General features: G+C 71.9%; 202 protein-coding genes, 2 tRNA genes and 1 riboswitch (2 of these 205 running past the window's edge). Of the genes, 114 read left to right on the forward strand and 90 right to left on the reverse strand.

Annotated elements, in window-relative coordinates:
* Window positions 1–1,306, reverse strand: the 5' portion of a protein-coding gene (locus ABZX65_RS12880) for a helicase C-terminal domain-containing protein (protein WP_355337395.1). It extends 1,223 nt beyond the left edge of the window; the window shows 1,306 of its 2,529 coding nt (coding positions 1–1,306); its start codon is at window positions 1,304–1,306; the stop codon falls past the left edge of the window.
* A gap of 126 nt (window positions 1,307–1,432) precedes the next feature.
* On the opposite strand from ABZX65_RS12880, the gene ABZX65_RS12885 reads away from it, so the two are divergent.
* Together ABZX65_RS12885 and ABZX65_RS12890 are read left to right on the forward strand one after the other, a co-directional pair.
* Window positions 1,433–2,455 carry a hypothetical protein gene (locus tag ABZX65_RS12885; protein ID WP_355337398.1) on the forward strand — a complete coding sequence of 341 codons (1,023 nt, stop codon included), beginning with the start codon at window positions 1,433–1,435 and terminating at the stop codon, window positions 2,453–2,455.
* 411 nt (window positions 2,456–2,866) lie between these two features.
* Window positions 2,867–3,511, forward strand: coding sequence for a haloacid dehalogenase-like hydrolase (locus ABZX65_RS12890; RefSeq protein WP_355337400.1), 645 nt, complete (start codon window positions 2,867–2,869; stop codon window positions 3,509–3,511).
* 58 nt (window positions 3,512–3,569) lie between these two features.
* Here the strand turns inward: ABZX65_RS12890 and ABZX65_RS12895 are convergent, their stop codons facing one another.
* On the reverse strand, window positions 3,570–3,818 hold the full coding sequence (locus tag ABZX65_RS12895; RefSeq protein WP_355337403.1) for a hypothetical protein: 249 nt from the start codon (window positions 3,816–3,818) through the stop codon (window positions 3,570–3,572).
* A 165-nt stretch (window positions 3,819–3,983) separates the two neighbouring features.
* Here ABZX65_RS12895 and ABZX65_RS12900 point away from each other — a divergent pair, with 165 nt between their 5' ends.
* Window positions 3,984–4,367 carry a cold-shock protein gene (locus tag ABZX65_RS12900; protein ID WP_033173507.1) on the forward strand — a complete coding sequence of 128 codons (384 nt, stop codon included), beginning with the start codon at window positions 3,984–3,986 and terminating at the stop codon, window positions 4,365–4,367.
* A 155-nt stretch (window positions 4,368–4,522) separates the two neighbouring features.
* On the opposite strand, the gene ABZX65_RS12905 is transcribed toward ABZX65_RS12900, so the two are convergent.
* The 4 genes from ABZX65_RS12905 to ABZX65_RS12920 form a co-directional block, all read right to left on the reverse strand.
* A complete protein-coding gene (locus ABZX65_RS12905; protein WP_355337408.1) occupies window positions 4,523–5,407 on the reverse strand; it encodes a 1,4-dihydroxy-6-naphthoate synthase in 885 nt (294 codons plus the stop codon).
* Entirely contained in the window at window positions 5,397–6,059 is a 663-nt protein-coding gene (locus ABZX65_RS12910; protein WP_355337411.1) for a futalosine hydrolase, read from the reverse strand. Before ABZX65_RS12910 ends, ABZX65_RS12905 begins: the two co-directional genes overlap by 11 nt.
* A 77-nt stretch (window positions 6,060–6,136) precedes the next feature.
* Window positions 6,137–6,628 (reverse strand): hypothetical protein, encoded by a 492-nt coding sequence (locus ABZX65_RS12915; protein ID WP_355337414.1) that lies wholly within the window; start codon window positions 6,626–6,628, stop codon window positions 6,137–6,139.
* Between the two features lie 153 nt (window positions 6,629–6,781).
* The gene (locus ABZX65_RS12920) at window positions 6,782–8,095 is read right to left on the reverse strand and encodes an MFS transporter (protein ID WP_355338043.1); all 1,314 of its coding nucleotides are present in this window, start codon (window positions 8,093–8,095) and stop codon (window positions 6,782–6,784) included.
* A gap of 325 nt (window positions 8,096–8,420) precedes the next feature.
* Here ABZX65_RS12920 and ABZX65_RS12925 point away from each other — a divergent pair, with 325 nt between their 5' ends.
* Window positions 8,421–9,329 (forward strand): DUF3027 domain-containing protein, encoded by a 909-nt coding sequence (locus tag ABZX65_RS12925; RefSeq protein ID WP_355337417.1) that lies wholly within the window; start codon window positions 8,421–8,423, stop codon window positions 9,327–9,329.
* 141 nt (window positions 9,330–9,470) lie between these two features.
* Entirely contained in the window at window positions 9,471–12,707 is a 3,237-nt protein-coding gene (locus tag ABZX65_RS12930) for a molecular chaperone Hsp90 (RefSeq protein ID WP_355337420.1), read from the forward strand.
* 21 nt (window positions 12,708–12,728) lie between these two features.
* Here ABZX65_RS12930 and ABZX65_RS12935 read toward each other — a convergent pair whose 3' ends face one another.
* Both ABZX65_RS12935 and ABZX65_RS12940 read right to left on the reverse strand, forming a co-directional pair.
* The gene (locus tag ABZX65_RS12935) at window positions 12,729–15,224 is read right to left on the reverse strand and encodes an HAD-IC family P-type ATPase (RefSeq protein ID WP_355337422.1); all 2,496 of its coding nucleotides are present in this window, start codon (window positions 15,222–15,224) and stop codon (window positions 12,729–12,731) included.
* Window positions 15,225–15,254: 30 nt separating this feature from the next.
* Window positions 15,255–15,533 (reverse strand): DUF2530 domain-containing protein, encoded by a 279-nt coding sequence (locus tag ABZX65_RS12940; RefSeq protein ID WP_355337425.1) that lies wholly within the window; start codon window positions 15,531–15,533, stop codon window positions 15,255–15,257.
* A 173-nt stretch (window positions 15,534–15,706) separates the two neighbouring features.
* On the opposite strand from ABZX65_RS12940, the gene ABZX65_RS12945 reads away from it, so the two are divergent.
* Entirely contained in the window at window positions 15,707–17,116 is a 1,410-nt protein-coding gene (locus tag ABZX65_RS12945) for an NCS2 family permease (protein ID WP_355338046.1), read from the forward strand.
* On the opposite strand, the gene ABZX65_RS12950 is transcribed toward ABZX65_RS12945, so the two are convergent.
* Entirely contained in the window at window positions 17,086–17,337 is a 252-nt protein-coding gene (locus ABZX65_RS12950; RefSeq protein ID WP_355337428.1) for a ribbon-helix-helix protein, CopG family, read from the reverse strand. The genes ABZX65_RS12945 and ABZX65_RS12950 overlap by 31 nt on opposite strands.
* A 144-nt stretch (window positions 17,338–17,481) precedes the next feature.
* On the opposite strand from ABZX65_RS12950, the gene ABZX65_RS12955 reads away from it, so the two are divergent.
* The 3 genes from ABZX65_RS12955 (at window position 17,482) to thpR (ending at window position 20,595) form a co-directional block, all read left to right on the forward strand.
* Window positions 17,482–17,922, forward strand: a complete 441-nt coding sequence (locus tag ABZX65_RS12955; protein WP_355337431.1) for a MarR family transcriptional regulator — start codon at window positions 17,482–17,484, stop codon at window positions 17,920–17,922.
* A gap of 200 nt (window positions 17,923–18,122) precedes the next feature.
* Window positions 18,123–19,652, forward strand: coding sequence for an MFS transporter (locus tag ABZX65_RS12960; protein ID WP_355337434.1), 1,530 nt, complete (start codon window positions 18,123–18,125; stop codon window positions 19,650–19,652).
* A gap of 349 nt (window positions 19,653–20,001) precedes the next feature.
* Window positions 20,002–20,595, forward strand: a complete 594-nt coding sequence (thpR, locus tag ABZX65_RS12965; RefSeq protein WP_355337437.1) for an RNA 2',3'-cyclic phosphodiesterase — start codon at window positions 20,002–20,004, stop codon at window positions 20,593–20,595.
* A 306-nt stretch (window positions 20,596–20,901) separates the two neighbouring features.
* Here thpR and ABZX65_RS12970 read toward each other — a convergent pair whose 3' ends face one another.
* Together ABZX65_RS12970 and ABZX65_RS12975 are read right to left on the reverse strand one after the other, a co-directional pair.
* Window positions 20,902–21,897 (reverse strand): aldo/keto reductase, encoded by a 996-nt coding sequence (locus ABZX65_RS12970; RefSeq protein WP_355337440.1) that lies wholly within the window; start codon window positions 21,895–21,897, stop codon window positions 20,902–20,904.
* Window positions 21,898–22,000: 103 nt separating this feature from the next.
* Window positions 22,001–22,681, reverse strand: coding sequence for a GDSL-type esterase/lipase family protein (locus ABZX65_RS12975; protein WP_355337443.1), 681 nt, complete (start codon window positions 22,679–22,681; stop codon window positions 22,001–22,003).
* A 47-nt stretch (window positions 22,682–22,728) separates the two neighbouring features.
* Between ABZX65_RS12975 and ABZX65_RS12980 the strand changes: the two genes are divergently transcribed.
* Window positions 22,729–23,784, forward strand: coding sequence for a hypothetical protein (locus ABZX65_RS12980; RefSeq protein ID WP_355337446.1), 1,056 nt, complete (start codon window positions 22,729–22,731; stop codon window positions 23,782–23,784).
* A gap of 132 nt (window positions 23,785–23,916) precedes the next feature.
* On the opposite strand, the gene serC is transcribed toward ABZX65_RS12980, so the two are convergent.
* Window positions 23,917–25,035 carry a phosphoserine transaminase gene (serC, locus tag ABZX65_RS12985; RefSeq protein WP_355337449.1) on the reverse strand — a complete coding sequence of 373 codons (1,119 nt, stop codon included), beginning with the start codon at window positions 25,033–25,035 and terminating at the stop codon, window positions 23,917–23,919.
* Between the two features lie 192 nt (window positions 25,036–25,227).
* The gene (locus ABZX65_RS12990; protein WP_355337452.1) at window positions 25,228–26,328 is read right to left on the reverse strand and encodes a citrate synthase 2; all 1,101 of its coding nucleotides are present in this window, start codon (window positions 26,326–26,328) and stop codon (window positions 25,228–25,230) included.
* A gap of 364 nt (window positions 26,329–26,692) precedes the next feature.
* On the opposite strand from ABZX65_RS12990, the gene pdxH reads away from it, so the two are divergent.
* The gene (gene pdxH / locus ABZX65_RS12995; RefSeq protein ID WP_355338049.1) at window positions 26,693–27,331 is read left to right on the forward strand and encodes a pyridoxamine 5'-phosphate oxidase; all 639 of its coding nucleotides are present in this window, start codon (window positions 26,693–26,695) and stop codon (window positions 27,329–27,331) included.
* Window positions 27,332–27,817: 486 nt separating this feature from the next.
* Complete coding sequence (locus tag ABZX65_RS13000) at window positions 27,818–29,167, forward strand: PAS domain-containing protein (protein ID WP_355338052.1); 1,350 nt, start codon at window positions 27,818–27,820, stop codon at window positions 29,165–29,167.
* A 148-nt stretch (window positions 29,168–29,315) separates the two neighbouring features.
* Here the strand turns inward: ABZX65_RS13000 and ABZX65_RS13005 are convergent, their stop codons facing one another.
* On the reverse strand, window positions 29,316–30,077 hold the full coding sequence (locus ABZX65_RS13005; protein WP_355337455.1) for an SIS domain-containing protein: 762 nt from the start codon (window positions 30,075–30,077) through the stop codon (window positions 29,316–29,318).
* Between the two features lie 124 nt (window positions 30,078–30,201).
* Between ABZX65_RS13005 and ABZX65_RS13010 the strand changes: the two genes are divergently transcribed.
* Window positions 30,202–30,894, forward strand: a complete 693-nt coding sequence (locus ABZX65_RS13010) for a metal-dependent transcriptional regulator (protein WP_188279958.1) — start codon at window positions 30,202–30,204, stop codon at window positions 30,892–30,894.
* Between the two features lie 341 nt (window positions 30,895–31,235).
* A complete protein-coding gene (locus ABZX65_RS13015; RefSeq protein WP_355337458.1) occupies window positions 31,236–32,234 on the forward strand; it encodes an alpha/beta hydrolase in 999 nt (332 codons plus the stop codon).
* Between the two features lie 117 nt (window positions 32,235–32,351).
* Here the strand turns inward: ABZX65_RS13015 and ABZX65_RS13020 are convergent, their stop codons facing one another.
* From ABZX65_RS13020 to ABZX65_RS13040, 5 genes are all read right to left on the reverse strand, one after another.
* Window positions 32,352–33,131 carry a hypothetical protein gene (locus ABZX65_RS13020; RefSeq protein WP_355337461.1) on the reverse strand — a complete coding sequence of 260 codons (780 nt, stop codon included), beginning with the start codon at window positions 33,129–33,131 and terminating at the stop codon, window positions 32,352–32,354.
* Window positions 33,128–34,015 carry a hypothetical protein gene (locus ABZX65_RS13025; protein WP_355337464.1) on the reverse strand — a complete coding sequence of 296 codons (888 nt, stop codon included), beginning with the start codon at window positions 34,013–34,015 and terminating at the stop codon, window positions 33,128–33,130. The genes ABZX65_RS13020 and ABZX65_RS13025 overlap by 4 nt, the downstream gene beginning before the upstream one ends.
* Before the next feature lie 142 nt (window positions 34,016–34,157).
* Window positions 34,158–35,039, reverse strand: a complete 882-nt coding sequence (locus ABZX65_RS13030) for a hypothetical protein (protein ID WP_355337467.1) — start codon at window positions 35,037–35,039, stop codon at window positions 34,158–34,160.
* Window positions 35,040–35,192: 153 nt separating this feature from the next.
* Complete coding sequence (locus ABZX65_RS13035) at window positions 35,193–36,536, reverse strand: putative T7SS-secreted protein (RefSeq protein ID WP_355337470.1); 1,344 nt, start codon at window positions 36,534–36,536, stop codon at window positions 35,193–35,195.
* 5 nt (window positions 36,537–36,541) lie between these two features.
* Complete coding sequence (locus tag ABZX65_RS13040) at window positions 36,542–36,763, reverse strand: hypothetical protein (protein WP_317452509.1); 222 nt, start codon at window positions 36,761–36,763, stop codon at window positions 36,542–36,544.
* A 287-nt stretch (window positions 36,764–37,050) separates the two neighbouring features.
* Between ABZX65_RS13040 and ABZX65_RS13045 the strand changes: the two genes are divergently transcribed.
* A complete protein-coding gene (locus tag ABZX65_RS13045; protein ID WP_355337474.1) occupies window positions 37,051–37,551 on the forward strand; it encodes a hypothetical protein in 501 nt (166 codons plus the stop codon).
* 39 nt (window positions 37,552–37,590) lie between these two features.
* Here ABZX65_RS13045 and ABZX65_RS13050 read toward each other — a convergent pair whose 3' ends face one another.
* Window positions 37,591–42,129 carry an FtsK/SpoIIIE domain-containing protein gene (locus ABZX65_RS13050; protein WP_355337477.1) on the reverse strand — a complete coding sequence of 1,513 codons (4,539 nt, stop codon included), beginning with the start codon at window positions 42,127–42,129 and terminating at the stop codon, window positions 37,591–37,593.
* Window positions 42,130–42,635: 506 nt separating this feature from the next.
* Between ABZX65_RS13050 and ABZX65_RS13055 the strand changes: the two genes are divergently transcribed.
* The 17 genes from ABZX65_RS13055 to ABZX65_RS13135 all read left to right on the forward strand — a co-directional run bounded on the left by ABZX65_RS13055 (window position 42,636) and on the right by ABZX65_RS13135 (window position 57,649).
* Window positions 42,636–43,301, forward strand: a complete 666-nt coding sequence (locus ABZX65_RS13055) for a hypothetical protein (protein WP_355337480.1) — start codon at window positions 42,636–42,638, stop codon at window positions 43,299–43,301.
* A 19-nt stretch (window positions 43,302–43,320) separates the two neighbouring features.
* On the forward strand, window positions 43,321–44,124 hold the full coding sequence (locus ABZX65_RS13060) for a hypothetical protein (RefSeq protein WP_355337483.1): 804 nt from the start codon (window positions 43,321–43,323) through the stop codon (window positions 44,122–44,124).
* Window positions 44,121–45,428 carry an ATPase, T2SS/T4P/T4SS family gene (locus ABZX65_RS13065; protein WP_355337486.1) on the forward strand — a complete coding sequence of 436 codons (1,308 nt, stop codon included), beginning with the start codon at window positions 44,121–44,123 and terminating at the stop codon, window positions 45,426–45,428. Before ABZX65_RS13060 ends, ABZX65_RS13065 begins: the two co-directional genes overlap by 4 nt.
* On the forward strand, window positions 45,428–46,504 hold the full coding sequence (locus ABZX65_RS13070; RefSeq protein WP_355337489.1) for a type II secretion system F family protein: 1,077 nt from the start codon (window positions 45,428–45,430) through the stop codon (window positions 46,502–46,504). Before ABZX65_RS13065 ends, ABZX65_RS13070 begins: the two co-directional genes overlap by 1 nt.
* A complete protein-coding gene (locus tag ABZX65_RS13075; RefSeq protein ID WP_355337492.1) occupies window positions 46,501–47,412 on the forward strand; it encodes a type II secretion system F family protein in 912 nt (303 codons plus the stop codon). Before ABZX65_RS13070 ends, ABZX65_RS13075 begins: the two co-directional genes overlap by 4 nt.
* Before the next feature lie 100 nt (window positions 47,413–47,512).
* The gene (locus ABZX65_RS13080; protein WP_355337495.1) at window positions 47,513–47,761 is read left to right on the forward strand and encodes a hypothetical protein; all 249 of its coding nucleotides are present in this window, start codon (window positions 47,513–47,515) and stop codon (window positions 47,759–47,761) included.
* A gap of 20 nt (window positions 47,762–47,781) precedes the next feature.
* A complete protein-coding gene (locus ABZX65_RS13085) occupies window positions 47,782–48,300 on the forward strand; it encodes a TadE family protein (protein ID WP_355337498.1) in 519 nt (172 codons plus the stop codon).
* A gap of 4 nt (window positions 48,301–48,304) precedes the next feature.
* On the forward strand, window positions 48,305–48,748 hold the full coding sequence (locus ABZX65_RS13090; RefSeq protein WP_355337501.1) for a TadE/TadG family type IV pilus assembly protein: 444 nt from the start codon (window positions 48,305–48,307) through the stop codon (window positions 48,746–48,748).
* Window positions 48,749–48,793: 45 nt separating this feature from the next.
* A complete protein-coding gene (locus ABZX65_RS13095) occupies window positions 48,794–49,243 on the forward strand; it encodes a Tad domain-containing protein (protein WP_355337504.1) in 450 nt (149 codons plus the stop codon).
* Between the two features lie 147 nt (window positions 49,244–49,390).
* Window positions 49,391–52,468, forward strand: a complete 3,078-nt coding sequence (locus tag ABZX65_RS13100) for a BTAD domain-containing putative transcriptional regulator (RefSeq protein WP_355337507.1) — start codon at window positions 49,391–49,393, stop codon at window positions 52,466–52,468.
* A gap of 75 nt (window positions 52,469–52,543) precedes the next feature.
* Window positions 52,544–53,209 carry a hypothetical protein gene (locus ABZX65_RS13105; RefSeq protein ID WP_355337510.1) on the forward strand — a complete coding sequence of 222 codons (666 nt, stop codon included), beginning with the start codon at window positions 52,544–52,546 and terminating at the stop codon, window positions 53,207–53,209.
* Window positions 53,206–54,246: a hypothetical protein gene (locus ABZX65_RS13110; RefSeq protein WP_355337513.1), complete on the forward strand. Its 1,041-nt coding sequence runs from the start codon at window positions 53,206–53,208 to the stop codon at window positions 54,244–54,246. The genes ABZX65_RS13105 and ABZX65_RS13110 overlap by 4 nt, the downstream gene beginning before the upstream one ends.
* A 120-nt stretch (window positions 54,247–54,366) precedes the next feature.
* The gene (locus tag ABZX65_RS13115) at window positions 54,367–54,642 is read left to right on the forward strand and encodes a hypothetical protein (protein WP_355337516.1); all 276 of its coding nucleotides are present in this window, start codon (window positions 54,367–54,369) and stop codon (window positions 54,640–54,642) included.
* Window positions 54,643–54,647: 5 nt separating this feature from the next.
* Window positions 54,648–55,991, forward strand: coding sequence for a hypothetical protein (locus ABZX65_RS13120; RefSeq protein ID WP_355337518.1), 1,344 nt, complete (start codon window positions 54,648–54,650; stop codon window positions 55,989–55,991).
* Between the two features lie 28 nt (window positions 55,992–56,019).
* Complete coding sequence (locus ABZX65_RS13125) at window positions 56,020–56,415, forward strand: hypothetical protein (RefSeq protein WP_355337520.1); 396 nt, start codon at window positions 56,020–56,022, stop codon at window positions 56,413–56,415.
* Between the two features lie 188 nt (window positions 56,416–56,603).
* Window positions 56,604–57,047: a hypothetical protein gene (locus ABZX65_RS13130; protein WP_355337523.1), complete on the forward strand. Its 444-nt coding sequence runs from the start codon at window positions 56,604–56,606 to the stop codon at window positions 57,045–57,047.
* Window positions 57,044–57,649 (forward strand): hypothetical protein, encoded by a 606-nt coding sequence (locus ABZX65_RS13135; protein WP_355337526.1) that lies wholly within the window; start codon window positions 57,044–57,046, stop codon window positions 57,647–57,649. The genes ABZX65_RS13130 and ABZX65_RS13135 overlap by 4 nt, the downstream gene beginning before the upstream one ends.
* 9 nt (window positions 57,650–57,658) lie before the next feature.
* Here ABZX65_RS13135 and ABZX65_RS13140 read toward each other — a convergent pair whose 3' ends face one another.
* Window positions 57,659–58,297 carry a CGNR zinc finger domain-containing protein gene (locus ABZX65_RS13140; protein ID WP_355337528.1) on the reverse strand — a complete coding sequence of 213 codons (639 nt, stop codon included), beginning with the start codon at window positions 58,295–58,297 and terminating at the stop codon, window positions 57,659–57,661.
* A 194-nt stretch (window positions 58,298–58,491) separates the two neighbouring features.
* Here ABZX65_RS13140 and ABZX65_RS13145 point away from each other — a divergent pair, with 194 nt between their 5' ends.
* A complete protein-coding gene (locus tag ABZX65_RS13145) occupies window positions 58,492–59,844 on the forward strand; it encodes an MFS transporter (protein WP_355337531.1) in 1,353 nt (450 codons plus the stop codon).
* Here the strand turns inward: ABZX65_RS13145 and ABZX65_RS13150 are convergent.
* From ABZX65_RS13150 to ABZX65_RS13160, 3 genes are all read right to left on the reverse strand, one after another.
* A complete protein-coding gene (locus ABZX65_RS13150; RefSeq protein WP_355337534.1) occupies window positions 59,783–61,462 on the reverse strand; it encodes a transporter in 1,680 nt (559 codons plus the stop codon). The genes ABZX65_RS13145 and ABZX65_RS13150 overlap by 62 nt on opposite strands.
* A complete protein-coding gene (locus ABZX65_RS13155; RefSeq protein ID WP_355337536.1) occupies window positions 61,462–62,343 on the reverse strand; it encodes an ABC transporter ATP-binding protein in 882 nt (293 codons plus the stop codon). Before ABZX65_RS13155 ends, ABZX65_RS13150 begins: the two co-directional genes overlap by 1 nt.
* A gap of 142 nt (window positions 62,344–62,485) precedes the next feature.
* The gene (locus ABZX65_RS13160; RefSeq protein ID WP_355337538.1) at window positions 62,486–63,142 is read right to left on the reverse strand and encodes a bifunctional DNA primase/polymerase; all 657 of its coding nucleotides are present in this window, start codon (window positions 63,140–63,142) and stop codon (window positions 62,486–62,488) included.
* Window positions 63,143–63,400: 258 nt separating this feature from the next.
* On the opposite strand from ABZX65_RS13160, the gene ABZX65_RS13165 reads away from it, so the two are divergent.
* The 3 genes from ABZX65_RS13165 to ABZX65_RS13175 all read left to right on the forward strand — a co-directional run bounded on the left by ABZX65_RS13165 (window position 63,401) and on the right by ABZX65_RS13175 (window position 67,890).
* A complete protein-coding gene (locus ABZX65_RS13165; protein WP_188279929.1) occupies window positions 63,401–64,780 on the forward strand; it encodes a transcriptional regulator in 1,380 nt (459 codons plus the stop codon).
* Window positions 64,781–65,015: 235 nt separating this feature from the next.
* A complete protein-coding gene (locus tag ABZX65_RS13170) occupies window positions 65,016–66,506 on the forward strand; it encodes a hypothetical protein (RefSeq protein WP_355337540.1) in 1,491 nt (496 codons plus the stop codon).
* Between the two features lie 199 nt (window positions 66,507–66,705).
* The gene (locus ABZX65_RS13175) at window positions 66,706–67,890 is read left to right on the forward strand and encodes a serine hydrolase domain-containing protein (RefSeq protein WP_355337542.1); all 1,185 of its coding nucleotides are present in this window, start codon (window positions 66,706–66,708) and stop codon (window positions 67,888–67,890) included.
* Window positions 67,891–67,945: 55 nt separating this feature from the next.
* Here the strand turns inward: ABZX65_RS13175 and ABZX65_RS13180 are convergent, their stop codons facing one another.
* Entirely contained in the window at window positions 67,946–69,208 is a 1,263-nt protein-coding gene (locus ABZX65_RS13180; RefSeq protein ID WP_355337545.1) for an ABC transporter substrate-binding protein, read from the reverse strand.
* A gap of 160 nt (window positions 69,209–69,368) precedes the next feature.
* Here ABZX65_RS13180 and ABZX65_RS13185 point away from each other — a divergent pair, with 160 nt between their 5' ends.
* Together ABZX65_RS13185 and purU are read left to right on the forward strand one after the other, a co-directional pair.
* The gene (locus ABZX65_RS13185) at window positions 69,369–69,815 is read left to right on the forward strand and encodes a hypothetical protein (RefSeq protein WP_355337548.1); all 447 of its coding nucleotides are present in this window, start codon (window positions 69,369–69,371) and stop codon (window positions 69,813–69,815) included.
* A gap of 151 nt (window positions 69,816–69,966) precedes the next feature.
* Window positions 69,967–70,842: a formyltetrahydrofolate deformylase gene (gene purU, locus ABZX65_RS13190; protein WP_188279924.1), complete on the forward strand. Its 876-nt coding sequence runs from the start codon at window positions 69,967–69,969 to the stop codon at window positions 70,840–70,842.
* Between the two features lie 125 nt (window positions 70,843–70,967).
* Here purU and ABZX65_RS13195 read toward each other — a convergent pair whose 3' ends face one another.
* Complete coding sequence (locus ABZX65_RS13195) at window positions 70,968–72,317, reverse strand: maleylpyruvate isomerase N-terminal domain-containing protein (RefSeq protein ID WP_355337552.1); 1,350 nt, start codon at window positions 72,315–72,317, stop codon at window positions 70,968–70,970.
* Window positions 72,314–72,892 carry a sigma-70 family RNA polymerase sigma factor gene (locus ABZX65_RS13200; protein WP_355337555.1) on the reverse strand — a complete coding sequence of 193 codons (579 nt, stop codon included), beginning with the start codon at window positions 72,890–72,892 and terminating at the stop codon, window positions 72,314–72,316. Before ABZX65_RS13200 ends, ABZX65_RS13195 begins: the two co-directional genes overlap by 4 nt.
* Window positions 72,893–73,174: 282 nt before the next feature.
* Between ABZX65_RS13200 and ABZX65_RS13205 the strand changes: the two genes are divergently transcribed.
* Window positions 73,175–73,564, forward strand: coding sequence for an STAS domain-containing protein (locus ABZX65_RS13205; RefSeq protein WP_355338056.1), 390 nt, complete (start codon window positions 73,175–73,177; stop codon window positions 73,562–73,564).
* Between the two features lie 94 nt (window positions 73,565–73,658).
* Here the strand turns inward: ABZX65_RS13205 and ABZX65_RS13210 are convergent, their stop codons facing one another.
* Entirely contained in the window at window positions 73,659–74,297 is a 639-nt protein-coding gene (locus ABZX65_RS13210) for a TetR family transcriptional regulator (RefSeq protein ID WP_355337558.1), read from the reverse strand.
* A 104-nt stretch (window positions 74,298–74,401) separates the two neighbouring features.
* Between ABZX65_RS13210 and mca the strand changes: the two genes are divergently transcribed.
* Window positions 74,402–75,253, forward strand: coding sequence for a mycothiol conjugate amidase Mca (gene mca, locus ABZX65_RS13215; RefSeq protein WP_355337561.1), 852 nt, complete (start codon window positions 74,402–74,404; stop codon window positions 75,251–75,253).
* Between the two features lie 67 nt (window positions 75,254–75,320).
* Here the strand turns inward: mca and ABZX65_RS13220 are convergent, their stop codons facing one another.
* Window positions 75,321–76,853 carry an AMP-binding protein gene (locus tag ABZX65_RS13220; protein WP_355337564.1) on the reverse strand — a complete coding sequence of 511 codons (1,533 nt, stop codon included), beginning with the start codon at window positions 76,851–76,853 and terminating at the stop codon, window positions 75,321–75,323.
* A 177-nt stretch (window positions 76,854–77,030) separates the two neighbouring features.
* On the opposite strand from ABZX65_RS13220, the gene ABZX65_RS13225 reads away from it, so the two are divergent.
* From ABZX65_RS13225 to ABZX65_RS13245, 5 genes are all read left to right on the forward strand, one after another.
* The gene (locus ABZX65_RS13225) at window positions 77,031–78,221 is read left to right on the forward strand and encodes an amidohydrolase family protein (RefSeq protein WP_355337567.1); all 1,191 of its coding nucleotides are present in this window, start codon (window positions 77,031–77,033) and stop codon (window positions 78,219–78,221) included.
* On the forward strand, window positions 78,211–79,119 hold the full coding sequence (locus ABZX65_RS13230) for an SDR family oxidoreductase (RefSeq protein WP_355337570.1): 909 nt from the start codon (window positions 78,211–78,213) through the stop codon (window positions 79,117–79,119). Before ABZX65_RS13225 ends, ABZX65_RS13230 begins: the two co-directional genes overlap by 11 nt.
* A 7-nt stretch (window positions 79,120–79,126) precedes the next feature.
* On the forward strand, window positions 79,127–80,347 hold the full coding sequence (locus ABZX65_RS13235) for an acyl-CoA dehydrogenase family protein (protein ID WP_355337573.1): 1,221 nt from the start codon (window positions 79,127–79,129) through the stop codon (window positions 80,345–80,347).
* Window positions 80,332–81,399: an acyl-CoA dehydrogenase family protein gene (locus tag ABZX65_RS13240; protein WP_355337576.1), complete on the forward strand. Its 1,068-nt coding sequence runs from the start codon at window positions 80,332–80,334 to the stop codon at window positions 81,397–81,399. Before ABZX65_RS13235 ends, ABZX65_RS13240 begins: the two co-directional genes overlap by 16 nt.
* Window positions 81,400–81,774: 375 nt before the next feature.
* Complete coding sequence (locus ABZX65_RS13245; RefSeq protein ID WP_355337579.1) at window positions 81,775–82,188, forward strand: ATP-binding protein; 414 nt, start codon at window positions 81,775–81,777, stop codon at window positions 82,186–82,188.
* Window positions 82,189–82,331: 143 nt separating this feature from the next.
* On the opposite strand, the gene ABZX65_RS13250 is transcribed toward ABZX65_RS13245, so the two are convergent.
* Window positions 82,332–83,258: a cyclase family protein gene (locus ABZX65_RS13250; protein WP_355337582.1), complete on the reverse strand. Its 927-nt coding sequence runs from the start codon at window positions 83,256–83,258 to the stop codon at window positions 82,332–82,334.
* Between the two features lie 135 nt (window positions 83,259–83,393).
* Between ABZX65_RS13250 and ABZX65_RS13255 the strand changes: the two genes are divergently transcribed.
* From ABZX65_RS13255 to ABZX65_RS13270, 4 genes are all read left to right on the forward strand, one after another.
* On the forward strand, window positions 83,394–84,305 hold the full coding sequence (locus ABZX65_RS13255) for an SDR family oxidoreductase (protein WP_355337585.1): 912 nt from the start codon (window positions 83,394–83,396) through the stop codon (window positions 84,303–84,305).
* 8 nt (window positions 84,306–84,313) lie between these two features.
* Complete coding sequence (locus ABZX65_RS13260; protein WP_355337588.1) at window positions 84,314–85,480, forward strand: acyl-CoA dehydrogenase family protein; 1,167 nt, start codon at window positions 84,314–84,316, stop codon at window positions 85,478–85,480.
* Window positions 85,477–86,349, forward strand: a complete 873-nt coding sequence (locus ABZX65_RS13265) for an SDR family oxidoreductase (protein WP_355337591.1) — start codon at window positions 85,477–85,479, stop codon at window positions 86,347–86,349. Before ABZX65_RS13260 ends, ABZX65_RS13265 begins: the two co-directional genes overlap by 4 nt.
* Before the next feature lie 127 nt (window positions 86,350–86,476).
* Entirely contained in the window at window positions 86,477–87,526 is a 1,050-nt protein-coding gene (locus ABZX65_RS13270) for a Zn-dependent alcohol dehydrogenase (RefSeq protein ID WP_355338059.1), read from the forward strand.
* A gap of 60 nt (window positions 87,527–87,586) precedes the next feature.
* Here the strand turns inward: ABZX65_RS13270 and ABZX65_RS13275 are convergent, their stop codons facing one another.
* Window positions 87,587–88,582, reverse strand: a complete 996-nt coding sequence (locus ABZX65_RS13275) for a helix-turn-helix domain-containing protein (protein WP_355337594.1) — start codon at window positions 88,580–88,582, stop codon at window positions 87,587–87,589.
* 193 nt (window positions 88,583–88,775) lie between these two features.
* Between ABZX65_RS13275 and ABZX65_RS13280 the strand changes: the two genes are divergently transcribed.
* On the forward strand, window positions 88,776–90,116 hold the full coding sequence (locus ABZX65_RS13280) for an MFS transporter (protein ID WP_355338062.1): 1,341 nt from the start codon (window positions 88,776–88,778) through the stop codon (window positions 90,114–90,116).
* Here the strand turns inward: ABZX65_RS13280 and ABZX65_RS13285 are convergent.
* The 4 genes from ABZX65_RS13285 to ABZX65_RS13300 form a co-directional block, all read right to left on the reverse strand.
* The gene (locus tag ABZX65_RS13285) at window positions 90,106–90,801 is read right to left on the reverse strand and encodes a flavin reductase family protein (protein ID WP_355338065.1); all 696 of its coding nucleotides are present in this window, start codon (window positions 90,799–90,801) and stop codon (window positions 90,106–90,108) included. The genes ABZX65_RS13280 and ABZX65_RS13285 overlap by 11 nt on opposite strands.
* A gap of 207 nt (window positions 90,802–91,008) precedes the next feature.
* Complete coding sequence (locus tag ABZX65_RS13290; protein WP_355337597.1) at window positions 91,009–91,869, reverse strand: enoyl-CoA hydratase-related protein; 861 nt, start codon at window positions 91,867–91,869, stop codon at window positions 91,009–91,011.
* 211 nt (window positions 91,870–92,080) lie between these two features.
* Window positions 92,081–94,258 (reverse strand): acetate--CoA ligase family protein, encoded by a 2,178-nt coding sequence (locus ABZX65_RS13295; protein ID WP_355337600.1) that lies wholly within the window; start codon window positions 94,256–94,258, stop codon window positions 92,081–92,083.
* Window positions 94,259–94,553: 295 nt separating this feature from the next.
* Window positions 94,554–95,735, reverse strand: a complete 1,182-nt coding sequence (locus ABZX65_RS13300) for an NAD(P)/FAD-dependent oxidoreductase (protein WP_355337603.1) — start codon at window positions 95,733–95,735, stop codon at window positions 94,554–94,556.
* A 184-nt stretch (window positions 95,736–95,919) separates the two neighbouring features.
* Between ABZX65_RS13300 and ABZX65_RS13305 the strand changes: the two genes are divergently transcribed.
* Window positions 95,920–96,372, forward strand: a complete 453-nt coding sequence (locus ABZX65_RS13305) for a DoxX family protein (protein WP_355337606.1) — start codon at window positions 95,920–95,922, stop codon at window positions 96,370–96,372.
* Entirely contained in the window at window positions 96,336–96,806 is a 471-nt protein-coding gene (locus ABZX65_RS13310) for a Zn-ribbon domain-containing OB-fold protein (RefSeq protein WP_355337609.1), read from the forward strand. The genes ABZX65_RS13305 and ABZX65_RS13310 overlap by 37 nt, the downstream gene beginning before the upstream one ends.
* A gap of 27 nt (window positions 96,807–96,833) precedes the next feature.
* On the opposite strand, the gene ABZX65_RS13315 is transcribed toward ABZX65_RS13310, so the two are convergent.
* From ABZX65_RS13315 to ABZX65_RS13325, 3 genes are all read right to left on the reverse strand, one after another.
* Entirely contained in the window at window positions 96,834–97,766 is a 933-nt protein-coding gene (locus ABZX65_RS13315; RefSeq protein ID WP_355337612.1) for a trypsin-like peptidase domain-containing protein, read from the reverse strand.
* A gap of 74 nt (window positions 97,767–97,840) precedes the next feature.
* The gene (locus tag ABZX65_RS13320; RefSeq protein WP_355337615.1) at window positions 97,841–99,019 is read right to left on the reverse strand and encodes an acetyl-CoA acetyltransferase; all 1,179 of its coding nucleotides are present in this window, start codon (window positions 99,017–99,019) and stop codon (window positions 97,841–97,843) included.
* Window positions 99,020–99,072: 53 nt separating this feature from the next.
* The gene (locus tag ABZX65_RS13325) at window positions 99,073–99,339 is read right to left on the reverse strand and encodes a hypothetical protein (protein WP_355337618.1); all 267 of its coding nucleotides are present in this window, start codon (window positions 99,337–99,339) and stop codon (window positions 99,073–99,075) included.
* Between the two features lie 282 nt (window positions 99,340–99,621).
* On the opposite strand from ABZX65_RS13325, the gene ABZX65_RS13330 reads away from it, so the two are divergent.
* Window positions 99,622–100,848, forward strand: a complete 1,227-nt coding sequence (locus tag ABZX65_RS13330; protein WP_355337621.1) for an acyl-CoA dehydrogenase family protein — start codon at window positions 99,622–99,624, stop codon at window positions 100,846–100,848.
* Between the two features lie 47 nt (window positions 100,849–100,895).
* Window positions 100,896–101,381 (forward strand): nitroreductase family deazaflavin-dependent oxidoreductase, encoded by a 486-nt coding sequence (locus ABZX65_RS13335; RefSeq protein WP_355338068.1) that lies wholly within the window; start codon window positions 100,896–100,898, stop codon window positions 101,379–101,381.
* Between the two features lie 254 nt (window positions 101,382–101,635).
* On the opposite strand, the gene ABZX65_RS13340 is transcribed toward ABZX65_RS13335, so the two are convergent.
* Together ABZX65_RS13340 and ABZX65_RS13345 are read right to left on the reverse strand one after the other, a co-directional pair.
* Entirely contained in the window at window positions 101,636–102,283 is a 648-nt protein-coding gene (locus ABZX65_RS13340; RefSeq protein WP_355337624.1) for a TetR/AcrR family transcriptional regulator, read from the reverse strand.
* 4 nt (window positions 102,284–102,287) lie between these two features.
* Window positions 102,288–103,070 carry an SDR family oxidoreductase gene (locus tag ABZX65_RS13345; protein WP_355337627.1) on the reverse strand — a complete coding sequence of 261 codons (783 nt, stop codon included), beginning with the start codon at window positions 103,068–103,070 and terminating at the stop codon, window positions 102,288–102,290.
* 111 nt (window positions 103,071–103,181) lie between these two features.
* On the opposite strand from ABZX65_RS13345, the gene ABZX65_RS13350 reads away from it, so the two are divergent.
* The 5 genes from ABZX65_RS13350 (at window position 103,182) to ABZX65_RS13370 (ending at window position 107,558) form a co-directional block, all read left to right on the forward strand.
* Window positions 103,182–103,931 carry an enoyl-CoA hydratase family protein gene (locus ABZX65_RS13350; RefSeq protein ID WP_355337630.1) on the forward strand — a complete coding sequence of 250 codons (750 nt, stop codon included), beginning with the start codon at window positions 103,182–103,184 and terminating at the stop codon, window positions 103,929–103,931.
* Window positions 103,928–104,800, forward strand: coding sequence for a CoA-transferase (locus tag ABZX65_RS13355; protein ID WP_355337633.1), 873 nt, complete (start codon window positions 103,928–103,930; stop codon window positions 104,798–104,800). Before ABZX65_RS13350 ends, ABZX65_RS13355 begins: the two co-directional genes overlap by 4 nt.
* Window positions 104,797–105,612 carry a CoA-transferase gene (locus tag ABZX65_RS13360; protein WP_355337636.1) on the forward strand — a complete coding sequence of 272 codons (816 nt, stop codon included), beginning with the start codon at window positions 104,797–104,799 and terminating at the stop codon, window positions 105,610–105,612. Before ABZX65_RS13355 ends, ABZX65_RS13360 begins: the two co-directional genes overlap by 4 nt.
* Window positions 105,609–106,682 (forward strand): nitronate monooxygenase, encoded by a 1,074-nt coding sequence (locus tag ABZX65_RS13365; RefSeq protein ID WP_355337639.1) that lies wholly within the window; start codon window positions 105,609–105,611, stop codon window positions 106,680–106,682. The genes ABZX65_RS13360 and ABZX65_RS13365 overlap by 4 nt, the downstream gene beginning before the upstream one ends.
* Before the next feature lie 84 nt (window positions 106,683–106,766).
* On the forward strand, window positions 106,767–107,558 hold the full coding sequence (locus ABZX65_RS13370; protein ID WP_355337642.1) for a VOC family protein: 792 nt from the start codon (window positions 106,767–106,769) through the stop codon (window positions 107,556–107,558).
* A 6-nt stretch (window positions 107,559–107,564) separates the two neighbouring features.
* Here ABZX65_RS13370 and ABZX65_RS13375 read toward each other — a convergent pair whose 3' ends face one another.
* The gene (locus tag ABZX65_RS13375; protein WP_355337645.1) at window positions 107,565–108,716 is read right to left on the reverse strand and encodes an acetyl-CoA C-acetyltransferase; all 1,152 of its coding nucleotides are present in this window, start codon (window positions 108,714–108,716) and stop codon (window positions 107,565–107,567) included.
* A gap of 177 nt (window positions 108,717–108,893) precedes the next feature.
* Between ABZX65_RS13375 and ABZX65_RS13380 the strand changes: the two genes are divergently transcribed.
* The 3 genes from ABZX65_RS13380 to ABZX65_RS13390 all read left to right on the forward strand — a co-directional run bounded on the left by ABZX65_RS13380 (window position 108,894) and on the right by ABZX65_RS13390 (window position 114,379).
* The gene (locus ABZX65_RS13380; protein WP_355337648.1) at window positions 108,894–110,042 is read left to right on the forward strand and encodes an acyl-CoA dehydrogenase family protein; all 1,149 of its coding nucleotides are present in this window, start codon (window positions 108,894–108,896) and stop codon (window positions 110,040–110,042) included.
* On the forward strand, window positions 110,039–111,235 hold the full coding sequence (locus ABZX65_RS13385; RefSeq protein WP_355337651.1) for an acyl-CoA dehydrogenase: 1,197 nt from the start codon (window positions 110,039–110,041) through the stop codon (window positions 111,233–111,235). Before ABZX65_RS13380 ends, ABZX65_RS13385 begins: the two co-directional genes overlap by 4 nt.
* Before the next feature lie 525 nt (window positions 111,236–111,760).
* A complete protein-coding gene (locus ABZX65_RS13390; RefSeq protein ID WP_355337654.1) occupies window positions 111,761–114,379 on the forward strand; it encodes a PQQ-binding-like beta-propeller repeat protein in 2,619 nt (872 codons plus the stop codon).
* A 37-nt stretch (window positions 114,380–114,416) separates the two neighbouring features.
* Here ABZX65_RS13390 and ABZX65_RS13395 read toward each other — a convergent pair whose 3' ends face one another.
* The 4 genes from ABZX65_RS13395 to ABZX65_RS13410 form a co-directional block, all read right to left on the reverse strand.
* Window positions 114,417–115,073: a hypothetical protein gene (locus ABZX65_RS13395; RefSeq protein ID WP_355337657.1), complete on the reverse strand. Its 657-nt coding sequence runs from the start codon at window positions 115,071–115,073 to the stop codon at window positions 114,417–114,419.
* An 84-nt stretch (window positions 115,074–115,157) separates the two neighbouring features.
* Window positions 115,158–115,934, reverse strand: coding sequence for an enoyl-CoA hydratase/isomerase family protein (locus ABZX65_RS13400; protein WP_355337660.1), 777 nt, complete (start codon window positions 115,932–115,934; stop codon window positions 115,158–115,160).
* Window positions 115,931–116,380 carry an OB-fold domain-containing protein gene (locus tag ABZX65_RS13405; RefSeq protein ID WP_355337663.1) on the reverse strand — a complete coding sequence of 150 codons (450 nt, stop codon included), beginning with the start codon at window positions 116,378–116,380 and terminating at the stop codon, window positions 115,931–115,933. Before ABZX65_RS13405 ends, ABZX65_RS13400 begins: the two co-directional genes overlap by 4 nt.
* A gap of 8 nt (window positions 116,381–116,388) precedes the next feature.
* Entirely contained in the window at window positions 116,389–117,543 is a 1,155-nt protein-coding gene (locus ABZX65_RS13410; protein ID WP_355337666.1) for a lipid-transfer protein, read from the reverse strand.
* Window positions 117,544–117,644: 101 nt separating this feature from the next.
* Here ABZX65_RS13410 and ABZX65_RS13415 point away from each other — a divergent pair, with 101 nt between their 5' ends.
* Complete coding sequence (locus tag ABZX65_RS13415) at window positions 117,645–119,363, forward strand: FadD3 family acyl-CoA ligase (protein WP_355337669.1); 1,719 nt, start codon at window positions 117,645–117,647, stop codon at window positions 119,361–119,363.
* A gap of 293 nt (window positions 119,364–119,656) precedes the next feature.
* Here ABZX65_RS13415 and ABZX65_RS13420 read toward each other — a convergent pair whose 3' ends face one another.
* Entirely contained in the window at window positions 119,657–119,818 is a 162-nt protein-coding gene (locus ABZX65_RS13420; protein ID WP_355337672.1) for a hypothetical protein, read from the reverse strand.
* Window positions 119,819–119,975: 157 nt separating this feature from the next.
* A complete protein-coding gene (locus tag ABZX65_RS13425; RefSeq protein WP_355337675.1) occupies window positions 119,976–122,909 on the reverse strand; it encodes a BTAD domain-containing putative transcriptional regulator in 2,934 nt (977 codons plus the stop codon).
* A gap of 601 nt (window positions 122,910–123,510) precedes the next feature.
* Between ABZX65_RS13425 and ABZX65_RS13430 the strand changes: the two genes are divergently transcribed.
* From ABZX65_RS13430 to ABZX65_RS13490, 13 genes are all read left to right on the forward strand, one after another.
* Window positions 123,511–124,272: an AMP-binding protein gene (locus ABZX65_RS13430; RefSeq protein WP_355337678.1), complete on the forward strand. Its 762-nt coding sequence runs from the start codon at window positions 123,511–123,513 to the stop codon at window positions 124,270–124,272.
* Window positions 124,273–124,369: 97 nt separating this feature from the next.
* Window positions 124,370–125,632, forward strand: coding sequence for an amidohydrolase family protein (locus ABZX65_RS13435; protein ID WP_355337681.1), 1,263 nt, complete (start codon window positions 124,370–124,372; stop codon window positions 125,630–125,632).
* Between the two features lie 3 nt (window positions 125,633–125,635).
* Window positions 125,636–126,592: an LLM class F420-dependent oxidoreductase gene (locus ABZX65_RS13440; RefSeq protein ID WP_355337683.1), complete on the forward strand. Its 957-nt coding sequence runs from the start codon at window positions 125,636–125,638 to the stop codon at window positions 126,590–126,592.
* Window positions 126,593–126,661: 69 nt separating this feature from the next.
* Window positions 126,662–127,444, forward strand: coding sequence for a glucose 1-dehydrogenase (locus tag ABZX65_RS13445; RefSeq protein ID WP_355337686.1), 783 nt, complete (start codon window positions 126,662–126,664; stop codon window positions 127,442–127,444).
* 111 nt (window positions 127,445–127,555) lie between these two features.
* Complete coding sequence (locus ABZX65_RS13450) at window positions 127,556–128,680, forward strand: LLM class flavin-dependent oxidoreductase (protein ID WP_355337689.1); 1,125 nt, start codon at window positions 127,556–127,558, stop codon at window positions 128,678–128,680.
* Window positions 128,681–128,728: 48 nt separating this feature from the next.
* Window positions 128,729–130,471: a D-aminoacylase gene (locus ABZX65_RS13455; RefSeq protein WP_355337692.1), complete on the forward strand. Its 1,743-nt coding sequence runs from the start codon at window positions 128,729–128,731 to the stop codon at window positions 130,469–130,471.
* A gap of 300 nt (window positions 130,472–130,771) precedes the next feature.
* The gene (locus ABZX65_RS13460) at window positions 130,772–131,677 is read left to right on the forward strand and encodes an NADP-dependent oxidoreductase (RefSeq protein ID WP_355337695.1); all 906 of its coding nucleotides are present in this window, start codon (window positions 130,772–130,774) and stop codon (window positions 131,675–131,677) included.
* 126 nt (window positions 131,678–131,803) lie between these two features.
* Window positions 131,804–132,160, forward strand: a complete 357-nt coding sequence (locus ABZX65_RS13465) for a DoxX family protein (RefSeq protein ID WP_355337698.1) — start codon at window positions 131,804–131,806, stop codon at window positions 132,158–132,160.
* 276 nt (window positions 132,161–132,436) lie between these two features.
* Window positions 132,437–135,019, forward strand: a complete 2,583-nt coding sequence (locus tag ABZX65_RS13470) for a hypothetical protein (protein ID WP_355337701.1) — start codon at window positions 132,437–132,439, stop codon at window positions 135,017–135,019.
* Between the two features lie 48 nt (window positions 135,020–135,067).
* Window positions 135,068–135,895: a TIGR03619 family F420-dependent LLM class oxidoreductase gene (locus tag ABZX65_RS13475; RefSeq protein WP_355337704.1), complete on the forward strand. Its 828-nt coding sequence runs from the start codon at window positions 135,068–135,070 to the stop codon at window positions 135,893–135,895.
* 114 nt (window positions 135,896–136,009) lie between these two features.
* Complete coding sequence (locus ABZX65_RS13480; RefSeq protein ID WP_355337707.1) at window positions 136,010–138,589, forward strand: bifunctional FO biosynthesis protein CofGH; 2,580 nt, start codon at window positions 136,010–136,012, stop codon at window positions 138,587–138,589.
* Window positions 138,590–138,721: 132 nt separating this feature from the next.
* The gene (locus tag ABZX65_RS13485) at window positions 138,722–139,966 is read left to right on the forward strand and encodes a phosphodiester glycosidase family protein (protein ID WP_355337710.1); all 1,245 of its coding nucleotides are present in this window, start codon (window positions 138,722–138,724) and stop codon (window positions 139,964–139,966) included.
* A 243-nt stretch (window positions 139,967–140,209) separates the two neighbouring features.
* Complete coding sequence (locus tag ABZX65_RS13490) at window positions 140,210–141,313, forward strand: ADP-ribosylglycohydrolase family protein (protein ID WP_355337713.1); 1,104 nt, start codon at window positions 140,210–140,212, stop codon at window positions 141,311–141,313.
* 69 nt (window positions 141,314–141,382) lie between these two features.
* Here ABZX65_RS13490 and ABZX65_RS13495 read toward each other — a convergent pair whose 3' ends face one another.
* The gene (locus ABZX65_RS13495) at window positions 141,383–142,954 is read right to left on the reverse strand and encodes a sodium:solute symporter family protein (RefSeq protein ID WP_355337716.1); all 1,572 of its coding nucleotides are present in this window, start codon (window positions 142,952–142,954) and stop codon (window positions 141,383–141,385) included.
* 432 nt (window positions 142,955–143,386) lie between these two features.
* On the opposite strand from ABZX65_RS13495, the gene ABZX65_RS13500 reads away from it, so the two are divergent.
* A complete protein-coding gene (locus tag ABZX65_RS13500; protein WP_355337718.1) occupies window positions 143,387–144,175 on the forward strand; it encodes an SDR family oxidoreductase in 789 nt (262 codons plus the stop codon).
* A gap of 96 nt (window positions 144,176–144,271) precedes the next feature.
* Here ABZX65_RS13500 and ABZX65_RS13505 read toward each other — a convergent pair whose 3' ends face one another.
* Window positions 144,272–145,462: a PLP-dependent aminotransferase family protein gene (locus ABZX65_RS13505; protein ID WP_355337721.1), complete on the reverse strand. Its 1,191-nt coding sequence runs from the start codon at window positions 145,460–145,462 to the stop codon at window positions 144,272–144,274.
* A gap of 95 nt (window positions 145,463–145,557) precedes the next feature.
* Here ABZX65_RS13505 and ABZX65_RS13510 point away from each other — a divergent pair, with 95 nt between their 5' ends.
* Window positions 145,558–146,436 (forward strand): hypothetical protein, encoded by an 879-nt coding sequence (locus ABZX65_RS13510; protein WP_355337724.1) that lies wholly within the window; start codon window positions 145,558–145,560, stop codon window positions 146,434–146,436.
* 179 nt (window positions 146,437–146,615) lie between these two features.
* Here the strand turns inward: ABZX65_RS13510 and ABZX65_RS13515 are convergent, their stop codons facing one another.
* The 3 genes from ABZX65_RS13515 to ABZX65_RS13525 form a co-directional block, all read right to left on the reverse strand.
* Window positions 146,616–146,825: a DUF397 domain-containing protein gene (locus tag ABZX65_RS13515; RefSeq protein WP_355337727.1), complete on the reverse strand. Its 210-nt coding sequence runs from the start codon at window positions 146,823–146,825 to the stop codon at window positions 146,616–146,618.
* A gap of 172 nt (window positions 146,826–146,997) precedes the next feature.
* Window positions 146,998–147,855: a helix-turn-helix transcriptional regulator gene (locus ABZX65_RS13520; RefSeq protein WP_355337730.1), complete on the reverse strand. Its 858-nt coding sequence runs from the start codon at window positions 147,853–147,855 to the stop codon at window positions 146,998–147,000.
* A 378-nt stretch (window positions 147,856–148,233) separates the two neighbouring features.
* The gene (locus ABZX65_RS13525) at window positions 148,234–148,935 is read right to left on the reverse strand and encodes a GPP34 family phosphoprotein (RefSeq protein ID WP_355337733.1); all 702 of its coding nucleotides are present in this window, start codon (window positions 148,933–148,935) and stop codon (window positions 148,234–148,236) included.
* Between the two features lie 253 nt (window positions 148,936–149,188).
* On the opposite strand from ABZX65_RS13525, the gene ABZX65_RS13530 reads away from it, so the two are divergent.
* Entirely contained in the window at window positions 149,189–151,816 is a 2,628-nt protein-coding gene (locus ABZX65_RS13530) for a D-alanyl-D-alanine carboxypeptidase (protein ID WP_355337736.1), read from the forward strand.
* On the opposite strand, the gene ABZX65_RS13535 is transcribed toward ABZX65_RS13530, so the two are convergent.
* The 4 genes from ABZX65_RS13535 to ABZX65_RS13550 all read right to left on the reverse strand — a co-directional run bounded on the left by ABZX65_RS13535 (window position 151,800) and on the right by ABZX65_RS13550 (window position 156,427).
* Window positions 151,800–152,513 (reverse strand): rhomboid-like protein, encoded by a 714-nt coding sequence (locus ABZX65_RS13535; RefSeq protein WP_355337739.1) that lies wholly within the window; start codon window positions 152,511–152,513, stop codon window positions 151,800–151,802. The genes ABZX65_RS13530 and ABZX65_RS13535 overlap by 17 nt on opposite strands.
* 113 nt (window positions 152,514–152,626) lie before the next feature.
* Window positions 152,627–153,808, reverse strand: coding sequence for a winged helix DNA-binding domain-containing protein (locus ABZX65_RS13540; RefSeq protein WP_355337742.1), 1,182 nt, complete (start codon window positions 153,806–153,808; stop codon window positions 152,627–152,629).
* 28 nt (window positions 153,809–153,836) lie between these two features.
* A complete protein-coding gene (locus tag ABZX65_RS13545) occupies window positions 153,837–156,122 on the reverse strand; it encodes a heavy metal translocating P-type ATPase (RefSeq protein ID WP_355337745.1) in 2,286 nt (761 codons plus the stop codon).
* Between the two features lie 92 nt (window positions 156,123–156,214).
* A complete protein-coding gene (locus ABZX65_RS13550) occupies window positions 156,215–156,427 on the reverse strand; it encodes a heavy-metal-associated domain-containing protein (RefSeq protein ID WP_188279701.1) in 213 nt (70 codons plus the stop codon).
* Window positions 156,428–156,649: 222 nt separating this feature from the next.
* Here ABZX65_RS13550 and panD point away from each other — a divergent pair, with 222 nt between their 5' ends.
* Window positions 156,650–157,072 carry an aspartate 1-decarboxylase gene (gene panD / locus ABZX65_RS13555; protein WP_355337748.1) on the forward strand — a complete coding sequence of 141 codons (423 nt, stop codon included), beginning with the start codon at window positions 156,650–156,652 and terminating at the stop codon, window positions 157,070–157,072.
* Between the two features lie 114 nt (window positions 157,073–157,186).
* Here panD and ABZX65_RS13560 read toward each other — a convergent pair whose 3' ends face one another.
* A complete protein-coding gene (locus ABZX65_RS13560; protein ID WP_188279703.1) occupies window positions 157,187–157,402 on the reverse strand; it encodes a hypothetical protein in 216 nt (71 codons plus the stop codon).
* A gap of 301 nt (window positions 157,403–157,703) precedes the next feature.
* On the opposite strand from ABZX65_RS13560, the gene ABZX65_RS13565 reads away from it, so the two are divergent.
* Window positions 157,704–158,504 (forward strand): VOC family protein, encoded by an 801-nt coding sequence (locus ABZX65_RS13565; protein WP_355337751.1) that lies wholly within the window; start codon window positions 157,704–157,706, stop codon window positions 158,502–158,504.
* Between the two features lie 67 nt (window positions 158,505–158,571).
* Here the strand turns inward: ABZX65_RS13565 and ABZX65_RS13570 are convergent, their stop codons facing one another.
* The 5 genes from ABZX65_RS13570 to ABZX65_RS13590 all read right to left on the reverse strand — a co-directional run bounded on the left by ABZX65_RS13570 (window position 158,572) and on the right by ABZX65_RS13590 (window position 163,188).
* Entirely contained in the window at window positions 158,572–158,982 is a 411-nt protein-coding gene (locus tag ABZX65_RS13570; protein WP_355337754.1) for an STAS domain-containing protein, read from the reverse strand.
* Window positions 158,979–160,019: a cobalamin-dependent protein gene (locus ABZX65_RS13575; protein WP_355338070.1), complete on the reverse strand. Its 1,041-nt coding sequence runs from the start codon at window positions 160,017–160,019 to the stop codon at window positions 158,979–158,981. Before ABZX65_RS13575 ends, ABZX65_RS13570 begins: the two co-directional genes overlap by 4 nt.
* 104 nt (window positions 160,020–160,123) lie before the next feature.
* On the reverse strand, window positions 160,124–161,773 hold the full coding sequence (locus ABZX65_RS13580) for a PP2C family protein-serine/threonine phosphatase (protein ID WP_355338073.1): 1,650 nt from the start codon (window positions 161,771–161,773) through the stop codon (window positions 160,124–160,126).
* Between the two features lie 267 nt (window positions 161,774–162,040).
* Window positions 162,041–162,997, reverse strand: coding sequence for a pseudouridine synthase (locus tag ABZX65_RS13585; protein ID WP_355337757.1), 957 nt, complete (start codon window positions 162,995–162,997; stop codon window positions 162,041–162,043).
* A 14-nt stretch (window positions 162,998–163,011) separates the two neighbouring features.
* Window positions 163,012–163,188 (reverse strand): hypothetical protein, encoded by a 177-nt coding sequence (locus ABZX65_RS13590; protein WP_355337760.1) that lies wholly within the window; start codon window positions 163,186–163,188, stop codon window positions 163,012–163,014.
* A 166-nt stretch (window positions 163,189–163,354) separates the two neighbouring features.
* Here ABZX65_RS13590 and ABZX65_RS13595 point away from each other — a divergent pair, with 166 nt between their 5' ends.
* Window positions 163,355–164,287: an NAD(P)-dependent oxidoreductase gene (locus tag ABZX65_RS13595; protein WP_355337763.1), complete on the forward strand. Its 933-nt coding sequence runs from the start codon at window positions 163,355–163,357 to the stop codon at window positions 164,285–164,287.
* Window positions 164,284–165,264 (forward strand): RNA polymerase sigma-70 factor, encoded by a 981-nt coding sequence (locus ABZX65_RS13600; protein WP_355337766.1) that lies wholly within the window; start codon window positions 164,284–164,286, stop codon window positions 165,262–165,264. The genes ABZX65_RS13595 and ABZX65_RS13600 overlap by 4 nt, the downstream gene beginning before the upstream one ends.
* Before the next feature lie 112 nt (window positions 165,265–165,376).
* On the opposite strand, the gene ABZX65_RS13605 is transcribed toward ABZX65_RS13600, so the two are convergent.
* The 5 genes from ABZX65_RS13605 to ABZX65_RS13625 all read right to left on the reverse strand — a co-directional run bounded on the left by ABZX65_RS13605 (window position 165,377) and on the right by ABZX65_RS13625 (window position 171,550).
* Window positions 165,377–166,024, reverse strand: a complete 648-nt coding sequence (locus ABZX65_RS13605; RefSeq protein ID WP_355337769.1) for a sigma-70 family RNA polymerase sigma factor — start codon at window positions 166,022–166,024, stop codon at window positions 165,377–165,379.
* Between the two features lie 204 nt (window positions 166,025–166,228).
* Window positions 166,229–166,642 carry a hypothetical protein gene (locus ABZX65_RS13610; protein WP_355337772.1) on the reverse strand — a complete coding sequence of 138 codons (414 nt, stop codon included), beginning with the start codon at window positions 166,640–166,642 and terminating at the stop codon, window positions 166,229–166,231.
* A 53-nt stretch (window positions 166,643–166,695) separates the two neighbouring features.
* Window positions 166,696–168,558, reverse strand: a complete 1,863-nt coding sequence (locus ABZX65_RS13615; protein ID WP_355337775.1) for a hypothetical protein — start codon at window positions 168,556–168,558, stop codon at window positions 166,696–166,698.
* Window positions 168,555–169,982 (reverse strand): tetratricopeptide repeat protein, encoded by a 1,428-nt coding sequence (locus ABZX65_RS13620; RefSeq protein WP_355337778.1) that lies wholly within the window; start codon window positions 169,980–169,982, stop codon window positions 168,555–168,557. Before ABZX65_RS13620 ends, ABZX65_RS13615 begins: the two co-directional genes overlap by 4 nt.
* A gap of 122 nt (window positions 169,983–170,104) precedes the next feature.
* Window positions 170,105–171,550 carry a DUF4331 domain-containing protein gene (locus ABZX65_RS13625; RefSeq protein ID WP_355337781.1) on the reverse strand — a complete coding sequence of 482 codons (1,446 nt, stop codon included), beginning with the start codon at window positions 171,548–171,550 and terminating at the stop codon, window positions 170,105–170,107.
* Between the two features lie 438 nt (window positions 171,551–171,988).
* On the opposite strand from ABZX65_RS13625, the gene ABZX65_RS13630 reads away from it, so the two are divergent.
* The 3 genes from ABZX65_RS13630 (at window position 171,989) to ABZX65_RS13640 (ending at window position 175,638) form a co-directional block, all read left to right on the forward strand.
* Entirely contained in the window at window positions 171,989–172,768 is a 780-nt protein-coding gene (locus ABZX65_RS13630; protein WP_355337784.1) for a hypothetical protein, read from the forward strand.
* A complete protein-coding gene (locus tag ABZX65_RS13635) occupies window positions 172,765–173,628 on the forward strand; it encodes a class F sortase (RefSeq protein WP_355337787.1) in 864 nt (287 codons plus the stop codon). Before ABZX65_RS13630 ends, ABZX65_RS13635 begins: the two co-directional genes overlap by 4 nt.
* Before the next feature lie 168 nt (window positions 173,629–173,796).
* A complete protein-coding gene (locus ABZX65_RS13640) occupies window positions 173,797–175,638 on the forward strand; it encodes a VCBS repeat-containing protein (protein WP_355337790.1) in 1,842 nt (613 codons plus the stop codon).
* A 147-nt stretch (window positions 175,639–175,785) separates the two neighbouring features.
* Here the strand turns inward: ABZX65_RS13640 and ABZX65_RS13645 are convergent.
* Both ABZX65_RS13645 and ABZX65_RS13650 read right to left on the reverse strand, forming a co-directional pair.
* Window positions 175,786–175,858, reverse strand: a tRNA-Arg gene (locus ABZX65_RS13645).
* Window positions 175,859–175,931: 73 nt separating this feature from the next.
* Complete coding sequence (locus ABZX65_RS13650; protein WP_355337793.1) at window positions 175,932–176,630, reverse strand: type 1 glutamine amidotransferase domain-containing protein; 699 nt, start codon at window positions 176,628–176,630, stop codon at window positions 175,932–175,934.
* Between the two features lie 212 nt (window positions 176,631–176,842).
* Between ABZX65_RS13650 and ABZX65_RS13655 the strand changes: the two genes are divergently transcribed.
* Window positions 176,843–177,952: an LLM class flavin-dependent oxidoreductase gene (locus tag ABZX65_RS13655; protein WP_355337796.1), complete on the forward strand. Its 1,110-nt coding sequence runs from the start codon at window positions 176,843–176,845 to the stop codon at window positions 177,950–177,952.
* Window positions 177,949–178,662, forward strand: coding sequence for an FMN reductase (locus ABZX65_RS13660; protein ID WP_355337799.1), 714 nt, complete (start codon window positions 177,949–177,951; stop codon window positions 178,660–178,662). Before ABZX65_RS13655 ends, ABZX65_RS13660 begins: the two co-directional genes overlap by 4 nt.
* A gap of 60 nt (window positions 178,663–178,722) precedes the next feature.
* On the opposite strand, the gene ABZX65_RS13665 is transcribed toward ABZX65_RS13660, so the two are convergent.
* Complete coding sequence (locus ABZX65_RS13665) at window positions 178,723–180,060, reverse strand: hypothetical protein (protein ID WP_355337802.1); 1,338 nt, start codon at window positions 180,058–180,060, stop codon at window positions 178,723–178,725.
* A gap of 301 nt (window positions 180,061–180,361) precedes the next feature.
* On the opposite strand from ABZX65_RS13665, the gene ABZX65_RS13670 reads away from it, so the two are divergent.
* The 3 genes from ABZX65_RS13670 to ABZX65_RS13680 all read left to right on the forward strand — a co-directional run bounded on the left by ABZX65_RS13670 (window position 180,362) and on the right by ABZX65_RS13680 (window position 183,215).
* Window positions 180,362–180,697, forward strand: coding sequence for a hypothetical protein (locus tag ABZX65_RS13670; RefSeq protein WP_355337805.1), 336 nt, complete (start codon window positions 180,362–180,364; stop codon window positions 180,695–180,697).
* Between the two features lie 55 nt (window positions 180,698–180,752).
* Entirely contained in the window at window positions 180,753–182,339 is a 1,587-nt protein-coding gene (locus tag ABZX65_RS13675) for a DHA2 family efflux MFS transporter permease subunit (protein WP_355337808.1), read from the forward strand.
* 78 nt (window positions 182,340–182,417) lie between these two features.
* On the forward strand, window positions 182,418–183,215 hold the full coding sequence (locus ABZX65_RS13680; RefSeq protein ID WP_355337811.1) for an ATP-binding cassette domain-containing protein: 798 nt from the start codon (window positions 182,418–182,420) through the stop codon (window positions 183,213–183,215).
* A gap of 60 nt (window positions 183,216–183,275) precedes the next feature.
* On the opposite strand, the gene ABZX65_RS13685 is transcribed toward ABZX65_RS13680, so the two are convergent.
* Entirely contained in the window at window positions 183,276–183,788 is a 513-nt protein-coding gene (locus tag ABZX65_RS13685) for a MarR family transcriptional regulator (protein WP_355338075.1), read from the reverse strand.
* Between the two features lie 317 nt (window positions 183,789–184,105).
* Here ABZX65_RS13685 and ABZX65_RS13690 point away from each other — a divergent pair, with 317 nt between their 5' ends.
* Together ABZX65_RS13690 and ABZX65_RS13695 are read left to right on the forward strand one after the other, a co-directional pair.
* Window positions 184,106–184,723, forward strand: coding sequence for a TetR/AcrR family transcriptional regulator (locus ABZX65_RS13690; RefSeq protein WP_355338078.1), 618 nt, complete (start codon window positions 184,106–184,108; stop codon window positions 184,721–184,723).
* Window positions 184,724–184,909: 186 nt separating this feature from the next.
* A complete protein-coding gene (locus ABZX65_RS13695; protein ID WP_355337814.1) occupies window positions 184,910–186,415 on the forward strand; it encodes an MFS transporter in 1,506 nt (501 codons plus the stop codon).
* A gap of 125 nt (window positions 186,416–186,540) precedes the next feature.
* Here the strand turns inward: ABZX65_RS13695 and ABZX65_RS13700 are convergent, their stop codons facing one another.
* The 3 genes from ABZX65_RS13700 to ABZX65_RS13710 form a co-directional block, all read right to left on the reverse strand.
* On the reverse strand, window positions 186,541–187,170 hold the full coding sequence (locus ABZX65_RS13700; RefSeq protein WP_355337816.1) for a hypothetical protein: 630 nt from the start codon (window positions 187,168–187,170) through the stop codon (window positions 186,541–186,543).
* 19 nt (window positions 187,171–187,189) lie between these two features.
* Window positions 187,190–187,975 (reverse strand): class III extradiol ring-cleavage dioxygenase, encoded by a 786-nt coding sequence (locus ABZX65_RS13705; RefSeq protein WP_355337819.1) that lies wholly within the window; start codon window positions 187,973–187,975, stop codon window positions 187,190–187,192.
* Between the two features lie 169 nt (window positions 187,976–188,144).
* A complete protein-coding gene (locus ABZX65_RS13710) occupies window positions 188,145–188,666 on the reverse strand; it encodes an N-acetyltransferase family protein (protein WP_355337822.1) in 522 nt (173 codons plus the stop codon).
* Between the two features lie 208 nt (window positions 188,667–188,874).
* Here ABZX65_RS13710 and ABZX65_RS13715 point away from each other — a divergent pair, with 208 nt between their 5' ends.
* Window positions 188,875–189,873: a sigma-70 family RNA polymerase sigma factor gene (locus ABZX65_RS13715; protein WP_355337827.1), complete on the forward strand. Its 999-nt coding sequence runs from the start codon at window positions 188,875–188,877 to the stop codon at window positions 189,871–189,873.
* A gap of 123 nt (window positions 189,874–189,996) precedes the next feature.
* Complete coding sequence (locus ABZX65_RS13720) at window positions 189,997–190,731, forward strand: VIT family protein (RefSeq protein ID WP_355337831.1); 735 nt, start codon at window positions 189,997–189,999, stop codon at window positions 190,729–190,731.
* Here ABZX65_RS13720 and ABZX65_RS13725 read toward each other — a convergent pair.
* Window positions 190,689–191,921, reverse strand: coding sequence for a low temperature requirement protein A (locus ABZX65_RS13725; protein ID WP_355337834.1), 1,233 nt, complete (start codon window positions 191,919–191,921; stop codon window positions 190,689–190,691). The two genes, ABZX65_RS13720 and ABZX65_RS13725, sit on opposite strands and share 43 nt — an antisense overlap.
* A 62-nt stretch (window positions 191,922–191,983) precedes the next feature.
* Window positions 191,984–193,066, reverse strand: a complete 1,083-nt coding sequence (locus ABZX65_RS13730; RefSeq protein WP_355337837.1) for a PLP-dependent cysteine synthase family protein — start codon at window positions 193,064–193,066, stop codon at window positions 191,984–191,986.
* 281 nt (window positions 193,067–193,347) lie between these two features.
* Between ABZX65_RS13730 and ABZX65_RS13735 the strand changes: the two genes are divergently transcribed.
* Entirely contained in the window at window positions 193,348–193,572 is a 225-nt protein-coding gene (locus ABZX65_RS13735; protein WP_355337840.1) for a hypothetical protein, read from the forward strand.
* A 13-nt stretch (window positions 193,573–193,585) separates the two neighbouring features.
* On the opposite strand, the gene mscL is transcribed toward ABZX65_RS13735, so the two are convergent.
* The 6 genes from mscL to ABZX65_RS13765 form a co-directional block, all read right to left on the reverse strand.
* Window positions 193,586–194,056, reverse strand: coding sequence for a large conductance mechanosensitive channel protein MscL (mscL, locus tag ABZX65_RS13740; protein ID WP_355337843.1), 471 nt, complete (start codon window positions 194,054–194,056; stop codon window positions 193,586–193,588).
* A 102-nt stretch (window positions 194,057–194,158) separates the two neighbouring features.
* Window positions 194,159–194,605, reverse strand: coding sequence for a hypothetical protein (locus tag ABZX65_RS13745; protein WP_355337846.1), 447 nt, complete (start codon window positions 194,603–194,605; stop codon window positions 194,159–194,161).
* Window positions 194,606–194,941: 336 nt separating this feature from the next.
* The gene (locus tag ABZX65_RS13750) at window positions 194,942–195,799 is read right to left on the reverse strand and encodes an S-methyl-5'-thioadenosine phosphorylase (protein WP_355337849.1); all 858 of its coding nucleotides are present in this window, start codon (window positions 195,797–195,799) and stop codon (window positions 194,942–194,944) included.
* Between the two features lie 93 nt (window positions 195,800–195,892).
* Complete coding sequence (locus tag ABZX65_RS13755; protein WP_355337852.1) at window positions 195,893–196,225, reverse strand: FmdB family zinc ribbon protein; 333 nt, start codon at window positions 196,223–196,225, stop codon at window positions 195,893–195,895.
* A 66-nt stretch (window positions 196,226–196,291) separates the two neighbouring features.
* On the reverse strand, window positions 196,292–197,542 hold the full coding sequence (locus ABZX65_RS13760; protein ID WP_355338081.1) for an MFS transporter: 1,251 nt from the start codon (window positions 197,540–197,542) through the stop codon (window positions 196,292–196,294).
* 295 nt (window positions 197,543–197,837) lie between these two features.
* Window positions 197,838–199,367 (reverse strand): potassium/proton antiporter, encoded by a 1,530-nt coding sequence (locus ABZX65_RS13765; RefSeq protein ID WP_355338084.1) that lies wholly within the window; start codon window positions 199,365–199,367, stop codon window positions 197,838–197,840.
* Between the two features lie 157 nt (window positions 199,368–199,524).
* Between ABZX65_RS13765 and ABZX65_RS13770 the strand changes: the two genes are divergently transcribed.
* Window positions 199,525–202,239, forward strand: a complete 2,715-nt coding sequence (locus ABZX65_RS13770) for a penicillin acylase family protein (RefSeq protein WP_355337855.1) — start codon at window positions 199,525–199,527, stop codon at window positions 202,237–202,239.
* A 53-nt stretch (window positions 202,240–202,292) separates the two neighbouring features.
* Here the strand turns inward: ABZX65_RS13770 and ABZX65_RS13775 are convergent, their stop codons facing one another.
* Window positions 202,293–202,886, reverse strand: a complete 594-nt coding sequence (locus ABZX65_RS13775; protein ID WP_355337858.1) for a 5-formyltetrahydrofolate cyclo-ligase — start codon at window positions 202,884–202,886, stop codon at window positions 202,293–202,295.
* 82 nt (window positions 202,887–202,968) lie between these two features.
* Between ABZX65_RS13775 and galU the strand changes: the two genes are divergently transcribed.
* The 9 genes from galU to ABZX65_RS13820 all read left to right on the forward strand — a co-directional run bounded on the left by galU (window position 202,969) and on the right by ABZX65_RS13820 (window position 210,229).
* Complete coding sequence (galU, locus tag ABZX65_RS13780) at window positions 202,969–203,883, forward strand: UTP--glucose-1-phosphate uridylyltransferase GalU (RefSeq protein ID WP_355337861.1); 915 nt, start codon at window positions 202,969–202,971, stop codon at window positions 203,881–203,883.
* Window positions 203,880–205,232 (forward strand): gephyrin-like molybdotransferase Glp, encoded by a 1,353-nt coding sequence (gene glp / locus ABZX65_RS13785; protein WP_355337864.1) that lies wholly within the window; start codon window positions 203,880–203,882, stop codon window positions 205,230–205,232. Before galU ends, glp begins: the two co-directional genes overlap by 4 nt.
* Before the next feature lie 106 nt (window positions 205,233–205,338).
* Window positions 205,339–205,821, forward strand: a complete 483-nt coding sequence (gene moaC, locus ABZX65_RS13790; protein WP_355337867.1) for a cyclic pyranopterin monophosphate synthase MoaC — start codon at window positions 205,339–205,341, stop codon at window positions 205,819–205,821.
* Window positions 205,818–206,366: a MogA/MoaB family molybdenum cofactor biosynthesis protein gene (locus ABZX65_RS13795; RefSeq protein ID WP_355337870.1), complete on the forward strand. Its 549-nt coding sequence runs from the start codon at window positions 205,818–205,820 to the stop codon at window positions 206,364–206,366. The genes moaC and ABZX65_RS13795 overlap by 4 nt, the downstream gene beginning before the upstream one ends.
* Window positions 206,363–206,983 (forward strand): GNAT family protein, encoded by a 621-nt coding sequence (locus tag ABZX65_RS13800; RefSeq protein WP_188279753.1) that lies wholly within the window; start codon window positions 206,363–206,365, stop codon window positions 206,981–206,983. The genes ABZX65_RS13795 and ABZX65_RS13800 overlap by 4 nt, the downstream gene beginning before the upstream one ends.
* A 117-nt stretch (window positions 206,984–207,100) precedes the next feature.
* Window positions 207,101–208,165: a hypothetical protein gene (locus ABZX65_RS13805; protein WP_355337873.1), complete on the forward strand. Its 1,065-nt coding sequence runs from the start codon at window positions 207,101–207,103 to the stop codon at window positions 208,163–208,165.
* Window positions 208,166–208,252: 87 nt separating this feature from the next.
* Window positions 208,253–208,326 (forward strand) — tRNA-Ala (locus ABZX65_RS13810).
* Window positions 208,327–208,524: 198 nt separating this feature from the next.
* A riboswitch (ZMP/ZTP riboswitch) is annotated at window positions 208,525–208,611 on the forward strand.
* A 49-nt stretch (window positions 208,612–208,660) separates the two neighbouring features.
* Entirely contained in the window at window positions 208,661–209,491 is an 831-nt protein-coding gene (locus tag ABZX65_RS13815) for a bifunctional 5,10-methylenetetrahydrofolate dehydrogenase/5,10-methenyltetrahydrofolate cyclohydrolase (RefSeq protein WP_355338087.1), read from the forward strand.
* Window positions 209,492–209,599: 108 nt separating this feature from the next.
* The gene (locus ABZX65_RS13820) at window positions 209,600–210,229 is read left to right on the forward strand and encodes a dihydrofolate reductase family protein (protein ID WP_355337876.1); all 630 of its coding nucleotides are present in this window, start codon (window positions 209,600–209,602) and stop codon (window positions 210,227–210,229) included.
* Here ABZX65_RS13820 and ABZX65_RS13825 read toward each other — a convergent pair.
* A complete protein-coding gene (locus ABZX65_RS13825) occupies window positions 210,214–211,005 on the reverse strand; it encodes an AEC family transporter (protein WP_355338090.1) in 792 nt (263 codons plus the stop codon). The two genes, ABZX65_RS13820 and ABZX65_RS13825, sit on opposite strands and share 16 nt — an antisense overlap.
* A 49-nt stretch (window positions 211,006–211,054) precedes the next feature.
* On the opposite strand from ABZX65_RS13825, the gene ribA reads away from it, so the two are divergent.
* From ribA to ABZX65_RS13845, 4 genes are all read left to right on the forward strand, one after another.
* Entirely contained in the window at window positions 211,055–211,735 is a 681-nt protein-coding gene (ribA, locus tag ABZX65_RS13830) for a GTP cyclohydrolase II (RefSeq protein WP_355337878.1), read from the forward strand.
* Window positions 211,736–211,917: 182 nt separating this feature from the next.
* Window positions 211,918–212,514 carry a TetR/AcrR family transcriptional regulator gene (locus tag ABZX65_RS13835; protein ID WP_188282412.1) on the forward strand — a complete coding sequence of 199 codons (597 nt, stop codon included), beginning with the start codon at window positions 211,918–211,920 and terminating at the stop codon, window positions 212,512–212,514.
* A 182-nt stretch (window positions 212,515–212,696) separates the two neighbouring features.
* Window positions 212,697–214,931 carry an MMPL family transporter gene (locus ABZX65_RS13840; RefSeq protein ID WP_355337882.1) on the forward strand — a complete coding sequence of 745 codons (2,235 nt, stop codon included), beginning with the start codon at window positions 212,697–212,699 and terminating at the stop codon, window positions 214,929–214,931.
* Window positions 214,932–215,180: 249 nt separating this feature from the next.
* The gene (locus ABZX65_RS13845; protein WP_355337885.1) at window positions 215,181–217,964 is read left to right on the forward strand and encodes a YfhO family protein; all 2,784 of its coding nucleotides are present in this window, start codon (window positions 215,181–215,183) and stop codon (window positions 217,962–217,964) included.
* A gap of 99 nt (window positions 217,965–218,063) precedes the next feature.
* On the opposite strand, the gene ABZX65_RS13850 is transcribed toward ABZX65_RS13845, so the two are convergent.
* The 5 genes from ABZX65_RS13850 to ABZX65_RS13870 all read right to left on the reverse strand — a co-directional run bounded on the left by ABZX65_RS13850 (window position 218,064) and on the right by ABZX65_RS13870 (window position 221,971).
* Entirely contained in the window at window positions 218,064–218,591 is a 528-nt protein-coding gene (locus ABZX65_RS13850) for a methylated-DNA--[protein]-cysteine S-methyltransferase (RefSeq protein ID WP_355337888.1), read from the reverse strand.
* On the reverse strand, window positions 218,588–220,225 hold the full coding sequence (locus ABZX65_RS13855; RefSeq protein ID WP_355337891.1) for an AlkA N-terminal domain-containing protein: 1,638 nt from the start codon (window positions 220,223–220,225) through the stop codon (window positions 218,588–218,590). The genes ABZX65_RS13850 and ABZX65_RS13855 overlap by 4 nt, the downstream gene beginning before the upstream one ends.
* Before the next feature lie 149 nt (window positions 220,226–220,374).
* On the reverse strand, window positions 220,375–220,704 hold the full coding sequence (locus tag ABZX65_RS13860) for a GNAT family N-acetyltransferase (protein WP_355337894.1): 330 nt from the start codon (window positions 220,702–220,704) through the stop codon (window positions 220,375–220,377).
* Window positions 220,701–220,967 (reverse strand): DUF2630 family protein, encoded by a 267-nt coding sequence (locus ABZX65_RS13865; RefSeq protein WP_355337897.1) that lies wholly within the window; start codon window positions 220,965–220,967, stop codon window positions 220,701–220,703. Before ABZX65_RS13865 ends, ABZX65_RS13860 begins: the two co-directional genes overlap by 4 nt.
* 125 nt (window positions 220,968–221,092) lie before the next feature.
* Window positions 221,093–221,971, reverse strand: a complete 879-nt coding sequence (locus tag ABZX65_RS13870; protein ID WP_355338093.1) for a MerR family transcriptional regulator — start codon at window positions 221,969–221,971, stop codon at window positions 221,093–221,095.
* Between the two features lie 483 nt (window positions 221,972–222,454).
* Here ABZX65_RS13870 and ABZX65_RS13875 point away from each other — a divergent pair, with 483 nt between their 5' ends.
* From ABZX65_RS13875 to ABZX65_RS13890, 4 genes are all read left to right on the forward strand, one after another.
* A complete protein-coding gene (locus ABZX65_RS13875; RefSeq protein WP_355337900.1) occupies window positions 222,455–223,957 on the forward strand; it encodes an NAD(P)/FAD-dependent oxidoreductase in 1,503 nt (500 codons plus the stop codon).
* Window positions 223,954–225,066, forward strand: coding sequence for an alpha/beta hydrolase (locus tag ABZX65_RS13880; protein ID WP_355337903.1), 1,113 nt, complete (start codon window positions 223,954–223,956; stop codon window positions 225,064–225,066). Before ABZX65_RS13875 ends, ABZX65_RS13880 begins: the two co-directional genes overlap by 4 nt.
* Window positions 225,063–225,983 carry an SDR family oxidoreductase gene (locus tag ABZX65_RS13885; protein ID WP_355337906.1) on the forward strand — a complete coding sequence of 307 codons (921 nt, stop codon included), beginning with the start codon at window positions 225,063–225,065 and terminating at the stop codon, window positions 225,981–225,983. Before ABZX65_RS13880 ends, ABZX65_RS13885 begins: the two co-directional genes overlap by 4 nt.
* Window positions 225,984–226,106: 123 nt before the next feature.
* Window positions 226,107–226,343, forward strand: coding sequence for a hypothetical protein (locus tag ABZX65_RS13890; RefSeq protein ID WP_355337909.1), 237 nt, complete (start codon window positions 226,107–226,109; stop codon window positions 226,341–226,343).
* Window positions 226,344–226,469: 126 nt separating this feature from the next.
* Here the strand turns inward: ABZX65_RS13890 and ABZX65_RS13895 are convergent, their stop codons facing one another.
* On the reverse strand, window positions 226,470–228,007 hold the end of the coding sequence (locus tag ABZX65_RS13895; RefSeq protein ID WP_355337912.1) for a S41 family peptidase. The gene runs 2,320 nt beyond the window's last position; only the last 1,538 of its 3,858 coding nucleotides appear in the window; its start codon lies off the right edge, out of view; it ends in the stop codon at window positions 226,470–226,472.

Here is a 228,007-nt window from a genome sequence, read left to right on the forward strand (position 1 = left end):
CGAGCGACCGGTCGAGGTCGGGGCCGAGCGCCGACAGCGCGCGGCCCTTGGCGTCCTTGCTGCCGACGACGCCCGGCGTCCGCGTCGCCGTCAGCCAGGCGGCGGCCAGCGTCGCCCACCGCTCCTGCGCGGGCAGCAGCAGCCACTCGTCGGCCGCGGGCGTCGGCGCGTACGCCTCGTCCAGCTCGCCGTCCGTCGCGATCAGCCCGGCCGCGTAGGCCAGCTCCAGCCAGAAGGCGGCCTGCGCCTCGGTCAGGTCGAGCGCGGTCGCGGTCCGCTTGAGGTCGCGGACGCTGATGCCGCCCGCGCGCAGGACCGAAGGACCGCCGGTCTGCCACTCCTTCAGCAGCTCGCCGACCGTGCTGACGGCCGTGAACGCCTGCCCCGCCGCCGTCATGTCCACGGTCCGCTCGGTACGCGGCACCGGCGCGACGGCGGGCGGCAGCGGCTCCGGCGTACGGTGCGCCCGGCCGCCGCGCAGGCTCAGCGCGGCCTCGCGCGGCAGCAGCACATTGTGCTGGCCCGCGGGCAGCAGCAGGCCGCGGGCGAGCAGCCACTGCACGGGCGTCACCGCGTCCGCGGCCCGCACCGGCACGGTCGCGTCCCGTACCTCGCCGTACGGCGGCCCCCACACCAGCCGGTCGAGCACCTTGCGCGCGTCCCCGTCCGGCGCGGTGTCCAGCAGCGCCGCCGTGCGGTCGCGGTCCGCGAAGAGTCCGGCCAGCGCGGTGACCGCGCTCATCGGGTCGTGCGTCGGATCGAGCCCGGCGTCCGCCAGGATCTCCTGGAGCCGGGAGGGCGACATGCCCGAGGTCGCCTCGCTCACCGAGGGCCCGAGGCCGGTCGCGGACGGCACGGTGGCGGCGGGCGCCAGCACGTCCCGCGCGGTGCGCACCAGCCGCAGCCGGTCGTCGGGACCCCACAGCAGCGCCCGCGCCCGCAGGACGTCCACGGCGCGCGGCAGCGCGGCGGTCACCGCGGCCACCAGCTCCGCGTCCAGCGGCTCCGCGTGGCCGGTGCCCTCGGGGCCGCCCGTCATCAGCGTGAGCAGCGTCCCGTACGAGCACGGGTCCCGCGTCACCGACAGGGCCTCGGCGACCTGCTGCGTGAAGCGGTCCAGGTGCTCCAGCGCGCGGACCACCGACGTACGGGTGGAGGCGCGGGTCGCGAGCTGCGTCAGGTCGTTCGGTACGGGGCTCAGCAGGTCCGGCCGGGCGCGCAGCAGCCGCCCCAGCGCCTCGTCGTCACGTGCGCGCAGGTCCTCCGCGAGCGTGCGCGGGACAGATCCTTGCCCTCCGGTCGTCATCCGTTCCACATTAGCCCCCCTCGTCGCGGCGGCCATGGACGGCGGCCGTGGATGAGGACAGCGGTGACGGCGGACGGGTACGGTCGGTGCAGGGTCGGACACGGGCGCGGACAAAGGGGCTTGGCGGTGGGTGTCGAGAGCGACCAGATGGTGTTCGACTACCTCAGCCGGATCGGCGACCTCGCGCAGACCGCGCTGCCCGCCTCCCAGCGCATGCGGCTGGTCGCGCAGCTCCGCACCGACATCGACCGGGAGCGCAAGGACAGCGACAACCCGGCGACCGTCCGCCGCATCCTGGGCCGGATCGGCAGCCCGGACGCCGTCGTGGAGGCCGCGGCAGGCGGCTCCGGCGACGCCTCGTCCGGCGCCGCCGCCCCCGAGGTCCCGGCCCCGCCCTCGTCCCCGTCCGCGCCCGCCGGGGGCTCCTACGGCCCGTACGGCGTGCCGTCGATGCGGAAGACGGCGGGCAGGGACGGTACGGAGAAGGCCGACGGCGGCAAGGGCGGCGGCGGCAGGGGCGGCGGCGGGGGCGCGGGAAAGAAGGACGACTGGTGGGACCGGGACGAGCGCCGCGACGGTCACCTCAGGGCCGGTGACGAACTCACGGGCTTGCCCGGTATGACCGGCGGCGTCTTCATCCCCTTCGACGACGAGGATCTGGACGACGACGGTGACACCCGGGCCAGGGTCAGGCCCGGGGCGCCGCGTGCGCCGGTCGAGGAAGAGGCCGAGGAGGAGGCCGAGTACGAGGAGGAGGTCGCCGCCCGTCCGCGCCGCCGCTGGCTGCCGCGCCGCCGCGCCGCCCGTACCGTCACCTGGGGCAGCCCGCTGCTCCTGCTCGCCGCCGCCCTTCTCGTCGCGGGCGCCGTCATCGGCTCCTGGATTCCCCTCGGCCTCGGCTGGCTCGCCGGTTATCTCTCCCGCCAACTCACCCGCCGCCAGGCCAAATTCGGCATCCTCGGGATTCCCGGGGCCGCCGCCCTCGGGCTCGTCGTCTGGGTCTGGGGGCGCGACACCGGCAAATGGGGCGATCCCATCGCCCAGGGGCAGATGGGCCACGCCTTCCAGGACGCCTATCCCTTCGCGGTCCGCGTCGCCGCCGTTGGCTCCGCCCTCTACCTGATCCTCCGCGCCCGCCGCCGCGCCTAGGGCTCCGCCCCGGTACGCCCCCCTCGCGAAGGCGGGTCCTCCCCGGGGCGCGGCCCCGATCGCCCCCTTTGCGCCGGGCGGCGGCCCGATCTTTCAGGGGCGCGGCCCCAGGCGGTCCTTTTCCGCTGGGCGGCGGGCCGATCTTCTAGGGGCGCGGCCCCAGGCGGTCCCTTTGCGCTGGGCGGCGGGCCGATCTTTTAGGGGCGCGGGGAACTGCGCGCTCAGCCACGATGCTCCCGCAGGTCACCACCGGCCCCAGAGGGGCAATTCGATGGAGTCCCGACCACCGGCCGGTGGGGGCTGGTCGCGCAGTTCCCCGCGCCCCTTTGGGGCGGACCGCACCTGCGGAAGGTGACCGTTCGGGCCGGGGGCCCCGAAATCGGGTTGACCCGGCAGGGGAGAATGGAGGGCGTGACCAGCGACCTCAGCCCCGTACCGCCCCGGCCCACCCTCACGGTGGGCTTTGACCTCGACATGACCCTCATCGACTCCCGCCCGGGGATCAAGGCCGTGTACGACCGGCTCTCGGCGGAAACCGGCGTGTGGATCGACTCGGAGCTGGCGGTCACGCGGCTGGGCCCGCCGCTGGACGACGAGCTGGCGAACTGGTTCCCCGCGGAGCGCGTGGCCGAGATCGGCGATCTGTACCGGGCGCTGTATCCGGACCACGCCATCGCGCCGACGCCCGCGATGCGCGGTGCGGCGGAGGCGGTCGCGGCGGTGCGGGCGGGCGGCGGGCGGCCCGTGGTGGTGACGGCGAAGTACGGGCCCAACGCGGAACTGCACCTGGCGCACGTCGGGATCGAGGCCGAGGTGCGCGGCTGGCTGTGGGCGGAGCAGAAGGCGCAGGCGCTGATCGAGTACGGCGCGAGCGTGTACGTCGGCGACCACGTCGGGGACGTGCGCGGCGCGCGGAAGGCGGGCGCGCTGTCGGTGGCGGTGGCCACGGGCCCGTGCGACGCGGCGGAGCTGCGGGCGGCCGGAGCCGATGTCGTCCTGGACGATCTCACCGAATTTCCGGCCTGGTTCGCGGCCCACACGTCCGCGGCTGCCTGAGCGCGCCGGGGACGGCGCAAGCCGCCGCCGGCTTCGGCGGGAGAGCCCGGCGGCCGGTTCAGGAACCGGCCGCGCCCCGCTCCCGTGAGGTCTGCCGCTGCGCGAGGGCGGACCGCAGCAGCCCGCACAGCGCCACCGCCATACCCACGCCCATCAGCATGGACACGAAATACGCGGGCGTCGGCAGCGTATGCGTGCCCAGCAACAGCGGCGCGACGGTGACAAGAGTGCCGACCGCGCCCACGAGGAAGACGATCGCGCCGACACGGACCAGGAGGTCACCGGCGCCCATGGTTTGTTTGCTCACCGGACAAGGGTAGATCCGTTCAGGGGGCGGTCGAACGGCCGGGGAACGGGACCTTGGCGTCTTGTCACACAGCACCAGGCCATTAGCCTTGGTGCCAGCGGGTCTCCGATGGACCCGCTGAAGTCTTATTCAGAGTCGTTTCGAGCAATGAGGACGAGGTCGGACGTGCCTACCGGCAAAGTCAAGTGGTTCAACAGCGAGAAGGGCTTCGGCTTTCTCTCCCGCGATGACGGCGGCGACGTCTTCGTGCACTCGTCGGTGCTGCCTGACGGAGTCGCTGCGCTCAAGCCCGGCCAGCGCGTGGAATTCGGCGTCGTCGCAGGACAGCGCGGTGATCAGGCGCTTTCGGTGACACTTCTGGATCCCGCTCCTTCGGTGGCGGCGGCACAGCGCCGTAAACCCGATGAGCTGCTGCCGATCGTCCAGGACCTCACCACGCTGCTCGAAGACGTCGCGCGTTCCCTCCAGCGCGGCCGGTATCCCGACAAGGCGCACGGACACAAGATCGCTTCCGTACTGCGCGTTGTCGCCGATCAGCTCGACGTATGAGTCCGCTATGACCTAGGGAAGTCGACCGTTTTTAGCGCCGCTTTGCCGGAAGCCCGCCTTCCGGTAAAGCGGCGAAGTGCCGAAGTACGCAAGTGCCGAAGTGCGCAAGTGCGCAACGGGCACGGTGAATTCCGGCCACCCGACGAAAATCTCGGTCAGAATGCGAGCGCGTCGGGGGCGAGCGGCGGCACCAGTCCCTCGGCGGCGGCCCGCGTCAACAGTCCGCGTACGGCGGCGTATCCGTCCTCGCCGAGATCGGCGGTGAACTCGTTGACGTACAGCCCGATGTGCTGGTCCGCGACCGCGGGGTCCATCTCCTGCGAGTTCTCCAGCACGTAGTCGCGCGACGGCTCCGGGTCGTCCCACGCCATCCGCACCGACGTACGGGCCGACTCGGCGAGCGCGTGCAGCCGCTCCTTGCCGAGCGAGCGCTTGGCGATGATCGCGCCCAGCGGGATCGGCAGCCCGGTCGTCGCCTCCCAGTGCTCACCCATGTCCGCGAGCTTGTGCAGGCCGTAGTTCCGGTACGTGAAGCGCGCCTCGTGGATCACCAGACCGGCGTCCACCCGGCCGTCCCGTACCGCGGGCATGATCTCGTGGAACGGCAGCACCACGATCGCCCCGACCCCGCCCGGCACCTCGGTCGCCGCCCAGAGCCGGAACAGCAGATACGCCGTCGACCGCTCGCTGGGCACCGCGACCGTCTTGCCCGCCAGGTCCGCGCCAGGCTCCCGGGTCAGCACCAGCGGCCCGCAGCCGCGCCCCAGCGCCCCGCCGCACGGCAGCAGCGCGTACTCGTCCAGCACCCACGGCAGCACCGCGTACGACACCTTCAGCACGTCGAACTCGCCGCGCTCGGCCATCCCGTTGGTGATGTCGATGTCCGCGAAGGTCACGTCGAGCGGCGGCGCCTGCGGCACCAGGCCGTGCGCCCACGCGTGGAAGACGAAGGTGTCGTTGGGACAGGGGGAGTACGCGATCCGCAGCGCGGCGTCGTGCGGCGCCCCGGCCGGGCCCGTGTTCGCGGTGTCAGTCGTCATGTGTGGCTTCAACCTCCAAGGCGGCCGGGAGCTTCCCGAACGCCACCGTCAGGGCCGCCAGCGCGTCGCCGATCCGCCACGCCTCGCGGTCACGGGGGCCGACGGCGTTCGACACCGCGCGGATCTCCAGCATCGGCACGTCGTGCGCCGCGGCGGCCTCCGCCACCCCGAAGCCCTCCATCGCCTCCGCGACGGCGCCCGGGTGACGGCCGCTCAGCTCCGCGGCCCGCTCCCCGCTGCCGGTGACCGTGCTCACGGTCAGCAGCGGGCCGTACGCCGCGCCCAGCGCCCGCGCCACGCCCCGGCTCAGCCGCGCGGGCGGCCGGTGCTCAGAGGTGCCGAAACCCAGCTCCACGACCGGTACGAAGCCCTCGTCGGTCTGCGCGCCCAGGTCCGCCGCCACGACCGTCTCCGCGACCGTCACATGGCCCACGGGCGCGACCGGCGCGAAACCGCCCGCGATCCCGGCGCAGACCACCAGGCCGTACGGAGCGCCCGCTGCCTCGGCCAGCGCCAGCGCGGTCGCGGTGCCCGCCGCCGCTGCCGCCGGACCCACACCGGCGGCGATCACGTCCGCCGTCACGGCGGTGGGCGGTGGCGCCGCGCTCAGCCCGGCCTCGACGGCCGCGCGTTCGGCGTCCACCGCGGTCACGACGAGGAGCCTGCCGTAAGGCGCGGGCGCGGGACCGGGTTCCGGGCCGGGCGCGGGACCGGCGGCGCGGTCGGGTGTCACTTGCCGCGGACGAGCTTGATCTTCCAGATGCCGTACGTCTTGCGGCCCGTCAGGTCGCCGGACTCCACGATGTTCAAGGTGACTTCCTTGACCTGCGTGGACTGGCCGGTCTGCTGGTCCTGCACGGTGAACAGGGTGCCGCTGTCGAGCGTCCAGTACGTCTGGTTCTTGAGCAGTTCCTGCGTGACGAGCTGGGTGCCGTTGGCGAGCAGCCAGCCCTTCTTCGCCAGCTTCGGGTCGACGCCGATGCGTACCTGGTCGCCCAGGCCGACCGTGAGGTGGTGCTTGGGGGCGGCCGTCAGACACGCCTCGAAGATCGCCTGGGGGAGCAGCTTGCCGTGGGCGTAGCACTTGTCCACGGCTTCCGCGGTCACGGACCGGGTGCCCACGGTCACGGTTGCCAGGGGGGTCGGCTTGTCGCAGGCGGTCAGGGCGACGAGCCCGAGGGAGACGGCACCGATGGTGGTGGCAGCGCGGCGAATGCTCATGGCAGGAGGCTACCGGGCTGTTGCCCCCAGGCTGCGCGGGGGTGGGACGTGTCCCGCGACGGCCCGGCGATCACCGCCGCCGTACACCCGTACCGGTTACGGCCGGACCTCCGCCGCGTACGCCAGAGCCCGTACCGCGTACGGCCGGTGTCCTTACGCCACCCGTGCCGACGCCGTGTTGCCGCCGCGCCGCGCCGAGCCGAACAGGCCGCGTACCGACACCACGAACGCCACCAGCACCAGACAGGCCGCGACCGACATGCCGAGCTGGCCGTTGAGCGGGAGCACTATGCCCAGGCCGCCGCCGACCACCCAGGAGAGCTGGAGGGCGGTCTCGGAGCGGGCGAAGGCGGAGGTGCGCACCAACTCCGGCACGTCGCGCTGGATCAGCGCGTCCAGGGACAGCTTCGCCAGGGCCTGCGAGATGCCCGCGACGGCCGCCGCGGCGGCGACGGTGACCAGCCCGTACCAGGTGGCCGCGGCGATCGTCGCCGTCAGCGAGCAGATCAGGACGCTGCCGATGATGATCTCGGGGCCGCGCGCCTTCAGCCACGCGCCGAGCGCCGTGCCCAGCGCGTTGCCCGCGCCGGCGGAGACGACCACGACGCCCAGGGAGGTCGCCGCGGTGAGGCCGCCCAGCGGATGCTCGCGCAGCATGAACGCCAGGAACATCGTCAGGAAGCCGGACAGCGAGCGCAGCCCCGCGTTGCCCTGGAGGGCGTGCAGCACCGAGGAGCCGACGCCCAGCAGGCTCGGCCGCTTGCCCGGAATCCCCGACGGCTCCGGCGGCGCCTCCTCGTCGGCCGACAGCCGGACCTTGCCCTCGCCGCGCGAGGAGTCGACCTTCGAGGGCAGCGACATCGACAGCAGCGCGCCGACGATGAAGATCACGAAGGCGCCGTAGAGCGGCCACTGCGGGCCGAAGGCGTGCAGCCCCGCGCCGACCGGCGCGGCGATGGCCGTCGCGAGCAGACCCGCCAGCGTCACCCGTGAATTGGCCTTCACGAGTGTCGTTCTGTCCGGCAGAAGCCGTGGCACCACCGCGCTTCGCACCACGCCGTACGCCTTCGACGCCACCAGGACGCCCAGCGCCATCGGATACAGGCCGAGGCCCGCGGTGCTGATCACCCCGGCCATCGTCCAGGCCAGCACGCCGCGCGCCATCATCGCCATCGCTATGGCCGCCCGGCGGCCGTGCTGGAGCCGGTCGAGCAGCGGACCGATCACCGGGGCCAGGAGCGCGAACGGCGCCATCGTCACGAGCAGGTAGAGCGCGACCCGGCCGCGGGCCTGTCCGGTCGGGACCGAGAAGAACACCGAACTCGCGAGCGCGATCGTGATCAACATGTCGCCCGCCGAGTTCACGGCGTGCAGTTCGATCAGCTTCGCCAGCCCCGACTCGCCCGCGCCGCCCGCGTGTGTCGTACGCCTGATACGACGGCGCAAGGCACCGCCGGACCGCCCCACGCCGTTAGCGAGGGCGCGTCCGGCCCTGCGCACGGGCCCTGGGCCCGCAGTCACCGTTCGTGCCACGACAGCAATCCTGCCCCAATCGGAAGACCACGCACCCCCTCCTTTGCGCACGTGGTGCGCACAGGTAGCGTGCGATCGCGCAGAATGGGTGACAACAGGTGCGCCCGAAGACGCTCGGGCAGGGCCACGAAGGCAGAAAACCAAGGCGTCGAAGCGGTCCGCAGGTCCGCTCCGCCCCGGTTTTCCGCGTCGGGTCCGTCGCGTCGCGGCGCACACGTGAGACGGCGTAGAGAGAGAAACGATTTCTGTGAGTGCTGCGATGCGAAGCCGTACCCCTGACCGCCTGTGCGCCGAGGCGGTCGATGTCGCGCTGGCTGTGACGGAGGAGGCGGCGGGGCCGCAGTCCGTCGGCGAGCACCTCGGCGTCGTCGCCGAGGGGGACCGCGTCGTCACCCACTACTTCGCCTGTAAAGAGCCCGCCTACCGCGGCTGGCGCTGGGCCACCACCCTCACGCGGGCCTCCCGCGCCAAGGTCGTGACCATCGACGAGACGGTGCTTCTGCCGGGCGACGACGCGATTCTCGCGCCCGAATGGGTGCCGTGGAGCGAGCGGCTGCGGCCCGGCGACATGGGCCCCGGCGACCTGCTGCCCACCGAGGCCGACGACCTGCGCCTGGAGCCGGGGTGGACCGGCGAGGACGACGAGCGCTTCCCGGGCTTCCCCGACGGGTCGGCCGACGCCCCGGACGGCTCCGCGGGTCCCGAGAGCGCCGCGGACTCCTCCGACGCCGACTTCGTGGTGCCCACGCCCGCGACGATCACCGCGGTCGCCGCCGAGATCGGCATGGGACGGCCGCGGGTGCTCTCCCGCTACGGTCTGCACGCCGCCGCCGACCGCTGGGAGGAGCAGTTCGGCGCCAAGACGCCCATGGCCCAGGCCGCGCCCGCCAACTGCGTGAGCTGCGGCTTCCTCGTCGCGATCAAGGGCTCCCTCAGCCAGGCGTTCGGGATCTGCGCCAACGAGTTCTCGCCCGCCGACGGCCGCCTGGTCTCCCTGTCCTACGGCTGCGGCGGCCACTCCGAGGCCGCCGTGATGCCCAAGACCCCCACCCCGCCGCCGATGGTCCTGGACGACATGGAGGAGACCGAGCAGGTCTCCCTGCACCCCGGCCGCGTGTCCCCGGCGGACGACGACGCCGCCGCGGCGGACGGGCCGGGCCGCTCGTAGCCGCGGTACCCCCGGCCGGCGGGCCGGGGGCGGCGGTGAACCCCGTGCGGGCGACCGCGCCGCGCGGGCGCGGCGCCATTGGCGGTACGGTCGCCCCGACAGGGGCCCGGCCGCGGGCCGCAGCAACAACCGGAGGGCCACGTGAGCCGCGCAGGGACCCGACCGACGGTCGTCACGGAAGCCACCAGCGACCCCTTCGGCACCGCCGCGCTCCGCGCGGGCGTGACCACCGCCTGGTCCGCGTCGGCCGCCCGCTTCCGTGAGGACGCGAACGCCGAGGAGGACCTGGCCCTCGGCGGCTACCGCGACCGCCTCGTCGTGGAACTGGCCCAGAACGCCGCCGACGCGGCGGTACGGGCCGGTGTCCCCGGCCGCCTGCGGCTGACCCTCCACGGGGCCGGTGAGGGCGATGACGACCCCGCCCTGCTGGCCGCCGCCAACACCGGCGCCCCGCTCGACGCCGCCGCCGTCGAGTCGCTGTCCACGCTCCGCGCCTCCGCCAAGCGCGACGACGGCCCGGCCGCCGTCGGCCGCTTCGGCGTCGGCTTCGCGGCGGTGCTGGCCGTCAGCGACGAACCGGCCGTGGTGGGCCGCACCGGCGGCGTCCGCTGGTCGCTGGCCGAGGCCCGCGCGCTGGCCGCCGAAGTCCCCGGCCTGACCGATGAGTTGCGGCGCCGCGACGGCCATGTCCCGCTGCTGCGCCTGCCGTTCCCCGCGGAGGGCCGCGCGCCCGACACGTACGACACCGTCGTGCTGCTGCCGCTGCGCGACGGCGCCGCGGGCGACCTCGCGGCCCGGCTGCTGGCGGCCGTGGACGACGCGCTGCTGCTCGCGCTGCCGGGCCTGTCCGAGGTCGTGGTGGAAACCCCGGACGGGGTACGGACCCTGACCCGCCGTCAGACCGACGACGGCGACGTGGTCATCGAGGACAGCGACCGCGACGGCGCCGCCCGCTGGCGGGTGTCGTCCGCCTCCGGCGCCCTCACCCCCGACCTGCTGGCCGACCGCCCGGTCGAGGAACGGCTGCGCCCCGTCTGGTCGGTGACCTGGGCGGTCCCCGTGGACGAGGAGGGCGCCCCGGCCGCGCCCCGCACCGCGCCCGTCGTCCACGCGCCCACGCCCACCGACGAACCGCTCGGCCTGCCCGCGCTGCTGCTCGCCTCCTTCCCGCTCGACCCGACCCGCCGCCACGCCGCCCTCGGCCCGCTCACCGACTTCCTGCTGGCCCGCGCCGCCGAGTCGTACGTGGCGCTGCTGGCCGGCTGGCGGCCGGTCGGCACCGGCGTGGTCGACCTGGTGCCGGGACCGCTGGGCAAGGGCGAACTCGACGCCGAGCTGCGCCGCAGAATCCTCGCCGAGCTGCCCCGTACCGCCTTCCTGCCGCGCGCCGCCGAGCCGCGCCCCGACGACGGCCCCGACGGCCCCGAGGCGGCGCAGAAGGCCGCGGACGACGGCTCCTGGGACGGCGGCGGCCCGCTGGCCGGTGAGGCGCCCGCGCTGCGCCCGGTCGAGGCCGAGGTCGTGGAGGGCGCCACCGCGCAGGCCGTACGCGTCCTGGCCGAGGTGCTGCCGACGCTGGTCCCCTCCACGCTCGAACGGCGGCCCGCGCTGCGCCAGTTGGGCGTCGCCCGGCTGACCCTCGCCGACGCCGTGGACCGCCTCGCGGGCACCGAACGCCCCGCGGGCTGGTGGTGGCGCCTGTACGACGCGCTGGCCGGAACCGACGCCGACGTCCTCAGCGGCCTCCCGGTGCCGCTCGCCGACGGCCGTACGGTCGTCGGCCCGCGCCAGGTGCTGCTGCCGGTGCCGGGGGAGGGGGACGACGGCGACACGGGCGCGGTGGACCCCGCCGCGCTGGCCCGCCTCGGCCTGCGCGTCGCCCACGCCGACGCCGTGCACCCGCTGCTCGAAAAGCTCGGCGCGTCCCCCGCCACCCCGCGTGCCGTCCTGACCACCCCTCAGGTCAGGGCCGCCGTGGCCGCCTCGCTGGACGACGAGGGCGCCGCCTGGGACGACGAGAACGCCCTGGACACCGAGGAGTTGGCCGACACCGTCCTCGCTCTGGCCCGCGCGGCGGGGCTCGCGCCCGGCGAGGAGCCGTGGCTCGCCGCCCTCGCGCTGCCCGACGAGGAGGGCGAACTCGCCCCGGCCGGCGAGCTGGTCTTCCCCGGCAGCGCCTTGGAATCCGTCCTGCGCGAGGGCGAACTGGCCGCCGTGGACGCCGAGTTGGCCGAGCGCTGGGGCGAACAGCCGCTCGCCGCGGTCGGGGTGCTCGCCACCTTCGCGCTGGTCCGCGCCGCCGACGTCGTCCTCGACCCCGACGACCTCGAACCGCGCGACAGCGACTGGGCCGAGCCCGACGACATCGGCCTGCTCGACGCCGTCGACGTGTGGTGCGAGGACGTCCTGGACCGCCTCCCCGAGACCGACGTGCCGCCGGTCGCCACCGAGGTGATCGGCGTCCGCGACCTCGACCTGGTGGACGACGACGCCTGGCCGCAGGCGCTGGCGCTGCTCTCCCGCCCCCCGCTGCGCGACGCGATCACCGCGCCCGTACGCGTCCTGCTCCCCGACGGCACCACCGACTCCGTGCGCCCCTACGCCGCCTGGTGGCTCCGCGACCACCCCGTGCTCGACGGCCGCCGCCCGGTCGGCCTGCGCGCGGCGGGCGGCGACCCGCTGCTCGCCGGGCTCTACGACGAGGCCGCCACCGGCACGGCCGTGGACGAGCAGGTGCTGCGGGCGCTGGGCGTCCGCACCTCCGTACGCGCGCTGCTGGACGAACCGGGCGGGGCCGCCGAACTCCTCGCGCGGCTGGCCGACCCCGAGCGGCGGGTCACCCCCGCCCAGCTCCACCACCTCTACGCGGCGCTGGCCGAACTCGACCCCGAGCAGGTCACGCTCCCCGACGACCTGCGGGCCGTCGTGGACGGCGTGCCCCGCGTGGTCGACGCCGCCGACGCGTTGGTCGCCGACGCCCCCGACCTGCTGCCGCTCGCCGCGGGCCGCGCCCTGCTGCCCGTGCCGCCGCGGCTGGCCGCGGACCTCGCCGACCTCTTCCAGGTCCGCCGCCTCAGCGACGCCGTCGAGGCCCGTGTCGTCTCCGAGGGCGAGATCCACGACGTGCTGCCCGCCGTTCACGACCTGCTCCCCGGCGCCCCCGCCACGTACATCGAGCACGAGGAACTGCTCGTCACCGGGGACGTCGAACTCTCCTGGCGCTACGTCGACGGCACCCTGCACGCCTCCACGGTCGAGGGCGTGGCCGCGGGCCTGGCGTGGGCCACGGCCCACTGGCACCGCCGCTTCGAACTGGCCGCACTCCTCGAAGACCCCACCCGTACCGAGGAGTTGGCCATGAACCGCTGGTTCGACTGACGGACCCTCAGGCGTGGGGGCTCACGCCGTGTCGCGCCTGCGCACCCACCCCCACACCACTTCGAGCACCAGTCCGCCCGCCACCGCGATACCGACGGCCGTCCACGGCATCTGCGCGCCCACCAGCTTCAGCGCGAAGAAGGACTGGAGCCACGGGACGACCAGCACGATCAGGAAGCCGACGCCCATCGCCAGCACCAGCGCGATCCGCCACCAGGTGTAGGGCCTGGCCACGATCGCCAGCACCCACACCTCCAGCAGGAACAGCGTGAGCGTGGCCGCGCTGGTCTCGGCGTCCAGCGCCCCGCTGCCGGAGTAGTGGTGCCGGGCCAGCAGGTACGACAGCATCGCCGCGAGCCCGCAGATGATCCCCGCGGGGGTCGAGTACCGCATGACCCGCCGGACGAAATGCGGCTTGGCCCGCTCCTTGTTGGGTGCGAGCGCCAGGAAGAAGGCGGGCACGCCGATGGTGAGCGTGGACAGCAGCGTGAGGTGCCGCGGCAGGAAGGGGTACGGCACCTGCCAGCACACCACGAGCACCGCGAGCAGCACGGAGTAGACCGTCTTGGTGAGGAACAGCGTGGCGACCCGGGTGATGTTGCCGATCACCCGCCGGCCCTCGGCGACCACCGAAGGCAGCGTCGCGAAGCTGTTGTTGAGCAGCACGATCTGCGCGACCGCGCGGGTGGCCTCGGAACCCGACCCCATGGACACGCCGATGTCGGCGTCCTTGAGGGCGAGTACGTCGTTGACGCCGTCGCCGGTCATCGCCACGTTGTGCCCGCGGGACTGGAGGGCGCCGACCATGTCCCGCTTCTGCTGCGGCGTGACCCGCCCGAAGACGGCGCCGTCCTCCAGCACTTGCGCCATCTCGTCCTGGTCGGTGGGCAGTTGGCGGGCGTCCACCGGGGCGTCCGCGCCCGGCAGCCCGAGCTTGCCGGCGACCGCGCCGACCGACACCGCGTTGTCGCCGGAGATGACCTTGGTCTGCACATTCTGCTCGGCGAAGTACCGCAGCGTGTCCCCGGCGTCGGGCCGCAGCCGCTGTTCGAGGACGACCAGCGCGTACGGGGTGACGGTCTCGGCCACCCGCGGGTCGTCGAGCGGGCGGTCGGTGCGGGCCAGCAGCAGCACCCGCAGGCCCTCGTTGTTGAGCTGGTCGATCTCGGCGAGCGAGCCGTGCCCGGTGGGCAGCAGCACGTCGGGCGCGCCGAGCAGCCACGTACTGCTGGTGCCGTCGGGCTCGTTGAAGGCGGCGCCGCTGTACTTGCGGGCCGAGCTGAAGGGCAGCGCCTCGGTGCAGCGCCAACCGCCGTCCGCGGCGGTGTCCTTGGCGGCGCTGTCGTCCCGGTCGCCGACTTGGTCGCTGTCCTGGGCGCTGTCCTGGTCGCTGTCCTCGGAGCCTGCCTTGGAGCCGTCCTTCGAAGCGCTGCCGCCCGGCCGGGGGTAGGCGTCGATGATGGCCTGGAGGCTGGCGTTGGGGCGCGGGTCGGAGGCGCCGAGCGCGGACAGGACGCGGGCGACGTAGTCGCGGTCAGCGCCGTCCAGCGGGCGCAGGTCCGAGACGTCCATGCCGCCCTCGGTGAGGGTGCCGGTCTTGTCCAGGCAGACGATGTCCACCCGGGCCAGGCCCTCGATCGCGGGCAGTTCCTGGACCAGGCACTGCTTGCGGCCCAGCCGGATCACGCCGATCGCGAAGGCCACCGAGGTCAGCAGCACCAGGCCCTCCGGCACCATCGGCACGATGCCGCCGACCGTACGGCGGACGGCCTCGCTGCCGTCGTGGCTCTCCACCGTGAACTGGCTGATGATCAGGCCGACCGCGGTCGGCACCATCATCCACATCACGTACTTGAGGATCTGGCTGATGCCGTTGCGCAGCTCGGAGTTGACCAGCGTGAAGCGGGACGCCTCGTCGGCGAGCTGCGCCGCGTACGCCTCCCGGCCGACCTTGGTGGCGGTGAAGGCACCGCCGCCCGCCACCACGAAGCTGCCCGACATCGCCTGGTCCCCGGCGTGCTTGAGCACGGGGTCGGCCTCACCGGTCAGCAGCGACTCGTCGATCTCCAGGCCGTCGGCCTCCTCGATGACGCCGTCCACGACGACCTTGTCACCGGGGCCCAACTCGATGAGGTCGCCGAGGACGATCTCCGAGGTGTGGATCTCGGCCGACGCACCGTCACGGCGCACCGAGGGCTTGGACTCGCCGATCACGGCGAGGCTGTCCAGGGTCCGCTTGGCGCGCAGCTCCTGGATGATGCCGATCGCGGTGTTGGCGACGATCACGAAACCGAAGAGGCCGTCCTGGATCGGACCGACCACCAAAATGATCAGAAAAAGGAAGCCGATGATCGCGTTGAACCGGGTGAAGACATTCGCCCGGACGATCTCGGAAGTTGAGCGGGAGGAGCGTACCGGTACGTCATTGACCTCGCCGCGCGCGACGCGTTCCGCGACCTCGCCGCCGGTCAGTCCCGGTTTCCGGGTGACGACCTCCGTGTCCGTGCGTTCCGTCATGGGTCCGACGGTACGTGGCGCCCGGCGCTTCTACCCGGCGGAGGTCCCTTCCTGACCGCGCGCCGCGGCGGCGCGACGGATCGCGGCCCGCCGCGCGGTGACGTATTTCAGGCCGATCAGCCCGAGCCCCGCACCCGCCAGACAGGTCCAGATCAGCCACGTATGGCCGTGATCCGCGTACCAGCCGTAGAAGGGGAGCTGCACGACGAACAGCACGGCCCAGATGATCGTGCCGACTGTGACAGTGGCCACATCGTTGGCCTCCAGCGGCTCTGGGGCCTCGCGCAGGGGGGTCCGGTTGCTGCTCATGCGCCCATCGTAAGGGGGCCGGTCGCGGCGCCCGCGAGGTGGTGGCGGCCGTGCGGTTCAAGGATCTACGCGCGCAGATGGCGTTTGACAAGTTGTTTATTCATACTGAAGCAGCCACGCGCTGGCCGAATTTGTTCGTATGATCATCCAAGCTGAGCACCTTGAGGACCCGTATGCCGCCCGCCGCCCCCGGCCTTGACCGCTATTTCCGGATCTCCGAGCGCGGGTCCAGCATCCCGCGGGAGATTCGCGGCGGTCTCGCCACGTTCTTCGCGATGGCGTACATCATCGTGCTCAACCCGATCATCCTCGGCACCGCCGTGGACAAGTACGGCCACCACCTGGTCGGCGGCCAGCTCGTCACCGCGACCGTGATCACCGCCGCCTTCACCACCCTGCTGATGGGCGTGGTCGGCAATGTGCCGATCGCGCTCGCCGCCGGGCTCGGTGTGAACACCGTCGTCGCCCTCCAGCTCGCGCCCAAGATGAGCTGGCCGGACGCGATGGGCATGGTCGTGCTCGCCGGTTTCGCGATCATGATCATGGTCGCCACCGGGCTGCGGGAGCGCGTGATGAGCGCGGTGCCGCTCGGCCTGCGCAAGGGCATCGCGATCGGCATCGGCCTGTTCATCATGCTGATCGGCCTGGTCGACTCCGGCTTCGTCACCCGTATCCCGGACGCCGCTCACACCACCGTGCCGCTCCAGCTCGGCTCCGACGGCCACCTCAACGGCTGGCCCGTGCTGATCTTCATCCTCGGCACGCTGCTCACTCTGGCGCTGATCATCCGCAAGGTCGCGGGCGCGATCCTGATCTCCATCGTCGCGATGACGGTCCTCGCGGTGATCGTGGACGCCGTCGCCGACATCCCCGCGGCCAACTGGGGCCTCACCGTTCCCAAGTGGCCCGGCAATCCGGTCGCCAGCCCCGACTTCGGCCTCGTCGGCAAGGTCAGCCTCTTCGGCGGCTTCCACCAGGTCGGCATCCTGACCGGCGTGCTCTTCGTCTTCACCGTGCTGCTGTCCTGCTTCTTCGACGCGATGGGCACCATCCTCGGCGTCAGCGACGAGGCGGATCTGCTCGACGAGAAGGGCGACCTGCCCGGCATCAACAAGGTGCTGATGATCGACGGCATCGCCACCGCCGTCGGCGGCGCCTCCTCCTCGTCCGCCAACACCTGCTTCGTGGAGTCCACGGCGGGCGTCGGCGAGGGCGCCAGGACCGGTCTCGCCAGCATCGTGACCGGTCTGATGTTCGTGCTCGCGCTGTTCTTCACACCGCTGGCCACCATGGTCCCGGCCCAGGCGGCCACGCCCGCCCTGGTCGCGGTCGGCTTCCTGATCCTGGCGGGCTCGGTCCGGGAGATCGACTGGAGCGACTTCACCATCGCGGTGCCGGCGTTCCTGACCATGGTGATGATGCCGTTCACGTACTCGATCACCAACGGCATCGGCATCGGCTTCCTGAGCTTCTGCCTGCTGCGGCTGGCCGCCGGCCGCTGGCGCGAGGTGCCGGTCGCGCTCTACGCCGTGGCCGCGGTCTTCGCCTTCTACTACCTGATGCCCGCGCTCGGCCTGCTCTGAGCCGGTGCCTGAGGGGTGGGGGCGGGTCCGCTCAGCGGCCCGTCCTGCCCGTAGAACCGCTCCGTCTCGTCGACGGCCGTCTTGAACCGTTCGTCGAAGTCGTCACGGATGAGCGCCTGGACCACATAGTCCTGGGCGCTCATTCCGCGTTTGGCGGCATGGTCGCGGATCCGGTCCCACAGGTCTGCGTCTATGCGGAGGCTGAGCACTCTCGATGCCATACGCCCAAAGGTCCCCGGACGGGGGGCCGCCGCGGGGGGCTTTCGGCGGCCATCTCACCCGTATGGGTGAGATAAGGGCACATGAGGGTTGAGTGGGGTCCCGCTTGGCCAAGTTTTACTTAGATTAGCTAATGAGCTAACCTAATGAACGTGACCGAACTGTCCGAGGACGACCGCGCCGCGGTGAATTCGCTGCGCTCCGCGGTGATGCGCCTGTCCCGCCGACTGCGCCACCAGCGTGTCGACGAGACGCTCAGCCCGACCGAGATGGCGGTGCTGGGCACCCTGGCCCGCTGCGGGTCCGCCACCCCTGGCGAACTGGCCCGCAGGGAACACGTGCAGCCGCCGTCGATGACCCGCATCGTGGCGATGCTCGAGGCCAAGGGGCTGGTCCGCCGGGAACCGCACCCCGACGACCGGCGCCAGGTCGTGGTGAGCCAGACCGAGCAGGCCGAGGCGATCCTCGCCGACGCCCGCGACACGCGGAACGCCTGGCTGGCCCGGCTCACCGAGGGGCTGACCGACGAGGAGCGCGCGGTGCTCCGCGAGGCGGCTCCCGTCCTGGAGAAGCTCGCTCACCTGTGACCGGTAGGACGTCGTACGACGCGCGTGAACCGTATGACCGTATGACCTGCACGAACCGTAGGACCTGCATGACCAGCACGACCAGCACGAACCGCACGACCGTATGCACCGCACGAGCTGTATGACCCGTACGACACCTGTGCCGCGCGAGCCATCGGACAGCATGACCGACCACCTGTTGAAGGGGAGGCGAGACCCGATTGAGTTCGGCAGCCGGACCAGGCACCGCAACCGAACCTGACCGACCCGCGGACGGCAGGACGAGCACCTTCAGCTCGCTCAAGGTCCGCAACTACCGGCTTTTCGCGACCGGCGCCGTGGTGTCCAACACCGGCACCTGGATGTCGCGGATCGCCCAGGACTGGCTGGTGCTCAGCATCACCGGCTCGTCCTTCGCGGTGGGCATCACCACCGCGCTGCAATTCCTGCCGATGCTGCTCTTCGGCCTCTGGGGCGGCGTCATCGCCGACCGCTACCCCAAGCGGCAGATCCTGATCCTCACCCAGGCCGTACTCGGCCTCCTGGGACTCCTGCTGGCCGCCCTCACCCTCAGCGGTGTCGTCCAGGTCTGGCACGTCTACACGATCGCCTTCCTGCTCGGCATGGTCACCGTGATCGACAACCCCGCGCGGCAGACCTTCGTCATGGAGATGGTCGGCCCGAGCCATGTGCGCAACGCGGTCTCGCTCAACTCCGCGAACTTCCAGTCCGCGCGCCTGATCGGCCCCGCCGTCGCCGGTGTGATGATCACGGCCGTCGGCAGCGGCTGGGCCTTCCTCTTCAACGGCCTGTCCTTCATGGCCCCGCTCGTCGGCCTGCTGCTGATGCGCACCTCCGAGCTGCACCGGGTCGACCGCGTGCCCCGCGGCAAGGGCCAGCTCCGCGAGGGCCTGCGCTACGTGGCGGGCAAGCCGGACCTCATCTGGCCGATCGTCCTGGTCGGCTTCATCGGCACCTTCGGCTTCAACTTCCCGATCTGGCTCTCCGCCTTCGTCAACCAGGTCTTCCACAGCGGCGCCAGCACCTACGGCCTGCTCAACACCCTGATGGCGGCCGGTTCCCTGCTCGGCGCGCTGCTCGCCGCCCGCCGCACCCGTACCCGGCTGCGCATGCTGGTCGCCGCGGCCTGCGTCTTCGGGCTGCTGGAGGCCGCCGCGGCCGTGGCGCCCGCCTTCTGGATCTTCGCCGTCCTGCTGGTCCCGATCGGCATCTTCGGCCTGACCTTCAACACGACGGCCAACGCCACCGTCCAGCTCGCCACCGAACCCGTCATGCGCGGCCGGGTGATGAGCCTGTACATGATGGTCTTCGTCGGCGGCACCCCGATCGGCGGTCCGGTGATGGGCTGGGTGACCGACACCTACGGCGCCCGCGTCGGCTTCCTGTCCGGCGGCCTGATCTCCGCGGCGGCCGCGGTGGCCGTCGCCATCGTCCTGGCGCGGATCGGGGGCCTCCGGCCCCGTCTGAACCTGCGCCGCGGCAGGACCAAGGGCCGGCCCCTGCTCTCCTTCGTGCCCCGCGAGCCGGTCACCGGCGACGTGGACGCCGAGGACGCGCCGGAGGCGGCGGGGGAGGGCGCTCCGGCGCCCGGCCCGGACGCGAAGACGCCGACGCCTCAGGGCCAGGCGCGGGCCACGTCCCAGGCGCGGGACCGGTCTCAGTCCCAGGCGCGGCCTCAGACCCAGCCTCAGGGCGACGAGTCGGCACCCCGGCTCACCCCGGCCGTATGACCGCGCGGGTTCACGGAGCCGGTGCGGGCGGCTGCCCAGGCGCGGGACCGGTCCCAGGCTCAGTCCCGGACCCGGTCCCAGGCGCGGCCCGTATGAGCCCGCGCGGGCTCACGGGACCGGTGCAGGCGGCGGCCCCCGCCGGGTCGGTTCCGGCACGGTCAGTTCCGTCCCGGTCGGTTCGGGCACGTCTGCCTACGGCATGCCTCGCTCCGGCCCGGTCGGTTCGGGCACGGCTGGTTACGGCACGTCTGCTTGTGGCACGCCTCGCTCCGGCCCGGCGTGTTCCGGGCCGCCGCCCGGTCACGGCTCGCTGGGCCACGGCTCGCCCGGTCCCGGTACGGCCGGTGCCGTGAGGCTCTTCGTCGCGCTGCTGCCGCCACCGTTCGTCGCCGACGAACTGGCCGACGCGGTCGGCCCGTTGAGGCGTCTGCCCGACGCCTCGGCGCTGCGCTGGACCGCCCGGGAGAGCTGGCACTTCACCCTCGCCTTCCTCGGCGAGGTGGCCGACCCCGTCAGACCCGAGCTGGCGGAACGCCTCGGCCGGGCCGCCGCCCGTCACGAACCCTGCGCACTGCGGCTGTCCGGCGGCGGCCGGTTCGGCGACCGCGCGCTGTGGGCGGGCGCCGACGGCGACCTGACCGGTCTCGCCGCGCTGGCCGGCTCCGTACGGGCCGCGGCCCGGCGGGCGGGCGCGCCACCCGACGCGGAGCACGCCTTCCGGCCCCATCTCACCCTGGCCCGCACCCAGCGCGGCCACGCGGTGAGCCTGCGGCCCTTCGCCGACGCCCTCGCCGCCCTCCACGGGGCGGCCTGGAGCGCCGACACCCTCCACCTGGTCAGCAGCGCCCTGCCGCGCTCCGGGGTCCCCGGCGAGCAGCCCCGCTACACGACGCAGGAGTCCTGGCGGCTGGGCCGCCCGGCGGCCCACCGGCCGGAGGGGTGACCGGGGCCGGTTAACCTCGGGGTGTGGACCCCAAGACCCGTACTCGTGTGATGACCGCCGCCTTCGTCCTGATGCTCGTGGTGGTGGTCGTCGCCGCCGCGCTGGGCTGACCCGCGGCGGCACCCCGGACCGTCCGTCCACACCACCCGGCCGTCCGGGCCGGATCACGGCTCGGCGGGCACGGCCGCCGCGGCTGTTCCGAGCGCCGCGCCCGCCGTACCCGCCGTGTTTCTCCGGGCTCCGCCGTGTTTCTCCGGGCTCCGCCGTGTTTCTCCGGGCTCCTCTGGGTTCCCTCGGTGCCGGGACCTACCAGGCGAAGGCTTCCGGGGAGGGCCCAGGACCGGGGAAGATCTCGTCGAGCGCCGCCAGGAACTCCTCCGACAGCTCCAGCTCCAGCGCGCGCAGCGCCGAGTCGAGCTGGTCCTGGGTGCGCGGGCCGACGATCGGACCGGTCACACCCGGACGGGTGAGGAGCCAGGCGAGACCGACGTCACCGGGCTGGAGGCCGTGCTTGTCGCACAGGTCCTCGTATGCCTGGACCTGGTCGCGCAGCTTGCCGTCCTGGAGCGCCTTCGCGGTGTGCCCGCTGGTGGAACGCGCGCCGCCGCCCTCGCGCTGCTTGCGCAGCGCGCCGCCGAGCAGACCGCCGTTCAGCGGCGACCAGGGGATCACGCCGAGGCCGTAGTGCCGCGCCGCCGGGATGACCTCCATCTCCGCCCGCCGCTCCGCCAGGTTGTACAGGCACTGCTCGGTGATCAGACCGAGCGAACCGCGCCGCGCCGCCGCCTCGTTGGCCTGCGCGATGTGCCAGCCCGCGAAGTTGCTCGACCCGGCGTAGAGGATCTTGCCCTGCTGGATCAGGACGTCGATCGCCTGCCAGATCTCCTCCCACGGAGTGTCCCGGTCGACGTGGTGGAACTGGTAGACGTCGATGTAGTCGGTGTTCAGCCGCTTGAGGCTGGCCTCGACGGCGCGCCGGATGTTGAGCGCGCTGAGCTTGTCGTGGTTCGGCCAGGGCTCGTCGTCGGTGCCCATGTAGCCGTTCACCTTGGTGGCCAGCACCGTCTTGTCGCGGCGGTCGCCGCCCTTGGCGAACCAGGTGCCGATGATCTTCTCGGTGCGGCCCTTGTTCTCACCCCAGCCGTAGACGTTGGCGGTGTCGAAGTAGTTGACGCCCGCCGCGAGGGCCGCGTCCATGATCGAGTGGCTGTCCGCCTCATCCGTCTCCGGGCCGAAGTTCATCGTGCCGAGAACCAGACGGCTGACCTTGAGGCCGGTACGTCCGAGCTGTGTGTACTCCATGGCGTTCAGCCAAGCTCTTGGAGTGCGCTCGAATCAAGGGGCAATCCGGGGGGCACCCGCGGCGTCGTCCGCCGTTCGGCCCGCGGTCCTGGCGCCGTTCGGCTCAGTACTCGTTGTAGGGCGCCCCGATGTCCCACGCCTGGTACATCGCGTCCGCGAAAGCCGCCGCCAATTTGTGCTCGCCCGCCGCGTTGGGATGGGTGCCGTCATAGGTGTGGAGCAGGATGTCGTACCCCTCGGGGCGGGAGGCCAGCAGCAGCGGCGAGGCGGGCGAGTCGTGCTCGGCGACCGCCTTCGCCATGCGGGTGTTCAGCTCCGCGCACTGGTCCGCGAAGCCCGGATCCAGATCGGCCCTGGTGTTGGGGATGACCGGCAGCAGCACCATCCGCAGTTCGGGGCCCGCCGCGCGGGCCGCCGCGATGAACCGCTCCACATTGCGCGCGGTCTGCTCGGCGTCGGTGTAGAAGCCGAGGTCGATCAGGCCGAGCGATATCAGCAGCACGTCCGGGCGGTGCTCCCGTACGACGTCGCCGATCATCGGCACCATGTGGTGCCAGCCCTCGCCCCAGCCCGCCAGATGCCGCCTGGCCCGCTCCGGGAACAACGGGTCGGCGTAGTCGGAGGAGACGGCCGCGCCGGCCGCCGTGTCGTACAGCGTGGTGCGCGGCCCCACCACTGTGAACGGCTCGCCCAGCTCGTTCAGGTGCTGCCACATGCGGTAGCGCCACGTGTAGTCGCCCGCGGCGCCCACGGTCATGGAGTCGCCGACGAATAGGTAACGCATGCCGGGCATCATCCCCGACCGCCCGCCGACCAGGGACACTGGGGTGCATGCGTGCGTATCTCCTGACGGCCGCCGCGTGCGCCGCCGTGGCCCTGGCCTGCGGCACCGCCGTACCCGCCGTCGCCGACAGCGGCCCCTCGGTCGCCTTCTCCCTCCGCGACCCGCGGATCACCGAGTCCAGCGGCCTGGCCGCCAGCCGCCTCCACCCCGGCGTGTACTGGACGCACAACGACAGCGACGACGGCCCGTACGTCTACGCCGTCGACTCGGCCACCGGCAAGACCATGGCCAGGGTGACCATGCGCGGCATCCACGCGCGGGACGTGGAGGCGATCTCCCTGGGCCCCGACGGCGACCTCTACGTGGGCGACATCGGCGACAATCTGGGCGGCACCTGGCCCGAGGTCTGGATCTACCGCTTCCCCGAGCCGAAGCAGCTCGGCGACCGCACCGTCGACGTCACCCGCTACACCGTCCGTTACGACGCGGGACCCCGCAACGCCGAGGCCCTGATGGTGCATCCGAAGACGGGCCGGGTGTACATCGCCAGCAAGGATCAGGACGGCGGCGCGCTTTACGCCGGTCCGGCCGACCTCAGCGCGGGCGGCGTCAACACCTTCCACCGCATAGCCGACGTCCCCTGGGTGACCGACGGCGCCTTCTCGCCCGACGGCACCCGACTGGTGCTGCGCGGCTACCTCGGGGCGACCGGCTACCGCTGGGCCGACGGGGCCCCGCACAAGATCGGCAGCCTCGACGTCCCCATGCAACGGCAGGGCGAGTCCGTCACCTTCACCACCGACGGCCGGAATCTGATGTTCGGCAGCGAGGGCAAGAACAGCGACGTGTGGCGCGCGCCGCTCAGCGGCGACGAACTGCCCGACAGCGTGGCCGCCTCGGCGAGCGCGTCGGCGGACGACCACAAGGGCTCTCAAGCCTCTTCCGCAGCCTCTCCCGGGGCCTCACCGGGCACGGCCAAGGACACCGGCACCACGAGCACCGGCAGCAGGGTCGTGGGCATCGGGGTGCTCGCCGTGATCGGCGCCATCGGCGTGGGCGCCCGCAAGCTGCTGCGCCGCAACCGGGAACGCCACCGCGACTGACGCCGACTGGGCGCGGCGGTACGGGCGTACGGGCGGTACGAGCGGGATGGGCGGGCCGACAATACGACGGTATGCCGCGACCCCGGCCGTCCTGCCTGGCCGGGGTCGCGGTTGCCGTATGTGTGGCAGCGGTCAGAGCTGACCGATGACGTAGTCGATGCAGGCGGTCAGCGCCTCGACGTCGGCCGGGTCGACGGCCGTGAACATCGCGACCCGGAGCTGGTTGCGGCCCAGCTTGCGGTACGGCTCGGTGTCCACGATCCCGTTGGCCCGCAGCACCTTCGCGACGGCCGCCGCGTCGACGCCGTCCTCGAAGTCGATGGTGCCGATGACCTGCGAGCGCTGCGCGGGGTCCGCCACGAACGGCGTCGCGAAGGAGGACTTCTCCGCCCAGCCGTACAGCCGCGACGCGGAGTCGGCGGTGCGCTTGACCGCCCACTCCAGACCGCCCTGGCCGTTGATCCACTCGAGCTGCTCCTTGAGCAGGAAGAGCGTCGACAGCGCCGGGGTGTTGTACGTCTGGTTCTTCACCGAGTTGTCGATCGCCGTCGGCAGGTCGAAGAACGCCGGGATGTGCCGCCCGGACGCGGCGACCGAGGCCGCCCGCTCCAGCGCGGCGGGGGAGAAGGCGGCGACCCACAGGCCGCCGTCGGCCGCGAAGTTCTTCTGCGGCGCGAAGTAGTAGACGTCCGTCTCGGTGATGTCGACGGGCAGACCGCCCGCGCCCGAGGTGGCGTCCACCAGGACCAGGGCCCCGGCGTCCGCGCCCGCGACCCGGCGCAGCGGCGCCGCGACACCCGTGGACGTCTCATTGTGCGTGAAGGCGTATACGTCGACGCCCGCCTCGGCGACCGGCTCCGGGTGCGTACCCGGCTCCGACTTCACGATCGTCGGCTCCTGGAGCCACGGCGCGAGCTGCGCCGCCTTCGCGAACTTCGACGAGAACTCGCCGAAGGACAAGTGCTGCGACTTGCTGTCGATCAGCCCGTGCGTGGCGATGTCCCAGAACGCGGTCGAGCCGCCGTTCCCGAGCACCACCTCGTAGCCGTCGGGCAGCGAGAAGAGCTCCTTGACTCCCTGGCGGACCTGGCCCACCAGGTTCTTCACCGGCGCCTGCCGGTGGGAGGTACCGAGCAGGGACGTCCCGGTCGCGGCCAGCGCTTCGAGCGCTTCCGTCCGCACCTTGGAGGGGCCCGCCCCGAATCGTCCGTCGGCGGGCTTGATGTCAGCGGGAATCTCGATATCGGCCACGGTCGCAGCGTAGTCCGTCACGGGCGTGTTTCCGGGAGCGTTCCATCGGGTGAGACGGTGTCACACAGGGTGTGCGCCCCGGCCGGCCGGGCACCTGGCCCCACGTCGCGCACCGGCGCGCGAAACAGCGAAGGGGCGCGCGAGGACCGGCCCGACGGCCCTCCCGCGCCCTGCGCCGAAATGCGCCGCGGTTCAGTGCGCGATGCTCGCGAAACCCTCGATGTCCCGCGGTCCGCGGACACCGGGCCCCACGTAGCGCGCCGAGGGCCTGACAAGGCGGCCGGTACGTTTCTGCTCCAGGATGTGCGCGGACCAGCCGGCCGTACGGGCGCAGGTGAACATCGAGGTGAACATGTGCGCCGGGACCTCCGCGAAGTCCAGCATGATCGCCGCCCAGAACTCGACGTTCGTGGCGAGCACCCGGTCGGGGCGGCGGGCGTGCAGCTCGGCGAGCGCCGCCTTCTCCAGCGCCTCCGCGACCTCGTAGCGCGGCGCGCCCAGCTCGCGCGCCGTACGCCGCAGCACGCGCGCCCGCGGGTCCTCCGCGCGGTAGACGCGGTGGCCGAAGCCCATCAGGCGCTCACCCTTGTCGAGGGCGGCCTTCACGTACGCCTCCGCGTCCCCGGTCCGCTCGATCTCCTCGATCATGCCGAGGACGCGGGACGGCGCGCCGCCGTGCAGCGGGCCCGACATGGCGCCGACCGCGCCGGACAGCGCTGCGGCGACGTCCGCGCCGGTCGAGGCGATGACCCGGGCGGTGAAGGTGGAGGCGTTCATGCCGTGCTCGGCCGCCGACGTCCAGTACGCGTCCACCGCCGCGACGTGCTTGGGGTCGGGCTCGCCGCGCCAGCGGATCATGAACCGCTCGGCGATGGAGTGCGCCTTGTCGATCTCCTTCTGCGGCACCATGGGCAGCCCCTGGCCGCGCGCGGACTGGGCGACGTACGACAGCGCCATCACCGCGGCGCGCGCCAGGTCGTCGCGCGCCTCCGCCTCGTCGATGTCCAGCAGCGGCCTGAGACCCCACACCGGGGCGAGCATGGCGAGCGCGGACTGCACGTCCACCCGGATGTCGCCGGAGTGCACCGGGATGGGGAAGGGCTCGGCGGGCGGCAGACCGGGGTTGAACTTCCCGTCGACCAGCAGGCCCCACACGTTCCCGAAGGACACATGGCCGACCAGGTCCTCGATGTCGACACCGCGATAACGCAGCGAACCGCCTTCCTTGTCGGGCTCGGCGATCTCCGTTTCGAACGCGATGACTCCCTCGAGTCCGGGTACGAAGTCGGACATGAGGCGGCTCCTCTTGATGATCACGACAGTGCGGTGGTGCGGCAGTGCCTGATGAATGAGATGACGACGGTGCCCGGGGGTGTGCGGGCGGGAGTGTGCCGGACGGGCCGACCCCACGGTCATGCCCCGCCCGAGGGGCTGTCACCCTGCTCCATCCGGATCAGCCTGGACCGTCCCACGATCCGCCGGACAGGACCTGGCCCCGGCCGGTCATTCTCCTTGCTGCCGGACGCGCCGGACAGCGTGAGTTCCGGCACATTCGCGGACGTCGGCGCCGGGACCCGCCGTCCTGCAAGATGTGCCCGTGCGACAACCACATGAAGAGCGCCAGGTGCAGCCCCTCCCGGCCGCGGACCCGGCGGCGATGCGCGAGCAGTACCGGGCCGCGGGACTGACCGAGCCGGAGCTGGCGGCCGACCCCTACGAGCAGTTCGCCCGCTGGTTCGCCGACGCCGTACGGGCACGGGACGACGGCGCGCTCGCCGAACCCAACGCCATGGTGGTGTCCACGGCCGACGCCGACGGCGTACCCAGCTCCCGTACGGTCCTGCTCAAGGGCTACGACCAGCGCGGGTTCGTTTTCTTCAGCAATTACGCGTCGCGCAAGGGCCGCGAGCTGGCCGCCAACCCGCACCTGGCGCTGCTCTTCCCCTGGCATCCGATCGCCCGCCAGGTGATCGTCGGGGGCTCGGCGGCGCGCGTGCCGCGGGACGAGACGGCGGCGTATTTCCGCAGCCGCCCGTACGGTTCGCGGATCGGCGCCTGGGCGAGCGAGCAGTCGGCCGTGGTGGCCTCGCGCGAGGTGCTGGAGGCGCGCTACGCGGAGCTGTGCGCGCGCTGGCCGGAAGGGACGGACGTGCCCGTACCGCCGTTCTGGGGCGGCTTCAGGGTCGAGCCGCGCACCGTCGAATTCTGGCAGGGCCGGGAGAACCGGCTGCACGATCGGCTGCGCTATACGCGCGGTGCGGACGGCGGATGGGGAATCGAGCGCCTGGCGCCGTAAAACGCGGGTGCCGGAACGCCGGTGCTGGAGCGTGGGTCCCGGAAGGCCGGTCCTTGAGGGCCGGTCCTGGAGCGCTGGTCCTGGAGCGCTGGTCCTGCTGGAACGCGAACGACCCGCGGGCTGCTCCCCGGAGCCAGGAGGCTCCGGGCACCGGCCGGACAAGTCCGACGAGCCCGCGGGTCGGGTGAACTGCGTGGGATTGGCGCGCTTCGCGCACGCCCAGTGCGCGGAGCTAGCCCGCAGCCACCTCACGTGTCCGAGTGCACTTCATGCGTCAGACCACCTCCCTTCGTGTGTCCCGCAACAGTAAGAAGCCGGCCGGAACCGCACAACCTATTTATGGAAATCTCGTGTGACGCAGCCCACACCAGAGTTCAATGTTGCGACGTGCAGCCTTTCGACGCGCAATCAAAGCCGCTCGATGACGGCGGCAGTGGCGACAACAGCGGTGGCGAAGTCCACGGGAGCCAGGGGGGTGGCGACGGCATTGCCCCGGACGGGGCCCATGACGGGCACGAGGGCGACGAGCACTTGCTCGCCGCCCTCCTCGACGGCATGGAAGCGGGCCTGTGCGCCTTCGACCGCCATGGCGTGATCACCCACTGGAACTCCGAAGCCGTCCGCATCCTGGGCTGGACCGCGCAGGACGCGATCGGGCGGCACGGATTCGCCGGCTGGGCGGCGCGTACGGCCGACGCCCGCGAGACCGAGGAACGCCTGCTCGGCGCCATGGACGGCCCCGGCCGCCAGGTGCACGAATTCGCGCTCGTCACCAAGGACGGCCGCCGGGTGCTCGTCCGCACCCAGTCGGCGGCCGTGCAGGGCGCCGACGGGCAGCCGAGCGGCGTCTATTGCGCCTTCTCCGAGGTGCACGCGCAGATCGACCTGGAACGGTCGATCGCTCTCAGCGAAGTGCTCTTCACCGACGCCTCATGGGGTGTGGTACTGATCGACGCCGATCTGCGCCCCGCCGTGGTCAACGCGCACGCCGCCCGCCTGCTGCGCACCGGCCGCGACTCGCTGCTCGGCAGGCCGCTGGGCGACCTGCTGGCCCAGGGCGTCGAGGAGTTGGAGAACGTACTCCAGCACGTGCTCTCCGAGGGCGCGCCGCCCGCCACCACCGACCTGTGGGTGACCGTGCGCGGCGACGAGACCGGCGGGCGCTACTGCTGGCGCAGCGGATTCGTCCGCCTCGGTTCGCCGCTGGGCGAGGAACCCGTACCGCTGGGCGTGGGCTGGCTCTTCCTGGACATCACCCGGCAGAAGGCGCTGGAGAAGGACGGGGCCCAGGTGCGGTTCCGCTACCAGCAGCTCCACCGCGCCGACCGCGCCGCCGCCGAGTGCGAGAGCGCCCTTGAGGCCGCGACCTTGCAGCTCGACTTCGCACTGGCCGGATTCGCCGACCACGCCCTGGTCGACATCACCGACGACGCGGGCCGCCTGATCCGGATCGCGGCGACCCCGGCGGGCGAGCCCGGTCCCGCCGACGCCACCGAGGACAACTCCATCCCGGTCGGCTACGACGTCGCCCACCCCGTCCTCCAGGCGCTGGAGCGGATCGGCACCGTACGCGCCAGCTTCGGCGCGCTGACGGCGGACGAACCGGCGACCGGTGAACGGATCGACGAGTGGGCGGCGGCCAGGCGGTGGCCCTCCGGGACCGTGCACGGGCTGGCCACGGTGCTGCGCAGCAGGGGCCGTACGGTCGGCGCGCTCACCTTCCTGCGCGGCTCGGGCCGCAGGCTCTTCGACCGGGCGGACGCGGCGTACGCGGAGGACGTCGCGGCGCGGGTCGCCATGGCGCTGGACCTGGCGGGGCTGACGGGGGACCGCTGAGCGCCGACGCCCTTCGCGGGGCGTCGGCGGGCAGCGGACGAAGGCCGGTGCGGGCGGGCCTGCGGCCGGTCGGTGCCGGAGCGCCGGTGCGGGCGGCCTGCCGTCGGTCGGTGATGTGGGAAGGCCGGTGCGGGTGGCCCGTCGCCGGTCAGTGCCGGAAGAAGATCCGCTCCCGGTACTCCTCGAAGATCCGGCCGTTCCAGTCGTGGCCGCCGTCCACGTTGCCCGAGCGCAGCATGGGCGGGGTGACGCCGCGGGCGGCGAGCCCGGTGGCGGCGGTCGCGACGACGGCCTGCATCAGGGCGCTGATGACGACCGTGGAGGCGGGGGCGAAGGGCGCGGGGATGGCGTCGTCGGTCAGCTCCGCGTCGCCGACCGCGATCTTGGAGTCGAGGACGATGTCGCAGTGGTCCTTGAGGAAGGTGCCCGAGGCGTGCCGGGAACGCGTCTCCTTGGCGTACGCGACCGAGGTGACGCCGATCACGGTGAGGCCCAGGGCGCGGGCGTTCTGCGCCATCTCGACCGGCAGCGCGTTGCGCCCGGACAGGGAGATCACGAACAGGACGTCGCCCGGCCGCACGGGGCTGGTGTCCAGGACGGCGCCCGCGAGGCCGTCGACCCGCTCCAGGGCGCTGCCCAAGGTGGCGGGCATCACGTCCACGCCGACGACGCCGGGAACAGCCAGTAGATTGATGAGGGCGAGGCCGCCCGCCCGGTAGACCACGTCCTGGGCGGGCAGCGAGGAGTGGCCGGCACCGAAGACGAAGACCCGCCCGTCCGCGGCGATGGCGTCGGCGACGGCGTCCGCGGCGGCCTGGATCCCGGCGGCCTCCTCGTCCCTGATCCGGTGCAGAAGGGTGATCGCGGCGTCGAAGTATCGGTCGGCCAGGGACTCGCGAGGCTCACTCATGCGGATCACCGTGCGGCCCCCGCGAGCCGGTGTCAAGAAAGGGCGACGACCGGATCGGGGACCGTTGTCGGCGCTATGGGTCAGAATTGGTTGAGGGCCACGCACGAACAAACGAGGGGCGCGCATGTCCGGATTGATCGACACGACGGAGATGTATCTCCGCACCATCCTGGAGCTGGAGGAGGAGGGTGTGGTCCCCATGCGCGCCCGAATCGCCGAGCGGCTCGACCAGAGCGGCCCGACGGTCTCCCAGACGGTGGCGCGGATGGAGCGCGACGGGCTGCTGCACGTCGCCAACGACCGGCATCTGGAGCTGACCGACGAGGGGCGCCGCACCGCCACCCGCGTGATGCGCAAGCACCGCATCGCCGAGTGCCTGCTGGTCGATGTGATCGGCCTGGAGTGGGAGCAGGTGCACGCGGAGGCGTGCCGCTGGGAGCACGTGATGAGCGAGGCGGTGGAGCGGCGCGTGCTCGAACTGCTGCGCCACCCGACCGAGTCGCCGTACGGGAACCCGATTCCCGGACTCGAGGAGCTGGGCGAGAAGGGCGAGGCCGATCCGTTCCTGGAGGACGGCATGGTCAGTCTCAACGAGCTGCAGCCGGGCGCCGCCGGGGCGAGCGTCGTGGTGCGCAGGATCGGTGAGCCGATCCAGACCGACGCGCAGGTGATGTACACGCTGCGGCGGGCCGGTGTGCAGCCGGGCGCCGTGGTCAGCGTCACGTCGTCGGCGGGCGGAGTGCTCGTCGGCAGCGGCGGCGAGGCGGCCGAACTGGACGCCGAGATCGCCTCGCACGTCTTCGTGGCCAAGCGGTAGACCCACGGCTTCGTGCCTTCCTGAAGGGTGAGGGCCCCGGCGCCGTCGAACGGCGTCGGGGCCCCTCCTCCCCTTGTCCCTCCCCTTGGGACCCCCTCGAAGGACCCGGGACCCCGAGCCTCCCGAGTGCCTCCCGCGGCCCGCTTCCCCTGCGCGCCGCGCCCCGCAGAAGTCCTCCCCTCGGCCTGAGCCGCCAATCCTTGAGCGTTGTCACTCGAAAGAGCGGTGTTGGGCGCGTGACGAGCTTGTTCGAATAAAAGTTCGATAGCGTGGGGGTTCTGGACGAGCCGGCCGCGAGCGTGCGGCCGGACGGACGAGATCGACGGAAGGGGGTGGGGCACATGGCCGGCCACGCGACGCGGCAGGCGGCTCGGCACACGACGCGGCATACGACCCGGCGCACCGAGGTGATCGGGGCCGACGGGGCCCGGCTCGCAGCCTGGGATTACGCGGCCGAGGTGGATTCCGGGGCCGGTTCCGCTTCCCGTTCCGCTGGTGACTCCCCTTCCCGTTCCGGAGCCGGTCCCGGGCCCGGTCCCGAATCCGGTGCCCGGCGTCCCGGCGTGCTCCTCCTGCACGGCCTGCTCGGCCGCGCCTCGCACTGGGCGCCGACCGCCCGCCGTCTCTCCTCGCGCTACCGGGCCGTCGCCCTCGACCAGCGCGGCCACGGACGCAGCGCGAAGCCGGAGGGCCCGTACACCCCGGAGGCGTACGTGGCGGACGCCGTCGCCGCCGTCGAACAGCTCGACCTCGGCCCGGTCACCCTGGTCGGCCACTCCATGGGGGCGCTCACCGCCTGGCAGGTCGCCGCGAGCCGTCCCGACCTCGTGGCCGCGGTGGTCATCTGCGACATGCGCGCGGCGGCGCTCGGCGAGGCCGGGCAGCGCGAGTGGGAGGACTGGACGCGGTCCTGGCCGCTGCCCTTCGACACGCTCGCCGACGCGCGCCGCTGGTTCGGCGTGGAGGACCCGTGGGCCGATCCGCCGAATCCGGCCAGAGGTGACTTCTTCGCCGAGGTCATGGAGGAGCGGGGCGACGGCTGGCGCCCGCTCTACGCGCCCCGCCATCTGCTGCGCTCCCGCGACCCCTGGATACGTGACGCCCACTGGGACGAGCTGGCGCGGGTCGGCTGCCCCGCCCTCGTCGTCCGCGGTCTCGACGGCGAGCTGGGCCGCGCGGAGGCCCAGGAGATGGTCCGGGTGCTGCCCCGGGGCAGTTACGCGGAGATCCCGGACGCCGGTCACCTCGTCCCGTGGGACCAGCCCGACGCGTGGTGCGAGGCGGTCGAGGGCTTCCTGCGGGGCGCGCTGGCGGAGCCGCAGACGGCGGAGAGCCGCTGAGACCGGGGCGTACGGGGGGCGTTCGTCCGGCGGCGGGTCGCGGGTGCCGGTGGGGAGGCAGTGGTGGCCGCGGTGCCGCCCGGCCTCCCAGCCGGTGGGGCAGGCGTCGGCGGTCGGTCAGGCGGAGGCGCGGGAGCCGTAGTCGGGGGAGGCCAGCCGGCGCGGGTAGTAGCCGGGGTTCGGGCCCTCGGCGGGGCTGGCGGCGCCGGTCAGCCGGTAGCGCTCACCGACGGCGGTGGCGCGCACGATCGTGAGGACGAGCAGGAGGAAGGCGCCGCCGACGAAGCCGGAGAGGACCGGCGAGCCGTCGGTGCGGTCGCCGAACGCGGGGGCGGCGATGCCGGAGGGGTCCTGCGTCACGGTGACGTGCTTGCCGACCGACGCCCGGTCGCAGCGGATCTCCCGGTCCACCATGGCGCCGCTGTCCAGCCGGACCCGGCACGACTCCCAGGACGTACGCAGCGTCGTGCGGTTCGCGTACTCGGTGATCACACCGGTGGACACCTCACCGCGCGCCGCGAACAGCGCGCTGGAAACGGCGTAACCACCGACGAACATGCAGAAGAGCAGAAGGAGGAAACCGCACATGACCTGACCGATGGAGCCGTGCAGCCAGTACAGCGTCAGCACCATGGTGACCGAGGCGGTCACCACGATCAGGGCGACGCCCGCCACGGCGAAGGAGCCCGCGTAGGTGGCGTGCGACCAGCCGATCGCGACCGCGACGGTGGCGAGCACGGTGAACAGCAGGGTGACGGCGCAGCGTGCCCAGGCGGCGCCGCGGGTCGGGGAGCCGATCCGGCCCGCTTCCCACACGCGGGCGAATCCGGTGGGGGGTCCGGCGGGGGGTCCTGCCGCTTCCGGGTCCTGGGGCGTGCCGGGAAGCGGCGCCGTCATCGGTCGGCCTGCGGTGAGGTCGTGCCGGTGGCTGTGCCGGTGCCGGGGCCCGTGCCCGTGTCGGCGCCCGTGCTCGCGCCGGGGCCGGTCGGCGTCACGGTCTGGCCGTTCCCGTTTCCGTTCCCGCTTGCGGGTCCGTCCTCGGCCGCGGATGCCGTTGCGGTGCCGTCGCCGACGGTGCCGTCGTCGTCCGCGAAGCTGACGCTGCGCAGGATGGCCATCGTCAGCTCGCTGAACTCGCCCCAGTAGTTGACGGCCGCGGTGTCCAGGGTGAAGACCGCGGTGTAGGGGCCGGTGGGGAAGGGCACGTACACCTGCACCTGGCCCATCTGGAGCTTGACCTCTTCGCCGCTGGCGGTGAGTTCGGCGCCGATGACGTATTCGCGCAGGGTCACGCAGGAGACGGCGGGGCCGCAGGGCAGGTCGAGCCAGCGGGCGTCGTTGGTCTCCTCGCGGACCAGGATCTCCCGGATGCCGAGCGCGGCGACCTCGGGGGAGGGGTGGTCGGAGGCGATCGCGGCGACCGTGAAGGAGCAGTGGGCTATGCCCTCGTCGATGGAGAACAGGCCCATCGCGGAGTACGCGAGTCCCCGGTCGCCCATCGCCTCGCCGAGCGCCGCGTAGTACGGGGCGGCGGGCGTCCACAGGTCGTCGTTGCCCTCCGGGTACATCTCCCGTACGAACTCCTCGGCGAGCGCGGCGCGCTCCTCGGGGGTGGCCGCGATCGGCAGTCCGTGGAAGGACTCGGGGACGACGAAGGACAGCGGGGGGACGTCCGACATCTCGACGGCCTGGAGTTCGAGGCCGGTGTCGTCCGCCGCGGCTGTCGGGCCCGCCGCGGCGGGGGTTTCCGGGGTGGTGGCGTCCGGAGGGGGAGTCGTCATGGTGGTCTCGCCTAGAGGTTCTGGACGGCAGAGGTCGTCAAGGGGAGTCGGGGCGTCGGGCGTCGGGGCCTTGGACAGCGGGGCGTCGGGCGGTGGGGTTTCGGGCGGTGGGGCTTCGGACGGCGGCCGAGGACCGTCGGGGTCAGAGGTCGCCGGGCTGCGGGCGGGCCGGTTCGCCGGACTCGCCCATGATGACGGAGTGGGTCTCGAACAGCCCCTTGCCGACCTTCGCCGGGACCTGGGACTCGACGAGGACGGCGCCGCTGGCCAGCCGGAAGGCGCGCGGCGGCTGCGCCGTGGCGGGCAGTTCGCCGACGAAACGGGCCAGCCGCTCGCGCTGTCCCGCGGTCAGTTCGGACTCGGGCAGCGGCTTGCGCCGCTCGGCCAGCACCCCGGCGAATTTGTCGGCCGCTCCGGTGGACAGCCGCACCCACGACCCGTCGGTGAAGGTGACGCGCACATCGTGCCCGCCCTCGCTGAACGCCAACTGCTCGGCGCCGCCCACCGACTCGCGGGGCGTCTCCCACAGGACGGTGGCGGACGCCGTGAGGTCGGGCCCGACGCCCAGCAGCAGGAAGCGGCGTTCGGTGACGACCGCGTCCACGCGGGTGCGCTCCGGGCTGCGCGCGGGGTCCAACTGCCACGGCACGGTACGCGCGACGGTCCCCGGCGCGGCCCACATCACCGGGAAGTCCTCGGACTCGTTCGCCGGGTCCTGCGGCGCCGACCGCGACGCCCCGCCGACCTGCACCGAGTTGCCGCCGGTCACCGCCTCGACGGCGACATGCAGCGCCGTCACGATGCCGCCGAGCAGCCCGCCGCCGACCCGGTCGACCTTCTGCGTCGTCTTGGAGTGCAGGGTGTACTCCGGCCCGGCGGGCCAGCCCGGCAGCTCCGCCTGGATGTCGCGCCGCTCGGTGTCCCGGAACCACCGCGAGCCCGCCACCGGATGCGCGTAACCGGTGGCGAAACGGATCGGCGTACGTACCAGCGTGGATTCGTCCTGATCCGGGAACCAGTCCATCGTCGTGCGCCTTTCGGTCGGCTCTGAGCGGAGTCGCTGTGCGGGGTCGCTGTGCTGAGTCGCTGTGCGGGGTCGCTGTCGACGTCGCCGTGGAGCCCTCGTGCGGCGGCCGTGCGGATACGACCGTACGCGGTCGCCGGTCGGCGCCGGTCGTCAGTTGGCGGTGGCCGCCCGGTCGAAGCGGTCGCCGAGGTGGACGGCCTCGCCGATGTGCTGCGGGATCGAGTAGAGCTTCGGCGCGAGCTTGAGCCCCACGTCGATGGAGCGGCCCACGTTGCCCATCGCGTCGATCGCCACCCGGCCGCCGGTGACCATCTTGATGCCCTTCGTACCGATCAACTGGCCACCGTGGTAAAGCTGCTCGGAAACCGTCTGCATACGATTGATGATCTTGCCGTCGGAGATGACCTGCCCGGCGGTCTTGAGGCCGCCGAACTCCAGCGTGACGTTCTTGAACAGCTTTATCTGCTTGCCGCCGGCGATGAAATCGCCCGCTTTGCCGACGAAGTTCCGGCTGATGGTGGTGACTCCGCGGAATCCCTCGCCGAGTTCGGCGGCGCGGGTGGCGGCGATGGCTCCGTCGGCGACCTTGGCGCCCTTGGCGAAGGCGCCGATTCCGGGTATCGCGCCCAGCGCGTCGAAGCCGATGCTGATCCAGCTCACGTCGGCGCCCGCGGCCATGGCGATCAGGTGGGTGATCAGCGCGGCGGCGCTGGTGACGACGGCCGCGGCGGCGAAGATCGCGCCCAGCGGCTCGAAGGGCGCGGTGATGATGGCCAGCACGCCGAGGAGGCCGCTGAGGTCGCTGAGCAGGTCGCCGATGAGTTTGATCATGTCGGCGTGGTCCTTGACCCACTGGATCGTGTCGTTCCAGGCGTCCTCGATGCCGTGCACCATGCGGCTGAACAGGCCCGGCTTGTCCGGGGCGATGTCACCGGCCTTGTCCAGGTCGTGGCTGATCGCGTTGGCGGCGCTGGTGAAACGGTTGTGCAGCTCTTCCGCGCGGTGGCGCACGCCGTCCAGCGCGTTGTTCGCGTCGGTGACGGCCTGCTGCTTCTTCTTCGCGTCGGCCGCGGCAGCCGGGTCCGGGTCGGGGGACGCCTGAGGCTGCGGGTGCGGAACGCTGTTGTCCGTGGGGATGCCCGCCGCGGTCTTCGCGTGGTCGAGCGTGCCCTGCTTGGTGGCGGCCTCCCGCTCCAGCGTGTCGGCCTCCGCCTGGAAGCCGTGGAGCTGCTCGGCCCAGCGGCCCAGCGCGCTGGACGCGCGGCCGAAGGAGTCGTGCGCCTTCTTGATCAACGGGGTGACATCGCTGTCGATGTGAGAAATGAAGGCCCTGGCGGCCTCGCCCTTCCAGTAACCGCAGTCGAGCCGGCCCAGTTCGGAGACCGTGGTGCTCAACTCGGTGTGCACATCACCGATCTGCCGGGCCAGTGAGCGGGTGCGCTCGACGTCCCCGGGCGTGGGGTCGAAGCCCAGATGCGGAAAGCTGCGCGTCACGCCCGTCACTTCCCGCCGGTCTTGAGGGAGTTGGCGAGTTGCAGGTCGGCGTCGTCGAAGGTCTTGCCGATCTGGTCGATCATGTGGACCGCGGTGTCGGCGTGCTGGCCGATCTGCTTGATGCCGTAGTGCCAGTCGTCGGCGAAGTCGTGGACGTCGTCTATCAGCTTGGGCGCGCCGACCGACTCGCCGTTGGCATTGCCCATCGCCCGGCTCACCGTGTCCATTCGGTCCGCAATGGTGGAGAACGTCTTTCGCAAGTCCCCCATCACCGTCCCGTTGATCTGCAAGTCCCCCATGGAAAATCAACCCTTTCTCGGCATTACGTAAGATTCCGCGGGCCGCGTGCGGATCTCAGGGCCCCTACTCTATTAGGCGTATGCGGGCCGTCGATGGCCCACTGGTCACGGTCCTGTGGCAGTCGCGTGTGTGCGCCGATTCACCCACGCCTGCTTCGGGGACCTGCTGGTAGCTTGCCGACGCCGGGTCCAGACAGCGACATGGGGGAGTTCAGGTGCTTCGTCGTACGTCCACGGGAGCGGGAATCGCCGCGGTGGCGGTCGTCACCGCACTCGCTGTGAGCGGGTGCGGCAGTGGCGGCGGGAACGAGGCGAAGAAGGCGCCGCCCGCGAGCGCGAGCGCGTCCGCGACCGGCACTCCGGGCACGGCGGCGAGCATGTCGGCCGAGCCGGGCGCGTCGGGCGGTCCCACCGCCTCCTCCGTCGTCGGCGGCGACTCGACGCAGGGCGTCGAGGGCGTCTGGCTGGCGACGCAGGGCTCGACGAAGGTCCAACTCGTCCTCGGCAAGGGCAAGGCCGGGCTGACCAGCAGCCACCTGTGCGGCGGCACCTACACCGACCGCGACGGCCTCGGCCTGACGCTGACCTGCATGGACGGCGACAAGGAACGCACCTCCGGCCGCGGCGAACTGACCGGTGACGGCAAGACCCTCACCGTGCGCTGGACCGGTGGCCCGACCGACACCTTCTCCCGCACGGGACTGCCGAGCAGCTGACCGGCGGCCCGTCAGGCCGCCGGTCCCCACGGCGGTCGCTCAGGTGGTCAGCGGCACCGTCACCGTCAGCGGCTCACCGTCGCCGAGGTGCAGTAGAGCCCGGCCCGGCGTGACCTGCCCGCCGACGCTGCTGCGGCTCAGCCGAGTACCGATCAGTTCACCGCTCATGGTCTGCTGCGGCGAGAGCAGCACACCGCGCCGCGCCTTCTTGGCGTCGACCTGCCAGCCGGAGAAGCCCGAGCAGATGTCCTCCTCGCCGCCCGCGATGACCACGGCCCGGCCGTGGTCGGAACCGCGGGCGATGATCTCCTTCAGCACATCCTTGGCGTCGCAGTCGCGCAGCAGCTCCGCGTCGTCGGCCATGACGACCACCGGGCCGCCCTCGGCCTCCTCCAGCGCCTTGCCCAGGTCGTCGGCGGGTATGTCGCTGTCGGTGTACATCCGCAACACCCCTTCGCCGCCCGCCAGTTCGCGCAGCGGCGACGGGCGGGGAGCCGCGACGACCAGCTTCACGCCCTGCTGCTGGTAGCTGCGCGCGAGGGTGAGCAGCAGCGTCGAGCGGCCCGACTTGCCGGGGCCGCCGATGACGAACGCGGGCAGGCCGTCGGACAGGTTGGGCCCGTAGCCGGTGAGTTCGTCGCCGCCGACGCCGACGAGCGCCCACAGCGGATTGCGCGCCGCGTCGGTGTCGCGCATCTCCCACGCGTCGGCGAACGACAGCCGCGAGGGCAGCACGTCCACCCGGAACGGCCGCCGCGCCCTGGGCAGTGCCGCGTCCCGCTCGGTGGCGGCGGCGCCGATCGCGGCCAGCGCCGCGGCCTGGCCCTGACCGGTGGAGTCGTCGGTGAGCAGCGCGACCTGCGTCTCGATGCCCGACTCCGCCCGGTACGCGCGGCCCGGCTGGATCTCGTCCGGCACCTTGCGCGGATTGACCGAGATCAGCGAGAAGTCCGAGCGGTCCGCGAGCCGGAAGGCGATCTTGTCCTCGGTGAGCGTGGAGATCCGGCCCGCCATCAGCGTGCGGTCACCGGTGATGATCAGGTGGATGCCGACCGAGGCGCCCTCCCGCAGGAACATGAACAGCTCGTCGCTGAGCGCTCCGTGGTCCAGCTCGCCGAGCGAGGGCGTCCAGCCCTCCCAGCGGTCGAGCAGGATCACGATGTGCGGCAGCCGCTCCTCCTCGGTGGTCACCGCCGCGCGCTGCTCGCCGATGTCCGCGAACCCGTCACCGGCCAGCAGCTCCTGACGGCGCGTCATCTCCGCCTTGAGCCGCCCGATCAGCCGGATCGCCCGCTCCGACTGCGCACGGCCCACGACCGCGCCGCAGTGCGGAAGCTTCGTCAGCGCGTTCAGCGCGCCGTTGCCGCAGTCGATGCCGTACAGGTGCAGATCCGCGGTGGAGTGCGTACGGGCTAGCGAGCCCGCGATCGTCCGCAGGAGCTGGGAGCGGCCGGAGCGCGGGGCGCCCGCCGCCAACAGGTGGCCGAAGGTGTGGAAGTCGATGGCCACCGGGCGCCGGGCCTGGAGCGCGGGCAGGTCCTCGATGCCGTACGCGGCGGGCGGCAGCGCCCCCGCGGCGACCGGCGTCGGCAGCTCGTCCAGCAGCAGACTGTCGGGCAGCGCCGGCAGCCACGGGCTGTGCTGCGGCGGGATCGCCATCCGCTCGTTGGCCTCGCAGATCGCCTCGACGAGCACCTTCAGGTCGGTGATCTCGTCCTCCTCGCCCTTGGCGCCCGCGGGGCGGCGGGGGGCCGAACGGCCGAGCTGCGACCAGTCGACGATGCCCACCCAGGGCGCCACCGTCACGTTCTCGACCGCGCCCGGCCGCCGTCCGCCGACCCGGCCGGACTGGAAGGGGACCAGCGAGGTCGCGCCGAGCCGCACATAGGCGCGGCCCGGAGTGGACTTGGAGATGTTGCCCGCGTCCGGGGCGTCGATGACGTCGGAGGACTCGCTGCCGTCGGTGACGCGCAGCGCTATCCGGAGGTTGGTGTTGGCCCGGATCTCCGGCGAGACGACACCGCTCGGCCGCTGCGTGGCGAGGATGAGGTGGATGCCCAGCGAACGGCCTCGCTGGGCGATGTTGACCAGACCGGTGACGAAGTCGGGCAGCTCACGGACCATCGAGGCGAACTCGTCGATCACGATCAGCAGCCGCGGCATCGGCTTCAGCTCGGGCTGGCGCCGCATCAGGTCGGTGTAGTCCTCGATGTCCTTGGCCCCGGCCTCGGCCAGGATGTGCTCGCGCCGCTTCAGCTCCGCGCCGAGCGACTCCAGCGCGCGCTCCACCAGGTGGGCGTCGAGGTCGGTCACCATGCCGACGGTGTGCGGGAGTTGCACACAGTCCTTGAACGCCGAGCCGCCCTTGTAGTCGATGAGCACGAACGTCATCGCCTCGGGGGTGTTCGCCACCGCGAGCGAGGCCACGATGGTCTGCAACAGCTCCGACTTACCCGAACCGGTCGTACCCGCGATCAGGCCGTGCGGCCCGTCCTTGCGGATGTCGATAGCGAACGGACCGTCGTAGGACTCGCCGACCACCGCCTGGGTGGAGATCGGACTCAGCCGCCAGCGCGAGGCGATGGCGTCGGCCGTCGGCGGCTCGATCTCCAGGACGTCCAACAGGCGGCTGGCGGACGGAATCGCGGAGTCCTCGGCGTCACCGCTGATGTCCCGGATCGGCGACAGGCAGCGGGCCAGCCGGGAGCACCAGGCGGGCGAGACGAGGTCGGGCCGCACCTTGCGGATGCGTGCCACCCCCGCCTGCTCGACGCGCAACCGGAAGGCGCCGGAGGCCGGTTCCGCCGCCACCGCCTGGGCCTGCTGCGCGCCCGCGTACCAGGCGTTCACCGAGGGGAAGCCGCCCTGCCGGGGCGCGGCCGCCGCGGCGGTCTCCGGAACGGAAGCGACGGTCGCGTCCACGGCGGGCGCCTCGAACTCCGCAATCACCACGGCCTGGCACTCGCCGGGCAGGAAGCGCTCCTCGGAGTCCAGACAGATGGCGAACATCCCGACACCTGGGCCCTCGCGCAGCAGTTGCACCACGCCGGGCAGCGACCGCATCCGCCGCGACCCGTCGAGGATCACCACGATGTCCGGGTCCTTGAAGAAGGCCGCGTGATTGGCCGCGCTGCCCGCCTTCTGCTTCGCCTTCTGCCGTCCGTCCAGAATGGAGGTCAGCTCCGCGACCCGCGCCGCGACCGTCTCGGCGTCCGTGCCCAGCAGCGCGCTGGCGTCCTGCCCGTCGGTCGGCCGCGAGTGCGGCAGCCACCGCACCCAGTCCCAACTCTGCTGCCCCGACTGCTCGGTGAGCACATAGAACTGCACATCCATCGGGCTGCTCAGCGTCGCCATCTGCGCCACCGCCCAACGGCCCATCGCCCGCGCGTCGTCGCCGGGCGCCGCGAAACCGATCACGCCGAGCCTGCGCAACTCCACCGCGACCGGGGCGTCGTCGATCTCCCAGTTGACCTTGCGGCGGTGCTCCTCCTGCTCCGGGTCGTCCAGGATCACCTCGGACGGCAGCTTCGCCGTGCCGACCCTGATCAGCAGGTGGTCGGCGTCGCCGCGCCGCCGCTCCCACAGCCGGGTGCGCGGCCCCGTCGCGGTGTTGAGCACGGTCGCCGGGTCGGGCGAGGCCGCGGCCCGGTCCTTGCGTTCGAGGTCGAGCGCCTTGTTGGCGTCCTGCTCGATGCGTTCCTTGCGCTCGCGGAACTCGGTGACCGTCTTCGCGTACGACTTACGGCCGTTCTTCTTGTCCATGAAGTGGTTGCCGACCATGACCATCGGGCTGACGACCGCCATGAACAGGTACATCATGCGGTGCATCATGAAGGCCATCATCACGGCCATGAGCAGCGGCATGACCGCCATCAGCCACGGCAGCGGCCGTCCGGCCGGCTCTTTCGGCGGGGTCGGCAGCCGGAAGACTGTGGTCCGCTCGGGCGGTGACAGCCGCGGCGGACGGTTGTAGTCGTAGGTCGCCCCGTCCTCGCCGGGATGCAGCGCCGCGTTCGGCGGGATATAGGGGCCAAGCTCCAGAAGGCTGTTGCCGAGGGAGAGCTGGTCGCCGAGCGGCCATTCCTTCGTGTCGCCGCCGACCGTGACCTGGCACGTGCCGCCCATGCCCACGGTCAGCACCGCGGCGCGCTCCGCCAACTCCGAGTCGTCGATGCGGATCCGGGACGAGGCACCGCGCCCGATCTCCACCTTGCCGATGCCCAGACGGTGGACCGCGCCCGCGTCCGGGCCGCCCGCGACCCGCAGCTCGACCACACCGGCGGGCTCGCCCGGCAGGCAGCCCGCCGGGTCGTAGAGGCTGACCACCGCGCCCTCGCGCAGCGGTGACTGGGCCACCGACCAACTCGGGTCCACCGCGTACCCGTCCACGTACACCGCGGGCGAGCCGGGCGCGCGCGAGGGGCCGCCGGAGATCGAGATGATCTCCGCGCCGCCTGCGCCGACTTTCCGTCCGAGCTCGCGCGCGACATCCGCGACGGTCGACGCGGACTCGGTCTCCACCACAACATCGGCGCGGTCCCCGCCGAGCGGGTCGACCACGGTCAACGACAGACGCACGACGTTCCTCGTTCCCCCGGATTCGACTTGGTTTCTCAGGACGATATCCGCTGGAGGCCGGTCGTGGGGCCTCAGGTGCCCGGCCTGTGGATAACCTGCACCGGTTTATCCACAGGCCGGGAACAGGGCTGGACAGGGCCCCCGTCGCGGGTGGGACAGTGGTCCTCAGGCCGGAGGGAAGAGGGGTGGACGGGGCGGGTGGGGTAGCGTGCGGCCCGAGCGTGGGCATGTCACGGAAGCCGTTCCGTTCTGTTGCAAGGCTGTGAGTCGCTTGTCACGGGATGCGCCTTGAGGGTGTTTGTAAGGCGCTGATAGCGTGCGGTGACTTGACATCGGCCTGCGGGCTGTCGCCGGACAGGAGCGCGGCAGTCTCTCCCCACGCAACCGATTTCGAAGAAGCACGCCGGCTCGACGGGGGCAGTGACGTGAGGACCAGAGAACGTTCCGCTGCGGGCGGCGGCAGTAACAGCCGTCAGTCCGGATCCGCGCCCATGCATGGGGCGCCGATGGGCGGAGAGCGGCTGCCGACGGTGTCGCGGGAACGCAAACCCGCGTTGGCCGCACTGGCCGTGCTGCTCATTCTCGTCGGCGCGCTCGGTGCCACCGTGATGGTCATGCGCGCGGGGAACAAGATCTCGGTCGTGAAGATCGACCAGGACATCCCGGTCGGGGACCGGATTCCCGCCTCCGCGCTCCGCGAGGTCATGGTCTCCGACGACTCCGGGGTCAACTTCGTGCTGTGGAAGCAGCGCGGCGACCTGGAGAAGAACTACCGGGCGTCCACGAACATCGTCAAAGGCTCCGTCCTGGTCAAGGAGATGGTGACGAATAGCAGCGCCCTCCCGGCCGGGAAGTCGCTGGTCGGACTCTCCCTCAAGCAGGGCGTGTTCCCCGACGGTCTCGCCAACGGCCACACCGTCGCCGCGTATCTGGTGGGGAACGACGCGGCCAAGGGGCAGAACGGCTCCTCGGGCGACAGCGGCGGAGCGAGCGCCAACACGCTGATCAGCGACAGCCTGATCATCAAGTCCGTGAAGTCCGACTCCTCCGGGCTCGGTGGCGGCGACACCCTGGTCACCGTGATCGCGGACTCCTCGGTCGCGGGCAAACTCACCCTCGCCGCCGCGGCGAACGAAGTGGCGCTCGTGCTCATGCCCGACAGCAAGAACTGAGCGAGCGGGCGAATACGTCATGGCACTGATCGCAATCGCCGCGGACAAGGGCTCACCAGGCGTCACCACCAGCGCCGTCGCGCTCGCCGCCGTCTGGCCGCGCCGTGTCCTGCTGGCGGAGGCCGACCCGGCTGGCGGCGACCTCGTCTACCGCTCACCCGCCGCGCACGGCGGCATGCTCGACCCCAACACCGGCCTGCTCTCGCTGGCCGCCACCGCCCGACGCGGCCTGGCCGCCGAGCAGTTGTGGGACCACGCCCAGCCGCTGGCCGGCGGACTCGACGTCCTCGTCGGCATCGGCAGCGCCGAACAGGCCGCCGGTCTGTCCGGACTGTGGCCGATGCTCGGCCAGGCGTTCGCCACGCTCGCCGAGTCGCCCAACGGCGCCGCCGACGTGATCGCCGACTGCGGCCGGATCGGCGCCGACTCGCCCACCCTCGACCTCTTCTCGCACGCCGCCCTCGTCCTCCTGGTGGCCCGCACCGAACCCGAACACCTCGCGCGGGTACGGGACAGGGCCGGTGCGCTGTCGGCCAAACTGCACGGCTCGCAGCGCGGCGCCGCCGCCGCGCTCGGCTACCCGCCGATCGGCATCGTGCTCATCACCGACCCCAGCCACAGCGCCCGACAGGCCAGCCAGGTCAACGAGATGCTGGTGGCCTCGCAGATCTCCGCACGGGTCGTCGGCACCCTCGCCCACGACACGGCGGGCGCCGACACCCTCAACGGCCGCCGTCGGGGCCGCCTGGACAAGTCCCTGCTGATCCGCTCGGCCCGGCAGATCACCGCCGACGTACCGCACCGGTACGGAGTGCTCCGATGAGCACCGTCGACCACCAGTTGGTCAAGCGGTTCCGGCAGGAGGCGGGCGACCGCATCTCGGAACAGCGCCGACTGGACCAGGTGACCGGCGAACCCGCCATGTCACCCGAGGACGAGCGGCAGTTCGCGCGGGCGATCATCGCGCAGATCCTGGAGGACTACGCCCGCGCCGAGATCAACCTCGGCCGCACCCCGCCCGACGCGCAGGCCGAGGAGGCGTACGCGGCAGCCGTGCACGCCGCGCTCTTCGGCGTCGGCAGGCTCCAGCCGCTGCTCGACGACACCGAGGTCGAGAACATCGACATCAACGGCTGCGACCAGGTCTTCGTCGGCTACTCCGACGGCCGCGAGCTCCAGGTCGAGCCGGTCGCCGAGTCCGACGAGGAACTCATCGAGCTGATCCAGGTGCTCGGCGCGTACTCCGGCCTGTCCTCGCGCCCCTTCGACTCCGCGAACCCGCAACTCGACCTGCGGCTCCCGGACGGCTCCCGGCTCTCCGCCGTCATGGACGTCACGCGCCGCCCCGCGCTGTCCATCCGCCGCGCCCGCCTCGGCAAGGTCTTCCTCTCCGACCTGGTCGGCAACTACACGCTCACCCCGGAGTTGGGCTCCTTCCTGTCGGCCGCCGTCCTCGCCCGTAAGAACGTGATGATCGCCGGCGCCACCAACGCCGGAAAGACGACGCTGCTGCGCGCGCTGGCCAACGTCATCCCGCCGCACGAGCGCCTGATCACCGTCGAGCGCGCGCTGGAACTCGGCCTCGACCAGTTCCCCGAGATCCACCCCAACGTCGTGGCCTTCGAGGAGCGGCTGCCCAACTCCGAAGGCCAGGGCGCCATTTCGATGGCCGAGCTGGTCCGCCGCTCGCTGCGCATGAACCCCTCGCGCGTCATCGTCGGTGAGGTGCTCGGCGACGAGATCGTCACCATGCTCAACGCGATGTCACAGGGCAACGACGGCTCCCTGTCCACCATTCACGCCAACAGCTCGGCCGAGGTCTTCAACCGCATCTCCACCTACGCACTCCAGGCACGCGAGCGGCTGCCGGTCGAGGCGTCGCAGATGCTGGTGGCGGGCGCCATCGACTTCGTCGTCTTCGTGCAGCGACGCAACGACTTCCAGCGCGGCGGCACCCTGCGCCGTATGGTCACCTCCGTCCGTGAGGTGAACGGCGTGGACGGCCGCGTACTGTCCAGCGAGGTGTTCGCCGAGGGGCGGGAGGGCGTGGCACTGCCGCACGCCCCGATCTCCTGCCTCGAGGAACTCCTCGCCAACGGCTACCAGCCCACGGGGGTGTGGCGGTAATGACCGGGATCTTCTCCCTGTCCGTGCTCTACGGACTGCTCGCCGGAGCCGCCGTCGGCGGCGGTATCGCGCTGTTCGTCCTCGCGATGCGCGGCTGGGCGCCCAAGCCCGGTGCGACAGCGCCGGGTGAGTCGTCCGGCGACAAAGCGGCGGAGTTCATGCGCTTCCTGTCGCAGCGCGGCTCGCTCGCCATCGTCGCGGGACTCGTCGTCCTCGGCCTGACCCGCTGGGCCGTCCTCGGTGTCTCCACCGCCGTGCTGGTCTTCACCTGGGACAAGCTCTTCGGCGGCGCGGCGGAGGAACGGGCCGCGATGAAGCGTGTCGAGGCGCTGGCGGCCTGGACCGAGTCGCTGCGCGACACCATCGCGGGCGCCGTCGGCCTCGAACAGGCCATACCCGCCTCGGCCCGCGCCGCCGCACCCGCGCTGCGCGGCCACCTGTCGTCGCTCGTCGACCGCCTCAGGTCGCGTACCCCGCTGCCGGAGGCGCTCCAGCACCTCGCCGACGAGATCAACGACGCGTCGGCCGACATCATCATCGCCGCGCTCATCCTCAACGCCCGTCTGCGCGGACCCGGTCTGCGCGAAGTGCTCGGCGCGCTCGCCAAGTCGGCCCGCGAGGAAGTGGACATGCGGCAGCGCGTGATGGCGCAGCGCGCGAGCACCCGGCGCAGTGTGCAGATCGTCGTCGTGGTGTCCGTGGCTTTCGTGCTGGGTCTGGCCATCTTCAACCGCAGCTTCGTCGAGCCGTACGGCACGGCGATCGGCCAGGCCGTACTCACCTTGGTGTGCGCGCTGTTCGCGGCCGGATTCTGGTGGCTGCGGAAGCTGTCGAACATCGAGACGCCGGACCGGTTCCTGGTCCATGAGCCGGAGCGCGTTTCGGCCGCCGACCGCATCGGAGTGCCGCCCGGCCACGGCGCCCACGCACAGGCGACCCCCGGCCAGCCGCTGCCGGGTCACGGAGCGCCGGGGCACGCCGCACCCGGCCACGCGGCGGCACCGGGCCGCGGCGGTGTGCCCGGCCACGGCGGCGTACCGGGCCAGGCCATCCCGGGTCAGGGGGCGGCACGATGAACAACATCCTCTTCACCTGCCTGGTCGGCGCGGCCGTCGGCCTCGGCGTCTTCGTCCTCATCCGGGCGCTCATGCCCGGCAAGCGCAGCGCCGTGCACACGGTGGCGCAGATCGACGCGATGCGCGCCGCGGGCCCGGTCAGCAGCGGACCGGCGCACTCCGCACCGACCGACTTCAAGGGCCGCGTGGGCCAGCGGGTCGCCACCTTCTACCTCCAGCAGGGCTGGGAGCAGCGCTCGCTCCGCGCCGACCTCGCCGTGCTCGACCGGAGCTGGGAGAACTTCCTGGCCACGAAGATCATCCTGGCCGCGGCCGGTGTGATCTTCGGGCCGTTCCTCTTCGCCGTGATCTGGCAGCTCGGCATGGGCAGCAACCCCGTGATCCCGGTCTGGATGGCCCTGATCTGCGGCGGCATCTTCTTCCTCCTGCCGGACTTCGAAGTGCGCCGCGACGCCGCCGACAAGCGCAAGGACCTGCGCCGGGTCATCGGCGCCTACCTCGACCTGGTGTCGATGAACCTCGCGGGCGGCCGCGGTCTGCCCGAGGCCCTGATGGCCGCCGCCGAGATCAGCGACGGCTGGGCCCTGACCCGTATCCGCAACTGCCTGGCCGATGCCCGGATCACCGGCACCAGCCAGTGGGTGGCCCTCGGCAGACTCGGCGACGAGCTGGGCGTCGAGGAGTTGAGGGACCTGTCCGTCACACTCGGCCTGGTGGCCGACGACGGCGCGAAGGTCCGCGAGTCGCTCGCCTCGCGCGCCGAGACGATGCGGCACCGGGAACTCGCCGAGATCGAGGGATCCGCGGGCGAGAAGTCCCAGTCCATGCTCGTCGCGCAACTCCTGCTGTGCGCGGGCTTCCTGGTCTTCCTGATCTTTCCCGCCGCGATGCGCGTGTTCCAGGTCTGACCACCAACGTCTCTGAGCACCACTGTCTCCGATCGTCACCGTCCCTCCTGAGCACCACTGTCATCGAAACGCCGAGCGTCGAGTCGAGAGGACTTGAACCATGAACCGCTTGCCCAAGGTCAGCCATCCGGCTGTCGACTTCCTTCTCACCTTCCTCAAGGGGCGCGTCGAGCGCGCCCGTTCCGAGGGCCTGTCCCGCGGTGCCTCCGCCGTCGAGTGGGTGATCATCTCCGCGGTGGTCGTCACCGTCGTCGGCGTGGTCGCCGTCATCATCAACGGCGCCCTCAAGGGCAAGGCTTCGGACGTCGGCAACTGCATCTCGAACACCACGGACAGCAAGACCTGCTGAGGCCGGGACCGATATCCGTGATGGAACGACGAATCGACGCGCTGCACCACGCCGTACGCCGCAGGCTGGACGCCGCCCGCGGCGACAGCGGCGTGGGCAGCCGTACGAGCACGAGAGCGGTAAGCGGCGCGGGGGCGCCTACCGGCGATGACCGCGGGATGACCGCGATCGAGTTCGTCTTCCTCACCCCGGTCCTGTTCTTCATGATCTTCGCGACGGTGCAGTTCGGTCTGTACTCCTTCGCCGACCATGTCGCGCAGGCGGCCGCGCACGCCGGTGCCCGCAAGGCGCGGGCGGAGGCCGACGCCGATCCCGGCGGCTGGTCGGGTAAGGCGACCAGCGCGGCCGAGGACCGTATCGACCAGCTCGGACCGAATCTGCTGGACGGCCGCAAGGTGACGTCCTTGCAGCCGGACGCGGCCACGGTCGGCGTGCGCGTCACGGCCGACGTACCGACCATCTTCCCCGGCTTCCACTTCAAGGTGAACGAGAGTTCCCAGGGGCCGGTGGAGCGCTTCGTACCGGACAACGGGGGCTGATCCGATGCGTACCCGACTGCGAACCGCACTGCGCACCAGACGGGTGGGGGAGCGGGCCGACGGAGGGCTGTCCACCATCGAGGTGGTGATCCTCGCCCCGATCATGATCCTGTTCATCCTGATCCTGGTCGCCTTCGGCCAACTCGTCGACGGCCGGGGCGCGGTGGACGGCGCCGCCAGGGACGCCGCCCGCGCGGGGTCGATCCAGCGCAGTCAGGGCGTCGCCATGTCCGAGGCGATCGCGGCGGCCCGGGCGGACCTCGGCGACACCTGCGTGGCCGGCACCTTGTCGGTGAAGAAGACCAGCGAGGGCTTCGAGGCCGACACCCTCTTCAGGGTCGAGGTGAGCTGCACCATCCGCGGCCTCGCCTCACTCGGCCTCAAGATCAACAAGACGATCACGTCGACGGCGGCTTCACCGCTCGACCCGTACCGACGGGCGGAGTGACCGATGCACGCGACACGGCACGTCGTACGGCGCCTCGTAGGAAGGGTGGCGCGGAGGGTGGTACGCCGCCCCGACCGCGGCTCCGGCACCGCCGCGATGCTCATCTTCGCCGTGGTGTTCATGGCGCTCGCCGCCTTCGTCGTCGACGGCGGACTGTCGATCTCCAAGCGCGAGCGCGCCGCCGACATAGCCGAGCAGGCGGCCCGTTACGCGGCCCAGGACATCGACGTCGAGGCGCTGCGCAACGCTCCCGCGGGCACCCAGCCCGTGATCAACACCGGGGCCTGCACCGGCAGGGTCAGGAATTTCGCCGAGCAGTCGGGGCTGAGCCCGGCCGACGTCATGGCCTCCTACTGCACCTCCGCCCTGCCCAACCGGGTGGAGGTGACCGTCCAGCTCACGTATGAGCCGATGCTCACCGGTTTCTTCTACGACCACAACATCGTCGTCCACGGTACGGCGGCGGCCGAGTCCGTCACGGGACCGGCCAACTAGTCCGTGACAAGCAGCCCTTAGCAGCAGTCGTACAGCACCAGCCGTATAGCACCAGCCGTTCAGCACCAGTCGTATAGCAGCAGTCGTTCAGCACCAGCCGTCCAGCCGAAGCACCAGCCGCTCCAACCGAAGGCAGAGGAAGCAGCCATGGCACGCACGACCGCCACGGGACGTAACCGTACGCAGCAGGGTGGGGCGGCGGCGCGCCCGCCGCGCAGGCACCGTACGTTCGGCGACTTCGTGCGCGCGCTCGGCGCGTTCCTGGCGCTCGCCGTGCTCGTGGTGGGGGTGCCGGGCGCGCTTCTGTACTTCATCGGGTCGCCGTTCCCGCACCACTTCGACTCCGACCTGGTGCAACAGCCCATCACCAGCGAGACGTTCGTCAACACGCTGGCCGTGATCGTATGGCTGGCCTGGGCGCAGTTCACGGCGTGCGTGCTGGTCGAGACCAAGGCGGCGGTCTCCGGCGTGGGCATGCCGAGCCGGGTGCCGGGCGCGGGCCCGAGCCAGTTGCTGGCACGGCAGTTGATCGCGGCGCTGCTGCTCGTCGGCGTGAGCACCGCGGGCCTCGTCCCCGGTCTGTCCCAGCTCGGCCAGGGCAACCAGCACGAGAGCCAGGCGCGGCCGGGCGTGGCCGCCACCGCGCAGCAGACCCCCGGCCAGCAGCACCAGGCACGTACCGTCAGCGCCGCCGTACCGCATCAGCAGGCCGCCCAGCACGCGGCGGGATCGCACCAGAGTGCGGGTCAGTCGGCGCACAAGGACACCAAGTTCTACCGGATCCAGCCGCCCGAGGGCCGGCACCACGACTCGCTGTGGGAGATCGCGCAGCGCCACCTCGGCGACGGCCGCAGGTACAACGAGATCTACCAGCTCAACAAGGACCGCGTGCAGCCGGACGGCTCCAAGCTGTCGCAGGCCAGCCTCATCCGGCCCGGCTGGGTGATGGAGATGCCCTCCGACGCGCACGGCGGCGACCTCGTGGAGATGCCCGTCGCAGCCACGCACGTCGCGCCCGACGTGCAGCATTACGCCGAGCACGGCGGCGCCAAGGACACCACGGCCGAGGGCGCGCACGCCTCCGCCCAGCACGCGGCGGCCGAGCAGGGCGGCGGCGGGACCGGCGCCCAGGGCGGCGGATCGGGCGGTTCCGGCTCCACCGACAGCGCGTCCGCCGAGACCGGCCCCGGCGGTACGGGCGGCCCCGGCGGTACGGGCACGGGCGGTACGGGCGGGTCCGGCGGTCGCCACGCGGCCGTCACCACCCCGGCCCATGCCGAGACGGCACCCGAGCACGGGCCCACCGCCGCCTTCACCGCGAACTCCTCCTCCCACTCGCACGGCTTCGACCTGTCCGAAGCGCTGATCGCCGCCCCGCTGCTGGCCGCGGGCCTGCTCGCCGCGCTCGGCCGCCGCCGTCGTACGGCCCTGTGGCAGTCGGTCACCGCGGGCGGCCTGCGCACGCCGCGCACCCCCACCGGGCCGCAGGCCGACGCCGCCGACGCGCTGCGTGTGGGCGCCGACCAGGACACCGTCGCCTTCCTCGACCGCGCGCTGCGCGCGCTGTCCGGCCGCCTGGACGCCGAGGGCCTCAAGCTCCCGACCGTCTACGCCGCGTGGCTCACCGACGAGGCCCTGCACCTGCAACTGGCCTGGCCCGAGGGCCAGCCGCCGGCCCCCTGGCAGCTCGGCCAGGACCAGACCTTCTGGCGGCTCGACCGCGCCGACCTCACCGAGGACGCGGACGTGTCGGCGGCGGCCCCGTACCCCGGCCTGGTCGCGCTCGGCACGCTCGACGGCGCGCGGCTGCTGCTCAACCTCGAAGCGGTGCCCGGCATCGTCTCGCTGTCCGGAGCCGCCACCGACCGCGAGGCCGTACTGGCCTCCGTCGCCTCGGAGTTGGCCACCAACGGCTGGTCGGACCGGATGACCGTCACCCTCGTCGGCTTCGCCGAGGACCTCACGGCCCTCGCCCCCGCCCGCGTCCGGCACCTCGCCGACGTGCCCGAGGTCATCGAGACGATGTCCGCGGAGACCGCGCAGCGGGCGGGCGCTCTGCGTACGGCGGGCCAGGACAGCGTCCTCACCGGCCGCACCGGCCGCGCCCAGCACACCCAATGGGCACCGCACCTCGTCCTGCTCGCCGCCGAGCCCACCGAGGAGGAGGCGAACCGGCTGGCCGAACTCGCCTCCGACGCGGGCCGGCTCGGCATCGGCTACCTCGTCGCCTCCAGCCGTCCCGACATGCCGGGCGCCGCCTGGGAGCTGGAGATCACCTCCGCGGGACGGCTGCTCGCCCCGCTGCTCGGCCTCGACCTCGAAGCGCAGGTGCTGCCCGCCGATCAGTACCAGGCCGTGCTGCGGCTGTTCGCCGAGGCGGGCGGCGAGGACGGCCCCGGATCGGGCCCCGACGCCCCGCCGTTCATGGTGGACCTCTCCGACCAGGGACGGCCCGGCGTGTACGCGCGCCTGCTCGGCTCCTTCGAACTCGTCGGCGTCGACGAGCCGTCCGCCGAGCGCAGCCAGCTCCTCCACGAGGCCCTGGCCCTGCTCCTCCTGCACCGCGAAGGCGTCCACCCCCGCGTCCTGGCCTCCGCGCTCTGGCCGCGCGGCGTCACCGAGGACGTACGCGACGCCCTCGTCGAACGCCTCCGCGACTGGCTCGGCACCGACCCCGGCGGCATCGCCCGGCTCACCATCGACGACACCGGCCGGATCGTCCTCGCGTCCTCCGTCGTCTCCGACTGGGACGTCCTCCAGACCCTCCACCACGAGGCCACCGAGGGCAGCGCCGCCTCCGACCCCACCGCCCGCCGCCGCCTGCTCACCCAGGCCCTCTCGCTGGCCCGCGGCCCGCTCCTCCAGGACCGCACCGCGGGCCGCTACGGCTGGCTCTCCCACGAGATAGTCGACGCCCAACACCCCGTCCTCGTCGCCGAGATCGCCCTCGCGCTCTCCGCCCTCCACCTCGACGCGGCCAAGCCGAAGGCGGCCGTCGCGGCCATCGAGGCGGCCCTGGTCGTCTCCCCCAACGACGAGCGCCTCTGGCTCGAACTCCTCCGCGCCACCCAGGCCACCGGCGACCCCGCCCGCCTCCAGGCCGCCGCCAACTCCCTCATCGCCCGCAGCGACTCCCTCAGCGGCCCCAGCCGCGGCCTCCCGCCCCGCGTCGAAGCCCTCCTGGACGAACTGCTCCCCGAATGGCGCGGCAGCATCGCCAACTGACCCTCACGAACTGACCATCATGGCGGGGGAGTATCACCAACCGACCCTCTCCCCACGGACTCTCACGGAGCTTCGATGAACAAGTCCCTCGCCGCCGCGGTCTCGACCGTCACCCTCACGGTGACGGCCCTCGTCACCCTCACGGCCTGCGGTGGCTCGGACGACTCCGCGAGCGACAAGATCATCGACACTCCGTCGTCCCAGTCCGCCCCGTCGCCGACCGCGTCCGCCACGGCGTCGCCGGTCACCTCCGCGACGGCAGAGCCCATGGACTTCCACCTGCCGTCCGACATCAAGGTCGTCATCGACGCCGATGCGACCGGCGACGCCGCCAAGGACGCGGTACTGCACGGTCAGGCCGACACATTGACGGCGCGTCAGAAGCTCTACGTGGACCTGGATCCGGCCTCGAACGTACTGAAAGCGTACTTCTCCGGACAGGCCCGGTCGTTCTACGCTGAGCAGATCGCGAAGCGGAAGAAAGAGGGCCGTACGGTGACGGGGACCTACCGCTACTACGACCGCAAGGTGACGGCGGTGACGGCCGATACCGCAGTCGTGACCTATTGCGAAGACCAGTCCAAGGCGTACTCGAAGGACATCAAGACCGGTGAGGTCCTGCGCACCGCGCCGACCGCCGACGACTACCGCCTCTATACGGCCACTTTGCTGAGGAACGCGGCGGGCGTCTGGCAGCTCGACTCCTTCCAGGGCAAAGCGGCCGCCCCGGCCTGCCAATGAGGGCCCCTCGGCGGGCCGTCGTCGGCGCGAGCGTCCCCAATATCCTCGGCGTCCTCGGTTTCCTTGGCGTCGCGTTACTGGGAGCGGCGAGTCCCGCCGTCGCGGGAGACGGCGACCCCATCTCCCCGCCGCCCAAGCCTCCTACGCGTCAGGCGACCTCCGACAACGGCTCCATCAGCGCGGGCGTCCAACTGGACACACGCCACAACGGCAGCGGACGCTCGGTACCGGTGTCGGCGGTGGACCGCAACTGGACGCCGCCGCTGTGCTGGAGTCAGCCGAAGTACGACGCGGAGCAGTACAAGGACTGGGCGCTCGGCCCTGAGAACGTCGGAATCGGTCCCAACGCCGCCCAGATCGCCGAGACCGTCAAGAAGCGCACCGACTTCCACGAAGACGCCAAGGGCGCATGGTGGTTCCGGACCTACGACGTCGACCAGATGACGTCCGGTTCCACGACGCCCGGCCGGGTGGCCGCGTGCACGTCGATCCCCGGCCAACAGTGGGTCGGCGCCGTCGCCCCCAAGCCGATGCTCGCTCTCTCACCCCAGGTGCTGTCGGGCCTGGCCTACAAGGCCCTGCTCCTGCCCACACCCACCGTCCGATTGAGCCCGGCCGCCGACAACCAAATCGTCAACGTCCCCACCTTCGCGTCGTTCACCGGGGCCCTCCCCGACCGTGTCTGGGTGACCGCCAGCTTCGACGCACTCGGCCTCACCATCGCTGCCACAACTGTCGCTGTCCCCAGCGCCCTTCGCATCGACGCGGGTACTCCTTACGCCGAGCCGCAGACGTGTGAATACGACCTCACACCTGCCGCGGGCGGCGGGTACCAGGTGGACTCGTCGAAGGACGCCTGCAACGTCACGTACCGCAAAGCGGGCCCGTACACCCTGCACGCCGAGATCACGTGGAAGGTGACGTGGACGGCGTCGGTGAATCCGAACGGACCGGTGGCGGAGCCGGGCTTGCCGGACGGACTGTCGGGCAATGATGTCGCGGTGGTGGCGAAGGAGGTCCAGACGGTGGTGCGCTGAGCGCGTGAGCGGTGCCGCGTCAAATCCGATTCACCCGTAACCCCGAGGCGGATCGGGGTCGTTGTCAGTCCGTAGGTAACGGCATATGACGGCGACAACGAGGGTGGTCGGGGTACGAGGATGGCGGACCTCAAGGTGACGGATCAGGTGCTCGCCGATTCGGAGCGGCTGTTGACGAAGCTGCACTTCGAGTTCGAGAGCATCAAGGTCCATCGGGACGACCTGCACCACATCTGGGGGTCGGGCGCGGTGGCGGGCGCGATGGACGCGTTCGTCAACAACTGGGCGTGGCACCGCAAGAAGCTCATCGGCGGCATCGAGTCCGTCGGCGGACTCGTCGGCGCGGCCCGCGAGACGTTCAAGCAGACCGACGAACACCTCGCCAAGAGCGGCTGACCCCCGTGGCGACGACCACCAGGCCGCGCCCGCGCGACTGGCACCCTCTCACCGACACCGATCCCACCCCCGGTGACCCCGAGTCCATCCGCGACGAGGTCGCCCACATGAAGCACCTCGCGGGCATGCTCAGAGCCGAGGCCGCCGACCTCAAGGTCATCGGCACCGGCGACGGCCTCAAGGGCCGCTACGCCACCAAACTCCGCGCCGAAGCCCGCGAACTGGAAGTCCACCTCCGCGAGACCGCCGGCCGCTACGAACGCGTCCACGGCCATCTCACCGCCTGGGCCGCCGAATTGGAGGCCATCCAGTCCGACGCCGACCGCATCCTGCGAGGCGCGCGCGCCGACGCCGAGGCGGCTCCCTCTGAGGACACCGAATCCGCCTCCGCCTCGGGCCCGGGTTCCGGTTCCGGCTCCAGCGACGACCCGCTCGCCAAGTACCGCCGCTCCCTGACCAGGGTCGAGGCCCACCGCGACGAGCGGGCGTCGCACTACGCGGCGCGCATCCGGCACGAGATCAACGACAAGATCAAGGACAGTTGGTGGGAGCGGCGCAAGAACGAGATTGACGGGGTGAAGGGGGCGATTTCGCTTGTCGCGGATGTGATGAGCTGGGTCGCCACCGTCATCGCGATCGTCGCGATCTTCACCACCCCCGCCGGTTGGATCGCAGGTCTCGCCGTCTGGCTCGCGGTCGGCGTCCTAGCGGGACACATCGCCCTCGCCGCCGCAGGCGACTGCTCCTGGCTCGACGTCGGCATGGACATCTTCGGCCTGCTGACGATGGGCATCGGGGGCGCCGCCCTGAACGGTCTCAAAGACGTACGTGCCGCGACGAAGCTCGCCGCTCAAGCCGCTGCCGACGAGCGGGCCGCCGTCACCGCCACGCGGGCCTCCCGGTCCGTTCTCGACCGCTCGTCCGCCACCGTCAACCGTCGCGGCTCCACAGCAGCGGCGCGTGCCAGGGCCCGTCACGTCCGCAACATCGCCAAAGCCGCAGCCGAGCGGGCCGGTCGCAACGCGGCCGTGGAGGAGGCTGCCACCCCGATGGCTGAGGCTTCCCAACGAGAGGCGGTGCTTGTCGGAGGCGACCGCGAGACGGCGAATCTCTACAAGGACGTGGTCCGGATGCGGGCCGCGTATCCGGAGAGTGGCGCTGTGCAGCGGGCGAGCCAGGGGGCTGAGGGCTACAAGGGCACGTTCCAGGGGACGTGGATTGCGGCCACCGCCGTGGACGGTGCGGATAAAGCCGTTGGTGACAGCGACGCCCTGCCGGAGAAGCCGGACTACGGTCCGTACGGAGCCTTCAAGGATCGGTATACGAGAGAGGTTGGCTCGGCATGGTGACTGTGCCGCGCGGGATGACGAGGTCCACGTGTTCTACGTGAGCAACGCGAATGGCGATCCTGTCCTGGCACGTAGCGACAGGTTGATTCGGACTGGAGGCGTGGTGCCGTTTGCTGGGCTTGGCCTGTTAGCCGTCACAGCGCCGCTACTTCGCCCGAGCAGGTTCACCTTCATCGTCGAGACGTTGTCGCTGTCGGCTACCGGACAACTATTCGTGTGGTGCGGCATGTTCGGCCTGTTCCGCATTCGCGGCTGGGCCTCCGGCGTGCTCGCCTATATCTGGCTCGGAGCCATGTTCAACGCCTTGGCGGTCGCGTCGACCGGCATCGTCTACCTCGCGCCCATCCCCTTGCTGGCTCCAGCCACCGCCTGGCTTGCCAAAGTGCGGCTGCGCCGCAAACCCCCGGCGGAGGCGGCCCGGTGACGGCCGCGACCACCCCCGTCGGGTACACCCTCGTGCTGCCCCCGGGCTGGGCCCGGATCCCTCTGCGCGCGGGCACCGCGACGGCGTTGGACGAGAAGGTGTTTCGGGGGATCGAGCGGATTCCGGCGGGGGTGCCGAGGGATGAGGGGATGGCGTTTCGGGCGGAGGTGCGCCGGAGGGTGGAGGGGATGGCGCGGGAGGCGAGGGCGGGGGGTGGGCTGGATCTGTATGTGCCGGTGAAGGCGCGGGCGGGGCTGGTGGTGGGGGCGTCGTTCGTGGTCGCCGAGGTGGCGGGGGAGTGGGCGGGGGAGGAGCCGGGGGCGGAGGCCGTGTTGGGGCGGCTGGTGGGGGAGGAGCGGGGCGGGGCGCCGGGGGAAGTGCGGGAGGTCGCGGGGACGTTGGGCGTGCGGTGGGAGTACGTGGAGCCGCCGGCCCTCCGCGAGAGCGAACCGGTGGAGACGTGTGCACGGCATGTCGACTACGTCGTCCCCGTGCCGAGGCAGGGCGCGGGGCGGTGGCTCGCGGTGGCGTTCTCGACGGTGGGGGACGGGGATCCGGGCAGCGAATTCACCAGGGCGCTGGCCGAGTTGTTCGACGCGCTGATGACGACGTTCCGTTGGAGCTACGCGTGAGCGGGAGCCGGCTGGACGCCCGGCGGGTGGACGGTTCGCGGTGGGTGTGGGTCCCGCCGCGGTGGCCGGTGCCGGGGAGCGAGGGGGAGTTCCCGGACGCCGCCGCGTACGCGCGGGTGATGGCCGAGGCGCACTGGGAGGACAGCGCCTTGACGCCGGGCCCCGGCGAGGTACGGGAGTTGGCCGAGGCGCTGACGTACGGGATGGAGCGGTATCCGCGCGTCTATCCGGGGTACGGGCTGCACTTCCACCTGGACGGCCCGCGCGGGAATCCGCTGGCCGTGTACTGGGCGGAGTTCGACATCGAGGGCGAACTGCCCGGCGAATTGCGGGAGCTCACCCACGCGGACGCGGAGTACGCCGTGGAGCCGCCGATCGTCGAGGACTTCGGCAGTGAGCACTTGGGCACCGGCATCCGCGTGATGCGCTACTTCGTCGACCCGGACGACAACGGCATCACCATCGGCCTCCGTTACGCGTGGCGCGTGCCCGAGCACGGTGCGGACGTGCTGGTGATGACGGCGGCGCCCGATCCGGGGCGGGTGCTCCGGGCGATGGACGACATCGACGCCTTCGCGCGGGCCCTGCACTTCGGCCCCTGACGTCACCGGCTACGCGCTCCGCGCCCGTAGCGCCGTCTTCTTGGCCTGGTTGCCGCACACGTCCATGGAGCACCAGCGCCGCGTCCCCGGACGGGACTGGTCGAGGAAGACGGCGCCGCACGTCGGGGAGGCGCAGGGGCGCAGGCGCGGCAGCAGTTCGGGGGTGGCGGCGAGGTCGAGGGCGTCGCGGGCGATCAGGGCGAGGGTCGCGGTGAGGGGGTCGTCCGCGTGCCACTGGAGGTCGCCGGAGGGGGCGAGTCGGGGGGCGGGGACGGCGTGGGCGGCGGCGCGGTTGAGCCGGGCGCGGGCGGTGTCGCCGAGGCCGGAGCCGGGGGCCGCGCCGGGTTCCCTGTCGGGGGCCATGGCGGCGCTGACCAGCGCGTGGACCGCCTCGCGCAAGGCGCGGGCCTCGCGCAGCCGGGCGGGTGTGGGCGGGGTGGCAGGTACGTCGGAGCAGGGGCCGCACTGCCGTACCCAGGCGATCAGCGCCTCCGGATCGGCCAGCTCCTCGGTGACCGCGGGCGTGCCCCGGTAGCGCAGTGTCCGCTGGTAGTCGAGGCACAGCCGCCCGGCGCCCTCGCGGAAACGCGGCTGAGTACGGCCGCTGTCCAGGGCCGGGGCGTAGGCGTCGATGCCGTTCGCGGTCATACGGGCCACTCTACCGGGGAACCGGTTTAACTGGTACCTTCGGAACTGGTTAAACCGGTTTCCACTTCGACGAGGTATCGATGTCCCAGCCGTCGTCCGACGCACCGTCCCCAGGGCCCGAACCCGTGCACATACCCGCGTCCGGACCCGCCGCCGCAGGGCCCGGACACGCAGTCGGCGCCACACCGGTCCCCGTGCCGGGCCCGCCCCGCCGCCTCATCGTCCTGCTCGCCGTCGCCTGCGGCCTGACCGTCGCCAACCTCTACTACGCGCAGCCGCTGCTCAGCGAGCTGCGCCAGGCGTTCGGGATTGGTGCGGTCGCCGCGGGCAGCCTCGTCACCGTCTCCCAACTCGGTTACGCCGCCGGCCTGCTGCTCATCGTCCCGCTCGGCGACGTCATCGAGAAGCGCCGCCTGGCCACCGTCCTGCTCGCCCTCACCATCGCCGGTCTGGTGCTGGCCGGTCTCGCACCGGGCTTCGCCGTCCTGCTCGCCGCGCTGCTGATCGTCGGCACGACGCTCGTCGTCGCCCAGATCCTCGTGCCCTTCGCCGCCGACCTCGCGCCGGACGAGAGCCGCGGCAAGGTCGTCGGGCAGGTGATGAGCGGCCTGCTGACCGGCATCCTGCTGTCCCGTACCTTCGGCAGCCTGCTGGCGGACGCGACCAGTTGGCGGGTCGTCTACCTGACCTCGGCCGGGCTGATGACCGTACTGACCCTGGTACTGCGCAGGTCCCTGCCGCGCCGCGCTCCCGGAGCCGACGCCGCCACGCTGTCGTACGGGCTGCTGCTGCGCTCCACCGCCCGCCTGCTGCGCGTGCACCCGGCGCTGCGGCGCAGGGCGCTGTACCAGGCCGCGATGTTCGGCGCCTTCAGCGTCTTCTGGACCACCATCTCCTTCGTTCTGACCAGCGATCCCTTCAACTACAGCCAGTGGCAGGTCGGCCTCTTCGCGCTCGCGGGCGCGGGCGGCGCACTGGTGGCACCGCTCGCCGGACGCTGGGCCGACCGCGGCCTGGTCCGGCCGATGACGGCCGTCGCCTTCGTCACCGCGGCCCTGGCCTTCGGCCTCGCCGGGGTGGGACGGCACAGCGTCATCGCGCTCGGTGCCGCCGCGGTGCTCCTCGACATGGCCGTGCAGACGACCCTGATCCTCGGCCAGCAGGTGATCTACCGGCTCGACGGCCAGGCCAGGTCCCGGCTCAACAGCGCCTTCATGGCCACCTTCTTCGTCGGCGGCGCGGTCGGATCACAGGCTGGTTCCTACGCCTACCACGCCGGTGGCTGGACCTCGGTGGCCCTGCTCGGCGCCGCCCTGCCCGCCCTCGCGCTGCTCTACTGGATCGCGGAATGGCGCGGCCCGCGGCGCCGCGCCGACCGAGCGGACGGCATCGACACGGCCGGCACCGCCGACAGGAAAAGCAGCACAGTCCGGGCAGGCAAGGACGGCACCGCCCTCAACGACCACCTGCCACCGGCCCCGTCCGTCACGCCTTCGCCACCACCCCCAGGATCTCCGGAAGACGATCGAGCAGCCGCGGAGCGGTGAACCGCAGCGAGACCGCCGCGACCGCGAGCCCGTACAGCGCGCCCACCGGGAGCACCACCCACAGCAGCGAATGGAGATCGTTGAAGTGGAGGGCGAGGGTCAGCGCGATCACCGGTAGCGACAGGGCCGCGCCGCTGAAGGTGCCGCCGACGACGTTCAGCGCGACGAGACCGCCCTGGCCGGGCGCCGCGTTGGCGAACGGGTTGTCCTGCGGGAGCGCGTACGGGTAGCGGACGCTCGCGTAACTGCCGGTCGCGATGAGCGCGCCCAGGAAGGCGAAGGACAGCCCCAGCGTCTCGGGCAGCGCCGACACCCGGTGGAGCAGCAGCGCCGCGCCGGTGGTGACGACGGTGACGTACGGCACGGCGATGGCGGCCAACGTCAGCGCCCGGCCGCGCAGTTCGAGCGCCGCGTCCCTGCGGGTGGTGATCGTCGCCGACACCGTCCAGAAGGCGGAGCCGTCCATGCCGAACTGGTTGTACATCTGCATGCCGAGCAGCCCCGCCGCCCACAGGCACTGGTAGACGGTGCCGTGCTGCACCACCGCGACCAGCGGCAGCAGCAGCCCGACGGCCAGCCCGGTCGCCCACGCCGCCTTCGACCTCGGGTCGCGCCACAGGTACCGGAACTGCCGCTCCATCACCGTGGCCGTCCGGCCGCCCACCAGCCGCCCGGGCAGCAGCCGGGCCGGCAGCGAAGGGCCCACCGCCGCCCCGCCCCGCGCCTTCGACCCCTCGCGCTCCGGCGCCGCCTGGAGCGTGGACGCGTCGGGCGAGACCATCAGCCGGTGCAGGCTGGCGTGCCACCAGCGCAGGACCAGCGCCAGCACGGCGACGGTGAGGGCCAGTTGCACGACGGCCAGGCCGTACGACCCGCGCGCCGTCGACCGCACCGCGTCCACGGCGGGCGCGGGCGGAATCCAGCGCAGTACGGACGCCACCGAGGTCGCCCGGTGCAGACCGCCGTCGGACGACAACGAGTTGACGCCGAGGTTGACGAGCTGGGCACCCACCGCCACGAACAGACCGCTGAGCAGGGCCAGGTCGCGGCCCTTGCGGCTGGTCAGCAGCCGGGTGTTGGCGGCGGCCACCGCCCGCGACAGCGCCACGCACAGCAGCAGCGTCAGGGCCACGGCCACGACCGCGACGACCCACGCGGCCCCGCCGTGCGCGACCGCGACGACCGCACCGGTCGACACCAGCAGTGTGAAGAGCGGACCGACGCCGATCAGCGACGACACCAACAGCGCCGTTATCAGGGGGCGCGGCCGTAGCGGCAACATCGCCAGCCGGGTCGGGTCGAGCGTGTCGTCGCCGCCGAAGAAGAACAGCGGCATGATCGCCCAGCCCACGACCAGGACGACGGTCACCGTGACGGCGGCGGACGGTGCGTAGTGGTTGTTCCGCAGCGCGACCATTCCGGCGCCCATGCCGAGCGCGTACAGCATCGCGAAGGCGACGCCGAGGGACCAGCCGACCGTACGGCCGGTGGACCGGCGCAGGCCGTTGCGGAAGAGGGTGAGCTTGAGCCGTACGAAGACCGGCGTGAGCGAGGAACCGCGACCGAGCGCGGTCGGCGGCGCGGGAGCGGCGAGCGGGGTGGTGGCCGAGGTGGTCATCACTTGCCGCCGCTCAGCCAGTCGAGCGCCTGCCCGTCGCGCCGGTCGGCGCCCACCAGCGACAAGAAGGCGTCCTGGAGCGAGGGAGCGGTGCCGCGCACCTCGGCGAGCGGGCCGCGCGCCACGATCTTGCCCGCGGCCATGACCGCGACCCAGTCGCACAGGCTCTCCACCAGCTCCATCACGTGCGAGGAGAAGACGACTGTGCCGCCCGACTCCGTATAGCGCTCCAGCACACCGCGGATGACCTGCGCGGACACCGGGTCGACGCCCTCGAACGGCTCGTCGAGGAAGAGGACTTCGGGATTGTGCAGCAGGGCGGCGGCCAGGCCGATCTTCTTCCGCATACCGGTGGAGTAGTCGACGACCAGCTTGTTCTGCGCGGCCGACAGATCCAGGACGTCGAGGAGCTGACCGGCGCGCTTGTCGACCTCGGCGCCCGGCAGGCCGCGCAACCGACCCGTATAGCCGAGCAGTTCACGCCCCGACAGCCGCTCGAACAGCCGCAGACCCTCCGGCAGCACGCCGATCCTGGACTTCACGCCGACCGGGTCCGTCCACACGTCGTGGCCCACGATCCGCACACTGCCGTCGTCCGGCCGCAGCAGGCCGGTGATCATGGAGAGCGAGGTCGTCTTCCCCGCCCCGTTCGGCCCCACCAGGCCGATGAAGCGGCCCGCGGGCAGCTCCAGATCGATCCCGGCCACGGCCACTTGCTCGCCGAACCGCTTCCACAGCCCGCGCACACGCACAGCGACCGGAAAGGTGTCTCCGGCCGCCTCGGACACCTCCTCGGCGGTCCTCCCGTACGGCACCGGCCGGTACGGCGTCAGCTTCCGCTGCGACTCCTGCTCCCCCTGCGACCTCTGCGGCTCCGACATGGCGGCACCTCTCCCCGTCTCGCGCCCCTGCCCCCGGCGCGCCGCTGGTCGGACGACGCGCGAAGGTCTACGTCCGACAACCCTAGACGCGACCACTGACAGTGACCGAAGGACTCGGGAGCGTGAGCCCCGCGCGCAGGGGTCAGCGGCCCCTCGCCGCCGCCAACTCCCGCCCGCACGCGTACGCCAGCGGGCTCAGCAGCTCCTCGACGTCCGGCAGCCACCGGTTCAGGGCGGTCGGCTGCCGCGCCCACTGCACCGAGGCGCCTGGCCCCGTCCGCGTCGGCGGCGCGGCGATCCAGTCGCCCTCGCCGCGCACCCGCAGGTCGAGCGAGCCGGGCGCCCAGCCCAACTTCCGCAGCAGATCGGGCACCTTGACGGTGGCGCCGGGCAGGACGAAGAAGACCAGCCTGCGGTCGGGCGTGCAGATCACCGGGCCCAGCGGCAGATCCATCCGCTCCATCCTGGCCAGCGCCAGGCACCCCGCCACCTCCGGCACGTCGACCGCGTCGAACGTACGGCCCGTCGGCAACAGGACCGAGGCGCGCGGATGCTTGCCCCACATGCGCCGTACCGCGTCGGCGCTGCCGCTGGCGTGCGCCGCCCAGTCGGGCCGGGTCGGGTGGGCGCCGGGAGCAGGGCAGGTGGGAGACGCGCAGGAGCACAGCGCGGGGCCGCCCGTGTCGTCCTCGATCCAGGAGCCGGGGAGCACGTCCCAGTGCCGCTCCTGCGCGTATCGGACGGCCGTGTCGAGAAGTTGGGCGGTGAGCTGCCGCGGTGCTCCGATGGTGTCTTCCACGCGCTGCACAACTTCCCTCGTCAGCGTGAGTTACGGGGGCCGGGCCCTCGGCTCATGGCGGGCGCACTGGTGCACGCCCGGGGGCGCGTGCGCGATCCGGGCCCGTATTCGGGTAGTCACTTGGGGTCCGCGTGTCGTTCCGCTCGTTCCGCTAAAGGCGAAAACGACATGAAATGCCGCTCTAACAGGGCATTTTTCGGTGATGAGATGGGCACCTGTCACCAGGACGAGGTACGCATCGTCGAAGTGGGGGAATTGATGGCCGCACGACCGCTCGTGGCTCGGCAACCGAACGAACGGCTTCAGGCACTTATCCAGGAGGCCGGCTGCTCCAACGCCGGGCTCGCCCGCAGGGTCAACATGTGCGGCGCCGAACACGGCCTCGACCTGCGGTACGACAAGACGTCCGTGGCCCGCTGGCTGCGGGGTCAGCAGCCGCGCGGCCGGGCCCCGGCCATCATCGCCGAGGCGATCGGCCGCAAGCTGGGACGCGCCGTGTCCATCGACGAGATCGGCATGGCCAACGGCAAGAACCTGGCCACCGGCATAGGTCTGCACTTCGCGCCGACCGTCCTCGGCGCGATCGAGCAGGTCTGCGAGCTGTGGCGCAGCGACGTCGGCCGCCGCGACTTCCTCACCGGCTCCACGGTCGCCGCCTCCGCCCTCGTCGAGCCCAGCCGCGACTGGCTGATCACCCGCCCCGACCAGGGCGTCGCCCGCAACGGCGGTGCCAGGGTGGGCATGTCGGACGTCGAGGCCGTCAAGGCGACGACGCAGGCGCTCACCGACCTGGACCACCGCTTCGGCAGCGGACACGTCCGCCCGGTCGTCGTCCATTACCTCAACAGCGTGGTGTCCGGGTTACTCGCGGGCACCTACCGCGACCAGGTCGGCAGGGAACTCTTCGGCGCCGTCGCGCGGTTGACCGAACTGGCGGGCTACATGGCCGTCGACACCGGACAGCCCGGACTCGCCCAGCGCTACTACATCCAGGCGCTGCGCCTGGCCCAGGCGGCGGGCGACCGCGGCTACGGCGGCTACATCCTCGCGGCCAGCATGAGCCACCTCGCCGCCTCGCTCGGCAACCCGCGCGAGATCGCCCAACTCGCCCGCGCGGCACAGGAAGGCGCCCGCGGCCAGGTGACACCCACGGCGGAGGCGATGTTCTACGCCGCGGAGGCACGCGGCCACGCGCTGCTCGGCGACGCCCGCACCTTCGCGACCGTGGCCAACCTCGCGGTCGAGTCCATGGAACACTCCCGGCCCGACGACGACCCGCCCTGGATCGCCCACTTCGACCACGCCTACCTCGCCGACGAACTGGCGCACTGTCACCGCGACCTCGGCCAGGCCGCGCCCGCCGCGCGCCGCGCGGAGGAAGCGCTCGCCGCGCACCCCGAATCGCGCACCAGGCGCCGTGCCATCGACATGCTGCTGCTCGCCGACGCCCAGGTGCAGCAGCGCGAACTGGAAGAGGCCTGCAACACGGGCACCCGCGCCGTCACCCTTCTGTCCGGTCTGCGCTCCAACCGCGGCGCGGAGTACCTGGACGACTTCCGCCGCCGCCTGGAGCCCTACGCGGCGGAGCCCGTGGTCCGCGAGTTCGGCGCCCGTCTGGAGGAACAGGACGCCGCATAGCGGACCATCACCGAATCGTTACGCGACCGACACCGCGTCCCCGCGCGGTGGCCAAAGCGCTGGAGAGACCTTGCGGGAACGGGCCCGGTACGCCCGGTACTTCCGCCCTCTCGGTGTGTCATGACGTTCACTCGTTCGGGTACGTGGTTGATGGTCCGGTTAACCCGGTAGCGTTGGCGGATGGTTCGGAAGGATCCGGCAACGGACGACAGGGCATAGGCGGGAGTCAGCGGCGATGCACACCGACGGACGCGGCGAGGAGACGCCTGAGGCGTACCGGGGCGTCGTGGTGCCCGCGGGGCGGCAGCAGCCGCCCTACGGGGAACATGTGCAGCCGGCCGGCGGCTCCCCCTGGGGCGAGCCCGCCCCGCTGCCCGAGCCCGCCGACGCCACCCAGATGCTGCCGCCGTATCCCGGGAGCATGCCGCCGCCCGCCGTCCCGGTGGCCGACGCCACGCAAATGCTGCCCCCGTACCCCGGCGGCGACCCCGGCATGCCGATGGCCGCCGCGAGCCAGGGGCCGGGCCCTGTACCGCCGCTGCCGCCCGTCCCGCCGCAGGCACCGCCCACGGCGCCGCAGCAGCAGGCCGCCGACGCCACCCAGGCGCTGCCGCTGTCGATCTTCCAGGACCGCGACCAGCAGGAACAGCAGCCGCAGTACGGCGGCCCGCAGTCCCCGCCCGCGCAGCAGTCGTACGAGCAGTCCTTCGAGCAGCCTTACGACGGCTACGGGCAGCAGGGGTACGACCAGCAGCAGTCGTACGGCGGCCAGCAGCAGTACGGCCAGCAGTCGTACGACCAAGGTCAGGGCGAGGGCCAAGGTCAGGGCCAGGGCGGCGGGTACGAGGAGCAGCCCCAGACGGGGCCGCAGCACGACAGCGACTACGACCACCTGTTCCGCAGCGACGTGCCCGGCCCGGAACCGCTGCGCCAGCGGATCATCCAGCCGCCGTCCCAGCAACAGCAACAGAAGCAGTACGGGCAGCAGCAGGGCGGCATGGGCCAGCCCCCGCAGCAGCCGTACGACCCCGGTTACGGCTACGACGGCGGGCACGGTCAGGACGACGGTCCGCGCCGCAGGCTGTCGCCCCTCATGGTGATCGGCATCGTCGTCGCCGGGTGCGTCGTCGCGGGCCTCGTGGTCGGCGGGCTGTTGAACAAGGGCGGCGACGCCAAGACGGACAACACCGCATCGAAGAGCGGCACCCCGGCGTCCTCCGCGCCGAGCACGTCCGCGAGCGGCAGCACCGACTCCGCGACCGACGACGCCGTCAAGCAGCAGGCGCAGGGCCTCGACGCGCTGCTGAAGACCAGCGGCAACAGCCGCAGCTCCGTGGTGAGCGCGGTCGAGTCGATCAAGAACTGCAAGAATCTCGGGCCCGCCGCCGCCGACCTGCGGTCCGCCGCCACCCAGCGCACCGGCCTGGTCACCCAGCTCGGCGGCCTGTCGGTGGACAAGCTGCCCAACCACGCCGACCTGACCGAAGCCCTCACCAAGGCGTGGCAGGCCTCGGCCGCCGCGGACGGCCACTACGCGAACTGGGCCGACCAGGCCGCGCACAACCACAGCGTCTGCAAGGGCGGCCACGCCCGCAGCACCGGCGAGGCCCAGGACGGCAACCGCGAGAGCGGCACCGCCACCGAGCAGAAGAAGCGCGCGGTCCGGCTGTGGAACGCCATAGCGAAGCAGTACGGGCTCACCGAGCGGCAGTACAGCCAGCTCTGAGCCGGGTGCCGTTGGTGGACGGGGCCACGCGCGTATACGCGTCACCGCGCGTTTCCTTGCGCGCCTGTGCGCTCCCGTGCGCTTATATGCGTGCGTACGCGGACGGACGGTGACGGACCCGACACGTCCGCGCCCGACCGATGAATCCGCGCCGACGCGGCAGTCTTCCTCTCGACCGCACCATGCGAGAGGTGGACCGATGACGCATCCCACGAACAGTTCCACGACCGATCCGGCGGCGGGCCTGCGCGGCGTCCTGGAGCCGTACATCGACAGCGGCACGATTCCGGGTGCGGTGGGTCTGGTGGCACGCGGCGACCGGGTGGAGGTCGCAGCGGTCGGTTCCGCGCACCTTGAGGGCGCCGTGCCGATGGCCAGGGACGCGATCTTCCGGATCGCCTCCGTCAGCAAACCGATCACCGCCGCCGCCGTGATGATGCTCGTCGACGACGGCCGGATCGCGCTGGACGACCCCATCGCGACCTGGCTGCCGGAACTGGCCGCGCCGGTCGTCGTCCGCACCCCGGACGCCCCGGTCGACGACGTGGTCCCGGCCGCCCGGCCGGTCACCGTGGCCGACGTGCTCACCTTCAGGGCCGGGTACGGCATGCCCAGCGACTTCTCACTCCCCGCCCTGCAACCGCTGTTCACCGAGCTGAAGCAGGGTCCGGCGCGGCTGTCGGGCTTCGCGGGCCCCGACGACTGGCTGGCGGCGCTGGCCCGTATCCCGATGCTCCACCAGCCGGGAGACGCCTGGCTGTACAACACCGGCTCGGACATCCAGGGCGCGCTGATCGCCCGGGTCTCGGGCCGCTCCTTCGCCGAGTTCCTCGCCGAGCGGATCTTCGAACCGCTCGGCATGGCCGACACCGGCTTCACCGTGGCCGCGACCGCGCTCGACCGGCTGACCAGCGCCTACGGGACGGGCGCGGACGGCGGTATCGAACTGTCGGACCCGCCGGGCGAGGAGTGGACCAAGGCGCCCGGTTTCACCTCGGGCGCGGGCGGCCTCGTCTCGACCGTCGACGACTGGTTCGCCTTCGCCCGCATGCTGCTCGCCGAGGGGACCGTGGACGGCCGCAGGCTGCTGTCCGCGCGGTCGGTACGGATGATGACCACCGACCACCTGACTCGGTCCCAGCGCGACGCGAGCGAGCTGTTCCTCGAAGGCCAGGGGTGGGGCTTCGGCGGCTCGGTGGACGTCGCGGAGACCGACCCCTGGAACGTCCTCGGCCGCTACGGCTGGGTCGGCGGCAGCGGCACCACGGCGCACATCACGCCGTCGACCGGCGCTGTCAGCATTCTCTTCACGCAGCGCTCGATGACCGGCCCGACGCCGCCCCAGGTGATGCGGGACTTCTGGCGGTACGCGGCGGGGGTGTGAGGGCGCGCGCGTCCTGGACGGGGCGCTAGGAGTTGTACGGGCCGCTCGGGGGTGGTCAGTTCTGCGCGGACGAGTTCTGCCGGAGCGTCTTGGTCAGGTCCACGAAGCCCGGCCGCGCGAGCACGAGCCGCCCGTCGCGTACCACCTGATAAGTGACCTTGGAGTTCACCATTCGGGAGTGGCTCGGGATGCCCAGCAGATCGGCCTGCGTCCAGCCGAGATCCGGGGTGAGGCCGCCGGTCGACAGGTGGGTCGTGGTGTCCATCGCGCGGTGCAGATTGTCCGCGTTCACGCTGACCTTCTCGTCCATCGCCCGCACCACCTTGGCGAAGACGGTGTACGCGACCCAGGTGGTCTGCACCCCCGGGTCGGCGACGTCGATCCGGTCGTCGCCGAACGCGTACTTCTTCACCACCGACTTCATCTCGGCCCACTTGGCGTCGGACGCGGGCGGGTACCAGCCGGTCACGTACGCGTTCTCCAGCGGGCTGCCCGCGCCGCCGGTCGAGTCCACCACCGACTGCTGCACGCTGCCGAGCACCGAGGACAGCCGCACTTTCGGCTGCTCCTCGCCGACCCGGCGCAGCGAGTCGAAGAAGGTGCTGGTGCGGTCGCCGAGCACCGCGGAGACGCAGGTGGAGGGCTTGTTGTTGCCGACCGCGGCGGTGGCGATGTCGGTGTAGTCGTTGGAGTCGTCGGCCGTGAGCATGTCGCGCGCGGGCGGCCGGCCGCCGCTCTTGAGCCCCTGGTCGAGGAAGATCGGGAACTGGTCACCGGTGATCGTGTCGGGCCGCACCAGGTTGACCTTCTTGCACAGGTCCGCCAACTGCCGTCCGCTGCCCGCCAGCAGCGCGGGCAGACCGCCGTTGACCGGGTACGACAGCAGGCTCTGGAACTCGTCGGCGGTGATGCCGTAGCCGCCGATGTACGGGATGCCGTTCGACTCCAGGGCGGTGGTGAAACTGCCGCCCTCTTCGCTGTAGGAACCGACAACCGCGACCGCGCCCGCCTTCGCCGCCTGCTGCGCGCAGTCCGTGACGGCGACCGCGTCATGGCGTTCGTTGCAGGTCAGCACCTTCAACTTGCGGCCGTTGAGACCGCCCTGCTCGTTGGTGTACTTCTCGAATGCCTGCGCCATGGCGAGCATTCCCGGCATATTGGTCGATTTCGTGTCGACCGGCGCCCACGTCATCACGACGAGCGGTCCCGTGGAGCCGCCCGAACCTCCGGGAAGCACACCGCACCCGCTGAGCAGCGCACTTGTGGCCAGCAGCGCGACGGCAGCCGTGCGGACCCTGCGGATACGCCGTTCCCTCATGTCATGCGAAGATTCCGGCCCGCGCCCAACGCCGGGGTGACCACAAGCGAACGGACGGTCACTATCAGGTGAATTACGGGTGGCGTCGGTGGAGAACGTACGATGCGCCATTGTGCAAGGTTCGGAGAAGTCTTCCCGTCGCGGCCGTCACTCCTCCACGATGGGGGGCATGCCGCTCAATGACATGCCCTGGTGGCGCTGGCGCAGCAATGTGCGCTCCGCGCTGCACATGATCAGCGACCCGGTGTTCCAGCGGGAGGTCTGGCAGACCGGCCGCGAGGGATACGGGGACGTCACGGACGCCGTGTACCGGCTCGTCGAGGACACCTGGCTCGACAACTGGTCCGCCGAGAAGTACGTGGGCACGATCTTCCGCGACTCGCAGGAGGCCGCGCTCGTCGACGTCGCCGTGCTGCGCGTCCTCAAAATCCTGCACCAGGTGGGCGCCGACGCACCTGTCGCCGCCTATCTCGACCACCACGCCTGGCCGGAGGCGGTCCGCGCCGCCCGCGACGCCCACGTACGGATGTCCGCCGCCGACGGCGACGACCCGGACACGCCGCCGCGCTCGCTGGAGGTGCTGGCGATCTACATACGGTCGGCGTGACCGTTGGATGTTCGTACGTCCCCGGGCCGCACCTGGTGCGTGTTTTCCGGTGGCACCTGCTTTTCCCCGCGCCACCTGGCGCGCGATATCCGTGGGTTCCGCTTGACGGACAGTCCGACCTGAGGGGGTCGGTTTGTGCGAGGCTGACGGCGTGACCGAACAGCAGCCGCCGCAGCCAGACCCGCAGTACGTCCTCACCCTGTCCTGCCCGGACAAACAGGGCATCGTGCACGCGGTCTCCAGCTATCTCTTCATGACCGGTTGCAACATCGTCGACAGTCAGCAGTTCGGCGACCAGGACACCGGCCTGTTCTTCATGCGGGTGCACTTCTCGGCCGAGCAGGCGGTGACCGTGGACAAGCTGCGCGCCAGCTTCGCGGCGATCGCCGAGGCGTACCACATGGACTGGCGGATCCACCCGTCCGACGAGCGCATGCGGGTCGTGCTCATGGTCAGCAAGTTCGGGCACTGCCTCAACGACCTGCTCTTCCGCACCAGCATCGGCGCGCTGCCGGTCGAGATCGCCGCCGTGGTCTCCAACCACACCGACTTCCAGGAACTTGTGGGTTCCTACGGCGTTCCCTTCCACCATGTGCCGGTCACCAGGGACACCAAGGCCGAGGCCGAGGCGCGGCTGCTGGAGATCGTGCGCAAGGAGGGCGTCGAACTCGTCGTGCTCGCGCGCTACATGCAGGTGATCTCCGACAACCTGTGCCGTGAGCTGTCCGGTCAGATCATCAACATCCACCACTCCTTCCTGCCGAGCTTCAAGGGCGCCAAGCCCTACCACCAGGCGCACGCCCGCGGTGTGAAGCTCATCGGCGCCACCGCGCACTATGTGACGGCCGACCTCGACGAGGGGCCGATCATCGAGCAGGAGGTCGAGCGGGTCGGCCACGAGGTCACGCCGGAACAGCTCGTCGCCATCGGGCGCGATGTGGAGTGCCAGGCGCTGGCCCGCGCGGTGAAGTGGCACAGCGAGCACCGGGTGCTGCTCAACGGCCACCGCACGGTCGTCTTCGCCTGAGCGGGCTCTTTGCTTGAGTCTTCTGTCCGAGCTCTTCGCCTGAGTCTTCTGTCCGGGCTCTTCGCTTGAGCTCTCTGTCCGAGCGGGCTCGTCGGCCGGCCCTCGTCAGGGCAGAGGCGTCCGTCTCAGAGGCGGGACAGGGACGCCGTGGCGAAGAGCACGTCACGGATGACGTCGCGGTCGCCGATCTGGCCGACCGCGATCCGCTCCGGCTCGATGTGACCCGCCGCCAACTGGCAGAACTCGACGCAGTCCATCGCCACATGGGCGACCATCTCCTCCGGCGACGCGACGGCGCCGGGCGAGTCCAGCGGCAGATACCACTGGCCGCCGCCCTTGCCCTCGACTTCGAGCAGCAGCGAGCGGCCCGGCGTACCGGCCGTCACCAGATGCGTCGGCGAGGTGGTCAGACCGGCCCTGCGCCGGTCCGCCAGCGCCTCGGGCAGCAGCCGCGCGGCGAGGTCGATGATGCGGTTGAGATTGCGCGGCGCCGGGGGATCGTACGGATAGTCCACGGCCTCGGCGATGTCCGACGCGTGGATCCAGCACTCGAAGGCCCGGTCCAGAAAGGCGTCTTCCAGCGGCAGCGCGAACGAGCCGTAGTCGACATCGAGCCCGCCCGCGCCGCCGCCCGCGAAGGAGACCGTACGCACCAGGCTGTGGCTCTGCTCGCGCCACAGGGAGCGCACGGTCGCTCCGGGCAGCATGCTGTGCGTCGCCCAGTGCGCGGCGGTGCGCTCGACCGGGGTGAGCGGGAAGTCGCCCATAGTGCGGGCGTTGCGCAGCCGGGCGCGGGAGGCGATGCCCATTCCGATGCCCAGGCCCAGCCCGCCGAGCCCGGAACGCGGCGGGTCCGCCGACGGGTCGCCGCCGTCCGGCGGCAGCCCGAGCGACCTGGCGATCAGGCTGTCCACGGCGGTGAGATGACCGATGACCTGCGCGACCGTGAACTCCGTCGACCGCTGCTCGCCGTCGTGCCACTTCAGCTCGACCGGTGCCTTCCAGTAGCCGTCGCCGAGGTCGCGCAGCAGCGCGTCCAGCCGGGCGGCCTCCGCGTCGAACGGTCCGGCCCACTCGGGCACCGGGATACGCGCCGGCCGACGGCCGAGGCAGCCTTCCAACACCCGTGCCCGCAGCAGCGGATCGAGGTCGAGCGAATCCTCCTGGTGCAGCAGACCCACCGCGTCCCGCAGTCGCAGCGCCTCATCCGCACAGGTGGCGCAGTCCGTCAGATGCACTTCGACCGCCAGCGCCTCGTCCTGCGAGCACACCGACAACGCCCACGCGCCGAGCAGCGACTTGAGGGTGCGGTGGTCGTAGTGCGGCAGTTGGGGCATCGGCTGGTGCGACTCCGCGGGCGGCTGCCGGTGCGCGGTCTCCCGCGTCTCGGGCTGCTCGCGCTGGTACGGGACGCGCGGCTCGCCGTCGTCCCCGCCGTGCGGGCCGTCGCCGTTGTGGAACGCGGGACCGCTCATCGTCGCCCTCGCTGTCCCCGGGGATCCAGCGGGTGGTCGTCGCCCTGCTCGCCCGGTTCCATGGCCGTGGACAGCAGTTGCAGCCCGAGCCGGAGCCGACGGCGCGCCTCGTCCTCGCTCACCCCGAGCCCGGCCGCCGCGGTGCGGTAGTCGACCCTTTCCCGGTAGGCCAGTTCGAGGGCGGCGCGCAGCGGGGCGGGCATCGAGGTGACGATGAAGTCGGCGCGGGCCGCCGTGTTGGCCTCGCGTACCCGGGCCTCCACTTCGTCCGGCGTGGAACGGCCCCGGTTTGACTGCTGTCGCAGCCGGTGCACGGCCTGCCGCTGGGTGAGTGTCGCGATCCACGACCGCAGCGAGCCGTGCTTCGGGTCGTAGGCGTCCGGATTTTCCCAGATGTAGCCGAACACCTCGCGGGTGATGAGGTCGGCCGCGTCGTCGTCGTCCATCACGCGATAGGCCAGGCCGTGCACAAGTGAGGCGTACCGGTCGTACAGCTCGCCGAGTGCGGCTTCCTCACCGCGCGCCAGCCGCTGCTGCATCTTGCGGTCCCAGCGTGGTGGTGCGGGTGTCGCCATCTGCCGCCCCCTTGCCTCGTCGCCTGCCCTGTCGCCCCTTGCCCGGCCACCGACCGTAGCCGAGTGTGTTCAGCGTGCCCGAATGCGCTCAGGTCGAATGTAACGGGCACCTCCTGCGACGTGCGTCGCTTTGCACCAACCTGCTGCTGACTGTGATCGATTTTGGCGGTCTGTTATCCGGGTGTGACCGGAACATTGCAGAGTTACGACGGAGAACGGGCATAGGGTCATGGTGATGATGTTCCTGAAGTCGACGGCGAGGCGAGGTGGGAACCGGTGCTGGTGACCCAGGCCGAGCGAGACGGCTGGGTGGTGGTGACGGTCGCGGGTGAGATGGACCTGATCTCGTCTCCCGCGGTCCGGCAGAAGGTTCACGACGCGGTCGCCGCAGGGCGGCGCCGGGTGGTACTCGACCTCGTTGACGTGCGCTTCTGCGATTCCAGCGGAGTCGGTGTCCTGATCGGTGCCCGGCGGCTGATGCGCTCCTGTGCGGGCCGCCTGCGCATCGTGCTGCCCGAGGACGTTCCCACGGTGACGGTGCCCACCGAGGGCTACGGCGGCGGCGCGCACGTCAACCGGGTGCTGGCCGCCCTCGGCGTACGACGGCTCTTCGAGGTCTATCCGGATCTGGAAGCCGCGACGGACGACACCGCCAGGCCCCTCTCGGCCTGAACCGGCCTCTGCCGGCGGCCCCTTTCGGCCAATCTCGCTCGACTTCGCTCGCCTTCACCATTCCTCTCCTTTCCTCTTTCCTTCCCGTCCGTCTTCACTCGTGCGGGGACTCCCGCACCGCGTACGCGCCCAATGACGGCTCCAGTCGCGTGAACGCCTCCCGCGCAATCCGCCCCAGCGCGTCGAACAACTCCCTTTCGGTCGTGCCCTGTCGCACCCGGCGCTGCGCCTCACCGAACAACAGCCTCAGCACCGTGCTGAGTTGGGCGGCGGCATGCCGCGGCTCGAAGGCGTCCGGCTCGTCGCCCACGGCCTCGGCGAGCGTGACGGACAGTGCCTGCTCCTGGTGGTCGTACATCTCGCGGAGGCGGGCGCGCAGCACCGGACTCTCGTCGATCAGCCGCGTGAATCCGGGCTGGGTCCAGCCGAGCAGCGCGTCGTGCCGCTCGACCGCTTCGAGGTAGTCCCGGCGCACCGCGTCCAGTGCGGACTCGCCGACGGGGCGGGCGGCGAAGGCGCGGGCGGGGCCGGTGATCACCTCTTCGTGCATGTCGAAGAACAGGTCCTCCTTGCGCGGGAAGTAGTTCGTGACGGTCATCTTCGAGACCCCGGCCGCCTCGGCGACGTCGGCGATCGTCGTCCCCTCGAAGCCCCGCTCGACGAAGAGGGCGGTGGCGGCGTGGGTGATGGTCTGCCGGGTCTGTTGCTTCTTGAACTCGCGGAGCTGGGCCATGGTTCCCACTTTAGTAGGTCGGACCTAAAAAAAGTCTTGACGGGTTGAGTGGGTCCGTCCTAATTTTAGGTCCAACACAAGAAATAGAGGAAGAGGAGACCGCGATGACACTCCGACTGATGGCCGTCCACGCCCACCCCGACGACGAGTCCAGCAAGGGCGCCGCCACGCTCGCGCACTACGCGGCCCATGGGGTCGATGTCCTGGTCGTGACCTGCACGGGCGGGGAGCGCGGTGACGTGCTCAACCCGCTGCTGGACACACCGGAGGTCAGGGCCCGGCTGCCGGAGGTGCGACGACGGGAGATGGCCGCCGCGGCGGCCGTCCTCGGGGTGCGCCAACGGTTCCTCGGTTTCTCCGACTCGGGACTGCCCGGGCAGGGCGAGGCGCTGCCGGAGGGCTGCTTCGCCCGCGAGGATCCGCTGGTCGCGGCAGAGCGGCTGGTCGCGGTGGTCCGGGAGTTCCGGCCCCATGTCCTCGTCACCTACGACGAATCCGGCGGCTATCCGCATCCGGACCATGTCCAGACCCATCGCGTCGCCGCCGAGGCGTTCGACGCGGCGGGGGACTCGGCACGCTTCCCGCTGGCGGGTCCGGTCTGGCAACCGCTGAAGCTGTACTACCAAGTGGCCTTCTCGCGCGCCTGGTTCGAGACCCTGCACCACGGCATGACGGCCCGAGGGCTCTCCTCCTCAATGGGCCAGGTGCTGGACGAATGGCCCGACTGGGCGGTCGAGCTGCACCCGACGACCCGGATCCGCTGCGAGGACCACTTCGCCACCCGCGACCGCGCCTTTCGCGCGCACGCCAGCCAGGCCGCTCCGGACAACCCCTTCTTCTCCCACCCCCGGGACCTCGAACGGGCCCTGTGGCCCACCGAGGACTACGTTCTCGCCCGCTCCTACATCCCGGCCAAGCTTCCGGAGACCGATCTCTTCGCCGGAATCAAGGAGTGACGGGCGGTGCGGGGAGGAAGGAGCGCGGGACGCGCGCCGCCGGTCGGGGCCTGGCCGGCCGGTCCGCTCAGTTCGGCCGCTCGTGAGTGTCGGCGAAGCGCTCGCGGAGCTTGAACTTGAGGACCTTGCGCAGGGTCTCGTTGCGGGGCAGGGCGTCCACGATCTCCAGTTGCTCGGGGAGTTTGTGGACGGCGAGCCCCGAGCGGCGCAGGTGGTCGGTAATGGTGGCCAGGGTGAGGGGATCGGCGCCCGGCGGCTGTTCGACCACGGCGCAGACGCGTTCACCACGGTCGGGATCCGGCAGGCCGATGACGGCGACATCGCCCACCGCCGGGTGCTGGTAGAGGAGTTCCTCGATCTCCTTGGCGGAGATGTTCTCGCCCTTGCGGATGATGACGTCCTTCAGGCGCCCGGTCAGGACGAGATGACCGGTCTCGGTGAGGCGGCCGAGGTCACCGGTGTGGAAGTAGCCCTGGGCGTCGAAGGCTTCGGCGGTCAAGGCGGGATCGGTGTAGCCGAGGCACACGGCCTCACCGCGCAGCAGCACCTCGCCGTCGTCGGCGATCCGGATCTCCATCGCGGCGGGCGGGCGGCCCTCGGTGGTGGCCCTTTGGTCGACGGTGTCACGGGGGGAGACCATGGTGATCATCGGTGCCTCGGTCATGCCGTAACCGTGGGCGAGATCGCAGCCGAGTTCCCGGACGATCTCGTGGTAGAGCTCCGGCGGCTTGGGGGCGCCCCCTCCGGAGAGCAACCGCAGGGTGGGGATGAGTGTGCGGCCGGGCCGCTTGCGCTGCTCGGTGAGGAAGAGCGAGTAGAAGGCGGTGGAGCCGCCGGCCATGGTGACGCCGTGGGACCGGTAGGCGTCCAGAGAGGCGGGGAGGGCGAACTGTTCGAGGAGCAGGGCCGGAAAGCCGTACAGCAGCAGCATCACCAGATAGTCGGGTCCACCGATGTGAGCGAAGGGGAAGGCGATGGAACCGATGTCCTCGGGCCGCATCTCCAGTGCGTGGGCGAGACAGGAACCGCCCGCGATCAGACCGCGGTCGCAGTGCAGCACACCCTTGGGGTCCGAGGTGGTGCCCGAGGTCCAGTAGATCCAGCGGACGGTGGTCCCGTCGGACGGCGGCGGGGGCAGGGTGCCGGAATCACCTTCGGGAAGGGAGTCGTAGGCGACCAGGACGGACGGGCGGTCGGCGAGATCGAGGCGGTCGGCCATGGCGGTGTAGTCGAAGCCGCGCCAGGTGCCGGGTACGGCGAAGAACTCGGCCCGTGTGCGACTGAGGGCGTAACCGACCTCGCGGTCGCGGTAGATGGGGATGACCGGGATCTGCACCGCCCCGAGCCGGGCCAGGGCCAGGGAGAGGACGACGGTCTCGATGCGGGTGGGCAGTTGCCAGGCGAAGCGGCTGCCGGACCGCACCCCGAGTCCGTACAGGCCGGCGGCCACGCGCAGCGCCCGTGCGCGCAGTTCGCCGAAGGTGACGCGGCGGTCCTCGGTGTCGAACAGGACGGGGACGTCGGGGCTGAGGGCGGCGCGGCGGTCCAGTAGCTCCCACAGGGTCCGGGAGTCGCTGAGTGTCGCGATGGTCGGATCCATGCCGATCGCCTCCCCGCACCGTAGCTGACGAAGCGTCAGATTTCTCAGAAGGGTAAGTCGCCGCCGCTTGTCGGTCCAGAGGTGGGTCGATACGGTAGATCTGACGGTCCATCAGATCGGATGCCTCGTCAGATCGGCGATCGGAAGCGTCATCCGGATGCAGTGAGGGAGTGGCCGATGGAACTGCCCAGGATCATCAGCGTCGACGACCATGTCATCGAGCCCGCGCATCTCTTCTCGACCTGGCTGCCGGAGAAGTTCCGCGAGCGGGGACCGCAGCCGCTGACGGCGGGGATCGGTGAACTGGCCTACATCGGCGGGAAGTACCGGATCACGATGGATCCGGATGGACCGCCCGCCGACTGGTGGATTTACGAGGACCTGAAGTTCCCGTACAAGCGGAACATCGCGGCGGTGGGTTTCTCGCGGGACGAGATGACGTTGGACGGGATCACGCGGGAGGAGATGCGGCGCGGGTGCTGGGACCCGGTCGAGCGGCTGAAGGACATGGATCTCAATCATGTGGAGGGGTCGCTGTGCTTCCCGACGTTCCCGCGCTTTTGCGGGCAGACGTTCGCGGAGGCGCACGACAAGGAGGTGGCCCTGGCGTGTGTGCGGGCCTACAACGACTGGATGGTGGAGGAGTGGTGCGGTGACAGCGGGGGCCGGCTGATCCCGTTGTGCCTGATCCCTTTGTGGGACGTGGAGTTGGCGGTGGCGGAGATCCGCCGGAACGCCGCGCGGGGGGTGCGGGCGGTCACCTTCAGCGAGATCCCGACGTATCTGGGGCTGCCGTCGATCCACTCCGGCTACTGGGACCCGTTCTTCGCTGCCTGCGAGGAGACCGGCACGGTGGTGAACATGCACATCGGGTCGTCGTCGCAGATGCCCGCCGCGTCCCCCGACGCGCCTCCGGCGGTGCAGGCGAGTCTGAGCTTCAACAACGCGATGGCGTCGATGATGGACTTCCTCTTCTCCGGGGTACTGGTGAAGTTCCCGCGCCTGACGCTGGCCTACAGCGAGGGGCAGATGGGGTGGGTGCCCTACGCGCTGGAGCGGGCCGACGACGTGTGGCGCGAGCACCGGGCCTGGGGCGGGGTCAAGGACCTGATACCCGAGCCGCCGTCCACGTACTACCGCAGGCAGATCTACTGCTGCTTCTTCCGCGACAAGCACGGCGTCGCCTCGCTGGACACCATCGGCGAGGACAACGCGATGTTCGAGACCGACTACCCGCACGTCGACTCGACCTGGCCCCACACCAAGCAGGTCGCCTCCGACCACATGGCGGGGCTGTCCGACCAGGTCACGTACAAGCTGCTGCGCGGCAACGCCATCCGGATGCTGGGCCTCGACCTTGACCGGTGAGGCAGTTGGCGAAGCCGCCGGCGGTGCCGGGATCGCCCACGGCCTGGTGGTCGCCGTCACCGGGGCCGCGCGCGGGATCGGCAGGGAGCACGCGCTGGCCTTCGCTGCCGAGGGCGCCCGGGTCGTCGTCAACGACGTGGAGTCGGCCGCCGAGGTGGTGGCCGAGATCCGGGCGGCGGGCGGTGAGGCGGTCGCGCACGAGCGGTCGGTCGGTGAGTGGGCGGGCGCGCGGTCGCTGGTGGGCGCGGCGGTGGAGCACTGGGGCCGGCTGGACGTGCTGGTCAACAACGCGGGGGTGCTGCGGGACCGGATGCTGGTCTCGATGACGGAGGAGGAGTGGGACACGGTCGTACAGGTCCATCTCAAGGGGCACTTCGCGACGTTGCGGCACGCGGCGGCGCACTGGCGGGAGCGGAGCAAGGCGGGTGAGAAAGTGATCGCGAGCGTGATCAACACGACCTCGGGCGCGGGGCTGCTCGGCAGCGTCGGCCAGGCCAACTACGCCGCCGCCAAAGCCGCGATCACCGCGCTCACCCAGGTCGCGGCGGTGGAGCTGGCGCGCTACGGCGTCACCGTCAACGCCATCGCGCCCGCCGCCAGGACGCGGATGACCGAGCAGGCGATGCCGGACCTGGTCGCCCGGCCCGCCACCGGCTTCGACGTCTACCACCCGGCCAACGTCTCCCCGCTGGTCGTCTGGCTCGCGGGACCCGAGGCACGGGAGGTCACCGGGCGGGTCTTCGAGGTCGAGGGCGGCGCCGTATCGGTCGCCGACGGCTGGCGGCACGGCCCGCGGACCGACGTGGGACGCCGTTGGCGGCCGGTCGAACTCGGTCCCGTGATCATCGCGTTGCTCGCCGAGGCGACCCCGCCGGAACCCGTCTACGGAACGGGGTGAGCGGACCGTGGACCTCGCATACACCGACGAGGAAGAGGAGTTCCGCGCCCGACTGCGCGCCTGGCTCGGCAAAGTGCTGCCTACCCTGCCGCCACCACCCGACCCCCGCGACTGGCCGGGACGGCGCGCGTACGACACGGGCTGGCAGCGGCTGCTGTACGACGCCGGATACGCGGGACTGCACTGGCCCGAGGACGCCGGGGGCCGCGGCGCCACCCCCACCCAGCACCTGATCTACCTGGAGGAGACCGAGCGGGCCGGAGCGCCGTACGTGGGCGCGAATTTCGTCGGGCTGCTGCACGCCGGGCCCACCATCGCGGCCGAGGGCACCGAGCGGCAGCGCCGCCGCTGGCTGCCGCCGATCCTGCGGGGCGAGGAGGTGTGGTGCCAGGGGTTCAGCGAGCCGGACGCCGGTTCCGACCTCGCGTCCCTGCGCACCCGCGCGGTCCGCGACGGCGACGCGTACGTCGTCACCGGCTCCAAGATCTGGACCTCGCACGCCGAAGTCGCCGACTGGTGCGAGCTGTTGGTGCGCACCACCCCGCGCGCCGACGGCATGCCCAAGCACCACGGCATCAGCTGGCTGGCGATGCCGATGGACGCGCCGGGAGTACGGGTACGGCCGCTGCGGACACTCGCCGGATCGACGGAATTCGCGGAGATGTTCCTGGACGAGGTCCGGGTGCCGGTCGGCAACCGATTGGGGGCACAGGACGACGGCTGGCGGGTCACCATGGTGACGTTGTCCTTCGAGCGCGGCACGGCGTTCGTCGGCGAAGTCGTCGCCTGTCGCCGCACCCTCGGCGAGGTCGCCCGCGCGGCCCGCGCCAACGGCACATGGGACGACCCCGCCGTCCGCCGCGCGCTCGGCCGGCTCGCCGCCGAATTCTCCGTCCTGTGGCGCCTCACCCAGTGGAACGTCAGCGCCTCCCAGCACGCTCTGCACACCGGCGGAAGCGCCGTCCCCGGCACCGGCGCCTCCGTCTTCAAGCTCCGCTACTCGCAGGCGAGGCAACTCCTCTACGACACCGCCGCCACCGTCCTCGGCCCCCTCGCCCCCGACGTCGACCACCCGTGGACGGCCGAACGCCTCAGCTCGCTGTCCTACACGATCGCCGCGGGCACCTCGCAGATCCAGCGCGACATCGTCGCCGAACGCGTCCTCGGCCTGCCCAAGGAGCCGAGAGGGTTACCGGAGAGGAGCGCACCGCCATGGACTTCCGGCTGACCGACGACCAGCGCGCCCTGGTCGGCGCGTTGCGGGACCTGCTGGCCGCCCGCTTCGACCGGACCGCCCTGCGCGCCGCCGTGGACGCGGCCGAGGCGGAAGGCGGTACCGCCATCCCGCCACGGGACATCTGGCGAGCCCTCGGCGAGACCGGCTTCTTCGGGCTGCGCCTGCCCGAGGCGGACGGCGGCGTCGGGCTCGGGCTGCCGGAGGCCGCGCTGCTCTTCGAGGAGGCGGGCGGCGCGCTGGTGCCCGGCCCGCTGACCGCCACCCACCTCGCGGCGGGAGTGGTACCGGGGGCCGCGACCGGCGAGGCCGTGGTCACCCTGCTCGACGCGAGGGGAGCGGGTCCGCACTCCGTCGCCCACCTCGACGCGGCAGACGCCGTCCTCGTCCTCACCGGCACCGGCACCGGCACCGGCACCGGCACCGGCACCGGCACTGGCACCGATACGTCTGAGGCCGAGGCCGAGGCCGAGGCCGAGGCCGCAGTCACGGTCACGGTCGCCGAGGCGTCCGCCGTACGGCGGCGCGCCGAGCCGCTGCGGTCGGTGGACCCGCTGACCCCGCTGCATCTGCTCACCATGGCGGACATATCGGAAATAACGGTGAGCGGGACCGTGCCCGCGCGGGCCGTCGCGTTACGGCGCGAGGCGGCCGTGCTGGAGGCCGCGCAACGGGTGGGGAGTGCGGGGCGGATGGTGCGTATGGCAGTGCAACACGCCCGGGAGCGCGAGCAGTTCGGACGTCCGATCGGCTCCTTCCAGGCGGTCAAGCACCTCTGCGCCGAGATGCTGGTCCGCGCCGAACTGGCCCGTACCGCGCTCTACGCGGCGGCCGTCACCGCCGACCCGTACGAGACCGCCGCCGCGCGCCTGCTCGCCGACGAGGCGGCGACCCGTAACGCACGCGACTGCCTGCAGGTCTTCGGCGGCATGGGCTTCACCTGGGAGGCGGATGTACAGCTGCACATCAAGCGCTCCTGGATACCCTCCGTGTGCGGCCAGGAGTCGGCGGCTGACGAGGACATGCTCGCCGAATGGCTGCTGTGATGACGCTGCGCACACACCGTGGCCGTTCGCTGACCCTCCGATTACGGAGTGTCCGCACGGTGTTGTGTCCGATGCGTGACTTGCCACGCAGTGGAGTCGGCGAACACCTCGGGTACGCTCCATCGGGTGCGTGTTGGTTCCAGGCTGCCCAGAGGCGCCGTCCGGCTGAGTCGGACGGGCGTCACGGCTGGGCGTTCGAATCCCCGTCGGAAGTGCCGCACAGTATGCAGCACACGTACTCCGTTGCGCTGGAATATGCCCGAAGCGCTTGTTGGCGTGACTGTAGGTCAATCATGCTGTGTTGTGCCGGGGTCACGCACGGTGATCTCGGGCAGAAGCGAGGCGTTGTGTCCGCCGGTTCGGATGGTGTGAGCGGTGCAGGTGCTTCAGGTGCAGCTTGAGGTCGGTGTGGACCCCGCGGAGGTGGGACGGGCGCGTCGCTGGGCGCGGTCCCGGCTCGTGGGTTCGGGTATAGGAGCCGACGAGCCGGTCGCGGAGACGCTGATCCTGCTCATCTCCGAGCTGGTGACGAACGCGGTGGTGCACACCGGCTGCCCCGCCGTCCTACGGATGCTGTTCCCCTCGGCGCCCGCCTCTCCGGTGCGGGTCGAGGTGTCCGACAGCAGCGAGGCCCCGCCCGCCCCCCGGCACGCGCACCGCGACGAGACCGGCGGTCGCGGCCTGGAGCTGGTCGACGGCCTCGCCGACCGCTGGGGCTGGCAGCCGGAAGGCGCGGGCAAGCAGATCTGGTGTGAGGTCGACCGCCGTCAGGCCACGGTCCTCACCTAGGACGCGGGGGCGTCGGACCGCACGCCCCGCCGTACAGACGCCGCACCGCGCGCCTGACTCGTAGGACCAGCACCAGCGTCAGCACCCCCGCCTGCCCCGTGCCATCCCAGGGGCCAGGGCCAGGGTCAGGGCCACCGCACCGCTCACAGCACCGCCACCGGAGCCACCGGCGCGCCCGTCCCGCCCACGAAGGGCTCCGGCGTGGCATCGAGCCAGAACGCGTAACGCCCCTCCTCGGCGCAGGCCGCCGAGAGGCCCTCCAGATTCCAGTTCTGGCCCTGGAGCATGCCCATCTCGACCAGGTCGAGCCCGTGCACCGCCAGCCACAGATTCTCGACCTCCGGCGGGAAGATCTCGAAGGTCAGCGTGTCGTTGGCGACCGCCGCCACATCCCGCGCGTGGAACCACTCCGGTGTGCGGATCGACAGGCCGGGCGACGGATACGCGTACGCCTCCTTGTCGCCGCCGAGATACGCCCGCATCTGGCCGGTCCGCACCAGCACCACATCCCCGGCCCGTACCGCCGTGCCCGCCAACTCCTCCGCCGCGCAGAGGTCTTCCGGGGTCACGGCGTGATCGCCGGGCAGTCGGTCGACGCCGAGCGCGCGCGCCACGTCCAGCAGTACGCCGCGCGACACCACGGAGGTCACCTTCTCGATGCCGCTGAAGGCGGCGCCCGCGTGCGCGGTCACCGAGTCGGCCGGGCGCCCGTTGTAGATCAGGCCCGAGTGCGAGACGTGGGGGAGGCCGTCCCAGTGCGTCCCGGCCTGAAGGCCGACGGTCACCACGTCGTCGCTGGTCGCGATGGTGCCGGGTCCGAAGATCTCCTGGTTGAGCGCGACCATCGTGCGCAGCGGATTGACCCGGCCGGGGATCAGCCCGGTCTGTACGCCGTCCTGCCGCAGTGGCAGCGCGAGCGGCACGCGGCGGCCACTGCGTACGGTCGCGGCGGCGGCGCGCACCACCTCGTCGGTGATCAGGTTGAGGGTGCCGATCTCGTCGTCGGCGCCCCAGCGGCCCCAGTTGTTGACCCGGCGGGCGATGTCGAGGAACGCGTCGGGGAGGGCCACCGGAATCTCCAGATCGTGTGAGGGGTCGCGTACGCGGTCGTGTACGGGTCTTGTGCTGGACGGGGTCCGCACTCGTAATATCTAACGACCCGTCAAATCTAACGGTCCGTCAGAAACGATGAGAAGGGGCGGGACGTGGGCAACTTCCTGGCCGGAAAAGTCGTGGCCGTCACCGGCGCCGGGCGCGGCATCGGACGCGCGGTCGCCATCGCCTGCGCCGCGCAGGGATCGAAAGTCGTCGTCAACGACTACGGCGTCGCCATGGACGGCGCGGGCCAACCGGCAGGCGACGTCGCCGAGTCGGTGGTGAAGGAGATCGAGGCGGCGGGCGGCGAGGCGGTCGCCGTGGCCGACGACGTGTCCACGATGGCGGCGGGCGAAAGGATCGTGTCGGCCGCGACGGACCGCTGGGGACGGCTCGACGGCGTCGTCTGCGTCGCCGGCATCCTGCGCGAACGCATGCTCTTCAACATGGCGGAGGACGAGTGGGACCCCGTCATCGCCACCCACCTCAAGGGCACCTTCACCGTCTTCAGGGCCGCCAGCGCGGTCATGCGCCGCCAGGGCCACGGCACGCTGATCGGCTTCACCAGCGGCAACCACCAGGGCAGCGTCTCGCAGGCCAACTACTCCGCCGCCAAGGGCGGCATCATCTCGCTCGTCCGCAGCGCCGCCCTCGGCCTGAACAAATACGGCGTCACCGCCAACTGCGTGGCCCCCGTGGCCCGTACCCGGATGTCCGCGGGCGTGCCCATGGAGCTGAAGGAGATCGGTGAGCCGGAGGACGTCGCCGCGCTCGTCGTCTACCTGCTCTCCGACCGCGCCGCCGACACCACCGGGCAGGTCTACACGGTCGCGGGCCCCAAGATCGCGCTGTGGGCGCAGCCCAGGGAGATACGTTCCGCCTGGTCGCAGGACGGGCCCTGGACGCCGGAACGGCTGGCCGACGTCATCCCGGCCACCATCGGCACCGACCCCATGCCCCTGCTGGAACAGCTCGACGCCATGCGCAGAGCCGCCGCGGCCAAGGACCGCCCCAACGCCTAGGGAGCGCCATGGACTTCACCTTCGGACCCGAGGTCGACGCCTTCCGCGCGGAGGCCCGCCAGTGGCTCGCCGCAAACGCCCCCGCCGACACCCCGGCCGCCACCGACATGCGCGCCGCGCCCGACCGCCGGGCCTGGGAACGTACCCTCGGCGCGGCGGGCTGGATCGGCCTCGGCTGGTCCGGAACGTACGGCGGCAACCGGCGCGCGACGCTCGCCCAACAGGTCGCGTGGGGCGAGGAGTACGCCCGCGCGGGCGCCCCGGTACGCACAGGACACATCGGCGAGAAGCTGCTCGCGCCCACCCTGGAGGCGCACGGCACACCCGAGCAGTGCGAGCGCTTCCTGCCGCCGATCGCGCGCGGCGAGGAGCTGTGGTGCCAGGGGTACAGCGAGCCGGGCGCGGGCTCCGACCTGGCGGGCGTGCGGACGGCGGCCGTACGCGATCCGGCGGACGGCTCGTACCGGGTGTCGGGGCAGAAGATCTGGACGTCACTGGCGCGTGACGCCGACTGGTGCTTTCTGCTCGCGCGCACCGAGCCCGGCTCGCGCCGCCATCACGGCCTGAGCTTCCTGCTGCTGCCGATGGACCAGCCGGGGATCGACGTGCGCCCGATCCGGCAGATGTCCGGCGCGGCCGACTTCAACGAGGTGTTCTTCGACGGCGCCCGCGCCGTCGGGGTCGTCGGCGCGGAAGGCGACGGCTGGCAGGTCGCCATGGCGCTCCTCGGCCACGAGCGCGGCGTGTCCACACTGGTCCAGCAGATCGGCTTCGGGCGGGAGTTGGCGGAGGTCACGGAGGCGGCGCGGCGCACAGGGGCCGACACCGATCCGATCATCAGGCAGCGGCTGATACGGCTGTGGGCGGAGTTGCGGACGATGCGCTGGAACGCGCTGCGCACCCTCGGCACCGCCGACCTCGCCGCGCCCAGCGCGGCCAAACTCCTCTGGTCGGCCTGGCACCAGCGGCTCGGCGAGCTGGCGATGACCGTACGCGGCCCGTCCGCCGCCACCGGTCCGCGCGACTGGACACCGGCCGCGCCGTACGAACTCGACGCCGCCCAGCACCTGTTCCTCTTCTCCCGCGCGGACACCATCTACGGCGGCTCGGACGAGGTGCAGCGCACGATCATCGCGGAGCGGGCGCTGGGGCTGCCGAGGGAGCCGAAAGGGTGAGCGCGTCCGAGGAGGAAGAGGCCATCAGGGTGAGCGCGTCTCCCCAGCACGCCCCGCACCCCCAGCACACCCCGCACCCCCCGCACGGCCCTGGGCGCGAGCCGCCCTACGAGCCCGCGCACGGCCTCCTGCGCGGCCGTACGGTCCTGGTCACGGCCGCCGCGGGCAGCGGCATCGGCTTCGCGACCGCGCGGCGCTGCGCCGAGGAGGGCGCGGTCGTGGCGATCAGCGACCGGCACGAGCGGCGGCTGGCCGAGGCGGCCGCGGAGTTGGAGAAGCTGACCGGCCAGGCGCCGCTGGCCGTGCCGTGCGACGTCACCGTCGAGGACGATGTGCGGCGGCTCTTCGCGGCCGTCACCGAGCGGTTCGGCGGCCTGGACGTCCTGGTCAACAACGCGGGCCTCGGCGGCACCGCCGCGCTCGTCGACATGACGGACGCGCAGTGGTCGACCGTCCTCGACGTCACCTTGAACGGCACCTTCCGCTGCACCCGCGCCGCCCTGCGCCACATGCGGGAACGCGGCACAGGGGTGATCGTCAACAACGCGTCCGTGCTGGGCTGGCGCGCCCAGGCCGGACAGGCGCACTACGCGGCGGCCAAGGCGGGCGTGATGGCGCTGACCAGGTGCGCGGCCGTGGAGGCGGCCGAGTTCGGCGTACGGGTCAACGCGGTCGCGCCGTCGCTGGCGATGCACGCCAACCTCGCGAAGGTCACCAGTGACGAATTGCTGGCGGAACTGACCGCGCGCGAGGCGTTCGGGCGGGCCGCGCGGCCCTGGGAGGTCGCCAACGCGATCGTCTTCCTGGCCAGCGGCTACAGCTCCTATCTGACGGGCGAGGTGGTCTCCGTCTCGTCCCAACACCCTTGACACCCTTGAGGGGGCGCACATGAGCGGGCACGGCGGCACGGTAGGCAGCACTAATGGTGACGCGCACGCGGACGGCACCAAGGGGGGCGCCGCGCTGGACAGCACTTATGGTGACGTCCGGGTACGTGTGCGGGGCGTCGTCTTCGACGGCAAGCAGGCGCAGGTCGTGGACGACCTGGAGGTCCGCGCGCCGGGGCCCGGTGAGGTGCGGGTACGGATCGCGGCGGCCGGGCTGTGCCACAGCGACCTGTCGGTGATCGACGGGACGATCCCGTTCCCGGTGCCGGTCGTGCTCGGCCACGAGGGCGCGGGAGTGGTCGAGGCGGTCGGCGCGGGGGTGACCCACGTGGTGGTCGGCGACCATGTGTCGCTCTCGACGCTGGCCAACTGCGGGACGTGCCCCGAGTGCGACCGTGGCCGCCCCACGATGTGCCGTCAGGCCATCGGCCGCCCGGGAAAGCCCTTCACCCGGCAGGGGAAGCCGCTCTTCAACTTCGCCTCGAATTCCGCCTTCGCGGAGCTGACCGTGGTCAAGGCCGTCCAGGCGGTGAAAATCGCACCGGAGATCCCGCTCACCTCGGCCGCCCTGATCGGCTGCGGTGTGCTGACCGGCGTCGGCGCCGTCCTGAACCGGGCGCGCGTCGGCCTCGGTGAGAGCGTCGTCGTCATCGGCACCGGCGGCATCGGCCTCAACGTCCTCCAGGGCGCGCGGATCGCGGGCGCCTCCCGCATCGTCGCCGTCGACAGCAACCCGGCCAAGGAAGCGCCGGCCCGGCGGTTCGGCGCCACGGACTTCGTCGCCGACGCCGCTTCCGTACGCGACCTGCTGCCGCACGGCGCCGACCACGTCTTCGAGTGCGTGGGCCGCACCGCCCTGATCCGGCAGGCGATCGACCTGCTCGACCGGCACGGCCAGGCGCTGCTGCTCGGAGTGCCGCCCGCCGACGCCGAGGCGTCGTTCCGCGTCTCCTCGATGTTCCTGGACAAGGCGATCCTCGGCTGCCGATACGGTTCCTCGCGCCCGCAGCGCGACATCGCCCTCTACACCGACCTCTACCGGCAGGGGCGGCTGCTGCTGGACGAACTCGTCACCGAGACCTACCCGGTGGAGGACTTCGCCAAGGCTGTGGACGACGCCGCGCACGGGCGGGTGGCGCGCGGCGTGCTCACCTTCTGAGCCCTCTCTCCCGGCCGTCCGAGTCCTACGGGCCCTCCGCGCCTTCCGGACCCTCACGGCTTACCGTCCGGCCGCGCTATGGAACGTGCGGCGGTACGCCGTCGGTGACACCCCGAGCGCGGCCTGGAGGTGCTGACGCATCGACGCCGACGTGCCGAAACCCGCCTGCCCGGCGATCTGGTCGACCCCGAGATCGGTGGACTCCAGCAGGTGGCGGGCGTGTTCGACGCGCTGCTGCGTCAGCCACTGTCCCGGGCTCATCCCCACCTCCTCGCGGAACCGCCGGGTGAAGGTGCGTACGCTCATCGACTCGCGCTCGGCGAGCTGCCGCAGTGTGAGCGGCGCGTGCAGCCGGTCCAGCGCCCAGGAGCGCGCCCGCTCCGTGCTGGCCAACTGCGGCTCCGGCAGCGGCCTGCGGATGTACTGCGCCTGGCCGCCCTCCCGGTGCGGCGGGACGACGGTGCGGCGCGCGACCCCGTTCGCCACCGCCGTACCGAAGTCGCGGCGCACGATGTGCAGGCACAAGTCGATGCCCGCGGCGACCCCGGCCGAGGTCAGGACGTCGCCGTCGTCCACGTAGAGGACATCGGGGTCCACCTTGACCTGCGGGAAGAGCCGCTGGAAGTGGTCCGCGCTGCTCCAGTGGGTGGTCGCGGGGCGGCCGTCGAGCAGGCCCGCGGCGGCGAGCAGGAAGGAGCCGGTGCAGATCGAGACCGTACGGGTGCCGGTCCGCATCCGGCGGAAGGCGGCGGCCAGTGCGGGCGTCAGCACCCCCTCGGTGTAGACGGTCCCCAACTCGTGCGAGGCGGGCACGACCACCGTGTCCGCCTCGGCCAGCGCTTCGAGCCCGTGCTCGACGACGACGCTGAAATCGGCGTCGGTACGGACGCTGCCGGGGGCGACGCTGCACGTCACGACCTCGTACAGCTTCCTGCCGTCCTCGACGCCCTGTGCGGCGCCGAAGATCCGCAGCGGGATGCCCAGTTCGAACGGGATCACGCCGTCGAGCGCGAAGACGGCGACCTTGTGCCGGTCGCGGTGCTGGAAAGCGGCCATGGCCCGATCCTTTCACATCATGGCCATCGGGCCACTCGTCCGGCGGTACCGATCTCCGGAGACTGTTCGAGTGACGCAGACATCGCACTCCACCGGTCAGGTCCCTGACACTGTGACCGCCGCACCAGGGCCGGCCGCCACGCCTGGCGAGGCCGCCGCGCCCGGTGTCGTGCCGGGTGCCGTACCCGGTGTCATGCCCGGTGTCGGTGTCGGTGTCGCGCCTGGTGCCTTATCCGGCGTCGCTCCTGACCTCGGTCCCCGCCCCGGCGCCCGCGTACGACCGCACCGCGCCTGGGCCGTCGCCGTCGTCACCTTCGTGACCCTCGTCGGCGCCGCCGCCTTCGCCTCGCTCCCCGGACTGCTGATCGACCCGCTGCACACCGAATTCGGCTGGTCGCGCGGCATGATCGGCTTCGCGGTCTCGGTGAACCTCGCGCTGTACGGGCTCACCGCGCCCTTCGCCGCCGCGCTGATGGACCGCTTCGGCATCCGGCGCGTGGTGGCGTGCGCGCTGGTCACCATCGCGCTCGGCGCGGGACTGACCGTCTACATGACGCAGGTGTGGCAACTCGTGCTGTGCTGGGGCGTGCTCGTCGGCCTCGGCAGCGGCTCGATGGCGCTGGCCTTCGCCGCCACCGTCACCAACCGGTGGTTCGTCGCCCGCCGCGGCCTGGTCACCGGCATCCTCACCGCGGGCGGCGCGGCCGGACAACTGGTCTTCCTGCCCGTGCTGTCCTGGATCACCGAACACCACGGCTGGCGCCCGGCCGCCGCGGTGGTGGCCTGCGCCGCGCTCGCCGTCGTCCCCTTCGTCTGGTTCCTGCTGCGCGACCACCCCGCCGACGTGGGCCTCGCGGCCTACGGCGCCGCCGAGTTCACCCCCAAGCCCGCACCGGTCGCGGGCGCCGCGGGCCGGGCGCTGCGGGCCCTGCGCGACGCGGCGCGTACCGGACCGTTCTGGCTGCTCGCGGGCACCTTCGCGATCTGCGGCGCGTCCACCAACGGCCTGGTCAAGACCCACTTCGTGCCCGCCGCCCACGACCACGGCATGCCCGTCACCGCCGCCGCCTCCCTGCTGGCCGTGATCGGCGTCTTCGACATCGCGGGCACGGTGGCCTCCGGCTGGTTCACCGACCGCGTATCACCGCGCCGCCTGCTCGCGATCTACTACGGCCTGCGCGGACTCTCCCTGATGTTCCTCCCCATCCTGCTCGCGGACAGCGTCCATCCGCCGATGGTGCTGTTCATCGTCTTCTACGGCCTCGACTGGGTCGCCACGGTCCCGCCGACCATCGCCCTGTGCCGCGAGCACTACGGCGAGAACAGCGCGATCGTCTTCGGCTGGGTTCTCGCCTCCCACCAGATCGGCGCCGCCCTCGTCGCCTATCTGGGAGGTGTCGCCCGTGACGCGTTCGGCTCGTACGACGTCGTCTGGTACTCCTCCGGTGCCCTGTGCGCGGTGGCCGCGCTGATGTCCCTCGTCATCCGCCGCCGACCGGTCGCCGCGGTACCGGCGTTGGCGGTTACGGGGTGAACGGGCCGAAAGGAGCGAAAGTTCCGAATCCGCCCCGGTAGAACAGCAAAGGTCCGGAAGAGTCCTCGGGGTCGGCCGGGGCGTCCGGGCCGTTGGCGCCGTCCGTCGCGCCCAGCGCGACCACCCGGCCCACCACTACGAGGTGGTCGCCCCCGGTGTGCACCGCGTGGATCGCGCAGTCGATCCACGCGGACGCGCCGCCGATCCGGGGCGACCCCGAAACGGGCGCGGGCGTCCAGTCCACGCCCGCGAACTTGTCCGAGCCACTCACCGCGAACTGCCTGCACAGCGGGGCCTGCCCCGCCGTCAGTACGTTGGCGCAGAAAACGCCCGCACGGGCGATGCGCGGCCAGGTCGTTGACGTACGCCCGACCATGAACGCCACCAGCGGCGGATCCAGCGACAGCGACACGAACGACTGGCAGGCGAAGCCGGCCGGCCCGTCGGGGCAGGCCGCCGTCACCAGTGTCACGCCGGTCGCGAAACGGCCGAGCACCCCGCGGAATTCACCCTGGTCCACCGGTGCCCGCTCGTCCGGGCCCACCGCCCGCAGCGCGGCACGCGCCCCGGCCAGTGGTGCGGCGCCCGGCAGCGCCGTGGGCGCCGCCGCCGTACCTCCGGCGCCCGGCGCCGCGGCCGTCGCCGCCCCGACCGACCTCAGATACCGCACGGCGGTCTCCGCCATTCCCGCGTGTCCCATCACCCCTCCATTGAATCTGACGGACCGTCAGATAGGAAGGGTGAGGTGAGGCCGAGGTGAGGTCGGGGCGCTGTCGATCGGCGGGAACCGGGTTTCTCGGCGGGGGCGTGCTCGTCGGCCGGTGGCCGGTGGCCGGTGGCCGGTGGCGGGCGGCGAGTGGCGGACGGCGAGTGGCGGACGGCGGGAATCGGGTCACCGGCCCCGGAAGTGCGGCTGCCGCCGCTCGGTGAAGCTGCGGACGCCCTCCAGCGCGTCGGCGGTGGTCATGACGATCTCCTGCGCCGCCGCCTCGGCGGCGAACGCGGTGGCGCGGTCGGTGTCGAGGGAGGCGTTGACGAGCTGTTTGGCCAGCGCTGTCGCCCGCGTGGGCCCGGCGGCCAGGCGGTCCGCCCAGGCGCGCGCGGTCTTGTCCAACTCGGCGGCGGGCACGACGCGGTTGACCAGTCCGAGGCGTTCCGCCTCGGCGGCGGGCAGCGCGTCGCCGAAGAAGAGCAGTTCTTTCGCGCGCTGCGGGCCGATCAGCCGCGGCAGCAGATACGCGCCCCCGCCGTCGGGGGCCAGGCCGCGCCGGACGAACACCTCGATGAACGTGGCCCGTTCCGAGGCGAGGACGAGGTCGCAGGCGAGGGCGAGGTGGGCGCCGATCCCGGCGGCGGTGCCGTTGACCGCCGCGACGACCGGCTTCTCGCAGTCGAGCACGGCCGCGATCAGCCGCTGCGCGCCGCGCCTGATCGTCCGCGCCACATCGCCCGGCACCCGCTCGGCCGGTGCGCTCGCGCCTCCGCTCAGATCCGCGCCCGCGCAGAACGCCCGGCCGGTCGCGGTCAGTACGACGGCCCGCACGTCCGGTTCCGCCGAGGCTGCTTCGAGCAGGCCGATCAGGCGTTCGCGCTGGTCCCAGGTCAGGGCGTTCATGGCGTGCGGGCGGTCGAGCGTGATCCACGAGACCCCGTTGTCAGTGGCGTGACGTACAACTGACTCAGCGGAATCGTCCGGTGACTCAGCGGAGTCGGCGGCGGTGTTGTCGGAGTCGGTGGAGGGGGAGTCGGCCATGGGAATCCTCGGTCGGAGCGAGAAGAGCGGGCACGGGGTATGCGGGCACGGGGTATGCGGGCACGGGGCACGCGGGCACGGGGTGTTCGAGTGCTGGGCATGGGGGCGCGCGGCGTCCGGGAGCGGGTCGTGTCGGCGTGCGCCCTTCCGGCACGGACCGTTCCGGCACGGACCGGTGAGGGGCGAATCGTCGGCGTACGGGTCGGCGCGGTCAGTAGCAGACGGCCAGTGCGTCGAGCGCGACCGCGCCCTGCCCGCGCGGCAGCACCATCAGCGGGTTGATGTCGAGTTCGGCGAGCGAGTCGCCCAGTTCCATGGCCATTCGCTGCACGCGCATGACCACGTCGACGAGCGCGTCGGTATCGGCGGGCGGCGCCCCCCTGACCCCGTCGAGGATCCTGCGGCCCCGCAGGTCGTCCAGCATGCCGCGCGCGGTGTCCGGCCCGAAGGGCGGTACGCGTACGGCGGTGTCGGCGAGGACCTCGACCAGGATTCCGCCGAGTCCCACGGTGACGGTCGGGCCGAAGAGCGGGTCGGGCGAGATGCCGACCACCATCTCCACGCCGCGCTCGACGAGTTGGCAGACGAGGATGCCGTCCAGGTCGATGTCGGCGGCGCGGGCGGTGTCGGTGAGTTCGCGGTAGGCGTCCCTGACCTGGCTGGCCGAGGTGAGGCCGAGCCTGACCAGGCCCAGCTCCGTCTTGTGCCCGAGCTGCGCCGCGGAAGCCTTCATCACCACCGGGTAGCCGACCAGGCCCGCGGCCCGGACGGCGCCCGCCGCGCTGGTCACCAACTGCTCGCGCGGCACCCGGATCCCGTACGCCCGCAGCAGTTGCTTGGCCGCGTGCTCGCTGAGCTGGTGGCCCGCGCGCAGCAGGCCGCGCGCCTTGCGCGCCGAGGACGACGGTGTGCGCGGCGCTTCGTCGAAGGGCGAGCGGTAGGCGGCGGTGAAGCGGTGGTGGTCGAGGTAGGACTTCACGGCGGTGACGCAGTTGCCGAAGGTGCGGAAGGTCGCCAGCCGGGAGGAGCCGAGCAGGGTGGTGCGGTAGGCGTCCTCGGTGCCGACCGGGGAGCCCCACACCACGCAGATCAGCTTGTCCGTCTCCTCCGCCGCGTCCGCCAGGTCGCGCGCCAGCTTGTCGCTCATCGGCGGGAAGGGGCCGGTGATGGGACAGATCAGTACGCCGACGGCCGGATCGGCCAGGATCGCGTCGATGATCTTCCGGCCGCGCCAGTCGCCCACCGGGTGGCCGCCGTTGTCGACCGGGTTGGCGACGTTCAGGTAGTCCGGGATCCACTGGTGGAGTTCGGTGCGCTTGGCCTCCGACAGCGCGGGCAGCCGCAGCCCGGCCGAGGTGGCCAGGTCGGCGAAGTGCGCGCCGGTGCCACCGGATATCGAGTAGACGACGACCCCGTCCGCGGCGGGCGGCCGGGCGCGGGCCAGCAGGGCCGCGGTGTCCTGGAGTTCGTCGAGCCCGTCGACGCGGATCACGCCGAACTGCCGCAGGGCGGCGTCGATCACGGAATCGGTGCCAGTGAGCTTGCCGGTGTGCGAGGCGGCGGTCCTGGCCCCGGCGTCGGTACGGCCCACCTTGACCATCACCACCGGCACCTTGCGCCGGGCCGCGCGGTCGGCGGCGAGGCAGAACGACCTGCCGTCCTTGAGCCCTTCCACATACGCCGCGATGGCGCCGACCTCGGGCTGCCCGGCGAAGTAGGAGATGAAGTCGGCGGTCTCCAGGTCCGCTTCGTTGCCGGTGGGCGCCCAGTGGCTGAGCCGGATGCCGAGTTGCTGGAGGGAGTGCAGGGGGCGGCCCTGGTGGCCGGACTGGGTGATCAGCGCGATGGCGGGTCCCGTGAGGTCCTCGCGGAACTCCTCGAAGGCGTTGAGGTTGGTGTTCGGTCCGAGCAGCCGCATGCCGGAGCGGGCGACGACCTCGGCCAGCCGGGTCTGGGCCGCCGCGCCCTCGGCGCCGGTCTCGGCGAAGCCGGAGGCGAAGGCCACGGCGAAGGAGACCTTCGCCTCGCCCAGTTGCTCGATCACGGGCAGCGGGTCGGCGACCAGCAGCACCGCCAGGTCCACGTCCTCCGGGAGATCGGCCACCGAGGCGTGGCAGGGCAGGCCGAAGACGGTCTCCCGGCCGGGGTTGACCGGCAGCAACTGGGCGCCGACCCGCTGCGACCAGGTCAGGAGCTGTCGCGTGATGCCGGTGTTGGGCCGCCCCTCGGTGTCGGACGCGCCGACCACCGCCACCGTCCGTGGCCGGAAGAACCTGTCGAGGTCGGGTACGGGGGCGTGCAGCGGACGGCCGCCGACATCGGTGTCCGACCCGCCGCGCGCGACGGGCCCCGGGCCGGGACTGCGGGTGCTGAACGTGGATCCGAGCATCGGTCTCGCCCCCTCCTGCTGCTGGGTCTACAGAACTGACGCATAGTCAGATTACTGAACTGACGATCTGTCAGGAACAGTCGGGTCACGGAAAAGAAATGTGCGGCCCTGTGCGGGGTGCGGACGCGCGGCGTCCGGTTCGCTCGCGGGGACGCGGGGTTCCGGCGTCCCTAGCGGGTCGGCGGCCTGCGTACGGAGAGAGGGGGATGTGGGAGCGGGGGTGTGGGAGCGGGCGTGCGGCAGCGCGCGCACGACCGGGTGCCGCAGCGGTACGTACGAAGCGGGCGCGTACGGGTCAGCGGGTGTGGGACACCTTCCGGGCGATCCGGCGGGCGTCGATGGCCATTTCGCGGAACATGCCGCTGATGGGGTTGGTGAAGCCGGTGAAGTACAGGCCGGGGGCGCCCTTGGGCGAGCGGGCGCCGTGCACGACCGGGCGCCCGCGCCCGTCGAGTACGCCGAGGTGGCCGACGAGCGGTTCGAGGCCGCGCCGGTACCCGGTGGCGGCGATGACGACCTCGGGGCTGATCTGCGAGCCGTCGGCCAGGTGCACCTTGTCCCCGTCGAAGCGCTCGACGGCGGCGACGGGTTCGACCCGCCGGGCGCGTACGGCCTCGATCAGGCCCACGTCCTGGACGGGGATGGAGCCGTCGAGCACGCGCGCGTACAGGCCGGTCTCCGGGCGGGGCAGGCCGTACGCCGACAGGTCGGGCACGCTGGCCCGCTCGATGTACGGGGCGACGCGGTCGACGACGCGGGTCGGCAGCCGTCGGCACAGGATGCCGCTGGCCTGCGCGGGCCAGCCCGCCGTGGACCGGCGCATGATGTGCGGCGGGGTGCGGACGGCGAGCCGTACCCGGGCGGCGCCGCCTTCGACGAGGTCGACGGCGATCTCGGCGCCGCTGTTGCCGACGCCGACGACGAGCACGTCGCGTCCGGCGTAGGGCGCGGCGTTGCGGTAGGCGGCGGAGTGCAGGAGTTCGCCGGGGAAGGTGTCGCGGCCCTCCCAGTCCGGTATGTGCGGCGCGTGGTTGTGGCCGGTGGCGACGACGACCACGGGGGAGGTGAGCACCCGGCCGCCGTTGGCGGGCAGCTCCCAGCCCGCGCCCGACGCCGCGCGGTCGACGCGCTCCACCGCTATGCCGGTGGTGATGTCCAGGTCGTGGTGCTCGGCGTACTGCTCCAGGTAGCGCACCACGTCGTCGCGGGCGACCCAACGGCCGTACGCGCGCGGGATCTGCAGGCCGGGCAGCGCGGACAGCCGGCGCGTGGTGTGCAGGCGCAGCCGGTCGTAGTGGGCGCGCCAGGAGGCGCCGAGGTGTTCCGAGCGCTCCAGTACCAGGGGGCGCACCCCTCGCGCTCTGAGCGCGGCAGCGGCGGCCAGGCCGCCGGGTCCCGCGCCGATGACGATGGCGTCCGGCTCGGCGGTCGCGCTGCTCGCGGGCGTGCCCGAACCGGCGTTGCTGGGGTGGGACATGGAGAACTCCCGGGGCCTGAAAGTCGTACGAGAAACGAGTTGCGGCGGTACCGGAAGGTAACTGCTCGCGCGCGTGTGAGCGTAGCCCGGAACGGATCGGTCGGCGAGGTTCGGTCCGGCCTCTTGCGCATACCGCCCGCCGTCCGCTGAACTGACGTACCGTCAGATTCGGAGGAGGTCCGGCATGCGCGCGATCTGGCTCAGCGGCCCGGAATGGCTGGCCGTACTGCGCATAGGGCTGGGGCTGTGGTGGCTGGAGAGTTGGCGGCACAAGGACAAAAAGGCGTGGTTCGCGCGAGGTACGGGCATCGCCTGGGCCGCCGACGTGGCCGAGCGGCACCGCTGGCCCTTCGTGCGCACCGGCTTCGCGGCGGTCGTCGCCCCGCGACCTCGCCTGATGGCGTACGTCGTCGTCTACGCCGAACTCGCCCTCGGGCTCGGGCTGATCACCGGCCTGCTCACCCCCGTCGCCCTCGTCGGCGGCCTGCTGCTGAACCTGCTTTACCTCGTCCTGATGATCCACGACTGGGCCGAGCAGGGACAGAACGCGATGATGGCGCTGATCTCGGTCGTGGCGTTCTTCGCCGTGAGCTGGCAGACATGGTCGCTGGACGACGCCTTCGGGCTGTTCCGGTGAGCGGCGCGGCGCGGTTCGACCTGCCGCGAACCGACGACTTCACCCGCACCTATTGGGACGCGGCGGCCGAGGGGCGGCTGCTCATCCGGCGCTGCCGGGCCGACGGATGCGGCGCCGCGCACCACTACCCGCGCGAATTCTGCCCGCACTGCTGGAGCGAGGACGTGGTCTGGGAGACCGCCTCCGGCCTCGCCACCCTCTACACCTGGTCGGTCGTCCACCTCAACGACCTGCCGCCGTTCCGCGACCGGCTCCCCTACGCGGCGGCCGTCGTCGATCTCGCCGAAGGGCCGCGCATGATGACGGAAGTCATCGACTGCGCGGCGCAGGGATTACGGATCGGCATGCCGCTGAGGGTGGATTTCCGCCGTGGCGCGGACGCGGGAACCCCGCCCGAGGACGAGCCCGCGATCCCCGTCTTCCGCCCGGCCTGAGCCCCTGCCGCCCGCGTGAGACGGGCGTCAGCGCTTGGCCGTCACCATGTGCGGCGTACGCGACCGGGCCCGTACCGCCTTCCGGTACAGCGCCTGGATCGCGTCGTCGAAGAACGGGCTGTACGAGATCCGGTCGGACAGCCCGCCCTCGTCCTCGCCACCGATCAGACCGATGACGCTGCCGCTCTTGGTGCGGGTGTTGTAGTCGAGCAGCCACGGGCTGCCGGAGGTGCCGGCGAAGTACCCCGCGCACACCAGCTGCAATTGGCGCAGCCCTTCGAGCCGCGAGGTGGTCGTCGTGCAGGTGATCGCCTCGTCGGACGGGTCGTCGGAGGTGCGCGGGTAGCCGATGACGGTGACGCGGTTGTGGAAGCCGGGCGTACGGATCAGGCGGTTGCCGCCCGTCACCTCCTCGATCCGCCGCCCGTCCGCGTCCGGCGCGACCCGGGCGAAGGCGAAGTCGTAGGCGGATTCGGCGTCGTCCGCGGGTGCCCAGCGCGCGTCGGTGAAGACCTGCGAGACGGCCCAGATCCCGTACGGCTGCCGGGCCGCACTCGCGCGGAACTGCGGTACGAAGCCGATGTTCGCGCCCGGCCGGCAGTGCGCGGCGGTCAGGATCAGGTCGCGGCCGGGGCTGTGCACGACGCTCGCAGTGCAGAAGTGCGCGGTCATGTCGCCGTCGACCGAGAAGAGCATGCCGACGGTCGGGACGCCCCCGAAGCGCGTCGCGGTCTCGGAGCGGGTGAACGGTCCCGGCACGGTGCCCGGTTCCGCCGCCGGGCCGAGCTGGCGGACCGACGACGGCATGGAGTCGGCCATCCGCTCGGGGGTCCAGAAGCGCGCGGCGGCCCTGTTCGTCCAGTGCGGCGCCGTACGCGGGTGTCCGGCACCGGGCAGCAGCACCGACACCAGGACCAGCGCGGCGGTGCACACGGCGGGCAGCAGGAGGCGTCGCAGCACGCGGGAAGGGTATCGGGCGCACCCGGCCGCGTACGGCCGGGACACCGGCGCTGACCGGTGCGGACCGCCCGGCCTCAGCCCCGGCCGAGCACCATCGTGCCGGAGGAGCAGAACCAGCCGCCCGTCCCCGAGGCCACGGCCAGCTCCGGCAGCCGCCCGCCCGCCTTGCGCACCTGCCGCTCACCCGCCTCGCCGCGCAACTGCCGTACGGCCTCGACCAGCAGGAAAAGACCGCGCATACCGGGGTGGCAGGCGGACAGGCCGCCGCCGTCGGTGTTCACCGGCAGCGCGCCGTCCACCGTCAGCCGCCCGTCCGCCACAAAGGCGCCGCCCTCGCCCTTGGCGCAGAAACCCAGATCCTCCAGCGTTACCAGCGTCATATAGGTGAAGGCGTCGTAGATCTCCGCCAGGTCGATCTCCGCGGGCGTCACCCCCGCGCGCTCGAAGGCCAGCCGTCCCGAGGCCGCGGCGGGGGAGACGGTGAAGTCCGGCCACTGGGCCATCGACGTGTGCGACACCGACGTGCCGCTGCCCAGCACCCATACCGGCGGCTTGGCGCAATCCGTCACATATTCCTCGGCCGCCAGCAATACGGCGCCGCCGCCGTCGGAGCGCAGGCAGCAGTGCAGCTTGGTGAACGGGTCCGCGATCATCGGCCCCGACAGCACCTCGTCCACGGTGATGGGCGCGCGGTACATGGCGTCGGGATTGCGGGCCGCGTTCGACCGCGCCTGGACGGCGACTTCGGCGAGCTGCTCCAAGGTGGTGCCGTACTCGTGCATATGGCGCCGCGCGGCCATCGCGTACTTGGAGATCAGCGTGTGGCCGTACGGGACCTCGAACTGGAGCGGGCCGCCCGCGCCGAAGGACAGATTGGCGGTACGGCGGCCCGCCTTGAGATCGGCGCGGGCGGTGGAGCCGTAGACGAGCAGCACGGCGTTGGCGTGGCCCGCGGCTATGGCGTCCGCCGCGTGCGCGGCCATCACCTCCCACGTCGAGCCGCCCACGGCCGTGGAGTCCACCCAGGTCGGCCGCAGCCCCAGATACTCGGCCACCTCGACCGGCGCCAGCGTGCCGAGCCCGGCGGAGGCCAGGCCGTCCACCACGGCCCGGTCTAGACCGGAGTCGGCGAGCGCGCGCCTGGCCGCCTGCGCGTGCAGCGCGTACGCGGTGGCGTCGTCCACCCGTCCGCAGTCCGACAGGGCGACACCGACGACCGCCACAGCACGTTGTCCACGGGGGCGTTGAGCCATGAATCTGACGGTACATCAGATTCGGGTGGCGGCGATACGGTCCCGGTGCGGGTTCAGCGCCGCCTGTCCGACCGCTTGCTCAGCAGTGCGAGCGCGCTCAGCGCCTGCGTGATCGAGACCAGCGACAGCAGGATGTACAGCGCCCTGCGCAGCCCGTCCGGATGCGCCCAGAACTGCGCGCTGATCCACACCACCAGCAAGATCGCCCACGTCCACGCGTATGCCCTGAGCTGGGTCGTCGAGGAGTCGGGGCCGGGGGAGAGGAAGCGGCGGAGGGCGCTGCGCCGCGGCGCCCCCGGCGGCTGGCTGCTGCTGGTCATGCGGGACATGATGCCCCGCCGGGGCGCGCGCGTCGGTGCGCGGGGTCCGGGGTGGGTCGGCTTTACGGTCCCAGGCGGGCGCTCTTGTGGGGCCGCGCACGGGTGGCGGCCGTGGGGTGCCGCGGGTTGGCGTATCCGCCCGGGCGCTGGTGTGGCGCCCGCCACCAGGTGCGGCTTTGGCGCCGGCTCGCGTATCGGCGGTGCACGGGCCTGGGCATCGTGGCGGGGGGCACCTAAGATGACGGCCCGTCAGATCGCAGTCGCGGCAGGGAGGAGCGGCCGATGGACGCCGCGTTCACCGACGAGCAGGCCGAAATCCGGCGCACATTGCGGGACCTGCTGCACAAACGCTGTGGTCCCGACGATGTGCGGGCCGCCGTCGCCACGGCGGCGGGGCACGACGAGGCGCTGTGGCGCCATCTCGCGCAGACGCTCGGCCTGCCGGGGCTCGCGCTGCCCGCAGCGGTCGGCGGAGTCGGCTGCGGCCCCACCGAACTGGTCCTCGCCTGCGAGGAGACCGGCCGGGCGCTGCTGCCGTCCCCGCTGCTCGGCACCTCCGTCCTGGCCGCGCCCCTGATTGCGGCCCTCGGCAACCAGGAGCAGCGGGCTCGCCTGCTGCCGCGGATCGCCGACGGCACCCTGACCGCCGCGCTGGTCACCGCTGGCCCGCCGGCCACCGCGCTGGCCCTCACCGGGCCCAATGACGGCGACTGGGCGGGTGGCGGCCGGGCGGGCGGCGTCCAGGCCCGCGCGGCGGCCGACGGGCCGCCAGGACGGCACCTGCTCTACGGGCAGGCGGACCGCGCGCTCGGCGCGCACAGCGCGGACCTGCTGATCGTGGCGGCCCACACCGGCGGATACGCGGCCACCCGTACCCGGCTCTTCCTCGTCGAATCCACCGCACCGGGGCTCGTACGCACCCGCCTGACCGCGCTCGACGAGACCCGGCCCCTGGCCCGCGTCGAGCTGCGCGACACTCCCGCCGAAGCGCTCGGCGGCGCCCCCGCCGCCGCCCTGGCCGACGCCGGCCGCCTCGCCGCCGCCGCGCTGGCCGCGGAAGCCGTGGGCGCCGCCGATCACGCGCTCACCTCGACGGTGGAATACGTGAAGGTCAGGGAGCAGTTCGGGCGCCCGATCGGCTCCTTCCAGGCGGTCAAGCACCGGCTCGCCGACCTGTACGTACAGCTTCAGGCGGCGCGGTCCGCCGCCTATTACGCCGCCTGGGCGGCCGGGGCCTCCTCCGGGGCGGACGACACCGAGGCGAGCGCCGAATTCGAGCTGGCCGCGCCCGTAGCCCTCGCCCAGGCGCTGGAAACGCTGCGCATGGTGGCGGGCGCGGCGATCCAGTTGCACGGCGGCCTCGGCTTCACCTGGGAGCACCACGCGCATCTGTACTTCAAGCGGGCCACCGCCGACGGACTGCTCTTCGGACCGGTCGACGCCCTGCGCGCGCACGCCGCGGACCGGGCGGGGCTCTTCGCGCTCTCGGTGGTCAGGAGCGCGGCGTGAGCGGCGCGGCCGACGTCGACGTGAAGGGCGCCGTCAGCGGGCGCGGTGTGGTCAGCAGGACCGGCGTTCTGGGCAGGTCCGTGCAGAAGGTGTCGGCCACCCGGGCCTTCGCCAAGATCGCGCCGCATGTGGTGCCGGTCATGGACAGCGCGGTCCACCGGCTGACCGGCGGAAGGTTCCTGGTCAGCGCGAGCCTGCTGCCCGGCGTCGTCCTCACCGCGACCGGCGCACGCAGCGGACTGCCGCGGCGTACGCCGCTGGCGTGCATGCCGGAGGACGGCGGCACCCTCGTTCTCGTGGGCAGCAACTTCGGCCGTCCGGGGCATCCGGCCTGGTCGGCCAATCTGCTGGCGCATCCCGACGCCGTGGTCAGCGGCCGGGGCCGCGACCTCCAGGTCACCGCGAGCCTGCTGACCGGCGACGACCGCGCCGCCGCCTGGAAGGCGCTGGTCGCCTTCTGGCCGCCCTACGCGGTCTACGCCTCCCGCGTGACGCGCGAGATCCGGGTGTTCCGGCTGACGCCGCGCGAGTGAGGCGGGGGTGAAGGGTCACCCACACGAAGACGCGGATAGGGGGCGTCACCCACACGAAGACGCGGGCAGAAGTCGCGCGCACGGAGGCATGCACGCGGGAGCGCGTACACGAAGCCGGGAATCCGTGCCGTCACCCACACGAAGACGCGGGCGCCGCGTACCTCCCCCGAGGACTGTGCGGCGCCCGCGTCAGGGCGTGACTTTCTGGCAGGACGGCGAAACGTCAACGCGCAAAGCGGTGCGTGCCGCGTCCGCTACTTGGCGGGCTTCTTTCCGGTCACACCGAGGTGGACCAGCAGCGCGAGATTCGGCTTCAGCTCGGCCTGCTTGACGCCCCAGCTCGTGAAGCCCTTCTGGTGAGCGGCGACAGCGGCCAGCATGGCGACCAGCGATCCGGCGACGGCCGCCGGGCTGACCTCCTTGTCGACCTTGCCCTTGCTCTGAAGGTCCTTGATGGAGTCGGTCAGGGAATTGGTGACGGCGTTGAGGATCTTCATGCGGATCTTGTAGAACCGCTTGTCCCCTTCCGCTGCTCCGAGGTCGACGACGCGCAAAATGGCGTCGTGCTTCCGCCAGAAGGAGAGGAAACCGTCGACGAGTTCCTCGGCCGCCTGGGCGCCTGATTTGCCGACCCAGGAGCGGCCCGCGACCAATTCGGTCAGGCCCGCCCCCTCCTTGGCCATCTCGTCGGCGAGTTCGAGAACGGCGCCCTCGACGTCGGGGAAGTACTGGTAGAACGTTGCGGGGGAGGTGCCCGCCATCCGGGCGACGTCGATGACCTTGACGTCCCGGTACGGCGACGTGCTGAGCATCTCGCCCAGGCAGTCGAGCAGCTTCTGCCGCGTCGCCTGCCCGCGGCGACCGGCAACACGGCCGTCGACGGTGCGAACTTGTCCTGTCATGCCGTCAGTTTACCGACGGGTGATCAGCGCGCGATTCGGCCGCCTGCAAATGGGGAGGCAGCTCACCGCCACCATGAACATGCAGCTCAGCACCGGTTACATAGCGTGCTGACGAGGAGGCCAGAAAGAGGACGGGACCGGCGATGTCGGCCGGTTCCGCGAATCTCCCCAGCGGTATGGCGGCTGCCACCGCGCGCTGTACGGCGGGGTCGCCCTCCCCGTAGTGCGCCGCCGAGCGGTCCGTCAGCACCAAGCCCACGACCAGGCAGTTCACCCGGATCGCGGGGCCCCACTCGGCGGCCAGCGAGCGGGTGAGAGAGGCCAGGCCCGCTTTGGCGGCGCCATATGCGGCGGTTCCCGGCGAGGGGCGGCTGCCGCTGACGCTGCCGATGTTGACGATGGAGCCGCCGTCCGGCTGGCGGGCCATCAGGGCGTACGCGGCCTGCGCGCAGTACAGCGGCGCCAGCAGATTCAGCTCGACGACCGCCCGCGAGAAGCGCGGCGAGGCGGTGGCGGCGTCGGCGGCGGGGGAGCCGCCCGCGTTGTTCACCAGCAGGTCGAGCCGCCCGTACGCCTCGGCGACGTGCGCGAAGAGCGCCCGCACCGCCTCGGGGTCGCGGACGTCCGCGACCCGGAAGGCGACACCGGGCGGCAGGTCCGCGGGCGGTGTGCGCCCGCACACCAGCACCCGGGCGCCGGCCGCCGCCAGCGCCTCGGCGATGCCCCGGCCGATGCCGCGGGTGCCGCCGGTCACGACCGCCACTCGCCCTTCCAGGTCGTCCGTCACGTGGGCTATCGTGCCAGAGGAACTGACGATCCGTCAGATTCGTGCCGGACATCGGTCGGGATCCGGATCCGTACATCCGTAAAAGGCCAACGAGCGGGCGGAGGACGGCGCATGGCGATACAGGTGGCACGCCCCGGGACCGGCGTCGCGGAAGTGGTGATCGACGCGCCGCCGGTCAACGCGATCGACGTGAAGGGCTGGTTCGCACTCGCCGACGCGCTCACCGCGCAGGGTGCGGACCCGGAGGTGCGGGCGGTGGTCCTGCGCGCGGAGGGCCGCGGATTCTGCGCGGGGGTCGACCTCAAGGAGATGCAGAGCACCGCCGGATTCGACGCGCTGCTCGGCGCCAACGCCGGATGCGCCGCCGCCTTCTCCGCCGTCTACGACTGTCAGGTCCCCGTGATCGCCGCTGTGCACGGCTTCTGCCTCGGGGGCGGCATCGGTCTGGCCGGGAACGCCGATCTGGTCATCGCCTCCCATGACGCGTACTTCGGCCTGCCCGAGGTCGACAGGGGCGCGCTCGGCGCCGCCACGCACCTGGCCAGGCTCGTACCGCAGCAGCGCATGCGGCACATGGTCTACACGTCGCAGAACGCCACGGCCGCCGAGCTGCACGGCTACGGCACGGTCCTCGCGCTCACCCCCAGGGATCGTCTGCGCGACGCAGCCGTCGAGATCGCCACCGCGGTCGCCGCCAAGGACCCGCAGGTGGTCAGGGCCGCGAAACAGTCGCTCAACGGCATCGACCCGGTCGACGTCAAGCGCTCCTACCGCTACGAGCAGGGCTTCACCTTCGAACTCAACCTGGCGGGCGTCGGCGACCGGCTGCGCGACGCCTTCACCGAGGGAGGCGCCGGATGACGGACAAGCGCATGACCGCCGACGAGGCGATAGCGCGCCTCGCCGACGGCATGACCCTCGGCATCGGCGGCTGGGGCTCGCGCCGCAAACCGATGGCCCTGGTGCGCGCGATCCTCCGCTCCCCGCTCACCGACCTCACCCTGGTCTCCTACGGCGGCCCCGACGTCGGCCTGCTGTGCGCGGCGGGCAAGGTCCGCAAGGTCGTCTACGGCTTCGTCACCCTCGATTCCGTCCCCCTGGAGCCGCATTTCCGTGCCGCCCGCGAGAACGGCACCGTCAAGGCGCTCGAAATGGACGAGGGCATGTTCCTGGCGGGGCTGCGCGCCGCCGCCCTGCGGCTGCCCTTCATGCCGGTACGCGCCGGGCTCGGCGCCGACGTGCTGCGGTACGCGCCCGAGCTGCGGGTGCTCCCCGACCCCTACGGCACCGGGGACGAGGTGGTCGCCGTACCGCCGCTGCGGCTGGACGCCGCCCTGGTGCACGCCAACCTCGCCGACCCCGCGGGCAGCGCCGCACTCACCGGGCCCGACCAGTTCTTCGACGACCTGTTCTGCCAGGCCGCGGACGCCGCCTATGTGTCTGCCGAACGCGTCGTGCCCACCGCCGACCTGCTCAAGGAGGCGGGGTGCGTGCACGCCCTCGTCCTGCACCGCTACCTCACCCACGGCGTGATCGAGGCGCCGCGCGGCGCGCACTTCACCGAGTGCCCACCCGAATACGGCCGCGACGAGCCGTTCCAGCGCGCCTACGCGACCGCCGCGGCCGACCCGGCGGCCTGGGCCGCCTTCGCCGAGCGCTTCCTCACCCATACGGATGAATCGTCTTATCAACAGGCTGTGGATAACTTCCGCGAGGAGGCGACCCGATGACCGCGCCCCCGAACGGCCCGACCGCGCCCCCGAACGACTCGACCGCCGCGGCGACCGCCCCCGCCACCAGGGCCGAGATCTGCGTCACCGCCTGCGCCGACGCCTGGCGCGGCGACGGCGAGATCCTGGCCAGCCCGATGGGCGTCGTGCCCACCCTCGGCGCCCGCCTCGCCCGCGCCACCTTCGCCCCCGACCTGGTGCTCAGCGACGGGCTGGCCTATCTGCTGGCCGGCGACATCCCCCTCGGGGCAGCACCCGACGCGCTCACCGTCGAGGGCTGGCTGCCCTACCGCGCGGTCCTCGACCTGGCCGCGCGCGGGCGGCGCCACGTCATGATGGGCCCCAGCCAGATCGACGCGTACGGCAACGCCAACATCTCCTGCATCGGCCCCTGGGCCCGCCCCACCCGGCAGCTCCTCGGCGCGCGCGGCGCCCCCGGCAACACCGTCAACCACACCACCAGCTACTGGGTGCCCCGGCACGCCCCGCGCGCCTTCGTCGAGCGCGTCGACGTCGTCTGCGGCATCGGCTACGACCGCGCCGCCGCCGTCGGCCGCGCCGCGCGCTTCCACGGTCTGCGCACGGTCGTCACCAATCTGTGCGTCCTGGACTTCGGCGGACCCGGCCACCACATGCGGCTCGCCTCGCTGCACCCCGGCGTCACCCTGGAGCAGGTCGTAGCGGCGACCGGCTTCCGCCTCACCGTCCCGGCCCGCGTCCCCACCACCCGACAGCCCACCGACGCCGAACTGCGCGTCCTGCGCGACGTCCTCGACCCGCGCTCCGCCCGCGACCGCGAGGTCCCCGCATGACCGCCGGCGGTCCGCTGAGCACCCGCCTCACCGACCTCACCGGCATCCGCCACCCCATCGTGCAGACCGGTATGGGATACGTCGCCCGCCCCCGCCTCGTCGCCGCCGCGGCCAACGCCGGGGCCCTCGGCGTACTGGCCGCCGCCACCTTGTCGTACGACGAACTGACCGCGGCCGTCGCCGAGGTCAAGGCGGCGGCCCCCGGACGGCCCTTCGGGGTCAACCTCAGGGCCGACGCGCCGGACGCGGCACGGCGGATCGCGCTGATGGGCCGCGAGGGCGTACGGGTGGCGTCCTTCGCCCAGGCGCCGACCAGGGAGCTGATCCGCGCCGCACACGACGAGGGGATGGTCGCGGTGCCGTCGGTCGGGGCGCGGCGGCACGCGGAGAAGGTCGCCGAGTGGGGCGCGGACGCGGTGATCGTGCAGGGCGGCGAGGGCGGCGGGCACACCGGCCGGGTGCCGACCACGCTGCTGCTGCCGCAGGTGGTGGACGCGCTGCGGGGCAGCGGGGTGGCCGTGGTCGGCGCGGGCGGCTTCTTCGACGGGCGCGGCCTCGTCGCGGCCCTCGCCTACGGCGCCGACGGCATCGCGATGGGCACCCGCTTCCTGCTGACCTCCGACGCGCCCGTGCCGCGCGCCGTCCAGGACCGCTACCTGGCCGCCGACGTCACCGGCACCCTCGTCACCACCGAGGTCGACGGCGTGCCGCACCGCGTCCTCGCCACCGACTTCGTCCGCTCGCTGGAACGCGGCGGCCCCCTCGCCCGCTACCCGCGCGCGCTGCGCAACGCCGTCCGCTTCTCCCGGCTGTCCGGGACGCCGCTGCGCGCGATGCTCCGGGAGGGACGGGCGATGCGCGGCGCCCGCGAGCTGAGCTGGCCGCAGGTCCTGATGGCCGCGAACACCCCGGTGCTGCTCCGCGCCGCGATGGTCGAAGGGCGCGCTGACCTGGGCGTCATGGCCTCGGGGCAGGTGGCGGGAGTGATCGCCGACCTGCCCTCGTGCGCGGAGCTGGTGGACCGGATCATGGCCGAAACCGAGGAAGTCCTGGGCCGTCTCAAGAATTGACCATATGTTCGAATTCTCTCTCGTGCGGGCGGGAAGATCACTGGTTACGGTGGCATTCCAGACATTCGCGAGAGGAACCAGCTCATGTCCGCATTCGGTGAAGGCGCTCCCTGTTGGGCCGACGTCTCGCTTCCCGACCTCGCGGCCGGGCGGCGTTTCTACGGCGAGCTGTTCGGCTGGACGTTCGAGGACCAGGGCGAGCAGTTCGGGCACTACACGCTGGCCAAGCTCGACGGGAAGAACGCGGCGGCCCTGATGGGCAAGATGGACGAGTCGATGCCCACGGCCTGGGGCATACACCTGGCCACCGCGGACGCCGCGAAGACCGCGGCCAAGATCACCGAGGCGGGCGGGCACGTCGTCTTCGGCCCCGACGAGATCGGCGACACCGGTGTGCTGGTCGGCGCCGTCGACCCGGGCGGCTCCTTCTTCGGCGCCTTCCAGCTCCGCGGCCACCCCGGATTCGACGTGGTCAACGTGCCCGGTGCCTACTGCTGGACCGAGAACCACACGCGGGACGCGGCGGCGGTCGACGCCTTCTACGAGACGGTGTTCGGCTACGACGGCGTGCAGGTCGGTGACGGCGTCCACTTCGACTACAAGGTGTGGTCCCGCCCCGGCGACCCCGAGGGCCAGCTCGCCGGCCGGATGAACAGCGCGTCCGGCGGCGGGGACGAGCCGCCCGCCTTCCAGGTCTACTTCGTGGTCGCGGACTGCGACGCCGCCGCCGACACCGTGGGCCGGCTCGGCGGACGGGTCGTCATGGGGCCGGAGGACTCGCCGTTCGGACGGATGGCCGTCGTCGCCGACGATCAGGGCGCGAGGTTCGCGATCATCGACGTGACGCGCAGGAGTGGCTCGATACCCGGCGCGTGAGCCGGATCAGAGCCGTTCGATGACGGTGACGTTGGCCTGGCCGCCGCCCTCGCACATGGTCTGGAGGCCGTAGCGGCCACCGGTGCGCTCCAGGTGGTGCAGCAGGGTGGTCATCAGCCGGGCGCCGGTCGCGCCCAGCGGGTGGCCGAGGGCGATGGCGCCGCCGCACGGGTTGACCACGTCGGGGTCGGCGCCGGTCTCCTTCAGCCAGGCCAGCACCACGGACGCGAACGCCTCGTTGACCTCCACCGCGTCGAAGTCGCCGATGGACATGCCCGTCCTGGCCAGGGCGTGTTCGGTCGCGGGGATCGGCCCGGTCAGCATGCGGATCGGGTCGGAGCCGCGGGCGGACAGATGGTGGATCCGCGCGCGGGGGGTCAAGCCGTGGTCGCGCACCGCCTGTTCGCTCGCGACGAGCAGCGCGGCGGCGCCGTCGGAGATCTGCGAGGACAGGGCCGCGGTGAGCCGGCCGCCGGGCACGATCGACGGCAGGGCGGCCATCCGCTCCGCCGAGGTGTCGCGGCGGGGGCCCTCGTCGGTGGCGAGTTCGGGGAGGGCGGCCGTTTCGCGGGCGAACCAGCCGCTGTCGAGCGCGTGCAGGGCGCGACGGTGGCTCTCCAGGGCGAAGCGCTCCATGTCCTCGCGGCTGATGTCCCAGTCGCGGGCGATGAGTTCGGCCCCGCCGAACTGGCTGACGGGCTGGTCGCCGTAGCGGGCGCGCCAGCCGGTGGACCCGGAGAACGGATCGGTGAAGCCGTACTCGCGGCCCACCACCATGGCCGCGCCGATCGGTATCCGGGACATGCTCTGGACGCCGCCCGCCACGACCAGGTCGCTGGTGCCGGACAGCACGGCCTGCGCCGCGAAGTGCACGGCCTGTTGGGAGGAGCCGCACTGCCGGTCGACGGTCACGCCCGGTACGTGCTCGGGCAGTCCGGCCGCCAGCCAGCAGGTGCGGGCGATGTCACCGGCCTGGCCGCCGATGGCGTCCACGCAGCCGAAGACGACGTCCTCGACGGCGCCGGGGTCGAAGCCGCCGCGTTCGACCAGGGCGGTCAGCACATGGGCGCCGAGGTCGGCGGGATGGACGGGGGCGAGCGCGCCGTTCTTGCGGCCGACGGGGGTGCGTACCGCTTCGACGATGTAGGCCTCGGGCATCGGGGGCTCCGTTCTCGCAGGGCTGGGAGGTGACGAGAGGTGACGTGAGGGTGATGAGAGAGGTGAGGCGATGTGAGGTGACGTGCCTTGAGGTGAGGGCGCGGTGGCGTGCGATGAGGTGCGTCCTGGCCGTACCGGGATCTGACGATCCGTCAGATAGTCGGTTATCCTAGCGCGGTGACGGACCTTTCCTTCAGTGCTCAACAGGACGCGTTCCGGCGGGAGATACGGGACTGGCTCGCCCGTCGGGTGCCGCGTGAGCCGCTGCCGTCGATGGACACGGCGGACGGTTTCCGCGCGCACCAGGAGTGGGAGCGGACGCTGTACGAGGCCGGGTGGGCGGTCGTCGGATGGCCGGAGGAGTACGGGGGAAGGGGCCTCGGCCTGGACGAGTGGCTGATCTTCGAGGAGGAGTACTGGCGGGCGGGCGCGCCGGGGCGCGTCGGGCAGAACGGCATCTTCCTGTTCGCGCCCACCGTCTTCGCCTTCGGTACGGAGGAGCAGCGGGCGCGGGTGCTGCCGCCGATGGCCAGCGGGGAGGAGGTGTGGGCGCAGGGCTGGTCGGAGCCGGAGGCGGGTTCCGACCTGGCGAATCTGCGGGCGCGGGCGGTACGGGACGAGGCGCGCGGCGGGTGGCGGCTGAGCGGGCAGAAGACGTGGAGTTCGCGGGCGGCCTACGCGCACCGGCTCTTCGGCCTCTTCCGGAGCGACCCCGACTCGCGGCGGCACCACGGCCTGACGTACTTCATGGTCGACCTGGCGGCGCCGGGCGTGACGGTACGGCCGATCCGGCAGCTCGACGGGGAGGCCGGATTCGCTGAGGTGTTCCTGGACGACGTGTTCGTGGCCGACCGGGACGTCCTGGGGGAGGCGGGGGAGGGGTGGCGGATCGCGATGTCCACCACCGGGAGCGAGCGGGGGCTGAGTCTGCGGAGCCCCGGACGGTTCCTGGCGGCGGCCGACCGGTTGCTCGACCTGTGCCGTCTGCGCCCGGAACAGGCGGCGCCGCACCGGGACGCGGTGGCGGACGTGTGGATGCGGGCGGAGGCGTACCGGCTGTACACCTACCGGACGGTGACGCGGATGCGGGAGGGCAAGGAGAGCGGGCCGGAGTCCTCGCTGAACAAGGTCTTCTGGTCGGAACTGGACCTCGACCTGCACGACATCGCGCTGCGCGTGCTCGGTGCGGAGGCGGAGCGGTGCGGGCCGTGGCTGGACGGCTACCTCTTCGCGCTCGCCGGACCCATCTACGCGGGCACCAACGAGATCCAGCGCAATGTGATCGCCGAGCGGCTGCTCGGCCTCCCCCGGGAGCCCCGCCGATGAGACTCGCGCCCACGCCCGACGAACACCTCTTCGCCCGCACCGCCCGCGAGCTGCTGGCGGCGCGCTGCACACCGGCCGACGTGCGCGCCGGGTTCTCGCGGGACCGCTGGCGGGCGCTCGCCGGGATCGGGGCGACCGGGCTGCTGGTCCCCGAGGAGTACGGCGGCCTCGGTCTTAGTTCCGGTCCCGGTGCCGACGACTACGGTCCCGACAGCTACGGTTCCGGCAGGCAGCACCTCGGAGGGCGGCGCCTCGACGAGCCGCCCCTGGGCGCGCAGGCGCTCGTCGCGCTCACCGAGGAGGCGGGCCGCGCGTGCCTGCCCGAGCCGTTGCTGGAGGCGGCGGTCGCGGCGGAACTGCTCGGGGGGCTGTCGGAAGGGGCGGATCTGCTGCGCGGGCTGGCGGAGGGCGCGGTGACCGTTGCCGTGTCCCTTCCCGCCCAGGACCCGGCACCGGGACCCGTACCCACGTCCGCATCCGTACCCGCATCCGTACGCACGTCCGTATCCGTATCCGTATCCGTATCCGAACCAGCAGGTCAGCCCGTTGTCGCGCACGCCGCCCACGCTGATCACGTGCTGGTGGTCACGGAAGACGGTGAGCTGCGGGAGGCGGGGGCCGGGCCGCGTACGCCCGTTGCCGGGGTCGACCCGAATCGGGGCCTGGCGCGTGTGGCGGACGGAGGCGGGCGGGTGCTCGCGCGGGAGTGGGGGGAGGCGGCCGGGAAGGCGGCGCGGCTCGGGGCGATCGGGGCGGCGGCCGACCTGGTGGGCGCGGCGGCGGCGATGCTGGAGCGGACGGTGGATTACGCCAAGGGCCGCGTGCAGTTCGGGTCGCCGATCGGCGAGCGGCAGGCGGTGAAGCACCGGCTGGCGGATGTCCTGCTGGCCGTGGAATTCGCGCGGCCTGTGGTGGCGCGGGCGGCGTACGCGTACGACCACGGCCTGCCCAGTGCGGCGCGGGACGCGGCCATGGCGAAGGTCTTCGCGAACGAGGCGGCGGGGAAAGCGGCGCGCGGGTGCCTCCAGGTGCACGGTGCGATCGGTTATACCGACGAGTACGACCTCTCGCTCTGGCTGCGCCGGGTGTGGGCGCTCTCCGCCGCGTGGGGCGATTCCACCCGGCATCGCGCCGCCGTGGCGGCCGACCTCTTCGCGCCGGGCGGCCCGTCCCCGTCCTGCCCGCCGCGCTGAACCCCGCCGCCCCCGCGACCGCCCCGGGACCGCCCCGCGACCGACCCGCGCGGCCCCCGTCCACGGGCGCCGGCCCCGACTCGCCCGCCCCGTACGGCACTTGGACGCCGCCGGTGCGCCACGTGCGTCCCATGCCTCCCTCCCGGACGCCTCGTTCGGCGCGCCGCGCGCCGGAGACGGTGCGAATGGCGGATGATAACGAGTTCGCTCTCCGGGCGTGTCGCGGCGGCCCCGGGTTCGCAACCGGCGCCCATCCCAGGAAGAATCAGGCCCGTACCCTGGCGCTTGGGCCGGTCGAACGGGGTACGGAGCGCGCAGAGCGGGCAAAGCAGTACAGGCGGGCGCAAGCGCTCGATCACGACAGCACGGCACGAGCACGGCGACAACGGCAGAGCGACCACAGCACGACAGCACGACAGCGCAACAGCACGACGGCAGAGCGACAACGGAACGACGGTACGGCGCGCAGCACGGGGTAAGGCCGCGACAGCGCGGGCAACGCGGGCACGGGGAGGTGGCAGGGCAGTGGTGGAGCAGCTTACGCAGCACGACCCGAGACGGATCGGCCCTTTCGAGGTGCTGGCGCGGCTCGGCGCCGGCGGCATGGGGCTGGTCTATCTCGCCCGCTCGGCTTCCGGCCGCCGCGTGGCGATCAAAACCGTGCGCGCCGAACTGGCCGAGGACCAGCTCTTCCGGGTCCGCTTCACGCGTGAGGTGGAGGCCGCCCGCGCGGTCTCCGGCTTCTACACCGCGGCCGTCGTCGACGCCGACCCCCGCGCCGCCGTCCCGTGGCTCGCCACCGCCTACGTCCCGGCCCCGTCGCTGGAGGAGATCGTCAACGAGGCGGGCCCGATGCCCGCGCAGGCCGTACGGTGGCTGGCCGCCGGAATCGCGGAGGCGTTGCAGTCGATCCACGCCGCCGGTCTCGTGCACCGCGACATGAAGCCGTCGAACGTACTCGTCGTCGAGGACGGGCCGCGCGTCATCGACTTCGGCATCGCGTCCGGCGTCTCCAACACCCGCCTGACCATGACGAACGTGGCCGTCGGCACGCCCGCCTACATGTCGCCCGAGCAGGCCCGCGACTCCCGCAGCGTGCGCGGCGCGAGCGACATCTTCTCGCTCGGCTCCACCCTGGTCTTCGCCGCGACCGGCCACGCGCCCTTCCACGGCGCCAACCCCGTCGAGACCGTCTTCATGCTGCTGCGCGAGGGCCCCAATCTCCACGGCCTGCCGCCCGAGCTGCGCCCGCTCATCGAGTCCTGCATGCGGATGGAGGCGGACCGGCGGCCCACCCCCGCCGACCTCCAGGCGCAGCTCGCACCGCATCTGTACTCCACCGGCGGCGACGACACGGGTACGGCGTCGGCCTGGCTGCCGCCCGGCGCGGTCGCGTTGATAGAGCAGCGCCGCAGCGGACGGCCCGCCGTCGCCGCGGGCGGCAGCCGGGGCGCGCACGCCGCGGGCCCGCAACTGCCCGGCAACGCGCCGCCGCTCCCGCCGAACTCCCCGCCCCGGCCGCAGCAGCCGCCGAACAACGCACCGGCGCACGCGGGCGCGCCCGACGGCCGCGGCAACCACCGCGCGCCCGTACCCGTATCCGGCCCCGCGGCCGGACCCGCGGCGGGCCCCGGCTCCGGTCCCACCTCGGGTCCCGCCTCCGCCGTTCCCGTACAGCTCGCCGGTTCCGCGCCGATCGGTCCCGGGATGCGGGTCGCGGACGCCGCGGACCACAAGGCGGGGGCCGCGCCCGGTACGGACTGGGTACGCCGCCGCGCGGGCGCGCACCGCGCGAACGCCAACGCGGGCGCCAACGCCGGTGCCGTGGCGAACGGCGGCGCGGCCCAGGCCCCCGCCGCCCTCCCGGCGCAGCAGGGCCAGCAAGCGCAGCAGGCTCCGCAGTCACAGCAGCAGTCACAACAGCAGCAGTCACAGCAGCAGCAATCACAGCCGCAGTCGCAGCAGGCCCAGCACGGCGCCCAGTCGGGCCTCCAGTCCCAGGCCGCCGCTCCCGGCGAGTGGCGGCCGTGGCGTTTCCGCATGTCGAACGACGTGTGGGGCACCCCCGTCGTCTCCGGCGGGCTCCTCTACGTCACCTCCTTCGAGGTGCACGCGCTCGATGTGGCCAGCGGGCGCCGCCAGTTCAAGACCCGCGACGTCGCCTGGACGATGGCCGTCGACGGCGGCCGTATCCACGCCTCCGACGGCCCCAGCCTCTTCGCGCTCGACGCGGTCGACGGCGGCGAGCGCTGGCGTACGGCGATCGACGGCTGGGTGTACGCGCTGCGCGCCGACTCCGGCACGGTCGTGACCGCCACCCGCGGCGGCGGCATCCAGGCGTGGGACGCGGCGCGCGGCGGACTGCGCTGGGAGCGGTCGGGCGCCCAGACCGAATTCGAGTCCCCGGACTCCGGGCCCACCGTCCTCAGCCGCGCCGTCTACTACCAGGGCGGCGGCCACCTGCACGCCGTTGACTCCCTCACCGGTGCCGAGATGTGGTCGTACCCGGTCGGCGAACCCGGCGTCGCGGGCTCCGTGCCCACGCGGCCGGTCGTCGCGGACGGCATCGTGCACCTCACCGCCGGGACGCGGGTCGTCGCGCTCGACGCCCGCAGTGGCGCCGAGCGCTGGCATTTCGACGCCCCCGCCGTCATGTTCTCGCCGCCCGCGCACGTGCCGGGGCCCGGCGTCTCGGGCGGCGGCGTGTACGTCGCCGACCACCTCGGCACCGTCTACGCCCTCGATCCCGCCGACGGGCACGCGCGCTGGCGCGTCGCCACCGAGCCGCGGCAGTCGCTGGAACCCGTCATCGTCGCCAATGGTGCGCTGCACCTCGGCGCGGGGAGCGCGCTCTACACGCTGGACGCCGTCAGTGGCGCGCCGCGGTGGCGCTTCGCGGCGCAGAACGAGATTGTCGGCTCGCCCGCCGTGGCGGCCGGGCGGGTGCACTTCGGGTCCAAGGACCACTGTCTGTACACGGTCGACGCGGCCGGGGGGCAGTTGCGGTGGCGGCTCGAGACCGGCGGGGAGATCACCGGGTCGCCGGTGACGTCGGAGGGGGTGGTGTACGCGTGCTCGAAGGACCGGTGCGTGTACGCGCTCGACGCGACGAAGGGGACCGGGGCGACTTCGCGTCGGGCGTGAGCCCGTGGGCCCTCAAACGCCGGGCGGGCTGATGCCCTCAGGCGCCGGGCGGGCTGGTGGGCGGGGGTTGCGCGCCGCTGGGCAGGTCGTCGGTGCCGGGCCGGGGCACCTCCTCGAACTGCGTCTGCCTGGTCGTGTCGTAGGCGTCGTCCACTTGTCGACGCAGTTCTGCGGGGGCACCCCGCCCCGTCTCCTCCTCCTCGTAGCGGGGTTCGTCGTACCGGCCGTACGTCGGCTCGTCGTACCGGGGCTCCTCGAAAACCGGCGTGGCGCGGCGCGGCCGGTGGCGGCCGGGGAGGACGGCGGCGGCGAGGAGGAGCAGGAGGCCGGAGGCGAAGGCGGTGGCGACGCCGTAGTCGAGGCCGTTGCCGCCGGCGGTGAGGGAGCCGGAGGCTTGGCCCTGGCGGACCATCCAGAGGATGGTGATGCCGAGGACGAGGAGGGCGGCGAGGGCGAGGGTGAGGCGGGAGCGGAGGAGGACGCCCAGTAGGGTGAGGAGGGCGGCGAAGGCCATGGGGAGGAAGAGGGAGCCGAGGAGGGCCGCCTTGTCAGGCGTCACGCCGACCCCGGTGAAGAGGTCGTCGACCCGGATGCCGGAGCCGTGGCGGCCGCCGTACCAGGCACGGAAGGGGCTCCAGACGGCGCCCGCCGCTCCGATGAGGGCGAGAAGCGACCCGACGACGGTGCGGAACATCTCGTGGTCGCCTCGCTTCGCTCGCTCAGCCCCCTCGGGGCCGACGCTACGCCGCGACCGTCGCACCCGCCACGTGAGCCGCGCTCACCTCAACCGGAAGGCGGCGGGCCCCCGGGCGCGCCCGGTGAACAGCTCCGCCTGCCGCTCCGGCAGCAGATTGCCGAGGGCGATGAGGTGCGGCGCGAGCGCGGTGGCGTGCGCGCGGGCCGCCTCCCGGGCCGACCACACGGCGCGCACGGTGCCCTGGACGGCCTCGGTCGGGTAGGAGGAGAGGACGGCGGCGGCGCGCAGGGCGGTGGCGAGGAGGTCGGGGCCGGGCACGACCTCGGAGACGAGACCGGTCTCGTAGGCCCGTCGCGCGCTCACCCGTTCGGCGGTGCCCATGAGGGACATGCGCATGGCCTCGCCGTAGGGCATGCGCTGCGCCATGAGGACGGACTCGTAGGCGCTGACCATGCCGTAGGCGGTGTGCGGGTCGAAGAAGGTGGCGTCTTCCGCGGCGATGAGGAATTCGGCCTCGCCCAGGAGGTAGAAGGCGCCGCCGCAGGCCATGCCGTTGACGGCGGCGACGACCGGCTTCCACAGGTCGTTGGCCTTGGGGCCCGCGGTGAGCAGGGGGTCGTCGACGCAGTACGGGGACGACGGCTGCGGCACGTCGAGGCCGCGGTCGACGCCGGTGCAGAACGCCCGGTCGCCCGCGCCGGTGAGGACCACCGCCCGTACCGCGTCGTCGAAGCGCAGGTCGCGCCACACCTCGCGCAGCCCGTCCACGCTCGCGCCGTCCAGGGCGTTGTGCCGCTCGGGCCGGTCGAGGGTGACGAGCGCGACCCCGTCACCGGCCTCCGTGCGCCGGACGCTCATGGCCGCTCCAGCAGCCAGCGCGGTACGACGACGCCGTCCGTGGCGGCCGGGTCGGGGAAGGCCACCTTCACGGCGGCGCCGATCCGCAGCCGCGCCGGGTCCACGGAGTCAAGGCGCGCGTCGGCGCGGGCGACGAGGTTGCCGACCAGCCGGATCCGGCCGCCCTCGGGGGTGGCCTCCTCGGCCAGTTCCACCACGATCACGTTGTACGGGGCCTGCTCGGCGTAATCGGGCAGCAGCGGGGGGTGGGCGACGACGTACGACCAGATCCGGCCGCGTCCGCTCATCCGCTCCCAGCGGGACCCGAAGGACCGGCAGTACGGGCAGCAGGGGCGCGGCGGGAAGCGCCGCCGTCCGCAGTCGGCGCACGCCTGGACGCGCAACTCGCCCTGGCGCGCGTACTCCCAGAAGGGCGCGCCGTCCTCGTCGATGACCGGCAGCAGCATCGCGGCTGTCAACTCCTCAGCAGCAGAGCGGATGTGGGGACGCACTCGCCCGCCGTGACCAGGCAGGTGGCGGCGTCGGGGACTTGGGCGGTGGAGGTGCCGCGCAGTTGCCTGACGCCCTCGGTGATGAGGTTGAAGCCGTGGACGTACGCCTCGGACAGGCCGCCGCCACCGGTGTTGATCGGCAGCCGTCCACCGGTCTCCAGGGCGCCGCCCTCGGTGAAGGCGGCGCCCTCGCCGCGTCCGCAGAAGCCGTAGCCCTCGAGGGAGAGCGGGATCAGCGGGGTGAAGGCGTCGTATATCTGGGCGACATCGACGTCCTGCGGCCCGAAGTCGGCCTGTTTCCACAGGTGTCGGGCGGCGGTCCAGGACGGTCCGGTGAGCGGGTCGTCGGTCCAGTAGTTGACCATGCCGTGGTGCTGGGCGGGCAGGCCCTGCGCGGCGGAGTGCACGTAGACGGGCTTGCGGCGGCAGTCGCGGGCGCGTTCGGCGGAGACCACGACGCAGGCCAGGGCCCCGTCGGTCTCCATGCAGTTGTCGAACAGGCAGAGCGGTTCGCTGATCCAGCGCGCGGTCATGTACATCTCGCGGGTCAGCGGGCGCTCGTACATCAGGGCGGCCGGATTCTGGTTGGCGCGGTTGCGGCAGGCGAGCGCCACATTGAACAAGTGGTCGCGGGTGGCGCCGTATTCGTGCATGTAGCGGCGGGCGAGCATGCCGATCTCGTCGGCCGGGCGGAGCAGACCGTACGGCCGGGACCACTGCGCCGGGGTGGGGAGCTGGACGGTGGTGCTGCTCCACGGGCGCGGCCCCGAGCCGCGTTTGCGCGACCGCCAGGCGACGCCGACCGACGCCTGACCGGTGGCGACGGCCGCCGCGAGGTGCGCGACGGTCGCGCACGAACCGCCGCCGCCGTATCCGGACTTGGCGAAGAAGGTGACATCGCCCGCGCCGATCGCCTTGGCCAGCTCGACCTCGTCGGTGTCCTCCATCGTGTACGAGGCGAAGCCGTCGACCTCGCCGGGGTTGATGCCCGCGTCGTCGAGCGCGGCGAGCACCGCCCGGCACGCCAGCGTCTTCTCCGACTCCGGGAGCGACTTGGCGAACGGTGTCTGGCCTATCCCGACGATGGCCGTCGCGTCTTTCAGGGCAGCGCCGCCCATGGGCACACACCTCCGCGGGTCCCCGGATGCACTGACGAACTGCTGACAGGTCGTCAGGCTACCGTTAATCTGACGGGTAGTCAGCTACGGGAGGGGACGTCATGGATGTGGACCTGCGGGACGACGATCCGCGCGACACCTCGTACGGCGACACCTCGTACGGCGACGCCTCATCCGAGGGCGGTGCCTCCAACGACGGCTCATCCCCAGCCGGTTCACCCGCCGACGACCCCCGCGCCGATCTCCGCTGGGGCACCCTGCCCCGCCTGGTGCGCGCCGCCGCCCGCGCCCACGGCGAGCACGAGGCCGTCGTGGACGGTCGCACCCGCGTCAGCTACGCCGAACTCGGCGCCCGCGTGGAAAGCGCCGCCGCCGCGGCCGTCGCCTCGGGACTGCGCCCCGGCGACCGGGTCGCGATCTGGGCGCCCAACTCGCTGAACTGGATCGTCGCCGCGCTCGGCGCGGTCGGCGCGGGCGGCGTCCTCGTCCCGCTCAACACCCGCTTCAAAGGCGCCGAAGCGGCCTGGATACTCCAACGCACCCGCGCCAGGCTGCTGTTCGTCACCGGCACCTTCCTCGGCACGTCGTACGTGGCCGCGCTGCGCCGCGCCGCGGGAGAGGGCGACGGCGAGGGACCGCTGCCCGGCCTGCCGCACCTGCGTGACGTCGTCGTCCTCGGCGACGACGCGCCGCCCACCGGATTCCTGTCCTGGCACGGCTACGTGGCGGCCGGCGCCGACGTACCCGCCGCGACCGTACGCGCCCGCGCCGACGCCGTGGCGCCCGGCGACCCTTCCGACATCATCTTCACCTCGGGCACGACCGGACACCCCAAGGGCGCCGTCATCACGCACGCCCAGACGCTGCGCGTGTACGGCGTCTGGAGCGCGCTGGCCGGACTGACCGCGGGGGACCGCTACTTGGTGGTCAACCCCTTCTTCCACACCTTCGGCTACAAGGCGGGCGTCATCGCCTGCCTGATGCGCGGCGCCGTGATCGTGCCGCAGCCCGTCTTCGACGTGGACACCGTCCTCGCCAACATCGCCGCCGAGCGGATCTCCGTACTGCCGGGCCCGCCCACCCTGCACCAGTCGCTGCTCGACCATCCGGCGCGCGCCGCCCACGACCTGTCCGCGCTGCGGCTCGTCGTCACCGGGGCCGCCGTCATCCCGCTGGAACTCGTCGAACGGCTGCGCGCCGAACTGCGGATCGCCACCGTCCTGACCGCGTACGGCCTCACCGAGGCGTCCGGCACCGTCACCATGTGCCGCAGGGGCGACCCGGCCGCGACCGTCGCCGTCACCTCGGGGCGCGCCATCCCCGACACGGAGGTACGGGTCGACGCCGCGCCCGGCGCGCCCGGCGAAGTCCTGGTCCGCGGCTACCACGTCATGTCCTGCTACTTCGAGGACCCCGAGGGCACCGCCCGCGCCGTCGACCCCGACGGCTGGCTGCACACCGGCGACATCGGCGTCCTGGACCCCGAGGGGAATCTGCGGATCACCGACCGCCTCAAGGACATGTACATCGTCGGCGGCTTCAACGCCTACCCGGCGGAGATCGAGCAACTGCTGCTGCGCCACCCCGACATCCGCGACGCCGCCGTCATCGGTGTCCCCGACCCCCGCCTCGGCGAGGTCGGCCGCGCCTACGTCGTCCGCCGCCCCGGCTCCACCCTCACCGCCGACGACCTCATCGCCTGGTCGCGCCGCGAAATGGCCAACTACAAGGTCCCGCGCGGCGTCCGCTTCGTCCCCGAACTCCCGCGCAACGCGGGCGGGAAGGTCAAGAAGAACGAGCTGCGTACGGCCGCGGACTGACCCGCGCGCGGCACCGGACCCGGACGCGGACTGACCGCGGCGCCCCCTCCGCGCCGCGGTCAGTCTTTGGTGCGCCCCCGGGTGCGTGCTGTGGAACCCCCCGCAGTCACCCGGCCCCCCCTTGGGCGGCTTTCACCGGTCCCCCTCGGCCCCCACCGAGGTTCCCCGGTCCCCCGATCCCCCGTGTTCCCCTGTTGCCCCGTGCTGTTTTCCCCTGATCAACCCCGTGGGTCCCCCTGCGGTCCCCTTGGGGTCCTCCGCGGCCCCGCCCTCCCCAGAGCGGGGTACGGAAGCTACTTGGTGGTGCCGTCCGTGTGGAAGTTGTCCGGCTTGACGACGGGCTTCTTCGGCGTGAGGAGCCCGTCCGGAGCCGTCTGCTCGGTGCCGTCGGTGTGGAAGTTGTCCGGGTCGACCGGCGGGTCCGTCTTCGGAAGCTTCGGAACTTCGGTGCTCATGGTGCTCTCCCTGTGTGCTTGGGGACGTGCTGTCGTGAAAGCCCGCCCGGTGGCGACCCCCGTACACCACCGAGCGGGCAGCTCGTGCAGTGATGGAATCGTGGCATCCACCGATAATCAACTGATAAACGGGCGCGTTGAGCGAATCGACCTGGGCTTATACCGCGACAGAGGGGGATGATTCGTCCCCCAACAGGCGCCGTACATCGGCCGCTTCGGGCGAACCGAGCGCGGTGAAGACGGCCAGGGCGTCGTGCCAGCAGGCGTGGGCACGGACCGGCTGGCCCATGCCGTCGAGCGCGCTGCCGAGTACGGTCAGGGCGTTGGCGGTGCGCCACTCGCCGCCGACCTCGCGGAGGATGACGAGCGACTGCTCGGTGTGGGCGGCGGCCTGCCGCCAACTGCCGCCCGCGAGGTGAACCTTGGAGAGCCGGAAGAGCGTCATGCCCTCCCAGAACTGCTGCCGCGCCTCCCGGAAGATGCCCAGTGCCTCGGTGAGGCAGCTCAACGCGTCGTCGAGGCGGCCCTCCGCGGTGAGCGCGATGCCCATCGCGTACAGGCCGTTGCCGAGCCGGAAGCCGGCGCCCAACTCGCGGTAGATCGCGACGACCCGTTCGGTCGCCGCCACCGCGGCGGCGATGTCGCCCAGTTCGATCTGCGCGCGGGAGAGATTGCTGAGCGCCGCCGCCTCGCCGTGCTTGTTGCCGTCGGCGCGGAAAGCCTCAAGGGCGGTGGTGTGGTACTCCGCGCACGCCTCGAAGCGCTGGCCCTGGTGGGCGATGCTGCCGCGCAGATTGGGCGCGTAGCTCGACGTCATCGGGTCCTCGGCGGCCAGGCCGAGCACCAGGGCGCGCTTGGCCTCGGTCTCGGCCTCCTCGAACCGGCCCGACATCCGCAGGAGTTGGCCGAGCCAGATCCGCCCGCGCCCCTCCACCAGCGTGTCCCCGCAGTCGTGCGCCGTCGTCACCAGTGTCCGCGTCGCCTGCTCGTATTGCCGCGCGTAGACACCGGACTCCATCAGGTCCTGGGCGACCAGCAGCAGGTCGACGGCGCGGCGCATCGGGCCCTCGCAGCCGCCGTCCGCGGCCTGCTGGACGGCCGCCAGCAGATTCTGCGCCTCGGAGAAGAGCCATTCCAGGGCCTCGTCCGGGGCGCCGAAGGTCAGGCCGGAGTGCGCGGTGAGGGCGAGGTGGTCCAGGACACGGTCGCCGGGGTTCTCCAACTCGTAGGCGCAGGAGGCCGAGGCGAGGTAGAAGTCCAGCACCCGCGACAGCGCCGCGCAGCGCTCCCGCGGTGTCTCGTCGCGCTCCGCGCACTCGCGGGCGTACAGGCGCAGCAGGTCGTGGAAGCGGTAACGGGCGGGCGCGGCGGACTCGATGAGGCTGATGTCGACCAGCGCCTCCAGCAGCTCCTCGGCCTCGTACGGGTCCAGGTCGAGGGTGGCCGCCGCCGCGTGCAGCGAGATGTCCGGGCCGTCGGCGAGCGAGAGCAGCCGGAAGGCGCGGGCCTGCGGCGCCGACAGGTGGCCGTAGCCGAGGGCGAAGGTGGCCTTCACCGCGAGGTCCCCGGCCCGCAGTTCGTCCAGCCTGCGCCGCTGGTCGGCCAGTTTGTGGGCGAGTACGGAGACGGTCCAGGTGCGGCGGGCGGCCAGCCGGGACGCGGCGATCCGGATGGCCAGCGGCAGGAAGCCGCAGGCCGCGACGACGTCGAGGGCGGCCTGGCGTTCGCTGGTGACGCGCTCCTCGCCGACGATCCGGGTGAAGAGCTGGAGCGCCTCCTCCGGCGACATCACGTCGAGGTCGACCAGATGCGCGCCCGCCAGGTCGACCATCCGCACCCGGCTGGTGACCAGGGCGGCGCAGCCGGGGGTGCCCGGCAGCAACTGGCGGATCTGCGCGGCGTCGTAGGCGTTGTCGAGCAGCGCGAGCACGCGGCGGCCGTCGAGGGTGGAGCGGTAGAGCGCGGCGCGGTCGGCCAGCGACTCGGGGATCGCGGAGTCCGGGGTGCCGAGCGCGCGCAGGAACGAGCCGAGTACGGCCTCGGGTTCCGCCGGGCGCGGGTCGGTGCCCTGGAGATCGACGTACAACTGCCCGTCGGGGAAGGAGTCGCGGGCCGCGTGGGCGACATGGACGGCGAGCGTGGTCTTGCCGACGCCGCCGATGCCCGCGACGGCGGAGACCGCCATCACCCCGCTGCCCTGCGACGCCTGGGCCAGTTGCTCGCTCAGTTCCCTGACCACATTGCGGCGGCCGGTGAAGTCCGCGACGGTCGCGGGCAGTTGCGCGGGCCGTACGATCTCGGCCGGTCCGGCGGCGGAACCGGCCGGGGCGGCGAGCGAGGGGTCGGCCTCCAGGATCTTCTGGTGCAGGTCCTTCAGTTCGGCCGACGGGTCGATGCCCAGCTCTTCGGCGAGCAGGCGGCGGGTGTCGGCGTAGACGCCGAGCGCCTCGGCCTGCCGGCCGCTGCGGTAGAGGGCCAGCATCAGCAGGGCGCGCAGCCGCTCGCGCAGCGGGTGTTCGGCGGAGACCGCGGTGAGTTCGGAGACGGCCTCGGCGTGTGCGCCCAGCTCCAGGTCCAGTTCGAGACGGGTCTCGATCAGGCCGAGGTGCCATTCGGCGAGCCGGTTGCGCTGCGTCTCGGCGTGCGGCCCCGGAAGCCCGGCCAGCGGCTCGCCGTGCCACATCTCCAGCGCGGTGCCCAGCAGTTCGCGGGCGCGGACCGGGTCGACGGCGCGCTGCTTGTCGGCCTCGGCGGCCAGCCGCTCCACGACGGCGCAGTCCAGCGCGTCGTCGGCGACCCGCAGCGAGTAGCCGCCGGAGTCGGTGACCAGGGCCTCGGGGCCGAGCGCCTTGCGCAGCCGGAAGGCGTACGAACGCAGCGCGGCGAGCGCGGTGTTGGGCGGTGACTCTCCCCAGACGGCGTCGAGCAGTTCCGACGCGGTCGCCGTGCGCCCGCCGCGCAGCAGCAGCGCGGCCAGCAAGGCGCGCTGCTGTGGTGCGCCGGTGACGATCGGCTCGTCGTCTCGCCAGGCGCGCACCGGACCGAGGACCGCGAACCGCAGGCTGTTGCCCGGTTCCGTCCTGCTTTCCATCTCTGCCCCCTGAACGTGGACCTGCTCATTGTGTACCCGCGCCTGGAGCGGCGCACTGCTTGTGCCAGCCTCCGGCGGTGGTCGGCCGCCGGGCGCTGAATGGTGCGTGACCCGATTATTCGCGAAGCCGGGCGCCCCCGCGGCCCGTCGCCCGCACGTATATCAATCGTTCATCGCCGGACGGAACAGTTGTCCGCATGGCGCACGGGACCGAGGGTTCGGCACCGTCCGTGCCAGTTTGCCGTGTCGGGCCGCCGGGGTCACCCCGTGCAAGGACCCGAACCGGACTTGCAGCAAAAGTTGGGCTGGAATTTGAGGTTCCGTCTGTGCGTGCGCGGAGGTTGTGCTGTGTGGGACTGGTCCATGCCGGTGTGTGTCCTGCGAAAGAACAGGTAGCGGGCGTTTCATGTGTGCTGAGTGCACGAGTCATGCGGCAGGTGCCGGTGAGCCGGACGGGCCGATCGGGTCACTGCCTGTCAGGCCGAGGCAACTACCGTCGGCCGCCGGTTCCGAGCTGTTCCGGGCTCCGGTACGCGAGGTGCGCCCGGTGCGCCCGGCCGGATCCGTACGACGGATGCCGGCCCCGGCCGCGGGGCCCGCGATGAGCGGCGAGGGCCGCGAGCGGCCCGGCGGCGGGGGCGGCGGCAACGGCGGCACGCGGCGGCTCGGGGACGCCGGACGGCTGCCCGGCGAACTGCTGCGCCGCCGCGCCGAGCGCGCCCCGCAGGCCGTGCCCGCGCTGCCGTATCCGCGGACGACCGTCAGCGGCACCGCGGGGTGCAGCTTCGCCGAACTCGACCGGCGGGCCCGCGCGGTGGCCGCCCGGCTCGGCAGCCTGCTGGCTCCCGGCGCGCGCGTGCTGCTCGCCTATCCGCAGGGCCCGGACCTCGCGGGCGCCTTCTTCGGCTGCCTGTACGCGGGGATGGCCGCGGTGCCGCTGGTGCTGCCGGGACCGGGCGCCAACGACGCGGTCTCCCGCGCGGTCCGCCGCTGCGACCCCGACCTGGTGCTGACCGGCTCCGACGGCTGGTCCGCGCTGGCCGTCGACCGCACCCGTACCCAGGTGATGGAGGCGGACGGCGTCCGCGTCGCGGGCGAGCCCGTGTGGCGGCTGGCGCAGAACTGGCGGCCGGTCGGCGTCCTGCGCAGCGCGCCCGCGTACCACCGCTACTACGACGACGGCGTGGTCGGCGGGCGGCTGGAGCCCGCGATGGCGCACGCCGATCTCACCGAGGTGATGGGGGAGTTGGCGCAGGCGGTACGGCTGGGCACCGACGAGGAGAACGTCGGCTGGATCGCGGCCGTGCACGGCGTGGAGGACGCAGTGTGGCGGATTCTGCTGCCGGTGCGGGTGACCGACTGACGTCCGCCGCAGCCGGGGAGCCCCGGAGGCCCGTAGTGGCAACGATGTGACGACACGTTAGCTGACGGATCGTCAGATCGGCGCTACCGTTGTGCCCATGGAGACCTTCCCGAAGATCATCTCGGTGGACGACCACACCGTGGAGCCCGGCAACGTCTGGCGGGACCGGCTCCCGTCGAAACACCACGACACCGCGCCGCGCATCGTGCGCGCGCCCCTGAAGGAAATGACCTTCCTCGGCGGCCGGTTCGCGCCCACGATGGGCGAGCCGGGGGACGAGGGACCGCTCGCCGACTGGTGGCTGTACGAGGGCCTGCGCCGCCCGCTGACCCGGCTCGACACCGCCGTCGGCTACTCGCGCGACGAGATCAGGCTCGAAGCGATCACGTACGAGCAGATGCGGCCCGGCTCGTACTCGGTGCCCGAGCGGCTGGCCGACATGGACGTCAACCATGTGCAGTCCGCGCTCTGCTTCCCCACCTTCCCGCGCTTTTGCGGCCAGACCTTCACCGAGGCCGAGGACCACGACCTCGGGCTGCTGTGCGTGCGCGCGTACAACGACTGGATGGTCGAGGAGTGGTGCGGCCCGCAGGCGGGCGGGCGGCTGATACCGCTGACCCTGATACCGCTGTGGGACGCCGAGTTGGCCGCCGCCGAGGTACGGCGCAACGCGGCGCGCGGCGTACGGGCGGTCTGCTTCTCCGAGATCCCGCCGCACCTCGGACTGCCGTCGGTGCACACCGACTACTGGGACCCCTTCTTCCGCGCCTGCGACGAGACCGGCACCGTCATCGCCATGCACATCGGCTCCTCCAGCCGGATGCCGTCCACCTCCGCCGACGCGCCGCCCGCGGTCGGCTCCACCATCACCTTCGCCAACTGCTGCTTCTCGATGGTCGACTGGCTGATGTCCGGCGCCCTCGAACGCTTCCCGAACCTCAAGATCATGTACGCCGAGGGGCAGATCGGCTGGATCCCGTACATCCTGGAGCGCGCCGACGTCGTCTGGGAGGAGAACCGCGGATGGGGCGGGGTCGCCGACAAGGTGCGGCGCCCGCCGTCCGAGACCTTCGCCTCGCACGTCTACGGCTGCTTCTTCGACGACGCGGTCGGCCTGCGCAATCTCGACGCGGTCGGCGTCGGCAACGTCCTCTACGAGACGGACTACCCGCACTCCGACTCCACGTGGCCCACGTCGCGCGAGGTCGGCGAGGCGCAGATGGGCCACCTCTCCCAGGACGTGGTGGAGCGGATCGTGCGCGGCAACGCCATCGACCTGCTCGGCCTGACCCCCGACGGCCTGTGGCCCGGGCCCGGTTCGAGCGCCGGGCCGGTCCCGGGACCCGGCGCGGGGGCGTAGGCCATGGGCGTCCCGCGCGTGCTGCCGCCAGGGCGGCTCTCCTACGGCATGCAACTCCCCGTCCAGTCGCAGAGCACGATGTACGCCGAGGGCTGGGAGGCCGACGCGGGCCCGGCCGAACTCGCCGCCGTCGCCCGCGCCGCCGACCGGCACGGCTTCGCGTACGTGGCGGTCTGCGACCACATCGCGGTGCCGCGCAGGCTGGCCGCCGCGATGTCCACCACCTGGTACGACCCGGTGGCCACCCTCGGCTATCTCGCCGCCGTCACCGAACGCGTACGGCTGCTCAGCCATGTCGCGGTCGTCGGACTGCGGCACCCGCTGGCCACCGCCAAGCAGTACGCGACGCTCGACCGGCTCTCCGGCGGGCGGCTGATCCTCGGTGTCGGGGCCGGGCACGTGGTCGAGGAATTCGACGCGGTCGGCGCGGACTTCGCCGGGCGCGGCGGCGTACTCGACGAGACCATCGACGCGCTGAAGGCGGCGCTCGGCGAGGACGAGTTCCCCGAACACCACGGCGAGCGCTACGACTTCGCCGGACTCGGGCAGCGGCCACGCCCGGTGCAGACGCCCCGGCCGCCGGTCTGGGTCGGCGGCTCGTCACCGGCCGCCGTCCGCAGGGCCGCCCTCAGGGGTGACGGCTGGCTGCCGCAGGGCGACCCGCGCGACCGGCTGCCGGGCCAGATCGACCGCGTCCGGCGGCTGCGCGCCGAGGCCGGGATCGCCGACCCGATCGAGATCGGCGCGATCGCGGAACCGCTCTACGTCGGCGAGCCCGGCTGGCACGTCGGCCGGTACACCCTGCACGGCGAGCCGGACGCGCTCGCGGAGAGCCTGCGCGCCTACCGGGCCATGGGCGTCGACCAGATCCAGGTGCGCTTCCGCAGCCGGGGCGTGGCCGAACTCCTCGACCAGATGGCGGCGTTCGCGGCCGATGTGGCACCGCACCTCGACAGTTGAGTCCCGTTGACCCCCCCGTTGACCCCCCCCGGTTGACCCCCCGTTGTCCCACCACCCCCGGAGGCCCGGATGGGCAAGCTCGACGGCCGTACCGTCCTGATCACCGGCGCCGCGCGCGGCCAGGGCGAGCAGGAGGCCCGGCTCTTCGCCGCGGAGGGCGCGCGCGTGCTGCTCGCGGACGTGCTGGACGACCAAGGCGCGGCGCTGGCCGAGGAGATCGGCGACGCGGCCCGCTACACCCGGCTCGACGTCGGCAGCGAGGACGACTGGACGGCGGCGCTGGCGTACGCCGACGAGCAGTTCGGCGGCCTCGACGGACTGGTCAACAACGCCGGGATCCTGCGCTTCAACGCGCTGGCGGACACCCCGCTGGAGGAGTACCTCCAGGTCGTCCGGGTCAACCAGGTGGGCGCCTTCCTCGGCATGCGGGCCTGCGCGCCCGCGCTGACCGCCGCGGGCGGCGGCACGATCGTCAACACCGCGTCGTACACGGCGCTCAGCGGCATGGCGCTGCTCACCTCGTACGCGGCGACGAAGGCGGCGATCGTCGCCATGACGCGGGTGGCGGCGCTGGAGCTGGCGCCGCACGGGATCAGGGTGAACGCGATGTGCCCCGGCGCAGTCGACACCCCGATGGCCAATCCCGCGGTGCTCGACCCGGCCGCCGACCAGGAGGCGATGGCGGCGGCCACCGCCCGCTTCTACCGCAAGCTGCTGCCGCTGGGCCGGATGGGCCGGGCCGACGAGATCGCCAGGCTCGCGCTCTTCTTGACCAGTGAGGACTCCTCGTACGTCACCGGGCAGCCGTTCGTGATCGACGGCGGCTGGCTCGCGGGAGTCGCGGCGCTCTGAGTCCGCCGTCGAGCGTATCTGACGGTCCATCAGCTATTGACGCCCCACCGTGCCGGTGGAAGAGTCGGATCAGATCTGACGGAGCGTCAGAAACCGGAGGATGGTGACCCCTTGGAATTCGGGCTCTTTGTACAGGGATATGTGCCCGCCGCGCGGGCCAAGGCCGACCCCGACGCCGAGCACCACGCGCTGATCGAGGAGACCGAGTACGTCATCCAGGCGGACCGCTCCGGCTTCAAGTACGCCTGGGCCTCCGAGCACCACTTCCTGGAGGAGTACTCGCACCTGTCGGCCAACGACGTCTTCCTCGGCTATCTCGCCCACGCCACCGAGCGCATCCACCTCGGCTCCGGCATCTTCAACCCGCTCGCGCCGGTCAACCACCCGGTGAAGGTCGCCGAGAAGGTCGCCATGCTCGACCATCTCTCCGGCGGGCGCTTCGAGTTCGGCTCGGGGCGCGGCGCGGGCAGCCACGAGATCCTCGGGTTCATGCCGGGCATCACCGACATGAACCACACGAAGGAGATCTGGGAGGAGACCATCGCGGAGTTCCCCAAGATGTGGCTCCAGGACGAGTACCCCGGCTTCAGCGGCAAGCACTGGTCGCTGCCGCCGCGCAAGATCCTGCCCAAGCCGTACGGCCGCTCCCACCCGGCGATGTGGTACGCGGCCGGCTCGCCGCCCTCGTACGCGATGGCCGCCCGCAAGGGCCTGGGCGTGCTCGGCTTCAGCGTGCAGAAGGTCTCCGACATGGAGTGGGTCGTCGAGTCGTACAAGTCGGCGATCGGGCAGGCCGAGCCGGTCGGCGACTTCGTCAACGACAACGTGATGGTGACCTCGACCGCGATCTGCGCAGAGACCACCGAGAAGGCGCGGCAGATCGCCGTCGGCGGCGGCCTCAACTACCTCCAGTCGCTGCTCTTCCGCTACCACGACACCTTCCCGCGCCCCGACGGCATCCCGGTCTGGCCCGAGCTTCTGCCGGACTACACCGAGGAGTTGATCGATCTGCTCATCTCCGAGGAGCTGATGATCTGCGGCAACCCCGACGAGGTGCTGGCGCAGTGCAAGCGCTGGGAGCAGGCGGGCGCCGACCAGTTGACCTTCGGGCTGCCGATCGGCATCGGCTACGAGGACACGATGAACACGATCAAGCTGATCGGCGAGCACGTCATACCCGTCATCGACACCGACCCGGTGCACCGCACGACCCGGTTCCGGCAGGCGGCGGCGTAACGCGACCGGGCGGCACGCGCCAGCGCGACGTACGAGAGGAGCACACCCGTGTTCGACCATGTGATCAAGGGCGCCACCGTGGTGGACGGCACGGGCGCGCCCTCCCGTACCGCCGACGTGGCGCTGCGCGGCGGACGGATCGCGGCCGTCGCCGAACCCGGCGGCCTCGGCGAGAGCGGGCGCTCCCAGGAGGACGCCACCGGCCTCGTCCTGACCCCCGGCTTCGTCGACCCGCACACCCACTACGACGCCCAGCTCTTCTGGGACCCCTTCGCCACGCCCTCGATGAGCCACGGCGTGACCACCGTCGCGGGCGGCAACTGCGGCTTCACGCTCGCGCCGCTCCACCCCGACCGGCCCGAAGACGCCGACTACACACGGCGGATGATGTCCAAGGTCGAGGGCATGTCGCTGGCGGCGCTCGAAGAGGGCGTCGACTGGACGTGGTCGTCCTTCGGCGACTACCTCGACGCCCTGGAGGGGCGGATCGCCGTCAACGCCGGTTTCATGGTGGGCCACTGCGCCCTGCGCCGCCATGTGATGGGCGCCGACGCGGTCGGCGGACAGCCCACGCGGGACCAACTCGACGCCATGCTGCGGCTCTTCCACGAATCCATGGAAGCCGGCGGCTGGGGCCTTTCCACCACGCAGTCCAGTACGCACTCCGACGGCGACGGACGGCCGGTCGCGTCCCGGCACGCCCGGCCGGACGAACTCCTGGCCCTGTCACGGGCGGTGGGCGAACACGAGGGCACCCAGATCGAGGCCATCGTGGCGGGCTGCCTCGACCAGTTCGCGGACGAGGAGATCGACCTGCTCGTGGAGATGAGCGCCGTCGCCGGGCGCCCGCTCAACTGGAACGTCCTCACCATCGACGCCGCCGTCCCCGAACGCGTCCCGCGCCAACTCCTCGCCTCGGAGCGGGCCCGCAAGGCGGGCGGCCGGATCGTCGCCCTCACCATGCCGATCCTCACCCCCATGAACATGTCGCTCGGCACCTTCTGCGCCCTCAACCTCATCCCCGGCTGGGGCGATGTCCTCGCCCTGCCCGTCCCCGAACGCATCGCGCGGCTGCGGCAGCCCGCCGTACGGGCCGAGATGCTGCGCCGCGCCGCCAGCCCCGAGGCCGGGGTCTTCCGCCGCCTCGCCGACTTCGGCCGCTACGTGATCGGCGACACGTACAGCGACGCGAATCAGGGGGTGTCGGGGCGGGTCGTCCGCGACATCGCGGCCGAACGCGGGCAGGAACCCTTCGAGACGATCGTCGAGATCTGCGCCAACGACCGCATGCGCACGGTGCTCTGGCCGATGCCCACCGACAACGACCCCGACTCCTGGGCGCTGCGCCGCCGCACCTGGGACCACGAGGACGTCATGCTCGGCGGCTCCGACGCGGGCGCCCACCTCGACCGGATGTGCGGCGCCCCGTACACCACCCGCTTCCTCGGCGACTGCCTGCGCGGACGCCAACTCCTGCCGCTGGAGCGCGCCGTCCGCATGCTCACCGCCGACCCCGCCCGCCTCTTCGGCCTGCGCGGCCGAGGCGTGATCGCCCCGGGCAACGCCGCCGACCTCGTCCTCTTCGACCCCGAACGCATCGACGCAGGCCCCGCCACCCTCCTGCACGACCTCCCCGGCGACAGCCCCCGCCTCGACTCCCGCGCCACCGGCATCCTCAGCGTCCGCGTCAACGGCGTCGAGACGATCCGCGACGACACCGTCACCGGCGCCGTCCCCGGCACCGTCCTGAGATCCGGCCGCGACACGGCAACCGTCCGAACCACCCCCTGACCGGCGGGGGGCCGCGCGGCCGGTGCCATGCTGGGCGCTGCCGTGCTGGGCGGTGCGCGGGCGGGGCGTCGCGCTCACCCCGCTGGAGGCGGACGATGAGGTACGGCTGCCGGTCCGCGTCGGTCGTCGCGTTGGTCGTCCCATCGGTCTTCGCGTCGGCCGCCGCATCCGTCTTCGCGTCGGACTCCGGTTCTGGGCCCCAGGCCCGGCGGGACTGACAGACTGGCGCGTACGCGCGGCATTCGCGGCACCCCTGGCTCCCGCCCTCCTGCCCCCGTGCGCCGAGATCGGAGCGAAGTGATGAAGGCGGCCCGTTTCAGCCGGTTCGGGGGACCCGAGGTCCTGGAGATCGTGGACCTTCCCGATCCGCACCCGGGCCCCGGCCGGATCCGTATCGCGGTACGCGCGGCGGGACTCAACGCGAGCGACTGGAAGAAGCGGAAGGGCCTCATGGACGAGGAGCTTCCGCAGACCCTGGGGTACGAGGCGGCGGGCGTCGTCGACGAGGTCGGCGAAGGGGTGACCGATGTGGCCGTCGGCGACCGCGTGTTCGGCCTCTGCGCCGAGGGCGCCGCGCAGGCCGAGCTGGCGGTGCTCTCCTTCTACGCGCCGATCCCGGCGTCGCTCGACTTCGCCGGGGCCGCCGCGCTGCCGTCCGCCGTCGAGACGGCGGCGCGCGGCCTGGACCAGCTCGGCGTCCGCGGCGGCACCGTCCTGATCAACGGCGCCTCCGGGAGCGTCGGCGCCGCCGCCGTGCAGCTCGCCGTGGCGCGCGGCGCCCGCGTCATCGGCACCGCGAGCCCGGCCAATCACGACTTCCTCCGCTCGCTCGGCGCCGAACCCGTCTCGTACGGCGACGGTCTCTCCGACCGCGTCCGCGCGCTCGCCCCCGACGGCGTGGACACCGCCCTCGACGTCGCCGGGAGCGGCGCCCTCCCCGAACTCATCGCCCTCGCGGGCGGCCCCGGCCACGTCGTCACCCTCGCGGACTTCCTCGGCGCCCGCGAGCACGGCGTCACCTTCAGCCGCGGTGACAGCGGCCGGGCCCTCTACGTCCTCACCGAGATCGGCCCGCTGATCGAGGCGGGCCGCTTCTCACTGCCCGTCGCCCGGACGTTCCCCCTCGCCGACATCGCGCAGGCGCACCGCCTCAGCGAGGAGGGCCACGTACGGGGCAAGATCGTGCTGACGGTCAACGCCGCGTAGCCGCCCGCGCGGTTCACGCCGTGCCAAGCGCGTGCGACTCACGGTCAACTCCCGCTCGGCGGGGGCGCCTTAGCCTTCCCGTACGAGGTGTCACCCCGACGTGTCACGCACAGAAGCGGAGCTGCCGTGTTCGCCGCCTATCTGACGGTCACCATCCTCGGTGCCCTCTTCAACGGCGCCGCCGCCGTCACCTACCTCATCGGCCACGAATACCCCAAGACCCAGGCCGACATGAAGGGCCTGCCCCGCAAGTGGGTGCCCTTCCTCGGCGCGTTGCTCGCCGCCGGCACGGTCGGCCTGCTGGCCGGGCTCGCCGTCCCCGTCCTCGGCACCCTCGCCGCCTGCGGCCTCATCCTCTACTTCATCGGCGCCGTCACCGCCCACCTCCGCGTCGGCTCCCGCGACATCCTCGGCGGCATCGTCTTCCTCGCCACCGCGGCAGCCGCCCTGACCCTGGGCCTCGCCCACCACGGCGCCTGGTAGTCCTCCGAGCGTGACGGTGCCGTCGGGGTTTCGGGAGGCCGACGGCCAGTAAGGGCGTACCGCGTACCGGACGCGCTCAGTGATGCGCCGATAACGCTCTGGATTTGGGCCGTTCCCTGAAGCTAGGCTGCCGGGAGGGGGAACTGCGACCGTTTGGCCGGGTAGTGCTCGGCCGGGGAGGGACGGGCCGACGCGATGGAACTCGACCGAATCTTCGATCAGCGGAGAACATCACCCGTTACCGTGGGTGACGTATTCGTCGATCGTGTCCGTTATGTGACGGCGTTCGAGGAGGCGTTGCGGGGGCTGCGAGACCATCCCGCCGCTGCCGGTTCGTCGGCGCCGCCCCGGCACAATGTCCTCGTCCTCTACGGGTTGGGCGGAATCGGGAAGTCGACGCTGTCCCGGCAGTTGGAACGGCGATTACGCGAAGGGGAATTGGACGGGGCGTCGGCGGACGGTCCTGAACGGCGCGTGACCTGCCGGATCGACCTGGAGGACAGCTCCCTGGCCGATCTGGAGACCGCGGTGATCGCCGTGCGGGGCACGCTCGGTGAGGTGATGCGTTCCTGCCCCGCGTTCGACTTGGCCTTCGCCGTGTACTGGCGGCGCTGCCATCCGGGTGTCCCTCTTGAGGCCGCGATAGCGCGGAATTCCTCGCTCGGCAGGCTCGGCGAATCCCTGTCGCTGGCCGAACAGTTGGACGGCACACTGGATGCGCTGCTCGGCCCGATACCGCTCGCGGGTGTGGCCCGGCGGGCCGCGGGAATTCTGGTGGGCAGGATCCGCGAGCATCTGCGCAAAGACCGGCTGCTCGCGGAATGTCCCGGATTCGCCGAACTGCTGGATGTCGAGTCGCCCGCGGACATGCTGCCGTTCCTGCCGGCTCTCCTGTCCTGGGATCTGGCCGAGTACCGCCGTAGGAAATCCCTGGACGTCGTCATCTTCTTCGACACGTTCGAGCGGGTCGACGGGAGGCGCCGGGAAGCGGGTGGGCTCGAGGACCGGTTGGCCCGGCTGGTCTACCTGATGCCGAACGTCCTGTTCCTCATCACGGGGCGGAACCGGCTGACCTGGGGCGACGGTCATCACCCGGCCATCCACTACTCAGGGCCCAACTACTGGCCGAGTCTGGTCACCGACCCCGGCACGCTTCCGGCCATGCAGCACCGGTTGTCGGGGCTCGAGGAGGACTACGCCGACACCTACCTGCGGCTTCGCCTGACCAGGGACGGGGAGCCCGCCATTCCGGCACCGTTGCGGCGTCGGATTGTCGACGCGGCAGGCGGGGTACCGCTGTATCTGGAGTTGTCGGCCGAGTATTTCGACCAACTGAGCGCGGAAGGCCGCGTCCCCGCGGTGGAACAATTCGGAGGGACTTTCGCCGAGATGGTGATCCGTGTGATGCGTGATCTGTCCGCGCAAGAGCGCGCGCTTCTGCGGGCCGCCTCTCTCGCCGAGCGCTTCGACGCCGACGTGCTGAGGGCGGCGGTCCCGAGCGTGGCGGACGCCGTCGTACGGCGATTCCTCGAACGCCCCCTGGTGCAGAGCGATTCGTCGAGGTGGCTGACACACACCGTGGACGAGTACGTCCGCAACGCCGTCCGTCTCCACGACGGGAACACGGACGACGCCTGGTCGGAGGAGGAGTGGCGCGGCGCGGCCGAACGAGTCCTGGAACACCTCCGGGATCGGCTGCGCGGCGGGGTCAGAAATCCGACGTCGACCGACAGGAGCGAACTGGGCGAGGGCTTCACCACCGCCGGGCTCCTCACACTGAACACGAGCCGTGTCCCCGACTGGTTGTACGACCTTGCCTACGGTGTCGACCTGTGCGGCCTCGGGGCGGTGCTCACCGGGACCCGGAACTGGCCTGTGCAGTCCGGCAGTCACCCCGCCGGAGCGTTGGCGCTCACCTGCCAGGGGATGGCCGCGCGCAGCGCGGGCGACCGCACAGCGGCCCTGTCGCTGACCGAGGCGGCGCTGGCCCATCCGGGCCTCGGACCGTACCAACGCCTCTTCATCTCGCACCGGTTGGCCAAGACCCTGGAGGAGTTCGGCCGGTACGCCGAGGCGGAACGGCTGACCGCCGAGGTCGCCGCCGAGCCCGGACCCCTGCGGGAGAACGCGGAGAAGGACCTGGCCTGGATCCAATGGCTCCGGGGGGACGGACGGCGGCTCCAGACCTGGGCGCTGCCCCACTGCGACAGCCCCCTGGGCTTCCGCCGCGCGCAGTCCCAGGATCTCCTGGGCCAGTTCAGTTTTCTGCAGGGGGACTTCGCGGCGGCCGAGAGATATCTCCGCAAGGTGGCTGACGACGCCGAACTGGCCGCCGCGGGCATGTCCCGCGACACCAGCTACCGCCACCTGGGCATGGTGCTGTCGCTGGCCCGTCCGCTGGACGCCGAGACGGTGCTGGAGCACGCCCATGAGGTCAACCAGGACGTCGGAACGCCGGTCGGTGTGGCGCAGACGCTGATCTGGCGGGCGGCGGCACGCACCGGGCGCGAACCGGCCGCGGAGGTATTGACACTTCTGACGAACGGTGAGGAGATGCTGGCGCGCAGCGGTGGCGGCGCCGACCGGTGGATGGTGCTGACCGTGAAGCTGTTCCTCGCCGCCGTCGAAGGCACGGACGCCGAGGTCCTCGCCGCGGGGCAGGAGCTGATCAGCCATGTGGAGGAACAGGACTGTCACCCCGGCCTCGGGGAGATCGCCCAGCGCTGGCTGGAGGTACGCGGCCTCGACGCCGCCGTTCCCCGGCGGGAGTTCTGGACGGACCGGGACCGGTCACTCGCGGCCTGGGAGAAAGTCCTCACCGACCGGCGCGGTCTCAGGGCCGCCACCTCGGACGGCTGAGATGTACGTTCACACCCGGTATCCGTCGACAATCCACCGGAGGTGCCCGTGCGGATCGCCGTCACGATCTTCCTGACCGATCAGACCATCGGGCCGGTGCGGCTCGCGCGGGAGTTGGAGCAGCGCGGGTTCGCCGGGCTCTATCTGCCGGAGCACACGCACATTCCGGTGTCGCGGGCGACGCCGTATCCGGCGGGGGAGCCGCTGCCGGAGGAGTACGGGCGGACGCTGGACCCGTTCGTGGCGCTCAGCGCGGTCGCGGCGGTCACCGAGCGGCTGGAGGTGGGGACGGCGATCACGCTGGTGGCGCAGCGCGACCCGGTGGTGCTGGCGAAGGAGATCGCGACGCTCGACCACCTGTCGGGCGGGCGGTTCACGCTGGGGGTGGGCTTCGGGTGGAATGTGGAGGAGGCCGCCGACCACGGGGTGGACTGGCGGCGCCGCCGCGAGCTGGTACGGGACCGGATGGCGGCGATGCGCGCGCTGTGGGCGGCCGAACCCGTCGCCTATGCGGGCGAATTCGCGTCCGTGCAGGCCAGCCAGGCGTATCCGAAACCGGCGGGCGGCCGGGTGCGCACCCTGGTGGGCGGCGCGGCGGGCCCGAAACTCTTCAGCCATGTGACGGATTACGCGGACGGGTGGATGCCGATCGGAGGCGGCGGTCTGGGTGAGTCGCTGCCCGGACTCCGGGCCGCGTGGCGGGAAGCGGGCCGCGGGGAGAAGGGCCCGGAGGTGGTGCCGACGGCCGTACGCCCGGACGCGGGCAAGCTCGCGTACTACCGCGACCTCGGCATCGAGGAGATCGTCGTCCAGCTCCCGCCGGCCGGGACGGACGAGGTGCTGCGGGCGCTCGACGACTACGCGCAGTATTTGTAGCCGGAGTATTCCTCGGACGGTCCGATCTCCGGGTGATATTGCCGACAGGGGGTTCGGGCCGAAGACGGCCTGAGCCCCCAGCGAATTGTCGGCGGGGCCGCCTATCCTCGGAGAATGACTTCGCCGACGCCCACCGCCAATGCCATGCGCCGCGCCCTGCACCGCGCGGACGAAGGTGTCGCCCTGGACACGGGCGAGGCCGCCGTCCTGCTGCAAGCCCGTGGCCAGGACCTGGCCAGACTCGCGGGCACCGCGGCCCGGCTGCGGGACGCCGGCCTCGAAGCGGTGGGACGGCCGGGCGTCATCACGTATTCGCGGAAGGTCTTCATTCCGCTGACCCGGCTGTGCCGGGACAAATGTCATTACTGCACATTCGTGACCGTGCCCGGCAAGCTGCGCCGTGAAGGGCACGGCATGTACTTGTCGCCCGACGAGGTGCTGGACATCGCCAGGCGCGGCGCCGAAATGGGCTGCAAAGAAGCGCTGTTCACCCTCGGCGACCGCCCCGAGGAGCGCTGGCCCGAGGCGCGCGAGTGGCTGGACGCGCACGGCTACGACGACACGCTGGCGTACGTACGGGCCATGTCGGTGCGGGTGCTGGAGGAGACGGGCCTGCTGCCGCACCTCAACCCGGGCGTGCTGAGCTGGACCGACCTCCAGCGGCTCAAGCCGGTCGCGCCGTCCATGGGCATGATGCTGGAGACGACCGCCACCCGCCTGTGGTCGGAGCCGGGCGCCCCGCACTACGGCTCGCCGGACAAGGAGCCCGCCGTACGGCTGCGGGTCCTGGAGGACGCGGGCCGGTCCAACGTGCCGTTCACCACCGGCATCCTCATCGGCATCGGCGAGACGTACGAGGAGCGCGCCGAGTCGCTCTTCGCGATCCGCAGGACCGCCCGCCGCTACCACGGCATCCAGGAAGTGATCATCCAGAACTTCCGCGCCAAGCCGGACACCGCCATGCGCGGCATGCCGGACGCGGAGCTGGAGGAGCTGGCGGCGGCCATCGCGGTGGCCAGGATCGTGCTCGGCCCGTCCGCCCGCATCCAGGCGCCGCCGAATCTGGTGGACGGCGAGTACGCGCGCTTCATCGAGGCCGGCATCGACGACTGGGGCGGCGTCTCCCCGCTCACCCCCGACCACGTCAACCCCGAGCGCCCGTGGCCGCAGATCGACGAACTGGCCGCCCGTACGGCCGAGTCGGGCTTCGCGCTCCGCGAACGCCTCACCATCTACCCGGAGTTCGTCCAGCGCGGCGAGCCCTGGCTGGACCCGCGCCTGATCCCGCACGTCACGGCGCTCGCCGACCCCGCCACCGGTCTGGCGGACGAGGACGCGCCGGTCGTGGGCCGCCCGTGGCAGGAGCCGGACGAGGGCTTCACCTCGGCCGCCACGGGCCGCACCGACCTGCACCGCACGATCGACACCGAAGGACGTACGGCCGACCGCCGCGACGACTTCGACGAGGTGTACGGCGACTGGGCCGAACTGCGCGAGCAGGCCGCGCCCGGCATGGTCCCCGACCGGGTGGACGCCGACGTCAAGCAGGCCCTGTCGGTGGCCGCCGACGACCCGACCCGGCTCACCGACGCCGAGGCGCTGGCCCTGCTGCACGCGGACGGCCCCGCCCTGGACGCGCTGTGCCGGATCGCGGACGACCTGCGGCGCGCGGTCGTCGGCGACGAGGTGACGTACATCGTCACCCGCAACATCAACTTCACCAACGTCTGCTACACCGGCTGCCGTTTCTGCGCCTTCGCGCAGCGCCGCACCGACGCCGACGCGTACACCCTCTCCCTCGACCAGGTCGCCGACCGCGCCGAGCAGGCCTGGCAGGTCGGCGCCACCGAGGTGTGCATGCAGGGCGGCATCCACCCCGACCTGCCCGGCACCGCCTATTTCGACATCGCGCGCGCGGTCAAGGCCCGCGTCCCCGGCATGCACATGCACGCCTTCTCGCCGATGGAGGTCGTCAACGGCGCGACGCGCACCGGCCTGTCGATCAGCGACTGGCTGGCCGCCGCCAAGGAAGCGGGCCTGGACTCCATCCCCGGCACCGCCGCCGAGATCCTGGACGACGAGGTCCGCTGGGTCCTCACCAAGGGCAAGCTGCCCACCGCCACCTGGATCGAGGTCGTCAAGGCCGCCCACGCGCTGGGCATACGGTCCTCGTCCACCATGATGTACGGCCACGTCGACCAGCCCCACCACTGGCTCGGCCACCTCCGGCTGCTCGCGGAGATCCAGAAGGAGACCGGCGGCTTCACCGAATTCGTCACCCTCCCCTTCATCCACACCAACGCCCCGGTCTACCTCGCGGGCATCGCCCGCCCCGGCCCGACCGCCCGCGACAACCGGGCCGTCACCGCCATGGCCCGCCTGCTGCTCCACCCGCACATCACCAACATCCAGACCAGTTGGGTCAAGCTCGGCGCGGACGGCGCCGCCGAAATGCTCCGCTCCGGTGCCAACGACCTCGGCGGCACGCTGATGGAGGAGACCATCTCCCGTATGGCGGGCTCCAGTTACGGCTCCTACCGCTCCATCCGCGACCTCGTCGCCATCGCCGAGGCCGCGGGCCGCCCCTCCCGCCAGCGCACCACCCTCTACGGTCAGGTCCCCGAAGAGCGCATCACCACCGGTCTCGCCTCCGACGGCCACCTCCCCGATCTCCTCCCGGTCCTGGGCGACTGACGCCCGCCGCGCACCTGAGGGGTGAATTCGCACCACCGTCATGGCCGCGTTTCACCGTGTTCCGGTGCGGGGAGTGCGGGGGTGGTGGAGTCCTGTGGGATACACGGGACCTGAGACACCCTTGGGGGAGCAGTGGCGTGGAGCGGGCGGGCGGGCGTGGCCCTGGCGGTCGCGGCGGGGGTGCTCGCCGGGGGACTGGCGGGGGCGTCGGCCGTCGCGGCGGACAGCGGCACCGGCGGCGGGCCGCCGTACGAGCGGGTGGAGCGGCTCGGGCCGGGCGTGGAGTACCGGGAGTTCTCGGTGGCGGCCTCGCGGGGGACCGTGCACGGGCATGTGCTGGCGGTGGATCTGCGCGAATCCCGTACGCGGCTCGACCTGTTGACGCCGGGGTCGGTGGCGGCGCGGCAGGCGGTGTCGGGGCTCGCCGACGACCGGCAGGCGGTGGGCGCGGTGAACGGCGACTTCTTCAATATCACCGAGGACCAGCACCCCGGCGTGGCGCCGACCGGCTCCTCGGTGGGCCCGGAGATCGGTTCCGGCCGGGACCTCAAGGCCGCCGTGCCCGACGGCCAGCGCTTCGGGCCCGCGATGCCGCCGGGGGAGACCACGCACGACGTGCTCGGCATGGGCAAGGACCGCAAGCTGCGGCTCGACCGGCTGGACCTGCGCGGGTCGGTGCGCACCACGCGGGGGAGCATCCCGCTGGGCGGCTACAACCAGTACGCGCTGCCCGTCGGCGGCGTCGGCGCGTACACGGCGGACTGGGGGACGGTCTCCCGGCAGCGGGCGGTCTGCGGCACGGACACCTCGCGCGGGGCCGGATGCAGCACGGACACCTACGAGGTGACGGTACGTCAGGGGCGGGTCGCGGCGGTCGCGCAGGCGCCCGGCGCGGGAGCCATTCCCGCGGGCAGCACCGTACTGCTCGGCCGGGACGCGGGCGCCGACACACTGCGCGCCCTGCGCGTGGGCGACCGCGCGGAGGTCGACAGCCGCCTCACCCCGACGCTCTCGCGCGTGCCGTACGTCTTCGCGGTCGGCGGCTTCCCCGTCCTGCGCGGCGGACAGCCGCTCGCGGGCCTGGACACCGCGACGGCGGCCACGCGTACGGCCGCCGGTTTCGACGCGTCGGGCAGCACGCTGTACCTGCTGGCGCTGGACGGCTCCGCCGAGTCCGGCGCGGGCCTGACCATCGCGGAACTTGCGTCCGTCATGAGGGAATTGGGTGCAGATTCGGCGGTGAACCTCGACGGCGGCGGTTCCACGACGCTGGTCGCCCGCGACCCCGGCGCGGCGGCGGTGACCGTACGCAACCACCCGTCGGGCGGCGTCGAGCGCCCGGTCGCCAACGCCATCGGCGTCTTCTCGCGCACGTGAGCCGCGTATGTGCGCCTAACGCCCGAGTCGCGCGGCCCGACGCGCGGACCCGGCTCCCGCGCCCGAGTCCGACACCCTGAGTCGCGCGTCAGAGCAATTCCGGCGTCCGGTCGTATCCGATCGGACCGGCACCGTTCGCGGACAGGCGTCACCAACCCCAGGGCCCCCTTCCGCTCCTGGTGACGTCGGCTATCGTGCTGGCGCAGAACGGGTTCGGATCGGGGTTGATCGAAGGGGACCGCTTTGACCGCTGTCTGGGGTCGCGCGCAGCAGCAGGACTTCCGCAGCCGCGTGCGGGGCTGCCTGCTGGGCGGGGCGATCGGGGACGCGCTGGGCGCGGGCGTCGAGTTCGAGTCGTTCGAGGCGATCCAGCGCAATCACGGCACGGACGGCGTCACCGACTACGTTCCGGCGTACGGCAGACGCGGCGCGGTCACCGACGACACGCAGATGACGATGTTCACGGTCGAGGGCCTGATCAGAGCCCAGGTGCGCCGGGACACCGGCGCCTGGCACCCGCCCACCGACATCCACCGCGCCTACCGCCGCTGGTCGGCCACCCAGACCGAGTGGGGGCCCGACGAGCGCCGCAAGGACACCGGCTGGCTGGCCCGCGAGGAGTGGCTCTACGCGCGGCGAGCGCCGGGCGAGGCGTGCCTGAGCGGCCTGTCCGACGACCGGATGGGCACCTTGGAGGAGCCGAAGAACCCCGGCTCCAAGGGGTGCGGCACCGTGATGCGCTCCGCGCCCTTCGGGCTGCTGGTCGGCTGGGAGCCGCAGCTCGTCTTCCAGCTCGCCGTGGAGTGCGCCGCCCAGACCCACGGCCACCCCACCGGGCAGCTCGCCGCCGGAGCCTTCGCCGTCATCGTGCACGGCCTGGCGCGCGGCGAGGCCCTCGACGGCTCCGTCCAGCACGCCCTCGCCCTGCTCGGCGCCCGCCCCGGCCACCAGGAGACGACGGACGCGCTCCAGGGCGCCCTGGGCGCCGTACGGCAGGGGATGCCGTCGCCGCAGCGCGTGGAGGCGCTGGGGGAGGGCTGGACGGCCGAGGAGGCGCTGGCGATCGGCGTCTACTGCGCCCTGGTCGCCGAGGACGTGCGCCACGGGCTGCTGCTCGCCGTCAACCACTCGGGCGACAGCGACTCCACCGGCTCCGTCTGCGGCAATCTGCTCGGCGTCCAGCACGGGGAGACGGCGCTGCCGCCCGCGTGGATCGCCGAGGTGGAAGGGCGCGCCACGCTGCTCCAGCTCGCCGACGACTTCGCCATGGAGATGACGCAGGCGCCGGCCCTGCACGGGCCTTCGGGCGCCAGCCCGGCGTGGCTCGACCGCTACCCGGCCGCCTAGGGCCTGTCCGGCGGATCACCACCGCCCCCGCCGGGGCTCCCCCCGGGAAGGGGAGCCGCCGGACAGGACCTAGTCCGAGACCTTGGTGGGGGTCGGTTCGGAGGAGGGCTCGGGGAGGGAGACGGAGGCCGGTCCGGGGCCGCCCCCGTCATCGGAGTTGATCTTCGCGAGGAGCGCGTCCCGTTCCGGCGTGTCCTCCGGCTTGATCCAGCCGATGACGATGTAGAGGACGAGCGAGACGGCCAGCGGGAGCGAGATCTGGTATTCGAGGTTGACGCCGCCCGAAACGGCCTCGTTGACGGGGTAGTTGAGCAGGTAGAAGGCGAACAGGCCGAGCGCCCAGCTCGTGAGGGCGGCGGTCGGGCCGGACGTGCGGAAGCGCGGCAGCAGTCCGAGCATGAACGGGATCGCGATCGGCCCCATCAGACCGGCCACCCACTTGATGACGACGGTGATGATGTCCTTGAAGGTGGGGGAGTTGACCTGGGTGGCCACGGCCATGGACAGGCCGAGGAAGGTCAGCGTGGTCAACCGGGCGGCGATCAGGCCGACATGGGCCGACCATTCGCGGGCGGTCTTCGAGAAGGCCGGAGCGATGTCGCGGGTGACGACGGCGGCGATGGCGTTCGCGTCGGAGGAGCACATGGCCATGGTGTGGGAGAAGAAGCCGACCACGACCAGGCCCAGCAGCCCGTGCGGCAGGAGCTGTTCGACCATCAGACCGTACGAGTCCGAGCCGTCCGGCTTCTTGGCGTGCACCAGCAGCGGCGAGATCCACATCGGGAAGAAGAGGACGACCGGCCAGACGAACCACAGGGCCGACGACAGCCAGGCGCTGCGAGTCGCCTCGCGGGCGGAGCCGGTGGCCATGTAGCGCTGGGCCTGGTTCCACATGCCGCCGTTGTACTCGAAGGTCTTGATGAACAGGTACGCCAGCAGGAAGACGGTGGTGTACGGGCCCGCGACCGGGTCGGCGTGGTGCTTGAGCGCGGGCTCGTCCCACACGTTCCAGATGCCGCTGATCCCGCCGACCTTGTTGAGCGCGGCGACCAGCATCGCGAGCCCGGCGATCAACTGGATGACGAACTGGCCGAGTTCGGTGAGCGCGTCCGCCCACAGACCGCCGACCGTGCAGTAGACGGCGGTGATCGCGCCGGTGATGACGATGCCCTGGGTGATGGTGACCCCGGTGAAGACGGACAACAGGGTCGCGATGGCGGCCCACTTGGCGCCGACGTCCACGATCTTGAGCAGCACGCCGGACCAGGCGAGCGCCTGCTGGGTCGTCAGGTTGTAGCGGTTCTTGAGGTATTCGAGCGGCGAGGCCACGTGCAGCCGTGAGCGCAGCCGGTTGAGCCGGGGCGCGAAGAGCTTGGCGCCGATGGCGATGCCGAGCGCGATCGGGAAGGACCAGGTGACGTACGAGGTGATGCCGTAGGTGTAGGCGATGCCCGCGTAACCGGTGAACATCACCGCGCTGTAGCCCGACATGTGGTGCGAGATGCCGGACAGCCACCACGGCATCTTGCCGCCCGCGGTGAAGTAGTCGCCGACGTCGTCGACGCGCTTGTGGGACCAGAGTCCGATCGCGAGCATCACGCCGAAGTACGCGATCAGCACGGTCCAGTCGAGACTGTTCATGTCCCCTCCAGAGGGGTCCGCCTTGTGAACAGGAGCGCACTTCGCTGTGGCGCCGGTCCGGGCGGGTCGCCCCCGTGCGGGAGTGGGGACTTCCGGGATTGAACCCCTCGCGCGGGGGACCGGTCAAGGGTCTCTGCGTTCAAGAGTCTGAACTCAGATCAGAAAGCCGAACGATTTTACTCGCTCTTTGCCTACCTTGGCATTGTCGTGACCCTGATCACCAACCCACGATGAGCGGACACTTCGCTGGACGTCGCACGAGGCCCGCGGGACGCGCGGGACACAGGAGGCAGCCGTCCGGGATACGGGATCCCGTGCGGACGCAGAGGGGAGCGGCCGATCGCCGACGTGAGCGTGACCGCCGCGGCCTTCCCTCCTGCGGGTGCCCGCCCTATTCTGACGCTCCGTCAGACAACGGTTGCGGAGGCCGACATGCTGCTGAAGGGGAAGACCGTGGTCGTGACCGGCGTCGGCGCCGGACTCGGGCAGCGCGTGGCGGCGGCCGTCGTACGCGACGGCGGACGGGCGGTGCTGGGCGCGCGGACCGCAGAGCGGCTGGCGAAGACGGCGGCCGAGATCGACCCCGCGGGCACCTCGACGGCCTGGCTGCCCACCGACATCGCCGACGGCGCGCAGTGCGAGGCGCTGGCGGCGCTGGCACAGGAGCGGTTCGGCGGGATCGACGCCGTCGTCCAGGTCGCCGCGCTCGACGACTACTTCGGCGGCCTGGAGGACGCGGACTTCGCCGTTTGGCAGCGGGTGCTCGACGTCAATCTGCTCGGGTCGCTCAGGCTCGCCCAGGCGTGCCTGCCCGCCCTCAAGCGCCAGGAGCGCGGCGGCTCCGTCGTGTTCATCGGCACCCAGTCCGCGGTCGCGGCGCCCAGCCAGGTCCGCCAGGCGGCGTACGCGGCCTCCAAGGGCGCCCTCACCTCCGCGATGTACTCACTCGCGCGCGAGCTGGGCCCGTACCGGATCCGGGTCAACACCGTGCTGCCCGGCTGGATGTGGGGGCCGCCCGTGCGGTCCTTCGTCGCGCTCACCGCACGCGCCGAGGGCGTCGGCGAGGACGAGGTGCTGGCCCGCCTCGCCCGCCGCATGGCACTGCCCGAGCTGGCCACCGACGGCGACGTGGCGGAGGCCGCCGTGTTCCTCGCCTCCGACCGCGCCCGCGCGATCACCGGACAGTCCCTGCTCGTCAACGCGGGCGAACTGATGCGGTGACGCGCGCCGTTGGACGCGTACGGCGCCGCGCCGTCCGTGCGTACGGCGCCGCGCCGTTCCTCGTGTGCGCCGCCGCGCTCCCTGCTGTCAACGGCCTCAGGCGAAGACCTTCGCCAGCCGCCGCAGCCCTTCCCCGATCTCCTCCGGCGTGTGCGTCGTGAAGGACATCCGCAGCGCCCCCGCCTCCGGCGCCTGCGCGAAGAACGGCAACCCCGGTACGTACGCCACGTCGTGACCGACCGCGGTCGGCAGCAGCGCCGTCGCGTCGTACCCCGCGGGCAGCCGTACCCACACGAACATGCCGCCCTCGGGCCGGTTCCAGGTGCTGCCGGAGGGCAGCGCGGCCGGCAGTCCGGCGAGCAGCGCGTCGCGCCGGGCGCGGTAGGCGGTACGCACCCGGTCCAGATGGACGTCCAGGTCGTGGTCGGCGAGGTAGCGCGCGGCGGCGGCCTGGTCGACGGTCGAGGTGTGCAGGTCGGCGGCCTGCTTGGCGATCACGCAGGCGCGCAGCAGCGCCGCGGGCGCCCGCAGCCAGCCCAGCCGCATCCCCGGCGACATGATCTTGGAGAAGCTGCCGAGCAGGATCGTCCGGTCGGCGGCCTCGGGCAGCGCCGAGATCCACGGCACACTCTCGCCCTCGAACCGCAGATCCCCGTACGGGTCGTCCTCCGCGATCCACAGCCCGTGCCGCTCCGCCACCTCGGCCACCGCGCGGCGGCGTTCGAGCGGGAGCGTACGCCCGGTCGGATTCTGGAAGTTGGGCACCAGGTAGAGCAGTTTCGGCCGTTCCCGGCGCGCCACCTCCTCCAGTGCCTCCGGGATCACCCCGTACGCGTCGGTCGGCACCGGCACCACCCGGGCGCCCGCGAAGCCGAAGCACTGGAGCGCCGCCAGATACGTCGGGTTCTCCACCAGCACCACATCGCCGGGCTCGATCAGCGCGGTCGCGATCAGCGCGAGCCCCTGCTGCGAGCCGCCGGTCACCAGGATGTCGTCCATGCCCGTCGCCAGGTCGCGCCCGCTCAGCCGGGCCGCCACGGCCGCGCGCAGCGCGGGATCGCCCTCGGTCGTCGAGTACTGGAGCACCTTGTGCGGCTGCTCGGCCAGGACGCGGGCGTACGCCTCCGCGATGGCCGCCGCGTCGAACAGCTCGGGCGCGGGCAGCCCGCCGGCGAAGGAGATCACCTCCGGCCGCGCGGTCAGCGCCAGGATCTCCCGTACCGGCGAGGCGCCCACCGAGACGGCGCGTTGAGCGAGGGCGGGCACGGCGGCTCGGGTCGAGGTCATGTCCGGCAGCCTACGAAGAATCGTTGCCATGTCCAGGTACTTTCCAGCATCCGGGCACCTTCACTTCTCCCCGGAGCTGACGTAGCGTCAGATTCATGGCTGAGGACGTGAGAACGGGCCCGGACGGCGGAACGGACGTCGAGGCGTACGGACGGCTCGCGGCCGTCGGACCGTACGGCGTCGACGTCGGGCACGCGCTGATCACCATGGTCGAGCCGCACGCCGGGCACGAATACGCGTACAACCGGTGGTACGAGGACGACCACTTCATCGCCGGTGCGATGGCGATGCCCTGGCTGTACGCCGGGCGCCGCTGGGTGGCCACGCGGCCGCTGCTGGACCTGCGGTACCCCGCGGACTCCGCGGTCGCGCGGCCGGTCACCGCGGGCTGCTACCTGTCGCTGTACTGGATCACCGCGGGCCGCTACGACGCGCACATGCGGTGGACGGTCGGCATCAACAAGCGGCTCAATCGCGACGCCCGCGTCTACCACGACCGCACCCACGTCTTCACCGCCTTCCAGGACCGCGCCGCGAGCGTCTACCGGGACGGCGCCGCCGGTCCGCGCGACATCCACGCGCTCGACCACCCGTACCGCGGACTCGTCCTCGAAGTGCTGGAAGCGGAATCCGCGGAAGGCCGGGACGAATTGCTGGAATGGCTGCGGGCCCGCCACCTGCCGAAGAAGCTCGCCGGATCACCGGCGGCGATGGTGGTGATCTTCACGCCCACTGCGCTGCCGCTCGACCGGATGTCTTATGTGAAACAGGTCGAAGGCGTCGAAACCCGGCTCACCCTCCTGTGGTTCCTGCAACAAGATCCACGCGAGGGGTGGGAAGAGCATTTCGCCGGTCACGCCGCCGAGATCGCCGGCCGGACCGACTCGGCGGGGCGCTCGGCGAAAGTGGAATTCATCGCTCCCTTCATTCCGACCATTCCCGGCACGGACACCTACGTCGATCAACTCCGTTGATCCGCTGACATGATCACCCGGTCCGCTGGGTTGATCACCCGGTCCGCCGCGTTGATCACCCCGTTCGCCGCGTTGATCATCCGGCCCGGAACATCAGGACAGCAGTGAGCCCCCTCGGCTAGGACGGCGGCCAGACGAGAGGGCTCTTCTGCGGTACTGCTGAAGGTGCGCGCGCTGTACTAGTTGATCGTGAACGCGCCTCGGTCGACGTCCGTGACGAACGCGGTCCACGCCTCAGGGGAAAAGCTGAGGACCGGACCCTGCGGGTCCTTGGAGTCGCGGACCACGACCGACTCGACGGCCGGGGACTTCACTTCGACACAGGCGCCATTTCCGGTGGACCGCGAGGACTTCATCCACGCGGGAGTACTGCCCAGCTTGATTGCCATCTCTGCTCCGGTCTGTGCTGATGGCGGCGGCGAGGTACGCCATTGCCTGACTACGCGCTCGACGCTACTAGCCAACATCACGGACCGGTGAGCCACTTCACCCAAGTGGATGGCATATTCCCAGTAACTCTTCCAATGGGAGTGAGCGGGGGTGTACCGTATCGCCCGCACTTCAGCGGGTGTATCGTTCCGCCGCTTCGGTGATGAACTGCCGGGTCTGTTCGGCGCTGAGCGCCTGGGCCCGCAGATGCTCGTACATCACGCTGTACGCCTGCACATCGGTGTCCTTCTCCAAGTACAGGTCGCTGTTGACGCCTTCGAGATAGACCACCGTGGCATCGGTCGCGTCGGTGAACTCCAGTACCGCGAACTGCCCGCTCAGACCGGGGTGCGCGCCCGCCTCGAACGGCAGCACCTGCACGGTCACATGCGGCAGATGGCTCAATTCCACCAAATGCAGAAGCTGGTCACGCATCACGTGCTCGTCGCCGACCTTGCGGCACAGCGCCGCCTCGTCCACCACGGCCCACATCCGCAGCGGCCCGTCCCGGTCGGTGATCCGCTCCTGCCGGCGCATTCTCACGCTGACGCGCTTGTCGACCTGTTCGGGAGTGGCCTCCGGCAGATTGCCCGCGATCATCGCGGCGGCGTACTCCGGCGTCTGCAACAGGCCCGGCACCACCTGGGGTTCGAAGACCCTCAGACTGGCCGCCTCGGTCTCCAGGCCGATGTACACGCTGTACGGGATGTCGCCGAAGGCATGCCACCAGCCCTGCTGGCGCGACTCCTTGGCCATCTGCATCAGCGAGTCGACGATCCGCACGTCCTCGACGCCGTACACACCGCACAGGTCGCGCACATCGCGCTGGCTGATGCTCCGGCGCCCGTTCTCCAACCGGCTGATCTTCGACTGCGACACCAGGAGCCGGGCGGCGACCTCCTCGGCCGTCATGCCCTTCTGCTCCCGCAACTTGCGCAGTTCCGAACCCAGCCGGCGGCGCCTGACGGTGGGATTGACGTTGGCGACCACTGGACGTGCACCTCCACGCTGAACCTACTGATGGTCAGCAGCCTGCCACTTGCGGTCATCGGCGCGCTGGCGAATGAGGGTAACCCGGCAGGGGCGTGTACGCGGTGGTACACGGGGGTGTATACGGCGACGCGCGGTGCGACGAATCCCGGAACGTGTTCCGAGTCCCGCCGCCCCGCGCGTCACAGCGGCTCCCGGAACGGGTCGCTGAGGACGGCGCGATGGTCGCGGATTGCGGTGCCCCGTCCCTGCCGACGGGCGCCGCAGCCGTCCCTGATGAGGGGGTTGCCGAGCGCTACGTGCTCACCTGCGCACGCGCTCTCACGTGCTGAACGTGCTGCCTGTGCTGCCTGTGTCCACTCGCTGTCGCACGCCGACTCAACGGGCGCCGGCGCGGGCCATGGTGCTGTGCCCCGCCGCTCGCGGTGCCGGAGCGGCTGGCCGCTTCGGCTGCGCCGCCACGCCGTTCTGCACATCCATCACGGCATGCGCGACGAGGCCGCCCATCGGGTCGTACCTGATCAGGTCACGCAGGCGCGATCGTGACGACCGGCCCTCGTTGCCCGGGTAGAGGTGCTTGCCGAGTCCCACGGCGTGGGCGAGCGCGGCGAGCGCGGCGGTCCGCGGGTCCGGCGGCACGCCGGTACGGATCGCACTGTCCAGCCGGGTACGGATCTCCCGGCTGACCGCGCTGTCGGACGCCTGGTACCGCGTCGTCGGCAGCACCCCGCACATCTGGCCGGGCACGGCGTGCACCATGCCGCACCGCTCCAGGTGCGCGAGATACGTCTGGCGGAGCCCGAGGCGGGGTCCGCCGATCCAGTGGACGGCCCGCACCGGACTGCCGCGTCGCCGCAGCAGTTCGAGAGCGGAGTCCAGGGTCGGATCTCCAGTCGGCCGTGGGTGCACCACGGCTATACGATCCCCGTCAGGGGCTATCCGTCCGGCCAGGGCCAGCTCGACGAGCTGCGCCCCGGCGAGGCCGAGGTCGAGCGATTGAGGCTGCGCCGTGGTCCCGGTCGTCGGGTCCAGTGCGAGCAGCAACAGCTCTTCCGGAATTGTTCTGCGGCTCTTGCCCATCCATGCCTCCCCGCGTGGATGAATGACAGGGTGACGCCTCTCACACCGGCCTGTCGAGAGCGCCTTTGCCTTATCGACGGGAACCGGGTGGTATGTCGTTCTCGTCTACGGGGTGGGCGGTGGTGTCGCGGACGGGTCGCGGGCCTGTCGGCGGGACACTGCCAGTGTGAGCTTTGAAGGGGTATGGGCGCCATTCGGCATCCGCCCCCGCACGATGTGTGCGGCCATTTCGTGATGTGTGGAGGAGGTCTGCGTGGCGGGCGAGTCCCCCGGCAGGGAACAGCGGCAGGGCACGTCGGGGGAGGCGGTCGAGCGGTCGACCGCTGATCCGAGGCTGGTGGTGTTCCGGACGCCCACCGAGGGGCACGGGACACGCGTGGCGGAGGGCGTACGGGAGGAGCACGCGGGCGCCGCGGTCGGAGCCGTCCCCTCCGCGCCCCCCGAATCGGCGGACTCCGCGGGCTCCGGCGCACGCCCCCACCCGGCCGCCGCCTCCTCCGCCGCCTCCACGGCGAATACGCCGGACGGCGTAGCGGCCGTAGACGAATCCTCCGACGCGGCTACGTCCACGACGCCGCCCGCGCCCCGCACCCCGGAGGTCCTGCCTCCGGAAGCGGAACCGAATCGTGACCTCCAGGACCCGGATTCCGCCGCCGGGGAAGCCCCCGAGGACGGGCCGGACTCCGAAACGGGTCCGAAAGCGGAAGACTCCGCGCCGGCCGGGCCGCCCGCGGCGGAGCGCGACGAGCACACCGCCGTGCTGCGCGTCGGGGGGCGCGGGGGCCTGCTGAGCGCCGGCGCCACCGCCGGCGGTGGTGCGGCCGGTGACGGTACGGCTGAGGGCGCCGACGGGGACGGCGTGAACGGCGCCGAGGGCGCGGACGGCGTGAACGGCGCCGAGGCCGTGACCGAGGCCGACCCCGACGACGTACAGGGCGACGTACAGGGCGACGTACCGGGCGACGTATCGGACGCGGCCCCGCCCTCCGGCGACGGTCAGGAATCCGAGGACGCGGACCCCGCAGACCCCGAGGACGCCGCCCCGGCGACCTCGACCGACGCCGCCGACGCCGCGCCCTCTGCCGGTGACGCCGAGGACGCCGCTCCGGAGGGCTCCGACAGCTCCGCGCCCGAGGACGGCGACAGCTCCGCGTCCAGGAACACCTCCGAGAACATCTCGCAGGACGCCCCCGAGAGCGCCCCCGAGGACAACGCCCCCAAGGGCCCCGGCGCCCGGAGCGCCTCCGTCCTGCGCCCGCTTGTGTCCGATCTCCCCGCCGAGCGCCCGGCGGCGCAGGGCGCGGAAGGCGCCTCAGGAGCCCGTAGCGCGCCCTCTGGCGCCTCCGCGCCCTATGAGGCGCCCCAGCCGCCCCCGGCGTCCGCCAAGCCGCGTACGGGCCCCGTGAAGCCCTCGGAGAGTCCGGCCGCGGGCCCGATCGGGCAGCCGTCCGCCCCGCCGAAGCCCGCCGGGGGCGCGCCGCTGCCCCCGTACGCCGGGAGCCCGTCCGCGATCGGCACCCCCACGGCGGCCTCGCCGGACGGCGCGGCGGCCGGGCCCGACGGGACGCGGTCGATGCCCGTGCCGCCGGAGCCCGAGGCGCCGCTGAAGCTGCTCGCGGAGCTGACGAACACCCCGCCGCCGCGCCAGACGGTGCTGCGGACGGTCGCGCGCCGGTTCAAGATCTGGACCCCGCTGGTGGTGCTGCTGGCGATCGTGTTCGTCGTGGTGCAGGCGCTGCGCCCGCTGCCGGCGCCGTCGATGGCGCTGACCGCGGCCTCCTCGTACACCTTCGACGGCACGCCGCTGCCGCAGTCCATGCCGTGGCCGTCGCAGGGCCAGTCGGTGGCCGAGGTCGAGGGCCTGGGCTCGCTCGGCGTGCACGGCGCGCAGACCCCGGTGCCGATCGCGAGCGTCACCAAGGTGATGACCGCGTATCTGATCCTGCGCGACCACCCGCTGACGGGTAAGCAGACCGGTCCGACGATCCCCGTGGACGCGCAGGCGGCCGACGAGGCGAGTTCGAGCGACGAGTCGACCGCGCAGGTCAAGAAGGGCCAGCAGTTCACCGAGCGGCAAATGCTGCAACTGCTGCTGATCCCCTCGGGCAACAACATCGCCCGCCTGCTGGCGCGTTGGGACTCCGGCACCCAGGAGGCGTTCGTCACGAAGATGACGAAGGCCGCCGCCGACCTCGGCATGACCAACACCACGTACACCGGCGCGAGCGGCTTCGAGGAGACCACGCGGAGCACCGCCGTCGACCAGTTGAAGCTGGCCCGCGAGGTCATGAAGAACGACGTGTTCCGGTCGGTCGTCGCGCAGCCGAACATCGACATCCCCGGCGTCGGCACGATCTACAACAACAACAACGACCTGGTCAACGTGGGTGTGATCGGCATCAAGACCGGTTCGAGCACCCCCGCGGGGGGCGCCCTGATGTGGGCGGCGAACAAGAAGGTCGACGGCAAGGACCAGTTGATCCTCGGCGTCGTCCTCCAGCAGCGCGGCGGCACGACCGTCTACGACAGCCTCCAGGCGGCGCTGGTCAACTCGCAGAAGCTGATCAACTCCGTGCAGGGCGGCCTGACGTCGTCGACGATAGTGAAGAAGGGCGAGGTCGTCGGCTATGTGGACGACGGGCTCGGCGGTCACACGCCGGTCGTGGCGAGCAAGGACCTGAAGGCCGTCGGCTGGCCGGGCCTGAGGACGACGCTGTCGCTGACCCCCCTCAAGGACGGGCTGCCGCACACCGCGACGTCCGGCGCCGAGGTGGGCACGATCGGCTTCGGCACCGGCTCGGCCCGCACCACGGTGCCGGTCGTCCTCCAGTCCGACCTGAGCGAGCCGTCGTTCGGCACGAAGCTCACCCGGGTCGGCTGACCCCGAGCCGCCCGCGGGCGGCACCGCGCAGGCTCCGGTACGCGGCGGCCGGGTCGATCCGACCCGGCCGTCCGCGTGTCAGCGGGTAGCAGGCCAGGCCGAGCAGCACTGACGTGAAGTGCCCGACGTCGGTGAAGGTGCGGCCCTCGCCCAGCGCGAGCCCGTAGAAGAGCAGCACGCAGGCGCCGTACAGGTACCGCCAGGGCATCGTGACCGCCCAGGTCAGCACCGCCTCGACCGCCGCCAGCCCGTAACTGACGCCCACGTCGAGGGTCTCGGCGGCCGACTGCGGCGCGTGCCCGTGCCGGATCGCCCACAGCAGCACGCCCTCACTGATGTACGTCGCCGCGACGTGCCCGATCAGCACGACCGCGAGCCACCGCCAGGTGCCCAGCCAGCGCTCGGCGGTGGCGTGGAAGACCGTGTAGAGCAGCACGTACGGCAGCCATCCGCCGCCGTCGGTCCACAGCGCGCTGCGCACCAGGGCGCGGACCGGCTGGCTCGACAGATTGCGGATGTTCGTCGACCGCAGCCGCAGGAAGTCGTCCACCGTGGCGGGCGCCATCCGGTGGATCGCGACCGTGGTGAAGAACAGGATCGCCAGCCAGATGTACGTGCCGGGGGCGCTGCGGATGTACGCCCACACGGCGCGGGCCACGGCGCGGGTGACACGCGAGAGGCGTGAGGGGAGATGCACGCTCCGGATTCTGTCCGGAAAGCGAGGTTTATACGGCCGCGCCGCGCGTAAGCGCGGCCTACCGAGTCCAGCGGGTGCGCGGGTCCCGGCCCGGTGCGCGGGTCCCGGCCGGGTCACGCGGACAGTTCGCGCTCCAAAGGGGTGCGGAATCGCGGTGTGACGGTCACACCGCCGCCCGCGAGAAAGGCGGTGAGACGCTCCGCCGCCGCCTCGACCGCGTCCGCCGCCCGCGCGCCCCGGTCGGCCAGCAGCCGCCAGGCGACAGTGCCGTCCGCGCGGTGCGCCCAGCCGCCGATCACCTCGCCGCCCCACCACACGGTGGGCCCGACGTTGCCCGAGCGGTCGAAGAGGGACGCGCGGTGCTCGCGCGGCAGGAACCAGTCGCGCTCCTGCCACCCCATGGGCGTCGGGTCCAGCGCGGGCAGCAGCGTCGCGGCGGGCGGCGGCGCGTCCGCCGACGGCCCGGCGTCACCGGGCAGTACGTGGCCGACGGCGTCCCCGTCCAGCAGCACTTCCTCGGCGCCGACCGCCGCGAGCGCCTTGCGCACCTCCGTCAGCGACCAGCCCGTCCACCACTTCAGATCGGCCGCCGTCCCCGGCCCGTACGCCCCCAGCCACGCCTTCACCACCCCGGCGCGCGCCTCGGCCACCGGCACGTCGGGCAGCGGCTCGGCGTTCGCCCACCGGAACTGGCTGCTCGTCCACGACCCGGCCGGCCTGCGCCGCTCGATCCGGCCCTCGGCGGCCATCGTCCTGATGATCCGGCTCGCCACGTTCTGCCGCGCCTCGTACGGCTTGCCCGCCGCCACCAGCACCTGCTCGCGCAGCTCGGGCACCAGCTTCGACAGCCCCGCGCCGCTGGTCTCGCCGTGCGCGTCGAGCGCCGCGCGCACCCGCGCCTCGACGTCTTCCAGCCACGCCTCGTCCCAGCCGCCGCCCTCCGCCAGGAACGCCAGCAGCCCCTTGCGCTCCTTCGCCGCGATCTGCCGCCCGGCCGCCGCGTACACCCCCGGCGCCGCCGCCCGGCCCACGACGAACATCGTGCGCCGCATCGCCAGCATCCGCACCAGCGACCCGGTCTCCCCGTACAGCGCCTCCTCCAGCGCCCCGACGCCGTCGCCCGGCTCGCGCAGCCGCGCCGCCACCGTCAGGAACACCGTCGCCGGATCGGTCGCGTGCAGCGCCACGAGCGCGTCGGCGACCTCCTCGCAGGTGCCCACGGCCCGGAGCTGCCGCCGCACCAGCCGCCCCCGCCGCTCCTCGTCCCCGACCTGTCGCCGCCGCGTTCCGCTCATGACCTCATGCTCACACGCCCCGCCGTCACTACCGGCTCAGCGGCCGGAAGCCGCGCAGGCGCAGGCTGTTGGCCACGACGAAGACGGAGGAGAAGGCCATGGCCGCGCCCGCGATCATCGGGTTGAGCAGCCCCGCCGCCGCCAGCGGCAGAGCGGCGACGTTGTAGCCGAAGGCCCAGAAGAGATTGGACTTGATGGTGCCGAGCGTGCGCCGCGCGAGGCGGATGGCGTCGGCGGCCACGCGCAGGTCACCGCGGACCAGGGTGAGGTCCCCGGCCTCGATGGCGGCGTCGGTGCCGGTGCCCATGGCGAGCCCGAGGTCGGCCTGGGCGAGCGCGGCGGCGTCGTTCACACCGTCGCCGACCATGGCGACGCTGCGCCCCTCGGCCTGGAGGCGCCGGACGACGGCGACCTTGTCCTCCGGGAGGACATCCGCGAAGACGTCGGCCGCGTCGATGCCGACCTCGGCGGCGACGGCCGCCGCGACGGCCGCGTTGTCCCCTGTGAGCAGCATCGGCCGCAGGCCGAGCGCCCGCAGCCGCCGGACGGCCTCCGCGCTCGTCGGCTTGACGGCGTCGGCGACGACGAGCACGGCCCGCGCCCGCCCGTCCCAGCCCACGACGACCGCCGTGCCGCCGTGCGCCTCGGCCGCCGCCTTGGCCTCGGCGAGGTCGGCGGGCAGGACGAGCCCGCGCCCGCTCAGCAGCCGCTCGCGGCCGACCAGCACCTCGTGGCCCTCGACGACACCGCGCACACCGAGGCCGGGGACGTTCTCGAAGTCCGTGACCGGCGGCAGTTCACCGGCCGCCTCGCGCGCCCCGGCGGCGACGGCCCGCGCGATCGGGTGCTCGGAGGCGTCCTCCAGCGCGCCCGCCAGCCGCAGGACGTCGGCCTCCTCGGCTCCCGACACACGCACCCCGGTCAGCGTCATCGACCCGGTCGTGACCGTCCCGGTCTTGTCCAGCACGACCGTGTCGACGGCCCGCGTCGACTCCAGCACCTCGGGCCCCTTGATGAGGATGCCGAGCTGCGCGCCGCGCCCGGTGCCGACCATGAGCGCGGTCGGCGTGGCGAGCCCGAGCGCGCACGGGCAGGCGATGATGAGGACGGAGACGGCCGCGGTGAAGGCGGCGGTCGCGCCCTCCCCGGTCAGCAGCCAGAAGGCGAGCGTGCCGAGCGCCAGCACGATCACCACGGGCACGAAGACGGCCGAGATCCGGTCGGCGAGCCGCTGCGCGGCGGCCTTGCCGTTCTGCGCGTCCTCCACCAGCCGTGCCATACGGGCGAGTTGGGTGTCGGCGCCGATCCGCTCGGCCTCGACGACGATGCGCCCGCCCGCGTTGACGGTGGCGCCGGTGACCCGCGAGCCGGGTCCGACCTCGACCGGTACGGACTCCCCGGTGAGCATCGACGCGTCGACGGCGGAGCCCCCGTCGCGGACGACGCCGTCGGTGGCGATCTTCTCGCCGGGGCGTACGACGAAGCGGTCGCCGACCGCCAACTCGCCGACGGGGATACGCACTTCCCGCCCGTCGCGGAGCACCGCGACGTCCCTGGCGCCCAGTTCGAGCAGCGCGCGCAGCGCCGCCCCCGCCTTCCGCTTGGCGCGGGCCTCGAAGTACCGCCCGGCCAGGATGAACGCGGTGACCCCGGCCGCCGCCTCCAGATAGATGTGGCCGCTGCCGCCGCCGCGCGAGACGGTGAGGTCGAAGGAGTCCTTCATGCCGGACATGCCCGCGTCGCCGAAGAACAGCGCCCACAGGGACCAGCCGTACGCGGCGAGGGTGCCGACCGACACCAGGGTGTCCATGGTGGCGGCGCCGTGCCGCAGATTCGTCCAGGCGGCGCGGTGGAAGGGCCAGCCCGCGTAGACCACGACCGGTGAGGCGAGCGTCAGCGCCAGCCACTGCCAGTTGTCGAACTGGAGCGCCGGGACCATCGACAGCGCGACGACCGGCACGGCGAGGACGACGGCGGTGATCAACCGCTCCCGCAGGGAGATCGATTCGGGGTCGCGCGCCGGGCCGGCGGCGGTCCCGTCGGCGTCGGCCGGGGGCGCGAGCGGGGGCGGGGGGAGCGCGGCGGTGTACCCGGTGGCCTCGACGGTCGCGATGAGATCGCCGACCGCGACTCCCTCGGCGTACGCCACCTTGGCCTTCTCGGTCGCGTAGTTGACGGTGGCGCTGACGCCGTCCATCCGGTTGAGCTTCTTCTCGATCCGCGCGGCGCAGGACGCGCACGTCATGCCGCCGATCTCCAGCTCGACCGCCTGCTCGGCCGCCGCCGTCCCGCCGTCCTTCGCCGCCGTGGTCATGGCCACTCCCGCTCCCCTCGTGTCCCCGTCGTACCTTTCCCGCCGCCCGGCCCCTGCCCCCGGCCCCCGCCGTGGAGGCCGCGAAGTGCCGGTCAGGCGCGGCCGACCAGTTCGTAACCCGCCTCGTCCACGGCGGCGCGCACCGACTCGTCGTCCACCGGCTGCTCGGACGCGACGGTCAGCAGACCGGTCGAGGCGACCGCCTTGACGGAGGTGACACCGGGAATCGCGGTGACCTCCTTGGTGATCGCGGACTCGCAGTGACCGCAGCTCATCCCGGACACGGAGTAGACGGCCTCGCTCATGGTGTTCTCCTCGATACGTGCGTGCGTGCCTGCTTGTGCGGACGTGCTTCTCCGTCCGCCGGGAACAACCATATACCCCCTAGGGGTATTCCACGAAGCTGAGATCTTCGGCACTCCGGGCGCCCCGCCGGTCCCGGCGCGCCGGGCGCTCGCCTAGGCTGGACGCGTCGGCGCGTACCCGTGGCAGGGACGCGACCAGCTCTTTCACCAGGAGGCGGCAGCGTGCTGCGCACCATGTTCAAGTCGAAGATCCACCGGGCCACCGTGACCCAGGCGGATCTGCACTATGTGGGCTCCGTGACCGTCGACGCCGATCTGATGGACGCCGCGGACCTGCTGCCCGGCGAACTCGTCCACATCGTCGACATCACCAACGGCGCCCGGCTGGAGACCTATGTCATCGAGGGCGAGCGCGGCTCCGGCGTCATCGGCATCAACGGCGCCGCCGCCCACCTCGTGCACCCCGGAGACCTGGTCATCCTGATCAGCTACGCGCAGGTCGAGGACGCCGAGGCCAGGGCGCTGCGCCCGGCCGTCGTCCATGTGGACGCCGACAACCGGATCATCACGGTCGGCGGCGACCCGTCGGAGCCCACCCCCGGCGCGGACACGCTCCGCCCCCCGCACGCCGTGGCGCGGGTCTGACGGCCGAAGCCGGATCACTGATGTGCCGGGGCCCGCTCGCTGATCGCGGGGTGTTCGCGGAATGTTCGCGGACCGCTCGTGGCGCGTCGCGCCCCGTGCGTCCGACGGTGAGCGTTACGCGGCGGTGACGACCGCCGCGCCGCTCACCGGGCCGACGGCCGGGCCCTGGACCGGGCGTATCGGCATCTGGGTACCCCGCGCGGCGGCGGTCCACTCGGCGCGCAGCCGCGCCAGCTCCGTGAGCTCTTCGGCCGTCCAAGGCCGGTCGCCGTGCTCCTGCACATAAGCGCGCAGGGCCGCGTTCGCTTGATCGAGACTTCCCCCGTACATGTGAACCACAGTAGACGGCGGCACTGACAATCCCGAATCCGTTAAACACCGCGCGTGACCGTGTCGATGCGGCACGGCGCCTTCCGTTTCACCCGCCAAGGCGGTGACCTGCGCACGAACGGCGATTGTCGGGACCGGCTGCCATGCTGGGTGTGAGAGAGGACACTGCGTCCCAATCGGACAAAAAGCCCGGCACCCGCCCGATCCGCCCGGCACCCCTGATCCGCCCGACGCCTCCGATCCGCCCGGACGGCTCCGATCCGCCCGGCCACCGCACGACAGCTCCAGGAGGAAGGCACCCATGCTCACCAACGACTACGTGCCCGGCGCGCCCGACTGGATCGACCTGGGCAGCCGCGACACCACGGCCGCCGCCGCGTACTACGGCTCGCTCTTCGGCTGGGAATTCGAACCGGGCGGCCCCGCGTCCGGCGGGTACGGCACCTTCGTGCGGGACGGCGCGACGGTCGCCGCGCTGGGCCCGCTCCAGGACACCGGCGCCCACCCGGCCTGGACGGTCTACTTCGAGACCGCCGACGCCGACGCCACCACGGCGGCCGTCGAGGAGAACGGCGGCACCGTACGGGTGCCGCCGATGGACGTCTTCGACCAGGGCCGCCTCGCCTCCTACACCGACCCGACCGGCGGCGAATTCGGCGTCTGGCAGCCCGGCACCAACAAGGGCCTGGACCACGTCGGCCCCTGGGGCCTGTGCTGGACCGAGCTGTACACACCGCGGGCCCAGCGCGCCAAGGACTTCTACGCCGCGGTCCTGGCCTGGGACTACGAGGACATGCCGCTGCCCGGCGACGCGTCCGCCGACGTCTACACCGTGGTGTCCCGCTCCGGCGGCGGCCAGGACGGCTCGCACGGCGGCATCCTCCAGCTCGGCCCCGACCTGCTCCCCGCCGGTACGGCCTACTGGCAGCCCTACTTCGGCGTCGACGACTGCGACGCCGTCGTCGCCAGGGCCACCGAGGGCGGCGGCACGGCCCTCCTGCCCCCCACCGACATGGCGGGCGTCGGCCGCCTCGCCCTGCTGACCGACCCCGAGGGCGCGTTCTTCGCCGTGCTCACCCCGGCGGCCTCGATGACGTCCTGAGCCCGTACGGCCCGTAAAGCCCGCACGGCCCGCAAAGCCGCCACAGCATGCCCGGCCCGCGCGGCTCTCAGGCCCGCGGGTCCTGGCCCGTGGAAGGGGCGGCCTGCTCGGCGGCGGACGGCTCCGCCGCACCGGCCCCGGTCGCGGGGAGCGCCGTCAGATGGGCGAGCGTGCCGGTGATCGTCAACAGCCGCTCCAGCGCGGGGGACCGGTCGTCCAGGTGGAGCCGGACACCGGCCTCGTCGGTGCGGCGGCGGATCATCAGCAGCGCCGAGAGCCCGCTGGAGTCCGTGCTGCCGAGCCCGGCGCAGTGCAGGTGCAGGTCCGCCAGGCGCGGATTGTCGGCGATCTTGTCGCTGACGACCGCCAGCAGCCGGTCGGCGTTGTCGTAGTCGAGGTCGCCGTGCAGTTCGATCCGCACGGTCGTCTCGGTGTCGACGGCCGTCAGCCGCAGATGGCTCGGGGGAATCGTGGTCATGCGGTGGTCCTGGCGGTGGTGAGTGCGGACGAGGTCAGACAGTCGGTGCCGAGCCGGAGTATCCGGACCGCGCGCGGGAAGTCCTTCAGCTCGTCGGACAGGATCCGCAGCGCGGGCGGCAGGCTGTGCGCGGGAACGCCTCGGGCGGCGAGAATCCCGGCGGTCCAGGTGAGGAAGTCCGCGAAGAGGTCCTCGTCGCCCGTGTAGAGGGCGATGGTGAGGAAGTCCACGATGTGCGCGAGGTCTTGCGCGGTGTGCTCGCGCTGGAGCTCGCTGTACGCGCGCATCGCGGGGAAGGCGGCCTCCAGCCCGCTGAAGACGGTCCGCACCAGGGCCGTACGGGCGCGCGCGACCATCGTGTACTCCTGGTCGGCCAGGTGCGGCAGATCGTCTATCGGCTGGTGCTCGGGCTGCGGGCGCGGCAGCGGGCCGCGCGCGAGGCGCTCCGCGGCCGTACGCGCGTCGGGGGCCCAGGCGTCGGCGCCCAGCAGCCGCGCGTGCCGGCCGTCCGGGCCGAAGGCGGCGCCGCCGACGAGGACCGGCACCCCGACGGCCTGGCAGGCGGTGATCGCGGCGTGCGCGGTCGGCAGCCGGGTGGCCAGCGAACTGGAGAGCGCCACCGCGTCGCACGCGGTGCGGTGCAGGTGGGTGATGAGGTGCGGGGTGGGCACCTGGGCGCCGAGGAAGTCGACGCGCCAGCCGCGCAGCTTCAGCACCTCGGCCAGGATCCGGGCGGGCAGCGCGTGCCACTCGCCCTCGACGCAGGCCACCGTGATCCTGCCCCGCCAGGGTTCGGTACGGGCGGCCGGGTGCAGGGACAGCGCCGCCACCGCCCGGTCGTTGATCGCGGTGGCGGCGTGCTCCTGGGCGACGCTCAGCCGGTTGGCCGCCCACTCCTCGCCCACCTTGCCCTGCACGGGCGCGATGACGTCGAGCAGCACGCTCTCCGCGTCCACCCCCGTGTCCAGCGCGCCGAGCACCACACCGGCCGCCGCGTGCTCGTCGCCGTGCGCGACGGCCTCCCACAGCTCCGTCACGCGCCGCCCGAGCCCCTGATCAGGTCCGGAGCGGGCTCCGGACGGCGGGGCGGGCGGCGAGGACGCGGAGTGCGACGAGGGTGCGGTCGGCTCGGTGTCGGTGCTCACGCTGTGTACCTGCCCCGAGTACGGCCGTTCACCGCACTCAGGTGGTGCGTCCGGGGCGCGGAGATCACGACGACGGCCATGTCGTCGTGACGCCCCGTGCCGACCCATTCGGCGGCGAGCATCTGGACCCGCTCCACGATTCCTTCCGCGGGCATGCCCGCGCACTCCGACAGCACGCGCCGCAGCCGCTTCTCGCCGAACAGCGCGCCGCCCAGGGGGCCGCCGCGCGCCTCGGTGATTCCGTCCGTGTACAGCACGCAGGTCTCGCCGGGCGCCAGGGACAGCGTGACGGTACGGGAGACGGCGTCGGGGATCGCGCCGACCAGGGTGCCCTTGGTGTCGGCCTGCTCCACCTCGCCGTCGGCCCGCACGATCAGCGGCGCGAGGTGTCCCGCGCTGGTCAGCCGCAGCCGCACCTGGTGCCCGTCGCGGAGCGCGGAGGCCAGGATCAGCGTCGCGAAGCGGGTGTGGTGGGAGTTCAGCAGCGCCGTGTTCAGCAGGCTGAGCATCCGCTGGTGGTCGTCGGCCATGGGCAGCAGCGCGTGCAGGGTGTTGCGGATCTTGCCGGTCAGCACGGCCGCCTCGAGGCCCTTGCCGCACACATCGCCCAGCACCGCCAGCGACGCCTCGCCCTCGGTCACCGACGGGTGCACGTCGTAGAAGTCCCCGCCGATCCGCTCGTGGTCCTGCGAGGGCCGGTAGCCGCCGGCGAAGTCCACCCCGCCGACCTGGTGCAGCGACGGCGGCAGCAGTTCCCGCATCAGGACGTCGGTGATCGCCGACTGCTCCGCGTACAGCCGGGCCGCCGACATGGCGGCGCCCGCGCGCGCGGCGAACAGCCGGGCGAAGACCTCTTCGCGTTCGGTGAAGGCGTCGGTCTCCGAGCGCCGCAGCAGGACGAGGGCGCCCGCCGACACCCCGTGCCCCGGCAGCGGGGTGATCACTATCGAACCGACCGGCCCGAAGCCCTCGGGCACCAGCCAGGAGGGGGCCGTCGCCGGGTCGAGCCAGCGCGAGGGCACCGGCGGGAAGCCGCGCAACGCCTCGCCGAGCCCCGGCACTTCGTCCGGATCGACGCCCAGGTGCGACTGCGAGGGGCTGCCGCCGCGCACACAGGAGACCACCGGCAGCCGGTTCGCCCGCGACGGGGCGATGACCATGGCGGCGTCGGCCAGGTGCTCGGCGGCCATCTGCGCGGTGACGTCCATGCACCGGTCCAGGTTGAGCGAGGAGAGCAGCAGGTTGGACGAACGGCTGAGGAATTCGGTGCGCTCGCGTTCCATGCGCAACGCCTCGCGCGCCAGCCGCCGGTCGGTGTCCTCGACCAGCCACCACACGGCGCTTCCGTCGGCCAGCACCGTCGGATGCGCCTCGAAGGTGCGCCCGCCGACCGCGCCCCAGGCCACGTCGACGTCAGCGGTCGCGGCCACGTCCCCGTCCACGTGAGCGGCCACGTCCCCGTCCACGTCAGCGGTCGCGGCCCCGTCCACGTCAGCCGTCGCGGCCCCGTCCGGGCCCGGGGAATCCTCCGTCGGCGCGTGCAGCGTTTCGTGTGCCCGCGACAGCCACGGTGGCGCCACGTCCGCGAGCGCCACCCCTTTCCCGGCCCCCGGCAGCAGAATCCCCGCCGCCTCGTTCGCGAGTATCAGCCTGCCGTCGGCCTCGACCACGAGCACCGGGTAGGGCGCCAGCAGGGGGTACGGAGTGTCGCTCCTCGAAACGCTCACCGGTGCGTCCGCACCGGCTGCCGTCGTGACGGAACCAACCACACATTCAGGATCCGCTGAGCGAATCCCTCACCTCATCGACTAGGGGACAGTTGCGTACGGCGACCAGAAGACCGTTGCCGTCCAGCAACCATCCCGTACTTCCCCGCGGCCCCGCAACCAGCCCACCGGAGCGTGGCCGACCGGTCACAGGGCCTCGCGCCACGCCGCCAGTTCCCGCGCGCTGTCGAACCGCAGCGCCCGTCCGGTCACCGGATCGGTGAATTCCAGCGCCCGCGCGAGCAGTTGCAGCGGCCGGGTGAAGTCCTCCCGGCCGCCCTCCGAATCGGGCTCCGGCAGCACCCGCGGATACACCGGGTCGTACAGTAGCGGCAGGCCGAGCGCGCTCATGTGCAGCCGCAACTGGTGGGTACGGCCCGTCGCGGGCAGCAGCCGGTAGCGGCCCCGCGCACCGCGCCGCTCCAGCAGTTCGACCCGGCTCTCCGCGTTCGGCGGCCCCGGCTCCTCCCACGCCGCGATCCGCCCGCGCTCCTTCACGATCCGGCTCCGTACCGTCCTCGGCAGCTCCACCCGCGGGTCGTACGCGGCGACCGCCTCGTACTCCTTGCGCACCCGCCGGTCCCGGAAGAGCGTCTGGTACGCGCCCCGGTCCCCGGGGCGGACCACGAACAGCACCAGGCCCGCCGTCAGCCGGTCGAGCCGGTGCGCGGGCGACAGTTCGGGCAGCCCGCAGTCGCGCCGCAGCCGCGCCAGGGCGGTGTCCGTCACGTGCCGCCCGCGCGGGGTCGTCGCCAGGAAGTGCGGCTTGTCCGCCACCACGATCCGCTCGTCGCGGTACACCACCCTCACCTCGAACGGCACGGCCGTCTCCGGTGCCACATCGCGGTGGAACCATACGTACGCGCCCGCCTCGTACGCCGTCCCCGCCGTCACCGGACCGCCGTCCGCGGTCACGAAACGCCCCTCGGCCAGCATCGCCCCGACGCGCTCCGCGCCCACCGCCCCCGCGTACCGCTCCAGCAGATACGCCGCCACCGTCGGCGGCTCCCCGCCCCCGCCGGGCAGCCGCAGCCGCACCGGGTCCACGCCGTCCCGCTGCGCCAACGGCGACGGCGGCGCCTTGCGCCCGCCCCTGCGTGCCATGTCCCCGCCCCCCGTCAGCGCGCGACCGGGTAGCCGATCCGCTCCAGCTCCCCCCGGCCGTCCCCCTGAATCTCCCCCGCCCCCGGATACCGCACGATCTCCAACGCGGCCGACGCCCGGCACACATCCCGCAGCCCCGCGATGGACGGCAGCCCTCGAGCGACGTCATGGATCGTCACACGCTCAGTCATGCCCCATCCCTATCAAGATCCCTATCAAGCCGCACTGACATTCCCCCGCACACCTCGCACACCCGCACCGTCCCTCGCGTGTCACAGGCGTCCGCGCTGTCCCGTCCCGTGAGGGAGAGCCCCGCGATGAGCCGGGGACGACCGGAACGCGAGGACGGTGGCGGTCATGCGGGTGTTCGTGGCAGGCGGGAGCGGGGTACTGGGGCGGCGGCTGGTGCCGCTGCTCGTGGACGGGGGCCACCAGGTGACGGCCACCACGACGAGCGCGGCCAAACTGGACTCGCTGAAGGCGCTGGGCGCCGACGGCGTCGTGATGGACGGCCTGGACGCGGCGTCGGTCGGCGAGGCGGTGGCCACGGCGCGGCCGGACGTCATCGTGCACCAGATGACGGCGATCGCCACCGCGCACGCGGGCAAGCCCGACCTCAAGCACATGGACCGCTGGTTCGCCCCCACCATCCGGCTCCGCACCGAAGGCACCGACCACCTGCTGGCGGCGGCCCAGGCGACCGGCGTGCGCCACGTCGTCGCCCAGGGCTACGCCTCCTGGAACGGCGTCCGCGAGGGCGGCTGGGTCAAGACGGAACAGGACCCGCTCGACCTGATGGAGGGGACGGCGGCGCAGGCGGGGATGCGGGCGATCCGGCACGTCGAGGACGTGGTGGCGGACTTCGGCGGCGCGGTCATGCGCTACGGCAGTTTCTACGGCCCCGGCGTCACCGACGACATGGTCGAACTCCTGCGCAAGCGGCAGCTCCCGCTCGTCGGCGCCGGCGCGGGCCACACCTCGTGGATCCACCTGGACGACGCGGCGAGCGCCACCGCCCTGGCCGTCGAGCGGCGCGCGACCGGCCTGTTCAACGTCGTCGACGACGAACCGGCGCCGGCCGCCGAGTGGCTGCCGTATCTGGCCCGGTGCGCGGGCGCGAAACGGCCGATGCGGGTGCCCGCGTGGCTGGCCCGTTTGCTGGCCGGGGAGGTGGCGGTGACGATGATGACCGAGGGCCGCGGCTTCTCCAATGCCAAGGCCCGGCGGGAACTGGGCTGGGAGCCGCGCTACTCGTCGTGGCGCGAGGGGTTCGAGAAGGGGCTGAAGTGACGCGGGCGGATGCGCGGCAGGGGCAGGGTTCGGCACGGTCTGACGGGGCACGGTCCGGTGCGGCGCGGGCGGGGGAGTTCGAGGACCTGCGGCCGCTGCTGTTCTCGATCGCGTACCGGATCCTGGGCAGCGTGAGCGAGGCGGAGGACGCGGTCCAGGACACCTGGCTGCGCTACGAGGCCGCCGGGACCTCGCCCGCCTCGCCCAAGGCGTATCTGTCGGCCGCCGTCACCCGCGTCTCCATCGACGTGCTGCGCTCCGCCCGCTTCCGGCGCGAGGAGTACGTGGGGGAGTGGCTGCCGGAGCCGCTGCTCGCCGACCCCTACGACGACCCGGCGCGCTCGGCGGAACTGGCCGACTCCGTCTCGACGGCCGCCCTGTTGCTGCTGGAGCGGCTCAGCCCGCTGGAGCGCGCCGTCTTCGTGCTGCGCGAGGTCTTCGGTTTCGGCTTCCCCGAGGTCGCCTCCGCCGTCGGCCGCTCCGAGGCCGCCTGCCGTCAGCTCGCGGTACGCGCCAGGCGGCACATGGACGAGGGCCGCCCGCGCTTCGAGGCCGACCGGCGGGAGCGGGAGAGGCTGGCGGGACGGTTCTTCGACGCGCTGCGCGAGGGCGACGTCGAGGCCCTGCGCGACGTGCTCGCCGCGGACGTCCAGGTCGTCGGCGACGGCGGCGGCAAGACCCCGCAGTTCGCCCGCGCCATCAGCGGCGTCGAGAACGTGACGCGCCTGCTCGCCACCACCTTCCCCTGGTTCTTCCGCATCGACGTGACCGTCGAGTCCCACGAGATCAACGGCCAGCCCGGCATGATCTTCCGCGACCGCGACCGCAAGGTGCTCAACGTGTGGACGCTGGACGTGCTCGACGGCCGGATCCAGATGATCAACTCCGTCAGCAACCCCGACAAGCTCGGCCACCTGGGCCCGGTCGGGGACGCGTGGGCGGTCTACCGCGAGTGGAACGCGGCCCGCCGCCCGTAACGCCCACCGCCCTTGCCGTCCCGTGTCCGTCGTTCCGTCTCCGCCGTCCCGTGTCCGCCGTCCCGTGTCCGTCGTCCCGCCCCCGTCGTCCCGTGTCCGCCGTCCCGCGCCGTCACTTGCGGTCCAGGTCGAGGTTCAGATCCAGGTTCAGGTTCAGGTCCAGGTCGAGACCGAGGTCGCGGCGCAGACGCGTCAGGGCGCTGCGGACACGGGACTTGGCCGTGCCCAGCGGGATGCCGAGCGTCTCCGCGACCTCCTGGTGGCTGCGCTCGGCGTAGAACGCCAGGTGGATCGCCTCCCGTTGCAGATCGGTCAGCACGCTCACCCCGCGCCGCACCGCCGCCTGCCTCATGCGCCGCTCGACGATGTCCAGGACGTTGTCGCCGGCCGGCAGCCGCGTCCTGCGGGCCGCCAGGTCCTCACTGCGCAGCAGTACGGCGTTGCGCCGGATCCAGTCGACGGCACGGCGGTGCGCGATGGTGACGACCCAGCCGCGTACGCTCCCCTGCTCCGGCCGGTACAGCGACGCCTTCGCCCACACCTCGGCCATGACGTCCTGGGCGATGTCCTCGGCTTCGGCGCGCAGCCGCACCCGCCGCTGGACCAGCGACCTGACCATGGGAAAGAGCAGCGTGTACAGCGCGGTGAACGCCTCCTGGTCGCCGCGTCCCGCCGCCAGCATGTGCTGTTCGAGGCCGTCGCTCTCCCAGCACTCCGCCTCCGGCGGCGACGGGAGACGCGTCGGACCTGCGTCCGGCATTCGGCTCACCTCCTCAGCGCCCGGTGCTGAACCGGGTGCCGTGCGGACCAAGGGGAGTTCGTGGCCCCGGTCCTCAGGTATGGCCGCTCCGCCCGATGGCCACCCGGAAAGGGGGTACGGACGTACGGATGTGCGGGCGCTCTGACGTGGCGCCCGTCGGCCGTCCGCCGGGGTCATGGGCGGAGTCGGAGGCCGGTGGCGCGCTCAGCGCCGGGTGAGGTCGCCGTAGAGGGTGTCCCAGGCGTCGTCCTGACGGCTGGCCGGTTTTCCGTCGCAATAGGGCAGCGCGTGCTGGGCCGTGTAGTAGCGGAGCATCGACAGTACGGCCATCGGGTCGCTGTTCTTGCCCGCCGTGTAGTCGCGGTCGGGCAGCGTCGCCTGGTGGACGCGGCAGGTCGGACGCGGGCTCGCGGGGCCGGTGACCAGCGCTCCCGTGTGCCGGTCGGCGGCGCAGGAGGTGAGCGCGAGCGCGAGGACGGCGGCGGTCAGGGCGGCGCCGAGGAGGGCGGCCGGGCGGGAGGCCGTACGCGGTGACGTGCGCGGTGTCATACGCGTGGCCGTGCGGGTCGTGCCGGTCATATCAGTCGTGCGAGGCGTCGTACGCGAGGGTGTGCGCATGGTTCTGTCCTTGTGGCGTCCGTGGGACAACGGGTGCGGGTGTTGTCGATCCGTCAGAGGGGCATCGCACGCAGGGCGGTTCCCACGCCCACGGCGAGAATGAGGAGCGCGGTGCCCAGAGGGGTGAGGCGACCGCTCCACGCGCCGACGGCGTGCCATCTCCCGCCGCTCAGCGCGGGGAAGCGGTCTCTGAGCGTCAGCAGGAGCAGGCCCGCGGCGGCGAGGGTGGCGGCCATGCCGAGGCCGTAGCAGACGACGAGCAGCACGCCGAACGCCGTACGGCCGAGGGCGATCGAGCCCAGCAGGACGACCAGCGCCGAGGGGCTGGGGACCAGGCCGCCCGCGATGCCGATGCCGATGAGACCGCCGCGCTTGCGGGTGCCGCCCGCGGAGTGGGAGTGGTGATGGTGGCCGTGGCCGAAGAGGCCGTGGCGGTGCGGGTGTTCGTGGGCGGTGTGATCGTCGGTGTGGTGCGAGTGGTGACCGTCGTGGCCGTGGTCGTGCTCAAGGCCGTGCTCAAGGCCGTGCTCGTGGTCGTGTTCGTGTTCGGGGGCCTCCCGTTCGTCCAGGACCGCGACCCGCGTGGTGGCGACGGTCGTGGCCGCGCTCTGCTGGGTGATGCCCTCGGCGCCCTCGGGGACCTCGACGAGCGGGCCGGACGACGGGTGCGGGTGCTGGTGCTCAGCCCCGTGTCCGTGCGCGTGTCCGTGCGCGTGTCCGTGTCCCGGTCCGTGCTCGTGGCCGTGGCCGTGGCCGTGCGAACCGTGAGCCGCGCCCCCCGCGTGCCCGTGCTCCGCCTGCCGCGCCCGGAAGACCCGGACGGCCGACGGCAGCAGCCACAGACCGGCCGCGGTGATGACGATGCCGCTGACCGTACCGAGCCAGGCCAGGACGTCCTCGCCGACGAGCGCGGAGGACACGCTGAGCGCGATGCCGAGGACGAGGACGGAGGCGGTGTGGGTCAGCGTCACCGTGCCCGCGACCGTGACGGCGTCGCGCGGACGCCCCTGACGGCCCGCCAGATACGCGGCCATGATGGTCTTGCCGTGACCGGGCAGCGCCGCGTGCCCCGCGCCCAGCACCATGGCCATCAGCACGGCGAGCAGCCCGACGGGAAGGGTGAGCCGGTCGTGGTCGGTGAGCGCGCCCAGCCGCCGGTCCAGGGCGGCGTACCAGGAGGAGGGCCAGCCGGTGCCGGGCGCGACGGCCGCGACGGCCCCGGGACCCGAGCCCAGGACGAGCCGCGTACGGCGCTGGTCCAGCGGGTCGGCGAGCAGGTCCGCCGGATACGCGCGCAGCTCGCGCGAGACCGAGACGGCAGGGACGTCCGAGGAGCCGATGCGTACGCCGTCCCCGTGCGCGGTGATCTCGTGCCAGCCGATCCGGCTGCTGTCCACGCCCGTGGCCAGCGCGATCGTGTCGCCGCGGCCGGGAGAGGCGGGCGCGGACAGCCGGCACTCCAGCCGTCCGGTGTCGAGCCCGGCCTGCCCGGGCACCAGCCGGAAGGACGCGTCCGTCAGCCCGAACCGCAGGGCCTCGGCCCGCCGCGCGCCCCCGCCGCCGCCCGCGTTCCCCGAACCGCCGGCCGCGCCCGTGTCGCCACCGAGCGTCGCGTCGATACCGCGCGCCAGGTCGGTGCAGGCGGTGTGCGCGTGGGCCGCGGCCTCCGCCGGGCTCAGGGCCCCGTCGTGGTCGGTGTCCATGGCGGCCTTGGCCTGGAGCGTGGGGATCTCGGCGGTGTCCACGACGGCGAGGTCGTCGATCCGGTCGGGGCGTACGGTCAGACCGTCGTACCGGTTGACGGTGAAGTTGCCCAGCGGGTGGGCGGAGACGGCCGGGGCGGCCAGCCACAGCAGCGAGGGCACCGCCACCAGCAGCAGGGCCGCGCCGCGCCGGGCACGGATCGGGGTCGTCATCGCTGTCCTCGCCGTCCTTGCGGTGGTTGTGCCGCCGGTTCCTTCTGATCCTTCTGAAGGGCGGTCAGCCGGGCGCGCGCGTCCGGCGCGTACAGCGGCGAGAAGGCCGGATTGGCGGCCAGGGCCCCGGCCAGGTCCGTACGCGCCGCCTCGTCGTCGCCGAGCGACTGCTCGATCACGCCCCGGTGGTAGCGCAGCAGCGCGTCGCGCCAGCCGAGCCGGTTCGCCTGCTCGGCCAGCGGCAGCGCGTCGCCGTCACGGCCCGCCCGGTGCAGCGCCCAGCTCAGCGCGTCCGCGACCAGCACACTGTGCCGCCGGTCCCACTCGGCGCTCAGCAGCTTCACCGCGAGGTCCGCGTCGCCGTGATCGGCCTGATATTGGCCGAGGTTGAGGTCGTCCACCACGCCGTTGGCCGCGAACAGCCTCTGCTCCGCCTCCAGCACCCCGTACTGCGCCCTGGCTTCCGGCGCCCGGCCCAGCGACTCCAGCAATTCGCCGAATTCCAGCACATATTGCGGCTGCGGTACCCGGTCGATCGCCGTCCGGTAGTCCGCGACCGCCTGGTCCGTCCGCCCGAGCGCCGCCTCCGCCCTGGCCGCGCCCGCCAGCGACGCGGTGTACGTCGGATCCAGCGCGAGCGCCGTCCGGTACTCCCGCAGCGCCTCGCGCGTCTTGCCGGTGTTGAAGGCCAGCTCGCCCAAGTAGTGGTGGCAGAACGCCTGGTCGGCCGCCGTCGTCGCGTCCTGGAGCGCCCGCCGCAGCGCCTGCTCCGCGTCCGCGGTGCGCCCGTGCAGCTCGAAGGTGTACGACGCCCGGGTGAACGACGCCGTCGACGGGTGCAGATCGAGCATCCGCTGCACGGCGTCCTGCGCGGCGCTGTCCTCACCCAACTGGGTGAGCGCGTCGTTGAGCGCGCCGTACGGCGCCCAGGCGTACGGGTCGTCGCTGATCGCCTTGTCCGCCCACGTCCTGGCCTGCGCGAACTGGTGCCGCGCGTTGGCCAGTCCGGCCATTCCGGTGAGCGCGGCGGTGTTGTGCCGCGGCTGGAGCGCGAGCGACTTGCGCAGCGCCGCCTCCGACTTCGGGTACAGCGTCGGATCGACGTCGAGCCGGGCCTGTTCGACGTATTCGGAGCCGAGCTGGGCCCAGGAGGAGGCGTCGTTCGGCTGTGCGCGCAGCGTGCTCTGGAGCTTGGCGACGATGGCGTCCACGCTCAACGGCGCCGCCTGCGTGCCGGAGACCGGGCCGGAGTCCGGGCCGGGACCCGTACCGGAACCTGTTCCGGAACCCGTATCGGAACTCTGGCCAGGGACCGCGTCGGACGGCGGCGGGGACGAGGCGCCGCCCGAGCGCTCCAGCGCTGCGAAGCCGGTCAGGCCCGCACAGAGCACGGCGGTGGTGGCGATCAGGGCGAGGCGGCGCATGGGGGTCTGTTTTCTCCGCTCGGGGCGAACAGGGGCTCCGGCCGGTCGGACGGGTGGGGCGGTCGGACCGGAGGAGAGGGACCCGGCGTGGGCCTGTCAGGTGCCCACGCCGGGTGGCTTGCTCAGCCGGCCTGGTTGACCGAGCCGGTGTAGGGCAGCGCGACGTACGGGAAGGTGCCGGCGAAGGGGACGCCGGGTCCGTTCACGCCGTCACCCGCGGCGAGCGCCTGGATCAGGTGGCCGGGGGTCGCGCCCTCCAGCGCCTGGATCGCGATGTCCACGACGTCGTCACCGAGGCGGCGGCCGTTGGGGTAGCCCTGGAAGTCGCCGTTCAGCACGCCGAGACGGTCCGGCTTCGCGGTGACCGGGGTGGACATGTTCAGCCGCAGCTCCTCGGCGGGGACGAACCGCTTCTTGTCGGCGTCCTGGTTCATGAGCTGCGAGTTGAGGTCCACGGCCAGCGGGCCGTTCGCCGCCTTCGCGATACCGGTCAGGAAGATCTCCTGAAGGTCCTTGCGCGGTGTCGCGGGCGCCGGGATCCCGTAGATCGACTGGATCAGCATCGGCAGCTCGGGGTTGAGCACCTTCGCCACGACCTTGGGCTGGTTGTGGTCCTGCGACGGCGGCAGCGCGTTGAACGCGTTCTTCAGACCCGCGGGCACCACCGCCTCGTTCACCAGCGGGTTGCCCAGCCGCGAGACCTGCACGTACGGGCCGCTGGCCGTCTGCTTGCCCGGGGAGAGGTTCATGGTGCGGCGCGAGGTGGTGCTCCACACGCCGATCACCGGGTTGCGCTTGGGGTTGCAGTTGAGCGCCAGCGCCGACTTCGGGACCTGGATCGCCAGGGTGTTGACGTTGTAGCCCTTGAGCGTGTTGTGCCCGGTCTCCGACAGATTCCCGCCGTACAGCAGGTCGAAGACGCGCAGGTCGAGGAAGAACGGGTCGGCGGCCTGCGAGGCCACCGTCTGACCGCCGCCGGGCAGCTTCCGCGTCGCCTGGCCGCGCAGCCGCCCGTAGTTCGGCATCGACGCCTTGCCGACGTTCGACGGCGTCGCGATGCCGTCCTTCACCAGCGTGACCGGGCGCTTGCCCGCGCGCAGTTCCTGGAGCGTGTAGTGCTGGCGGAACAGCAGCGTCTTGTCGTTGAGGTTGTTCACCACGCCGTTGTTGTACAGGAATGTCTTGTCTCCGCGCCGGTCCTCGTTGCGGAAGGTCCAGCGGTACGTGAGGTCCGCCTTGCCGGTGCCCTGGCTGTCGATATTGATGTCGTACTGGGCGTCGGTGGCGAACGGATAGAAGTTCGGCCCCCCGTTGGGCTCCTGGAACGGGTACCAGTTCGCGACCAGCGTCACCGTGTCCGACTTGTCAGGACTGGAGAACGCGTAGAGGTCGGTGTTGTCGACCTGTGGGTCCGCCGCGATCAGCGGCGCCTCGCGGTGGCTGGACGCCTGGCCGACGCCCGTACCGGGACCGGCGAGCGCCGCTCCCGCGATCGCCGTGCCGAGCGTCAGCAGCAGCGCTGCCGACTTCCACCGGCCGACGATGCCCGGTGTTCTGCGTGAACTCATGGGTGGTCTTTCTGTGGGGGTGAAGAGTCCGGCCTCGGGACCGGTCCCTGCACCCCGTTCGTCTCCAGGGGAGGTGCCGGATTGCCCGAAAGAGGTTTTTGTCCCCGATCGGGCGAATATGCGGATACGGATGCCAGGGGTGCGCCGTCCGGCTTGGCGGTGGTGCCGATGTTGACGGCGCGTCATGTCGTGCGCGGCGCACGGCGCTCCGGCTCTCCCCGGGCATACGGACATACGTATGCGATATGTCCGTATGCCCGGACGCGGAGGTACCGCCGTAAAGAGGTCATGGGCACACCCGTACCAATCCGCGCCCCCCACCGCTCCGAATGCCAGTGCGGAGGCACCCGCCTCCGGTCGCGGAGCCGACGCCATGCCGACTCCGCGGATCCGCGAGTGAAGGGCAGCACCCCCATGCGATCCACCAGCGCACGTGTCGTGACCGCGATAGCAGTCGCCGCAGTCCCGTTGGCCTTCCCGGCGGCGGCGTGGGCGGCACCGACGGACACCGACGTCCCCTGGACCACGTACCAGGCGTCGCTGGACCCGATCACCGCCAACCACGTCACGGGCAGCGGTACGGCGATGATCCAGCTCTCCGGCAACACCGCGAAGATCACCGTCACCGCGTCGGGCCTGGTCGGCGGCGGCTCCCCGCACGCCATGCACATCCACGTCGACGGCGCCGGTGTGTGTCCCAAGCCGTCCGAGGCCAAGGACCACAACGGCCACAGTTCGATCAACGTCGCCGACGCCATGAAGGACTACGGCATGATCGGCACCTCGCTCACCACCAGCGGCGACAGCACCCCCAAGAGCGCCCTGGCCGTCGACCGCTTCCCTGCCGGTTCGAGCGTCAAGTACAGCCGCACCCTCGAAGTCACCGACAACGTCGCCGCGAACCTCAAGTCCGGCAAGGCCGTCCTGGTCGTGCACGGCATCGACTACAACGGCAACGGCACGTACGACAACGTGCTCGGCGCGAGCGAACTCGACAAGACCCTGCCCGCCGAGGCTACCGACCCCGCCCTCTGCGGCGCCTTCAACGTCTCCCAGATGACCTCGATGCCCGGCGGCGGCGCGGACACCGGTGACGGCGCCACGCAGACCGGAAGCGGCATCCACACCGGCATGGTCGCGGGCGGCAGCGCCGCCGCCCTGGTCGGCCTCGGCATCGGCGGATTCGCCCTGCGCCGCAGGGGCGTCACGACCCGATGAGTGACGACGCCGCCGCCGCGCACGAGGACGGCCCGGACGACGAGACCGGCCGTACGGACGAGACCGGCCGTACGGACGACACCGTACGTACGACCGGCGACGGCCGCACCGGCCGTACCCTCCGCGCCAGCCGCACTGCCCGTGTGGGCCGCACGCGACGTACGGCGGTCATGCTCGTCGTCCTCGCGGTGGCCTGCGTCGCCGCGGGGGTCACCGCCGTACTCGCCGGGACCACCGGGGGCGGCGGCAACCCGCCGCCGCAGCCGGGCCCGGCCGTCGCGGGAAGCACACCGCGCGACGACATGTCGGGTCACGAGATGTCCGGCCACGACATGGCCGCGATGCCCGCCCCGCCGAGCGGCGCCGCCTCGGCCGAAGCGGCCGGTCCGACGCCCACCCGGCCCGGCACCCTGCCCGCGTCCAAGCCGGTCGCCCTCGACATCCCGGCCATCGGCGTCCACTCCGACCTGCTGGACCTGGGCCTCAACAAGGACGGCAGCCTGGAGGTCCCCTCCAAGCCGCTGCGCGCCGGCTGGTACCGAAACTCGCCCGCCCCCGGCCAGACCGGACCCTCCGTCATCCTCGGCCACGTCGACTCCAAGGAGACCGGCCCCGCCGTCTTCTACCGGCTCGGCGCGATGAAGCCCGAGCAGCAGATCCGCGTCACCCGCGCCGACCACAAAGTCGCCGTCTTCACCGTCGACGCCGTCCGCTCCTACGAGAAGGCCCGGTTCCCGACCCTCGATGTCTACGGCAACACCGCGGACGCCGAACTCCGCCTCATCACCTGCTCCGACTGGAACGCGCGCACTCACTCCTACGAGGGAAACACCGTGGTCTTCGCCCACCTCGCGACCTGAGAACGGCCGACGGAGACCGGGGTGTCCCCAACTTCACCCGCACGACGCCGTATTGACTTCCTCTGATCATCTGACCGCAGAGCACAACCAACCCGACGGGTCGGCTGTCGGACGGGGTGGGACACCAAGGGCGGTGTCCCACCCCGTTACGCACAGGAGGAACGTTCCTTGGTCTCCCCGCTCTCCCTCCGCACCGGGCGCCGCCGTCTCGTCGCCGCGACCGCCACCGTCCTGGCCGTCACCCTGGGCGCGGTTTCGCTGACCACCACGGCCACCGCCACCACCTCCGCCTCCGCGGGTGCGACGCGGGCGTCCGCCGCGACATCCGGGGTGAGCGGCCTGCTCCCGATGACGCCCGGCGCCACGCTGGCGTCCGCGGGCACCCAGGGCTTCTGGACGTACGTCCCGCACGACGGCGACGACGGCAAGCTCCGCTGGACCCCGTACGGGGCCGGCCCGGTCCGCGACCTGCGCTTCGACACCGCCAACGGGATCGCCGAGATCTCGGGGGACACCGTCACCACCACGAGCGACACGTCCGGGAGCCGCGTGCTGGACATGCCCACCGGCACCTCCTTCGCGCTGCGGACGGTCGACGACGGGCTGGACAGCCTCTACGGGGGCGTCGCGGGCCGGGCGCTGTTCGTCCGGGGCGCCACGAAGCTGTGGGTCGAGACCGCGGACGGGGCGAACCGCGCCGTGCAGGGCCTGCCCGAGGGGACCGACTACGGGCGGGTGCGGCCGGGCGACGCGACCCACGGCCTGGTCCCCACCGGGACCGGGGAGAGCGACCGGCGCTTCGGCCTGATCGACCTGGCCACCGCCACCCTCACCTTCCCCTACCCGCGGCAGGCGCGGAATCCGGTGATCTCCGGCAACCGCCTCGCCTGGATCGAGGACGACACCGCCGCGAACACGCTCCGGGTGGTCGTCCGCAACCGGACCACCGGCGCGGACACCGCGGTGCCCGTGCCGGGCGTGAAAGCCGGTACGGACCTGACCATCGGCCTGCTCGGCGACTGGGTGACGTACGGGACGACGGCCCTGCGTGTCGGGACCGGCGAGAAGGTCACCTTCCTCGACCGCGCCGACGCCTCGTACGCCGTCCCCGACGGCACCGCGCGAATCGTCCAGGGCAGCGACTCCGCCCAGGGCGCGGGCGTCTTCCGCGTCGCCCTCGACCCGAACGGCCGGCCGTTCGCGCGGCTCCTCGCGCACGCGGGCACCCCGACCTCCGCCCTGCACGACTTCGACAACGACGGCCTGCCCGACCTGCTGGGCCGCGACGCCTCGGGCGGGTTGTGGCGGGACAGCGCCGCCGACGGGCGCCAGCGGGCGCGGATCGGCGGCGGCTGGCAGATCTACGACAAGCTCGAGACCGTCGGCGACATCGCGGGGACGAACAGCCCCGACTACCTTCCCGAACTCGTCGCCCGCGACAAGGACGGGGTCCTGTGGCTCTACTCGGGCCGCGAGGACGGCGGTCTCACCCCGCGCGTCCGCGTCGGCGGCGGCTGGCAGACGTACACCCATCTCACCGGCGGCAGCGACCTCACCGGTGACGGCCGCCCGGATCTCGTCGCGGTCGACACGACCGGTGCCCTCTGGCTCTACCGCAGCACCGGCAGCGCGGCCCGCCCCTTCGAGCCCCGTGTGCGCGTCGGCACGGGCTGGACCGGCTACGACCAGCTCACCGCCGTCGGCGACCTCGCGGGCGGACCCGCGGGCGACCTCGTCGCCCGCGACAAGGACGGCGTGCTGTGGCTCTACCTCGGCAAGTCCGACGGCACCTTCGAGCGCCGCACCCGGATCGGCTCCGGCTGGCAGACGTACTCCCAGCTCACCAGTGCCGGCGACGTCGACCACGACGGCAAGGCCGACCTCTTCGCCTACCGGGCCGCCACCAAGACCGTCTACCTCTACTCCGGCACCGGCGACCCCGCCCGCCCCTTCGCCCCCCGCGCGATCTCCGACGCCCACACGGGCAACGCGTATAACAACATGAGCTGACCGGCCGGGTCCCCTCGGGGGCGTGCGGACTCCGTGGGGCCCCCGTGCGGTCTCCGAGCGGCCCCCGTGCCGACTTCCACGGCCAAAGAGGCCCTCCCGTTCGACAACGGGAGGGCCTCTCATGGCTGTGACCTGCTACTTCCGGTGTGCCCCAGGCAGGATTCGAACCTGCGACACCAGCTTTAGGAGAGCTGTGCTCTATCCCCTGAGCTACTGGGGCGGGGACAGGCGCCAGTGTAGCGGGTCGACGGTGGCCGGTCGGGGGCCCGGGGGCGGGGCGGAAGGCCGGTTCGTCAGCCGAGGGTCTTGAGGATCTCGGCGGCCAGGGGACCGGCGGAGGCCGGGTTCTGACCGGTGTGCAGATTGCGGTCGGTGACGGTGTGCGGCGCCCAGGGCGCGCCTTCCTGGAAGTCGGCACCGAGCTGCACGAGCCGGTCCTGGAGGAGCCAGCGGGCCTTGTCAGCGAAGCCCGCCTGGGTCTCCTCGACGTTGGTGAAGCCGGTCAGCCGGTAACCGGCGAAGGGGGAGGCGCCGCCGGGTCCCGTGGCGGTGGCGAGCAGCGCGGCGGGCGCGTGGCACACGATGCCGAGCGGCTTGCCCGAGGCGAGGGCCGCGTTGAGCAGGGCGCCGGACACGGCGTCGGCCGACAGGTCCTCCATCGGGCCGTGGCCGCCGGGGTAGAAGACCGCGTCGTAGTCGTCGAGCGAGACGTCGGACAGCTTCACGGGGTGCTGGAAGGCGGCGATCCCGGCCAGCTCGGCCGCCATCGCCGCCGCGCCCTCCTCGCCGCCGTTGAACTCGGGCGCGAGGCTTCCCCGGTCCACCGTCGGTACGACCCCGCCCGGCGTCGCGGCGACGACCTCGTGGCCCGCCTCGGTGAAGACCCGGTACGGGACCACGGCCTCCTCGGCCCAGAAGCCGGTCGGGTGCGCGCTGCCGTCGGCGAGCGTCCAGTGGGTGGCTCCGGTCAGGACGAACAGGATCCTTGCCATGGAGGTGGCTCTCTCTTCCGTGTCGCTGGGGGCGGGTGGGGCGGGCGTTTCCAACGTACGCCGAGGCGGGGGCTCGCGCCGGGTGCGGCGGGGGGCCGGGTGAGGCGGGGGGCCGGGTGCGGCGGGGTCAGGGGAATAGGTAAGGTGGCCGGAATGTTCGGGATGTTGAATGCTCAACCAAACAGGGTGAGTGCGACAGGACGGTGGGTGTGATGCAGTTCGGGATCTTCACGGTCGGCGACGTCACGACGGACCCGACCAACGGACGGACGCCGAGCGAGCACGAGCGGATCAAGGCGATGGTCACCATCGCGCGGAAGGCCGAGGAAGTCGGCCTGGACGTCTTCGCGACTGGCGAGCACCACAATCCGCCCTTCGTGCCGTCCTCGCCCACCACCATGCTCGGCTACATCGCGGCCCGCACCGAGCGCATCGTGCTGTCCACCTCCACCACGCTGATCACCACGAACGACCCGGTGAAGATCGCCGAGGACTACGCGATGCTCCAGCACCTGGCGGACGGCCGCGTCGACCTGATGATGGGCCGCGGCAACACCGGGCCGGTCTACCCGTGGTTCGGCAAGGACATCCGGCAGGGCATCCCGCTCGCCGTCGAGAACTACGCGCTGCTGCACAAGCTGTGGCGCGAGGACGTCGTCGACTGGGCGGGCAAGTTCCGTACGCCGCTCCAGTCGTTCACCTCGACGCCCCGCCCGCTGGACGGCGTGCCCCCGTTCGTCTGGCACGGCTCCATCCGCAGCCCGGAGATCGCCGAGCAGGCCGCGTACTACGGCGACGGCTTCTTCCACAACAACATCTTCTGGCCCATGGAACACACCAAGAAGATGGTCGACCTCTACCGCCGCCGCTTCGCGCACTACGGCCACGGCACCGAGCAGCAGGCCATCGTCGGCCTCGGCGGCCAGGTGTTCATGCGCCGCGACTCGCAGGCCGCGGTACGGGAATTCCGGCCGTACTTCGACAACGCCCCGGTCTACGGGCACGGGCCGTCGCTGGAGGACTTCGCCGAGCAGACGCCGCTGACCGTCGGCTCCCCGCAGCAGGTCATCGAACGCACCCTGACCTTCCGCGACGCCGTCGGCGACTACCAGCGCCAGCTCTTCCTCATGGACCACGCCGGTCTGCCCCTCAAGACCGTCCTCGAACAGCTCGACCTGCTCGGCGAGGAGGTCGTCCCCGTCCTGCGCGCCGAATTCGCCAAGGGCCGCCCGGCCGAGGTGCCCGACGCCCCCACCCACGCCTCGCTGCTCGCCCGCCGCGACGCCGACACCGCCGACGAAGTCCTGGAGGCCCGGGCATGACGCACCACCCGATCGAGCGACGCCGGCTCGCCGTCGTCACCGCCGGTCTCAGCCAGCCGTCGTCCACCCGGCTGCTGGCCGACCGGCTGACGGAGGCAGTACGCCGCCACATCGACGGTGACGTGGACGTGGACGTACGGGTCATCGAGCTGCGGGGCCTGGCCAACGACATCGCGCACAACATGCTCACTGGCTTCCCGGCGCATTATCTGCGCGACGCAATCGATTCGGTGACCGACGCCGACGGCCTGATCGCCGTGACCCCGGTGTTCACCGGCTCGTACAGCGGCCTGTTCAAGTCGTTCTTCGACATTGTCGACAAAGATGCACTGGCGGGCACCCCGGTGCTGGCCGCCGCCACCGGCGGCACCGCCCGCCACTCCCTGGTCCTCGAACACGCCATGCGCCCGCTGTTCGCCTACCTGCGCGCGATCGTCGTACCGACCGCCGTATACGCGGCCTCCGAGGACTGGGGCACGGCAGGCAGCGCCAGTGGTGACGGCAACGGCAACGGGACCAGCGCCGTCGACGGCACCCTCGCCGCCCGCATCGACCGCGCGGGAGCCGAACTCGCCGCCCTGATGACCTCCCGACCGTCCCGCCCAGCGCCGGGCGGGCGCGCGACGACGGACGCCGGTATGGGCGCCGGTGCCGACGACGAGGTCGTGCCGTTCGCCGAGCAGTTGGCGGCACTCGGCGCGCAAGGGTGACGGCGCCACAAGAGTGACCGTGCGACGGAGCCGGGGCGAGGGACCCGACGACGGCGTCAACTACGACGTCAACGCCCCGGATCCGCGCTCACCCCCGCCGGTCGTATCAACGGCCGGACGCTCGTCCAGGAACTCGATGACCGCGAGCCCCGCCACCGTCACCAACGCGATCCAGAAGATCACCATGCCGGTCGGATACGGCCACAGCGCCAGGACCACCGACGCGACCGCGACGACGACCCACCGCAGCCAGACGCGGAAACGGTCCACCCACGGCCCCACCGGCCCGGTCGACCGCACCCCCGCCGCCTCCCGCACCGCCGCGATCCCCGACTCCCACATCGACCGCACCCGTACCGCCCACTGCCCCGAACCGCTCAGCCACGCCCCCAGCGCCACCACGACCCCCAGGGTGATCACCATCCGAACGCTCGCCCGCAGAAACCGCACCACCTGGTCGTAGATCGCCGCGGCGGCCGCATGGTGCACATCGGGGGACAAGTGGTCGAGGTAGAAGGTGCGGAAGAGAGCGAGCGCGACGCCGAGCACGGCCACCCCCGCCGCGACACCCAGCGCGGCGGCGACCAACGCGCGGCGACGCCGTACAGCCAGCAGCACCCCGGCGCCCGCGACGACGACGGTGACCACCGGCAGCCAGTCCCCGGCCAGTTGCAGCGCCCGGAAACCGGTCTTCACCCGCCCGATCTCGTCCGACTTCAGCAACGTGAAGTCGGTGTGCACGTCGGGCAGCCGCCCGGCGACCTTCAACCCGCGGTCCACCAACTGCTGCTTCACCCCGGCCACCACGGGCGCGAGATCGAGCGTCACCGTGTTGTGCTCGACCTGCACCGCCGAATCGTTACTGCCGGTCAGCGCGTCGACGACCGTCGCGTGCGCCCTCCGGTTCAGCTCCTCCCAGATCGTCGAGAAGGCACTGCTCGACACGAACGTCGCCACCGTGCCGTGCACGAAATCCGTCACCCCCGACGTGATCGGGCCGCTGATCCCGCCCAGCGCCGCCTTCACCCCCGGCAGATCCGAGGGCGCCACGCTCGACAGCAGCGAGTCGAGGTCGATCCGGTCCATGACGGCCGCCGTCACCTGATCGGTGACGGCCCTCCGCACCTGCGGGTTGTCGGCGAGCGGCGCCATCATCGCCACATAGCGGTCGGTGTTGCCGACGATGTCGGCGGCCCACACCGCCACCGCGCCGAGCGGAGCCAGTACCGCGGCCAGTGTGATGAGCAGCGCGGAGAAGAACGACCGCACCCGGTGCCGCGATCGCGTCACCGCCAACCGCGCCCGCAGAGCCGTCAACTCCGCGCGCTCGTCGTCACCCAACGGTCCCGACCCTGACGCGCCGTCCCCGGCGGCGGGTCCGTCGGCGGTCGCCGCCATCCACGTACCCCCTGCCTGTGCGAGTGCCGCCCGACCGGGCCCGTTCCTCTCAGGGAACGTGCAGCCGGGCGGGTGCGCGCGCGGAGTTGGTACGTCAGGGTTGTCGCTAAATCGTCTTTCGCGCGGTGTGTGACGGTGTGCGGCGCTACCTCAGCGCACGCGGTCGCGCTCATTGGGTCGCGCCATTCGGGTGACGACGCGTTAGTCCTATGGGATGGGCGGTTACTGATCGTTGTGTCGGTGCCGCAGACCCGGTGAAGCGCGGGTCGCGCGGCGGTCAGGTTCGTGAAGGGCGCACCGCGTGATCACCACCCGTCTGCTGCTGGACAGGACAGGCACGGCCACCGCCGTGCGGTTCCCGGCCGCGCGGACGACGCCCGCCCACGCCGCCACCGCGGACCGCGGAGCGGCCGACCACTCCGTGACCGTCATCGCCACCCGGGACGGTCGTCCGATGGCGGTCGCGGTGGACTCCAGGGCCTTGCGGGCGACCACCGCCGCGGACGCGACGACCGACACCGAAGACGGAGGAGCCGCCGCGGTTCCGGTACGGGGACCGGACCGCGGCGGCTCCTCGGCACTGTCCAGGGCCCTTGCGCCGTCCGGGCGACGGCTTCCCGCGTGGCGAGGCCGCTGAGCTGCGCCTAGCGTGGAGTTCCCGGGGGGTGGTCGCGCCAAGGGAGAACTCCGTCATGGCCCGTAGCAGCCCGGACACCTCCGCTTCCGCCGCCGGCCTCGGCGGCGGCCCACAGCCCGACGGGAAGCCGGGCCGCAGCAGTGTCGTCGGCACCCCCTCCCACCGCTGGTGGGTGCTCGGCGTGATCGGCCTGGCGCAGCTCATGGTGGTCCTCGACGCCACCATCGTGAACATCGCGCTGCCCTCCGCCCAGACGGCCCTCGGCTTCACCGACGGCAACCGTCAGTGGATCGTGACGGCGTACGCCCTCGCCTTCGGCTCGCTGCTGCTGCTCGGCGGCCGTCTCGCCGACCTGGTCGGCCGCAAGAGGGTCTTCCTGATCGGCCTGACCGGCTTCGCGCTCGCCTCCGCGATCGGCGGCGCCGCCCCCAACTTCGGCGTACTGGTCACCGCCCGCGCCCTCCAGGGCATGTTCGGCGCCCTGCTCGCCCCCGCCGCCCTCTCCTTGCTCACCACGACCTTCACCATCCCCAAGGAGCGCGCCAAGGCGTTCGGCATCTACGGCGCCATCGCGGGCGCGGGCGGCGCCGTCGGTCTGCTGCTCGGCGGTGTGCTGACCGAATACCTCGACTGGCGCTGGTGTCTGTACGTCAATCTGATCTTCGCCACGATCGCGTTCATCGGCGGCGTACGACTGCTGCAAGGCGGCACCCTGCCCGACCGTCCCAAGCTGGACATCCCCGGCACCGCCCTGGTGTCGGCCGGCCTGTTCTGCATCGTCTACGGCTTCTCCAACGCCGAGAAGCACCCTTGGAGCTCGCCGCAGACCTGGGGCTTCCTGGTGGCGAGCGTCGTCCTGCTGCTCGCCTTCGTCACCTGGCAGCGCCGTGCGGCGCACCCCTTGCTGCCGCTTCGGGTGGTGACCGACCGGGACCGGGGCGCGTCGTTCCTGGCGATGTTCATCTCCGGCGGCGGGATGTTCGGCGTCTTCCTGTTCCTGACGTACTACCTCCAGCAGAGCCTGCACTACTCGCCGGTCTCCACCGGACTCGCCTTTCTTCCGATGATCGCCGTGATGGTGGTGACGTCGGTGACCACCACCAATGTGCTGGTGCCGCGCTTCGGCGCCAAGCCGATCGTGCCGACCGGCATGGCCCTGGCCGGCGTCGCCATGGCGTGGCTGACCGCGCTCGACCTGCACAGCACCTATCCCGCGCACGTACTGCCGCCGCTGCTGATCCTCGGCCTCGGCCTCGGCTCGATCTTCGCCACGGCGATGAACCTCGCCACCGCGGGCGTACAAGCGCGTGACGCGGGTGTCGCGTCCGCCATGGTGAACACCTCGCAGCAGGTCGGCGGCTCCGTCGGCACCTCGCTGCTGAACACCCTCGCCACCAGCGCCGCCGCCAGCTACGTGGTCGGCAAGCAGAACACTCCCGCCGTCGCCGCACAGGCCCAGTTGCACAGCTATTCGACCGCCTATTGGTGGGCGGCGGGCTTCTTCGCCGTCGGCACCGTGGTGACGGCCTTCCTCTACCGGCGCGGCAAGCCGCGCGCCCTGGCGCAGCCCAGCACGCTGCCCGACGATTCGCCCGCACCAGGTGACGCCGAACCCGACGCCCCGCCCGCCGCACATATGTGACGCCTCCCTCTCGCGCACGGCCGCTCACATCGTGGAATCCCGGGGCGTGAAGGTGGCGGATACAGCTACCGTGCCGTCATGACAGCCAACACCGTCGTGGCCGCTCTCGACGCCGTCAGCGTCCGCCGCTTCACCACCGGCCAGGTCATCCTCGACGACGTCAACTGGACCGTACGGTCCGGCGAGCACTGGGCGCTGCTGGGCGCCAACGGCGCGGGCAAGACGACGATGCTGCGCCTCATCGGCGCCCTCATGCATCCCACCTCCGGCACGGTCGACGTGCTCGGCCACCGTCTCGGCCGTGTCGACATGCGCGAATTGCGCGCGCACATCGGCCTGGTGTCGTCCTCACAGAAGGTGCCGCTCGACGCCACCGCCCACACCGTCGTCCTGACCGGCCACACGGGCACGGTGCAGCCGCTGTGGCGCAAGTACGACGACGAGGTCCGCGAGCGCGCGCACGAGCTGCTGGCGGAGCTGGAGATCAAGGATCTGGCGGACCGTGCGTACGGGGTCTGCTCCGGCGGTCAGCGGGCCCGCGTTCTGGTGGCGCGGGCATTGATGGCCGACCCGGCACTGATGCTCCTCGACGAGCCCTTCAACGCGCTCGACCTGCCCTCCCGCGAGGACCTGATCGACGCCATGCACCGCCTCGCGCTCACCCGTACGGGTCTGGCGACCATCACCGTCACCCACCACCTGGAAGAGCTGTCGCCCGCGATCGGGCACGTACTGCTGCTCAAGGAAGGACGGGTGCTGACCTCGGGGACCGCGCGGCAGGTGCTCACGGCCGAGTCGATGACCCAATGCTTCGGGCGGCCGATCGAGGTCAGCAGGCACGAGGGACGGTGGCTCGCCCGCTCCGGGCGGCGCTGACCGTATGGGGTGACTTCACGGGCGCGAGGTTGACGCTCCCGCGGTCGGTGACCGACCGTTTCAGCGCAGCCAGGGCAGGTCCGCGCGGTCCGGCTGGTGCAGGCCCTCGGCGATGACGCGGGAGATCTCCCCGAGCTGCGCCGTCTGCTCGGGAGTGAGCCGGTCGAAGATCGCGGAGCGGACGGCGGCGACGTGACCGGGCGCCGTACGCACCACCTCGTCGTAACCGGCGTCGGTGAGGACCGCGATCTGCCCGCGGCGGTCGGAGGGGCAGTTCTCGCGGCGCAGCCACCCGTTCCCCTCCAGGCGGGCGACGGCGTGCGACAGCCGGGAACGGGTGATCTTGGCGCGCTCGGCGAGCTCCGTCATGCGCATACTGCGGCCGGGCGTCTCGGAGAGCGTGCTGAGCAACGCGTAGTACATGTGCGGCATGCCCGCGTCGCGCTGGAGCTGACGGTCGAGGTGGTCTTCCAGCAACGTCGTGGCGTGCAGGAACGCCCGCCAGGTCGCCTGCTCGTCTTCGGTCAGCCATGTCATGGCGTTCATGGTACGTGCACTTCTTGAAGCTTCAATAAATTGGCGTGTCCCGCCGTCGGTCCGCGACCGGGCGCGTCCGGCCCGTACGACCGGACGCCTCTTTGGTGAAGCCTCCCGCCAACCCCGCCAATAGCGTGACGCAGGTCACAAGCGTGACGGGAAATATCCGGGGACGCGGTCCCCGTTTAGACCAGGTGACCGCGAAACGGGGAGTGCTTGTCCGTTTCAACGACGGGGCCCGTACCCCCGTGAACGACCGGTGGATCGATCGGAAGGAGCCGCCCGCCGTGAGCCTCGACACTGTTGGTACGACCAGCGCCACCGCAACCACCAGCAGCACCAGGCCGCGCGCCGTGCGGCTGCGCGCGGACGCCACACGCAATCGCGAGCGCATCGCCGCCGCCGCCCGCGAGGCCATCGTGGAGTTCGGCCCGGACGTGCCGCTCGACGACGTGGCGCGCCGCGCGGGAGTGGGCAACGCCACGCTCTACCGGCACTTCACCGACCGCGCCGAACTGATCCGCCAGGTCACGCTCACCGTCATGGCCACGACCGCCGAGCGGGCCGAAGACGCCCTCGCTCAGGAGCCCGACGCCTTCGCCGCGCTGCGCCGCTTCGTCTTCGAGGCGGCCGAAGAGCGGATCGGGGCGCTGTGCCCGATGCTGTCGGACGCCTTCGACCGCCAGGACCCCGCCGTCACCCAGCAGATGGAACGGCTGGAGCGGTCGGTCAACGCCATCATGGAACGCGCCCAGAGCGCGGGCCTGCTCCGTACCGACATCGCCGTCGGTGACCTGATGGTCGCCCTGACGCAGCTCACCCGGCCGCTGCCGGGCACCGGCTGCATGGGCTTCGACCGCTTCGTCCACCGCCACCTGCAGCTCTTCCTCGACGGGCTGCGCGCCCCCGCCGGATCCGTACTCGTCGGGACGGCGGCCACCCTGGAGGACCTCAAAGCCGGAAACAAATAGTTCGCAACGCCCATGAACCGGGCGATAACGTAGGGAAGTTCGCCGACTTACCGAAGCGCAGTTCTCGGCCGCTCGACCGATGAACACCGCGACCGGATCCCGGACCACGATCCGCATCGTCCGGCGCCTGCTCGATGACACACGTCCCCACGTCCTGTCACTCCGCATCCATTAGTGAGATCAGTTATGCCTGAAACACGCTTGCCCGATCCGAAGCGCTGGACAGCGCTGATATTCATCGCCATCGCTCAGCTCATGGTCGTGCTCGACGCGACCGTGGTGAACATCGCACTTCCCTCCGCCCAGGCCGACCTCGGCATCTCGGACGGCAACCGCCAGTGGGTCGTCACGGCCTACACCCTCGCCTTCGGTGGCCTGTTGCTCTTCGGCGGCCGGATCGCGGACCTGTGGGGACGCAGGAACACCTTCATCGTCGGTCTGCTCGGCTTCGCCGCGGCCTCCGCGCTCGGCGGCGCCGCCGTCAACACGGCGATGCTGCTCGGCGCCCGCGCCCTCCAGGGTGTCTTCGGCGCCCTGCTCGCGCCCGCCGCGCTGTCCCTGATCTCGGTGATGTTCACCGACGCCAAGGAGCGCGCCAAGGCGTTCGGCATCTACGGCGCCATCGCCGGTGCCGGCGCCGCGGTCGGCCTCATCCTCGGCGGTGTCCTCACGGAGTACCTGAACTGGCGCTGGGCGCTGTTCGTCAACATCTTCTTCGCCGTCGCCGCCGTCCTCGGCGCCATCGCCTTCATCCGCGAACCCGCCGAAGGCCGCAACCGCAACCGCCTGGACATCCCCGGCGTGGTCCTCGCCAGCACCGGCCTGGTCGCGCTCGTCTACGGCTTCAGCCGCGCCGAGTCCGACGGCTGGTCGTCCGGTGTGACCATCAGCCTGTTCGTCGCCTCCGTGGTGCTGCTCGCCTCGTTCGTGGCTGTGGAAAGCCGCGTCAAGGCCCCGCTGCTGCCGCTGCGCGTCATCACCGAGCGGAACCGGGGCGGCGTCTACCTGTCGCTGGGCCTCGCCATCATCGGCATGTTCGGCCTGTTCCTGTTCCTGACCTACTACCTCCAGCAGGTCATGGGCTACTCGGCGCTCAAGTCGGGCTTCGCGTTCCTGCCCATGGTCGGCGGTATGGTCATCGGCTCCACGCAGATCGGCACGCGGCTGATGCTGCGGGTCCGGCCGCGCTTCCTGATGGCGCCCGGCTTCCTGGTCGCCGCCGTCGGCATGGGCATCCTCGCCCAGATCAAGGTCGACTCCAACTACGCCGAAATCCTGCTGCCCGGCCTGGTCCTGATGGGCCTCGGCATGGGTACGGCGTTCATGCCCGCCATGAGCCTGTCCGCGCACGGTGTGCGCCCCGAGGACGCGGGCGTCGCGTCCGCCATGGTCAACACCTCGCAGCAGGTCGGCGGCTCCATCGGCACCGCCCTGCTGAACACCCTCGCGGCCAGCGCCACCACCACGTGGATCGGCTCGCACGCCAAGAGCCCGGCCGACCTGAAGAACCAGTTGTTCGTCAACCAGGCCGCCGTCCACGGCTACTCGGTCGCCATCTACTGGGCCACCGCCATCCTGGTGCTCTCCGCCGTCCTGGCCTTCGTCCTGGTCGACGCGGGCGTCCAGAACACCGGAGAGAGGGTCGCCGAAGGCGACTTCGAGGACATCCCGATCCCGGTCATCGCACACTGACCCGGCACGGCACTCACCCGATGGGGTGAGCGCGTGAAAACGGCAGGGTCCCGCCTCGTGAAGCACGAGGCGGGACCCTGCCGTTGGTCATTCGTCATTCCATACGCAGCCCCGCGCGGCGGCCGTCAGAGCCCCTCGGGCCACTTGTACGAGCTGGGCACCGTCACCTTGTCCGAAGGCGCGCCGTACACGAGCGCGATCTCCTCGTGCGCGCCCAGCTTGATCGCCGCCGGGTCACCGGTCTGCTCCTTGCCGTTCACGTACACGTGCAGCTCCTTGCCGCCGCCGGTCTTGAGCGAACCGAGCGTGTCCTTCGTGAGCGGCACGTTCCACTCGGTCATGAACTCGCCGAGCGTGAAGTCGGCCTGCACCGGCGACTCGATGTGCACGACGCCACTGGTGTCGTGCGTGTGCAGCGGGCTGATCGACTGCTTCGCCTCGTCGATGCCGATCAGGGCGGGCACGACGACGGCCTTGCCGTCCACGAACACATCCAGGTGACTGTGAATGTGCAGCACCTGCCCCTCCTGCCCGAGCATCGGCAGCCCCGCCGCCTTGACCTGCGCGGAGGCGTCGGCGGGCGCGGGCCACGAGACGGAACTGGCCGCGGGCTTGCTGTCACCGCCGCCCGCGGTAGTCGTCGCCGTGTCGCTCGCTCCCTTGCCGCTGGCGGAGCTGGAGCCGGAGCCGCAGGCGGCCAGCGTCACGGCGCTGACCACTACGGCCACGCCGATCCCGATGCGTCGTTTCTGCATGAGCGTGGGGTCTCCCTGTTCAGCCGAACTGGACGGAACGCTTGGCGAGCCCCATCCAGAAACCGTCGATGATGCTGCGCTGGCTGCCGAGCTCGGACTCGGCGGCGCCGAGCGTAACGAACAGCGGGGCGAAGTGCTCGGTCCGCGGGTGCGCCAACCGCCCGGCGGGCGAGGTGTGTTCAAAGTCCAGCAGCGCGTCCACGTCCTGGGCTGCCAACGCCCGGTGACCCCAGTCGTCGAACTCCGCCGACCAGCTCGGCGGCCGCGGACCCGCGTTGCGCAGCGCCGCCAGATTGTGCGTGAAGAATCCGCTGCCCACGATCAGCACGCCCTCGTCGCGCAACGGCGCCAACTTGCGTCCGATGTCCAGCAGCTTCTCCGGGTCGAGCGTCGGCATCGACACCTGGAGCACCGGAATGTCGGCGGCGGGGAACATCTCCACCAGCGGTACGTACGCGCCGTGGTCGAGACCGCGGTCGGGCACGTCCTGCACGGGATTACCTGCGCCGCGCAGCAGTTTCCGTACGGAGTCGGCGAGCGCGGGCGCGCCGGGCGCCGCGTACCGCACCTGGTAGTAGTGCTCGGGGAAGCCCCAGAAGTCGTACACCAGGGGGACGGTGGTGGTCGCGCCGATCGCCAGCGGGGCCTCCTCCCAGTGCGCCGAGACCATCAGGATCGCCTTGGGGCGCGGCAGGTCGGCCGACCAGGCCGCCAGCTCTGCGGGCCACACCGGGTCGTCGGCGAGCGGCGGGGCGCCGTGCGAGAGGTAGAGCGCGGGCATGCGCTCCGGGGTTGCCGTGGTCATCGCGCACCCTCCTTGAAGTTTCAAGCGTACGGGAGCACCACCGTAACCCCATATGCTTGAACCTTCAAATAAGCTGCACGTGTCCGCACGTGTCCGCACGTGTCCGCACGTGTCCGCACGTGTCCGCACGTGTCGCGCTGTCCGCGCGTATCAGCGTGCGAGGCCGGCGTCAGCCCAGGCGCTTCTCGAACCACGCCACATCGTGGTACTCGCCGAATTTGTGGCCGACCTCCTCGTACACCCCGACCGGCCGGAAGCCGAAACGCTCATGCAGCCGCAGCGACGCCGCATTCGGCAGCGTGACGCCCGCGTACGCGCGATGCAGGTTCTCCTCCGCGAGGGCCTCGAAGAGCGCCGTGTAGAGCAGCGTGCCGATGCCGCGCCCGCCCGCGTCGTGCGCGAGATAGATCGTCGTCTCCACCGACGTCGCGTACGCGGCCTTCGGCCGGAAGGGGCTGCTGGTCGCATAACCCAGGATTCGTCCCGACGGGCCGGGAAAGTGAGCAACCAAGAGCCGGTGCGGGCCGTCTTTCGGGTGGGAGAGCAACCACGGACGACGTTGTTCGACGGTGAAGGGAACTACGTCGAACGTGATCGACGTTTCACGGATGTAGTGGTTGTAGATGTCGGTAAGAGCGGCCAGATCGCCCTCGCTACCTGGTCTGACCTGGACTTCTGGACGTTCCGGCACCCTTTGGCCTCCCTGTGTGGCGAGACAGGGTACTGCATGATCACAAAATTCAGGTCACGAGATGGGAATTGTGTCCGGATTCCAATCGTTATCCCGATCAGGACGGGGCAACCGCAAGGCAAGAGCCGCACCTGACGGAACCATCCGGCAAGCGGCCCGACCGCCCGGTCCGACCGAGACCCGACCGCACCTTCGTAAGGGAGCACGCATGGCAACCCGTGCCGTCGCCCGTCGTCACGCTGGCGGGACCAGTAGCGTTCGCGCCGCAGGCGGGGAAGTCGCCGACCGCGACCTCGTCGGCATGTACCTGGACGAGATCGCGCGCACCCCGCTGCTCGACGCCGCCAGGGAAGTGGAACTGTCCCGCGACATCGAAGCGGGCGTCTACGCAGAACGCATACTCGCAGCCGATCCCGGACTGCCCGCAAAGGCCGGCGGTGACGCCCGCCGCGAGGAGCTCGAGGCCATCGTCGCCGCGGGCGAGCAGGCCAAGGACGTCTTCATCCGTTCCAACCTCCGGCTCGTCGTGGCCGTGGCCCGCCGCTACCCGCGCAGCGGACTGCCGCTCCTCGACCTGATCCAGGAGGGGAACGCCGGCCTGGTACGCGCCGTCGAGAAGTTCGACTACGCCAAGGGCTTCAAGTTCTCCACCTACGCGACCTGGTGGATCCGCCAGGCCATCACCCGCTCCATCGCCGACCAGTCCCGCACGATCCGGCTGCCCGTCCACCTCGTCGAGGAACTGGGCCGCATCCGCCGCGTGCAGCGCGAGTTCAACCGCGAGCACGGCCGCGACGCGGAGCCCGCCGAGATCGCCACCGAACTGGCCTCGACCCCCGAGCGCGTCACCGACGTCCTCGACTGGGCCCGCGACCCGGTGTCGCTCAACATGTCCGTCGACGCCGAGGGCGAGACCGAATTCGGTGACCTGGTGGAAGACGGCGCCGCGCCGTCCCCCGAGGACTCCGTGCTCGTGATGCTCCGCCGCGAGGAACTGGACGGGCTGATCGACCGCCTCGACGACCGCACCGCCTCCATCATCCGGGCCCGCTACGGCATCGTTGACGGCCGCGAGCGCACCCTTACCGAGGTCGGCAAGCAGCACGGACTGACGCGCGAGCGCATCCGGCAGATCGAGAAGCACGCACTGGCCGACCTCAAGCGGATGGCCCGCGCGACCGGCCTCGACCAATACGAAGCCGCCTGACCGGCGCGCTTCCCCACGGACCCGAACCCCGGTGCATTCCCCCCCGCACCGGGGTTCGGCCTGTTCGCGACACCCACAACCACCTGATCGGGCACGACCGCCCCAGGTGAGACGCTTCGGCCTATGGACGACCAGACCGACGCCCAAGCCGGGCCCCACAAGAACGAGCCCCACCACGACGGACTCGGCACCCGGCTCAACTGGCTGCGCGCCGCCGTACTCGGCGCCAACGACGGCATCGTGTCCACCGCGGGCCTGGTCGTCGGCGTCGCGGGAGCCACCGACTCCCGCTCCACGCTCCTGACCGCGGGCATGGCCGGGCTCCTCGCGGGCTCCCTGTCGATGGCGGCGGGCGAATACGTCTCCGTCAGCACACAACGCGACTCCGAACAGGCCGCCCTCGCCCTGGAACGCGAAGAACTCGCCACCACCCCCCAAGCCGAACTCGACGAACTCACCGGCCTCCTCGAAGACCGCGGCATCAGCCAGGAACTCGCCCGCGAAGTCGCCGAGCAACTCACCGAACGCGACGCCCTCGGCGCCCACGCCCGCGTCGAACTCGGCATCAACCCCGACGAACTCGCCAACCCCTGGCACGCGGCCGGCGCCAGCTTCGTCTCCTTCACCATCGGCGCCCTGCTCCCGCTCCTGGCCATCGTCCTGCCGCCCACCTCATGGCGCCTGGCCGTCACCGTCGTCTCCGTCCTGCTGGCCCTCGTCGGCTGCGGCTGGGCGAGCGCCCGCCTCGGCAGCGCACCGACCGGCCCCGCCATCCTCCGCAACGCCGCGGGCGGCGCCATCGCGATGGCCATCACCTACGCCGTCGGCGAGCTCCTCGGCGCGACCGGCGCCGTCTGACTACCACCCCGCGCCTGCAACGTCACCCCCACCCCCACCGTGACCGCACACACCAACCCGGCCCACAACACGGCATGCGAACCCGTGAAGGTGCACGCCAACACCACCACCCCCGAGACCGGCAGCGTGAGCTGCTGCGCGAGACCCCGCTTGTAGTGCCGTGAGTGCAACAACCAGACAGTGATGAGAAACACCGCGGCGGGAACCGTGACCCAGGCCGCCGCCACCCGCGTCGAGATCTCCGCCTTCCCGACCGCCTGCTCGACTGCGATCTCCATCCCCGCCCCGATCGCCGCCGCCGAACCGAACACCGCGAAGTGGCCGTAACCCCAAAGGAACGCCTGCCTGTTCGACACCAGGTGGTCATGGATCGGCACCGCGAAGTAGATCCACCACGCGGCGAAGACAATCAGCAACCCGCCGATGGCGATCGGCAACAACTCACCGAGCGCGTCGTGCTCGTCGGCCGCCGACTGCACGGCGATGGTCGCCGAGGACACCGACTCCCCGAGCACGATGATCGTGAACAATCCGTACCGCTCCGCGATGTGACGCGGATGCCACGTCGTCGGTGCCGCCCGCTCCGCCAGCACAGGCACCGACATCTCCGCCACCGCCAACAACACGAACGCCCACACCGGCGGCGCACCGTGCGGCAACAGCAACGCCATCCAGCCCACTTGGCACAACGTCACCCCGAACGCGTACCGCAGAGCCGTCCCCCGGGCCGCGCCCGTCTCCGCCCCGGCCGCCCGCAGCCACTGCGTCACCAACGCCAGCCGCATCACCGCGTATCCGCACACCGCCAACCGGAAGTCGCCGCTGTCGAAGGCGCGCGGCACACCCGCTGCCAGCATCAGCACACCGACGATCTGCACCAGCGTGGTGATCCGGTACGGCACATCGTCCGTGTCGTATGCGGAGGCGAACCATGAAAAGTTGACCCACGCCCACCAGATGGCGAAGAAGACCAACAGGTAACCGGTCACGCCGTGTCCCGGATGCCCCTCCACGGCGGCATGCACCAGCCGGACGCCCGCCTGCGCGACCGCGACCACGAAACACAGGTCGAAGAACAGCTCAAGTGGCGTGGACGTGCGGTCTTCCTCGTCGCGGCTGCGTGCCGTCATCCGGCGCAACGCGCCGCTGGTCCTGGCCACCGGACCTGCCGGAGTCGTCGGTTCAGTCATGGAGGACACCATGGAGTACGGCAGGCACTACGCGCAGCGCGCCGCGCGGAATTCCAGGCCGCTCAGCCCCGACTCGCCTGCCCGCTCGGCGAATCCGCCCGCGCCAGCTCCCCCGTCGTCAGGAAGCGTTCGACGCGCTCCACGTAAGGGCCGATCCGGATGCCCTGTTCGGCCAGCCAGCCGTCCGAGTAGTACTTCTCCAGATACCGCTCACCCGGATCACACAACAGGCCCACCACGCTGCCCTGTTCACCGCGTTCGCGCATCTCGGAGATGATCCGGAAGGCGGCCCACAGCCCGGTGCCGGTTGACGCGCCCGCCCGGCGGCCGAGCAGGCGCTCCAGGACGCGCACGCACGCGATGGAAGCGGCGTCCGGGACCCGCATCATGCGGTCGATCGCGCCGGGCACGAAACTCGGCTCCACCCGCTGGCGGCCGATCCCCTCGATACGGGACCCCGCTCCGGTCGTCACCGCCGGATCGTGATCCCGCCAGCCTGGAAAGAACGCCGAATTCTCCGGATCCGCGACACAGATCCCCGTCGTCGCCTGGGCGTACCGCACGTACCTGGCCAGCGTCGCCGACGTCCCCCCGGTGCCGGCCGTCGCCACGATCCACGTCGGGACCGGGAACCGCTCGACCGCCATCTGCCGGAAGATCGACTCGGCGATGTTGTTGTTGCCCCGCCAGTCCGTCGCCCGCTCCGCGTACGTGAACTGATCCATGTAGTGGCCGCCGGTCTCCTGCGCCAGCCGTGCCGCCGTCCCGTACACCTCGCACGGGTCGTCGACCAGATGACATCGGCCCCCGTGGAACTCGATCAGCTCGATCTTCGACCGCACCGTCCCACGTGCCATCACGGCCACAAAGGGGACACCGATCAGCCGGGCGAAGTACGCCTCCGAGACCGCCGTCGACCCGCTGGACGCCTCGATCACCGGCCGCCCCGGCCGGATCCAGCCGTTGCACAGGGCGTACAGGAACAGCGAGCGCGCCAGGCGGTGCTTCAGCGAGCCCGTCGGATGTGTGGACTCGTCCTTCAGATAGAGGTCGACGCCCCAGTCCGCCGGGAGCGGAACTGACAGCAAATGGGTATCGGCGGACCGATTGGCGTCGGCATGGACCTTCCCCACAGCCTCGCTCAACCAGCGGCGGTACGCGAGGTCGCTTCGGTCGAGATCCTGTTCCCGCGCCCGCGCCTCTACGTGCTCCCGCTCCGGTACGTGTGCCTGTGCGCGTCGCTGTTCCCCGCTCTCCGGGTCCGGGCGTACGGCTGCCGGTGTGGGCGAGGGCGTCGGGTCCGGTGTCTGCATGCGGCCAGGTATATCCGGCCGACTGCCTCAAACGGACACTTGGGGTATCTCCCTCCGGCCGCTTGAGCAGGGACGACAGCCCGGCCACCGACGCCCCGCCGTACCCTGGAGGCATGAGCAGCGCCCCCGATCGCACCCCGGCCGAGAACCCCGGCGACGAACCCGCCCCGGCGGTCGTACCCCCGGTGGGCCCCTCGGGCCTCGTCTTCGACGATCCGCTCGACCGCCCCTCGGCCGACGACACCGACCGGGGCTGGGGCGACCGGCCCTCCGGCTCGGCGGCCGATGACGACGACTTCACGCGCTTCCTCAACGAGAAGCCGCCGCACCACCTCTGAGCCGAGCGGACGATCAGTTCCCGCCCCCGCTGCGCGGCGAGACCAGCGCGTCGCGGATGTCGCGCAGCAGTGTGATCTCCTCGACCTCGGCCGCCTTCTCCACCACCTCGTCGTGCTTGCGCTTGCTCGCCTGCCGCGCCAGGTAGCGGGACATCGGTACGACCATCAGGAAGTACACGACCGCCGCGGTGATCAGGAACGTCAGGACGGCGCTCAGCACCGAGCCCCACAGGATGTGGATCCCGCTGATCGTCTCGCCCTTGTCGTTGACGACGCACGGGCCTTTCAGACAGGACGAGTACCCAACGAGATCCTTCGTACCGAAGGCACCGACCAGGGGATTGATCACGCCGTTCACCACGGAGTTCACGATGTTGGTGAACGCGGCACCGATGACGACCGCGACCGCGAGGTCGATCACGTTCCCGCGCGTGATGAATTCCTTGAAGCCTGCCAGCACGCCCGGCTTGTTCATGTCGGTCACCGCTATGCCTCTTCCGTGACGCCGATGTGGCGGAATGATGGGTTCCGCCATAGAAGGCAATGCGGGTTCGGCGTGTCCAATCGCCGTCCACGAACGGGTGATTCAGCACAATGTCACCGCCAGCGGTGACGAGACGGCCGCTCCGGAGAGCGCCGCCGCCGTACGGCGTGGCACGGCCACCACGACCAGTGCCCCGCCGCCTCCACCGCCACTGACATCGGGTGGGGCGGACTCTCCTGCGGGCTTCGAGCCGTCCGCCCGGCCCGGCACGGCCACAACGGTCGCGTTCGACGCCACCACCCGCGAACTGGCCAGCACATCGATCCGGTCACCAGGGCGCAGCAGCGCGACGGCCGCCGCGTCGGCGATCCGCACCGGCGCCCTGACCAGCACCTCGGCCACGTCATGGGGCGCCCGTACGGTCGCTGCGTGGGTGGTGTCGCTGGCCGGTGCGGGTCCGCGTGGGGCCGCCGCGTCATGACGCGGGCCGGTCCCGTGCGCCGCGGCCGCCGCCAGCGCGGCCGCCGTCAGCGCCAGACCGAAGGCCAATGAGCGCCGTCGGCGCCCCGGCGACCGCCGCAGGAGCTGCCGTCGGCCGCCCGCTCGGATCGGCGGGAAGTCCGGCACCGCGCAACGCGGCGGCGTGTACGGCTCGGGGCACGCCGGAGCCGAATAGGGAGTGGGGGAGCAGGACATGACGGACCACCGCCTGACGTGAGGTGCTCGATACCGGTATGTCCGGTCGATGCATCCACCATCGCGCACGGCGCCGACAGCGCTCCGATCCCTGTGGACAACTCCCGACTTGTGGATAACTCGGCCACCCGGAGGCGTGAATTACCGCTTCGCGGAAGGCAGGAGCTAAGTGATACGGGAGTCCGCGTGCTAGGGGAGGACGATCCCCGGGTCCTGGCCCCCCAGCGAGTCCACGCACAGGCAGTCCCGCGCGTCGTTGTCCGGCAGCTCGCCGATCAGGTCGAAGAGCACGTCCCGCATCCGGCCGACATTGGCCGCGAAGACCTCCAGCACCTCCTCGTGGGAGACGCCCTCTCCGGTGTCGGCGCCCGCGTCCAGATCGGTGACCAGCGTCAACGACGTGTAGCAAAGCCCCAGTTCGCGGGCGAGCACGGCCTCGGGGTGGCCGGTCATCCCGACCACGGACCAGCCCTGCGCCGCGTGCCAGAGCGATTCCGCGCGCGTCGAGAAGCGGGGACCCTCGACCACCACCAGCGTCCCGCCGTCGACCGCCTCCCAGCCACCCGACCGTGCCGTGCCGACGGCGGCCTTCCGGCCCACCGGGCAGTACGGGTCGGCAAAGGTCACATGGACCACGTTCGGCACCTGACCGTCGGCTCGCGTCTCGCCGTCGAAGTACGACTGGGCGCGCGACTTCGTACGGTCCACGAGTTGGTCGGGCACCAGCAGCGTTCCGGGGCCGAACTCGGTGCGCAGACCGCCCACCGCGCACGGACCGAGCACCTGGCGCGCGCCGACGGACCGCAACGCCCACAGATTGGCGCGGTAATTGATCTTGTGCGGTGGCAGATGGTGCTTGCGACCGTGCCGGGGCAGGAACGCCACCCGGCGCCCCGCTACCTCGCCGACGAACAGCGAGTCGCTCGGCGGGCCGTAGGGAGTCTCGACCGTGATTTCGCTCACATCGTCGAGGAAGGAGTAGAAACCGGATCCGCCGATGACGCCGATCTCGGCCTGCGCGTCCGCCGCACTGCTGCTCTGCACCATGTCGATCACCCTATTGCGACGCCGGGCACACGACGAAACCCCCACCGCGAAAACGGCGGGGGTTCGTAAGGTCCGCGAAAGCCTCGGAAGGGCTCAGGCCGCCGACGTGCTGTTCGAGGACGAGGAGCCCGTGCCGGAACCCGAAGAGGAGCCGGACGATGAACCCGACGACGAGCCGGAGGACGGCTTGCTGTCGGGCTTGCTGTCCGAGTTGCTGCTCTTGGCGGCAGGCGCGCTGCTCGTGGACGAGCCGCGGCTGTCGGTCCGGTAGAAACCGGAGCCCTTGAAGACCACGCCCACGGCGGAGAAGACCTTGCGCAGGCGTCCGCCGCAGTTGGGGCACTCGGTCAGCGCGTCATCGCTGAACTTCTGCACCGCCTCGAGGCCCTCGCCGCACTCGGTGCACTGGTACTGGTACGTCGGCACTTGCTCCTCCTGGCACTCTCACTCATTGAGTGCTAACGACGCTCAATAGTGCAGTATTTCCCGGCGTCAGTCCACCGGGACCGCCGCACGGTGACCGATCACACCCGACGCGATCACTCCTCGCGATTGTGGCACCAACCTCTCGCGGAGCCCCACCAGCACCATGAGCGCCAGCGCCGTGCCCGCCAATGGCACCGTGAAACCGGCGTGCGAGCCGGCGTGGTCGGCCAGCAGCCCGGCCGTCGTGACGGCGGCCGCCTGCCCGAGCGCGACCGCCCCCGTCAGCCACGTGAACGCCTCGGTCCGGGACTCGCCCGGTACCAGGGCGTCCACCATCGTGTAGCCCGTGATGAGCGTGGGGGCGATGCACAGGCCCACCAGCAGCCCGAGCGGTGCCAGCACCGGCACGGCGTGCACGGCCCACAGCGGGGCGCAGGCGAGTGTCAGGGCCGCGTACGCCGCGAGCAGCCTGGCGCGGGGGCTGCGGCGCCAGGCGACCGCGCCGTAGACGACGCCCGCCAGCATGTTTCCGGCGGCGAAGGTCCCGTACAACAGGCCGCTGATGCCGGGCCGGCCGATTTCCTGGGTGAAGGCGGTCAGCGACACCTGCATGCCGCCAAAGACGGCGCCGATACCGAGGAAGGCGACGGCGAGCGCGCGCACTCCGGGTACGGACAAGGCCGAGGCGGGTTTTCCGCTGACGCCCCCCATGGTGGGGTGCGGAACGGGCGCGGTACTTCTCTGCGCGGCGAAGAGGATTCCTCCCGCAAGGGTCAGCGCCGCCTCGGTGATCAGCCCGCCCGCCGGGTGCACCGCGGTGCACAGCGCGGTGGCGAGCACAGGGCCGATGACGAAGGTGAACTCGTCGGTCACCGACTCGAAGGCCGCGGCCGTTGTCATCAAGGGGGAGGCGGCGCTGGACGGGGCGGTTGCCGAGCCGTTCAACGCCACCGCCCAGCGGGCGCGCACCATGGGCCCGATCTGCGGCACGGTGGCACCAGCGGGCACGGCCGCCGCGAACAGCGTCCAGGTAGGCGCATGGGTCAGCGCGAGCGTCACCAGCCCGATGACGGAGACGGTGTGCAGAGCGACGCCTGGTACGAGGACGGCACGTTGCCCGAAGCGGTCGGCCAGTCGGCCGCTCCTCGGGGCGCACAGGGCCATCGAGACCCCGGTGACGGCCGCGGCGGCTCCCGCGGTGCCGTAGGAGCCGGTGGTGTGCTCGACGAGCAGCACCATGCCGATGGTGAGCATCGCGAACGGCTGCCGGGCCGCGAAGCCGGGGAGCAGGAAGGCCCAGGCGCCGGGGGTGCTCAGTAGTTGCCGGTAGCCGGTCTTTGCGTCGACAGCGGCGGGCGTGGGCGTTGTCCCGGGTGGGGACGTGGACGGGGAGGTGGGCACCTTGGATGCCACAGCCTGGTCTTTCTGCCGCCTGGTAGCGCGGACGCGGATCCAGGTCCGCGAATGACCGCGCCGAGAGCCGTCCGCTCAGCGCGGGAATCCGCGCCGGCTCTGCGTCAGACAGAGGTTGAACTCGACAAATACCTCACCATGATACGCGGAGACCGGAGCCGTTTTCGCGCACCTGGTGCGGTCCGGACGTTGATCGGATTTATCGGTCGCCTGGTCGGCCGCGTTGCCGACCAGGCGGCTTCTCTCCGAGCCACCCGGCGAGCTTGCCGCCGCGCCCGACGGCCCGCAGTCGGGCCTCGGCCGCGTCCCGTACCGGATCGGTGGTCACCACGAGCAGTTCGTCTCCGCGCCGCAGCACGGTCGACGGCAGCGGTACGAAACTGGCGCCCTCGCGTACCACCAGGGTGACGGCGGCGCCGGTGGGCAGCCGCAGTTCGTCCACCTCGACGCCGTGCATGCGTGAGCCGTTGGGGATGGCGACGGACAGCAGGTGGCCCTGGAGCCGTTCCAGCGGCGCGGATTCGATGCCGAGGTCGGCGGCGTCGCCGTTGCTGTCGCCGGACAGCCGCAGTCGGCGGGCGAACCATGGCAGGGTCGGGCCCTGCACCACGGTGTAGACGATCACCAGGACGAAGACGATGTTGAAGATCCGCTTGCTGTCGGTGATTCCCGCCACCATGGGGATGGTGGCGAGCACGATCGGCACCGCGCCGCGCAGCCCCGCCCAGGACATCAGTGCCTGTTCGCGCCAGGGGATGCGGAAGGGCAGCAGGCTTGCGATCACGGAGGCGGGCCGGGCGACCGCGGTCAGGAACAGTCCGATGATCAGAGCGGGGACGACATCGTCACCCAGTTCGTGCGGTGTGATGAGCAGACCGAGCAGGACGAACAGGCCGATCTGAGCGATCCAGCCGAGCCCTTCGGCGAAACCGCGAGTCGCGGGCCGGTGTGGAAGTTTGGCGTTGCCGAGGATGAGCGAGGCGATGTAGACGGCGAGGAAGCCGGAGCCGTGCGCCATGGCACCTGCCGCGTAGGCGGTGACGGCGATCGCCATGACGGCGATCGGGTAGAGGCCGGAAGCGGGCAGGGCGACGTGTCTGAGGCCGTAGGCGCCGCACCAGCCGACCGCGAGCCCGATCGCGGCACCGATGACCAACTCCAGCGCGATCTCGCCCACCAAGTGGTACCAGTGGTCGACGGGACCCGCCGCCGAGAAGGCGACCACCAGGATCACGACAGGGGCGTCGTTGAAGCCGGACTCGGCCTCCAGGACGCCGGTCACGCGCTTGGGAAGCGCCACATTGCGCAGCACGGAGAAGACGGCGGCCGCGTCCGTCGACGACACCACCGCGCCGATGATCAGCGCCTGCCGCCAGTCGAGGCCCACCAGATAGTGCGCGGCGCCGGCGGTGACGAAGACGCTCAGCATCAAGCCGAATGTCGACAACACCGCAGCGGCGGGCAGTACCGGTTTGATTTCCTGCCATTTCGTACCAAGTCCGCCTTCGGCGAGGATCACCACCAGTGCGGCATAACCCAGGACTTGGGTGAGCTGGACGTCGTTGAAGGTGAAGCCGAAGACGCCGTCCTGGCCCATGATGACGCCAATGCCCAGGTAGATGAGCAGGGTGGGAAGGCCACTGCGTGAGGCGAGGCGCACGGCCACGACCGCGACCAGCAGTACTGAGGCGCCGACCAGCAGGATCTCGTTGAGATGGTGGACAGTCAGGGTGCCGGTCCTTTCAACTTCGTTGCCTTACCTAACATTTTACGCTCTCTTGACATTCCACGGCCCACCGGCCGCCGACCGCTGGGCTGCCCCTATGGTTGCCCTTGCACAACGAGCACCTTGATCACCGGTCCGCCCTGCCCCTCGAAGGACAGCGATGCCCGCACGGAAGAAATCCCGCCGCGTACGCTTCATCGTGATCGCGTTCGTGCTGCTGCTCGTAGCGGGCATCGGATTCGGGTCCTACTGGAGCGTGAGCACCGTCCGCGCCTCCTTCCCGCAGACATCGGGCTCGCTGAAGCTCAAGGGCCTGTCAGGGCCCGTCGACGTCATGCGCGACGCGAACGGCATCCCGCAGGTCTACGCCGACAGCCCCGAGGACCTTTTCCGCGCCCAGGGCTTCGTCCAGGCGCAGGATCGGTTCTACGAGATGGACGTACGCCGCCATCTCACCTCGGGACGGCTGTCCGAGATGTTCGGCAAGGGCCAGGTCGAGACCGACGCCTTCCTGCGCACCCTGAACTGGCGCGGCGTCGCGCAGAAGGAATACGACACCAAGCTCGACGCCACCACCAAGACGTACCTTCAGGCGTACTCCGACGGGGTCAACGCCTACCTCAAGGACCACAGTGGCGCCGGACTGTCGGTCGAGTACGCGGCGCTGTCGTTCAGCAACGACTACAAACCCGCACCCTGGACGCCGGTCGACTCCGTCGCCTGGCTCAAGGCGATGGCCTGGGACCTGCGCGGCAACATGCAGGACGAGATCGACCGCGCCCTGATGACCAGCCGCCTCAGCCAGGCGCAGATCAAGCAGCTCTACCCGGCGTATCCGTACGACCGCAACCGGCCGATCGTGGACGGCGGTTCCGTCAACAAGATCACCGGCGCGTACGAGCCCGCGTCGTCCGGCGGCCCGCAGGGACTCAGCAGCTCGGTCAACACACAGCTTTCGGGTATCTCGCAGATCATCGACCAGATGCCCGCGCTGCTCGGTCCGTCGGGTGACGGCATCGGCTCCAACTCATGGGTGGTGTCCGGCACCTACACCACCACCGGCAAGCCGCTGCTGGCCAATGACCCGCACCTGGCGCCGCAGCTTCCCTCCCTCTGGTACCAGATGGGCCTGCACTGCCGGGTGGTGAATGCCGCCTGCCCGTACGACGTCGCTGGTTACACCTTCTCAGGAATGCCAGGGGTCGTCATCGGCCACAACCAGAGCATCGCCTGGGGAATGACCAACCTGGGGGCGGACGTCACCGACCTCTATCTGGAGAAGGTCACGGCGGGCACTTACCTCTACGACGGCAAGCAACTGCCCTTCAAGACGCGCCAGGAGACCATCAAGGTCGCGGGTGGTAAAAGCCGCACTATTACGGTGCGCGAAACCAACAACGGCCCCGTGATCTCCGACCGCAGCGACGAGATCCGCACCGTCGGGCAGACCGCACCCGTCACCGATCCACCGGGCGGCGTCAACAGTGGTTATGCCGTCGCTCTGCGATGGACGGCGCTCGAGCCCTCGAAGACCATGGACGCCGTCTTCGAACTCGACAAGGCGACGGACTTCGACCAGTTCCGGGCCGCCGCCGCCGACTTCGCGGTCCCGTCGCAGAATCTGATCTACGCCGACACCAAGGGCAATATCGGCTACCAGGCGCCGGGGCAGGTGCCGACGCGCGCCGACGGTGTGGACGGTACGTACCCGGTGCCCGGCTGGGACTCGCACTACGACTGGACGGGCACGATCCCGTTCAAGTCGATGCCGTACGAGTACAACCCCTCCCGCGGATACATCGTGACCGCCAACCAGGCCGTCATCGATCAGAGCAAGTACCCGTACCTGCTGACCGAGGACTGGGGATACGGCACCAGGAGCCAGCGCATCAACGACCTCATCGCGTCCAAGATCAAGGACGGCGGCAAGGTCTCCATGGACGACATGCAGTCGATGCAGGGCGACAGCAGCAGTGAGATCGCCAAGCTCCTCGTTCCATATCTTCTGAAGATCAACATCACGAACGACAAGGGCGACTATGTACGCAAGGCGCAGCAACTGCTGGAGGGCTGGGACTTCAACCAGGACGCCGATTCCGCCGCCGCCGCGTACTTCAACGCGGTGTGGCGCAATGTCCTGAAGCTGGCCTTCGGCAACAAGCTGCCCAAGGAATTGCGTCCCGAGGGGCAGTGCCTGCGCGTGCCCCCGGCCGGGCAGACCGGGCCGGTCGACAATCTCGACGGCAGCAGCGGCACGGTCCACGAGTGCGGCGAGCGGGATGCCGACGAGGCGCAGCCGGACGGCGGCGACCGGTGGTTCGAGGTCGTTCGCAAGATGCTGCCGCAGCAGAACAGCCCCTGGTGGACGATGTCGACAACGGCGTTCTTCAGCGGAGACCCCGACAAGAAGCACCACAGCGATCGTGACCAGCTCCTTGGGCAGGCCATGAAGGACGCCCGCTACGAACTGACCGCCAAGCTCGGCAAGGACATCGACACCTGGAGCTGGGGCCGCCTCCACAAGCTGGAGCTGAAGAACCAGACGCTGGGAACCGAAGGCCCCGCCGTGCTCAAGTGGCTGCTCAACCGCGGCCCCTGGCAGCTCGGCGGCGGTGAGGCGGCCGTGAACGCGACCGGCTGGAACGCGGCGGGCGGTTACGACGTCGTCTGGGTCCCGTCCATGCGGATGATCGTCAATCTCCAGGACCTCGACAAGTCCCGGTGGATCAATCTGACGGGCGCGTCAGGTCACGTCTACAACGCGCATTACACCGACCAGACCAATATGTGGGCGAACGGCGAACTTCTCCCCTGGGTGTTCTCCGCCGAGCAGGTGGACAAGGCCACCAAGGCGAAGATGGCACTCACTCCGTAAATCACACCGGTAATCGCGCACCTGGTGACGGAAAACGTCACGCGCGAATGACATCACCTGGTGAAGCGGTGCACTCCTTCCGGTGTCACCGCCAGGTCTACGAGGTGGTCGTGCGGTTCCTGCGGAACCCGTTCGACCACCTCGTGCGCGTAGAGCAGCACCATGAGAAGCGGATCGACCGCGGCCTCCCTCAGCCGGCCGAGGACCCGGTCGTACGAGCCGCCGCCGCGGCCAAGACGTACACCGCGCGCGTCCACGGCGAGGCCAGGCAGCAGAACGGCCCGCGCCGTGGTGACGGCTTGGGGGCCGAGGTGTTCGCCGGTCGGCTCGAACAGGCCGCGTCCGGTGCGGTGCAGGGCGTCGGGGCCGTCGTATGCGGCCCAGTCCAAGTCGTTGTCGGGGAGCAGGACGGGCAGTAGGACGCGCGTACCGGCGTTCCGCAGGGTGTCGATCAACTCCCGGGTGCCGGGCTCCGCGCCGATCGACACATAGGCGGCCACCGGTCCGGGGGCGGCCAGTTCGGGCAGGCCGCGTACGGTCTGCGAGAGCGCTGTCGCTGCGGCGGCGCGGTCGGCGGCGGTAAGGTCGCGTCGGGTGCGCAGGAGCCGGGTCCGCAGTGCTGCTTTTCGCTCGCGGGCGTCGCTCATACCACACACATCCGTCACCAATCCGTCACAACCAGTCGTACCTTCGTCTTCGGGCAAATACTTGCCCGCTATGGTGCACGGCATGACGCAATCACATCCTCGTACCCGGATCAGCAAGGCTGTGATCCCTGCCGCCGGTCTTGGTACCCGCTTCCTGCCGGCGACCAAGGCGACGCCCAAGGAAATGCTTCCCGTGGTCGACAAGCCGGCCATTCAATACGTGGTCGAGGAAGCCGTGTCCGCACAGCTCTCCGATGTGCTCATGATCACAGGACGCAACAAGCGCGCCCTGGAGGACCATTTCGACCGCAACTACGAGCTGGAGGAAGCACTCACCCGCAAGGGTGACGAGTCCCGGCTCGCGCGGGTACGCGAATCCAGCGGTCTGGCGACCATGCACTATGTGCGCCAGGGTGACCCGAAGGGCCTCGGTCACGCGGTGCTGTGCGCTGAACCGCACGTCGGTGACCAGCCGTTCGCCGTGCTGCTCGGTGATGACCTCATCGACCCCCGCGACCCGTTGCTGGCGCGCATGGTGGAGGTGCAGGAACGGCACGGCGGCAGTGTCGTCGCCTTGATGCGGGTCGATCGTTCGCAGATCCACCTCTATGGTGCAGCCGCCGTGGTGCCGACGAGCGACGACGATGTCGTGCGCGTCACCGACATGGTGGAGAAGCCGAGCCCCGACCAGGCACCGTCGTCGTACGCGGTCATCGGCCGCTATGTGCTCGACGCCGCCGTCTTCGACGTGCTGAAGAAGACCGAGCCGGGGCGTGGCGGCGAGATCCAGCTCACCGACGCGTTGCGTGAGTTGTCGCACCGGGACCACACCGGCGGGCCGGTGCACGGTGTGGTGTTCACCGGGCGGCGTTACGACACCGGTGACCGCGGTGACTATCTGCGTGCGATTGTCCGACTGGCATGCGAACGTGATGACCTGGGGCCAGATTTCCGGACCTGGCTGCGTTCGTACGTCACCGAGGAGATGCAAGAGTGAGTCATGACGCTGACCGGGTGTGGTCCGTCTCCGAACATCTCGACAGCATCCTGGGTCAACTGACCCCGCTGGAACCGATCGAGTTGCAGATCCTCGACGCGCAGGGGTGTGTGCTGGTCGAGGACGTCACGGTGCCGGTGGCGCTGCCGCCGTTCGAGAACAGTTCCATGGACGGCTACGCGGTGCGGGTCGCCGACACCAAGGCGGCGACCGAGGAGCACCCGGCGGTGCTCGACGTGGTCGGCGATGTGGCGGCGGGGAGCGGTGAACTGCCCACGGTGGGACCGGGCCAGGCCGCCAGGATCATGACAGGCGCCCCGCTGCCGCCCGGCGCTGAGGGTGTCGTGCCGGTGGAGTGGACCGACGGCGGCACCGGTGGCGGCCCGGCGGCGAGCATGACCGCGCACAGCACCGACCCGGCCGGCGCGGCGGGTGAGGTGCGGGTGCACCGGCCGGTGGAGCACGGGCAGTTCGTGCGGGCTCGCGGCAGTGATGTCGCCGCGGGGGAGTTGGCGTTGGCCGCCGGTACGATTCTCGGCCCGGCGCAGATCGGGCTGCTCGCGGCGATCGGGCGCGGCGCCGTCAAGGTGCGGCCCCGGCCGCGGGTGGTCGTGGTGTCCACCGGCAGCGAGTTGGTGCAGCCGGGTGAGGACCTCGGACCCGGTCAGATTTACGACTCCAACAGTTTCGCGCTCACCGCCGCCGCGCGGGCGGCGGGCGCCATCGCGTATCGCGTCGGCGCCGTCGCCGACGAGGTGGAGACGCTTCGCGCCACCATCGAGGACCAGCTCATCCGCGCCGACATCATCGTCACCAGCGGCGGGGTGAGCGTCGGCGCGTACGACGTCGTCAAAGAAGCACTGTCGTCGATCGCGGACGGCAGTGAGATGAACGTCAACGGCGACGACGGTGAGGGTGACATCTCCGCGCCAAGTGGACATGTCGACTTCCGCAAACTCGCGATGCAACCGGGCAAGCCGCAGGGCTTCGGGCGGATCGGCCCCGACCGCACGCCGCTGCTCGCGCTGCCCGGCAATCCGGTGAGCGCGTACGTGTCCTTCGAGCTGTTCGTCCGCCCCGCGATCCGCACGCTGATGGGTGCCGGGTCGGTGCACCGGGAGGTCGTGCGCGCGGTGTGCGTCACCGCGATCGAGAGGTCGCCGGAAGGCAGGCGGCAGTTCCTGCGCGGTCACTACGACCGGGCGTCCGGTACGGTCACGGCGGTCGGCGGTTCCGGGTCGCACCTGGTCAGGGCGCTCGCGCATGCCGACGCGCTGATTGTCGTACCGGAAGCCGACACCTCGGTCGAGGCCGGGGCGGATGTCGAAGTGGTGGTGCTGGAGCCGTAGGCGATCGGCCGCCGGGCGGTCCGCGCGCACACCGGCGCGGACCCGCGGGCCGCGCGGAGGTCCCTGCCGGTACGGTGTCTGCCCAAGAGACCGCACCGGGAGAACGATGAGCAGCGCGCAGCAGCACCTCACCCACCTCGACGAGGCAGGCGCGGCCCGAATGGTCGACGTCTCCGCCAAGGACGTCACCGCGCGCACGGCCAGGGCGACAGGACGGGTCCTGGTCGATCCCGGCGTCATCAAACTTCTGCGCGGCGCAGGCGTTCCGAAGGGCGACGCCATCGCCACCGCGCGGATCGCCGGGATCATGGGCGCCAAGCGCACCCCTGACCTGATCCCGCTCTGTCACCCGTTGGCGGTGTCCGGTGTGACAGTCGACCTGGTGGTGGCCGACGACGCCGTGGAGATCACCGCCACCGTGAAGACCACTGACCGCACCGGGGTGGAGATGGAGGCGCTGACCGCGGTCACCGTCGCCGCGCTCACGGTCATCGACATGGTGAAGGCCGTCGACAAGGCGGCGGTCATCACCGATGTGCGGGTCGAGGAGAAGACCGGCGGCAAGTCCGGCGACTGGCACCGCGCATGACCGGGCCCGCCGTACCGCAGGCCGCGCCGGGCCGCACCCTGCGCGCGCTCGCCGTCACCGCGTCCAACCGCGCCTCCGCGGGGGTGTACGAGGACCGCGGCGGCCCGCTGATCGTCGCCGCGCTCCAGGAGTGGGGTTTCACCGTGGACGGCCCGCGTGTCGTACCCGACGGCGCGCCCGTCGGCGAGGCGCTGCGGGAGGCGGCCGAGGCCGCGTACGACGTGGTGGTGACCACAGGCGGCACCGGTATCTCGCCGACGGACCGTACCCCCGAGGTCACCCGGGAACTGCTCGACTACGAGATCCCCGGTATCGCCGAGGCGATCCGCGCGGCGGGCCGGGAGAAGGTGCCGACCGCCGCGCTCTCCCGTGGCGTGGCGGGGGTGTGCGGACGCACGCTGGTGGTGAACCTTCCCGGTTCGAGCGGCGGGGTCAAGGACGGCCTCGCCGTACTCGCCCCGCTCCTGGTGCACGCCGTCGACCAGATCCATGGCGGCGATCACGTGAATGACCAAACGACTTCAGTCCCTGGGAGACCGAGCTGAACGGGTCCTGGCCGGTTGAGTTGGTGGACGGTGACATCACCCTCCGCCCGATCCGGATGCGTGACCAGCGCGCCTGGCGCGAGGTCAACCGGCGCAACCGCGACTGGCTGCGTCCGTGGGAGGCCACCGTGCCGCCCGCCCCGCCCGGCCATGTCGCGCAGCGCCCCACGTACCGTCAGATGGTGCGGCACCTGCGCTCGGAGGCGAGCGCGGGCCGGATGCTGCCGTTCGTGATCGAGTACCAGGGGCGGCTCGCGGGGCAGCTCACCGTCGCGGGCATCACCTGGGGGTCGATGTGCTCGGCGCACGTCGGTTACTGGGTGGACGAGGCGGTCGCCGGGCGCGGTGTGATGCCGACGTCGGTGGCGCTCGCCGTCGACCACTGTTTCCGGCGCGTCGGACTGCACCGCATCGAGGTGTGCATTCGCCCGGAGAACGGTCCCAGCCGCAGGGTGGCCGAAAAGCTCGGTTTCCGGGAGGAGGGGCTGCGTCCGCGCTATCTGCATATCGACGGTGGATGGCGGGACCATCTGGTCTACGCGCTGACGGCGGAGGAAGTCCCGGAGGGGTTGCTGAACCGCTGGCGGCAGGCCAGGCCCGGGACGCACCAGAAATAAAACAATTGTTCGAAAATGAAGCCAATCGCAAAAAAATCTCGGCATATCAGCCAGATCGTGCGACACACCGGGCCAAATTGCGTATGGCGTGTCTCGATCACCCCTACCGTGTAACGCGTGAGCAGTAGTGGCCTCATCTACGCAGTCATCGTCGGGGCCTGGGCTGCCTACTTGGTGCCCATGTGGCTCCGTAGGCAGGATGAGCTCAACGAAGCGCGTCCGACGGAACGCTTCAGCACCGCCATCCGGCTTCTGTCCGGGCGCGCGGCGATGGAGCGGCGTGTCGCGAAGGCGCGAGGTGAGAGCGTCGAACCCGCGGAAGGCGCAGCCGACGACGTATCCGAGGACGACCTCGCCGGAGCGGTGGACGTCCGCGGACTCGCCGTGCCCGCGACCGAGGTGCGGCCGGGCATCCCGCAGGGCACCCACGGCGTCCACGGAGCACGCGGTACTCAGGGCGCGGCCGGCGTCCATGGTGCGCACACCGCGCATGGTGCCCGCCCCGGCGTGCCCAACCCGCGTGCCAAGGTGCTCGCGCGCCGTCGCCGCACCACGACACTGCTCTTCCTCGGCTTCACCGTCGGCGCCGTCGCGGCGGCCGTCGGCGGCGTCGCGCTGCTCTGGGCGCCCGCCATCCCGGCCGTTCTGCTGACGGTCTACATCGGCCAGATGCGTCGCCAGGAGCGGCGTCGCTTCGAGGTGCGCATCGACCAGCGGTACGCCGCCGAGGCCGCCCGACGCCTGCGCGCCCGCCCCGAACCGGCCGCCGAGGAGCACCAGCACCAGCACCAGGCGGCGCCCGCCGAACGCCCCGCGCCCTCGCCGCGTACGGCCGACCGGCGCGCCCTCGTCGAGCAGACCGACCACGCCGAGTGGGTCGACCAGCAGCGCGCGCAGCAGAACAACGACGACGGCTGGGAGCCCGTACCGGTCCCGCTGCCCACCTATGTGACGGCTCCGGTCGCCCCCCGTACGCCGGGCGGCGTCGACCCTGGCGCGCCCGACACGTGGAGCGCCGCCAGGTCCGGCACCGCCGCCGCGGAATCCGCCCCGGCGGCTGCCGCGCAGGAGTCCGCCCCGGCCGCCCCCCAGCCGCGCCGCCCGCGCCCGCGCACCCCCCGCACCCCGCTCTTCGACCAGTACGCCGACCCCTCCGACCGCCCCCGCGCCGCCAACGAGTAGTGCCGCCAGGCTTCCCGGCCATCCGGACCAGCGTGAATCGCGTTCACGACCACCCGTCTCGGGGTGCTAGAGTTTTCCTCGTTGCAAGGGCCTGTGGCGCAGTCCGGTAGCGCACCTCGTTCGCATCGAGGGGGTCAGGGGTTCGAATCCCCTCAGGTCCACAACAAGGCCGTTCCTGGGCGATTTCGGGAACGTTTGACGGAATCCCGCCGGTCTTCATGATCGGACGGGATTTCTGTCGTTTTACGGGGTCCGTTCGAGATGGTTCAGGGCGGCGGAGCTTTTCAGGGCGGCTTGCAGCCCCGGCCCGGCACCGGCGACACGGGACGGGGGCGGCGGGGGCGGGGGCGGATAGAGTGCGGGTGGGCCGTGACTGGCGCTGAGGTGGAGTACCACCGGGGAGCGGCCTGACGCATACGTCGGTGCCGTGCGCCTGGGCGAGTGGACTGAACACGCCTGGAGGCAACGGTGGCATCGACACATACCGCGCGGCTCATGGACGGGGCCGGTCTGGCCCGGCGCATCATGGGGGAGACCGCCGCCAAGGCGTCGATCCTTGCGCGGCGCACAGGATTCGCGCCGTGCCTGGCGACGGTGCTGGTGGGTGAGGATCCCGCGTCGGTGACGTATGTGCGGATGAAGCAGTCGCGCAGCGCGAAGGCCGGAATCCTGTCGCGCCATGTGGCGCTTCCCGCGCGAACCAGTACGGCGGAACTCGTGGAGACGCTCGGCGCGCTGTCGGCCGACCCCGAGGTGCACGGCATCTTGTTGCAGCATCCGGTGGGCCCGCACATCGACGAGCGGGCGGCGTTCGAGGCCATCGCGCCGGAGAAGGACGTCGACGGCGTCACGGTCAGCTCGTTCGGCGCGATGAGCTTCGGTCTGCCGGGGTTCGTGTCGTGCACGCCGGGCGGCATCATGCGGCTGCTGGAGGAGTACGAGGTCGGGCTCGCGGGGAAGCGCGCGGTCGTGGTGGGCCGCAGCGCGATCCTGGGCAAGCCGGTCGGGATGCTGCTGCTCGCGAAGGACGCGACGGTGACGTACTGTCACTCGCGTACCGAGGACTTGGCCGCGGTGGTCGCGGAGGCGGACGTCGTGGTGGCGGCGGTGGGGCGGGCCCGGCTGATCCGGGGTCAGGACATCAAGCCGGGCGCGGTGGTGATCGACGCCGGGTACAACGCGGGCAATGTCGGCGACGTGGACTTCGAGACGGCCCGCGGTCGTGCGCGGCTGATCACGCCGGTGCCGGGCGGGGTCGGGCCGATGACGATCGCCGTGCTGCTGGCGCAGACGGTGGACGCCGCCGCACGCCAGCTCGGGGTGTGAGGGCCCGGGACCGGGACGGGCCGCCGTTGCCGCGGTGTTGAGCGCGGCCGACCTGCGCTGATGTCCGCTTGAGGGGCAATTGTCAGTGGTGGGTGGCAGGCTGTGACCGTGACCAGGACTCAGTACTACACAGCGACCACGCTCGACGGATTCCTCGCCGACGAGGCGAATTCGCTCGACTGGCTCTTCGAGGTGGACACCGAACCCGGAGAGCCGTTCGAGCGCTTCATGGCGGGCGTCGGGGTGCTGGCGATGGGTGCGACGACGTACCGCTGGGTGCTGGAGCACGAGAAGGTGGTGGAGCGGCCGGAGGAGTGGCGGCGCTGGTACGGGGACCGGCCGTGCTGGGTCTTCACGCACCGGGACGATCTGCCCGCCGTGCCGGGGGCGGACATCCGCTTCGTCCAGGGTGACGTACGGCCGGTGCACGCGGAGATGGTGGCCGCGGCGCGGGAGGGGAGCGGTGGCAGCCGCGGCTACGGGGAGAACGTGTGGCTGCTCGGCGGCGGCGAGTTGGTCGGGAGCTTCGCCGACGCCGGGCTGCTGGACGACATCATCCTCGGCGTCGCGCCGGTGACGCTGGGAGCGGGCGCGCCGCTGCTGCCCAGACGGCTGGACGGGGGGCGGCTGCGGTTGACGGACGTGGAGCGGGTCGGCCAATTCGCCTATCTCACGTACGAGGTGGGGCAGCCGGTGACGCCGTCCGCCGGTGGGGGCGGGGGTCAGCCGAGCGCGTAGGCGATCAGGGTGAGGGTGACCATCGAGAGCAGGGTGGTGAGCAGGACGGTGTCGCGGGGGAGGTCGGTGGGGAGCCGGTATTCGGAGGCGAAGATGAAGGCGTTCTGCGCGGTGGGAAGTCCGGCGCACAGGACGACGGCGAAGAGGGCGTGGCCGGAGAGGGCGAAGGCGTAGCGGGCCAGCAAATAGGCCAGGAGGGGGCGGACGACGGTCTTGAGGCCGGCCAGCAGGCGGCGTTCAGTGCGCGCGGCCGGGGTGGGGCGGGAACGGGCGTGCAGCGACATGCCGAGGGCGAAGAGCGCGGAGGGAACGCCCGCCCCGCCGAGCAGTTGGACGGGGGAGACCGCTTCGGCGGGCAGGGCCAGTCCGGTGGTGGCCACCGCCAGGCCCGTGGCTGAGGCGGCGATCACCGGGTTGCGGAAGGGGAGTCGGAGCATGCGCCGCCACAGCGCGCCGACGCCGCGGTGGGTGTCGAGGTCGATCAGGACGAGGAACAGCGGGGTGACGAAGAGCATCTGGAAAAGCGCGGCGGCCACGATGAAGGACGTGTCGTGCAGGACGTGGACGGCGACCGGGATGCCGAGGTTGGCGGAGTTGACGTAGGACGCGCACATCGCGCCGATCGCCTGGTCGGCCTGGCGGTGCCGGAACAGCTTGCGGCTGACGGTCAGTGCGCATGGCGGACCCGGGGGCGGCCGTATCGGGCGGGTCGGGGGGAGCGGAGACGCCGACCTGGGCGTGTGGCCTGGGTCACATCTCGGGGTGGGGGAAATAATCCGACCGCCGAAAGAGCTTGATGTTTCAAGATCTTATGAGGGGGTCAGCATGGCGTCGAAGGTGTCGACCAGTGCGTCGGGCACGGCGGTCAACGCGGCGCGGGGCGGGGAGAATCCGCTGCCGGCCGCCGGGATACGGACGAAGGTGCGGGTGCCGCTGCGGTTCTCGGACGGGTGGGGGACGACGGCGGACGTGTTCACGTTCACCGGTCTGGTGGACGGCAAGGAGCACTTGGCGCTGGGCCTCGGGGACTACGAGGGCGCCGAGTCGCCGTTGGTCAGACCGCATTCGGAGTGCCTGACGGGGGACGTGTTCGGGTCGCAGCGGTGCGACTGCGGGCCGCAGTTGCGCGAGGCGGTCGAGCGGATCGCGGAGACCGGCGGGTATCTGCTGTATCTGCGGCAGGAGGGCCGGGGGATCGGTCTGTACGCGAAGCTCGACGCGTACGCGCTCCAGGACGACGGCCTCGACACGTACGAGGCGAATCGCGCGCTCGGGCGCGGCGAGGACGAGCGGGACTACACCGCGGCGGCCCAGATGCTGGCGGCGCTCGGGGTCGACGGCATACGGCTGCTGAGCAACAACCCGGACAAGGCGCGGCAGCTCACCGCGCTCGGGACGGCCGTGGTCGAGCGGATTCCGACCGCCGTCCACGTGTCGGCGGCGAATGTCAGCTACCTGCGGGCGAAGGTCGAGCACACCGGTCACACGCTGGCGCTTCCCGCCTGAGCCGGGACGCGAGGTCGACCGCGGCGCCGCGCCTGGGCGGGGTGAATCCGTACGCGCGAGGGCGCGGGCACGGTTGAGCGTCGTGAACGTGATTCGACCCACGATCGAAACGGTGGCGTTTCGATCGCGGGCCGTCTATGGTTATGTGTACGACATCGTTTCGACTCGGAGGGCAGGGCGACATGACGGCTGAGGTTTCCGCCACGCGTCGTACGCGCCTGACCCCCGAGCGCGAGCACGAGCTCTACGCGGCGGTGGTCGAGCTGCTGCGTGAGGTCGGCTACGAGGCGCTGACGATGGACGCGGTCGCGTCCCGTACGCGTTCCAGCAAGGCGACCCTCTACCGCCAGTGGAAGGGCAAGCCGGAACTCGTGGCCACCGCGCTGCGGCACTCCAAGTCGGTGTCCACGGCGGACATCGACACGGGCTCGCTCAGCGGTGACCTGCACGAACTCATCCGCTGTCACGACCAGGACGAGACCAAGCGGGACCAGGAACTCATGCGCGGGCTCGCCCACGCGGCCTTCAGGAACGAGGACCTGTTCCGCGCCCTGCGGGAGCTGCTCATCGAGCCGGAGCTGGTCAGCTTCCGGGCTCTTGTGCAGCGCGCCGTGGACCGCGGTGAGCTGGCCGCCGACAATCCGGCACGCGACTTCGTCCCGCACCTGCTGTTCGGGGCCGCATTGGCGCGGCCCATCATCGAAGGTCTCGACCCCGACCCCGACTTCTCACACAGATACATCGACGCGGTGGTCGTCCCCGCCCTGCGTCTGTCGTGACGAAGCGCAGTGACCACTGATGTGATCTGACCTTTCCCCGCGCCACTCAGCACGACTCGGCGCCCCGGCACGACTCAGCACGACATTCCCCGCACCACCGCTCCACCTGACACGCCGCTCTCGTCGTCGGGCTGGTTCCTCACGCCCACATTTCCATCCTCCTGACGGGAGCCCATGCCCCCATGGCCACATTCCTCTACAAGCTGGGCCGGCTCGCTTTCCGGCGACGGCGGTTCGTCGTACTGATATGGGTGGCGCTGCTGGCGCTCGCCGGTGTCGGCGCGGCGACCGCGCCGTCCGCGCCGAGCGACAACTTCACGGTGCCCGGCACCGAGGCGCAGCAGGCGTTCGACCTGCTGCATGAGCGTTTCCCCGGCACGAACGCCGACGGCGCGAGCGCGCGCATGGTCTTCCAGGCACCCGACGGTCAGAAGATCACCGCGGGACCGAACAAGGCGGCGGTCGAGAAGGTCGTCGACGAGCTGAAGAGCACACCGCAGAAGGCGACGGTCGCCGATCCGTTCGCCGCCGGCGGTGACGCGATCAGCAAGGACGGCACCACCGCTTACGCGTCGGTCAGTTACACGGCCAAGTCCTCCGACATCACCGACGCCACGCACACGGCGCTGGAGGACGCGGCGCAGCACGGCAGGGACGCCGGGCTGACGGTGGAGACCGGCGGTACGGCGCTCCAGGCGTCGGTGGAGACCGGGAACAGCGAGATCATCGGTGTCGGCATCGCGGCGGTCGTGCTGCTGATCACGTTCAGTTCGCTGGTCGCGGCCGGGCTCCCGCTGCTGACCGCGATCATGGGTGTGGGTATCGGTATCGCGTCGATCACCGCGCTGGCCAGCACGCTCGGTCTGTCCAGCACGTCGTCCACGCTCGCGTCGATGATCGGACTGGCGGTCGGTATCGACTACGCGCTGTTCATCGTGTCGCGGCACCGGCATGAACTGATGGAGGGCCGAGAGGGTGAGGACGCGGCCGGCCGGGCGGTCGGCACGGCGGGCTCCGCGGTGGTCTTCGCAGGTCTGACCGTGCTGATCGCGCTGGCGGGCCTGGCCGTGGTCAACATCCCGATGCTGACCAAGATGGGGCTGGCCGCGGCGGCCACCGTCGCCATCGCCGTACTGATCGCGCTCACCCTGATTCCCGCGCTGCTCGGCTTCGCGGGACCGAAGGCGCTCAGCCGCAAGGTCCGCAAGGGGCGCGCGGTCGACACCGGCAAGCCGAACATGGGCACCCGCTGGGCGCGCATGGTGGTACGCCGCCGGGTGCCGATCCTCGTCGCGGGCGTCGTGGCGCTGGGCCTGGCCGCGATCCCGATGACGAGCATGCAACTGGGCCTGCCCGACGACGGTTCGCAGCCGGTCAGCACGACCCAGCGCAAGGCGTACGACCTGCTGTCCGACGGTTACGGGCCGGGCTTCAACGGGCCGCTGATGGTGGTGGTCGACGCCGCGGCGAGCGACGACCCGAAGGCGGCGGTCGACCGGATCAAGACGACCATCACCGGCTTCCCCGATGTGAAGACGGTCAACGCGCCCGCCTTCAACACCAAGGGCGACACGGCCACCCTTTCGGTGGTGCCGGACTCCAAGCCGAGCAGCGCGCAGACCGAGGACCTGGTGCACGCGATCCGCGGGCATCAGGGTGAGTTCACCGGTACGACCGGGGCGCACGTTCTGGTCACCGGCACCACGGCGATGAACATCGACGTGTCGCAGAAGCTGAACGACGCGCTGGTGCCCTACCTGGCGCTGGTCGTCGGCCTGGCGTTCCTGCTGCTGATGCTCGTGTTCCGGTCGGTGCTGGTGCCGCTCAAGGCGGCGCTCGGCTTCCTGCTGTCGGTGCTCGCGGCACTGGGCGCGGTCGTGGCGGTCTTCCAGTGGGGCTGGCTGTCCGGCCTGATGGGCGTGGAGCAGACCGGGCCGATCATGAGCATGATGCCGATCTTCATGATCGGTGTGGTGTTCGGTCTCGCGATGGACTACGAGGTCTTCCTCGTCACCCGGATGCGGGAGGCGTACGTCCACGGGGAGTCGCCGAGCCAGGCCGTCGTCACCGGCTTCAACCACGGTGCGCGGGTGGTGTCCGCCGCGGCGGTCATCATGATCAGCGTCTTCGCGGGCTTCATCGGCTCCTCCGAGTCGATGATCAAGATGATGGGCTTCGGCCTCGCGATCGCGGTCGCCTTCGACGCGTTCATCGTTCGTATGACCATCGTCCCCGCCGTGCTGGCACTGCTCGGGCGCTCCGCCTGGTGGCTGCCGCGCTGGCTCGACCGCGCGCTGCCCAATGTGGACGTCGAGGGTGAGCAGCTCCGCAAGAGCCTCGGCGACACGGTGACTACCGGCGGCGGCGCCTCGGGGACCGGTGCTTCGGAGGAGGAGCACGAACCCGTACGCGTCTGATCATGTGACGCCGTCGGTTGTGGCTTCGTCCAGTCGGACGCGGCACAAGGTGACGCCGTCCGTTGTGTGATCCTCCACCCGTCCGGTTGCCTTCGGGCACCGGGCGGGTGTTTGACGTTCACCTCGGAGTCGGTGGAATGTCGCGTTCCTGTCTGTCGGGGATGCCTAATATCTGGCGACATTCACAGAACATGCGTACCGGGGGAACCGATGGCACCTCAAGAAGTCCCTCCGGAAGCCGTCGGGCGCGTGAGGTCATGGTTCCTCGCCGCGCGCACACGGGCGGCGCTGCTCGCCGCGGGCGTCGCGGCGGTCGCCTTCTGTATCGGTGACGCGGTCGCGGGCAGCTACCCGTTCGGCTCGCGCACGCGCAGCGTCAATGACCTGGGCAATCAGTTCGTCCCGTACCACGCGCACCTGTGGGACCTGCTGCACGGCAGGGCCGACGGCGGGCTCCTGCTCAACTGGCAGTCCGGCTACGGCAGCAGCTTCCTGCCGGACCTCGGCACGTATGTCTCCAGCCCCTTCGCGCTGCTGGTCGCCTTCTTCCCGCGCGACCGGATCGACCTCGCCGTCTACGCCGTGACCGTGCTGAAGATCGGCGCCGCCGCCGCGGCGATGGCCGTACTGCTGCTGGCGCTGCGCCCAGGCCGCTGGTGGGCGGCGGGCGCGCTCGGCGCGTCGTACGCGCTGTGCGGCTGGACGGTGATGCTCGCGTCGTACAACCCGATGTGGCTGGACGGCCTGATCGCGTTCCCGCTGCTGTGCCTGGTGGGGGAGTGGGCGCGGACCGCGCGGCGGCCGTATCTGAGCGTCCTCGTGGTCGCCCTGTGCTGGATCGCGAATTTCTACACCGCGTATATGGCGACGATCGGCGCCGGGCTCGTCCTCATCGCCCGGCTGCTGACCGAGCCCGACCGCGGCGACACGACCGCGCCGGACGCGGGCGCACAGGACGGGACCGCACAGGACGGGACCGCACCGGGCGTCGGCGGCCCCGGCGGTACGCGTGAGCCGCGCGAGTGGCTGCGCGCGCTCGGCAGGGCGGCGCGCAGCATGGTGCTCGGCATCGGCCTGTCCGCGCCGCTGGTGCTGACCATCTTCAAGGGGACGAAGCTCGCCTACCCCGGCCTGGTGCAGGAGTTCGAGCCCAAGCCGTGGTCGGACCTGCTCGGCCGGATGCTCCCCGGCACGTACGGCTTCACGACGCCGTCCACGTACATCGACACCGCGGCGCTGCTGCTGGCCTTCGCGCTGCCCTTCCACCCGGCGGTGCCGCGCCGCACGCGCACGGTGTGGACGGTGCTGGTGCTGGTGGTCACCGCGTCGTTCCAGTGGAAGCCGACGCATCTGCTGTGGCACGCCTTCACCACGCCCAACGGCAGCGCGTACCGCGAGACGTTCGTGCTCAGCGGGATGATGGTGATCGCCGGGTGGTTCGCCTTCGCGCACGGTCTGCCCGGCCGGCGTCAACTCGCCTGGGCCACGGGCGTGATGGCGGCGCTGGTGGCCGTCACGCGCTTCGGTGCGGAGAAGGGCGTCACCGGGCAGGGCACGTATCCGCTGCTCGCGCTCGGCCTGGTGGCCACGATCGGCGCCCTGTTGCTGCTGCGCTGGGCGGCGGACCGGTCGCAAGGCGGGGCGGCGGGAACCGGCACCGCACCCACCAGGGCTTCGGCGGCCACCGGGGCTTCCGCGCCCGCCAAGGCTTCCGCGCCCGCCACGCTGCCCGTGGTGCTGGCCGCCACGCTGCTGATCGGCGCCCAGATCGGGCAGTCGGCGTTCACCAACGCCTGGGACGTCAGGAAGCGGCTGGCGACCATGGACGACTACGGGCAGTGGGGCCAGCGCGAGACGTACCAGTACGACGCCGTCGCGAAGGCCGACGGCTGGCCGGACTACCGCACCGATCCCGGACGCGAACAGACCGTCGGGAACGACCCGTTGATGGTCGACGGCCAGGGCGCGCAGTACTACAGCAGCCTCACCGCCGATGTGTGGACGAAGACCCTGATGGCGCTCGGCGGCGGCTGGACCTCGCGCGGCCGGTCGTTGCAGAGCCTCGACAACCCCGTCACCGACGTCATCTTCTCGGTCGGCGCGCGCGTCCACTCGCGCCGCGACCCGCACCAGGTGCATGTGAACCCGCCGCCGAACGTGCCGCCGACCGTCACCCGGCAGGAGGTGCCGCCGCTGGTGACGATGCGCCACGCCGTACCGGCAGGGCGCTACGGCCTCTCGCCGTACCGGAACCAGGAGTTGCTGCTCGGCTCCGCCGTCTACACCCCGACCAGCGCCGAACTGCGCGACAGCAAGGGCCGGTTGATGCCGCGCACCCCGAAGGGGTACCGGGTCACCGGGTACGTGCGGCAGCCGCGGACCAGTACGTACTCGCTGCGGACGTCCTGCCCCGCGGGCAGCGACGTGTACTTCTGGTCACCGGACTTCAAGGGTCAGGTCACGCTCCCCGGCGCCGCGCCGGTCGACTTCCTCGGCCGGATGCCTACCCACCGCGCCGCCGTCGAGCGCCTGGGCGATGTGCCGCGCGGCGGCGGGAAGTTCGCCCTGAAGGTACGGGCCCTGGAGCCCGGCACCCTCTCCTCGGACGGCGTCGGCTGCCTCGACCGGGGCAGGCTCGCCGCCGCCGAGCGGAAGCTGGCGGCGGGCGCCGCCACCCGCGTCCAGGTGACCGACGACGGCATCAGCGCCCAACTCCCCTCCGGCGCGCACGGATTCGCGGTCGTCGCGGCCCCGGCCATCACGGGCTGGAGCTGCGCCACCGACAACGGCTCCAGGCACCCCGCGCGCTCCTACCTCGGGCTGATCTCCGTGCCCGTCACCGCGGGCGCCACCTCGGTCTCCTGCTCCTTCACCCCGCCCGGCCTGCACCTCGGCGAGGCGTTCGGCGGCGCCTCACTGCTCGGCGTCGCGGCCCTCGCGGCGTTCGGCTGGTGGCGCGGGCGCCGCCGCCCCGAGGAGGACGGCGACAGCGAACCGGTACGGCCGGTGCCCGCGGCGCTGGTCGAGAGCTGAGGCGGCTCCCGCACCTCAGAGCGGCACCGGAGGCTCCCGCACCTCAGAGCGGCACCGGCGGCTCCCGCACCTCAGAGCAGCACCGGAGGCTCCCGCACCTCAGAGCAGCACCGGCTGCTGGACGCCGTTCTCCATCGCCAGCAGCCACCGCTTGCGCGGCAGCCCGCCGCCGTAGCCCGTCAGGTCGCCGCCCGCGCCGACGACGCGGTGGCACGGCACGATGACGCCGATCGGATTCCTGCCGTTGGCCAGGCCCACCGCGCGGGAGGCGGTGGGATGGCCGAGGATCGCGGCGAGTTCGCCGTACGAGACGGTCTCGCCGTACGGGATGTCGCGCAGCGCCGACCAGACGCGCTGCTGGAAGGGTGTGCCCGACATCGCCAACGGCAGGTCGAAGCGGGTGAGTTCGCCCGCGAAGTAGGCGTCGAGCTGGGCGCGGGCGGCGGCGAAGACGGGGCTGTCGCCGCGCGGGCCGAAGGTCTCCTGCGCGGGGCGGTGCCGCTGCTCGGTCATGTAGAGGCCGGTGAGGGCGCAGCCGCGGGCGACGAGGGTCAGTTCGCCGCAGGGGCTGTCCACGACGGTGTGGACCGGGTGCTCCGCCGAGGGGGCGGGGCGGGTGGCGGTCATGAGGGTGAAGTCCCTTTCTCATCGGTGGTGTTGGGGGGCAGGACGTTGATCGGGTGGTCACCCGTCGCCCACAAGTACTGCGTGGCGTAGGCCCGCCACGGCGACCAGGCGGCGGAGTGCCGTACCAGCGCCGCCGGAGTCGTCGGCAGGCCGAGGTCGCGGGCGGCGTACCGCACGCCGAGGTCGGTGGCCAGGAAGGCGTCGGGGTCGCCGAGCGCCCGCATCGCGATCGTCTCGACCGTCCACGGCCCGAATCCGGGCAGCGCCGAGAGCCGGGCGCGGGTCCGTACCCAGTCGCTGCCGACGTCGAGGTCCAACTCGCCGCTCTCCAGGGCCCGTACGAGCGCGGCCAGGGTGTTCCTGCGGGTCTGCGGCATCGCGAGGGCGGCGGGGTCGAGTCCGGCGAGCGCGGCGGGAGCGGGGAAGAGGTGGGTGAGGCCGCCGCCGGGGTCGGTGACCGGCTCGCCGTGCGCGAGCACGAGACGGGCGGCGTGCGTACGGGCCGCCGCCGTCGAGATCTGCTGCCCGAGGACGGCGCGGACCGCGAACTCCGGCCCGTCCGTGACCCGCGGCACCCGCCGCCCCGGCGCCTTCGCCACCAGCGGCGCGAGCACCGGGTCCGCGGACAGCAGCGCGTCCACCGCCCGCGGGTCCGCGTCCAGGTCGAGCAACCGGCGGCAGCGGCTGATCGCCTGCGCCAGGTCACGCCAGTCGGTGAGCCACAACTGGCAGGCGATGTGGTCGGGTTGGGGCCGCAGCGCCACGATCCCGGTGCCGTGCGGCAGCCGCAGCGTGCGCCGGTACGCGCCCGCCCGCCACTCCTCGACGCCCGGTACCGCGGTCGCGGCCAGGTGCCCGAAGAGATTGTCCGGGGTGAGCGGCCGGCGGAACGGCAGCCGCAGTGACAAGGTGCCGGTCCCCGCGGCCGGACGCCCCTTGGCGACCCGCGCCCGCAGCTCGCTCGGCGACAGCGCGAAGACCTCGCGCACGGTGTCGTTGAAGGCGCGGATGCTGGCGAAGCCGGCCGCGAAGGCCACTTCGCCCATCGGCATCGCGCTCGTCTCGATCAGCAGCCGCGCGGTCTGCGCGCGCTGGGCACGCGCCAGGGCCAGCGGCCCGGCGCCCAGCTCCGCCAGCAGCTGCCGCTCGACCTGCCGGGCGCTGTAGCCGAGCCGCGCCGCGAGGCCCGGCACCCCGTCGCGGTCCACCACCCCGTCGGCGATCAGCCGCATCGCGCGCGCCACCAGGTCGGCCCGCTCGTTCCACTGCGGCGAGCCGGGACTGGCGTCCGGGCGGCACCGCTTGCAGGCCCGGAAACCGGCCTGCTGCGCGGCGGCGGCGCTCGGGTGGAAGGTCATGTTCTCGGCCTTCGGCGGCACCACGGGGCAGCTCGGGCGGCAGTAGATGCCGGTGGTCCGCACCGCGGTGTAGAACCATCCGTCGAAGCGGGCGTCCTTCGACCGGACGGCGCGTACGCAGGTGTCGAAGTCCGGGACGGCCGCGGCCGACCCGGAGTCCCGGACCGTTCCCCCGGCGGCGTTCCCGCTCGCGGCCCTGCCCGCAGCCGCGACCGCAGCCCCAGCCGTAGCCGTAGCGGTAGCCCTGTCCGTATCCCTGTCCGTATCCGTGTCCACCCCACCAGCATCGCCCGTCGTCAGGCTTCCGGTCTGGCGGAAATCCGACATGGACGTCGGGGCGCGTGCGGTGCGGGGGCGGCGGTACGGGCGCGGCGCTGCGGGCGGGTCGGTACGGGCGGGTTGGGGACGCCCGCACGTACGGGGGCTCAGTCGGAGACGTTGCTCGCCGGTACGTAGAGCAGATCCGCGTACTCCGGGTGCTTGCCGAGCCAGCCCTCGAAGAACGGGCAGATCGCCAGGACCCGCAGGCCCTGCGCGCGGGCGGCGTCCAGGGCGGTGCGGGCGAGCGCGGAGCCGACGCCGCGGCCCTCGTAGGCGTCCTTCACCTCGGTGTGGATGAACGCGATCATGTCCGGGGTGCGCAGATACGCGGCCACCCCGGCGATGTCGTCGCCGATACGTGCCTCGTACCGCTTGCTCTCGGGCGCGTCGGTGACCGTGACGTCACCGTGGACGGAGGCGGCGCCGTCGCTCATGAGCGGTAGTTCTCGACGGTGGAGGCCGGGCGGACCTTCGCGTCGCCGGGGTCCTCGCCCGCGTCGGTCAGGGCGCGGCGCTGCCGCAGCAGGTCCCAGCACTGGTCGAGCTCGCGCTCCAGGGCGGCGAGCCGCTCCTGTTCCGTCGCGCCGTCGATGCTGCCTGCGGCGAGCAGGTCGCGCAGCGCCTTCTCGTCCGCGACCATCGCGCTGATCCGGCCCAGAATGGCCTGGTCTGCCGAGGAGTCGTTGGGCTGTTGCACGGGGCACCTCCCGGGTCGGTACGGCCTTGTGGTCCACTCTCGCAGGTCGTGCGGCGGCGCGCTCGCGATGCGCGGGGTGATGTGACGGGTCAGACGCGGCCGGTACGTCGGGCGCGGTGCGTACGTCAGGCGCCGGCGGTGGGTTCGGCCGGGTCCGTACCGATTTTCGTACCGCCGTCCGTACTGCCGCCCACACCGGCCTCCGCGCCGCCGTCCGTACCGGCTTCCGCGCCGCCGTCCGTACCGGCTTCCGTACCGCCGTCCGTACCGCAGGCCGCGCCGCCCTCCGCCCGCTCCGCCTGCTGCCGCAGCCAGGCGTCGATCTCGGCCCGTACCCGCCGCTCCATCGCGAGCCCCATCTCGGCGTCGACGATGTTCTTGGCGAGGGGCCGCAGGCGTTGCAGGGACTCGGCTATGCGGTGGGCCTCGGCGGGCGGGAGGTCGTCCATGGGCCCGATGACGTGGGTGCGGATGACCTGGGTGAAGAGGTCGGCGAGCGCGTCGGTGTGGGCGCGTACGCCGCGTCCGGCGGCGAGGACGGCGGCCAGCGGCACGCCCTCGTGGACGAGGGCGGCGGAGGCGTCGAGCAGGCGGCGGCTGATGTGGATGACGTTCTCGCCGTCGACGCCGATGTAGCCGATGTCGAGGGCCGTCGTCAGATTCTCCGGGGTGACGTCCTCGCCGAAGTAGTCGGCCAGCTCCTCGGGGGTGAGGCGGACCGGGGTCTCCTCCGACCAGGGTGCGGTGAGCGCGCCCTCCAGGCCGAGCAGTTCGGCGACGCCGCCGAGTGTGCGGCCGTTCTCCCACGCGCCGATCAGTTCGGCGATGCCGCCGAGGGTGTGGCCGCGCTCCAGCAGCCCCGCGATGGTCCGCAGCCGGGCGAGGTGGGCCTCGGAGTACCAGGCGATCCGGCCGTCCCGGCGCGGTGGCGGGAGCAGCCGCCGCTCACGGTAGAACCGCAGCGTCCTGACGGGGATACCGGCCGCCTTCGCCAGCTCCTCCACGCGGTACTCGCGCTCGGCCCCTGAGCCGCTGCCGGAGCCGTCGCCCGCGCCGTGGTCCCCCGCGCCGCCGCTTCCGTTGTCGTCCACGCGGCCAGCCTATGTGCTGTTCGGGGCTGTCCGACCCCGCCCCTGGGCAGGTATTCCGTCGTGACATCCGCCGCCGCGCGCCTGGCCGTACGCCCCCGTGTCCGGACCCGTACGCTCCGCCGCGCGCCCCGCCGCCCGGACGCGTACGCCCCCGCCGTACGCCCCGTGTCCTGGCCCGTACGCCCCACCGCGCGCCCGTCGTCCGCCACCGCGCGCCCCGTCGTCCGGGACCCCGCGCCCCGTCGTCCGGGACCCCGCGCCCCACCCCGCGCCCCACGTACGGACGACTTCCGCCCCTACCCCTACCGGAGGTAACCCGGCATGGTCTACAGTCCGAACCGTGCCAGTGATTGCTGGCATGATCGACGGGGGCACAATTCGGCGGAAGGCGGTGCCATGGACGAGCTCGAACACGTGCGGGTGGCGGTGATCGGGTCCGGGTTCGGCGGGCTGGGGGCCGCGGTACGGCTGCGGCGCGAGGGCATCACGGACTTCGTGATTCTGGAGCGCGCGGACTCGGTCGGCGGGACCTGGCGCGACAACAGCTATCCGGGCTGCGCCTGCGACGTGCCGTCGCACCTGTACTCGTTCTCCTTCGCGCCCAACCCCGACTGGCCGCGCGCCTTCTCCGGGCAGGAGCACATCCGGGCGTATCTGGAGCGGGTCACCGACACCTTCGGGCTCCGCCCGCACCTGCGGTTCGGCGCCGAGGTGCGGCAGGCCCGCTGGGACGGCGAGGCGAACCGCTGGCACCTGACGACCGCGGCGGGCGAGCTGACCGCCGATGTCGTCGTCTCCGCGACCGGGCCGCTGTCCGACCCGAAGATCCCCGACATCCCCGGGATCGAGGACTTCCCCGGGCGCGTCTTCCACTCCTCGCGCTGGGACCACGACTTCGACCTCAAGGGCAAGCGCGTCGCCATGGTCGGCACAGGCGCGTCCGCGATCCAGATCGTGCCGTCCATCCAGCCGGAGGTCGCGCGGCTGACCGTCGTGCAGCGCACCCCGCCGTGGGTGATGCCGCGCGTCGACCGCGGGGTCAGCGCCGCCGAGCGCTGGCTGCACGGCAAGGTCCCGGCCACCGCCAAGGCGCGCCGCGGCCTGCTCTGGCTGATCAGGGAGTTCCAGGTCGGCGCCTTCGTACGGCACCCGAAGCTGCTCAAGGCCGCCGAGCGGATCGCGGCCAACCACCTGAAGCGGTCGGTGAAGGACCCGGAGCTGCGCGCCCGCCTCACCCCCGACTACACCATCGGCTGCAAGCGCATCCTGCTGTCCAACACCTACTATCCGGCGCTCGCGCAGCCCAACACCGAGGTCGTCACCTCCGCGCTCAGCGAGGTCCGCGGCTCGACGATCGTCACCGCCGACGGCACCGAGCGCGAGGTGGACGCGATCGTCTTCGGCACCGGCTTCCACGTCACCGACATGCCGATCGGCGACCGGGTGATCGGCGCGGACGGCCGCACGCTCGCCGAGCACTGGAAGGACGGCATGGCCGCGCTGCGCGGCTGCGCGGTCGACGGCTTCCCCAACCTCCTGTTCATCATCGGCCCCAACACCGGCCTCGGTAACAGCTCGATGATCCTGATGATCGAGTCGTCGCTGAACTACGTCGCCGACTTCATGCGCACCCTCGACGCCACCGGCGCCGCCGCCCTCCAGGCCAGGCCCGAGGCCGTCACCGCCTGGAACGAGGAGATGCAGCGCCGCGCCGCCCGTACGGTCTGGAACACCGGCGGCTGCGAGAGCTGGTATCTCGACGCGAACGGGCGCAACACCACCGCCTGGCCCGGCACCACCGCCGAATTCCGGCGCGCCACCCGGCAGTTGAAGCTCTCCGAATACGAGGTGCTGGCCCCGGTCGCGGGCCGGCGCGAGGCTGTGGAGGCCGTGTCATGACGGTGCCCTACGAGGCGGTACGCGCGCGCCGCGAGCTGACCGTCGTCTCCGCCGACGGCACCCGGATCCACGTCGAGGAGTACGGCCGCGCGGACGGCCCGCCGCTCGTCCTCGCCCACGGCTGGACCTGCTCCACCCTCTTCTGGGCCCCGGTCGTCCGGGCGCTCGCCGCCGACTTCCGGGTCATCGCGTACGACCAGCGCGGGCACGGGCGCAGCGCGTCGCCGCGGTCGCGGGCGGGGTACGGGACGACGCAGCTCGCCGACGATCTGGAGGCGGTGGTGAGGGCTGTGCTGCCGGGGGGCGCTTCGGGGGCCGGTGCTCTCGGAGCCGCTGACATTGACGGCACCGGTGCTGGTGACGGCACCGGTGACGGCTACGACGGTGAGAAGGCCGTGCTGGTCGGCCACTCCATGGGCAGTATGACGATCATGGCGGCCTCCGGGCGTACCGCCGTCCAGGAGCGTACGGCCGCCGTCCTCATGACCAGTACCGGCAGCGCCCGGCTGCTCGGCTCGACCCAGGTGCTGCCGCCCCGCTTCAGCTCCCGGCGCGTCCGGCGGGCCTTCCACCGGCAGCTCCTCGTGTCCCGGCTGCCGCTCGGACCGGTCACCCCGGTCTCGCGCGCGGCGCTCAAGTACGGCGTGCTGGCGTCCGGTTCGACCCGCGAGCAGGTGGCCTTCTCCGCCCGTATCGTGCACGCCTGCGGTGCGCGGCAGCGCTCCGAGTGGGGGCGGGTGCTCGCCGCGCTCGACCTCGACGCGGAACTGGCCGCGCTCACCGCGCCCACGGCCGTGCTGGTCGGCACCGCCGACAAGCTCACTCCTCCGGTGCACGCGCGCGGCATGGCCGCCGCCCTGCCGAACTGCACCGACCTGATCGAGCTGCCCGGGCTCGGCCACATGACCCCGATCGAGGACGCGGACGCGGTGGTCGCGGCGGTACGGAAGCTGGCCGCGGCCCATCTGCGGGTGGGCGCCGCGTCCGGCGACGCGCGCGCGGTGGACGACCCGCGCACCGACCCGCGTACCGACACGCGTACCAGCACAGGTACCGGCACACTTACTGACCCGGTCACCGACACACGGACAGAGGAGAAGAGCGCATGAGCAGCCGTACGGACAGCTCGCTCGACGGGCAGGTCGTGGTGGTCACGGGGGCGGCGCGCGGGGTGGGGGCGCTGCTGGCGCGCAAGCTCGCCGCGCGCGGGGCGACGCTGGCGCTGGTCGGCCTGGAGCCGGACGAGCTGAAGAAGGTCGCCGAGTCGATCGGGCCGCGGGCGGGCTGGTGGACCGCCGACGTCACCGACCGGGCCGCGATGGCGGCGGTGGCCGAGGAGGTCGCCGAGCGCTTCGGCCGGGTCGACGTCGTCGTCGCCAACGCCGGGGTGGCCACCGGCGGCCCCTTCCTCGACTCCGACCCCGAGGCGTTCGACCGCGTCATTCAGGTCAATCTGCTGGGCAGCATCACCACCGCCCGCGCCTTCCTGCCCGCGCTGCTGCGGTCGCGCGGCTATCTCCTCCAGATCGCCTCGCTGGCGGCGCTGACCCCGGCGCCGCTGATGGCCGCGTACTGCGCGAGCAAGTCGGGCGTCGAGGCCTTCGCGCACTGCCTGCGCGGGGAGGTGGGCCACAAGGGTGTCAAGGTCGGCGTCGGCTACCTGAGCTGGACCGACACCGACATGGTGCGCGGCGCCGACGAGGACGACGTCCTGCGTGGCCTGCGCTCCAAGCTGCCCTGGCCCACCAACCGCACCTATCCGCTCGAACCCGCCGTCGACCGTATCGCCGCCGGGATCGTGCGCCGCTCCCCGCACGTCTACGGGCAGGCGTGGCTGCGCGGCATGCAGTCCATCCGCGGCTATCTCCCGTCCGTCATCGGCGGCGCCCTCGGGCAGCGGCAGATGCGGCAGGTCGAACCCGCCCTCGCCCGCGCGGCCGGTACCCACCGCGGCCTCGTCGGCCGGGGCGGCGCCGCCGACGAGACGGCCCGCTCGGCCGGAGCGACCACGGGACCGAACGCCTGAGCCTCACGCTCCGTGACCCCAAATCCCTTGCCGCGCTGGGCTTTTCGTCCCGAGATGCGCACTTCGCGCACCCGTGTAAGTCTGGTCGAGGCCCCATCCCCACAGACTCCAGGAGGAGTGATCATGGGCGCTTTCGACCAGTTCAAGGACAAGGCCAGCGAGTTCGCCGACAAGGCCAAGGGCGCGGCCGGCGACCAGCGCGACAAGGCGGCCGAGTCCGCGGACGACGCGCGCGACAACATGCAGCGCGGCACCCAGCAGGACCAGGGGCAGCGGGACCGTCGCTCCGACGTCGAGGACCCGTCGCAGGACCGCCTCGGCTCCGAGTCGAGCGACGCGGACCAGGACGACTGGGCCTGACGTCACGCGAACACCGTGACAAAGAAGGGGCACCCCCTCGGGGGTGCCCCTTCTCCCTTGTGCCCGCGGCCCGTTCTCCTGTCCGCCGCGCCCGTTTCTGGCCGCCCCGCCCGTTTCGCGGTGTGTTCAGCGCGGGGGGAGTGGCGGGCGCTGGCGGTTGGGGCGGGTGGTGAGGTCGGGCGGGGTGGCGGCGGGGTGTTCGGCCAGGAGGGCGAGGGCGGTGCGGACCGCGACGTCCATCTGGCCGTGGCGGCCCTCGGCCCAGTCCAGCGGGGTGCGGAGGGCGTCGATGTCGGGGTCGACGCCGTGGTTCTCGACGGACCAGCCGTACGCGTCGAACCAGGCGGCGTTCATGGGGACGGTGATGACGGTGCCGTCGCCGAGGCGGTGGCGGCCGGTCATGCCGACGACGCCGCCCCAGGTGCGGGAGCCGACGACCGGTCCTATGCCGAGGAGTTTGAAGGCGGCGGTGATCATGTCGCCGTCGGACGACGTCGCTTCGTCGGCGATGGCGACGACCGGGCCGCGCGGGGCGTTGCCGGTGTAGGAGACCGGCTGCGCGTTGCGGGTGAGGTCCCAGCCGAGGATGGTGCGGGTCAGCTTCTCGATGACCAGTTCGCTGATGTGACCGCCCGCGTTGCCGCGGACGTCCACGAGCAGGGCGTCGTAGGCGACTTCCATCCGCAGGTCGCGGTTGAACTGCGCCCAGCCGGAGCCGCCCATGTCGGGGATGTGCAGATAACCGCACCGGCCGCCGCTCAACTGCCGTACGACCGAACGGCGTTTGGCCACCCAGTGCTGGTAGCGCAGCGGGCGTTCGTCGATCAGCGGGACGACGGCGACGCGGCGGGGCGCGCCGCGGCGGCCCGGTCCGACGAAGGTCAGCTCGACGGTGGTGCCGCCCGCGCCGGCCAGCAGCGGATACGGTCCCGCGTCCGGGTCGACCGGCCGCCCGTCGATGTGGGTGAGCACCGCGCCCTCGCGGATGCCCGTACCGGCCAGCGGCGAACGGGCCTTGGAGTCCGACGACTCGCCCGGCAGGATCCGTACGACCGACCACGTACCGTCCTTGCCGTGCTGGAAGTCGGCGCCGAGCAGGCCGATGGGGCGCTGGTAGTGCGGCGGGCCCTCGTTGCGGCGGGCGGGGGCGACGTACGCGTGCGACGTGCCCAGTTCGCCGAGGACTTCGCGCAGCAGGTCTGCGAACTCGTCGGGCGTGGCGACGCGTTCGACCAGCGGGCGGTACTGGTCGAGGATCGCGGGCCAGTCGACGCCGCACATGTCGGGCGCCCAGAAGTAGTCGCGGATCAGCCGCCCGGCCTCCGCGTACGACTGCCGCCACTCGGCCGTCGGGTCCACCTCGTGCAGGATGCGGCGCATGTCGACATAGACCGTCGAGTCGTCGTCGCCGCGTTCGGTGGCGGGCAGGACGGCCAACTCGCCCTCGTCGAAGACCGCCAGGCGCTGGCCGTCGCCGCTGACCGCGTACCAGTCCATGTGGTGGACCAATTCGGTCCGCTTGGACTTGGTCAGGTTGTAGTACTCCAGCGTCGGGCGGGCGGAGGGGTCGGTGGGGTTGGCGAAGGTCTCGCCGAGCGCGCCGGAGATCGGCCAGCGCAGCCAGACCAGGCCGTTGTGCACGGGCTCCAGCGCCGAGTACTTCG

This window comes from Streptomyces sp. NPDC003300 (genome assembly GCF_040610915.1).
In the GTDB taxonomy this organism is placed as follows: Bacteria; Actinomycetota; Actinomycetes; order Streptomycetales; family Streptomycetaceae; genus Actinacidiphila.

Excerpts from the sequence above, each read along its gene's own strand:
- ABZX65_RS12905 (WP_355337408.1), bottom strand. The coding sequence starts at position 5,407 with ATGACGACTGACACCGCGAACACGGGCCCGGCCGGGGCGCCGCACGAC.
- ABZX65_RS12915 (WP_355337414.1), bottom strand. The coding sequence starts at position 6,628 with ATGAGCATTCGCCGCGCTGCCACCACCATCGGTGCCGTCTCCCTCGGG.
- ABZX65_RS12925 (WP_355337417.1), top strand. The coding sequence starts at position 8,421 with ATGCGAAGCCGTACCCCTGACCGCCTGTGCGCCGAGGCGGTCGATGTC.
- ABZX65_RS12935 (WP_355337422.1), bottom strand. The coding sequence starts at position 15,224 with ATGACGGAACGCACGGACACGGAGGTCGTCACCCGGAAACCGGGACTG.
- ABZX65_RS12940 (WP_355337425.1), bottom strand. The coding sequence starts at position 15,533 with ATGAGCAGCAACCGGACCCCCCTGCGCGAGGCCCCAGAGCCGCTGGAG.
- ABZX65_RS12945 (WP_355338046.1), top strand. The coding sequence starts at position 15,707 with ATGCCGCCCGCCGCCCCCGGCCTTGACCGCTATTTCCGGATCTCCGAG.
- ABZX65_RS12950 (WP_355337428.1), bottom strand. The coding sequence starts at position 17,337 with ATGGCATCGAGAGTGCTCAGCCTCCGCATAGACGCAGACCTGTGGGAC.
- ABZX65_RS12955 (WP_355337431.1), top strand. The coding sequence starts at position 17,482 with ATGAACGTGACCGAACTGTCCGAGGACGACCGCGCCGCGGTGAATTCG.
- ABZX65_RS12970 (WP_355337440.1), bottom strand. The coding sequence starts at position 21,897 with ATGGAGTACACACAGCTCGGACGTACCGGCCTCAAGGTCAGCCGTCTG.
- ABZX65_RS12975 (WP_355337443.1), bottom strand. The coding sequence starts at position 22,681 with ATGCGTTACCTATTCGTCGGCGACTCCATGACCGTGGGCGCCGCGGGC.
- ABZX65_RS12980 (WP_355337446.1), top strand. The coding sequence starts at position 22,729 with ATGCGTGCGTATCTCCTGACGGCCGCCGCGTGCGCCGCCGTGGCCCTG.
- ABZX65_RS12990 (WP_355337452.1), bottom strand. The coding sequence starts at position 26,328 with ATGTCCGACTTCGTACCCGGACTCGAGGGAGTCATCGCGTTCGAAACG.
- pdxH (WP_355338049.1), top strand. The coding sequence starts at position 26,693 with ATGCGCGAGCAGTACCGGGCCGCGGGACTGACCGAGCCGGAGCTGGCG.
- ABZX65_RS13005 (WP_355337455.1), bottom strand. The coding sequence starts at position 30,077 with ATGAGTGAGCCTCGCGAGTCCCTGGCCGACCGATACTTCGACGCCGCG.
- ABZX65_RS13010 (WP_188279958.1), top strand. The coding sequence starts at position 30,202 with ATGTCCGGATTGATCGACACGACGGAGATGTATCTCCGCACCATCCTG.
- ABZX65_RS13015 (WP_355337458.1), top strand. The coding sequence starts at position 31,236 with ATGGCCGGCCACGCGACGCGGCAGGCGGCTCGGCACACGACGCGGCAT.
- ABZX65_RS13020 (WP_355337461.1), bottom strand. The coding sequence starts at position 33,131 with ATGACGGCGCCGCTTCCCGGCACGCCCCAGGACCCGGAAGCGGCAGGA.
- ABZX65_RS13025 (WP_355337464.1), bottom strand. The coding sequence starts at position 34,015 with ATGACGACTCCCCCTCCGGACGCCACCACCCCGGAAACCCCCGCCGCG.
- ABZX65_RS13030 (WP_355337467.1), bottom strand. The coding sequence starts at position 35,039 with ATGGACTGGTTCCCGGATCAGGACGAATCCACGCTGGTACGTACGCCG.
- ABZX65_RS13040 (WP_317452509.1), bottom strand. The coding sequence starts at position 36,763 with ATGGACACGGTGAGCCGGGCGATGGGCAATGCCAACGGCGAGTCGGTC.
- ABZX65_RS13055 (WP_355337480.1), top strand. The coding sequence starts at position 42,636 with ATGGGCGGAGAGCGGCTGCCGACGGTGTCGCGGGAACGCAAACCCGCG.
- ABZX65_RS13060 (WP_355337483.1), top strand. The coding sequence starts at position 43,321 with ATGGCACTGATCGCAATCGCCGCGGACAAGGGCTCACCAGGCGTCACC.
- ABZX65_RS13065 (WP_355337486.1), top strand. The coding sequence starts at position 44,121 with ATGAGCACCGTCGACCACCAGTTGGTCAAGCGGTTCCGGCAGGAGGCG.
- ABZX65_RS13070 (WP_355337489.1), top strand. The coding sequence starts at position 45,428 with ATGACCGGGATCTTCTCCCTGTCCGTGCTCTACGGACTGCTCGCCGGA.
- ABZX65_RS13075 (WP_355337492.1), top strand. The coding sequence starts at position 46,501 with ATGAACAACATCCTCTTCACCTGCCTGGTCGGCGCGGCCGTCGGCCTC.
- ABZX65_RS13080 (WP_355337495.1), top strand. The coding sequence starts at position 47,513 with ATGAACCGCTTGCCCAAGGTCAGCCATCCGGCTGTCGACTTCCTTCTC.
- ABZX65_RS13085 (WP_355337498.1), top strand. The coding sequence starts at position 47,782 with ATGGAACGACGAATCGACGCGCTGCACCACGCCGTACGCCGCAGGCTG.
- ABZX65_RS13090 (WP_355337501.1), top strand. The coding sequence starts at position 48,305 with ATGCGTACCCGACTGCGAACCGCACTGCGCACCAGACGGGTGGGGGAG.
- ABZX65_RS13100 (WP_355337507.1), top strand. The coding sequence starts at position 49,391 with ATGGCACGCACGACCGCCACGGGACGTAACCGTACGCAGCAGGGTGGG.
- ABZX65_RS13105 (WP_355337510.1), top strand. The coding sequence starts at position 52,544 with ATGAACAAGTCCCTCGCCGCCGCGGTCTCGACCGTCACCCTCACGGTG.
- ABZX65_RS13110 (WP_355337513.1), top strand. The coding sequence starts at position 53,206 with ATGAGGGCCCCTCGGCGGGCCGTCGTCGGCGCGAGCGTCCCCAATATC.
- ABZX65_RS13115 (WP_355337516.1), top strand. The coding sequence starts at position 54,367 with ATGGCGGACCTCAAGGTGACGGATCAGGTGCTCGCCGATTCGGAGCGG.
- ABZX65_RS13130 (WP_355337523.1), top strand. The coding sequence starts at position 56,604 with ATGGCGCGGGAGGCGAGGGCGGGGGGTGGGCTGGATCTGTATGTGCCG.
- ABZX65_RS13140 (WP_355337528.1), bottom strand. The coding sequence starts at position 58,297 with ATGACCGCGAACGGCATCGACGCCTACGCCCCGGCCCTGGACAGCGGC.
- ABZX65_RS13150 (WP_355337534.1), bottom strand. The coding sequence starts at position 61,462 with ATGACCACCTCGGCCACCACCCCGCTCGCCGCTCCCGCGCCGCCGACC.
- ABZX65_RS13155 (WP_355337536.1), bottom strand. The coding sequence starts at position 62,343 with ATGTCGGAGCCGCAGAGGTCGCAGGGGGAGCAGGAGTCGCAGCGGAAG.
- ABZX65_RS13165 (WP_188279929.1), top strand. The coding sequence starts at position 63,401 with ATGGCCGCACGACCGCTCGTGGCTCGGCAACCGAACGAACGGCTTCAG.
- ABZX65_RS13170 (WP_355337540.1), top strand. The coding sequence starts at position 65,016 with ATGCACACCGACGGACGCGGCGAGGAGACGCCTGAGGCGTACCGGGGC.
- ABZX65_RS13175 (WP_355337542.1), top strand. The coding sequence starts at position 66,706 with ATGACGCATCCCACGAACAGTTCCACGACCGATCCGGCGGCGGGCCTG.
- ABZX65_RS13180 (WP_355337545.1), bottom strand. The coding sequence starts at position 69,208 with ATGAGGGAACGGCGTATCCGCAGGGTCCGCACGGCTGCCGTCGCGCTG.
- ABZX65_RS13185 (WP_355337548.1), top strand. The coding sequence starts at position 69,369 with ATGGGGGGCATGCCGCTCAATGACATGCCCTGGTGGCGCTGGCGCAGC.
- ABZX65_RS13195 (WP_355337552.1), bottom strand. The coding sequence starts at position 72,317 with ATGAGCGGTCCCGCGTTCCACAACGGCGACGGCCCGCACGGCGGGGAC.
- ABZX65_RS13200 (WP_355337555.1), bottom strand. The coding sequence starts at position 72,892 with ATGGCGACACCCGCACCACCACGCTGGGACCGCAAGATGCAGCAGCGG.
- ABZX65_RS13210 (WP_355337558.1), bottom strand. The coding sequence starts at position 74,297 with ATGGCCCAGCTCCGCGAGTTCAAGAAGCAACAGACCCGGCAGACCATC.
- mca (WP_355337561.1), top strand. The coding sequence starts at position 74,402 with ATGACACTCCGACTGATGGCCGTCCACGCCCACCCCGACGACGAGTCC.
- ABZX65_RS13220 (WP_355337564.1), bottom strand. The coding sequence starts at position 76,853 with ATGGATCCGACCATCGCGACACTCAGCGACTCCCGGACCCTGTGGGAG.
- ABZX65_RS13225 (WP_355337567.1), top strand. The coding sequence starts at position 77,031 with ATGGAACTGCCCAGGATCATCAGCGTCGACGACCATGTCATCGAGCCC.
- ABZX65_RS13240 (WP_355337576.1), top strand. The coding sequence starts at position 80,332 with ATGGACTTCCGGCTGACCGACGACCAGCGCGCCCTGGTCGGCGCGTTG.
- ABZX65_RS13260 (WP_355337588.1), top strand. The coding sequence starts at position 84,314 with ATGGACTTCACCTTCGGACCCGAGGTCGACGCCTTCCGCGCGGAGGCC.
- ABZX65_RS13275 (WP_355337594.1), bottom strand. The coding sequence starts at position 88,582 with ATGGCCGCTTTCCAGCACCGCGACCGGCACAAGGTCGCCGTCTTCGCG.
- ABZX65_RS13280 (WP_355338062.1), top strand. The coding sequence starts at position 88,776 with ATGCCCGGTGTCGGTGTCGGTGTCGCGCCTGGTGCCTTATCCGGCGTC.
- ABZX65_RS13285 (WP_355338065.1), bottom strand. The coding sequence starts at position 90,801 with ATGGCGGAGACCGCCGTGCGGTATCTGAGGTCGGTCGGGGCGGCGACG.
- ABZX65_RS13290 (WP_355337597.1), bottom strand. The coding sequence starts at position 91,869 with ATGGCCGACTCCCCCTCCACCGACTCCGACAACACCGCCGCCGACTCC.
- ABZX65_RS13295 (WP_355337600.1), bottom strand. The coding sequence starts at position 94,258 with ATGCTCGGATCCACGTTCAGCACCCGCAGTCCCGGCCCGGGGCCCGTC.
- ABZX65_RS13300 (WP_355337603.1), bottom strand. The coding sequence starts at position 95,735 with ATGTCCCACCCCAGCAACGCCGGTTCGGGCACGCCCGCGAGCAGCGCG.
- ABZX65_RS13305 (WP_355337606.1), top strand. The coding sequence starts at position 95,920 with ATGCGCGCGATCTGGCTCAGCGGCCCGGAATGGCTGGCCGTACTGCGC.
- ABZX65_RS13310 (WP_355337609.1), top strand. The coding sequence starts at position 96,336 with ATGGTCGCTGGACGACGCCTTCGGGCTGTTCCGGTGAGCGGCGCGGCG.
- ABZX65_RS13320 (WP_355337615.1), bottom strand. The coding sequence starts at position 99,019 with ATGGCTCAACGCCCCCGTGGACAACGTGCTGTGGCGGTCGTCGGTGTC.
- ABZX65_RS13325 (WP_355337618.1), bottom strand. The coding sequence starts at position 99,339 with ATGACCAGCAGCAGCCAGCCGCCGGGGGCGCCGCGGCGCAGCGCCCTC.
- ABZX65_RS13330 (WP_355337621.1), top strand. The coding sequence starts at position 99,622 with ATGGACGCCGCGTTCACCGACGAGCAGGCCGAAATCCGGCGCACATTG.
- ABZX65_RS13340 (WP_355337624.1), bottom strand. The coding sequence starts at position 102,283 with ATGACAGGACAAGTTCGCACCGTCGACGGCCGTGTTGCCGGTCGCCGC.
- ABZX65_RS13350 (WP_355337630.1), top strand. The coding sequence starts at position 103,182 with ATGGCGATACAGGTGGCACGCCCCGGGACCGGCGTCGCGGAAGTGGTG.
- ABZX65_RS13355 (WP_355337633.1), top strand. The coding sequence starts at position 103,928 with ATGACGGACAAGCGCATGACCGCCGACGAGGCGATAGCGCGCCTCGCC.
- ABZX65_RS13360 (WP_355337636.1), top strand. The coding sequence starts at position 104,797 with ATGACCGCGCCCCCGAACGGCCCGACCGCGCCCCCGAACGACTCGACC.
- ABZX65_RS13365 (WP_355337639.1), top strand. The coding sequence starts at position 105,609 with ATGACCGCCGGCGGTCCGCTGAGCACCCGCCTCACCGACCTCACCGGC.
- ABZX65_RS13370 (WP_355337642.1), top strand. The coding sequence starts at position 106,767 with ATGTCCGCATTCGGTGAAGGCGCTCCCTGTTGGGCCGACGTCTCGCTT.
- ABZX65_RS13375 (WP_355337645.1), bottom strand. The coding sequence starts at position 108,716 with ATGCCCGAGGCCTACATCGTCGAAGCGGTACGCACCCCCGTCGGCCGC.
- ABZX65_RS13385 (WP_355337651.1), top strand. The coding sequence starts at position 110,039 with ATGAGACTCGCGCCCACGCCCGACGAACACCTCTTCGCCCGCACCGCC.
- ABZX65_RS13395 (WP_355337657.1), bottom strand. The coding sequence starts at position 115,073 with ATGTTCCGCACCGTCGTCGGGTCGCTTCTCGCCCTCATCGGAGCGGCG.
- ABZX65_RS13400 (WP_355337660.1), bottom strand. The coding sequence starts at position 115,934 with ATGAGCGTCCGGCGCACGGAGGCCGGTGACGGGGTCGCGCTCGTCACC.
- ABZX65_RS13405 (WP_355337663.1), bottom strand. The coding sequence starts at position 116,380 with ATGCTGCTGCCGGTCATCGACGAGGACGGCGCGCCCTTCTGGGAGTAC.
- ABZX65_RS13410 (WP_355337666.1), bottom strand. The coding sequence starts at position 117,543 with ATGGGCGGCGCTGCCCTGAAAGACGCGACGGCCATCGTCGGGATAGGC.
- ABZX65_RS13415 (WP_355337669.1), top strand. The coding sequence starts at position 117,645 with ATGGATGTGGACCTGCGGGACGACGATCCGCGCGACACCTCGTACGGC.
- ABZX65_RS13420 (WP_355337672.1), bottom strand. The coding sequence starts at position 119,818 with ATGAGCACCGAAGTTCCGAAGCTTCCGAAGACGGACCCGCCGGTCGAC.
- ABZX65_RS13425 (WP_355337675.1), bottom strand. The coding sequence starts at position 122,909 with ATGGAAAGCAGGACGGAACCGGGCAACAGCCTGCGGTTCGCGGTCCTC.
- ABZX65_RS13430 (WP_355337678.1), top strand. The coding sequence starts at position 123,511 with ATGAGCGGCGAGGGCCGCGAGCGGCCCGGCGGCGGGGGCGGCGGCAAC.
- ABZX65_RS13435 (WP_355337681.1), top strand. The coding sequence starts at position 124,370 with ATGGAGACCTTCCCGAAGATCATCTCGGTGGACGACCACACCGTGGAG.
- ABZX65_RS13440 (WP_355337683.1), top strand. The coding sequence starts at position 125,636 with ATGGGCGTCCCGCGCGTGCTGCCGCCAGGGCGGCTCTCCTACGGCATG.
- ABZX65_RS13445 (WP_355337686.1), top strand. The coding sequence starts at position 126,662 with ATGGGCAAGCTCGACGGCCGTACCGTCCTGATCACCGGCGCCGCGCGC.
- ABZX65_RS13460 (WP_355337695.1), top strand. The coding sequence starts at position 130,772 with ATGAAGGCGGCCCGTTTCAGCCGGTTCGGGGGACCCGAGGTCCTGGAG.
- ABZX65_RS13480 (WP_355337707.1), top strand. The coding sequence starts at position 136,010 with ATGACTTCGCCGACGCCCACCGCCAATGCCATGCGCCGCGCCCTGCAC.
- ABZX65_RS13495 (WP_355337716.1), bottom strand. The coding sequence starts at position 142,954 with ATGAACAGTCTCGACTGGACCGTGCTGATCGCGTACTTCGGCGTGATG.
- ABZX65_RS13500 (WP_355337718.1), top strand. The coding sequence starts at position 143,387 with ATGCTGCTGAAGGGGAAGACCGTGGTCGTGACCGGCGTCGGCGCCGGA.
- ABZX65_RS13505 (WP_355337721.1), bottom strand. The coding sequence starts at position 145,462 with ATGACCTCGACCCGAGCCGCCGTGCCCGCCCTCGCTCAACGCGCCGTC.
- ABZX65_RS13510 (WP_355337724.1), top strand. The coding sequence starts at position 145,558 with ATGGCTGAGGACGTGAGAACGGGCCCGGACGGCGGAACGGACGTCGAG.
- ABZX65_RS13515 (WP_355337727.1), bottom strand. The coding sequence starts at position 146,825 with ATGGCAATCAAGCTGGGCAGTACTCCCGCGTGGATGAAGTCCTCGCGG.
- ABZX65_RS13525 (WP_355337733.1), bottom strand. The coding sequence starts at position 148,935 with ATGGGCAAGAGCCGCAGAACAATTCCGGAAGAGCTGTTGCTGCTCGCA.
- ABZX65_RS13540 (WP_355337742.1), bottom strand. The coding sequence starts at position 153,808 with ATGAGCGGAACGCGGCGGCGACAGGTCGGGGACGAGGAGCGGCGGGGG.
- ABZX65_RS13545 (WP_355337745.1), bottom strand. The coding sequence starts at position 156,122 with ATGACCACGGCGGCGAAGGACGGCGGGACGGCGGCGGCCGAGCAGGCG.
- ABZX65_RS13550 (WP_188279701.1), bottom strand. The coding sequence starts at position 156,427 with ATGAGCGAGGCCGTCTACTCCGTGTCCGGGATGAGCTGCGGTCACTGC.
- ABZX65_RS13560 (WP_188279703.1), bottom strand. The coding sequence starts at position 157,402 with ATGTACGGGGGAAGTCTCGATCAAGCGAACGCGGCCCTGCGCGCTTAT.
- ABZX65_RS13565 (WP_355337751.1), top strand. The coding sequence starts at position 157,704 with ATGCTCACCAACGACTACGTGCCCGGCGCGCCCGACTGGATCGACCTG.
- ABZX65_RS13570 (WP_355337754.1), bottom strand. The coding sequence starts at position 158,982 with ATGACCACGATTCCCCCGAGCCATCTGCGGCTGACGGCCGTCGACACC.
- ABZX65_RS13585 (WP_355337757.1), bottom strand. The coding sequence starts at position 162,997 with ATGGCACGCAGGGGCGGGCGCAAGGCGCCGCCGTCGCCGTTGGCGCAG.
- ABZX65_RS13590 (WP_355337760.1), bottom strand. The coding sequence starts at position 163,188 with ATGACTGAGCGTGTGACGATCCATGACGTCGCTCGAGGGCTGCCGTCC.
- ABZX65_RS13595 (WP_355337763.1), top strand. The coding sequence starts at position 163,355 with ATGCGGGTGTTCGTGGCAGGCGGGAGCGGGGTACTGGGGCGGCGGCTG.
- ABZX65_RS13605 (WP_355337769.1), bottom strand. The coding sequence starts at position 166,024 with ATGCCGGACGCAGGTCCGACGCGTCTCCCGTCGCCGCCGGAGGCGGAG.
- ABZX65_RS13610 (WP_355337772.1), bottom strand. The coding sequence starts at position 166,642 with ATGCGCACACCCTCGCGTACGACGCCTCGCACGACTGATATGACCGGC.
- ABZX65_RS13615 (WP_355337775.1), bottom strand. The coding sequence starts at position 168,558 with ATGACGACCCCGATCCGTGCCCGGCGCGGCGCGGCCCTGCTGCTGGTG.
- ABZX65_RS13620 (WP_355337778.1), bottom strand. The coding sequence starts at position 169,982 with ATGCGCCGCCTCGCCCTGATCGCCACCACCGCCGTGCTCTGTGCGGGC.
- ABZX65_RS13625 (WP_355337781.1), bottom strand. The coding sequence starts at position 171,550 with ATGAGTTCACGCAGAACACCGGGCATCGTCGGCCGGTGGAAGTCGGCA.
- ABZX65_RS13635 (WP_355337787.1), top strand. The coding sequence starts at position 172,765 with ATGAGTGACGACGCCGCCGCCGCGCACGAGGACGGCCCGGACGACGAG.
- ABZX65_RS13650 (WP_355337793.1), bottom strand. The coding sequence starts at position 176,630 with ATGGCAAGGATCCTGTTCGTCCTGACCGGAGCCACCCACTGGACGCTC.
- ABZX65_RS13655 (WP_355337796.1), top strand. The coding sequence starts at position 176,843 with ATGCAGTTCGGGATCTTCACGGTCGGCGACGTCACGACGGACCCGACC.
- ABZX65_RS13660 (WP_355337799.1), top strand. The coding sequence starts at position 177,949 with ATGACGCACCACCCGATCGAGCGACGCCGGCTCGCCGTCGTCACCGCC.
- ABZX65_RS13665 (WP_355337802.1), bottom strand. The coding sequence starts at position 180,060 with ATGGCGGCGACCGCCGACGGACCCGCCGCCGGGGACGGCGCGTCAGGG.
- ABZX65_RS13675 (WP_355337808.1), top strand. The coding sequence starts at position 180,753 with ATGGCCCGTAGCAGCCCGGACACCTCCGCTTCCGCCGCCGGCCTCGGC.
- ABZX65_RS13680 (WP_355337811.1), top strand. The coding sequence starts at position 182,418 with ATGACAGCCAACACCGTCGTGGCCGCTCTCGACGCCGTCAGCGTCCGC.
- ABZX65_RS13695 (WP_355337814.1), top strand. The coding sequence starts at position 184,910 with ATGCCTGAAACACGCTTGCCCGATCCGAAGCGCTGGACAGCGCTGATA.
- ABZX65_RS13700 (WP_355337816.1), bottom strand. The coding sequence starts at position 187,170 with ATGCAGAAACGACGCATCGGGATCGGCGTGGCCGTAGTGGTCAGCGCC.
- ABZX65_RS13705 (WP_355337819.1), bottom strand. The coding sequence starts at position 187,975 with ATGACCACGGCAACCCCGGAGCGCATGCCCGCGCTCTACCTCTCGCAC.
- ABZX65_RS13715 (WP_355337827.1), top strand. The coding sequence starts at position 188,875 with ATGGCAACCCGTGCCGTCGCCCGTCGTCACGCTGGCGGGACCAGTAGC.
- ABZX65_RS13720 (WP_355337831.1), top strand. The coding sequence starts at position 189,997 with ATGGACGACCAGACCGACGCCCAAGCCGGGCCCCACAAGAACGAGCCC.
- ABZX65_RS13725 (WP_355337834.1), bottom strand. The coding sequence starts at position 191,921 with ATGACTGAACCGACGACTCCGGCAGGTCCGGTGGCCAGGACCAGCGGC.
- ABZX65_RS13735 (WP_355337840.1), top strand. The coding sequence starts at position 193,348 with ATGAGCAGCGCCCCCGATCGCACCCCGGCCGAGAACCCCGGCGACGAA.
- ABZX65_RS13750 (WP_355337849.1), bottom strand. The coding sequence starts at position 195,799 with ATGGTGCAGAGCAGCAGTGCGGCGGACGCGCAGGCCGAGATCGGCGTC.
- ABZX65_RS13770 (WP_355337855.1), top strand. The coding sequence starts at position 199,525 with ATGCCCGCACGGAAGAAATCCCGCCGCGTACGCTTCATCGTGATCGCG.
- ABZX65_RS13775 (WP_355337858.1), bottom strand. The coding sequence starts at position 202,886 with ATGAGCGACGCCCGCGAGCGAAAAGCAGCACTGCGGACCCGGCTCCTG.
- galU (WP_355337861.1), top strand. The coding sequence starts at position 202,969 with ATGACGCAATCACATCCTCGTACCCGGATCAGCAAGGCTGTGATCCCT.
- moaC (WP_355337867.1), top strand. The coding sequence starts at position 205,339 with ATGAGCAGCGCGCAGCAGCACCTCACCCACCTCGACGAGGCAGGCGCG.
- ABZX65_RS13795 (WP_355337870.1), top strand. The coding sequence starts at position 205,818 with ATGACCGGGCCCGCCGTACCGCAGGCCGCGCCGGGCCGCACCCTGCGC.
- ABZX65_RS13815 (WP_355338087.1), top strand. The coding sequence starts at position 208,661 with ATGGACGGGGCCGGTCTGGCCCGGCGCATCATGGGGGAGACCGCCGCC.
- ribA (WP_355337878.1), top strand. The coding sequence starts at position 211,055 with ATGGCGTCGAAGGTGTCGACCAGTGCGTCGGGCACGGCGGTCAACGCG.
- ABZX65_RS13835 (WP_188282412.1), top strand. The coding sequence starts at position 211,918 with ATGACGGCTGAGGTTTCCGCCACGCGTCGTACGCGCCTGACCCCCGAG.
- ABZX65_RS13840 (WP_355337882.1), top strand. The coding sequence starts at position 212,697 with ATGGCCACATTCCTCTACAAGCTGGGCCGGCTCGCTTTCCGGCGACGG.
- ABZX65_RS13850 (WP_355337888.1), bottom strand. The coding sequence starts at position 218,591 with ATGACCGCCACCCGCCCCGCCCCCTCGGCGGAGCACCCGGTCCACACC.
- ABZX65_RS13860 (WP_355337894.1), bottom strand. The coding sequence starts at position 220,704 with ATGAGCGACGGCGCCGCCTCCGTCCACGGTGACGTCACGGTCACCGAC.
- ABZX65_RS13875 (WP_355337900.1), top strand. The coding sequence starts at position 222,455 with ATGGACGAGCTCGAACACGTGCGGGTGGCGGTGATCGGGTCCGGGTTC.
- ABZX65_RS13880 (WP_355337903.1), top strand. The coding sequence starts at position 223,954 with ATGACGGTGCCCTACGAGGCGGTACGCGCGCGCCGCGAGCTGACCGTC.
- ABZX65_RS13885 (WP_355337906.1), top strand. The coding sequence starts at position 225,063 with ATGAGCAGCCGTACGGACAGCTCGCTCGACGGGCAGGTCGTGGTGGTC.
- ABZX65_RS13890 (WP_355337909.1), top strand. The coding sequence starts at position 226,107 with ATGGGCGCTTTCGACCAGTTCAAGGACAAGGCCAGCGAGTTCGCCGAC.